The sequence below is a fragment of the Lentzea sp. NEAU-D7 genome, assembly GCF_026242055.1.
Classification (GTDB): domain Bacteria; phylum Actinomycetota; class Actinomycetes; order Mycobacteriales; family Pseudonocardiaceae; genus Lentzea.
This window is the reverse complement of record NZ_JAPJDL010000001.1, coordinates 170689-398458: the sequence shown is the minus strand read 5'-3', so window position 1 is coordinate 398458 and position 227770 is coordinate 170689. Positions and strand designations below refer to the sequence as shown.

The window sequence follows — 227770 nt, the reverse complement described above, 5'->3', positions numbered from 1 at the left end:
CGCTGCTCGCCTGGCCGGACTGGGGTGACGGCACCGACGCGGCACAAGAGGTGGGTGCGCTGGTTGCCACGGCGTTGGGCACGGACCAGCTCGTTGCGCTGGCCAAGTCGATGCGGACGAGCGCTCACGCCTTCCGCAGGCTGGCCGTGGCACAGATCGTCTCGCCCGCCGTTGAGGGCGTGATCGCGGAACGCCGACTGGAAGGCTCTTTTCCGTCGTGGGCGGTGACATGCATCGTGATGGAGTTGCTCGGGAACGCGGCCGCGAGACGGTGAGCACTTGATCAACCGCAACGCGCACGAGAGGTCGCGTTGAGCCGTTCGAGCCGCGGCGTGATCGCGACCATTGCTCGTGACCGTGGGACGAAAATGCGCGGGCCTGTGCATTCGATGCAAGTCTCGACGGACGGCACCGGCGGGCGGTGACAGCGTGCTGGTTACGATGACGCCAATGCCGGGGTCGTAGCGCAGAGGCAGTCGCACTGGACTCCACATCCAGACCACGCCGGTTCGAATCCGGCCGCCCCGGCAGGCTTGGTCCCGTAGCGCAGAGGCAGACGCGCCGCCTTGTCAGGGCGGATCACGCCGGTTCGAATCCGGCCGGGGCCGCACCATGACAGACAGGATCACCGAGTCCGATCTCGCGACGTTCCACGAGGCCGTCGCGCGGTTGCGCGCGCTTCCGGCCGACGATCCGGTGCGGCTCAAGGCGGAACGGGTCGCCGAGTCGTTCGCCCGTGAGGGTCGCAAAAGCCGCAAGAAGGTGCGCGCCGTCGAACACTCCCGGGCCGACGCGGCTGTCGACGCCGCGACCGCCACGGGGGCGCTGGACCGCCGTGAGGACGCGCCGCTGCCGCCGGTCGAGGACGCGCGGGGACGGGAGCTGTCGCGCCCAAGGCGTTGCTACGTGTGCAAGGAGTTTTACCGGCGCGCAGACGCGTTCTACCACCGGCTCTGCCCGTCCTGCGCGCGCGAGAACACCGAGCGCCGCACCGCGCGCACCGATCTGAGCGGACGGCGGGCGCTGCTCACCGGCGGGCGGGTGAAGATCGGGTTCCAGGTCGCGTTGATGCTGCTGCGGGACGGCGCCGAGCTGCTGGTCACCACCAGGTTCCCGCGCGATGCCCGGCGGCGGTTCGAGGAGGCTCCGGGCAGCGCGGAGTGGCTGCACCGGCTGACGATCGTCGGCATCGACCTGCGTGATCCGCGGCAGGTGCTCGGGCTCACCGAGTCGCTGCGCGAGGACGGCCGGCCGCTCGACGTGCTGGTCAACAACGCCGCGCAGACCGTGCGCCGGCCGCCGGAGTCGTACGCTGCGTTGATCGCCGGCGAGAGCGGCGCGCAACCGCAGAACGCCCTGCTGGCGCCGGGGTTCAGCCCGATGCTGGCGTTGGGGCAGAACAGCGGTGCGCTGGCTCTCGCGGAGATCGACGAGGCCGGGCTGCTGCCGGACACCGCGCCGGTCAACTCGTGGTCGGCCAGGGTCGGCGAGCTCGACGCGGCCGAGGTGCTGGAGACGCAGCTGGTCAACGCGCTCGCGCCGACGTTGTTGTGCGACCGGCTGCTGCCGTTGCTGCTCGCCTCGCCGCACCCGCGCCGGTACGTCGTCAACGTGACCGCTGTGGAGGGACGGTTCGCCGTGCGGAACAAGACTTCCGGCCATCCGCACACGAACATGGCCAAGGCCGCGCTCAACATGCTGACCCGCACCAGCGGGCCCGAACTCGCCGAGCAGGGCGTCTACATGTGCTCCGTCGACACCGGCTGGATCACCGACGAGAACCCGGCGCCGAAGAAGGCACGGCTGGCGGAGGTCGGCTTCCGCACACCCCTGGACGTCGTGGACGGCGCGGCGCGCGTGTACGACCCGATCGTGCGCGGTGAGGCCGGGGAACCGGTCGCCGGCGTGTTCCTCAAGGACTACCGGGAGGCGGCGTGGTGAGCTCGCTGGAACCGCTGCTGGCCTGGCTGCGCACCGGGACGACGGCGGGGGAGCGGCTGGACTTCCCGACCGGCACCGCGCTTCCCGACGGCAGGCTCGACCTCTGCAAGCAGGACCTCGGGCCGGGTGGTGCGGCACTGGTCGCACAGGCGCTGCGGCCCGGCGTGGTCAAGCACCTGCTGCTGGGCACCGACGGCCTCGGCGACGGCGCGGCCGACGTGGCGGGGGAGGCGGTGCAGCGCGAGGTCGAGACGCTCTACCTGGGCTGCAACGGGATCACCGCCGGTGGCGCGTGCCGCATCGCGGACAACCTGCGGATGTCGCCCCAGGCGAGCCGGGTGACCGGCATCTGGCTCAAGCGCAACCCGATCGGCGACGGTGACGCGGCGGCCGGGCTCGTCGAGTCCGCGCGGTCGTTGCGCACGCTCGACCTCGTCCAGACCGGCCTCGACGCCGCGGCCGTGCGGCGGCTGGTGGAAGCCGTGATCACCGCGGCCGGCGAGAACAGGCCGGTGGAACGTCTTTACCTCGGCGGAAATCCGCTGGGCCCGGCAGGGGCGACCCACCTGGCGGCGCTGCTCGCCGCCGACGCGGTGAGCGAGCTGTACGTGTCCGCGGCGGGGCTGGGAGACGACGGTGCGCACACCATCGCCGACGCGCTCGTCACCGGCAGGCTGCGGCGGCTGTCGTTGGCCAGCAACGCAATCGGCCCACAGGCAGCGGCGCGTCTGGTGGCCGCGGCGGCGGTCGCCGGTGTCGAGGTGTGCGACCTCGGCCGGGTCAAGGCCGCCAGGGTGCTGGGCGCCGAGGACAACCGGCTGGACGCACACGCCACGACAGCCATCGCGGACGCGCTGGCGGAGCGGCCGCATCGGTTGCGGCACCTGGTGCTGAGCAACACCGGCCTAGGCAGCCAGGCCGCCCACCGGCTGCTCGACGGTGCCCAGCGCGCCGTCACGCCCACCCGTTTCGTGCTGGGCAAGGGAATCGCGGGCAGCATCGTGCGCAGGCTCGACGCGCTGAGCGCCGGGATTCCCGGACGGCCGCCGGTGCCCGCGGACGTGGCGGCGGTGCGCAGCGTGCACCGCCAGCCGACCGACTAGGGCCTGTACCGAGGTCTGATCCGCGACAGCCGGGCCCGAGGCGCCACCAGAAACCACCTCAAGCGCGACTCTCATCGAACCAGACCTCGATACAGGCCCTAACGCGGCATCTGGGCGAAGACCTCGATCCAGAACCGCTGCCGGTCCTCCGCAGCTCCCATGAGATAGGTGGCCCGCAGCTTCGGTGGCAGCAGCGCGACCAGCCGCGTGATCACCTTGCGGTGCCGGCGCAACTGGGGCAGCTCCGCGTTGGCCAGCACCTGGTGCACGACGTCACCGTGGTTGCCGCCCTCGGCCGACGCCGACTCGGCGCGCAGCCGCTCCTCCCACAGGTGCACCTGCCGCGCCAGTTCACCGAGGCCGGTGACCTGACGGCCCGCCAGCCGGTCGATCAGCGCGGTCAGCGGCACGGGTGCGTACTCGCCGTCACCGAGGTAGATCGTGGCCAGTTCCAGCGGCAGGCCGCGTTCGTGCAGCTTGACGAGCCGCTCGACGGTGCGCTTGGTGATCCACTCGCGGCCCTCGTCGTCGATGTCGTGCTTCCACCACTCCAGCACCGTCTCGGCCACCCCGCCGTACCTGCGGATCAGCCACTCGTTCGCCGGGATGTCGGACGGGTCGACCACGAGCGACGCGGTGAAGCGGGTCGCCTGCGCGATGTTGTTGCGTGCCACCAGGAGCTTGCGGCCCAGGTGGTACGGCGGGTTCTGGATCGCCACCTGGGCGCGCAGGTTCTCGATCCGCTGCCCGGCCAGCGACCACTCCTGCGTGATCTCCATCAGCCGGGCGAACGCGGACTTGTCCTTGGGGCGGTTGTACTCGTCCCACACGATCGCCTTCGGCTCGCGGCCGGTGAACGGCCGCGCCATCAGGTTCTCCAGCGTGCCGTCGGACGTCGGCAGCGGTGCGCAGAGGTCCTCCACGTTGGTCACCGGCAGCGAGAAGTACAGCGGGTCCCGGCCCAGCTCCGCGCGGATCGTCTCGCGCACCAGCTCGGTCTTGCCGCAGCCGGGAGGTCCCTGCAGCAGCACGCTCCAGCGGTTGCGCAGCGCGGCTTTGAGGACCTGGCGCACTGGATCCGGGATCGTGGCGGGATTGCGCACACCGAGTGCGTTCGCGAGCCTGTCCAGGATCTCGGAGGTGCGGTTGCCGTGCTTGTCCTCCAGCCGCAGCCGCTCACCGTTGACCAGCGGAAGTGCCCAGCGCAACGGGAAACCCTCGCGGGCGTTCGCCAGGACGTGCTCCATCGTGCGTGGCGACAACGACTCCCGCAGCTCGTGGCTGAGCGAGTTCCACACGCTGAAGAACGGGCCGAGGTCCCACTCGCGGTACCGCGAGGCGAGAGTGGTGCGCCACGCCGTGTCGTTCGCGGTCATCCGCACGGTCACCATGCGGTCGAGGATCGCGAGGTCGCTGCGGCGCGCCGACGTCTCGGCCAGCGACTCGTTGTCGGTCAGGAACACACCGATGCAGCCCAGTTCGCGCAGGTCGTACTCGCCCAGCGTCCAGTTGCACGCGACCTGCATGAGCTGCGACTGGATCGTCTCGCCCGCCTGCAGCGAGTCGTCGATGAGCAGCACGAACTTCTTGCCGGGCCGCAGCTGGCTCATCACGAGCTGCCGCAGCACGAGCTCGCCGTCCTCGCGCACCGGCGCGTTGACCAGCAGGTCGTCCGGGGTGAGGTTCGCCGCCGGCACGAACACCAGCTCGGTGTCCGGATACGCCTCGGCGATGTGCGAGAAGAACGTCGCGGTCTTGCCGATGCCGTGCGAGCCGAAGATCTGCCCGGTCTGCCCGATGTCGATCATCGCGTCGATGAACGCGGCCAGCTTCGGCACAGTGGTGGTCCTCGCGGTGGTCATCGGCTTCTTCCGGTCACGGGCCGCACGCGGTGGCAGGCCATCGGTGGTGTGTGGTGGTCGGGCCAGTCGTCGCCGCCCTCGGTGATCAGCCAGATCCACTTGTCCGGCTCGGCGGGTGTGACGTGCGGCGCGTAGCCGTCGGTGAGCACGATCACCGCGTCGGGGCGCTCCTCGAAGTACTCACCGTCCACTGTGGAGCGCCCCTCCACGTGGTCGACGACGACCTGGAAGCTCGTGCCGCCACCACCGCTCACGGACTCACCCAGGCGGAACGGCATCACCACGCCGTCGAAGGCCAGCCAGTGCGCCTGCACACCTTCGATGCCGCCGACCAGCTCGGTCATCCACGTCACGACGCTCTGCGGCATCGAACCGGACGTGTCGTAGGCGATGACCAGCACCTTCTCCCGCACCGGTCCCCGGCGCGACAGCATCGGGTCGTGCCCGAGCACGGTCAGCACCGCGCCGCGCTTCTTCGGGTACACCAGCCGCTCGCCCTCGCGGAGCTTCGAGGCGAGCACGTCCACGAGCCAGCGCTGCCACCAGTCGACCTGGCCGGTTCGCGCGGTCGTGCCCCGCAGCACGCCCGCGCCGAGGCGGCCCCACGCCTCGGCCGCCACGTCCTCGGTGCGGTTCAGGAGGTCGAGCAGCTCCGACTCGGCGTTGCCGTGACCCCGGCGCGCCGCCAGCAGCGAGTTCAGCAGCGCCGACGACGCGACCGCGTCGACCGTCGCCTGGTCCAGCTGGACCTCGTGGGTCACGTGGACGCACAACGGCGCGGGCACGGGCGGGTTCCTCATCCGCTTGAGTTCGGAGTAGACGGTCGTGTCCATGACGATGAAGTCGCGGTACGCCAGCGGAACGAGCCCTTGTCCGGTCAGGTCCTCGACGTACCTCGCGTGGATCTCCGCCGGGTCGATGCCCACCGGTTTCCCGTCCAGCACCGGCAGCGTCCGGCCCAGCCGCACCTGCGCGACGTGGTTGATCACCACCTCGGCGGCGAGCGTGAACACCGGGTCCTCGCGCAGCTCCTGCTCGACGAACAGGTGCCGGTGCACCAGGTGCCGGGCCTCGTGGAACAGCACGAACTTGACGCCGTCGAGCCCGATGCCGACGAAGAAGACGGGGTTGAACAGCAGCAGGCAGGTGCCGTCGCCGGACGCGACGACGGCCGCGGTCCCGATCGCCGTCGTCGCGATCTGGTGGTGGCACTTGGAGAACAGCCACGAGGCGACCGCGGACTCGGTGAGCCCGAAGTCGAGCAGCGCGGCCTCCTTGAGCCGCTCGGCCTCGGCGATCACCTCGTCCGCGGCAGGCCGCCAGTCCACCAGTGCCCGCCGGTCCGTCAGGTCGACGACCGGCGTCCGTTTGCGGTAGCCCATTTCCCCACCAGTAGGATTCGTGCCGACGGGTCGTAGCGCAGAGGCAGGCGCACCAGCCTGCAAAGCTGGGACACGCTGGTTCGAATCCAGCCGCCCGTCACCCTCGGACGCGAGCCACGGCCCCGCTGGTCCTCACCAGTTCCGGCACCGTCCCCGCGAACGTCGGCAGCAACTGCGCCAGCACCGCCCACGCGTCAGGATCGACGCCGACTTCCGCGTGCACCAACGGCGCCAGCGCCGCGCCCGCTTCCCGAGCCCGGCGCGGGAACAACAGCACCCCGAGCCCCAGCACCGCGAGCACCTCCTGCGGAGGCCTGGTCACTTCGACGTACTCGGCCGGCTCGACGATGCCCGCCCGCTGCAGGCGGTGGGTGAACTTGGCGTGCGACCCGAACTGTGCGCGCACCGCGGGCGGACAGTCGATCCGCTCGGTCAACGCCCACCGCGCGTAACCCGGCAGCGGCTCCGCCCGGTCCGCCTCGGCGACGTCGGTCCAGTCGTCGGCGCCGACCACGCGCGCCGCGATCCGGGCCGTGTCCATCGTCCGAGCCTCGCGCAGGCCGCCGACCACTCCGCGCGGCCCGACCGGGATCTCGGGAGCCTGGCCGTGCGCGAGCACGTGCAGACGTCCGCCAGTGCCCCCGAACGGCACACCGCGCAGGATGTCGCGCTTGATCGTGTCGGGGGTGTCGAGGTGCTGGAACAGCACCCGGTTCGTCGCGGGATCGTCCTCCTCGAGGATCCACAGCAACACCGAGCGCGGCCGCCGCAACCGATCCAGCCACTGCACCGCGTGCTCGACGGCGAGCACTTCCTGCTCGCCGATGCCGAGCCGCCGCCGCACCGCGGCCGCGTCGCCCTGGTCGATCAGCGAGAGCAGGAAATGCACTCCCGGATGGCCGTTCCCCCTGTTCACAGCGGGGAGTATCGCAGACGGCGCAGCGCGGTCGCGCCGGATTTCCGCAGGGCCTACCGCCGGACGTCCGAGCAGCCCTTGACCACCCGGTCGTACTCGGCGGCGAGGGCCTCGTCGTGCGGCCGGTCGCCGTAGGGCTCCAGCTGGTCCCGGACGCCGGCGAGCAGGCGGTAGCGAACGAGTCGCGTGGCCGCGTCGAGCCACGGTTTGACCTGACCGGGCTTCCCCGGCGAGAACAGGCCGAGCGCGATGTCGAACCACCAGGGGAGGACGAGGTCCTGGGCGACCGCGTCCTCGATGCGCTCGCGGATCGTCGCGCAGGCGGCCTCGTCCGCCTTCGTCGACTGGTCCAGGGCCATCGTCTCGGATCGCCGGGCGCGCACGGCTTCGTCGTACTGGCGGCGTGCGCTGACCTCTTTGCCGACCGGACGTGGGCCGCCGGCGCGGAACGCGAGCCACGTCTGCTTCTCCTTCCGCCACGCCCGTTCTGCGGTCGAGGAGAGTTCGGACAGAGCCCTGACGGCCGAGATCGCGGCTTCCCGTGACCTGTCCCAGCGCACGACCTCCTCCTGAGCCTGTTCCAGGATCGCCCGCAGCTGCTGGACCTTCGCTTCGGACACGGGTGCGGCAGCCAGTCCCGCGTGGATCAACTGGACCATCTCGGGAGTGATGTCCGGCTCCCAGGTGTGGAAGTCCGCTCGGGGCAGCCCTCCGCTCACGCGCACCTTGCGGTTCAGGGCGTTGACGTCCAGGCGAACGTTGGCGATCTCCGCGGACTGCCTGGTGAGCCGCGTCTCCGCCTTGCCGAGGTTCGTCTCGACCTTCTTGACCTTGTCCAGCACCGATTGGACCGAGTGCTGGCCGACCTTGTCCTCCAGGGCTCGCAGCCGTTTGCGGATCTTCTCGACGGTCTCCGACCTGTCGTTCAGAGCTGTCTCGAGCGAGCCGAGGCGCCGGTGGTGCTTGTCGGCCGTCTCCGTCAGGTTGTGGATCGGGTCGTTCATCACTTCAGGCACCTCCAGATCCACCAGCCGATTCCACCCAGCACGACCAACGCCGACCAGCCGCTCAGCAGCGGCGTGGCCAGGGCGCCGAGCACAGCGGCGATCCCCGCCCACGTGCGGGCACCGGGTTCTCCGTCTCCGCGCACGACGGGGTTGATCAGGAGCGCGACGCCGACGGCAAGAGCCATCAGAGCGGGCACCACGTTCCACGCGCTGAACCACAGGACGAGCACCACGACCGCGGCTACGGCCGCAGCCGCGCCGAGAACGCGGTGGGGAAGCAGGAGCCTGTTCGCATCGATGTCGCGCCGCACCTTGAGAAGTGCCTCCACGGCGTTGTGCAGCTCGTCGGAGATCTTGGACCACTGCGGGTCTTCCGGAGCTGTTGCGATGAAGGCGTCGAGCCGAGTCCGGAGCGATTTCTGCCTGGCCGCGAGCAGGGAGTGAGGGTCATCCGCCATGGCAGAACATGGTCAGGGTCGCCGTGGTCCTGATCCAGGCCTACCGCGCGGAATAGGCCGCTTGCCGAACGAGATCACCCTTACAGCAGCGAAAACATGTCCACTTCCAGGCCAGAAGTGGTCTCAACCAGTCCATTGAGGATTCAAGCGCAGCCACGCTTCGAGCGTGGCGAAGTCGGCGTCGGTGATGCCGGTCGCCGAGTCGACGCGGAGAAGGAGGGCTTCTCCGCGGTGCTGTTCCGCCACCCGGACGCGGTCGAGGTCGCTGATCTCGTCGTCGACCCACGCGAACGGGCGGCCGTCCGCGATCCCGACCAACGCGCGCGTCTTCCAGTGCGGCACGCCCGCCTCGTTCTCCAGCGGTGCGTCCGGCAGGTCTGCCACCGGTAGTCGTGGCAGGCCGAGGATCGGGGCGATCACCGCGTTGGCGTCGTGCATCCAGGCGGTGGCCCACATCAGGTCGCAGTCCAGGGCCAGCAGTCGCGGGCCGTGCTCCGGGATGATCGCGGCCAGGTGGGGATTGGACGGGAGCTGCCACTCGGCCCACTGGCCGAGGCTGGACAGCAGTTGTGCTCCGCCGTGGGGCAGGAGGGTGCCGTCGACGTCGAGGAAGACCAGCGGGCGTGCCGGAGGCGCGATCACGGATGCACGGTAGCGGCCGCCCTCAGCGCGGTGGCAGGTAGTAGAACCGGCGCCGGCTCAGCAGCAGCGAGTCGTCGGAGAGCGTGAAGAAGTCGGCGAAATCGAATTCGCGTGGTTCGTGAGCGGGCGCGGTGCCCGGTGGGGAGTAATGGCCGACCGCCACCACGCAATACCCGTCGCCGATCACCTTGAACAGTTCGTGCGTGCCTCTGGTGGTGCGGGCGAGGCGCAACGCGGCGGCTCGCCCGTGGCACGAGGGCGTGCCCGGTGTCCGCACCTGCACGTCCTCGTGCAGCAGCGACGCGTAGGCGTCCAAGTCGCCCTCGTCCTGGTACAGGTAGGACAAGCGGACGTGGTCGACGCCCGCGGCCAGGGTCGCCGCGCTGGGGGGCGTGCGTCGGCCGTCTCCCGTCATGGCGAACTCCTTCCGGCCGTTCAGAATGCAATGCCCAGAGTTTCATCTGCCGATAACCCAGGCCTATCACGGCGCTTTCCCGGCGCTCACCGCGGCGGGAATCGTCCCGGAAGACGAGATGATCGAGCATCCGCCGGATATACAAGTACATCCCGTGTTGCATACATTGAAGAAGTCGGTCGCTGGGGGAACACAGGGAGGGGCGGCGGACGTGAGTGCGGTGCTGCGCAGGTCTGGGGATTCGGTGTTGCGGATCCTCGGGCCGATCGAGATCGAGGGGCCCGCGGGGCCGGTGTGGGTGACGCCCGGCCGCCAGCAGGTCGTGCTCGCGCTGCTGCTGATGGAGGCCAACCAGGTCGTCAGCACGGACCAGATCGTGGACACGCTGTGGAACCAGCTCCCCCCGGACACCGCGCGCACCCAGGTCCAGATCTGCGTGTCACGGCTGCGCAAGAAGCTGGCCGACGCGGGTGTCGACCTGCCCATCGTCACGCGGATGCCCGGCTACCAGCTGCTGCTGGGCGGCAACACGCTCGACTCGCACGTCTTCGCCGGCAAGCTCGCCGAGGCCAGGGTGCTCGTGAAGGAAGGCCGCGCGGCCGAGGCGGTGAGCCTGCTGCGGTCGGCCGTGGCGCTGTGGCGCGGCCCCTGCCTGAGCGGGCTGCCGAACCCGGCGTTGCGCGCCCGCGCACTGCGGCTGGACGAGGACCTGCTGACGGCGACGGAGGACTACCTCGAACTGGAGCTCGAACTCGGCCGCCACCACCAGATCGTCGGTGAGGTCACCCGCCTCGTCCACGAACACCCGATGCGCGAACGGATGCGCGCCGTGCTGATGCTCGCGCTGCACCGCGCGGGAAGGCCCGGCGAGGCGCTGGAGGCGTTCCGGACGGGCCGGCACCTGCTGGTCGAGGAACTGGGCCTGGAACCGGGAGAACGGTTGCGGCTGCTGGAGTCCGCCATCCTCGCGGGGGACACCGCCGGCGGCCGGATCGAGCCGGGCCCGCCCGTTCCGCCTCCCGCGCCGAGCTTCGAACGCCCGCGCCAGCTGCCCGCCGACACCGCCGACTTCGTCGGCAACGAGGCCCTGATCCGCACCGCCGAGGCCGTGCTCGTCGGCGGTGACCGAAGAGCCGTCGGCGTGGTGGTGGTCATCGGCAGACCGGGCAGCGGCAAGACGACGGTCGCCGCCCACATCGGCCACCGCGTCGCCGACCGGTTCCCCGACGGGCAGCTGTACTGCGACCTGCGCGGCACCCGTGAGGAGCCGACCGCCGCGGCCGACGTGCTGGGAAGGTTCCTGCTGGCACTCGGCATCCCGGGCACGGTCATCCCGATGGGCCTGGACGAGCGCGTCGAGATGTACCGGACGTTGATGGCCGAGCGGCGCACGCTCGTGGTGCTGGACGACGCGTCCGCCGAGAGCCAGGTGATCCCGCTGCTGCCCGGCAGCAACACGTGTGCCGTGCTGGTGACCAGCCGGTCGCGGCTCACCGGCGTGCCGGGTGCGCGTCAGGTCGAGGTCGAGGTGTTCGACGCGGCGCAGTCGCTCGACCTGCTGGGCCGGGTCATCGGTGGCGAACGGGTCGCGCGGGAACCCGAGGCCGCGGCGGCGCTCGTGCGGACCGTCGGCGGGTTGCCGCTGGCGTTGCGGATCATCGCGGCCCGGCTGGCGGCACGGCCGCACTGGTCGCTCGCGTCGATGGTGCACCGGCTGGCCAGCGAACGGCACCGGCTCGACGAGCTGGCGCACGGCGAGATGACCATCCGGGCGAGCCTTTCCCTGACCCACAACGGAATGGACCGCCGTTCGCGGACCCTGTTCGGCCTGCTCGGCCTCGGCGAGGGCCCGGAGCTGCCCGGCTGGGTCGCGGGCGCGGTGCTCGACGACGACTCCCGGTACCCGTCGGATCTGCTGGAACCGTTGGTGGACGTGCAGATGCTCGACGTCACCACGGTCGAGCGCACCGGCGAGTTCCGCTACCGCTACCAGGACATCGTGCGGCTGTTCGCCCTCGAGAAGCTGAACGCCGAGGTGCCGCCGGACATGCGGCGGCGCGCGGTGGAACGTCTCCTCGGCGGCTGGCTGGCGCTGGCGGAGCAGGCCCACCGCTCCATCTACGGCGGCGACTACGCGGTGCTGCACGGCACCGCGCTGCGGTGGCTGCCGCCGTCGACCTACGTGCAGCAGGTGAGCGCCGATCCGCTGGAGTGGCTGGACGGCGAGCAGGCCAACCTGTGCGCGGCGATCAGCCAGGCCGCCGACGCCGGGTTCGACGAGGCCTGCTGGGACCTCGCCGTCACCGCCGCGACGCTGTTCGAGTCGCACGGCTACCTGGACGACTGGGAGAAGACGCACGAGAAGGCGCTGCAGGCCACCCGCGCCGCCGGGAACGCCCGCGGGACGGCGGCGGTGCTGAGCTCACTGGGCACGCTGTACATCAACCGCGGCCAGCCCACCCGCGCACACGAGGCGCTGACGACGGCACTGACGACGTTCCAGGAGCTGGACGACCCGCGCGGCCTCGCGCTCTGCCGCCGCGACCTCGGCCTGCTCGCGCGCTGGGCGGGTGACGACGACGAGGCGCTCGTCCTCTACGCGGACGCCATGCGCGACCTCGACCGGGCGAAGGACCTCGTCGGCAGGGGCATCGTCCTGACCCACCAGACGGACGTCCTGTGCCGGCGCGGCCGGACCGACGAGGCCACGGCACAGCTGCTCGAAGCGATCATGATCTTCGAGGGGGCGGGCTACCGCAACGGGATCCCGCACGCGCTGCGGCGGATCGGTCAGGTGCAGGTGCGGGCGGGCAGGCACCAGGACGCGCTCGTCACGTTCACGCGGGTGCTCGGCATGGTGCGCGAGAGCCGTGACGTGATCGGGGAAGGGCATCTGCTGCGCAACCTCGGCGAGGTGAACGCGAGGCTCGGTCAGGACCGCGACGCGAAGGCGTACTTCGAGCAGGCGCTGGTGGCGCGGGAACGGATCATGGACCACGTCGGCGCGGCGGCGATCCGGGTGGACCTGGCACCGGTGCTCGCACGCCTCGGCGACTCGAACCGGGCGTCGGAGCTCGTGCTGCACGCGGTGCGGATCTTCGGCGACCGCGGGATGGAGCGGGAGCGGGTGGCGGCCGAGGAGGCGCTCACCGTTCTGGCTGCGGGGCGGTAGTCCCAGAGCAGCCGGCGACGAACCGTCAGTTCCACGGGTTGCTGGCGGGCGTGCCGTTCCAGGGGTTGCTGTCGGCCGGCGCACCGTTCCACGGGTTGCTGTCGTCCTGCACCGAGTTCCACGGGTTGCTCTCCGCCGCGACCTGCGCGGGGCCGGCCTGGGCGTCCGTGCCGACGATCGCGGCGCCCAGGCCGAACACGAGGGCGGCACCGGCGACGGCGGTGGCGATCCGGGCGAACGCGGCGTGCTCCATGAGATTCTCCTGGGTGTTCTGCGTGGTGTTTCAGCGGTTATTTCCGGCTGATGTCCCCAACGCTATTGGCGGCGATAATCCCGTCCCTATCTCGACGGCAATCCCGGCGCTATCACGACCGGCAGTTTTGTCCAGCGTGTGATAGTGGACGGCATATCCGCAGCTCAGAGCCGTTCTGGCTGTGTCGGGCAACGAGTCTGAGCGCGAATTATCCGAGTGGATTGCTCTGAGATGCCGCCGAGATAGCGGGATATCCGAGATTGGTGTCTGTCCAGCCAAGGCAGCCCAGGAAAAACCGTCTCGGAGGAATGATGTCCGCCAGCGATCATCGACCGACAGTCCCCGCCGGGATCCTCCGGTGACCGCGGTGCCCCAGGTGGACGACCCCGGCGTGACGGCCGAGGCCCCGCGCACCCTGTGGCGTGACCGCCGGGCGTTGGGCTGGGCGTTCGCCACCGGCGTCTCGGCGGTCGGCGACGAGATCTGGTACGTCGCCCTCGCGTTCACCGCCGCACAGCTCGGCAACGCCGGGCTGGCCGGCCTGGTCCTGGCCTGTGCCACCATCCCGCGCGCCCTGCTGACGATCGTCGGCGGCGCGCTCACCGACCGCTTCGACGCCCGCCGCATGATGATCGGCGCGGACGTGGCCCGGATCGCCGTCCTCGCGGTGGCACTGACCGTGCTCGCCGCGACCGGGGTGTCCGCGGGCCTGCTCATGGTCGTCGGACTGCTCTTCGGTGTGGCCGACGCGTTCTACGGACCCGCGGCCGGCGCGTTCCCCCGGCAGCTGGTGCGCAGGACCGAACTGGTCCGGTTGTCCGCCTTGCGCCAGCTGCTCGACCGGCTGGCCGGCGTGCTCGGCGCACCGCTGGGCGGACTCGTGCTCGTGGCGTGGGGACTGGGCGGCGCGATGCTGCTCGACCTCATCTCGTTCGCGGTGGTCTTCGTGGTGCTCGTCGCGGTCCGGCCGCGGTGGCCGCTGGCGCGGTCCACCGGCAGCACGATCCGCGCCGACATCCGCGACGGGCTCGACCACCTGAGGCTGACGCCGAAGGTCCGCGACCTCGTGATCACGTTGTCCGGCCTCAACGTCTTCGTCAGCCCGGTGGTCGCGGTCGGGCTCGCACTGCACGCCGTGGGCCGCGGCTGGGGCGGCGTCGGCCTGGGCTGGCTGACCGCCGCGATGGGCGGCGGTGCGGCGATCGGCACCCTCATCGCCCTGAAGTGGCGCCCGGAACGACCGCTGCGCGCCGCGGTGCTGCTGCTGTTCGGCCAAGCCGCGTCACTCGGTCTCGTCGGCAACGCGGGCTACGCGGCGACGCTCGCCGGGATGGCCGTGGTCGGCGTCGTCGCGGGACTGGCCTCACCGATGCTGTCCGGCGCCTTCCAGGCGACCGTCGACGAGGAGTACATCGGCCGTGTCGGCTCGGTGCTCACGCTCACCGACGACGCGCTGACCCCTCTCACCATGGTCGGTTTCGGCCTCCTCGCCCAACTGCTCGGCCTCGGTACCGCCGCACTGCTGTTCGCCGGCGGCTTCATCGCGCTGCTGCTCTACGCCTTCTCCCGCCCACACGTGCGGGACCTGCGGATCCCGGACGAAAGGAACTCCTGATGACCACGCAGCTCAGCTCGCCCGCCACCAGCAACCCTGGCCACGGCGACGCTTTCACCGACCACATGGTCAGCCTCTCCTGGAACGCCGTCGACGGCTGGCACGACCGCCGCGTCGGCCCGCTGGAGCCGCTGCCGCTGCACCCGGCGACGATCGGCCTGCACTACGCCCAGGTGATCTTCGAGGGACTCAAGGCGCACCGCGGCCCCGACGGCTCGGTGTCGGTGTTCCGCCCCGACCGCAACGCGCTGCGGTTCCAGAGCTCCGCCCGCCGGCTGGCGATGCCGGAGCTGCCGGTGGAGGACTTCCTGTCCGCGATCGACGACCTGGTGCTGCTGGACGGCGCCGGCCTGCCCGACGACCCGTCGATCAGCCTCTACCTGCGGCCGCTGATGTTCGCGACGGACCCGAACCTGATGCTGCGCCCGTCCGACGAGTACCGGTTCCTGCTGATGGCGTTCGTCGCCGGCGGCTTCTTCGGGGACAAGGCCCTCGAACCGGTCTCGGTGCTGATCAGCCGCGAGCACAGCCGCGCCGTCCTGGGCGGCACCGGCGACGTCAAGTGCGCCGCGAACTACGGCCCGTCGTTCGTCGCGCAGAACCTCGCCCGCCAGGCGGGGTGCCAGCAGGTCGTGTGGCTCGACGCCGCCGAGCACCGGTGGGTCGAGGAGATGGGCGGGATGAACCTGTTCTTCGTGCGCCGCACCGGTTCCGGCACCGAGGTGGTCACGCCGGGGCTGACCGGCACGCTGCTGCCCGGCGTCACCCGCGAGTCGCTGCTCGTGCTGGCGGACCGGATCGGTCACACCGTCCGCGAGGAGCGGATCTCGGTGGACCAGTGGCGCGAGGAGTGCGCGGCGGGCCTGATCACGGAGGTCTTCGCCTGCGGCACGGCGGCCGTGGTGACGCCGGTCGGCACCGTGCGCGACCGCGACGGCGACTGGGTGATCGGCGACGGCACCGCCGGACCGGTGACCCGCGAGCTGCGCCAGGCGCTGGTCGACACGCAGCGCGGCGTCCTGCCCGACCCCGGTGGCTGGCGGCGCGTGATCGTCCCCGCGTCCGGCCTCTGACAGTCCCGATCACGAAGAACCAAGGGTGGGAAGAAAAACATGGAGCACGCAACGAGTGTCGTGGTCGAGCCTGCCGCCGACCGGCGTCCGCCGCCACTGGCCGAGCACCTGAACTCGGACACCACCAGGGCCGCGATGCTGATCCAGCAGGAGGTGCTCGGCGCCGCCAGGGCCTTCCTGCGCGGTGAGGGTTTCGTCGAGTTGCTGCCGCCGGTCATCGGCCCGGTGACCGACCCCGGGGCACGCGGTTCCAAGCAGGTCGACGTCGACTACTACGGCCACAAGTACAAGGTCATGAGCAGCGGCATCCTCTACAAGCAGGCGTCGCTGCTGACGTTCGACAAGCTGTTCTACATCGCGCCGAACGTCCGCGCCGAACCGGTCGAGACGTGCAACACCCAGCGCCACCTCGCGGAGTTCCACCAGATCGACGTGGAGATCGCGAACGGCACCCGCGCCGACGCGATGGGCGTGGCGGAACGGCTGCTGACGTACGTGGTGCGGCACGCGCTGACCGCCGTGCCCGAGCAGTTCGAGCTCCTCGGGCGCGACCCGCTGGCGTTCGCCTGGCTGCTGGCCGGACAGTTCGGCGTGCTCAGCCACCGCGAGGCGGTCGACGAGCTGCACCTGCTCGGCCACCCGCAGAGCCCCGACGCCGAGATCGCCTGGACCGGCGAGGAACTGCTGTCCCGGCAGAAGGACCGCCCGTTCTTCGTCACCGACTACCCGAAGGGCTCGCGCGGCTTCTACGACCGGGAGAGCACCACCGAACCGGGCCGGCTGCGCAACTTCGACCTGCTCGCCCCCGAGGGCTACGGCGAGCTCGTCAGCGGCAGCGAACGCGAGTCCGACTACGCCACGATCGTCACGCGGATGCGGGAGACCGGCGAGAACCCGGCGAAGTACCGCTGGTACCTCGACGTCATGCGCCAGGGCGTGCCGCGCAGCGCCGGGTTCGGCATGGGACTGGAGCGGCTCAACCGGTTCCTCACCGGGCTGGACGCGGTGTGGCAGGTCAACGCGTACCCGAAGGTGCCAGGGGAGATGGCGCCGTGAGGGCGGGCGGATTCCCCGAGGAGCAGGTGCGGGCCCGTGCCCGCACCGGTGCGGCGGAGGCGTTCCCGCCCGTCGAGTCCTACGGCCACGAGGTGTTCGGCCAGAACTCCTCCGGTGCCCAGGTCGCGGCGGACGAGCTCGACGCGGCCAGGCTGGTGCCGCCGGTGTTCATGCCGCTGCGGCTGGAGAAGCTGATCGACCTCGGCCGCGAGCCGCTGCAGTCCGATGTGGACCTGACGACCGCGGTCGGCGGTTTCACCTCGGCGCTGCCGGTGTTCCTGTCCGCGTTCGGTTCCACGCGGATCGGCAGCTCCGAGGTGTCGGTCGCGGCCAGCAGGCAGGCGGGCGCGCTGGGCATCCCGATGGTGATCGGCGAGAACGTCGTGCCCGTCACCGGCTACCGGCGTGAGCCGGCCGCCACGACCGGAATGCTCGCCAGGGTCCGCGCCTACCTCGACGAGGCCGGTCCGTCGCTCGGCGGGGTCGTGGTGCAGCAGAGCACCGAGGACGCGGACGCCGAGGTGTGGAACCTCGTCTACAGCGATCCCGCCGCGGAACCGCTGCTCGCCAGCGGAAGGCTCGGCTTCGAGCTCAAGGTCGGCCAGGGCGCGAAGCCCGGCCTCGGCGGCCTCACGGTGCTTGACCGCGACACGGCCGCGAGGGTGTCCGACCAGTTCGCCATCGACGACCTGTGGTCCGGTCCCGGGGTGCTGCGCTCGGGCAGTCCGGGCACCTTCACCGACGAGATCCTGCGCCAGCAGATCCGGTTCATGCGCAACAACTTCCCGCGCGCCCGGATCTGGGTGAAGCTGCACCCCGGCCGGGACGTCGCCCAGGCCGCGGCGTGCGCGTGGGAGGCCGGCGCGGACGCGGTGACCGTGGACGGCGCCGAAGGCGGCACCGGGTGGGCGCCCCGCGCGTTCCTCGACCACGTCGGACTGCCGCTGGCCGAGTGCCTGCGGCGGATCGGCACGCCGTCGGGCTGCCTGCTGGCCACCGGCCGGATGTGGGAGGGCGGGCGCGCTGTCAAGGCGCTCGCGCTCGGTGCCACCGCCGTCGGGCTCGGCCGTGCCGCGCTCACCGCCGTGGACACCGATCCCGAGCACGGTCTGCGCAGGCTCGTCGAGTGCCTCGCCTTCGAGGTCCAGCTGCTCACCAGCGCCCTGGGCAAGTACACGCCCGCCGCGCTGAGCGGCGAGGACGTCTGGTTCCCCGGCCGGTCCGGTGCCGCCGACCCCGCACCCCGTCATCGAGAAAGCCTGACCTGACATGAACAACCTGGTCCTGCTGTCCGGAACCGCCTCGGACTCGCACACCTGGAACCTCGTCTACCTCCAGCTGCTGCTGGAGGAGGCGGGCCACCGCGTGATCAACCTCGGCGCGTGCGTCCCGCCCGTGCTGCTCGCCGACGAGTGCGAGGCCGAACAGCCCGACCTCGTCGTCCTCAGCACGGTCAACGGCCACGGCTACCAGGACGGGCCGCGCGCACTCGCCGAGCTGCGCGGCAGGCCCGGCCTCGCGGCCGTCCCGGTCGTCATCGGCGGCAAGCTCGGCACCGGAGGCCCGGAGCCCGCGCAGGCGGATGCCCTGCGGGCAGCGGGTTTCGCCGAGGTCTTCGACGACGACACGGCCATCGCGCGGTTCCGGGAGTTCATCACCGCGCACGCGTTGTGCCGCACGGCGGGCACGGCGTCATGACCGGGTTCGCGGACGCGGTCGCGCGGGCCGCGGCCGCGGGCAGGCTGGTGGTGCAGCCCCGCATGGGCATGGCGTCCCCGCTGGAGATGCGGGCCGGGCTGCTGGCGGTGCGCGATGCCGACGCCAGCACGGTCGGCACCCTCACCGTCGACAGCTACACGAGGGTCGGCGACCACCGGGCGGCGCTGGCCGCGTTGCACGACGGCGCGCGGCTCAACGGCTACCCGATCGTCTCGCACCACCCGGAGACCACGCAGGCGGTGCTCGACGGGCTCACCGGGTTCCCCGTGCAGGTGCGGCACGGATCCGCCGACCCGCGCGCCATCTTCGGCGCGCTGGCGGCGGCGGGACTGGACGCGACCGAGGGCGGTCCGGTCTCGTACTGCCTGCCCTACAGCCGGAAACCGCTGCGCGACTCGGTCGAGCACTGGTCCGAGGCGTGCGAGAACTTCTCCGGCCACTTGGAGACGTTCGGCGGGTGCATGATGGGCCAGCTGTGCCCGCCGAGCCTGCTGGTCGCCCTCAGCGTCCTGGAAGCGGTGTTCTTCCGCTTCCACGGTGTCGAGAGCGTCTCGCTGAGCTACGCCCAGCAGACCAACGCGGACCAGGACGCCGAGGCGATCCGCGCGCTGCGCGTGCTCGCCGGCCGGTTCCTGTCCGATGTGGACTGGCACGTCGTGGTCTACGCCTACATGGGCGTTTTCCCGCGAACGCCCGCCGGCGCTCGGCTGCTGAACGACAACGCCGCCCGGCTGGCCGTCCGGGCAGGTGCCGAGCGGCTGATCGTCAAAACCGTGGCCGAGGCGCACCGCATCCCCACCGTCGACGAGAACGTCGCCGCGCTGGAGAGCGCCGCCGAGGCCGCCGCGCAGGCGGCGCCCGAGGAGTCCTTCGTGGACACCGGGGTGCTGGCCGAGGCGACGGCGCTCGTCGAAGCGGTGCTGGAACTGCCGGGTGATCCCGGCACGGCGCTGCTCGCCGCGTTCCGGCGCGGCCTGCTCGACGTGCCGTACTGCCTGCACCCCGACAACGCGGGCCACGCCCGCAGCCACATCGACGACACCGGCCGACTGCGGTGGTCGTCCGTCGGCGCCATGCCGATCCCGCGGTCCTCGGTGGACCGCTCCGGCCCGGCGCCGGACTCGGCGGGCCTGCTCGCCGCACTGCACCGCGTCGCGCACCTGCACGACGCCCGAACCCGCTGAGGAGACGAGTCATGACCACCAACCCGTTCGAGGACGCCGACGGCGAGTACCTGGTGCTGGTCAACGAGGAGAACCAGCACTCGCTGTGGCCGCAGCGCATCCCCGTGCCCGAGGGCTGGACCGAGACCTTCGGCCCCGACGGCCGCGACGCCTGCCTGGCGTACGTGGAGGAGCACTGGACGGACCTGCGGCCCGCCAGCCTCATCGCCTCGATGTCCTGACCTGATCCTTCCTACCCGCCCAGGGGGTGCCACCGTGCTCGACGATCTCCAGACCCTGCCGTCCGCGGTCGACCGGGCCGTGCGCTCGGCTCCGGACGCTCCCGCCGTCGAGTGCGACGGCGTGGTGCTCACCTATGCCGAGCTGGACGCTCGCGCCGGCCGCCTGGCCCGCGTCCTCGCGGAAAAGGGCGTCGGACCGGAGGACGTGGTGGCCGTCGCGGTGCCGCGTTCGGCCGAGCTGGTCGTCGCGTTGCTGGCGATCGTCCGGGCGGGAGCCGCGTACCTGCCGCTCGACCCCGACTACCCCGCCGAGCGGACCGCGCACGTGGTGGAGGTGGCGCGGCCGACGCTGACGCTCGGCCTCGCCGACGTGGCGGAGTGGTCGCGGGCCGGTGAGCAGCACGCAGCGGCACCGTTGCCCGACCATCCCGCCTACGTCATGTTCACCTCGGGGACCACCAACAAGCCCAAGGGCGTGGTGATCACCCACCGCGGCATCCTGCAGCGGATGGCCGACGTCCAGGCGCACTACGGCCTGGGGCGGGGCGACCGGGTGCTGCAGAAGACGCCGTCGGGGTTCGACCCGTCGGTCGTCGAGGTCTTCCTGACCCTGGCCGCCGGGGCGACGCTCGTCATGGCCCGCCCCGGCGGCCATCGGGACCCCGCCTACCTGGCGAGGACCGTGCGCGCCGAGCGGATCACGATGATCCGGTTCGTCGCGTCGATGATCCCGCTGTTCCTGGACGAGTACCTGCGGCACGGTGCGGACGGGCCGTTGCGGCTGGTGGCCTCGGAGGGCGAGGGGCTGCCGATCGCGGTCGCGGACAGGTTCCGCGAGAGCCTGGACGTGGTGCTGTACAACGAGTACGGACCGACCGAGGTGTCCGTCGGCGTCACGTGCCTGCCGTGCCGCGAGGTCGGGGGCAGCGGCCTCGTGCCGATCGGCCGTCCGACCCCCGGTGCGGGGATCCGGGTGCTGGACGCGGAGCTGCGACCGGTGCCGGCGGGCGAGGTCGGTGAGCTGTACCTGACCGGTGTCCAGCTCGCCCGCGGGTACCTCGGGCGGCCGGGGGAGACGGCGGTGCGGTTCGTCGCGGATCCCTTCGGGGCGCCGGGCGAGCGCATGTACCGCACCGGCGACCTGGGCCGGCTGCGACCCGACGGGGACCTCGACTTCGCCGGGCGGACCGACGACCAGGTGAAGATCCGCGGCTTCCGGATCGAACCCGCCGAGGTGGCGGGCGTGGTCGCCGCACACCCGCGGGTCGGGCAGGCGGCGGTGACCGTGCTGACGACACCGGCGGGCGAGAAGTCGCTGGTGGCGTACGCGGTGGCGGACGGCCAGGCTCCCACAGAGGCCGAGGTGCGCGAGCACTGCGCGTCGGTCCTCCCCGGCTACATGGTGCCCGCGGACGTGGTGTTCCTCGACGCCTTGCCGCTGACCCCCAACGGAAAGCTCGACCGGCGTGCTCTGCCGGTGCCGGTCAGGGAACGCGTGCCTTCGGGCGGACCGCCGCGCACTCCGGCGGAGGACGCGGTCTGCGCGTTGTTCGCCGAGGTCCTGGGCGTCTCGCCGATCGGTGTGGACGACGACTTCTTCGCGCTGGGCGGTCATTCGCTCGCGGCGGCGCGGCTGGTCGGCAGGCTGCGGACGGTCGCGGGGATCGAGGTGCCCGCGCCGGCGGTGTTCGAGTCGTCCACGCCCGCGCTGCTGGCCGCGGTGATGGCGACGGCCGGCACCGCCCGGTCCGGTCCGGTGCCGGTGGCGCACCCCGTGCGACCGCCGCTCTCCGCCGCCCAACGGCGGATGTGGTTCGTGCAGCAGTCGGAACGCGGGCCCGCCTACAACGTGCCGATGGCGATGCGCCTGCGCGGCCCGCTGGACGTGCCCGCGCTCACCGCCGCGCTGGCCGACGTCGTGGCACGGCACGAGCCGCTGCGCACGATCTTCCCGATGTTCGAAGACGAGCCGTACCAGCGGGTGCTCGACGCGCCGTCGCTGCAGCTGTCCTCAGTGGACGATCTGGTCTCGCGGCCTTTCGACCTGGAGGTGGAGATCCCGATCCGGGCGGGCCTGCTCGCCGAGGGGGAGGACGAGCACCTGCTGGTCCTGGTCGTGCACCACATCGCGGTGGACGGGTGGTCGATCACCCCGCTGTGGCGCGACCTGGCCCGGGCCTACGCCGCCCGGCTCGAAGGCCGCGCACCGGACTGGGCCCCGTTGCCGGTGCGGTACCTCGACTTCACGAGCTGGCACCGCGACCTGCTGGCCGAGGACGGCGACCTGCTGGCGTTCTGGACCGCGGAGCTCGCGGGCATGCCCGAGGAGATCGCACTGCCCGCGGACCGGTCGGTCCGCTCGGCCGGTGTCCGCGTGGCGGGCGAGGTCGGGGTCAGCCTCGACGCGGCGGTGCACGGCGCGCTGGTGGCGCTGGCCCGCGAGTCGAGGGCGACGTCGTTCATGGTGCTCCGCGCCGCGCTCGCCGGGCTGCTGTCGCGGCTCGGCGCGGGGGAGGACGTGCCGATCGGCGGGATCGTCGCCGGCCGCGAGGACGAGTCGCTGGCCGACCTGGTCGGGTGCTTCGTCAACACCGTCGTGCTGCGCACCGACCTGTCCGGGCAGCCCACGTTCCGCGAGCTCCTGGCCAGGGTGCGCGAACAGGACGGTGCCGTGCACCGGCACGGCGATCTGCCGTTCGACCGGCTGGTGGAGGCACTGCAACCGGCCCGCGCCCAAGGTCTGCACCCGTTGTGCCAGACGTTGCTGGTGCTCCAGCCGCCCGCGACCGCGCCGGACTTCCCTGGTCTGTCCTGCGCGGACGTGCCGCTCGAAGTGGGTGCCGCCAAGGCGGACCTGGTGTTCGACTTCGCCGAGGGCGACGGGCTGCACTGCACGCTCAAGTACGCCACGGACCTGTTCGACGCGGCCACGGCCCAGGCGCTGGCCGCCCGGCTGGTCCGCTTCCTGGAGGCCGTCGCGCAGGCACCGGACGTCCTCGTCGCGGACGTGGACCTCCTGCTGCCGGGTGAACGGGCGGTGGTCGCCGCGGCACCGAAGCGCGCCTCCGCCACCCTGCACGAGCTGATCTCGCGGATCGCGGCTCGGACGCCGCACGCCACGGCCCTGGTCTGTGACGGGTCCACAGTGGACTACGAAGGGCTGGACGGCCGGGCGAACCACCTGGCACACCGGCTCGTGGCCGAAGGCGTCTGCCGAGGCGACGTGGTCGGCGTGCGCCTGGAACGCGGCATCCCGCTCGTCGTCGCGATCCTGGCCGTGCTGAAGGCGGGAGCCGCCTACACGGTGCTCGACGTCGCCTTCCCCGCCGCCCGGCTGGAGGCAGTGACCGCGCTCGCGGGCGTTCGCACCGTCATCACGACCGTTCCGGACAGCACCGCGGTCACCCCGCCCGAAGTCGAGGTGACTCCGGCGGACTCGGCGTGCGTGATGTTCACCTCTGGCTCCACCGGCCGCCCCAAGGGCGTGCTGACGTCGCACGGCGCGCTCGCCGGCACCCTCACCGGCCAGGACTACGTCGAGTTCGGCGCGGACGAGGTGTGGTTGCAGTGCTCGCCGGTGTCGTGGGACGCGTTCGCGCTGGAACTGTTCGGCGCCTTGCTGTCCGGTGCGACGTGCGTGCTGCAGCCCGGCCAGTCGCCGGAGCCGGAACGGATCGCGGAGCTGATCGCCGCACACCGCATCACGACCGTGCACGTCTCCGCGAGCTTGTTGAACTACATGCTGGACGAGCACCCGGACGCGTTCAACGGCGTGCGGCAGCTGATGACCGGCGGCGAGGCGGCGTCACCGGCGCACGTGCGGACGGCGTTGCGACGCCACCCGGACCTCCGCCTGGTCAACGGCTACTCGCCGGTCGAGAACACGATCTTCACGCTCTGCCACCGCATCACCGTCGAGGACACCGAGCGGCGCAGCGTCCCGGTCGGCCGGGTGCTGGCCGGCAAGCAGGTGCACGTGCTCGACAGGTGGCTGCGCCCGGTGCCACCGGGAACGCCCGGTGAGCTGTACATGGCGGGCGACGGGCTGGCGCACGGCTACCTCGGGCAGGGCGCGGCGACGGCTCAGCGGTTCGTCGCGAACCCCTTCGGCGGTGGACGGATGTACCGCACGGGTGACCTGGCCCGTCAGGACGCGGACGGGATCGTCGAGTTCCTGGGACGTGCCGACGACCAGGTGAAGATCCGCGGCTTCCGGGTGGAGCCGGGCGAGGTGCGCGCGGTGCTGGCCGGGCACCCGGACGTGCGGCAGGTCGAGGTCGTGGTGCGGGAGGACCGGCCGGGCGACAAACGGCTCGTCGCGTACGTGGTCGGTGGCGCGCAAGGGTTGCGCGACCACGCCCGCGCACGGCTGCCCGAGCACCTGGTGCCGTCGGCGTTCGTGGTGCTGGACGCCCTGCCGCGCACCGACACCGGCAAGCTCGACAGGCGGGCGCTCCCGGCACCCGACGCGGTGGTCGTGGAGGGCCGTGCCCCGCGCACCGCGAACGAACGCGCGTTGTGCTCGTTGTTCGCCGAAGTCCTCGGTGTGCCGTCGGTGTCGATCGACGACGACTTCTTCCGGCTGGGCGGCCACTCGCTGCTGGTGATGCGGCTGCTCGGCCGCATCCGCCGGGAACTGCACGCCGAACTGTCCGTCGCCACCGTGTTCGACGGACCCACCGTGGCCGATCTGGCCGACCGACTCGTACTCGCGAAGAAGGCCAGACCCGCTCTGCGGGCGCGGGCCCGGCAAAAGGAGACGTTGTGAGCCCCCTGTCCTTCGCCCAGCGCCGGCTGTGGCTGCTGCACCGGCTCGACCCGGCAGGCGCGCTCTACAACGCCACCCACACCCTGCGGCTGCGCGGCCCGCTCGACGTGGACGCGCTGGAGTCCGCACTGGCCGACGTTGCCTTCCGGCACGAGACGTTGCGCACGGTGTTCCCGGACGTCGACGGTGAGCCGCACCAGCTGGTGCTGGACACCGTTCCGGTGCTCCGCAAGGAGTCCGGTGAGTCCGGCCTGTGGGACGCGATGACCGAGGCGTCCGGGTACGACTTCGACCTGGCGGCCGAACACCCGTGGCGGCCCACGCTGTTCCGGGTGTCCGAACAGGACCACGTGCTGCTGTTCGTGATGCACCACATCGCCACGGACGGCTGGTCCTGGGGTCCGCTCACCCGTGATCTCGCCACCGCCTACGCCGCGCGGCTGGTGGGAGATGCGCCGGACTGGGAGCCGTTGCCCGTCCAGTACGCCGACTACACGGTGTGGCAGCAGGAGGTGCTGGGGTCGGCCGACGACCCGGACAGCGAGATGGCCGGTCAGCTGGCGTACTGGCGCGACGCCCTCGCCGGACTGCCCGAGCAGGTCGTCCTGCCCACCGACCACCCCCGTCCCGCCGCGGCGACCCATCGTGGCGCGGCGGTCGAGATCTCGGTCGGCTCCGCGGTGCACCGCCGGCTCTCGGACCTGGCCGCGGAGACCGGCTCGACGCTGTTCATGGTGCTGCAGGCCGGTTTGACGGCGTTGCTGTCCCGCCTGGGCGCCGGCACGGACGTCCCGGTGGGCACGGCGGTGGCCGGCCGGACCGACGAGGCGCTGGACGACCTGGTCGGGTTCTTCGTGAACACCCTCGTGCTGCGCACGGACCTGAGCGGCGACCCGACGCTGCGCGAGCTGCTCGGCCGGATCCGCACGGCCGACCTCGCCGCCTACGCGCACCAGGATCTGCCGTTCGAGCGGCTGGTGGAGGAGCTCAACCCGGAACGCTCGCGGTCGCGGCACCCGCTGTTCCAGACGATGCTGGTGCTGCAGAACGCCCCGGAGGACGCGCCGGAGTTCGCCGGCCTGACCGTCGAGACCGGTTCGGTCGAGCTGCACCCGGCGAAGTTCGACCTCACCGTCGACCTCGCCGAGACCGCGGACGGCGTGCGCGGCTGGCTCACCTACGCGCTCGACCTGTGGGACGAACCCTCGGCGACCCTGCTCGCCCGTCGCTTCACGGCGTTGCTGGACGCGTGGTCGTCGCAGCCGGACGTGCCGCTGTCGCGCGTCTGCACGCTCCTCGCCGAGGAACGGGACGCGCTGGCGCGGTGGAACGACACCGGCGTCGCCTACCCGCACGACCGCACGCTGGTGGAGCTGTTCGAGGAGCGGGTCGACGGGGCTCCGGACTCCGCGGCGCTGGTGTTCGACGGCGTGGAGGTGTCTGCCGCGGAACTGGACGCGCGGGCGAACCAGGTCGCGCACCGGCTGATCGCCCGCGGTGTCGCGCGTGGTGACCTCGTGGGTGTGCTGGTGCGGCGTTCACCGGACTTCGTCGCCGCGATCCTGGGTGTGCTGAAGGCGGGCGCGGCGTACGTGCCGCTCGACCCCGGGCATCCGGACGACCGGATCGCGTCCGTGGCGGGCCAGGCGCGGCTGGACCTGGTGGTGACCGACGATTCGGACCGCCTGGCGCGAGTGACCCGACCGGCCGGTGTCGCGGTGCCGTCCGGTCCGGGGGAGGAGCCCACGACCAGGCCGTCCGTGGCGATCACGGCGGACGACGTGGCGTGCGTGCTGTTCACGTCCGGCTCCTCGGGCGTGCCCAAGGGTGCGATGTCCTCCCACCGGGCCACGGTCAGGACCTTCTTCGGTCAGTCCTATGTGGACTTCGGCGGCTCCTGGCTGCAGTCCGCCCCGGTCTCCTGGGACGGGTTGACCCTGGAGATGTGGCCGCCCCTGCTGCACGGCGGCACCTGCGTGCTCGCCCCCGGCCAGGTCCCCGACCCCGCGGTGATCGCCCGGCTGGTGGCCCGGCACCGGATCACCACGCTGTGGATGTCGGCCGGGCTGTTCGCGGCGGTGCTGGACACCCACCCGGAGGTCTTCGGCGTCGTCCGGCAGGTGATGACCGGCGGTGAGAGCCCTTCGGCCGCACACCTCGACCGCGTCGTGCGGGAGTTTCCGGACGTGCGGCTGGTGCACGGGTACGGACCGGTGGAGAGCATGGTCTTCGCCACCACGCACCAGATCACCGAGGTCGACGGGCCGGTGCCGGTCGGCGCGCCGATCGCGAACACCACCGTGCACCTGCTCGACGGCGACCTCAACCCGGTGCCGCCGGGCGTCGCGGCGGAGATCTACCTCGCGGGCGACGGGCTCGCGCACGGCTACCTGAACCGGGCCGCCACGACCGCCGAGAGGTTCGTGGCGTGCGCGAACGGCCGGAGGATGTACCGCACGGGCGACGTCGGCCGGTGGAGGCCGGACGGGACGGTCGAGTTCCTCGGCCGCGCCGACGACCAGGTCAAGATCCGCGGCTACCGGGTCGAGCCCGGTGAGGTCGAGGCCGCGCTGCTGAGCCGGCCCGGCGTCGAGCGCGCGGCGGTCGAGGTGCGCGCGGACGGCAGCACCGGCAAACGGCTGGTCGCCTACGTAGTCGGGAACGCCGAAGGCCTCCTGGAGCACCTGGCGGAACGCCTGCCCGACTACATGGTGCCCTCGGCCGTCGTGGTGCTCGACGCGTTCCCGTTGACCCCGAACGGAAAGCTCGACCGGCGTGCGTTGCCGGAGCCCGAGCGCGCCCAGACCGGCGGACGGGCGCCGCGGACCGCGCGGCAGGAGGTCCTCTGCGGGATCTTCGCGGACCTCCTCGGCGCGGACCGGGTCTCGCTGGACGACGACTTCTTCGCGCTGGGCGGGCATTCGCTGCTCGCCGCACGGCTCGTCGCCAAGGCGCGCACCGCGTTCGGCGTCGAGATGGCGTTGCGGGACGTGTTCGACCGGCCGACGCCGGCGGCGCTGGACGCGCTGCTCGACTCGCTCGAGCACGCACGCCAGGCCTTGGCACCGAGGCCACGCCCGGAACGGATGCCGCTGTCCCACGCGCAACGCAGGCTGTGGCTCCTCGAAGACGTGCACGGTCCGAGCGCCGCCTACAACGTCCCGATCGCCCTGCGCCTCACCGGATCGCTCGACCGGGACGCGCTGCGCCTCGCCCTGGTGGACCTCGTCGCCCGCCACGAGCCGTTGCGCACGGTATTCCCCGTGCAGGCCGGCGAGCCGCACCAGGTCGTGCTGCCCGCGGAGGTCGACCTGGTCCCGCTGGACCCGGCGGCACTGGAGGAGAGCGCGACCCGGCCGTTCGACGTGCGGACCGAACCGCCGTTGCGGGTCTACCTCGCCGCAGAGGCGCCTGACCGGCACGTGTTGATGCTGGTCCTGCACCACATCGCCGCCGACGGCTGGTCGGTCGCGCCACTGCTGCGCGACCTGTCCACCGCTTACGCGGCACGTCTCGACAACAGCGCGCCGCAGTGGAAAGCCCTGCCCGTCGAGTACGCCGACCACGTGCTGTGGCAGCACGAGCAGGACTTCAGCGAGCAGCTGGGCCACTGGCGCACGGCGCTGGCCGGGCTCCCGGACGAGGCGAGCCCGCCCGCGGACCACCTGCGGCCCGCCTCTCCCAGCCACCGCGGCGGCCTGGTGACGGCGCACGTGCACGCCGACGTGGCCGGGCTCGCGCGGTCCGGTCAGGCGACCCGGGCGATGGTCGTGCAGGCCGCGTTCGCCGCGCTGCTGTCCCGCCTCGGCGCGGGCACGGACGTCCCGGTGGGCGTGCCGGTCGCCGGACGGGGCGACGAGGCGCTGGACGACCTGGTCGGGCTCTTCGTCAACACGGTGGTGCTGCGCAACGACGTCTCGGGCGACCCGACGTTCCGCGAGCTCCTCGACCGGGTGCGGGAGACAGGCTTGGCGGGCTACGCGAACGCCGACGTGCCGTTCGACCGCGTCGTCGAGGAACTGAACCCCACGCGCACCCTGGCCAGGCACCCGCTTTTCCAGGTGATGGTCGTGCTGCAGAACAACGCCGAGGCCGGCGCCGAGTTCCCCGGTTGCGAGGCCGAGCTCGTCGAGGTCGACCGGCACACGGCCAAGTTCGACCTCACGCTGACCCTGCACGAGACCGGCGACGGCCTGACCTGCCACCTGGAGTACGCGACCGACCTGTTCGAGGACCGCACCGCCACCGCGATCCTCGACCGCTACGTGCGGTTCCTCACCGCCGTCGCGGAGAACCCCGGCCTGCGACTGTCCGAAGTGGACCTTCTGACCCCGGCGGAACGGCACACCATCGCGGTGGAGTGGAACGACACCGGCGTCGTCGAGTCCGGCGATTGCCTGCACGAGATCTTCGCGCGCCACGCGCTGCGGACACCGGACGCCACCGCGTTGATCCACGAGAACGGGCGCACCACCTACGCCGAACTGGACGCGCACGCGAACCGGATCGCGCGGCACGTCGACGCCGACGCGGGCACGCTCGTCGCGATCTGCCTGCCCAGGGGACCGGAACTGGTCGCGGCCGTGCTCGCGGTGCTCAAACTCGGTGCCGCCTACCTGCTGCTCGACCCCGACCACCCGGCGGAACGGCTGGCCGCGCTCGTGCGGCAGGCGGACCCCGCGCTGACGGTGGTGGACGGCCCGGTACCCCTGCCCGGCCGGCTGGTCGACCTCCGCGGCGCCGCCGGACTGAGCGCCGAGCCGCTGCACCGCGACGTGCGGCCGGACGCCGCCATGTGCGTGATGTTCACGTCCGGCTCGACCGGCAGGCCCAAGGGCGTGCTGACCTCGCACCGCGCGATCGTCGCCACCCTCACCGGCCAGGACTACGTCGCGTTCGGCGCGGACGAGGTGTGGCTGCAGTGCGCACCGGTCTCGTGGGACGCGTTCGCGCTCGAACTGTTCGGCGCCCTGCTCTCCGGCGCCGCGTGCGTGCTGCAACCGGGCCAGTCGCCCGAACCGGCGCGGATCGTCGAGCTGATCGCGGCTCACGGCATCACGACCGTGCACCTGTCCGCGAGCCTGCTCAACTTCGTGCTGGACGAGTACCCGGCCGCGCTCCACGGCGTCCGCCAGGTGATGACCGGCGGTGAGGCCGCGTCGAAGGCGCACGTGCGGACGTTGCTGGAACGCCACCCGGACGTCCGGCTGGTCAACGGCTACTCGCCGCTCGAGAACACCATCTTCACCCTGTGCCACCGGATCCTGCCGCCCGACTTCGAGCGCCGCAGCATCCCGGTCGGCCGCCCGCTCGCGGGCAAGCAGGTCTACGTGCTGGACGAGCACCTGCGTCTGGTCCCGCCGGGCACACCCGGTGAGCTCTACATGGCGGGCACCGGCCTGGCGCACGGCTACCTCGGCCAGGGCGCCGCGACCGCCGAGCGCTTCGTCGCCTGCCCGTTCGGCGGCCGCATGTACCGCACGGGTGACCTGGTGCGGCAGGGCGTGGACGGCACGGTCGAGTTCCTGGGCCGCGCGGACGACCAGGTGAAGATCCGCGGGTTCCGGGTGGAACCGGCCGAGGTCGCGGCCGTGCTGAACGCCTGCGAGGACGTCCGGCAGGCGGAGGTCGTGGTGCTCGACGGGCCGCGCCTGGTGGCCTACGTCGTGGGAGCGGCCGATCCCGTCGCACTGCGCGAGTTCGCCGCGGCCAGACTGCCCGACCACCTGGTGCCGTCGGCCTTCGTGCTGCTCGACGAGCTGCCCCGCACCGCCAACGGCAAGCTCGACCGCGCCGCCCTGCCCGTTCCCTACGTCACCGCGTCCACCGGGGACGCCGCCCGCACGCCGCGCCAGCAGATCCTCTGCGGCATCTTCGCCGGCCTGCTGGACCTGCCCGAGGTGTCGCTGGACGACGACTTCTTCGCACTGGGCGGGCATTCGCTGCTGGCCGCCCGTCTGGTCAGCAGGGTGCGCACGGTGCTGGGCGTGGAGCTCGCGCTGCGCGAGGTCTTCCGCACGCCGACCGTGCGCGGTCTGGACGCCCGCGCCGACTCCCTCGCCGCGGCCAGGCCCTCCGTGCGCGCCGCCGACCGTCCCGACCGGCTCCCGCTGTCTGCCGCCCAGCGCCGGCTCTGGTTCCTGAACCGCATGCAGGGGCCGGGAACGACCTACCACGTGCCGATCGTGCGCCGGCTGCGCGGACCGCTCGACACCGTCGCACTGCACGCCGCGTTCGGTGACGTCCTCGCCCGCCACGAGGTGCTGCGCACGGTGTTCCCCGACCGCGACGGCGTGCCCGAGCAGGTCGTCCTGCCCCACGCCGAGTGCGCACTGGAGATCACCGGGTGCGACGAGAGCGAACTGGACGCGCTGCTGGCCGCCGAGGCGGCGAGGCCGTTCGACCTCGCGACCGAACTTCCCCTGCGAACCGCGCTGTTCCGGCTGTCCGAAGAGGACAACGTCCTGCTGGTGGTGATGCACCACATCGTGACCGACGGCTGGTCGTGGGGACCGCTGCTGCGTGACCTCGGCGTCGCCTACGACGCCCGCCGCGCCGGTGCCGAGCCGGACCTGCCGCCGTTGGAGGTCCAGTACGCCGACTACGCGCTGTGGCAGCAGGGACTCGACACCGATGCTCAGGCCGGGCACTGGCGGACGGCACTCGCCGGGCTGCCGGAGGAGATCGCGCTGCCGACCGACCGGCCACGCCCGGAGACCCCGAGCCACCGCGGCGAGCAGCTGGCCGTGTCGCTCGACGCCGAGGCACACCGCCGGTTGCTGGCGATCGCCCGCGAGTGCGACGCGACGCTGTTCATGGTCGTGCAGGCCGCGCTGGCGCTGATGCTGTCGAGGCTCGGCGCGGGCACGGACGTCCCGCTGGGCACTGCGGTGGCCGGTCGCACCGACGAGGCGCTGGACGACCTGGTCGGGTTCTTCGTGAACACCCTGGTGCTGCGCACGGACCTCGCCGGCGACCCCACCTTCCGCGAACTGGTCGGCCGGGTCCGGGAGACGGACCTGGCGGCGTACGCGAACCAGGACCTGCCGTTCGAGAAGGTCGTCGAGGAGCTCAACCCGGTCCGTTCGCCCGCACGGCACCCGCTGTTCCAGGTGTTCGTGACGGTCCAGGCCGCCACCCCCGCCGCCGATCTGTCCGGAGTGGACGGTGAGCCGGTGGAGATCGCGGTGACGGCGGCCAAGTTCGACCTCGCGCTGATGTTGGCCGAGACCGCGGACGAGCACGGCCCGGCGGGGATCACCGGCACGCTGGAGTACGCGGCGGACCTCTTCGAACCCGCGACGGCCCGTGCGCTGATCACGCGATTCGAACGTGTCGCGACCGGGATCGACCCGGACGCGCGGGTGTCGAGCGTGGACGTGTTGTCCGCCGAGGAGCACGAACTTCTCGCCGAGTGGAACGACACCTCCGCCGACTACCCGCGCGACCGGTCGCTCGTGGACCTCTTCGAGGAACAGGCGCAACGCCGCCCGGACGCGGTGGCGCTGGTCTTCGGCGACGAACGCCTGACCTTCGCCGAGGTGGACGCGTGGGCCAACCAGGTGGCGCACAAGGTGCTCGAACACGGAGTGGGCCGGGGAGACCTGGTCGGTGTGCTGGTCGAGCGCTCGCCGGCGTTCGTCGTGGCGCTGCTGGGCGTGCTGAAGACCGGGGCGGCCTACGTGCCGCTCGACCCGACGCACCCGGTGGCGCGCATCGTGGACGAGGCACGGCTCGACCTGGTGGTCAGCCACCCGTCCGTCGCGGGCCTGCTGCCGCAGCACCTGGACGTCGTGCGGGTGGACGACGTGCGGGGCGAGTCCCCGACGAGGCCGGGCTTCCCGGTCGGCGGCGGTGACGTGGCGTGCGTGATGTTCACGTCCGGCTCGTCGGGTGTGCCGAAGGGCGTCGTCACGACGCACCGGGCCGCCGTGCGGATGTTCTTCGGCCAGCGGTTCGCCGGCACGGGCGGAGTCTGGCTGCAGGCGGCGCCCGTGGCGTGGGACGCGGCGGCGCTGGAACTGTGGCAGCCCTTGCTGCACGGCACCACCTGCGTGCTCGCGCCGGGCCAGGTGCCCGACCCGGCGCTGATCGCCGAGCAGGTCGCACGGCACGGCGTCGACCGGCTGTGGCTGTCCGCGGGCCTGTTCGCCGCGCTGGTGGACACCCACCCCGAGGTGTTCGGGCAGGTCGGCGAGGTCGTCACGGGTGGCGATGCCGCGTCGCCCGCCCACATCGCCCGCGTGCTGCGCGAGTACCCGGACGTCCGGCTGGTGAACGGGTACGGGCCGGTGGAGAGCATGGTCTTCGCGACCACGCACCAGATCACCGAGGCCGGCGGACCGGTGCCGATCGGGGCGCCCATCGCCCACACCACCGTGCACCTGCTGGACGGTGACCTCAACCCGGTGCCACCCGGCGTTCCCGGCGAGATCTACGTCGGCGGCGACGGACTCGCGCTCGGGTACCTGAACAGGCCGGGCGCGACCGCCGAACGGTTCGTCGCGTGTGCGGGCGGCCGCCTGTACCGGACGGGTGACCTCGGCCGGTGGCGCGCGGACGGCGTGATCGAGTTCCTCGGCCGCGCGGACCACCAGGTGAAGATCCGGGGCTTCCGGGTCGAGCCGGGGGAGATCGAGGCGGCGCTGACCCGCCACGAGCGCATCGCCCACGCGGTCGTGGTCGTGCGGGAGGAACCGGCGACCGGCAAGCGCCTGGTCGGGTACGTCGTGCCGGCGGCCGGGTGCCAGGTCACCGCCGAGGAGGTCCGCGAGCACGTCGGCGCGCTGCTCCCGGCGTTCATGGTGCCCGCGGCGGTGGTCGTGCTGGACGCGCTTCCGCTGACGCAGAACGGCAAGGTCGATCGCCGGGCGTTGCCCGCTCCGGCCGTGCGGGTCGGCGACGACGCCCCGCGCACCGCCCGCCAGGAAGTGCTGTGCGGCCTCTTCGCGGACCTGCTGGGCACGCCGAAGGTCGGTCTGCGCGACGACTTCTTCGCCCTCGGCGGGCACTCGCTGCTCGCCGCCCGGCTGGTGGCCAGGATCCGTGCCGCGTTCGACACCGAGATCGGGTTGCGCGAGGTGTTCGACGCGCCGACCGTGGCCGCGCTGGAGGCACGTCTGGACTCCGGCCGGCCCGCCGGGGAACGGGTGGTGCCGGTCGAACGACCGGAGCTCGTGCCGCTTTCCTCGGCGCAGCAAAGGTTGTGGACGGTCGAACAGGTCCAGCAACCCGGCGCCGCCTACCACGTCCCGATCGCTCTGCGGCTGACCGGCGACCTCGACGTGACGGCACTGCGCGCGGCGCTGGAGGACGTCGTGCACCGGCACGAGGCGTTGCGGACGGTGTTCCGCCAGCGCGACGGCGAGGTCTACCAGGAGGTCCTGCCGGCGGCTGTCGACTTCGCCGAGTCGCACGGCACCGTCGAGGAGGAGTCCCGCAGGCCGTTCGACCTCACCGCGAGCCCGCTGCGGGTGCGGCTTTTCCGCACCGGCGAACGTGACCACGTGCTGCTGGTCGTGGTGCACCACATCGCGGCCGACGGGTGGTCGATGCGGCCGCTGCTGACCGGCCTCGCCGACGCCTACACCGCCCGCGTCGACGGCAAAGCTCCACAGTGGACTCCGTTGCCGGTCCAGTACGCGGACTACACCCTGTGGCAGCAACGGCTCCCGATCGACGACCAGCTCGCGCACTGGCGGCAGGCTCTCGCCGCGCTGCCGGAGGAGGCGACGCTGCCGGCCGACCGGCCACGTCCGGCCCGGCCCGCCCACCAGGGCGACGTCGTGCCGTTCAGCATCGGCGCGGACGTGCACCAGAGCCTCACGGCGCTGGCACGGGCCGCTGGTGCCACGCCGTTCATGGTGCTGCGCGCCGCGTTCGCCGCACTGCTGTCCCGGCTGGGAGCGGGTGCGGACGTCCCGCTCGGCACCCCGGTCGCGGGACGGGCCGACGAGGCGCTGGACGACCTGGTCGGGTTCTTCGTCAACACGCTCGTGCTGCGGACCGACCTGTCCGGCGACCCGACGTTCCTGGAACTGCTCGACCGGGTCCGCGAGCACGACCTCGCCGCCTACGACCACCAGGACCTGCCGTTCGAACGGCTGGTGGAGGAGCTGAACCCGGCCCGCACCACGGCCAGGCACCCGCTGTTCCAGGTGATGGTCGTGCTGCAGAACAACGCCGAGGGCGAGCTGGCGCTGCCGGGCCTCGAGGTGGAGACGCTGCCCGCGGCGACCGGGGCGGCGAAGTTCGACCTCACCCTCGGCCTGCGGGAGGCGTTCGCGCAGGACGGGACACCGGCCGGGCTGACCGGTGAGCTGGAGTACGCGACCGAGCTCTACGACCGCGAGACGGCCGAGGCCGTGGTGACCAGGCTGGCGCGGTTGCTCGAGGCGGTCGCCGAGAACCCCGGCACACCGCTGTCCACAGTGGACCTCCTGGACGCGGAGGAGCTGCACGTCGTCACGGGGGAGTGGAACTCCTCCGGCGACAGCCCGCACCGCGACGCCACCCTGCCGGACCTGATGACCGGACGGCCCGGCGCCGTGGCGGTGATCGACGACCGCGAGGCCGTCACCTACGCCGAACTGCACTCCCGTGCGAACCGGCTCGCCCGGAGGCTGGCGGCACAGGGCGCCGAGGCCGGGGACACGGTCGCGGTGTGCCTGCCGCGCGGTGTGGACCTCGCCGTCGCGATCCTGGCCGTGCTGAAGGCGGGCGCGGCGTACGTCCTGCTCGACCCCGACCACCCGGCCGACCGCCGGCAGGCGCTGCTCGACCAGGCCGGACCGGTGTTCGTGCTGGAGGACGCCGACGGCGGCCACCACCCGGCGGACGACTTCACCCGCGTGATCACCGCGGACAGCCCGGCGTGCGTCATGTTCACCTCGGGCTCCACGGGACGTCCCAAGGGCGTCGTCGTGTCGCACCGGGCGCTCGTCACCACGCTGACCGGCCAGGACTACGTCGGTTTCGCCGAGGACGCGGTCTGGCTGCAGTGCTCGCCGGTGTCCTGGGACGCCTTCGCGCTGGAGCTGTTCGGTCCGCTGCTCTCCGGCGCCACCTGCGTGCTGCAACCCGGCCAGACCCCGGAGCCGGCGCAGATCAAGCGCCTGGTCGAAACGCACGGCGTCACCGCGCTGCACGTCTCGGCCAGCCTGCTGAACTTCCTGGTCGACGAGATGCCCGAGGTGTTCGACGGCGTCCGCGAGGTGATGACCGGCGGCGAACCCGCCTCGATCCCGCACCTGCGCACGCTGCTCGACCGGCACCCGTTCCTGCGGGTCGTGAACGGCTACTCGCCGCTGGAGAACACCATCTTCACCCTCTGCCACGCGGTCGAGCCGCGGGACCTGGAACGGATCAGCGTGCCGGTCGGCCGCCCGGTGACGGGCAAGCGGGTGTTCGTGCTCGACCAGTGGCTGCGGCCGGTGCCGCCGGGCACGCCCGGAGAGCTGTACATGGCCGGTGACGGCCTCGCGCACGGGTACCTGGGCCAGACCCCCGCCACCGCGCAGCGGTTCGTCGCCAACCCGTACGGCGCGCCCGGCGAGCGCATGTACCGCACCGGCGACCTGGTGCGCCAGGACCGCGAGGGCGTGGTGCACTTCCTCGGCCGCGCCGACGACCAGGTCAAGATCCGCGGCTTCCGGGTGGAGCCCGGCGAGGTGCGCGCGGTGCTCGCCCGGCATCCCGGTGTGCGGCAGGCCGAGGTCGTCGTCCGCGAGGACAGCCCCGGAGACAAGCGGCTCGTCGCGTACGTCGTCGGCCGTGCCGAAGGCGTGCGGGAGTTCGCCGCGAAGCACCTGCCCGACTACCTCGTGCCGGCCGCGGTCGTCGCGCTGGAGTCGTTGCCGCGCACGCCCAACGGGAAGCTCGACCGCGCCGCACTGCCCGTTCCGGACGTGCGGCGGGTCGCCGGTCGTGCGCCGCAGAGCCCGCACGAGGAACTGCTGTGCGGCCTGTTCGCCGAGCTGCTGAACGCGCCCGAGGTGACCGTCGACGACGACTTCTTCGTGCTGGGCGGCCATTCGATCCTGGTGATGCGCCTGGTCAGCCGGGTGCGGTCGGTCTTCGGCGCGGAACTGGGCGTGCGGACCGTGTTCGAGAACCCGACGGTCGCGGGCCTGGCGGCCCACCTTCCGGCGGCCGCCCGTCCCGCCCCGAGGCCCGTGCTGCGGGCTCGGCCGAGGTCCAAGGAGACGTTGTGATCCCCCTGTCGTTCGCCCAGCAACGGCTGTGGTTCCTCGATCGGCACGAGGGAACCGGCGCCGCCTACAACATCCCGCTCGCGCTCCGGCTGCGCGGAACGCTGGACAGAGAAGCACTTGAGCTCGCGCTCACCGACGTCGTCGCACGGCACGAGGCGTTGCGCACCACGTTCCCCAGCCGTGACGGCGAGCCGTACCAGGAGATCCTGGACGACGCGAAGGTCGTGCTCGCCGTGCTCGAACCGGGCGATCCGGCCGTCGTGCTGGGCCGCGCGGCGCGGGAGGCGTTCGACCTCGCCGCCGACCCGCCGTTCCGGGCGCACCTGCTCGAGCAGGGGCCGGAAGAGCACGTGCTGCTGCTGGTGATGCACCACATCGTCAGCGACGGCTGGTCGCTCGGGCCGTTGCTGCGCGACCTCACCACCGCCTACACCGCACGGCTGGCGGGCGAAGCGCCGGACTGGGAGCCGCTGCCCGTCCAGTACGCCGACTACACGCTGTGGCAGCAGGACGTCCTCGGCGCGGCCGACGACCCGGGCAGCGTGCTCGGCACCCAGCTGGCGCACTGGCGGGCGAAGCTGGCCGGCCTGCCCGAGGAGATCCCGCTGCCGGTCGACCGTCCGCGCGACGGCGACACCGGTACCGCGGGCTCCGCCGTGACCGCGCTGCTCGACGCCCGCACCACGCGCGGACTCGCCGTGCTGGCCGAGGAGTCCGGCGCGACGCTGTTCATGGTCGCCCAGGCCGCGTTCGCCGCGTTGCTGACCCGCAGCGGCGCCGGCGAGGACGTCCCGATCGGCACGGTCGTGACCGGACGCGGCGAGGAGGCGCTGGAGGACCTGGTCGGGTTCTTCGTCAACACGCTGGTGCTGCGGGTGGACGTGTCCGGCGACCCGTCGTTCCGCGAACTGCTGGCCAGGGTGCGCGAGGAGTCGCTGGACGCCTACGGCAACCAGGACGTGCCGTTCGACCGGCTCGTGGAGGAGCTGAACCCGGTGCGGGCACCGGGCAGGCACCCGCTGTTCCAGGTCATGGTGCTCGCCGACACCGGCGACGACTCGAACGGACTCGACCTGCCCGGCCTCACCGCCACCGCCGAGCCGATCGGGGCGGGCGCGGCGAAGTTCGACCTCACCCTGTCGCTGCGCGAGAGACGGGACGGGGTGGAGTGCTCGCTGGAGTACCTCACCGGGCTCTTCGACGACGCGACCGCCGAAATGCTGCTGGAGCGGCTGGTCCGGCTGCTGGACCAGGCCGCGGCGGACCCGGACCGTCCGTTGTGGAACCTGGACGTGCTGTCCGCGGAGGAACGCGCCGCGGTGCTCGCCACCACCGAGCCGCCCGTGCCCGCCGCCACGGTGCACGAGCTGTTCGCACGCCAGGCCGCTCGCACCCCGCAGGCAGTCGCGCTCGTGTCGGGTGACACCGAGGTCACCTACGCGCGGCTGGACGCCGATTCCGGCAATCTCGCAGGTTTCCTGGTCTCGCAGGGGATCCGGCGAGGAGACGTCGTGGGTGTCCACATCGGACGTGGCGTGGAGATGGCGACCGCGTTGCTGGCCGTCCTCAAGGCGGGTGCGGCCTACTGCGTGCTCGACGTCGACTTCCCGCCCGCGCGGCTGGCGTCGATGGTCGCGTCCCTGCCGGTGCGGCTCGTCCTGACCGACCGCCCGTTCGACGTGGACGTGCCGGTGGTCGCGCTCGACTACGTCCGGCCGATGCCCTTCACCGCACCGGAAACCGGTCCCGACGACCTGGCGTGCGTCATGTTCACCTCGGGCTCCACCGGTGCCGCGAAAGCGGCCGGCACCCCGCACCGCGCGCTGACCGGCACGCTCGCCGGCCAGCGGTACGCGGGGTTCGGTCCCGGCGAGGTGTGGCTGCAGTGCGCCTCCGTGTCGTGGGACGCCTTCGCCACCCAGCTGTTCGGCCCGCTGCTGGCCGGCGGCACGTCGGTGCTGTACCCCGGTCAACGGCCGGAGCCCGCCGTGATCGCGCGGCTCGTGGTGCACCACGGCGTGACGGTGCTGGACGCGTCCGCCAGTCTCTTCAACCACCTCTGGGACACCAGCCCGGAGATCTTCACCGGACTCCGCTGGGCGCTGACCGGTGGTGAGGCGGCCTCGGCCGGGCACGTGCGCGCCGTGCTGGCCGCCGTACCGGGCATCGGCGTGGTCAACGGCTACGGGCCCGTCGAAAGCATGGGATTCACCACCTCGTTCACCGTGCCGCACGGCTGGGACGGCACGACGGTGCCGATCGGGTTCCCGTTGCAGGGCAAGAGCGCGGTCGTGCTCGACCACCGGCTGGCGCCCGTGCCGACCGGTGCGGTGGGGGAGTTGTACGTCGGCGGGGAGGGCCTCGCGCACGGCTACCTAGGCAGGCCGGGCCTGACCGCCGAACGGTTCGTCGCCTCGCCGTTCACCGCCGGGGCGCGGCTGTACCGGACCGGTGACCTGGTCCGCCGGCGCGCCGACGGCACGCTGACCTACCTGGGCCGCGCCGACGACCAGGTGAAGATCCGCGGGTTCCGCGTCGAACCCGCGGAGATCGAGGCGGTGCTGACCGCACATCCGGACGTGACGGCCACGGCCGTCGTGGCACGCGAGGACGGCCCCGGCGGCAAACGGCTCGTCGCCTACGTCGTCGGCGCCGCCGACCCGAAGCGCCTCCGGGAACACCTGGTGGAGCGGCTGCCCGAGCACATGGTGCCCGCCGCCTTCGTCGCGCTCGACGAGTTCCCCCTGACACCGAACGGAAAGCTGGACCGCCGCGCGTTGCCCGCGCCGTCGTACGCCGTCGGCGGCGGCCAGCCGCGCACGCCCCGGCAGGAGATCCTGTGCGGGCTGTTCGCCAAGGTGCTGGGGCTCGAGGCGGTCGGCCTCGACGACGGGTTCTTCGACCTGGGCGGGCACTCGCTGCTCGCGGCGCGGCTGCTCGCCTCCCTCCGCACGGTGTTCGGCGTCGAGCTGGGCATCCGCGTGCTGTTCCGCGACCCCACGCCACGCGGTCTCGACGGTCATCTGGACACCACGGCGCCGATGCGCATCGCGCCCCGCCCGGACCACCGGCCGGACCGGGTGCCGCTGTCGTCCGCCCAGCTGGGTGTGCGGCTCGCGATGGAGGTCGCCGACCACGCCTACACCGCGCCGCACGCGTTGCGGCTGCACGGTGATCTGGACCTGACGGCGCTGCGGACGGCGTTGCTCGACGTCGTCGAACGGCACGAGGCCCTGCGCACCGTGTTCCCCGAGGACGCCGCCGGATGGCACCAGGTCGTGCTGCCGGCGGACGAGCTCGTGTTCGAGGTCTCCGACTGCGCCGAAGCCGACCTGGAACGCACCTTGGCCGCGCTGGTGGCACGTCCGTTCGACCTCGCCGCCGACATCCCGCTGCGGGTGCACGTGCTGCGCGTCGGCCAGCGTGACCACGTGGTGTTGCTGGCGCTGCACCACATCGCCACGGACGGCTGGTCGACCGGCGTGCTGCTGCGCGACCTCGCCGACGCCTATCGCTCCCGCTGCGAGGGCATCGCGCCCGGCTGGCGGCCGCTGCCGATCCAGTACGCCGACCACAGCCTGCGGCAACAGGAACTGCTGGGCTCGTCCGACGACCCCGTCGCGTTCTGGGCGGAGACGTTGAACGGGATCCCCGACGAGCTGCGGCTGCCGGTCGACCGGCCACGTCCGGTGGTGTCCAGCAACATCGGCGACGAGGTCCGCGCTCACATCGACGCCGACACGCACGGCGCGCTGGTCGCGTTGGCACGGGCCAACCACGCGACGGTGTTCATGGCGCTGCACGCGGCCGTGGCGACACTGCTGACCAAGCTCGGCGCGGGCACCGACGTCGTGATCGGCACCGTGGTCGCCGGGCGCGGCCCGGAGGACCTCGACGACCTCGTCGGCCTGTTCGTCAACACGCTCGCGCTGCGGGTGGACCTGTCCGGAGACCCGGACTTCACCACGGTCCTGGGGCGCGTCCGCGAGGCCGACCTCGCCGCCTACTCACACCAGGACGTGCCGTTCGACCGCGTCGTGGAGCGGATCAACCCGGAGCGTTCCAGCACCAGGCACCCGCTGTTCCAGGTGTCGCTGGCCCTGCAGGACGGGGTGGACGGCGTCGAGGACGACGCGCTGGGCCTGCCCGGCCTGGAGGTGCGGACCCTCCGCACCACGACCGGCGGGGCGAAGCTCGACCTGTCGCTGGGCTTCGGGCAGAGCGCCGACGGGCTGGAGGTGTGCCTGGAGTACGCCGTCGACCTGTGGGACCGCGCCACCGCCGAGAGCCTGCTGGGCCGGCTGGTCCGTCTCGTCGGGACGCTCGTCGCCGACCCCTCCGCCCCGCTGAGCCGGATCGACGTGCTGACCGCGAACGAGCGCGAAGCCGTTCTGCGGCAATGGAACGACACGTCCATCGCCCACGACATCGACAGGCCCGTGCACGCGCTGATCGCCGAGGTCGCCGCGCGCACGCCGGACGCACCCGCGGTGGTCGCGCACGACGGCACGCTCACCTACCGCGAACTGGACGAACGGGCCAACCGGCTGGCGCACCACCTGATCGCACTCGGCGCGGGCCGCGGCACCGTCGTCGGGGTCTGCACGGACCGGGACACCAGCAGCGTCGTCGCGTTGCTGGCCGTGCTCAGGACCGGCGCGGCCTACCTGCCGGTCGATCCCACCTACCCGCCGGAGCGGCTGGTCTACATGCTGGCCGACGCGGACGCGCCGGTCGTGGTGACCCAGCACGCGCTGGCGCACCTGGTCGCGTCCAGCGACGCGGCGAAGGTGCTGCTGGACGGGGAGGTCCCGGACCACCCGGCCACCGCGCCGGAGGTCGGGGGAGACCCGCGCGACGCCGCGTACGTCATCTACACCTCCGGCTCCACCGGCCGTCCCAAGGGCGTCGTGGTCGAACACCGCGCTCTCGCCAACCAGACGGCCTGGCTGGTGACCGCGCTCGGGCTCGTGCCGTCCGACCGGTCGAGCCACCTGTCCGCTCAGGGCTTCGACGCGGCGGTCGCGGAGATCTGGCCGACGCTCGTGTCCGGCGCGGCCCTGCACCTGCCGGCGCGGCAGGTGCTGGAGGACACCGAGGCGCTGGCCGAGTGGATCGCGGAGAGCGCGATCACGGTGTCGTCACTGGCCACCCCGCGGCTGGAGGCCATGCTCGACGAGCCGGCACTCGCCGCGTCCTCGGTGCGCGTCATGCACACCGGCGGCGACGTGCTGCGCCGCCGTCCGCCCGCCGGCATGCCGTTCGAGCTGTACAACACCTACGGCCCAACGGAATGCACGGTGAACTCGACGTGCGGCCTGGTGCCGCCGGGCGCGGACGCGGACCTGCCGCCGATCGGCACGCCGATCGACAACTACGTCGCCCTCGTGCTGGACGAGCACCTGCGGCCCGTGCCGCCCGGCGTGGTCGGCGAGCTGTACGTGGCGGGCGCCGGTCTCGCACGCGGTTACCTGGGCGCTCCCGGCCTGACCGCGACCCGGTTCGTGGCCTCGCCGACCGGCGGGCGCATGTACCGGACCGGCGACCTGGTGCGCTGGCTGCCCGACGGGCGGCTCGCGTTCCACGGCCGCGCCGACCAGCAGGTGCAGATCCGCGGCCTGCGCATCGAGACCGGCGAGGTCGAGGCGGCGCTGTGCGCCCTGCCGGAGGTCGCCCAGGCGGCCGTGATCGTGCGCGACGACAGGCTGGTCGCGTACCTCGTCGCGCCGGACGGGATCGACCCGGCGGCGGTGCGGCGCTCGCTCGGCGAGTTCCTGCCCCGCTACATGGTGCCCGAGGCGTTCGTCGTGCTGCCCGCGTTGCCGTTGACGCCCAACGAGAAGCTCGACCGGCGAGCCCTGCCCGCACCGGAGGTGGTGACCGCGCAGGCGCGTCCACCGGCGACGGCACTGGAAGCGACGCTCTGCGCGTTGTTCGCCGAGGTGCTCGGCCGGGTGTCGGTCGGGCCGGACGACGGCTTCTTCGACCTCGGCGGCCACTCGCTGCTGGCGGCCAAGCTCGTCTCCCGGATCCGGGCGGAACTGGGCGTGCGCCCTGAGCTGCGCCTGCTGTTCGACGCCCCGACCCCGGCCACCCTGGCCGAACGGCTCGGCACGTCGGCGGCCGGCGACCCGCTGGACGTGCTGATCCCGTTGCGCGCCGGCGGGGACCTCGCACCGCTGTTCTGCGTCCACCCCGGCGCCGGCATCGGCTGGGAGTACTTCGGCCTGCTGCCGCACCTCGACCCGCGCCGCCCGGTGTACGCCCTGCAGGCGCGCGGCCTGACCGACCCGTCCTCGATGCCCGCGACCCTCGCGGAGATGGCCGCCGACTACCTCGACCTGGTCCGCACCGTCCAGCCGGACGGCCCGTACCACCTGCTCGGCTGGTCGTTCGGCGCGGTCGTCGTGCACGAGATGGCGACACTCCTGCCACCGTCCGACATCGGCCTGCTGGCCCTGCTGGACGGCTACCCCGAGGCCGAGGAGCACCCGCCGGTGTCACCGGACGACCCGGACCTGCTCACCCCGCTGCTGCTGTCCCTCGGCTACGAGCTCGACCGGCCCGTCCGCGACCGCGCCGAGTTCGACGAGGCCATCCGCGACCAGGCAGGCCCCCTCGCGGGCTTCGGCGGGGCAGCGCTGCCCGAGGTGTTCGCGGCGAACGTCAACCTCCACAACCGCCACAAGCCGTCACTCCTGGCCGCGGACGCGCACGTGTTCGAGGCCACGCAAGGCAAATCCCCGTCCGACCCCACCCCGGCCTCGTGGCTGCCGCACTTCACCGGCCGCGTCGAGGTCCACCGCGTGCACAGCACCCACGGCGGCCTGACCGCCCCGGCACCACTGGCGTCCATCGGCGCCGTCCTGTCCACCCACCTCTCCAGCGAGGAGCCCCGCTCATGACCGCCACCCTGAACACCACCCACGTCACCTCCGTCCACCGCTACTACGAGCTCGTCGACGCGGGCGACGTCACGGGCCTGGTCAACATGTTCAGCCCAGACGCCACCTACCGCCGCCCCGGCTACGCCCCGATGGTCGGCCACCAGGAGATGACCGCGTTCTACGGCGGCGCCCGCGTGATCCGCGAAGGCCGCCACACCGTCGACAAGGTGGTGGAGGGCGAGGACGAGGTCGCGGTCTACGGGACGTTCGCCGGCGTCCTGCACGACGGCAGCGCCGTGAACCTGCGGTTCTCCGACTTCTTCGAGTTCACCGAGGATGGCCACTTCGCCCGCCGGGACACGTTCTTCTTCGCCCCGCTGGTGTGAGGTCTCCGGCCCGCCGACGAACTCCGTCGGCGGGCCGACGTCGGACTGCGGGCGGTCCGCCGACGGACCGCGGCGAGCTGCCGACGCGTACCTCGGGCTGCCGACGGCGGACCACGGGGCCGCTGACGAACCGCGGCGGCGTGCCGTCGGAGCGCGGCGGTCGGCCGTCGGGCCGCGGCGGCCACTGGCGGAGCAGGGCGGGCTGCCAATGAACCGCCGCGGTGGTCTGCTGACGGGCCGCAACGGCTCGCTGATGAACCACGACGGTCCGCCGAACCACATCGGCGCGCCGCCGAACCCCGACGGCCCGCTGATGACCAGTAGTGGCGTGCCGTTGAACCGCGTCGGCTCGCTGCCGAACCACGTCGGCCCACCTACGAACCACATCGGCTTGCCGCTGAACCGTGTCGGCTCGCTGACGGACTACGTCGGCCCGCCGCCGAACCACATCGGCTTGCCGCCGAACCCCGGTGCCCGCCGCCGAACCCTGACTGCCCGCTGACGACCTGCGGTGGCGTGCCGCTGAACCGCGTCGGCTCGGTGTCGAACCACGTCGGCCTACCTGCGAACCACATCGGCTTGCCGCTGAACCGTGTCGGCTCGCTGACGACCTGCGGTGGCGTGCCGCTGAACCGCGTCGGCTCGGTGCCGAACCACGTCGGCCCACCTACGAACCACATCGGTCCGCTGCCGAACCACGGTGGCGTGCTGCCGAGCTACGACGGCTCGCCGCCAGACCACTACGGCACATCTACGAACCACATCCGTCCGCTGCCGAACCACGGTGGCGTGCCGCCGAACTACGACGGCTCGCCGCCAGACCACTACGGCCCGCCCGGCGAACCACGACGGCCCGCCGGCGAACCACGTCGGCGGGCCGCTCCCGCATCCACGTCCGGCCGACTCACAGGTCGGCCAGCGGCACCGGCCTGCCCAGCAGGAATCCCTGCGCCTGGTCGCACCCGAGCGTCCGCAGGATCTCCAGCTGCTCCACCTGCTCCACCCCCTCGGCGATCACGGTCATGTCGACCGCGTGGGCCATGGCGATGATGCTCGTGACGATGGCCTCCGCCTCGTCGGACCGGCCCAGCCCCGTCGTGAAGGAGCGGTCGATCTTGAGCGTGTCCAGCGGGAGGGTGAGCAGCTGCGCGAGTGACGAGTAGCCGGTGCCGAAGTCGTCGATCGCCAGCCGCACGCCGAGGTCGCGCAATGCCGCGAGGGTGCGGGCGGCGAGCGCCGGGTCGCGGGTCAGGGCGCTCTCGGTGATCTCCAGGCACAGCGAGCTGGGGTCGAGTCCCGCCTTGTGGGTGGCGTGCCGGATCGCGGACACCAGCCACGGGTCGTCGAGCTGGCGGGCCGACAGGTTCACCGTCAGCTCCAGGCCCGGTGCCAGGTCGGCGATCTCGCGGGTCGCGGTGTGCAGCATGTGGGCGCCGACGATGTTGATCAAGTCGCTCTCCTCGGCGAGCGTGATGAACTCGCCCGGGGAGATGAGGCCGTAGCGCGGGTGAGTCCAGCGCAGCAGGCCCTCGACGGCGGTGCGCTCGTCGGTGCGGAGGTCGACGATCGGCTGGTAGGCGACCCACAGCTGGTCGCTCAGCGGCGCCGTGCGGAGGTCCTGTTCCAGCTGCAGCCTGCGCTGGATGCGGTCGCGCAGCTCGACGTCGAAGAACGCGATGCGGCCCCGGCCCCTGGTCTTCGCGTGGTACATCGCGAGGTCGGCGTCGCGGAGCAGGTCGGCGCCGTCGCGCGGGTCGCCCGGTTCGGCCAGCACGATGCCGACGCTCGCGTCGACGTGCAGTCGCCGGCCGTCCACGGAGATCGGCCGGTTGAGCTCGGCGCGGACGTGGTCGGCGAGGGAGGTCGCCTCCTCCGGGCCTGCCACGCCGTAGGCGATGACGGTGAACTCGTCACCGCCGAGCCTGCCCACGACGTCGCCGCGCCGCGAGCTGCGGCTCAGCCTCGACCCGACGACCCGCAGCACCTCGTCGCCCGTGCTGTGGCCGAGGGAGTCGTTGATGACCTTGAACTTGTCCAGGTCGATGAACAGCACCGCGGTGAGGCCCGACCGGTGCGCCCTGGCGGCGGGGCTGAGGCGGTTGATCGTCACCGTGCGGTTGCACAGGCCCGTCAACGCGTCGTGCGTCGCCTCGTGCTCCAGCTGGCTGTCGATCATGCGGCGTTCGGTGATGTCGGTGAACGAGATGACCGTCGCCGAGGGCGTCATCCCGTCCTGGGTCAGCGCACGGGCGCTCAGCGACAGCCAGACGTGGCTGCCGTCGGGACGCCGCGCGCGGAGGATCCGGCCGTGCTGCGCCTTGCCGGTGGCGCGGGTGATGGCCGACGCGTACTGGTCGTGCGGGACCGGCTGCCCGGACTCGTCGTGCAGTTCGGCGAGCGACGCGGGCTGGCCGATCACGTCCTGGGCGCGCACCCCGAGGATCTGCTCGGCCGCGGGGTTGACGGACTCGACGAGACCGGTGGCGCCGACGACCAGCACGCCCTCCTCGATGGCCGCGACCACCGACGTGAAGTGGTGCTCGGCTCGCCTGCGCGCCGTCTCGTCCGCGCAGATCAGCACGTACCCGTCGTCCATCCTGGCGACCGACACGCGCACCGCCAGCGCGCCGCCGTCGGAGCGCCGGTGCACCGCGTGCACCACGCCTCCCGACTCCAGCACCTCCAGCGGGTCCAGCGGCGCGCCCACCACCTGACCGATGGGCTGCCCGATCACCTCGGCCGCCCGCCTGCCGTAGACGTTCTCCGCGCTGCGGTTCCAGCTCGTCACGACGCCGTCGGAGGTGGTCGCGATCAGTGCGTCGCTGACGTGCGCGGCGAGGGCGGCCTGGTAGCGCAGGACCGCCGCGGCCGCCTTCTGCTCGGTGACGTCCCGCATGATCACCTGGAACGCGGGCCGGCCCTCCCACGTCGTGCGCACGGAGACCGACTCGATGTCGGTGGTGCCGCCGTCGAACCGGACCAGCACGGCGTCGGCCGGATCGCTCGTCGCGCCGGGCTCGGTCAGCTTCGAGATCCGCTGCATCATGTCCTGCTGCGAGTCCGGGTGCACGAAGTCGGTGATCGGGCGCCCGATCACGTCGGACTCGGACCGCGCCCTCACGAACTGGACCGCCGCCGGGTTCGCGTACACCAGCAGGCCGGCCTCGTGCACCACGATCGCCTCGGGGGCGAGGTCCACGAGCAGCCGGTAGCGGTCGGCGAGGTCCGCGATCTCCCGCTGCTGGACGTGCCGCCTGGTCACGTCGGCGACGACCCCGACCAGGGCGCGGGCCGAGCCGCGGGTCGAGACGCGGGCGCGGAACTGGAGCCAGCGCGTGCCGATCGAGGTCTCGAGGGGTTGTTCCAGCTCGAAGTCCTGCCAGGCCGCAGCCTTGGTGGCCACGTTCAGCGGTGCGGTCAGCTCGGCCAGCCGGGCGCGCACCGTCTCCTGGTCCGCGCCGGGTACGCCGATGACCGCGTCGAGGCCGGGCATCCAGCCGAGCTCGCCGGCGTCGAGGTCCAGCCACCACACGACGGCGGCGCCGACCGAGAGCGCGAGCTCGACCAGCAGTTCCTGGTCGAACCCGGCGTCGCCGATCAGGCCGCTCACGTCTCGGCCCCCAGATCCGGGTGTTGGCACTGTGAAGTCCTACTACACACTCGACCAGAGCCGCATCCGTCTGGCGTGAACATGGTGAGCCGTTATATCCGGTCGCCGGGACCGTCCGATGATCAGGGTTCGCTTCTGACAGTCCACTGTGGACGGTATGGCGGCATTTCGCAAGCCGGTTTACACCGTTATCCTTCTCCGAAGAGGTGTCGGCCCTCGGTCTGGGGGAGCTGGATATGGTCGCGCGAAGCATGGGCATTTGCGGAATCGGCGTGGTCAGCGCGTACGGGTGGAACCGCCGGTCGCTCTGGGAGGGACTGATGAGCGGCAAACCCGCCGCGTCGATCGTCCCGGAGTTGAACCGGTTCCCGGGTGACACGGTCTGGGCCGCGTACGTCGCGCAGGGCGGTGACCCGGTCGACGGGCCGAGCCGGTTCGCGCGGGCCATGCGAGCCGCCGCCAGGGAGGCGATCGAGGACGCGGGTGCCCGCGGCTGGCGTCCCGGCCGGAGGGTCGGGTTACTGCACGCCGTTGTGCTGGGCGAGGTCGACCTGTGGCGCGACTTCTACGTCACGCGCGGTGGCGAGTTACCCGTGCACGACTACCTGGCGTTGATGCCGTCCACCCCCATGTCCACGTTCATGCAGGAATACGGTTTCCACGGCCCCGCCATGAACGTCTCGGCGATGTGCGCGTCGGGCAACGCCGGACTGATCACGGCGAAAGCGTGGCTGGACGCCGGAATCGTCGACGACGTCGTGTTCGTCGCGACTGATCTGTCGCTCACACCGGAGAACGTCTCCCACTTCGTCCGGTTGGGAGTGGCCATCGTGGACGCGGAGCCGCTCGACGCGTGCCGCCCGTTCCAGGAGGGCAGCAGGGGCTTCGTGATGGGCGAGGCGTCGGTGGCGTTCGTCCTTTCGCGAAACTCGGTCAACCCCTACGCCCTCACCCTCGGCGGTGCGATGTCCCACGACGCGTACCACGTGACCTCGATCGATCCGCGGCTCGACCAGGTCACCGCCTGCTTCACCGACGCGCTCGACAACGCCGGGGTCAGCGCGGCCGACGTGCGCTACCTGAACGCGCACGGTCCGGGCACGGCGCAGTGCGACACCGCCGAGGCCGCCGTGCTGGACCAGCTCTTCGGCCCGGACACCGGGATCTACTCCGTGAAGCCGCTGACCGGGCACTGCCAGGGCGCGGCGTCCGCGATCGAGGTCGCGGTGACGGCGATGGCGTACGACACGGGAACGATCCCGGCCTCACCGGTCGTCGCACCGGCACACCCGCGGCTGCTGGACGGGCCGACGCCGTTGCGCGGTGGCCTCACGATCAAGTCGTCGCTCGGCATGGGCGGGCACAACTCGGTGGTGGTGCTGGCGCCACCGGCCTGAGGCATTGCGTTCTCCCGCAATGGGTGTCGCCGCGGCCCCGTGATCCCTACGGTCGGCCGGATGTGGAAGCTGATGACGGCGGCACTCGCGGTGCTGGCCAGCGTGGTCGTCCCTGCTCAGAGCGCTGCGGCGGCCGAACGGTTCTGGGAGCTCCAGCTGAACCTGTGCAACAGCGGGATCGCCGGCTGCTACCAGCAGGGCCGGTCGGTCCCGGAGGCCGCGGACCTGATCGTCCGCCTGCGACCGGACCTCGTGACGCTGAACGAGATCTGCCGCAACGACCTGCCGGACCGCCTCGTGCCGTCCATGGTCACGGCCTGGCCGGGTGACCGGGTCTACCAGTTCTTCGCGCCCGCGCTGAGGAAGGACACCGGCACGCCGGTGAAGTGCACGAACGGCCAGGACTACGGCAACGCCGTGATCGGCCGCGTCTCGGCGGCGGCCTACCAGGGCGTGAAGACGTGGACCGGCAGGTACGCCAGCCAGGACACCGGCAACGAGCAGCGGACGTACGCGTGCGTGTACGCGATCGGCGACCACCTGGGCTGCACGACCCATCTGTCGGCGTCCAGCGAACCTGTCGCGCTCGCCCAGTGCCGGTCGCTGCTGTTCGACGTGATCCCGCAGATCAGGGCGGCGGAAGGCTTCACGGGCAGGACGGTCGTCGGTGGTGACTTCAACCTGGAGTACGACACCTCCGACCCGGAGAACGCCCAGAACTGCGTCCCGCCCGGTCACGTCCGCAAGGGCGACAACAGCGTGCAGCACGTCGTGTTCTCGAACGACCTGGCGTTCGTCAGCACCCAGAAGTACTCGATGCGCTACACCGACCACCCCGGCTTCCTGGTCCGCCTGACCAGGCCCTGAGCCCGGCCAGGCGGAACTCCGTTCAGCAGGCCGGGAAGAAGGCCCTGGTGCCGCCGGTCGCCTCCCGGTCGCTGAACCGGCAGCCGAACCGCGGGTCGTCCGTCCGGCGCACGTCGTCACCGGCCGGCCGCTCGCCCCGGTCCACCCACCTGGTCAGGTCGCGCCACGCGGTCCCGGCCTCGGCGGCGGAGAACTCGCAGTGGTCGACCGTGCGGATGGCGCGCTGCACCAGCAGGTGCGTGCGGCCGAAGCGGGCGGCGTCGTCGCGGTAGTCCCGCTCCATCGAGAACGGCACGAACAGGTCGCCGATCCCGTGCAGCGACACGACGGGAGCGCTCGGCAGGCCCTGCACGGCGGGGATCTGGGTGAGCGCCCACGTGTGGCGCGCGCCGGGGTTGGCGGCCCGGACCCGCTGGACGGCCGCGTTGAGGTCCACCGGCGAGTTGGGCCGGTAGCGGGTCGTGACGTTGGTGGCGATCTGCAGCGGGTTCTCCGCGAGGCTGGTGCTCGCCGAGTTGGTGACCAGCCCGAACAGGAAGTCCTTCCAGTACGCGTAGGCCGCGTCGGTGCCGGGCCGCGCACCGCCGGACAGGGTGGCGACGACGGCCTTGAACTGGTCGTCGCGGCCCGCCAGCGCCTCCTTGATCCGGGGCACCACGACGGTCGCGTAGTCCGGCGGCAGCGGATAGGCCTTGATGCCGGTCAGCGCCTGCGCGACGAGGTGGTAGCTCAGGAAGTAGTCGAACAGCTCGTGGTCGCCCAGCACACCGCACATCGGCAGCGCACCCGCGTAGAACCCGGGGTACTGCTCCAGCGACCGGACGGTGACATGCCCGCCCATGGACGCACCGGCCAGGAAGACCTTCGACGGCCGCTGCACCTTCCGCGCGAACAACGACGCGAGCTCACGGGTGGTCGTGACGCCGGCCCGGACGTCGTAGGCGTTGCTGTAGTAGGACGACGCGGCCCACGCATAACCCTCGTCGAGCCAGCGCTGCCGCAGACCGAACGGTGGAGCGTCGACGGTGAGGACCTTGCCGTCACCGCGATACCCGTGCGCCCACATCGCGAGCCGCCCGTTCCAGCGCGGCGGCACCTCGATGATGTAGCCGGCGTGGCTGTGCACGCCCTGCAGGACCCTCGTCGGTTCGCCGCCGACCAGTGCCGGGGCGAGAGGCGGGTTGATGATCGTGTAGCCGGGCAACGGCCGATCGCCACCGGTGGCCGCCGCCGGCTGCGCGACGACGGACACGAGGAGGAACGACAACGCGACGCTGAGCAGTCGTCTCATGTCCCGGGACGCTACTAGCGGGCGGGCGCCGGCGACAGGAGTCCGTTCGGCCGCAACGAATCACGCGCACCACGCGATGTACGGCGAGTGCGGTTGATCAAAAGGAAGCTGCCGTGGCGTGCCGGCGGCCGGTTCGCGTTGGTGGTGTTCGGCGTACCGGCGGTGCTCGCGGCGACGTTGTTCGCCGTCGATCTGACCTACTGGGCGACCACTCCGAACAGCGGCGCCGATGGTCTTGCCTGCTCAGCCGTACCGCCGATCGGTGCGAAGCTCCAGGTCGAGGCGCGGATCGAGTCCACGAACGTGGACGTGCCCCAGGTCTTCGTCAAGCACCAGATCCGCGTGCCGGCCAGCTGGTATCGCGCGGCCGCGCTGGTCAACGATGAGGAAAGCCCCGCCTATCGCGAGACTCTGAGGTGCCTGCTCGGCGTGAAATGGCAGTCGTGGCACGAGCAGGAGTGGCGCGACGACTCGCCGGTGGTGACCAGCGAGGGCTCGGAGATCGTCGTGACGGACGTCGTGCGCACGAGCGTCTACCGCGAGGCGACCCAGCGAGTGGGCATGGTCAGGCTGAACAGCGCCGTCAGCCGGTGGGACCTGGTGCTGGACCTTCCTGTGATGTACTGGAAGACGGCGGAGAACGTGGAGTTCTCGCTCTCCGCACCCGAGGAGTGGTTGGGTGCGGTCCGTCCGTGGCCGCCGAGGTCGGTCACCGACACCCGCGTCGAATGGCGGTGGTCGAAGCCGGACTGGGGCAAGATCGAGTCCGGTGTCACCGTGCATCCGCGGTTGCAGACTGAGGCGTTGCTGTGGACCAACACCGAGCCCGGCTTCCTCACGAGCCGCTCGCTGTGGTGGCTGGAGACGTTCGCGCTGGTCGTCGTCGCGCTGGTCACGTTGCGCAAGGTGCACAACGCCCGCGCCGCGCGCAGGGCCGTGGCCGCGATGGTCCCGCTGGTGGTGGTGGCAGGTGCCCTCGGCACGTCAGTCGCGTCGCACGAGCGGCTGGCCGACATCATCACCTGGCCGTGGCTGGCGTGGGGGAGCAACCTCGTGGTGCTCCTGGCGGTGCTGATCGCGGGGTGGCGGTGGTGGTTGCCGCGGACGTTCCTGCTGGGTGTCTGTGCCGGGATCGGTGTCCTGCACCACCTCGCGTTCTCCTTGGGGCAGGGGAGGGCGCCGTTCGTGGCGGAGGACGCGGCGCGCCGACCACTGATCCTCCTGGTGGAGGCAGGGATCTCGTTCGGCACCGGACTTCTCATCATCGCTGGAGCGGCGAGTGCGGTGCGGGTGCTCCGCAGCGGACGGTCGGATCGGAGGCTGCCGCTCGGCCACGCGCTGGCCGCTGCCGCGGGAGCCGCCGTGCTGGTCGGTGAGCAGATGTGGATCGCGCTGGTCAACATCGACCGGCACCGCTGGCTCAACGACGAGTCCGCGGTCCTGAGACCGGTGATCGAGGCGTTCCGCTACCACCCGTGGGACCTGCTCGACGACATCGCGTGGATCCTGCTGTTCGTCGCCGCCTTCGCGGTGTGGACGGTGGCCAGGGCAGCGCACCCCGGGAAGGCGCGCCGGCTGGGGATCGGCCTGTTCCTGCTCGGTCCGGCGGTGTGGTTCCTGACGGTGCTGCACGTCGAACTGCCCGTGTGGCTGATCGCGTGGGCGGTGCTCGTCGGCCTGCTCGCGGTGTCACGGCCCCTGCTCGCGACGGTCGGGATGCACAAGGCCGAGATGATCCGCGACCAGGCGCAGTTGCTGGAACCCACCGGGAGCACCGGGGGTGTGTCCGCTGTCGATGTGGCGCTGGCGCTGGGGCCGGGCAGACATTGCCGCGCCAACATGCTGACGGCGACCAAGATCGGGTTCGTTCTCGCGTTCGTGTTCGGTGTGCCGCTGGAGATCATGTGGTTGACAACGGGCCCTCTGCTCAGCGCGGTCCAGAGCGACTCGGTGCTGCTGAACATCGCGGACGGCTTCCTCTGGCAGTTCGGCAAGTACGTCCTGGGTGCGGCGGCCATCGGGCTGCTGTGGCATCAGCTGCCGGGGCGGCGCGGGCCGGTGCGGGTCGTTCCGGTCGTGGTCGCCTACGGCGTGTCCCAGGCACTGGGCTACATCGTCCCGTTGCTGGTGGGTGGCCGGGCACACCCGTTGCAGCTCGTGGACATCGGCGCCTTCGCCGTTGCCATGGTGGTACTGGGTCTGGCGATGGATCGAGCCGTGTTGCGGTCGTACGACCTCGACACGATCGGTCGTTGGCAGGGTTTCGTCGTGCGGTATGGCCTGGAGAACGTCGCCACACGCGTCACGTTGCTCCTCACCCCCGTCGTCGCGCTGCTGTCGCTGTACAGCTTTCTGCAGGGAGGGGACGCACCCTCGGCGCCGAACGTCGACCAGACGCCACCTCGGCGGTAGCCCCTGCTCCTCACAGGAAGAGGTCCATGGGGGACGCGGCGGGCCGCGATCCGGACAGCTTGTAGTAGAGCGCGTAGCACTGGCCGTCGGTCAGCGTGCAGAGGTAGTCGAGGATGCAGCGGTTGGTGTTGCCACCGCTCGGCGCGTACGTGGTGATCTCGTCGCGCAGCCTGCGCGGGAGGCGTTTGAAGTCGGCGTTGGAGTTCTTCCACCGCAGGAGGTACTTGACGAGCTCGCGCAGGATTCGTTGCTGGCCGCGTTGCAGCAGGGCGATGTCCGGCCGTTTGATGACGAAGTTCTTGGTGATCTCCTTGAGCAGCTGGACCTCGTGCCACGCTTCCGCGTCCAGCGCGATGTACGGGCCGTGCTTCCAGAACACGTCGTCGCTGATCTCGACGCTGTTGATGTACTTGCCGATCAGTTTCGACCCGGCGGAACGGGCCCGTCCGACGGTCTGGACGCCGCCGTCGTTCTTCGCGGAGAACGACGCCTTGAGCTCGTCCTTGACGACCCTGACCGCCTTGGCGAACAGGTCCTCGCTGAAGTAGTCGGGGTAGTCGATGCCGAGCCGGTCGCGGAGCTTGCGGAGCAGGCCGTCGTCCTCGTCGAGGCGCAGCTCGTCGAGCACCGCGCGGACGTCGAGGATGCCGGCGAGGTAGAAGTCCTCCAGGTCGTGGATCGCGTAGGTGATGTCGTCCGCGACGTCCATGATGGACGCCTCGAGCGACTGCGTGTCGGGCAGGAACCCCTCGATGTCGTCGAGGAACTCGCGGGCCTCGTCGAAGGCGGCCTTCTCCGACCGGTACACGCTGAACTTCCGCCAGCGCCTGCGGTAGTTCGCGTCGTTGCGCAGCTTGGCGCGGTGGTCGTCCTTGAGGGTCGGGTCGCGCTGCCAGGGGTACTTGGCGATCGCGACCAGCGTGGCGCAGGTGAGGTTCAGGCCGTGGTAGTCGTTGCTGCGCGTCTCGCCGATCAGCACGGTGCGGAAGGTCTGCGCGTTGCCCTCGAACCCGTCCGGCAGCCGCAACAGGCCGCGCGCCACCTTGTCGAGCGTGATCTCGCCGATGTGGCCGAACGGCGGGTGGCCGAGGTCGTGCGCGAGCGCGGCGGCTTCGACCACGTCCGCGTCGATGCCGCCGAGCCGGACGACGAGCTCGCGCGCCGGCTTGTCGTGCAGGAGGCGTTCGGCGATGCTGCGCGCCACCTGGACGACCTTCTCGGAGTGCGTCAGCCTGTTGTGCATCAGGGCCATGTCCTCGAACGGCGTCACCACCTGCGTGACACCGCCGAGCCTGCGCCAGGCGACCGAGTAGAGGATCCGGTCGCGGTCGCGGCGGGCCTCGGAGCGCGTGTCCTGGGCGCCCCTGGCGTGCCGGGGCACGACCAGCCTGGCGTGGCGGCGCGCGTCGCCACTGGTCAGTCGTACCAGTTCGTGTTCGGGACGGTGCCCGTCGCCCTTGGTCATGGCGCATGGTGACGTGCCGTGGTCGACCGATTGTCGACCGGTTGTGGATGCCCGCGTCAAGGAAAAAGATGGCCGATATGTGCCACCCCGACCATCTTGCCGCAGGTGGGACGTCTCATTAGCGTCATTTCCGGTAAGGCCGAATTCCCTTCTGGCACAACGGTTGCCGGAGCCCCGGAGGACTCGATGACGAGCTCGCCCGCGCGTGCGAACGCGCTGCTGTCCGTGCAGGGGCTGGTGAAGCGCTTTCCCGGCGTGACCGCGCTGGGAGGTGTGGACTTCGACGTCCGCGCGGGGGAGGTCCACTGCCTGCTCGGGCAGAACGGCGCGGGCAAGTCGACGCTGATCAAGGTGCTGTCCGGCGCGCACCGCCCCGACGAGGGCGAGATCCGCTGGCGCGGCGAGGTCGTGGAGTTCGGCAACCCGACGGCCGCGATGCGCAGCGGTGTGGCCGCCATCTACCAGGAACTCGACCTCGTGGCCGGGTTGTCCGTGGCGGACAACGTGTTCCTCGGCCACGAACTGTCCACAGCGGGCTTCAGCCGGCGGGCTGAGGCGCGCCGCAGGACCCGCGCGCTGCTCGACCGCCTGGGGCACAGGGACATCTCGCCCGACCGCGACGTCGGCCGGTTGTCGGTGGCGCACCAGCAGGTCGTCAGCATGGCGCGGGCGCTGTCGCTGGACGGGCAGCTGCTGATCATGGACGAGCCGTCGGCCGTGCTGGACCCGGACGAGGTGCGGGTCCTGTTCGGTGTCATCAGGGAGCTCACCGCCCAGGGGGTGGCGGTGATCTACATCTCGCACCGGCTGGCCGAGATCAGGGAGATCGGCGACCGGGTGACCGTCCTCAAGGACGGCCGCACCGTCGCGACAGGTCTGCCCGCGCGCGAGGTGAAGACCTCGGAGCTGATCTCGCTGATGACCGGGCGGGTGCTGGACAACGTGTACCCGCAGCGGGCACCGGTCGACCCGGCCGCGCCCGAGGTGCTGGTGGTGCGCGGACTGGCCGACGGCGACCGCTTCGCCGGCGTGGACCTCACCGTCCGCGCCGGTGAGGTGGTCGGGCTCGCCGGTCTCGTGGGATCGGGGCGTTCGGAGATCCTGGAGACCGTCTACGGCGCGCGCAAGGCGGCGGAGGGCACGGTCGAGGTCGACGGCAGGCGCTTGCGACGAGGAAGCGTAGGCGCTGCCGTGCGCGCGGGGATGGGGTTGTGCCCCGAGGAGCGCAAGAGCCAGGGCTTGCTGCTGGACCAGGCCGTGTACCGCAACATCACCGTCTCGTCGATGTCGTCGTTCGCGAAGTTCGGGTTCCTGGACGACCGCGCCGAACGCGCCCGCTCCACCAAGCTCACCGAGGCGCTGGACGTCCGCCCGGCCGGCGTCGACCGCGTGGTGCGCGGCCTGTCCGGAGGCAACCAGCAGAAGGTCGTGCTCGCGCGGTGGCTGCTGCGCGAGTGCCGGGTGCTGCTGCTGGACGAACCCACCCGCGGCGTGGACGTGGGCGCGCGCAGCGAGATCTACGAGCTCGTCCGTCAGCTGGCCGACTCCGGTGTCGCCGTGGTCGTCGTGTCCAGCGACGTCGAAGAGGTGCTGGGCCTGGCCGACCGGGTCCTGGTGGTGCGCGAGGGCCGCGTGGTGCACGACGGCCCGGCCGACGAGATCGACGAGTCCCGGGTCCTCGACCTGGTCATGGAAGGACAACCAGCATGAGCGAGGACACCGCCGCCGTGCCCGCGCAGAAGCAGACGCCCCCGGTCGGGAAGGAGTCCGGCATCTCGGCGTTGCTCGGCTCCGCGGCCGGGCGCAACACCGGCCTCGTGGTCGCACTGGTCCTGTTGTGCATCGGCGGTGTGGTCACCGCTGGGGACCGGTTCGCCGACGTCGACAACCTGCTCACCATCCTGCGGCTCGCCGCGGTGATCGGCGTCGTCAGCATCGGCATGACGTTCGTGATCACCGGTGGCGGCATCGACCTGTCGGTGGGCGCGATCGTCGCGCTCTCCTCGGTGTGGGCGACGACCCTTGCCACGCAGGGGATCGCGAACGACTCGCACTGGATCGTCATGGTGTTCACCGCCTTGCTGGTGGGCGGTGCGTGCGGACTGGTCAACGGCGCGCTCATCGCCTACGGCCGGGTCGTGGCGTTCATCGCGACCCTGGCGAGCCTGGCCGCCGCCCGCGGTCTCGCGGAGATCATCTCCAACCGCAAGACGCAGATCGTGAACGTGCCGGGCTTCGCCGCGTTCTTCGACGCCTCGGTGCTCGGGATCCCGGTGCTCGTCGTGATCTTCGCGCTGGTCGCCGTCGGCGGGTGGGTGCTGCTCAACCGGACCACGTTCGGGCGGCGGACGTTCGCCGTCGGCGGCAACCCGGAGGCGGCGCGGCTGGCCGGCATCGACGTGCGGCGCCACACCGTGATGCTCTACTCGCTGCTCGGCCTGTGCTGCGGCCTCGCCGCCGTCATGCTCATCGCCCGCACCACGACCGGCAGCGCGACCCACGGCGGCCTGTACGAGCTCGACGCGATCGCCGCGGTCGTGATCGGCGGAACGCTGCTGTCGGGTGGCCGCGGCACGATCGCCGGCACCGTCTTCGGCGTCCTGATCTTCACCACGCTGTCGAACGTCTTCACCCTCAACAACCTCTCCATCTCCGCCCAGGCCGTCGCAAAGGGCGCGATCATCGTGGTCGCCGTCCTCCTCCAGCAGCGGCTCGCCCGACGCAGCGGCGCTTGAGGCCGCGACCACCACCGCCGCACTCCGAGGAGATAGAAACCCATGCAACACAAGAGAGTCGTCCGATTCGCCGCCGTGCTGACCCTCGGCGTCGCGCTCACCGCGTGCACGGGCAACACCCCCGAGCCCCAGGGCGGCGGGAACCAGGGCGGCGGTGTCAAGGTCGCCAACGACGAGCCGGGCAAGAAGGTCGTCATCGGCTTCTCGGCCCCGGCCGCCGACCACGGCTGGATGGCCGCGATCACCGACGCCGCCAAGAAGGAGGCCGGCAAGTACTCCGACGTCGAGCTGCGCGTCGTCGAGGGCACCAACGACCCCAACCTCCAGATCAGCCAGGTCGAGACGTTCATCAACGACAAGGTGGACGCGATCGTCCTGCTGCCGTTCGACGGCGCGGCGCTCACCCCGGTCGCGCTGAAGGCCATGAAGGCCGGCATCACCGTGATCAACGTCGACCGCCAGTTCGACAGCCCGTTCGCCGCGCGGTCCACCGTGCTCGGCGACAACTACGGCATGGGCGTGTCCGCCGGCACGTACGTCTGCGAGCGGCTCAAGGACAAGCCGGGCTCCGTGGTCGCGGAGATCGCCGGCATCGACTCGCTGCCGCTGACCCAGGACCGCAGCAAGGGCTTCGCGGAGGCGCTCGCGGGCTGCGGGCTGAAGGTCAGCAACCGCGTCGCCGCCGAGTTCACCGTGGAGAGCGGTGAGCGGGCCGCCGCGAACCTGCTGCAGGCCGCACCCAAGATCGACGCCCTCTGGAACCACGACGACGACCAGGGCGTCGGCGTCACCGCCGCCATCAAGAACTCCGGCCGCAGCGAGTTCTTCATGGTCGGCGGCGCGGGATCGGCGAACGTGATGCGCGAGATCAAGGCGGACAACGGCCCGCACAAGGCGACCGTGATCTACCCGTCCACCCAGGGCGCCGACGGCATCCGGCTCGCGCGGCTCGCCGTGCAGAACAAGAGCCTCGGCGACCTGGTCGAGGTGGAGATCCCCCGGCAGGTCCAGCTCTACGCCCCGGTCGTCACGAAGGACAACGTCGACCGCTACCTGCCGACCGCCTTCGAGTCCTGAGAAACCGAGAGGACCGCATTGTGACGACCCCGGAGCTGGGCATCGCGATGATCGGCCACGCCTTCATGGGAGCGGCGCACTCCCAGGCGTGGCGGGTCGCGCCGCGCTTCTTCGACCTGCCGCTGCGACCGGTGATGTCCGTGCTCTGCGGCCGCGACGCCGAGCGCACCGCGGCCGCCGCCGAACGCCTCGGCTGGGCGGAGGCCGTGACCGACTGGAAGTCCGTGCTGGACCGCGACGACGTGCACGTGGTGGACATCTGCACGCCGGGTGACACGCACGCGGAGATCGCGGTCGCCGCCCTCGACGCGGGCAAGCACGTGTTGTGCGAGAAGCCGATGGCCAACAGCGTCGCCGAGGCCGTCGCCATGGCCGAGGCCGCACACCGCGCCGCGCAGCGCGGGGTGCGGGCCATGGTCGGGTTCAGCTACCGGCGGGTGCCCGCCCTGGGCCTCGCCCGCGACCTGGTCGCCCAGGGCAGGCTGGGGCGCATCCACCACGTGCGCGCCCAGTACCTGCAGGACTGGATCGTGGACCCGGCCGCACCGCTGTCGTGGCGGCTGGACAAGGAGAAGGCGGGCTCCGGCGCGCTGGGCGACATCGGCGCGCACATCGTGGACGCCGCCCAGTTCGTCCTCGGCGACACCATCAGCGAGGTGATGGGGACGCTGGTGACGTTCGTGCCGGAGCGTCCGCTGGCGGTCAGCCACTCCGGGCTGTCCGGCACGGCGTCCGACCGGACCGGGCCGGTCACCGTGGACGACGCGGCACTGTTCCTGGCGCGCTTCGCCGGTGGCGCGCTCGGCTCGTTCGAGGCCACTCGCTTCGCCAACGGCCGCAAGAACGCGCTGCGCATCGAGATCAACGGCTCGGCGGGCAGCCTGGCGTTCGACTTCGAGGACATGAACGTGCTGCAGTTCTTCGACGGCACCGAGGACTCCGCCGTCGCGGGGTTCCGCCGGATCGTGGTGACCGAGCCGGAGCACCCGTACGTGGGTGCCTGGTGGCCCGCCGGGCACGGCCTGGGGTACGAGCACGCGTTCACCCACCAGGCCGTCGACTTCGTGCGGGCGGTGGCCGCGGGCACCGACCCCGCACCGACGTTCGACGACGGACTGCGGGTGCAGCGCGTCCTCGCCGCCGTCGAGGCGAGCGCGGAGTCCGGCACGTGGCAGCAGGTTTGAGGAGGAGACGGGAAATGGCACGTCCGATCACGCTGTTCACCGGCCAGTGGGCCGACCTGCCGTTCGAGGAGGTCTGCCGGCTGGCCTCGGGCTGGGGCTACGACGGCCTGGAGATCGCCTGCTGGGGCGACCACCTCGACCCGTGGCGGGCCGCGGAGGACGACGACTACGTCGCGGACCGGCTCGCGATCCTCGCCAAGCACGACCTGAAGGTGTGGACGATCTCCAACCACCTCACCGGCCAGGCCGTCTGCGACGACCCCATCGACGAGCGGCACCAGGGCATCCTGTCCGCCCGCAACTGGGGCGACGGGGACCCCGAGGGGGTGCGGCAGCGGGCGGCGGAGGAGATGAAGGCGACCGCGCGGGCCGCGGCCAGGCTCGGCGTCGACACCGTCGTGGGGTTCACCGGCTCGTCGATCTGGAAGACCGTCGCGATGTTCCCGCCGGCGCCCGCCTCGATGATCGACGCGGGCTACCAGGACTTCGCCGACCGCTGGAACCCGATCCTGGACGTGTTCGACGAGGTGGGCGTGCGGTTCGCGCACGAGGTCCACCCGTCCGAGATCGCCTACGACTACTGGACGACCGTCCGGGCGCTGGAGGCGATCGGGCACCGGCCCGCGTTCGGCCTCAACTGGGACCCGTCGCACTTCGTCTGGCAGGACCTCGACCCGGTCGGGTTCCTGTGGGACTTCCGCGACCGGATCTACCACGTCGACTGCAAGGACGCCCGGCGCCAGGTCGGCAACGGCCGCAACGGCCGGATGGGCTCGCACCTGGCGTGGGGGGACCCGCGGCGCGGCTGGGACTTCGTCTCGACCGGACGCGGTGACGTGCCGTGGGAGCAGTCGTTCCGGATGCTCAACACCATCGGCTACTCCGGCCCGATCAGCGTCGAGTGGGAGGACGCGGGGATGGACCGCCTCACCGGTGCCCCCGAGGCGCTGGAGTTCATCCGCCGCAACGCCTTCGACCCGCCGTCGGCCTCGTTCGACGCCGCGTTCAGCTCCGGCGGGTGACGACCGCGAAACACCTGTCCGTGCCGATGTGACAATTGTTCGATGGAGAGCACCTTGGGTGTCGAGGCGGGTTCGCCGGCCGCAGTGCTGCGCATGCTGATGGACGGCAGCCCGCGCACCCGGGCGGAGATCGTGGCCGCGACCGGCCTCGCCCGTTCCACCGTGCGCGCCAGGCTCGACCTGCTGGTGGCGGCCGGGCTGGTGACCGGCAGCGGCACGGGGGAGTCGACCGGTGGCCGTCCGGCCGGCAGGTTCGGCTTCAACCCCTCCGCCCACCTCGTGCTCGCCGCCGAGGTGGGCGCCACCCACGCCACCGTCGCCATCTCGGACCTGGCGTGCCGGCTGCTGGCCGTCGAACAGGTGGACCTCGACGTGGCCGACGGCCCCGCCGCCATACTCCCGCTCCTCGTCACGACCTGGCGCTCGCTGCTGCTGAAGGTCGACGCCGCGCAGATCGCCGGCGTCGGCATCGGCCTGCCGGGCCCGGTCGAGCACTCCACCGGCCGCCCGAACAACCCGCCGATCATGCCGGGATGGGACGGCTTCGACGTTCCGGCGGCGATCGCGGCGGAGTTCGGCGTGCCGGTCCTGGTCGACAACGAGGTCAACCTCATGGCCCTGGGCGAGCACACCGCCTCGCACCCGGACGTGCGGCACATGATCGTGGTGAAGGCGGCGACCGGCATCGGCGCGGGCCTGATCAGCAACGGCGTCCTGCACCGCGGCGCGGCGGGTGCCGCGGGCGACCTCGGCCACATCAGGGTGCCCGAGGGCGGCGAGGCGCTCTGCCGCTGCGGCAACACCGACTGCCTGGAAGCCGTCGCCGCCGGCCCCGCGCTGGCCGCGAAGCTGCGCGACCTGGGCCACCCCGCGGACTCGACGGCCGACGTGGTCGCCCTCGTCCGGGCGGGCAACCTCGAGGCGGGCCGTGTCGTGCGGCAGGCGGGCAGGGACATCGGCGAGGTGCTCGCCGGCTGCGTGAGCATGTTCAACCCGTCGCTCGTGGTCATCGGCGGCCTGCTCGCGGAGGCGGGCGAGATGCTGCTGGCGGGCGTGCGCGAGTCGATCTACCGCCGCTCGCTCCCGCTGGCCACGGAGAACCTCCGCATCGTCGCTTCGGGTGCCGGGGAGACCGCCGGTGCGCTGGGGGCTGCGGCGATGGTGGTGCGGCACGTGTTGTCGCCGGAGGTGCTGGATGTGCGGCTGGGTGAGGTCGCTGCCGGTGGTGGTGCGCCTGAGGTGCAGCTTTCTTCCAGCGCCACCTAGTTGGTGGTCTGCGTCTGGTGTCCTGGGCGGCGGTGACGCGGCATGCGCTGTCGCTGGAGGGGGCGGACGCCCGGCTGGGTGAGGTCGCTGCTGGTGGTGCTGTGTCTGAGGTGCAGCTTTCTTCCAGCGCCACTTAGTTGGTGGTCTGAGCCCAATGTCCTGGGCGGCGGTGGCGCGGCATGTGCTGTTGCTGGAGGTGTCGGACGCCCGGCTGGGTGAGGTCGCTGCCAGTGACGTAGCGCCTGGGCAGCTCTCTGCCGCCGCTACCTGATCGCGAGGTCGCCGCAGCGATCGCGCATGCCCTCGTAATGGCGGCCTTCATCCTGAAGATGCCTGCATTTTGACAGCTAAGTGCAGACTTTTGATTGACGTCCGCCAATAGTCCGGCATACAGTCGCCGTATGACTGTGACCCGCGTAACACCGGGGGTGGTCACCCACCTGACCGTGGGCCAGGAGCCCACGATGGCGACTCGGCGCCTGCTGCAGCTCATGCGCACCGGCGCGACCGACCGTGCGATCGCGCGCGAGCTGGACGTCAGCCTGCGCACCTTGAACCGGCGCATCGCGCGCCTGCAGTCGTTGCTCGGCGTCCAGTCGAGGTTCCAGCTGGGCATGCTCGCCGCCGAGCTGGAGTGGCTCGCGGTGCCTCCGCGGGCGCAGGCCTCGGGGGAGTGAACGACGGCTCCCGTGCGGGAGCCGTCGTGGGTGTGGCCGGGGAAGCTCTGCCGGTCAGGACACGCCGCAGCTCGGTGCGGACCAGAAGCGGCTGGACTTGTGGGCGACGTGCACGTGGTCGTTGTGGCCGGTGTAGCCCGGTCCGAGGATCTCGTTGAAGCCGTGGTTGCGGGCCTGCTTCGCCAGCGCGCAGAAGCCCTGGGCTCCGGCGCCCAGGTCGACGGCGTCGCCGTAGAGGTGCCGGCTTCCGGCCGCACCGCCGACGGCGTTGTTGCACGAGACGCTGCGGAAGCCGCCGTTGACGTCGATCGGCCTGTCGCCCATGGCGTGCCGCATCGCCTGCAGCTTCCACATGGACACCAGGGCGTTCGCGCGTGCGGTCGCCGCCGAGACGTTGCCGCCCGACCAGTCGGAGTTGCAGTTGTTCAGCTCGTCGTAGGAGAAGTTGACCGGCGTGCAGTCGTCGTCCTGCAACGCGTAGATCTTCGAGAACGTCGCGGACCCGGCGATGCCGTCGGCGCCGAGGCCGTAGGCCTGCTGGAACCGGGTCACTGCTGCCTTGGTGGCTGGCCCGAACTGCCCGTCGAGGCCCAGCACGCCGCCGTAACCGGGGTAGCCGGCGACCCGGATCTGCAACTGGCGCACGTCCTCGCCCGACGCACCCTCCGACAGGGTGCGTCCCCAGGTGTAGCAGGCGTCGGCGGCCGTCACCGGGTCCGCCTCCGCTGCCGCGGCGGGGGTGACCACCACGGCGGAGAGCAGGGCGAGGGCCGGTAAGAGGAAACGGAGTTTCATGACAAGCGGCACCTTTCGATCACAGGGAGGTGCAGCCTGTCGAGTCCGCGCCGGGTCTGTCAATGAGCAACCAAATGAACTTCAAGTGTGGCGAGGAGAAACCACCCGAACAGCCGTCACGACAAACGCCGGGAAAGTCCACAAAGGACTGTCTTCAGCCCTCGGTGCTTCCGAGTGTGATCTGCAGCAGGTCGCCCAGCTGGTCGAGCTGCGCGGGCGTCAGTCCGCCGAACGACGACTCGACGATGTCGTCGGCCAGGGCCTGCCCCTCGGCTCGCAGCCGGGCCCCCTCCTCGGTGAGGCGGTGGCGCACGGCCCGTCCTGGTGCCGGAATCCTCTCGATCAGCCCGCGATCGGCCATGCGCACCGCCAGTGAGCCGAAGGACTGGTCGGTCTGGAACGTCAGCACCGCCAGGTCGTGCAGTGAGGCGTCCGGCCGGCGGTGCAGGTGGCGCAGTGTGTCCCACTGGACGAGGGACAGCCCGAGCGGCGCCAGCGCCTGGGTCAGCGCGCGGTGGTGGCGGTGCTGCAGGCGCTTCACGGCGAGTGCGACATCGGCGGGACGGTGCTTCACGCCGTCCAGCTTAACGAACCTTGCTTATATAAGTATCCTTATCTAAGGTTGCTTATATGACTCGGACCTACCTGCTCCTGCACGGCGGGGGCGGCGCCCCCACGATGACCCGGTTCGCCGCGTTGCTGACCGGCCACACGCAAGCCCAGGTGCTGGCGCCGACCCATCCCGGGTTCGGCGGCACCCCCAAGCCGGACGGGCTGACCGGCGTCCGCGAGCTGGCGCGGTACTACGTCGCGATGCTGGACGAGCTGGACCTCGCGGACGTGGTGGTGGTCGGCAACTCGTTCGGCGGCTGGCTGGCCGCCGAGATCGCGCTGTGCGCGAGCCCGCGCGTCAGCGGTGCGGTGATCGTCAACGGGATCGGCGTCGTGGTCGACGGCCACCCCATGACCGACGTCAGCGGCCTGAGCGTCGCCGAGATCCGCTCGTTCTCGTTCCACGACCCCTCCAAGCTGCCCGCGCCGCCCGCGGGCGGCAACGGGCCCAGCCCGGACGTGCAGGCGCTCATCGGGTACACCGGGCCGTCCATGTCGGACCCCACGCTGATCGACCGGCTCGCCGACGTGAAGATCCCCGTCCACGTGCTGTGGGGCGAGAGTGACCGCATCGTCGATCCCGCGTACGGCAAGGCCTACGCGGCCGCGATCCCGTCGGCGACGTTCACGCTGCTTCCCCGCACCGGCCACCTGCCGCAGGTCGAGACGCCCGAGGGACTGCTCGCCGCCATGGAGTCCGTCCTGCCCGGCTCATGACGCCTCAGCCCGGCCGGTGCCCGGCCAGGAACCGGCGCACGACGGTCTCGGGATCGGCGGGTGCCTGGGTGGCCCGCTGGTCGACCCGCCGCGCGATGGCCCGCATCATCACCGGCCCGACCAGCGCGAAGAACGTGTGCCGCGGCGGCTCGACGACCAGAGCGCCTCGCCGCTGGTGGTGCAGGATCACCGCGTCCACCCGTTCCAGCAGCTTCTCCGGTTCGGTGAGGACCGAGGCCACCTCCGGGCTGAACTTCGCCTCCCTCATGAGGGTGAGCACCACGCCACCGCGCGTCTCGTAGAGCCGGGAGTAGTAGCTCACGATCTTGGTCAGGTCGGCGGCCACGTCGTCGCCCGGTGCGTCGAGGTCGAGCGCGAACCCCGCGAAGTTGCCGCGCACGGCCTGCCGCAACAGGTTCTGCTTCGAGGTGAACCGGCGGAACAGCGTCGCCTCGTTGATGCCGGCGGCGTCGGCGATCGCGCGGGTGGTCGCCCGCTCGTACCCCTGTTCGGCGATCACCGCCAGCGCCGCGTCGAACACCGTCTCGTCGGTCACCCGGCCGGCCACGCGTCCTCCTCGATGGATGCAAGTGCGCACTTGCATCAGCGTGACCGGATGGCTACCTTGAATTGCAAGTGACTGCTTGCAATTCAGCCTACCGAAGGACAGGGCTCATGGCCGACACCAGCTTCCCGGCTCGCTCGTCAGTGCTCGCGCCCAGCGCCGGGGAGGTCGTCGTCGGCCTTCTGGGAGCCGCTGTGGTCTCGATCGCGGTCAACGCCCTGATCGCCCTGGTCGCGGGCAAGTTCATCCCGGCGGGCGTGGAACGCATGGGCCTCGCGCTCGCGGAGTACGCCCCCGCCACGGTGATCGGCGTCCTGCTCGGCACCCTCGGCTGGTACCTCGTGCGCCGCTCGGCCCGCGACCCGAGGCGTGTGCTGCGCGTCCTCGTGCCGGTCGTCGTCGTGCTCTCGTGGATTCCTGACTTCGGCATCCTCGCGGGAGGCGCCTCCGTGGTGAACTCGGTCGCGCTGGTCGCGATGCACACCGTCGTCGCCGCCGCCACGGTTCCCGTGCTGGCGCGCGTTCTGCCGCTACCCGCCCGGTGACAGGGAACCCGCCGGGCTGACCACGTCCTGCGCGAACCGGCGGGCTCGCGGATTTGTAGGCTGCCTCCGGTGGAACGCGCGGCGGCCGGCGCGCGTCGACTCGAACGGACGAGACGCGCGGGACACGAGGACGATGACGCAAGAGACGTTCGGGCCGTACCGGATCGAGCAACTGCTCGGTCGGGGTGGGATGGGCGAGGTGCACCGGGCCTACGACACGGCGCACGACCGGTTCGTGGCGCTCAAGAGGCTGTCGCCCGGCTACCACGACGACGAGGACTACCGCGCCCGCTTCCGCCGCGAGGCGCAGATCGTCGCCCGGCTGCGTGAGCCGCACGTCATCCCGATCCACGCCTACGGTGAGATCGACGGCCGGCTCTACCTGGACATGCGGCTGGTGGAGGGTTCCGACCTGTCGGACGTGATCCGCGAGGGGACGGTCGAACCGGCACGGGCCGTGCGCATCGTCGAGCAGGTGGCGAGCGCCCTGGACGCCGCGCACGCCGACGGTCTCGTGCACCGCGACGTGAAGCCCTCGAACGTCCTCGTCACCTCCGGCGACTTCGTGTACCTGGTGGACTTCGGCATCGCCCGCAGCGTCTCCCCGGCCGCGACGAGCCTCACCGCGTCCGGCTCCGTGGTCGGCACCCTCGACTACATGGCCCCGGAACGCTTCGAGAGCGGCCCGGTGGACGGCCGGGCGGACGTGTACGCCCTGGCCTGCGTCCTGTTCGCCTGCCTGACGAACCGCCGCCCGTTCACCGCGGACGGCACCGCCGCCCAGATCTGGGCGCACCTCAACGAGGCACCGCCCAAGGCCTCTCCGCTGAACCCGGCGGTCCCGGCGGAGCTGGACGACGTCATCGCGAAGGGCATGGCCAAGGACCCGGCCGACCGCTACGCCACGGCGGGCGCGTTCGCACGGGCGGCGGCCGAGGTCCTGGCCGCCTCCGCCGCGTCCGCGGGACAGTTCGGGCTGCTCGGCGGCGCGCCTCCCGCACCTGGCGGTACGACACCGGCCGGGGGATTCGCCGGTCCCGCGGCCGCCGGTGCGACTCCGGCCGGGGGATTCGCCGCTCCCGCACCTGCCGGTGCGACTCCGGCCGGGGGATTCGCCGGTTCCGCGCCCGCCGGTGCGACTCCGGCCGGGGGATTCGCCGCCCCCGCATCCGCCGGTGCGACCCCGCCTGCGGGGCACGCCGCTCCTTCGACCCCTCCCGCGGGCCATCCCGCTCCGTCGACCCCGCCCGCGGGACACCCCGGCACTCCAACCCCACCGGGCGGGCACGCGGGACCCCCGGCCGGCTGGCCACGACCGGGAGCACCGGCTCCGCAGGGCCGCCCGCAGTTCCCCCAGCAGCCCACACCTCAGCCCTGGGCACCGGCCCACCACGTGGCGACCGGCCCGCAGCAGGTCGTGAACCCGGTGCCGTACCCGCCGACGCGCACCAGGTCCGTCCCCGCCAAGCGGATCGCCCTCGCCGCCGGCGCGTTCGCGGTCGTGGCGGGACTCGTGGCGACCGTGCTGATCATCGGCAACGGCGACAGGACGGTCGGGTCCGGCACCACCTCGTCCAGCACGACGACCACGACGACGACCGCCTCGAGCACGAGCGCCACGACCACCACCCGGACCCGGACGCCGCAGGACGACGCGCTGATGGCCGCCCTGCCGACCGTCTACCAGAGCGCCAAGTCCTGCGCGCCCACCGCTGCCGACAAGGACACGGTCGCCACCGTCCGCTGCACGACCGTGACCGTCGAGGACCCGTGGGCCCCGCCGCCGGCCGAGGCCGAGTTCCGGCTGTTCGCCGACCAGGCCAAGCAGAACGCGTTCTTCCTGGCGCTGGTCACGAGCCGGGGCATCCCGCGGATGGACGAGCGCGGTGGATGCCGGCCGAAGTCCGACCCCATCCACTACGCACTCTTCTACCGCGACACCTCCGGCCCGCTGCCGAACGAGTTCACCACCTGCTTCCTCGACGGCGGCACCGCCCAGGTCTGGTGGGTCGACACCAGGAACCTCACCATCGGCACGCTGAAGAAGCCGGGTGACGTCGACACCCTCGACAAGCTCGACCTGTGGTGGAACCACCAGATCCTGTCGGCGTTCTAGGACTCAGGCCTGGGCGTGATCGGCCGCGACGTCGAGGATCCACGTCACGCCGAACCGGTCGGTGAGCATGCCGAAGCCCGGCGACCACTGCGCGGGGCCGAACTCCTCGACCACCGAGGCGCCCTCGGCGAGGCCCTTCCAGAGGGTCGCGACCTCCTCGGCGGAGTCGCCGCGCACGGAGAGGAAGAACGGCTCCGTGGTGATCGTCGTGCCGTTCGCCCGGTGGGTGGTGGGCTCGCCCTGGACGAACGGGACGTTCTCGCCGGGCACGTCGTAGGCCATGACCCGGAAGCCGTTGTCGGCGACGACCTGGCCGAAGACCACGTTCTGGGCACCGGGCAGGTCGGCGGGCATGCCGAAGTCGGCGTAGGTGGCGATGGTGGCCTGCCCGCCGAACACCGAGCGGTAGAACTCCAGGGCCTCCCTGGCCTGGCCGCGGAAGTTGAGGTGGGCGACTGCGTTGAGCGACATGGTGTCCGGTCCTTCACGAGTGGTTCTCGTCGCCGGAGGTCTCCGGCGACGAGAACGACGATGTCAGCGGTAGAGGACAGGGAACGTCCGCTTCTCCTGCCAGACTGAGCACCATGCCGACGGCTTCCTCGACGACCACCTCCGCGCGACTGCTGGCGCTGCTGTCGATGCTGCAGGCCCGCCGCGACTGGCCGGGAGGCCTGCTCGCCGAGCGCCTGGCCGTCAGCGAACGGACGGTGCGCCGTGACGTCGACAGGCTGCGCGAGCTCGGTTACGTCGTGCACGCGGTCAAGGGACCCGACGGCGGTTACCGGCTCGAAGCCGGCAGCCACATGCCGCCGATGTTGTTCGACGAGGAGCAGGCGGTGGCGCTCGCCGTGGCGCTGCGGATCGCGGTGAGCGCGGGCGCCGGCATCGAGGAAGCCGCCGCACGGGCCCTGGTGACCGTGCGCCAGGTGATGCCGTCCCGGCTGCGCCGCCGCGTCGACGCGCTGGAGATCACCACGGCCGGTGCGACAGCCATTCAGGTGGACACCGAGGTGCTGCTCACCTTGAGCAGCGCCATCCGCGGCCGTGAGGAACTGAGGTTCGACTACCACCCGCCGGGCCGGCCTGACCACGCCGAGCCGCGCCCTCCGCGCCGCGTGCAGCCGCACCACCTCGTCGTCCGGAGCGGCCGCTGGTACCTCCTCGGATGGAGCGAGGAACGGCAGGACTGGCGCACCTACCGCGTGGACCGGATGACGCTCCGCGTCCCCACCGGTCCCCGTTTCACCCGGCGCGAGGTGCCCGGCGGGGACGTCGCGGCGTTCCTGTCCGCCCGGTTCAAGGGCTCCGCCGGCGCCGACGCCTGGCCCTGTCGGGGCGAGGTCGTTCTCGGCCTTCCGCTGGCCGAGGTGGCGGTGTTCGCGGGCGACGGCACCGCCGAGGAGGTGGGCCCCGCCAGGACGAGGCTGGTGGCAGGAGCCTGGTCGTGGGTTGCGCTCGCCGCGTGGCTCGCGCGCTTCGACGCCGAGATCGAGGTCGTCGGGCCACCGGAGCTGCGGGACGCCTTCGCCGAACTGGCCGGGCGCGCGGCGAGGGCGGCCGGCTGACCGGTCAGCGGGTGAGGTCGCGGTGCACCGGCGAGTCCTCGTCGAGGGCGACGAGAACCTGGTGCAGGACTCCGGCGGCGGTGTCGATCACGGATCGGTCGACGGGGCCGAGCACCCGGCTGATCACCTCGGTGACGTCCGTCCCGGCCTCGCGTGCGGCGTCGAGTCCTCGCGCGGTCAGGCGCACGATGTTGCTCCGGGCGTCGGTGCGGTTCGCCTCGCGCGTGATGTGCCCGTCGTTCTGAAGCCTGCGGAGGATGTTGCTGATACCTCCCGTGGTGAGCAGCAGCTGTGAGGACAGCTCCTGCGGGCGTGCGCCGGCGTCACCGCACGAGACCAAGGCTCCCAGCACGTCGAGTTCGCTGCGGGAGAGTCCGTGCTTCCTGAGCACCTCGGTGATGTGGCGCTCCAGCAACGTCTGCAGCCTCACGGCGTGCTGAGCGAGGGACAGCGAGGACACCTCGCGCGGTGAGGACATGCCCGGACCCTACCGGATCGCTGTCGTGATAGCTTTCGGAAAAGGTAAATCGGGAGGCGCGATGACGACGGCGATCGAGAACGTCCGGGTGTTCGACGGCTCGGTGGTGAGCGAACCCCGGCGGGTGGTGTTCGGGGAGTCGATCTTCGAGGACCAAGGCGCGGCGGCCGACACGGTCGTCGATGCGGCGGGAGGCGTGTTGTCACCGGGTCTGATCGACGCGCACGTGCACACCGTGCGCGGCCGGGCCGATCTCGAGGACCTCGCCCGCTGGGGCGTCACGACGGGGCTGGACATGGGTGCCTGGCCGCTCGAGTTCGTCGGCGAGGTGCGGCGGCAGAAGGGCGTGGCGCAGATCCTGAGCGCCACGATCCCGGCGGTCGGGCGGGGCGGGCACCACGCGCGGATGCCGGGCTTCCCGGCGGAGGGGATCGTGACAGGCCCGGACGAGGCGCGGGCGTTCGTCGAGCGGCGCGTCGCCGACGGCGCCGACTACGTCAAGATCGTCACCGAGGCCGGGCCGCCCGAGGGCATGGACCAGGCGACCGTGAACGCCCTCGTCCAGGCCGCCCACGAACACGGCCTCCTCGTCGTCGCGCACGCCGTCACGACCGGCGCGTTCCGCGTCGCCGTCGAGTCCGGTGTGGACGTCAGCACGCACGCGCCGCTCGACGCCGTCCTCGACGACGAGACCATCGCTCGGATGCGGGAGATCGGGATGGTGTCGGTGCCGACGCTGACGATGATGGAAGGCACCGCGGCACTGTTCGCCGCCGCCGGTTTCCGCTACGAGCACGCGCGCGACACGGTGACCGCGCTGCACGACGCCGGCATCCGGCTGCTGGCCGGGACGGACGCGAACTCGGCGGCCGGAGCGCCGTTCGCCCCGAAGCACGGCGAGTCGATGCACCACGAGCTCGAACTCATGGTCGCCGCCGGGCTGACCCCGGTCGAGGCGCTCGCGAGCGCGACGACGTTGCCGGCGCAGGTGTTCGGTCTCGGCGACCGCGGGGCGGCAGCGGCCGGGATGCGCGCGGACCTGCTCCTGATCGACGGCGACCTCACCGCCACGCGGAACATCGCCGGCGTCTGGATCGCCGGAGACCGGGTCCGCTGAGCGAGCGCGGCCGGGAACGTCCCGGCCGCGCTCGCCCCGGCATCACTGCGCGGTCGGGACGGGGTGGCCTTCCGAGGCCTGCACCACGACGATGCCCTGACCCGACAACGCGAGCTGGTACGCCTCCCCGGAGCCGCGGCCGATGACGGCACCGAGCTTGGCCGTCTTGCGGATCGTGGACTGCAGCGAGGTGGACCACAGGACGGCGGACTGCATGTCGACGAACGTCGGCTGGTCCACGTTCAGCACGACCGGCGTGCCGTAGGCGGTGACGGCCAGTGCGCCGGTGCCCGTGAACGTGGTGTTGAACAGGCCGCCGCTGAGCATCGACGCGCCTTCGGTGCGGTTGATGTCCCACTTGAGCGAGCTGTCGAACGCGAGCACGTTCTTGCCGTTGACCGTGACGCCCTCGTCCTCCAGGTGCAGCACGAAGATCTCGTCGGCGTCCTGGGCGAGGAAGACGTCGCCGCTGCCCGACACCTTCATCAGGGACATGCCCTCACCGGTGAAGGCCTTCTTGAACAGCTTGCCCAGACCACCGCTGCCCTCGTAGGCGAAGTCGACGTCACCCTGGTAGGCGATCATCGATCCCTGCTTGGCGAAGAAGAACCCACCGCTGCCGGTGAGGTCCACTTTGAGCATGCGTTCGTTCTGCAGTTGGAAGCTCCCGGGCTCGACGGCCCGCTCTTCGTGGTTGAACAGTGAGCTGCGCATGGGCAGATCATGCCGCAGAGGCCTTCCGGACGATCCCGCGCGCCATCGTGGCGAACACGACGTCGTGCAAAGGCTTCTGCGCCACCCAGTACAGCTGGCCGAGCAGCCCGTCGGCGGTGAACGTGATCTTCTGCCGGTAGCGCGTGCGGTCGCCCTCCCGGTCGACGCGCATGTCGAGCACCGTGCGGCCGGGCATCTTCATGTCCGCCCGCAGCACCAGCTGCTTCGCCTCGTCGTCGCGGTGCAGGACGGTCCAGAAGTCGACCACGTCGCCTTCGCCGACCTCGGGTGCCCGGCCGCGGTACAGCCCGATGCCGCCGAGCAGGTGGTCGATCGCGCCCCGGACCGTCCACACGAGAGGGATGGTGTGCCAGCCGTCCTTGCCGCCCAACCCGTTCACGGTGCGCCACACGTCCTCCGGTGACGCCTCGGTCAGCACCGTCCGTTCCTCGGTGAACACCTCGCCGCCGTCCTTCTCGGCCTGCGGGGTGGTCGCGGCGCGGATGGCATTGTCGACGCTGGTCATGCCGCCGGGCGGCGCGGGCAGCACGTCGGTGACGAGCGGGCCGTCCGCCGCGAGGTCGTGCTCCAGCGACGCGAACAGCGGTTCCGCGACCGCCGCCCGCACCGGGGTCACCAGTCCGGCGACCTGCGCGGCGAGCTTGTGCGACCACAGGGGGGCGGGCACCGGCAGCCGGACCGGGAGCCGCAGCACCCGCGCACACCGCTGCACCAGCTCCAGGTAGCTCAGGCGCTCCGGGCCGGGCACGTCGAACACGCCGCCGACCGGTTCCGGGAGGTCCGCGGCGGCCACCAGGAAGTGCACGACGTCCGCGACCGCGACCGGCCTGCTGGTGTTGTTCATCCACGACGGCACCGGCACCCACGGCGTGAGCCGCGCGGACGACCGCAACAGCTCGAAGCTCGCCGAACCGGCACCGATGATCATCGACGCCTGCAGCACGAGCGCGGGCACCGCTCCCGCGGCCAGGACGTCGCCGACCTCGGCCCGTGAGGCGAGGTGCGCGGACAGGCCGGGGGAGTCGGGGCGCGGCCCGCCGACGTAGACGATCTGCCGCACCGCCGCGTCCGCCGCGGCCCCGGCCAGCACGGCGGCGGCCCTGGCGTCGACGCCCGCGAAGTCCGGCCGGTCCAGCGAGTGCACGAGGAAGTACACGACGTCGTTGCCCGCCAGCGCTTCCCGGACCGCGTGCGGATCCGTGGCGTCACCGGTGTGCACCATCACCCTGGTGGCGAACCGCGCCGCCTGCGCGCTGTCGCGGACCAGCACGGCCACCTGGTGGCCGCGCCTGAGCAGCTCGGGCACGAGGCGCGACCCGAGGTGCCCGGTCGCGCCCATCACGAGGCACCTCGTCGGCTGCCCGTCTTCGTCGGTCGTCATCCGCATGACGTGCCCGTTTCCGGACGGCCGCAACCGTCGGTCCACGAACGCGTGACATCGCGGTTGCCGGACCGGGGCGCCGGGTATCGCTCACCGGTGACGACGTCGATCGCCCTCTTCACCCGTGACCTGCGGGTCCACGACAACCCGGTGCTGCACGCCGCGGCCGCGGCGGACCGGTGCGTCCCGCTGTTCGTGCTCGACGACGCGATCGTCACGTCGGCGTTCTTCAACGCCAACCGCGCCGCGTTCCTGTCCGACTGCCTGGCCGACCTGGACCGGTCGCTGCGGGCGTGCGGCGACAAACTTGTGGTGCGCAAGGGAAAACTCGCCGACGAGGTCGCCAGGGTCGTCCGGGACCACGACGTCACCGAGATCCACGTCGCCGCCGACGTCAGCAGGTACGCCCGCCGCCGGGAGGAGGCCCTGGAGGCGCTGGGCGTGGACCTGCACGTGCACGACGCGTCGATCAACGCCGTGCCGCCGCTGTCCCTCACCCCGTCCGGCGGTGGCGACCACTTCGCGGTGTTCACCCCGTACTTCCGCAAGTGGGAGACCGTGCACCGCCGCGGTGTCCTGCGCGCGCCGCGGCGGCTGACCGTGCCCGAGATCAGCGGTGAGCCACCAGGCAGGCTCCACGACGGCACCCCGTCGCCGGACCTGGCCGCAGGCGGCGAGACCACCGGTCGAGAGCTGATGGCGAAGTGGGTGCGCACCGGCGTGGACGACTACGCCGACCTGCACGACGCACTGGCCGACGACGCCACCTCGCACCTGTCACCGCACCTGCACTTCGGCACGGTGTCGGTGACCGAGCTGCTGGACCGCGCCGGCACCGCGTCCGAAGGTGCCCGCGCGTACACCCGCCAGCTCGCGTGGCGCGACTTCCACCACCAGGTGCTGGCCGCCCGCCCCGAGTCGGCCACCAGGGACTACCGCACCCGGCACGACCGCTGGAGGCGCTCGGACCGCGACTTCGCGGCGTGGCGGGACGGCCGCACCGGCTATCCGATCGTGGACGCGGCGATGCGCCAGCTCGTCCAGGAGGGCTGGATGCACAACCGGGCCCGCCTGATCGCGGCGAGCTTCCTGTGCAAGACCCTGTACCTGGACTGGCGGCTGGGTGCCCAGCACTTCGTCGACCTGCTGGTGGACTGCGACCTGGCGAACAACCAGATGAACTGGCAGTGGGTGGCCGGCACGGGCACCGACACCCGCCCGAACCGCGTGCACAACCCGTTGGCTCAGGCTCACCGGTACGACCCGGACGGCACCTACGTCCGGCGCTACCTGCCCGAACTGGCCGCGCTGGCCCCGAAGCACGTCCACGAGCCGTGGACGCTGCCCGACGAGGAACGCAAGGCGCTCGACTACCCGCCGCCCGTCGTGGACCTGCGCGAAGCGGCGGACAGGTTCGCCGCGGCGCGTTCCCGGAAGAAGTCCTGAACGGCCTGCCTGCCTGGAAAGGCGACCGGCACGGGCCCGCTCGCGATGGGCCCGTGCCGGCGCGTTCTCCGGAGCCGTCGTCAGGCGACGCGGCAGGAGACGGCGGGCCAGTTCCAGTTACCGCCGTGCATGATCGTGAAGCCGAACGTGTTGCCGCTGCCGTTGGGGCGTGCGGTCATCACGTTCGCGGAGTCCCAGCTGGCACTCGTGTTCCAGGTGGCGATGATCCGCTGGGGTGAGCTGACGGTGACCGTGACGATCCAGTTGTCCGTGCCCGAGACGGTGACCTGGCCGTTGAAGCGGTCGTTCCACTTCTCGCCCTCGGAGTACGTCGCGGTGCAACCCCCGCCGCCGGGGTTGGACGTCGTGGTCGTGGTGCTGGTGGGCGGCGTGGTGGTGCCCGTGCCCGCGTTCAGGGCGTTGAGCACCGAGGTGTAGGCCGCCTTCTTGTTGCCGCTGCCGTCGAACAGCAGCGGGGTGCCCGAAGCACGCCAGGAGTCGGTGTCGCGGATGCCCCACACGGTGATGCCGGTGCACCGCGCCACGGCGAGGCAGGCCTGGGTGACTCCCGAGTACTGCTGGGCCTGCGTGCTGCCCGAGCCCTCGATGTCGAGCTCGGTGATCTGCACGTCCACGCCGAGGGCGGCGAAGTTCTGCAGGGTGGTGTGGTAGTTGGACGGCACCGGGTTGCCGCTGTTGAAGTGCGCCTGGAAGCCGACGCAGTCGATCGGCACACCGCGGGACTTGAAGTCCTGCACCATCCGGTAGACGCCCTGCGTCTTGGCGTGCGACCAGTTGTCGGTGTTGTAGTCGTTGTAGCAGAGCTTCGCGCCGGGGTCGGCCGCCCGCGCCGCGCGGAAGGCGGCCTCGATCCAGTCGTTGCCGGTGCGCTGCAGGTTGGAGTCGCGGCGTCCGCCGCTGCTGCCGTCGGCGAAGGCCTCGTTCACCACGTCCCAGGCGTAGATCTTGCCCCGGTAGTAGCTCGCGACCTGCGTGACGTGGTTGAGCATCGCGTTGCGCAGCGCCGTGCCGGACATGTTCTGCATCCAGCCGGGCTGCTGCGAGTGCCACGCCAGCGCGTGCCCGCGGATCCGCTTGCCCTGGTTGCGCGCCTGGTTGACGATCCGGTCCGCGTTGCCGTAGCTGAACTGCCCCTGGTTCGGCTCAGTGGCGTCCATCTTCATCTCGTTCTCGGCCGTGACCATGTCGAACTCGCGGTTCAGGATCCCGACGTAGGTCGAGTCCCCGAGCTTGTTCGCGGCCACGGCCGTGCCGAAGTAGCGACCGCTCTGCTGGGCCGCCGCGGCGAGAGTGGAGGCGGCGCCACTGGCGGGTGACGCCGCGAGGACTGCGGCCCCCACGGTGGCGAGGACGAGGGTGGACACGAGGGACACCCGTGCGACTGACTTCACTGTCAGCGTCATGTTCGGCGCTTTCTGAGAAGCACTCGCGAGAACGCGAGTGGAATGGGTCGAGCGGTGCGGACTGCGCCATGTCCGCGTCACTCGATCTGAAACGCTGACAGTATTAGCCGAGGTCGTTCGACCTAACAAGGCGCGCTTCTCCGCTCGCCGCGGCAGCAGGGCTGACCTGGAAGATCATCCTCGGGAAGAGTGCCGTCTTTTCGAATGCCCGTCGAACGCGCAGGTGGGACCGCGTGTTCGACGGGGCCGAATTCGGCGTGATTTCGCACGTTCTGCACGAGGTTTCGCGCGTAATTGTGTGAAAGTTTCGAAACAAGTTTCGAAAACCTGGGGCCCTGGTGGCCTGGGGATCACTTCCGCCAGAACAGGTGGTGGGTGACGCCGCTCGGGCTGGGCACGACGTCGAGGTGGAACCGGTCGAGCAGCTCGTCGGGCGACTTCCACAGCGGCACGCCGTGCCCGAGCTCGACCGGGACGACCGCGACGTGCAGGGTGTCGACGAGGTCGGCGTCGAGGAACGACCGGATCGTGGTGGCACCGCCGCCGATCCGGACGTCCTTGCCCTCCGCGGCCTCCTTCGCGAGTGCGAGGACGTCGGCCGGGTCCGCGTTCACGAAGTGGAACGTCGTGTCGGACAGGGTGAACGACGGCCGTTCGTGGTGGGTCAGGACGAAGACCGGCGTGTGGAACGGCGGTTCGTCGCCCCACCAGCCCTGCCAGTCGTGGTTCTGCCACGGGCCGCGGTGCGGGCTGAACTTGTGGGCGCCCATGATCTCCGCGCCGATGTTGTGCCCGAAGTCGCGGGTGAGGTGGTCGTCGAGGCCGCGGCTGCCACCGGGTTCGGTGCGGTTGGGCCAGCTCGCGGTGGCACCGGCCCACGCGAACATCGTGCCGGGATCAGCGTGGCCGAACGGCCGTTCGAGGGTCTGGTCCTCGCCGGCACCGAACCCGTCGCTCGACACTACGAAGTTCTGGACCTTCACCAGCTGGGTCATGGGGCTTCCTTCCGTTCCTGGGTCGACGGGTGGACCGCGGCGGACGCGGGAACTCATCGGTCCAGCCGGAAAAGCGTGTCACAGGTTCGGAGTAGCCTCGTCCCATATGCAACCTGGGGGGTGTGCATGGACGACGCCGACCTGCGGCGTGTTCTGGACCGGATCCGCGACGGTCTCGCGGGGGTGCCGGGAACAGCCGGCCTGGTACTGGGCGGATCGCGCGCCAGGGGTACGGCCCGCGCGAACTCGGACGTCGACGTGGGCCTGTACTACGAGCCCGGCCGACGCCCGGACTTCGATACCCTGCTCGGGGTCGTGGCGGACCTGGACGACCGCGGTGCCGTGGACGGCTTCGGCCGGTACGGCGAGTGGGGGCCGTGGATCAACGGCGGCGTGTGGTCGCGCATGGCGGGCACGAAGGTCGACATCCTGCTGCGCGACGTCGCCAAGACCCGTCAGGTGCTCGCCGACTGCGCCGCCGGGCGGATCGACATCCATTACCAGCCCGGTCATCCGCACGGCTTCTGCACCGCGATCTACGCGGGGGAGGTGTTCCAGAACGTGCCGTTCCACGACCCGGACGGCGTGCTGGCCGAGCTGCGCGGCCTGGTCGACCCGTACCCCGAGCGGTTGCGCACCGCGGTGGTCGAGAGGTTCGGCTGGGAGGCGGGCTTCTCGTTGTCCACCGCGAAGTCCGCGGCCGAGCGCGGCGACGTCGCGTACGTGACGGGCTGTGCGTTCCGGACCGTCTCGTGCCTGACGCAGGTCGTCTTCGCCGCCGAACGGAGGTACCTCACCAACGAGAAGGGCTCGGTCGCCCTGGTGTCCGGATTCGCGTCGGCGCCCGCGGGATACGCCGAGCGGGTCGCGGACGCGCTGACGGCCGTGACGCACTCGCCGCAGGACCTGGTCTCGGCCTTGGAACAGTTGTCCGCACTGCACGACGACGTGCTCGCAGGTGTGTGAACCGCCGACAAGCACCACTACCGTGGGAAGGCCATGGAACACAAAGCATTCGTGTTGTCCGCGCACCTCGACGACGCCGTCCTCTCGGCGTCGGCCAGGCTGATGCGCCCGGGAACCACGCTGGTGACGGTCTTCACCGGCATGCCGCCCGACGGGATCCCGCCCACGTACTGGGACCGCCTCACCCGCGCGGAGTCGCCCCGGCAGCGGCAGCTCGACCGGCTGGCCGAGGACGACGAGGCACGCGGAGTCCTCGGCTGCGACACGGTGCGCCTCGACGAGCTGGAGGAGCAGTACCGGTCCGGCCCGGTGGACGCCGAACGACTGTCCGCGCGCATTGGCGAGGTGTTCGAGCACGCGGACGAGGTCTGGATCCCTGCCGGGATCGGCGGCCACACCGACCACCTCGCCGCCCGCGACGCCGCGCTCACGGCGGTGCGGGCCTTGCCGGAACGCCCTGAGGTCCACCTCTACGCCGACATCCCCTATGCACTCTGGCACGGCTGGCCGTGCTGGGTGACCGGTGCGGAACCCGACCCGTACCTGGACGTCGACGCCTGGCTCGACGGAGAGCTGAGCTACCGCGGCCTGGACCCGGACCGGATGGTCCGGGAGGTGAACGCGCTGCCGCCGCAGGCCCGTGCCCTCAAGGAGAAGGCGGTGGCCGCGTACCGCTCGCAGCTGCCCGCGCTGTCGCTCGACGGCTCGAACCCCCTGCGTCTGCGGAACGCGCTCAGTCACGAGGTCTCCTGGCTCCTGCGGCCCTGAGGCTGCGGTATGTCCGAAGTGGATGGCGTTGGAAGGCGGCTCACCACCCGGCGGTGAGTCTCTCCTGTCTGTCGTTGTCGAGTCCGTAGACCGACTCGGTGGCCGCGTGCCGCTGGCTGCTGTCCGCGCTGTCGCTCGACGGCTCGAACCCCCTGCGTCTGCGGAACGCGCTCAGCCACGAGGCACTCCTGCCTCCGCCTGCCCTGATGCCACAAGGAGTCGTAAGGGCCGCTGAAGGCGGCTTACCACCCGGCGGTGAGTCTCTCCTGTCTGTCGTTGTCGAGTCCGTAGACCGACTCGGTGGCCGCGTACCGCTGGCGGCTGCCCCCGCTGTCGCTCGACGGCTCGAAAACCCGGCGTCTGCGGAACGCGCTCAGGCGCGAGGTCTCTCCTGCCTGCCGTTGTCGGGCTCGTAGACCGACTTGGTGGCCGCGTGCCGCTGGCTGCTGTCCGCGCTGTCGCTCGGCGGCTCGAACCCCCTGCTTCTGCGGAACGCGCTCAGTCACGCGATCTCCTGGCTCCAGCCCTGACAAAAGTCCCAAGTGGACAATCTCGGAACGGGCTCACCATCCCGCGGTGAGTCCCTCCTGCCTGCCGTCGTCGAGCCCGTAGACCGACTCCGCGTGCCGTCCCAGCACCCGCAGCACCCCGCCGACGCTGGTGCGCACCCGCAGCGCGTGGCCCGCGCCGCTGAGCCACTCCTGGACGTCCGCCGGCATCGACGAGTCGACCTGCAGGTGCGGCGGCACACCGGCCTCGGTCTTGTCCGCGCCGGGCAGGTAAGTCCACCGTGGACGGTTCAGCGCCACCAGCGGGCTCACCCCGTCGACGAGCAGCGCGGCGAGCACCTGGGTGTTCCACTGGCACTGGCCGTCGCCACCGGGGGTGCCGCCGAGCCAGCGGACCCCGTCGGCGTCGGCGGCGCTCCAGGCGAAGATGGTGTTGACCGGGCGCCTGCCGGGGGAGACGCCGTTCGGTTCGCCGGGGGAGAGGGTGGCGCTGCGCCCCAGCCTGTTGCACAGCAGCAGACCGAGCTCGCCGGCACCGACGCCGGCTCCGAACCCGAGCCCGAGGCTCTGCGTCCAGCTCACGCTGTTGCCCGCCTCGTCGAGGACGGCGAAGTGCGTGGTGTCGCCGTCGGTGTAGTGCCCGGCGTACCGGGTGGCGCTGCGCTTGTCCGGGTCGACCTCGCCCGCCAGGTCCGCGAGCACGGCCTCCGCCAGCGGGTCTGCCGGCGGCGTGCACGCCGGGTCGCCCAGGTGCGCGATCCGCCACGCGTACGTCTGGTGGACGATCTCCGAGAGGAGGTGCACGTTCGCCGCGGAGTCGGCACCGCCGTGCTCCCGCAGCCGTTCGTAGAGCGCGAGGTTCTGCAACAGCAGCGCCCCTTGCGTCGGCGCGGGGTTCGTGGCCACCTGGGCTCCGGCCACCGTCGTGGTCGCGGCGGGCACGACCTCCCCGATCCGGACCGCGCAGTCGCCCGGCGCGAAGAAGCCGCCCAGCCGCTCGCTGAGCCTGGTCACGCTCGCGTCGAGCTCGGCCTCCAGCTCGTCCACCGACTTCGCCAGCAGCCGGTACAGCGCGGCCAGCCCCGGATTGCGCAGCCGGCCGCCCACGGCGGAGGTGTGCGGGCCGTACAGGCCCGCGAACTCCGGCTGGCTCAGCACCGCCAGGTTGTCCTGGATCCAGCGCGCCGTCTGCGTGGTGACCGGGGTGCCCCGCTCGGCCAGGTCGACGGCCGGGGCGAGCAGCCGGGACCACGGCAGCGTGCCGTGCCGTTCGTGCAGGGCGCACCAGGCGCCCAGCAGACCCGGTGTGGTGGCCGACTCGATGCCCCGGCCGGGCACGGTCCGGTGACCGCGGGCGGCGAAGTTCGCCGCGGTGGCGTGGGCGGGCGCCCGGCCCAGGCCGGTCAGCGACCAGGCCTGGGCCGAACCCGCGAGGTGGAACACCGCCGCCGCGTCACCGGCGGGACCGGACGCCATCGGCATCGCCACCGTGAGCACCGCCGACGCCGTGATGGCGGCGTCGAACGCCGTGCCACCGTCGCGGAGCACGTCCAGCGCGGCCAGCGTCGCGGCCGAGCTGCCGGTGGACACCATCGCCCGCGTTCCCCACTGCTGGCGGTCGCGCAACACGTCACGCATGCGGTTCCTTGCGCAGCCGCAGGAACACGCTGGCGTGCACCAGCTCCACCTCCCCGTCCCCGAGCACCGAGCACAGCGCTCCGACCGCGTCCCGCACGGACGCCTGCGCCGCCGTCCACGGCCCGCCGCTGGCGACCCACCAGCGCGCGCGGACCTCCGCCGGGACGGACGTGGTGCGTTCCAGCACGAAGGAGTCCTCGACCTCGAACCCCGCGCCGCGCGCCAGTTCCTCGGCCTGCGCCACCGTCAGCCTGCGCGCCTCGAACGGGTCCGGCTCGGACAACCCGGTCAGGCGGGTCAGCGCGGCCTGCGACTGCTCGGCGAACCGGTCCGTCGCCGCGGTGCGGCCCGCCGTCGCCGCGCAGACCAGGCCACCGTCGGCCAGCAACGCGTTCATCGTGGCGAACACGTCGGGGTAGCGCGGGTGCATCCAGTGCAGCGCGGCGTTGGAGAACACCGCGTCATAGCGCTGGTCCACCGCCACGTCGGGGAAAGCTCCCCGCGTGAAGCGAACCCGGTCCGGCCAGTTCTTCTGCGCGGCCACCGCCAGCATGTCGGCCGACACGTCCACCGCGTCGATGCGCGCGGAGGGCATCCGGTGCACCAGCGCCTCGGTGAGGGCGCCGGTGCCGCAGCCGATCTCGTACACGCGGCGCGGTTCGGCCGGCCGTGGGTGCAGCCCGGCGACCAGCTCCGCGTTGCGGAACTGGATGCGCCGGGCCAGCACGTCGTAGTCGGCCGCGCTGTTCCAGCGGTGGGCGGTGACCGTCACGTGCGCACCATCTGCGGCAGGCCGATGATCTCGCGGACCTGCTGGGGCGTCGCGGGCTCGCGGCCCATCTCCCGGGCGATGCGCACGATGCGCTCCACCAGGCGCGGGTTCGTGGTCGGTTCCTTGGTCTTCCAGTCCAGGTACGGGTTGTCCTCCAGACCGACCCGGACGTGACCACCGAGGCTCAGCGCCAGCGTGTTCGCGGCGAGCTGGAACCGGCCGATGCCCGCGAACGCCCACGTGGACGGCTGCGGCAGCGAGCTGAGGACGGCGGCGGCGTTGGCCGCGCTGACCTCGGCGGTGCCGATGGAGCCGAACAGGATGTTGAGGTAGTACGGCGGCTTGAGGATGCCGCGGGAGATCAGGTAGTTGGCGTAGTTGACCATGCCGATGTCGAAGATCTCCAGTTCCGGCACGATGTCGCGTTCCTGCATCGCCCGCGCCAGGCCCTCGATCGTCTCGGGCGAGTTCACCGACGGTCCGGACACGAAGTTCATCGACCCCAGTGTCAGCGAGGCCATCTCCGGGCGGGCCAGGTTGTCCACCGTCAGCGACGCGGCGCGCTTGTCGAGCTCCGACCAGTTGCGGCCGCTGGTGGTGACGACCAGGACGATGTCCGGCGTCAGCGTCACCACCGCGTCCACGATGTCGGTGAAGCGCTGCGCGCTCCAGGTGGGTTCCTCGTCGTCCTCCCTGGCGTGCAGGTGGACCATGCCGGCGCCCGCTTCATAACAACGGCGGACGTCCTTGGCGATCTCGTCGGGCGTGATCGGGACGTCCGGGACCTTCGCCCGGCGCGGCACCATCCCGGTGGGACACAGGTTGATGATGACCTGATCGGGAAGACTCATACCCCTCGCCTCTCCTCGGTCGCGGGCGACCGCCACACCCCGGTCCACTGTCCGGGTGCGGGCGACGGCCCGGCGGGTCGGCAGCGCAGTGCGGCGCCACCGTCGATGTCGATCAGTTCGTGGCCGCCCGCAGCGGCGTCGCCCGCGTCGAGCACCACGGCGTGCTCCGGTGCCAGGTCGCGCTCGGCGGCTGGCTCCCAGCGATAGCGCCGGACGTCGGGATCTCTGCGCCACAACGGTTTCGCGGACTCCCAGAACGCGGTCAGCGCGGGCGGGGGAGCGGCCCAGACCGCCTCCCGGTCGGCGAAGTCCCGCCACAGCCAGTACACGCACAGCTCGGTCTCGTCGTCCGGCCGCACCAGCACCTGGTACCTGAGCAGGCCGGGCACGTGCAGCGACCGGCCCAGCGCGACGTTGAGCCGCACCAGTTCCGCGCCCTCACCGGGGCGCGCGAACTGCCTGCCCAGCACCGCCACCGCGGTGCCGCTCATCCGGCCCGCCCGCCGCCGGCCGAGTCGAGGTGGCCCATGAGGACGTCCTTGACCCTCAGGTACTCGGAGTTGTGCGCGCTGACGAACCCGCCGTGCGGCACCCGCTCCACCGTCAGACCGGCGTTGACGAGCGCCTCGATCTTGCGCGGGTTGTTCGTCGCGAGGCGCAGGCTCGACACACCGAGCTGGCGCAACGCCTCCGCCGCGGCGCGGTAGTCGCGGGCGTCGGCGGGCAGCCCGAGGTGGACGTTCGCCGCGACCGTGTCCATCCCCTGTTCCTGCAGGGCGTAGGCCTTGATCTTGTTGACCAGGCCGATGCCCCTGCCCTCGTGCCGGGGCAGGTACAGCAGGATGCCGTGTTGCTCCTTCGCCAGCAGACGCACGGCGGTGTCGAGCTGGGGCCCGCAGTCGCAGCGCAGCGAGGCCAGGACGTCACCGGTGAAGCAGGCGCTGTGCATGCGCACGAACGGCCGCAGGCTCGTCTCCGGGCCTCCCCGCACGAGCGCGATGACGTCCTCGCGGCCTTCGTCGTCGCCGAAGACGTGCAAGGTGAAGTCGCCGTAGGACGTCGGCAGCTCGCAACTGGCGAGCAACGTCGTTGTCAGCACTTGATGTCTCCCCCTACTAACGTGCCGGTCAGTCGCGATAGCGGTCGATGCGCCCGATCGGCTCCTCCGGCTGCCACGACAGCAGCGGGATGTGGGCGTTGACGGTCTGGCCGTTGTTCAGCAAGGCCGACGACGGGTGGTACAGGTGCAGCATGGTGTCGTCGTACTGGTCGAACGCCGTCGCCAGCTGCACCCTCAACACGAAGTCGAGGTCCTCGCGTCCCCATCCCTCGAACCGTTCGTCCATGCCCCCCGCCGCGTCGAACACGTCCCGGCGCAACCAGACGCACAGGCCGGGCGCCCGGTGGACCAGGAAGCCGCGCAACCGGTCCGGGTCCGCCTCGGCCCTGCCCTCCACGCAGCGGTCCGCGATCGCGCGCACCGACGCCGGCTGGTCCACGTACGTCACGTCCCGGAACGGCATGAACCCGCCGGCGCCGTCCCGGTCGAAGCGGGCCACGTTGCGTTCGACGAAGTTCCTGTCCACCAGGGCGTCCGCGTCCAGCACGCAGAGGACCGGAGCCGGTCGCGCGGTGTTGACCACGCCGGCGTTCACCGCCCAGCACTTGTTGAACGGCCCGCCGTGCGGCGCGAAGAGGTGCTCGTCGGCGTAGTTCTCCACCAGGTCGCGCCACCGCGGCTCGTCGTCCGACTCGACGACCGTGACCTGGTAGCTCGACCGGTCGGCGCTCTGGTCCGCCAGGGACCTCAGGCAGGCGGCCAGGTTCCTGGTCCGGTGCTCGTTCCCGTCGCGGTTGCGGAACGGGATCACCACGTGAGCCAGCGGTTCGCCCGATCCGGAGGGCTTGGCGGCCTCCCACCGCGACCAGTCGCCGTCCTCCGTCGCCGTCCGGTCGTAGGCGCCGCCGACGCGGTAGCCCAGCCTCGACCGGCGCGACAGGTCCCACGCGGCCCGGGTCAGGTCCTCGGTCTTGCGGGCCGGGTCGTCCACGGCGGCCTTCGCCAGCTCGCGGACGCGCTGCCAGCGGGCGACATCGGCCGGATCGGCCTCGAGCGCCTCGATCGCCGCGGACAGTTCCGCGTCGCCGCACGACACGACCGCGTCCGCCACGGCGGCGAGCAGGTCCTGGATGCGGTGCCAGTAGTAGGGGTTCGCGCCTCGCGCCCCTTCGTCCGCCTTCAACACGGCGGCGTCGGCGACGGCACGGGCCGGGGTGTCGGAGTCTGCCGGCGGAGTCATGTGTCCTCTTCTCATGCGGGTGCGGAGTGCCGCGCGGTCTTCTCGCGCGGCGGTGTCTTCTCGTCGATCTCGGCGGGGAACCGCCGGCGCAGCAGGAACAGCACGATCGCGGCCCCGCCCGTGAAGGCGGCGAACACCTCCCACACGGCCAGGGCCGACGTGGCGAGCAGGGCTCCCGCGATCGCGGGCCCGCTGATGTTCGAGATCGACCAGGACATCTGGAACACCGCGACGTACCGCCCGCGCCACGCGGGTGGCGCGGCCGCGACGGAGAGACTGCTGGCGGCCGGGCCGGCGGCGGTCTCGCCGAGCGCGAGGAACACCACCCCGCCGAACACCAGCGCCACCGCGACCGCGGTGCCGGTCACCGCCGACGCGCAGGCCAGCAGGACGATGGCGACGAGGAAGAACCCGGCTCCGACGATCGCGGTCGTGGTCCGGCGCAGCACGCCGAGCCGCGCGGTGACCAGCGACTGCAGCACCGCGGCCAGCACCATCTTCACCGTCAGCGCCGACGCGGCCACCCACACCGGGAGCACCGTGTACCTGGCCACGTACAGCGGCAGCACCAGCGACGGGATCAGCCAGCCGAACGTGAGCAGCGTGTTCGCGAACGCCAGCTGCAGGTACCTGCCGTCGCGCAGCAGGGCGGGCCAGCCACCCCGGGGCACCGCGGTGCGCGCGGTCCGCCCTCCGCGCACGGACAGGAACAGCGCACCGGCGACGAGCGACGACGCGATGTTCAGCGCGAGCATGACCCGCAGCCCGTCCGTGCCACCGGTCGCCAGTGCGGCGGCACCGAGCGCGCCACCCGCGGCGAGACTCGCGCTCTTGACCATGTTGACCGTGGAGTACCAGCGGTCGAGCCCCTCCTCGCCGACCTGCTCGCCGACGAACACCGGCCACGTGGCCCAGTACATCCGGTCGGAGAGCGTCACCAGCGCGACCCCGCACACCAGCACGCCCAGCCCGGTGACGTGGAAGTAGAACGAGAACCCGGCCGCCGCCACCACCGTCTGCGCGACCAGCACCCGCTGCGCGCCGAACCGGTCCACGAGCTGGCCGATCAGCGGGGTGACCGGGAGGCCGACCAGGCTCGCCGCGGTGATGACGAGGCCGAGCCGCGCGAGCGGCACGTCGGTGGTCTCCGAGAGGTAGAGGAAGGTGAGCGGGAAGAACGCGCCCGCGCCGACCGTGTCGACCAGGACCGCGACGAACAGCCGGTTGCGGCCGGCCGGGGCAGTGGTCACCGGCTCGCCACATCCGATCTACAAAGGACAGATGACGACAACAAGTCTCGTACCCCCCAGCACGGTCTTCCGGACGTCTCTGCGGTCGTCCCCGTTCATGTATAGCACCAAAGGCGATCGCGGTGGATGTGGCGGTAGGGGAATCGGCTTTTGCAGCGCTCTGTGACGAAACCGGATTCTCGCTGGCCTTTCGAGTGAACTTCCGCGCGGCAGATGACGTTGGAAACCGGAAACTTTACCGGTTCTCCGAAGACTATTTCGCCACCGGTGAGGGCTGCGTGCTCCCTGACGCAACGGCTCCTAAGTGGACAGTTTTGACCCGGAAAGTGCACAAGCTCAGGCAAGTCCACTTGGGACTGATCTTGGGGCGCGGTCGCGGGGACGGTGCCCCGGTGCTCAGAGCGCTGTCGAGGCGCCCGGGCCGCGGCGGGAGCGCTCCTCCAGCTTCCGGGCGAACAGCGCCCAGGACTCGGCGCAGTGGTGGGCCGCCTCGGCCAGCGCGCCGACGGCGTGCGCGGGTACCGCGTCGGTGTAGCGCTGCCACTGCTCGGGGCTGAAGGTGCCCACGTCGAGCGCTCGCAGGACGCCGCGGCCCGCCTCGGTGAACCTCATCGACGGATCGCGCCTGAGCGGGCCCAGGTCCTGCGCGGGACGCGGCTCATCGGCCGGGATCGGAGCCTCGGCGCGTTCGGCCAGCCGCTGCCGCGCGGGCACCGGGTCGGCGCCGTCGAGCAGGCGGCGACGCACGTCGCGCACCGTGCCGACGGAGACGTTGGTCCGCCGCGCGACCTCCCTCAGGCTCGTGCCGGGCTGGGAGACCAGCAGCTTCCCCGCCTGGCGGCGCCCCTCCGCCGTGGTGAGCGGCCGCACCCTGCCGTCGCGGCCGATCCTGGCGGGCGCGCCTCCCGCGGGTACCGCCCGGCGCAGCACCCCCACGGTCTTGGCCGACAGGCCGACGACGGCGGCGATCGCGCGGTCCGACCACGTGCCGTGCGTGGCGATGATCCGCCGGGCCGCCGCGTTGCGGTCGGCCTGGCCCAGCGGCAGGCCGTCCGCGGAGTTGAGCCGCACCGCCAGCAGGAACGCCTCGTCGGCGGTCCCGTCGAAGAACAGCACGTCGATCGTCCGCTCGCCGCGCGACCGCGCGGCGAGCAGCCGGTGCAGCCCGTCCACGACCCTCATCGTCGGACGGTGCACGACGATCGCGGGCAACGGGCCGTCCGCCTCGGCCAGCGCGCGCACGTGCCCGGGATCCTCCCCGGCCACCCGAGGCGAGTCGCCGGTGACCAGCGCGTCGATCGGCACCCGGCCGGGCGCGCATCGCGCCAGGTACCGGTCGACGTCCGTGGCACTTCCTTCCCCCGCGGCCCCGTCGGACGGGGCCACCCCTTCGATCACGATCTCCCCCACGAGATTCGCTGAACACGCCCCCACGTCGCACCGAGCGCCACTCCCCACAGCGACGACATGGTGACTTTCGGTGAGTCGACCGTAACAAGATGATCTGTCGTCGGGCAACGTCGTCACCCGCTCGCCGAGACCGGTTTTCCGCACTCCCGGTTCTTCGCGTTCCTGATTCCTCCGCTTCGGGCATTGCATTCCTGATTTTGAGGGATATCGCGTGTGAAGCGCGCGAAGATGGCAGTCCTCTGCCGGACTTGTCAACGATTCGCTTCACAGTTGCACGCGATTCGACCGAATGCCTTCCGAAGTCTGATTCACGGGCTCTGCTGGTCATTTGCGCAGTTCAGAGCTATTGGTGAATCTTCTTGCCAGTGTTGGCCGATGCGGGTAGTACTGGAATGCATCCATTGGAGGAAAGGGCTTCGATGTCCAGAGTGGAACGGAACAACTTGCGAGATCCGGACGAGATCGCTCGCCAGGTGCAGGACGGAACTCTCACTCGACGGAACCTGCTCAAGTTGTTCGGCGTGTCCGCGGCGTCGGTCGCGTTCACCTCGGCCGCCACGGGAACGGCGGGGGCGGAGGGGGTCCGCTACGACTACGTCGTCGTGGGCGCCGGCTCGGCCGGGTGCACGCTGGCAGCACGGCTGCTGGCGGACTCGCGCGCGAGCGTGCTGCTGATCGAGGCGGGCGGTTCGAACGACCTGCCGGAGGTGCGGGACTTCACGAAGGCCGGCTCGCTGACCTCGCCGGGTTCGAGGCTCATCTGGCCCTTCCAGTCCGAGCCGCAGCCCGCGCTGCTGAACCAGCCGCAGTCGTTCGTGTGCGGGAAACTCAGCGGCGGCAGCAGTTCGGTGAACGGCATGGTGTGGGCGAGGGGCAACCCGGCCGACTACGACCACTGGGCCGCCCAGGGCGCGACCGGCTGGAACTACGCGAACGTGCGCTCGTCGCTGGACGCGCTGACCGGCCCGATCAAGCCGTCGAGCGAGTTGACGCGGCGCAACCTGCTCTCGCAGGCCACGGTGAACGCGGCCGTCGACGTGGGCTACGCCTACAACCCGGACTACAACGGCGCGACGCAGTTCGGTGTCGGCTACACGCAGCTCAACGTGGTGAACCAGATCCGCCAGGACGCGTTCACCGCGTTCCTGACGCCCTACCTCACCGACCCGCGCCTGACGATCATGACGGACGCGGAGGTCGCGCGGCTGACGTTCGACAGCCGCAGGGCCGTGACCGGTGTCGTGATCAGGGCGGGCGACCGCCAGTTCACGGTCCGGGCCGAGTGCGAGGTCGTGCTCAGCACGGGCACGATCAACACGCCCCGGCTGCTGCAGCTGTCCGGCGTCGGCGCGGCGCGCGATCTGGCGCCCCTCGGCATCCCGGTCGTCGCGGACCTGCCCGGGGTCGGCGCCGGCCTGCACGACCACCTGATCTCGGTGACGTTGAAGAAGCTGCGGGTGCCGGAGCCCGAGTCGCACATCACCGCGATGGACGTCACCGCGTTCACCGGCAGGGGACGGGTGCCGGGAACACCCGCGTACCAGTTCCAGGTCTACTACACGCGGGACGGGTACCCGCCCTATCCGGGCAACTCGATGTCGGTCGGGGTGATCAACTTGCACCCGACCAGCCGGGGCCACGTGAAGCTGCGGTCGGCTGATCCCGCCGTGCCGCCGGTCATCCAGCCGAACTTCCTGCAGACCCCGGAGGACCTCGACACCCAGGTGGAGGGCTACCGGCTGGCGATGGAGCTGATCAACTCGCGGGGCCTGCGCGACTGGGTGACCGACGAGGGCTCCCTGCCGGGACCGGGTTACGACACCAGGGAGAAGCTGGTCGAAGCGGTGCGCACCTACTCCCAGGCCGACTTCCACGCCGTCGGGACGTGCCGCGTGGGCACCGACTCGAACGCCGTCGTGGACCCGCAGCTGCGAGTGCGCGGTGTCACCGGGCTGCGGCTCGCCAGTGCCGCGATCATGCCCAGCGTGACGTCCGGCAACACCAACGCGCCGTCGATGATGATCGGCGACCGCTGCGGGCGGCTGATCCTGGGCCGTTCCTGACGACACGACCGAGGACCGCTGTGCAACCGGGGAATCCCCTGTGGCACAGCGGTCCTCGCGTCGGCAACAAGAGTTGCGGCCACTGTCACGGTGGGCATCGCCCTCGCCGCGGCGGGTGCGCGGGCTGATCGTGGCGGAGGAGCACAGCGTGCACGGCGGCCTCGGGGAGGCGTGCGCGCCCGCGCTCCTGACCGAGGGCGTTCCGGTGCGGTTCCGCGCGCTGGGCATTCCGGACGAGCCGACCGTCAACGGTCCGCAGCTCGACGTCCTCGCGCACCACGGCATCGGCGCGGACGAGCTCGCCGCGCTGGCCCGGGAGCTGGTCGGACCACCGGCGGGGAGCCGCTGACCAGGGCACCGCAGGTGTATTCGGACGTGGAGCGGGTATGCGTGGCCTGCCGGCGCACCGCCGGTCCATTGTGGAGTCCAGCGCGGTCCCGTCGCGGACCGGATCGCCCGCCCGAGGAGGAACACCGATGCGAATCCTGGTGCTGCGCGCACTCGGACTGGGAGACCTGCTCACCGCCGTACCCGCGCTGCGCGCACTGCGCAGGGCGTTCCCCGGCGCCGAGATCACGCTCGCCGCGCCGGGGTGGCTGTCCGACGCGGTCGCGCGGATCGACGCCGTCGACCGGCTGCTGCCCACCGAGGGCCTCACCCGAATCGAGTACGACAGCCCTGATCTCGCCGTCAACCTGCACGGCCGCGGGCCGCAGAGCGTCGAACGGCTCATGGCCACCCGGCCCCGGCTGCTGCTCACCCACGACGAGTGGCCGGAAGACCGGCACGAGGTGCTGCGGTGGTGCGATCTTCTGCAGGAGCACGGAATTCCATGCGACGCCGACGATCTGCTGCTGTCGCCGCCCGGACCGCGGACCGAGCGGATCGTGGTCCATCCGGGTGCGAGCCACGGCGCGCGCCGGTGGCCGGTGGAGCGGTTCGGCGCGGTGGTGCGGGAGCTGGACGGCCACGACGTCGTGGTGACGGCCAGTCCGTCCGAGCTCGAAGCGGCTCGCCGGATCGTGCCCGAGCCCGTGTGCGGAAGCCTCGGCCAGCTGCTCGACCTCGTCGCCACGGCCGGGCTCGTGATCTGCGGCGACACCGGGGTCGCGCACGTCGCGACGGCCTACGGCACGCCGTCCGTGCTGCTGTTCGGTCCGATGCCGCCGAGCCTGTGGGGGCCGCGTTCCGGGCCGCACCACGTGCTGTGGCACGGCGGAACGGGTGACACGTTCGCCTCGGAGCCGGACCCCGGCCTGCTGCGGATCACCGTGGACGAGGTCCTGGACGCCGTGAAGGAGCTCCGGCCGGTCACGGCAGGCCGAGGTGCACGACCTTGACGGTGGTCATCTCGTCGAGCAGCTCCGGCCCGTAGCCGAACCCCGTGCCGGACGCGCCGCGGGGCTGAGCCGCGCCGCCGGGAGCGCCGCCGAACACGGCGTTCACCTTCACCGTGCCGACCGGCAGCGCGCGCCACGCCTTCTGCGCGTGCTCCATCGACCGGGTCAGCACCGTCGCCGCCAGGCCGTACTCGCCGGAGCACGCCTCGCGCAGGCCTTCGTCGAACGACGGCACCACACACACCGGCGCCACCGGGCCGAACGTCTCCTCGCGCATGATCCGCATGTCCGGCGTGCAGCCGGTGAGCACGGTCGCCGGGTAGTGCGCGCCGGGGCCGGCCGGGATCTCACCACCGGTCAGGGCCCGTGCGCCCGCTTCGAGCGCTTCGGCGACCTGGGCGTGGACGAACTCGCGATGCCTGTTGTCCACCAACGGTTGTGCGTTGGCCGTCCACTCCTTCGCGCGGGCGCACAGCGCGTCGATGAAGGCCGCGGCGACCTCTTCGTGCACGTAGATCCGTTCCACCGAGGTGCAGAGCTGGCCCGCGTTGGTGAACGCCCCGAGCGCGGCCTGCTCGGCCGCGCGGTCCGGGTCGACGTCCGCGTCGACGAGCAACGGGTCGTTGCCTCCGTTCTCCAGCAACAACTTCGCGCGCGACGCCTGTGCGATGGCACGTCCTGTCGCGGTGCTGCCGACGTGCGCGACGACGTCGACGTCCTCGCGCACGAGCTGCGCACCCGTCGTCCCGTCACCGATCAGCGTCTGCAGCACGTTCGCGGGGAAGTGCGGCCGCAGCACCGTGTCCAGCAGCATGCCGGTGTGCGGGCAGCGCTCGCTCGGCTTGTGCACCACGGTGTTGCCCGTGACCAGCGCCGCGCCGAGCAGCCCGCACGCGACGGCGACAGGGTCGTTCCACGGGGTGAGGGCCACGACGACACCGCGCGGCTCCGGGATCATGAAGTCCACGGCCGAACCGAGCAGCGACCGTCCGCGGTGGACCGGGCCGAGTTCGGCGTACTGCTCCAGCGTGGACGCTCCGGCGAGCACACCTTCCCGCGCCGAGGCGTACGGCCTGCCCGTCTCGGTCTCCACCACGGTCGCGAGGTCCCCGGCCCGCGCCCTGAGGTCCGCGGCGGCCGCCCTCACGGCGGCACCGCGTTCGGCCGCGGACGTGGCGGCCCACGCGGTCTGCGCCTTCCGGGCGGCCGCCACCGCTGTTGTCGTCTCCGTCTCGGACGCGGCCGGGAGCCAGCCGACCAGCTGACCGTCGAGTGGGCTGTGGACGTCGATGGCGTGGGTGGCGGTCATGCGATTCGGGTACCCGGACGTCCCGGTCGAAACATGGAGGAAGCATGCCCGGACGAGAGGAACTCCCCAGCACGGTGGCACGGTCGTCGAAGAAGGCGCAGCGCACCTGGATCAAGGCTCACGACTCGGCCGTGGAGACCTACGGAGAGGGCGAACGTGCTCACCGCACGGCGTTCTCCGCGCTGAAGCACTCGTTCGAGAAGGTCGGCGACCACTGGGAGGCCAAGGAGGAGAAAGGACCCTCCGACCGCCAGGCGGCCAGGAGCACGCCGGTGCAGGGGGAGACCGCCGGTGGCGTGGACGCGAACGCGAGCAAGGAACACCTGTACGACATCGCGAAGCGCCTGAAGATCGACGGCCGCTCGCGGATGTCCAAGGACGAGCTCGTCGAGGCGATCGGCAGGGCGAACGACCGCGCGACGGCCGCCGCCCGCTCGTGACCGTCGGCGACGACTTCTCACTGACCGTTTCGAGCACGTCACAGCCCGTTGCAGGTCGTGGCGGCGGGAATCGCTTCGCAGAGTAGCGTTTCAAGCCGTTTTTCTCGGCTAAATCTCCTCTATGGATCGGACCATCGAGGCGGTGCTCTTCGACCGCGACGGCACGCTCGTCCGTGATGTGCCGTACAACGGCGACCCGGCTCGCGTGGAGCTGATGCCCGGCGCTCAGGAAGCGATCAGGGACCTGCGCGCACGCGGACTGCGCACCGGAGTGGTCAGCAACCAGTCCGGAATCGGCAGGGGGTTGCTGACCGAGGCCCAGGTGCAGGCGGTCAACGCCCGCGTCGAGGAACTGCTCGGACGGTTCGGCACGTGGCAGATCTGCCCGCACCACCCGGATGACGGCTGTGCGTGCCGCAAACCCGCGCCCGGCCTGGTGCTGGCGGCGTGTGACGCGCTCGGGGTGAGCCCACGACGCACCGTGGTCGTGGGGGACATCGAAGCCGACGTGATGGCCGCGCGCAACGCGGGCGCGGCGTCCGTCCTGGTCCCCACGGACGTGACCCGGCCGGAAGAGGTGCAACGCGCGCCGCGCACGGCCGCTGATCTGCGTGCCGCGATGGGGATGATCCTGTGAGGACGCTGGTGGCGCGGTTGGACAGTGACGGCGACGTGCTGCTCGCGGGTCCGGCGATCCGCGCGGCGGCCGCGTCCGGCGAGGTGGTCCTGCTGTGCGGACCAGGCGGGGTGAGGGCGGCCGAACTGCTGCCCGGCGTGAACCGGATCATCGAGTGGGAGTGCCCGTGGATCGTGAACCCGGCGCCCGAGGTCCGGCCGATCGACATCGAGGCCGTGGTCGCGCTGGTGCACGGGATCCGCGCCGACGTGGCGCTGGTGCTGACGTCGTTCCACCAGAGCCCGTTGCCGCTGGCCCTGCTGCTGCGGCTCGCCGGGGTGCCGAGGATCGTGGCGCGCTCGACCGACTACCCCGGCTCGCTGCTGGACGTGCGGCTGACCGGCGACCCGGACGTGCCCGAGGCCGAACGGGCGTTGCAGGTCGCGCGCGCGGCCGGGTTCGAGCTGCCGCCGGGCGACGACGGCCGGCTCGCCGTGCTCGACCCGCCCCAGGTCGAGCTGGATCATCCCGAACTGAGCCACCCGTACGTGGTGGTGCACCCCGGTGCGACGGCGCCCGCCCGCACCTGGTCGCCCGACCGGTGGGCGAAGGCCGTGGTCGCGTTGAACGCGGCAGGGCATCGCGTGGTCGTGACCGGCGGACCGGCGGAAGCCGGCCTGACCGCACACGTCGCCGGCGCGTGCGGGACCGATCTGGGCGGGCGCACCACCTTCCGCGAGCTGAGCGGCGTGCTGGCCGGTGCCGAGGCTGTCGTCGTCGGCAACACCGGCCCCGCTCACCTCGCGGTCGCGGTCGGCACACCGGTCGTGTCGTTGTTCGCTCCGGTCGTGCCCGCCGTCCGATGGGCACCGCACGGACGACATGTCCTGCTCGGCGACCAGCACGCGCGGTGCCGGAACAGCCGTGCCCGTGAATGTCCGATACCCGGCCACCCGTGCCTGGACCTCGTGGAACCCGCCGAGGTCGTCGCGGCCGTCGCGGAGGTGACCCGATGAGAATCCTGCTCTGGCACGTGCACGGGTCCTGGACGAACTCCTTCGTCCGGGGCGACCACGACTACCTGGTCGTCGGCCCTCCTGACGGGATCGGGCTCGCCGGACGTCCCTGGCGCGCGACCGAGGTCTCTCTGTCCGAAGTGGACGCCGATCTCGCGGTGGTGCAGCAGCCGGAGCAGCTGGGCCTGGTGCCGCGCGGTGTTCCGGTGGTCTACCTGGAGCACAACACACCGAGTGCGCCGGGGCAGAGGCATCCGATGGCGGACTGGGACGGGCTCCTGGTGCACGTCACGCACTTCAACGACCTGATGTGGGACTGCGGGTCCACCCGGACGGTCGTCGTCGAGCACGGCGTGGCCGACCCCGGCCCGCTCTACACCGGCGAGCTGGCCCGCGCGGTCGCGGTCGTCAACGACCCGGTCCGGCGCGGCCGGATCGTCGGCACCGACCTGCTGCCGCGGTTCGAGCCGATCGACGTGTTCGGGATGAACACCGAGCCGATCGGTGGCCTGGGCGATCACGACCTCGGCTCGCTGCACCGGGAAATGGCTCGCCGGCGCGTCTACGTCCATCCGATGCGCTGGACCTCGCTGGGGCTGTCGCTCATCGAGGCGATGCACATCGGCATGCCGGTCGTGGCGCTCGCGTGCACCGAGGCTGTGCGCGCGGTGCCCGAGGAGGCCGGAACGGTCTCGACGGACGTGGAGGACCTGGTGCGCGCGACGCGGGAACTGATCGCGGATCCCGCGCTCGCGCACGAGAAGGGCAAGAGGGCGCGCGAGTTCGCGTTGGCCCGGTACGGACTCGATGCGTTCCTGCGCAGCTGGGACGACGTGGTGAAGGAGGTGGCCGGATGAGTGACGTGACGATCTCCGTGCCCGCCAGCCCGCTGGCGGTGGCGCGATGAGCGTGGAGGAGCACCTGAACGGACTGGCCGGCACGCTGACCGCCCTGCGGGCGCAGGCGCCGCGGCTCACCCGCTGGGGCAGCACGCTCGCCCGCAGGCTGACCGAGGGCGGCAGGCTGCTCGCCGCGGGCAACGGCGGATCCGCCGCCGAGGCTCAGCACCTCACAGCCGAGCTGGTGGGCCGCTACCGGCACGACCGCGCGCCGTTCTCGGCGCTGGCGCTGTGCGCCGAGACGTCGAGCGTCACCGCGATCGCCAACGACTACGGCTACGACCAGGTCTTCGCCCGGCAGATCGCGGCACACGCGCGGCCGCGGGACATCGTCGTGCTGCTGTCCACCAGTGGCCGCAGCGAGAACCTGCTGGAGGCCGCCCGCACGGCCAGGAAGGTCGGGGCCCAGGTCTGGGCGTTCACCGGCCCGGCACCGAACCCGCTGGCCGACCTGGCGGACGACGTGCTGGACCTGCCCGGCGACCCGTGCAACGTGCAGGAGGCGCAGCTCGTCGCGGTCCACGCCCTGTGCGAGGCGTTCGAGGCCGCGCTCCCCGCGACCCTGCGGAGGGTCTCATGAGGCTGGTGGTGGTCGGCGACTCGCTGCTGGACGTCGACGTGGAGGGCACGGCCGAGCGGCTGTGCCCGGACGCGCCCGCTCCCGTCCTCGACGTGTCCGCCGAACGCGCCAGACCGGGAGGTGCCGCGCTCGCGGCCACCATGGCGGCGCGCGACGGCGTGGACGTGACGCTGGTCAGCGCGCTGGCCGACGACGAGGACGGGCACCGGATCCGCTCGCTGCTGGAGGTGCCCGGTGTGTTCGGGCCTTCCGGCGCGCCCACGTCGGTGAAGACGCGCCTGCGCTGCGCGGGGACGTCGCTGGCGCGCATGGACCGCGGTGGTGGCCCGGCGGAGCCCAAGGCCACCGACGAGATGCTCGACGCCGTGCTGTCCGCCGACTTCGTGCTGGCCTCCGACTACGGCCGCGGACTGCTGCGCGACGAACGGCTGCGGGCGGTGCTCACCCGCGTCCCCGTGGTGTGGGACCCGCATCCCCGCGGTCCGGCGCCGGTGCCCGACGCCCGGCTGGTGACGCCGAACCTCGCCGAGGCCACGGCGTTCAGCGGTTGCTCAGACCCGTTCGAGGCGGCGGAGGAACTGCTGAGCCGGTGGCGATCGCGTGCGGTGGTGGTGACGCGAGGTTCCGGCGGTGCCTTGCTCCACTGTGGAGGGACACCGGTCGCGGTGCCCGCGCCGAAGGTGACCGTGCTCGACCCCTGCGGGGCGGGGGACAGGTTCGCGGTGACGGCGGCGGCGCGGCTGGCCGCGGGCGCCACTCCCGACGAGGCCGTGGCGGACGCCGTCCTCTCGGCCGCGCGGTTCCTGGCCGACGGCGGTGTGTCGGGAATGGCGGGCACGCCCATGTCCACCATGGACGCTGTGCGGGCTCGTGGTGGAACGGTCGTGGCCACCGGCGGGTGCTTCGACGTGCTGCACGCCGGCCACGTCCGCATGTTGCGGGCGGCGCGGGAACTCGGCGACTGCCTCGTGGTGTGCCTCAACTCCGACGCGTCGGTGCGCAGGCTCAAGGGGCCGGAGCGTCCGGTGAACCGGCAGGCCGACCGCGTGGAGGTGCTGCGCGCGCTGGGCTGCGTGGACGAGGTGGTGGTGTTCCCCGAGGACACACCGGAACGCGTGCTGCGCGACCTGCGTCCGGACGTGTGGGTGAAGGGCGGTGACTACACCGCCGAGCTGTTGCCGGAGACGGCTGTGGTGCGGCACTGGGGCGGCCGGACGGTCGTCGTCCCGTACCACCGCGGCCGTTCGACGACCGAGATCCTGTCGAGGAGGGCTTGATGCTGGGTGACGTGCTGGTGACCGGAGGTGCGTCCGGACTGGGTGCGGCGGTGGTCGACGCCGTGCACGAGGCGGGCGGACGGCCCCTCGTGCTGGACAAGGCGGCGCCGTCGGCGCCGCACGTCGCCGACTTCGAGTCGGTCGACCTGTCGGACACCGACGCGGCCGAACGCGCCGTGCGCGACCTGCTCTCCCGCAACGACAACCTGACCGCCGTGGTGACCGCGGCGGGTGTGGACAGGTGCGGGCGTCTCGACGAGGTGCCCACGGCGGAGTGGGAGCACGTCGTGCGGGTGAACCTGTTCGGCACGGTGGCGGTCGTGCGCGCGGCGCTGCCGCACCTGCGCAACGGCCGGGTGGTGACCATCGCGTCCACCCTCGGGGTGCGCGCGGTCAGCGACGCCACGGCGTACTGCGCGTCGAAGTTCGGCGTCGTTGGCTTCACCCGCGCCCTGGCGGCCGAGACGGCCGGCCAGGTCGGCGTGACCCTCGTGGTCCCCGGCGGCATGCGCACCCACTTCTTCGACGACCGCGACGAGCAGTACAAGCCGGCGGACACGGCGAAGCTGAACCCGCCGGACCGGGTGGCGGCCGCGATCATGTTCGCGCTGAGCCAGCCGGCGGGGTGCGAGGTGCGCGAGCTCGTCGTGGCCCACGCGGAGGAACCGTCCTGGCCCTAGCCCGCCTCCCGGAAGTCCCGTCGGCGGCAGTAGCGGCCGAGGGCCCCGGAGACGGCGCCGCCGCGACGCCCGAATACGCCCGGTATGAGGGGCATCGCGGCGGTGCCGGACACCGGTCTCGCCCGCGCCTGCCACCGGACGAACTTCCGTGACACGACCTGGTCCGCCTCCCGGAAGTCCCGTCCTGCGGCCGAGCGGCCGGTGGGCCGTGGTGCGCATCGCGTCCTGCCTGCCCCGGTGCGCACCGGCGGTGATCCGGTCTGGGTTCGTGCCCGACGTCGGATCGGGTCGGCCTGACCGCGTGGTCAGAGGACGGGTGTTGGACGGACAGCGCCGGGAGCGGCTTGTGCGGGTCGTGGAGGAGTTCACGGCCGCGGCTTCCGGACGTGCTGGTTTGGCGCGCGGTTTGTGCCTCGCGTGTCTGCACGTCGTGCCTGGTGTGGATGCCGCAGCGCTGACGTTGCGCGGCAGCGCGCACGCCGAGGAGATGGTCGGCGCCAGTGACGAGTGGGCGGCCCGGCTGGAGGAGGTCCAGTACACCCTCAGGGACCGGCCGGGTGTGGCTGCTTTCATCGACGCCGCACCGGTGCTGGTGGCCGATCTCGGCGTGGACGGCGTGCGGTGGCCTGGTTTCGCTGCGGCGGCTGCGGCGGAGGGCCTGGCGGCGATGTTCGCGTTCCCGTTGCGGGCCGGCGGCATCAGGCTGGGCAGGCTCGACCTTTTCCGCCGCCGTCCCGGCGGCCTGACCGCGGCGGCGGTCGCGGACGCGGTGGTCCTGGCCGACCTGGCGACCTGCGCGTTGCTGGAGCAGGACGACTCCGCCGGCGAGGACGAACAGCTGCGGATGACCTTGTCGTACCAGGACGTGAACATGGCGACCGGGATGCTGGCGGTGCAGTTGCAGATCAGCCTGGAGGACGCGTTCTCCAGGCTGCGCGCGCACGCGTTCTCGTCGGGCTGTTCGGTGCTGGACGTGGCACGTGATCTGCTGGAACGGCGCATCCCGCTGGACCGGCTGGCGGACTGACCGCGCCGCGGGCACGGCACCATGCCGGGTCGTATGCTGCGGGAGTGCCCCGTGCCCAGGAACAGATCGCCGTCACGTTGAGCGAGCTCACGGCGAGGCTGGTGGGCCGTCATGACGCCGATTCGGTGCTGCGGCTGGTCACCGCGGCGTGTGGGACGCTGCTGTCGGCGTCGGCGACCGGGGTGTTGCTGGCGGATCCGCGTGGTGGGCTGAGCGTGGTGTCGGCCTCCGACGAACGGGCCCGGTTCCTGGAGTTGCTGCAGAGCCAGGTCGACGAGGGCCCGTGCGTGGACTGCGTGCGTGACGACGCGACGGTCGGCTGCCCGGATCTGGAGGACGGCCGTGGTCGCTGGCCGGCGTTCACGCGTGCCGCGCTGGATGCGGGGTTCCGTGCGGTGCACGCGGTGCCGATGCGTCTGGCGGGGGACGCCGTTGGTGGTCTGAACGTGTTCTACGCGGCGGTCACGCCGTGGCAGGACGGGCAGCGGCGGCTCGGGCAGGTGCTGGCCGATCTGGCGGTGCTGGGCCTGTCGCAGGACGACGACCCCGCGCGCAGCCACCGGCTGGCCGAGCGGACCCTGACCACGCTCAACGACCGCGTGATGCTCGCGCACGCGATCGGCATGGTCGCCGGTGGCCTCGACATCGGCACCGACGAGGCCCGCCGCCTCATCTTCGATCACGCCACGAGGACCCGGAAACCGGTCCGCGACGTCGCCCGCGGGCTCACCGGCGGGAACCTCGAAGCGACCGCGCTGGACCCGGGCAGGCCCTAGTCGTCCCAGTCGGGGTCCGAGCGCCGTTCGGCCGCCGCATCCACGGCCGCGGTGACCCGCGCGACCTCCGCCTCGCGTTCGGTGTCGCCGAACCGTTCCGGCACGTCGCCGCTCCAGGCCCGCACGACGCCGATGGCTTCGTGCAGGGCCGCTCGTCTCTCGACCGCTTCGACGAGGCGTCGCGCGGCGGCATCGCCGGAACCGCCGCTGGGTGAGGTCATGTGCCCAGCCTCCTCCTCATCGACCGCGATGGCGACCCGGTCCCGCGACCGAGGTACTGTTCGGCGAGGTCACGTGTTGCGACTAGTCCACAGTGGACGAATCGGGAGCGGTACCGGATTCGTGTCCAGTGGCAGCCGCACGAGGGGCCGAGGGTGGACGGACAGCGCCGGGACCGGCTTGAACGGATGATCGAGCAGCACGCCGCGCGTGCCGGGTGGCCGCGGGCGCTGTGCGCGGTGTGCGTGAAGGCGCTTCCGGTGGACGCGGCGGCGCTGGTCGTGCGCGGTGACGAGCGGTCGCAGGAGGGGGTCACCGCCAGCGACGCGTGGGGCGAGGCGCTCGAGGAGCTGCAGTACTCGCTCCGCGAGGGGCCCGCGGCGGAGGCTCGGCGAGGGGCCCGCGGCGGAGGCTCACCGCGGTGGCGATCCGGTGCTGGTGGACGACTTGATCGCCGAGCGCGCCAGGTGGCCGGGGTTCGCCGCCGCGGGCGCCGAGGCGGGCCTCGGCGCGGTGTTCGTGTTCCCGCTGCACATCGGTGGCATCCGGCTCGGCGCGCTGGACCTCTACCGGCGCAGCCCCGGTGGTCTGTCCGCGGGTGCGCTCGCCGACGCCGTGGTGCTGGCGGACGTGGCGGCGCTCGCCCTGCTGGAGAGCGAGCTGTCCGCCGACCACGAGAAGCTGCGGATGGAAGTGTCCTATCAGGACGTGCACCTGGCGACCGGTGTGCTGGCCGCGGAGCTGGGGATCGGTCTCGAAGAGGCCTTGGTGAGGTTGCGGGCGCACGCGTTCGCCGAGCACCGGTCGTTGCCGGTGGTGTCGCGCGACGTGCTCGAAGGGCGGGTCTCCGCCGACCGCCTCGCGGACTGAGCACTACTTGCCGGACGACATGTTCCTGTGGCGGCCGGTGGGCCGCTTACTTTTCCGGAAGCGGTGTAGGAGGCGTTTCGCCGGGTAGCTCAATCCCATGGCAGAGCGTGCTGTGGTGACCGGAGGTGCGGGCTTTCTCGGCTCGCACATGTGCGACGCCCTTGTGGCGCGCGGCATGCGGGTGACCTGTGTGGACGACTTCAGCACGGGGGAGCCCGCGAACGTGCCGCCTGGTGTCGACCTCCTGCACGTCGACGTGCGCGAACCGTTCCGGATGCCGCCCAGCGAGCTGGTGCTGCACTTCGCGTGCCCCGCGTCGCCCGCTGCCTACCTGGCGTCACCGGTCGGCACGCTCGAGACGGGCGGGTTCGGCACCCATCGCGTCCTGGAGGAGGCCAGACGGCTCGGCGCGCGCGTGGTCGTCGCCTCCACCAGCGAGGTGTACGGCGACCCGCTGGAACACCCGCAGCGGGAGACCTACTGGGGCAACGTCAACCCGATCGGGCCGCGCAGCGTGTACGACGAGGCGAAGCGGTTCGGCGAGGCGCTCGCGTTCGCCTACCGGCGGGAGCACGGCGTCGACGTCGGCGTGGTCAGGATCTTCAACACCTACGGGCCCCGGATGAGGTCGAGCGACGGTCGCATGTTGCCGACGTTCTTCGCGCAGGCCCGCAAGAACGAGCCGTTGACCGTGCACGGTGACGGCACGCAGACGCGGTCGCTCTGCTACGTGGACGATCTCGTGCGCGGCGTGCTGGCCATGGCGGACAGCGGTGAAGCCGGGCCGGTCAACCTCGGCAACCCCGAGGAGGTCACGGTGATGGAGGTCGCCAAGCAGGTCATCGAGGTGACCGGCAGCGACTCCGAGATCGTGCACGTCGGCGCGATGACCGACGACCCCCGGCGACGCAGGCCGGACATCACCAGAGCGCGGGAGCTGCTCGGCTGGGAGCCGGAGATCCCGCTGGAACGAGGACTTCGACTCATGGCGAGGGAGACGTGATGCGGGTTCTGGGCATCAACGCGATTTTTCACGATCCCGCGGCCGCCCTCGTGATCGACGGGCACACGGTCGCGGCCGCCGAGGAGGAACGGTTCTCCCGGCGCAAGCACGGCAAGCGTCCGGTGCCGTTCTCGGCCTGGGAGCTGCCCGAGATGGCGGCGAGGTGGTGCCTGGAGAAGGCCGGGCTCACGCCGGCCGACCTCGACGCCGTCGCGTACTCCTACGATCCCGCGCTCGCGGAGGACGACACCGCGCCGTGGGAGGAGCTGCGCACCAACTACGCCCGGCGGGCCCCGCAGTTCCTGGCCACCGCGTTGCCCGGCCTGGACCCGGAGATCGTGCGGTTCGTGCCGCACCACGCCGCGCACGCGGCCTCGACCGGGCTCGCGGCACCGTTCGGCGGGAACTGCGCGGTGCTGGTGGCCGACGGGCGCGGCGAGTGCGGTTCCTACCTGGCCGGGCGGTACGACGACCAGAAGCTGGACAAGCTCGCCGAGCAACGGCTGCCGCACTCGCTCGGCCTGCTCTACGAGGACCTGACCGAGCACCTCGGCTTCCTGCGGTCCAGCGACGAGTACAAGGTCATGGCACTCGCCTCGCACGCCGAACCCGTGCACCTGGACCTCATGCGCGAACACATCACGACCACCGCCGACGGTGGCTTCCACATCGTGCCGATCGAGTGGAACACCCTGGCCAAGCAGCCGGACGGTGAACTGCAGCAGGAACACGCCGAGCTCGCCGCCAGCGTGCAGCGCAGGCTGGAGGAGGTGCTGCTGGAGCTCACCACGTGGCTGCACGAGCAGACCGGTGAGCGCAGGCTCGCGATGGCGGGCGGGGTGGCGTTGAACTGCGTCGCGAACACGCGGATCTTCGCCGAGGGACCGTTCGACGAGGTGTGGGTGCAGCCCGCGGCCGGCGACTCCGGCACCGCGCTCGGCGCCGCACTGCACGTCGCGTCGGGTGAGCCGCTGGCGCCGATGCCGGGCGCCGACCTCGGCCGGAGCTGGAGCGACGACGAGATCGAGCAGGTGCTGAAGACGGCGAAGGTCGTGTACGAGAAGCCCGCGGACCTGGCCGCCGTGGTGGCGCGGGCGCTGGCGGAAGACGGGATCATCGCCTGGTTCCAGGGGCGGTCGGAGTACGGGCCACGCGCGCTGGGCCGCCGGTCGCTGCTCGCGAACCCCTGTTTCGCGGCGAACCTGGAACGGATGAACGACGTCAAGGGCCGCGAGCAGTTCCGGCCGATCGCGCCGATGGTGCTGGAGAGCCGCGCGCACGAGCTGTTCGAGCGCGGGCCGGTTCCCAGTCCCTACATGCTGTTCGTGCACGACGTCCGTCCTGAGTGGAGGGACCGGATCCCGGCCGTGGTGCACGTGGACGGCACCGCCCGCGTGCAGACCGTGGCGGGGGACCCGCTGCTGGAACGGGTGCTGGAGGAGTTCGACCGCCACACCGGTGTGCCGGTCGTGGTCAACACCAGCCTCAACACGGCAGGGCGGCCGATGGTCGACTCGCCCAGGGACGCGCTGGAGTGCTTCGGTTCGTCGCCCATCGACCTGCTCGCGATCGGCCCGTTCGTGGTGCGGCGATGACCGGCTACACCGTCGTCATCCCCACGGTCGGCCGCGAGAGCCTCGACGTCGTGGTGAACGCGATCCGGGATGGCGAGGGGCCGCCGCCGGAGGAGATCATCGTGGTGTACGACCGCTTCGGCCGCGGGCCGGCGGCCGCGCGCAACGCCGGCTGGCGGCGGGCCACCAGCGAATGGGTGGTCTTCCTCGACGACGACGTGCTGCCGCCGCGGGACTGGAAACGACGACTCGCCGACGACCTCGCGGCGGTGGGCGACGACGTGGCGGCCAGCCAGGCGCGCATCGAGGTGCCGCTGCCGCCGGACCGCAGGCCCACCGACTGGGAGCGCAACACCTCCGGTCTCGCCGACGCGAAGTGGATCACCGCGGACATGGCCTACCGGCGGTCCGCGCTGCTGGAGACGGGCGGTTTCGACGAACGATTCCCGCGGGCCTACCGGGAGGACGCCGACCTCGCGCTGCGGGTGATCGACCTCGGGTACCGGGTCGTGTCCGGTGACCGGGTCACCACGCATCCCGTGCGGCGCACCGGTTTCTTCACCAGCCTGAAGCAGCAGCGCGGGAACGCCGACGACGCGTTGATGCGCAAGGTGCACGGCCCGCGGTGGCGGGAGAAGATCGGCGGGCATCGCGGCCGGTTGCGCGAACACGCGGTCACCACCGGCTTCGCGGTCGCCGCCGTCCTTTGTGGACTTTTCGGTGCCAGGCGTGCCGCGGCCGTCGCGGCGCTGGGGTGGGCCGCCCTGACAGCGCGGTTCGCGGCGCAGCGCATCGCCCCGGGTCCTCGCACGGCACCCGAGGTCGTGCGGATGATCGTGACGAGCGCCGCCATCCCGCCGGCCGCCTGTCTGCACCGAGCCCGTGGCGAGCTGCAGGTGCGTGTGACCCGGAACGAGGCGCAAACCGCCGCACGAGACGAGTCGGGAGGGCAGACGTGCATCGAATCGGTGTCGTTGGTGCCGGGTACGTCGGCCTGACCACGGCCGCCTGCTTCGCGCACCTCGGCCACGACGTCGTCTGCGCGGACGTGGACGAGGCCAAGGTCGAGCGGTTGCGGCGGGGCGAGGTCGACCTGGTCGAGCCGGGGCTCGCGGAACTGCTGGAACAGCACGACATCGAGTTCACCACCGTGTTTCCGCGTGACGTGGACTTCCTGTTCGTGTGCGTTCCGACGCCGGCGGGGGAGCACGGGCAAGCCGACCTCACCGCCGTGCACGACGTCGTTGCGCAGGTGCCGGAGAACACGGTGCTGGTGCTGAAGTCGACGGTTCCCGTCGGCACCGCGTGCGGCATCGCGCACCGGCCGACCGTGTCGAACCCGGAGTTCCTGCGGGAAGGCCACGCGGTCGAGGACTTCCTGCGGCCGCAACGGGTGGTGGTCGGTTCGGCCGACCAGGACGCGGCGAGACGCGTCGCCGCGCTCTACGGCGACGTGCCGGTCGTGCTCACCGACAACACCACCGCCGAGCTGGTCAAGTACGCCTGCAACAGCTTCCTCGCGGTGAAGCTGTCGTTCGTCAACACCCTCGCCGAGCTGTGCGAACGCGTCGGCGCGGACATCGACGGCGTCACCGAGGGCATGCGCCTGGACGAACGCATCGGTGCCGCGTTCCTGCGGCCCGGCCCCGGCTGGGGCGGCTCCTGCCTGCCCAAGGACACCCGCGCGCTGCTCACCACGGCACGCGAGCAGGACGTCGAGTTCGGCACCCTGCGCGCCGCCGTCGACACCAACGAGCACCAGGTCCGCCGCATCGCGGAGAAGATCGAGGGCGACCGGATCGGGCTGCTCGGCCTCACGTTCAAGGCGGGCACCAACGACCTGCGCGACTCGCCCGCGCTCGCGATTGCGCGGCTGCTGGACGGCGACATCCGCGCCTACGACCCGGCGATCACCCAGGAGGTCGACGGCATCACCGTCGTCGGCACACCGGAGGAGCTGGCGGACGGCCGCGACGTGCTGGTCGTGCTCACCGAGTGGCCGGAGTTCGCCGAGCTCGACTGGCCGGCGCTCGCCGACCGGATGACGACCCCGGTGCTCGTCGACACCCGAGGCGTCGTTCCCGCCGACAAGGTCCGCGAGGCCGGCTTTCGGCTGGTCAGCGTGGGACACCCGGACGGACTCCGGTGACGTGGCGTGAACACGGTGTGGTGACACCGGGTGGCGCTTCGGCAAGTGGTGTTTCGAAGCGTTTTCCGGGGATAAATCTCCTCTGTGGACCGGACTTCCGCCGCGGGGCCCTCCGATCGTGACGACGCGATGTGGACGCCGAAGTCGCGGGCGGGGATCGGCTGTGCAATGGAGGTGACGGCATGAGGATCGCGATGGTGTCCGAGCACGCCAGCCCGCTGGCGGTGCTGGGCGAGGTCGACGCCGGTGGGCAGAACGTGCACGTGGCCGCGCTGTCGGAGGCATTGGTCGCGCGGGGACACGAAGTCGTGGTCTACACGCGGCGGGACGACGGCGAGATCCCGGAGCGGGTGCGCACGGACGCCGGTTACGAGGTGGTGCACGTCCCCGCCGGACCCGCGGAACACGTGCCCAAGGACGAGCTCCTGCCTTTCATGGGGGAGTTCGCCCGCTTCCTGGCCGAGGACTGGCGTGCCGCGCCACCCGACGTCGTGCACGCGCACTTCTGGATGTCCGGATTCGCCGCGATCATGGCGACGCGCGACCTCGCAGTGCCGGTGGTGCAGACCTTCCACGCGCTCGGCACCGTGAAGCGCCGCCACCAGCGCGAGGCGGACACCAGCCCCGCCCAGCGGATCGCGATCGAGCGGATCATCGGCAAGAAGGCCGCCCTGATCGCCGCGACCTGCGAGGACGAGGTGAACGAGCTGGTGAGGATGGGGATCGTGCGCACGCGCACCGCCGTCGTGCCCTGCGGCGTCGACCCCGAGCTGTTCCACCCCGCCCCGGCCTCGCCCCACCCCCGCCGGATCGTGTCGGTCGGCAGGCTGGTGCCGCGCAAGGGGTTCGAGGACCTGATCACCGCGCTGAAGATGGTGCCGGAGGCCGAACTGGTGATCGCGGGCGGACCACCCGTGAGCAAGCTGAAGTCGGACCGCGAGGCGCAGCGGCTGCTCGCGCACGCGGAGGCGCTCGGTGTGTGCGACCGAGTGCGGCTGGCAGGGCAGGTGGCCCGCAAGGACATGCCGGACTTCCTGCGCTCGGCGGAAGTCGTCGCCTGCGTGCCGTGGTACGAACCGTTCGGCATCGTGCCGCTGGAGGCGATGGCGTGCGGCCTGCCGGTGATCGCTTCCGCGGTCGGCGGGCTCCTCGACACCGTGGTCGACGGCGTCACCGGAAAGCTGGTGCCACCGCGGAACCCGAAGCGGCTCGCGAAGGAGCTGCGGGTGTTGCTCGCGGACCGCTCCCGGCGCAGCGTCTACGGCACCGCCGGCGCGGACCGGGTCTCCGCCTGCTACACCTGGGACGAGGTCGCGCGGAGGACCGAACACCTGTACCTGCGCGTCGCCCGGCCTTCGCTGGCCATGGTGCGCTGACCGCCGGACCACATCCGCGAGAACCGCGCCGGCTCCTGCGACACCGGGTCCACCCTCCGCGAATGCCCCGGGCGGTCCGGGGTACCTCCGTGGTGTTGGCACGCGCTCTGGAGGAGGATCGGTGAACCCACAGGCAGTCGTGACGGGAGCGTCGAGCGGTATCGGTCTCGAGCTCGCGAAGGTGTTCGCGGACAACGGCTTCGACCTCGTCATCGCCGCGGAGGACGACGCGGTCGACACCGTCGGCGAGGAGATTCGAGGCCGTGGCGGCGTCCAGGTGGACGCCGTGCAGGTCGACCTCTCGTCGTACCAGGGCGTCGAGGACCTCGTGGCGCGCATCAGGGCGAGCGGGCGGCCGGTCGACGTGCTCGCCGTCAACGCCGGGGTCGGCGTCGGGGGCGACTTCGTCCGCGACACGTCGGTGGACGACAACCTGGAGATCGTCAACCTCAACGTCACGTCCGCCGTGCACCTGACGCACCGCGTGGTGTCGGACATGGTGGACCGCAAGGAAGGGCGTGTGCTGTTCACGTCGTCGGTCGCGGCCACCACCCCGGGGCCGTTCCAGACGGTGTACGCGGCGTCGAAGGCGTTCCTCGCCTCGTTCGGGCAGGGCCTGCGCGAGGAGCTGAAGGACACCGGTGTCAGCGTGACCCTGCTGATGCCCGGTCCGACGGACACGAACTTCTTCGACCGGGCGGGCATGCAGGACACCAAGGTCGCCCAGGCGGCCAAGGACGATCCCGCCCAGGTCGCGCGCGAGGGGTTCGAGGCGTTGATGAAGGGCAAGGACCACGTGGTGGCGGGTTCGGTGAAGAACAAGGCGCAGGCGCTGGCGGGCCGGGCGCTGCCGGACCCGGTGAAGGCCAAGGCACATCGCAAGATGTCCGAACCCGGTTCGGCGGAGTCTTAGACCCGTTCCCGGAGTGGAGCACGTCGCCGGGCGCGGTCGTCGCACCCGGCGACACCCTCTTCGAGTCAGGGCAGCACGGTGCTCGCCGCTGTCCTGCTCCACTCGAGCAGGAGCAGGGTGGCGTCGTCCTGCAGGTGCCCGTGCTGGTGGTCCAGCACCGCGCGGGACACCCGCCGCAGGGTCTCCGGCGGGGGCAGCCCGGCGGCCTCGTGCCGTTCGGTGAGGTCGGCCAGGCGCTCCACGCCGAACTCCTCGCCCCGCGAGTCGCGCGCCTCGGTGACGCCGTCGGTGTGCAGCAGGATCCGGTCGCCGGCCTGGAGGTGTTCACGTCCGAGCGACCGGGGCGTCCTGGCGAGGTGACCTAGTCCGAGCGGCACGTGGACCGCGCTCCGCAGTGCCTTGACCATCCTGCCGTCGCGCAACAGCAGGGCGGGCGGGTGTCCCGCGACGACGTAGCGCAACGCCCCGGTCGCGAGATCGAGATCGGCGAGCACCGCCGTCGCGAACGGAGCCCTGAGCCCTTCGGCCGCCTGCTGCCGCACGGCCTGGTCGGCCAGTTCGGCCGCCTCGAGGAGCCCGAGGCCGTTGCGGCGCGCATTGCGGGTGGCCGCCAGCACGATCGCGGTGGTGAGGCCCGCGTGCAGGTCGTGCCCCGTCGCGTCGAAGATCGAGAAGTACGCGCGTCCGTTGTCGACGGCGTAGTCGTAACCGTCACCACCCACGGAGTGGTAGGGCTCCATCACCGCCGTGACCGTCAGCTGGTCACACGCGAAGGTCTGCGGCGGCAGCAGCTGCCACAGCAGCTCGGACGCCACGGACAACGGCGTGGTGCGGCGCAGGACGTGCAGGAAGTCGCTGTAGTGGAGCTTGCTCATGAGGAGATGTCCGAGCAGACCGGCCAGCTCCCAGCAGTGCTCGCGGATCGACCGGTCGTCCGGGTTCCTGCCGCCGTGCAGGAGGAACTGGACGACGCCGAGCCGCTCGGTGCCGTTCAGCACCGGCAGCCACAGGCACGGCGGCGAGCCGCTCACGGCGATGATCTCGGTCCGCTGGAACGCGCGCCCGGCCGTGGTGGAGTCCACCCGCAACGACGGTCCCTCCTCGGGACGGACCGACCGCAACCACTGCTGACCCATGTCGACGACGTACAGCTGCGCGGTGACGTCCACCTGGGCGGCGGCCTCGTCCAGCAGCTCCGCGAGACCGCCGGCCGTCGACAGGTGGGCGCCGTTGATGACGTGGCGGAGCGCGGAGTTCCAGGCCTCGGCCTTCTCGGTCACGTGAACTCCTCGGACCGGCTGCTCACGGCGAGGACGTCGCGCAGACCCGACAACGTGAGGATGCGGTCGGGAGCACTGCCGCGCAGGCAGGTCACGCTGATCGTCCGCCCGGCTCGCCGCGCGGCGTCCGCGGCCTCCAGGAGCACCGTGACGCCGCAGCTGCTCAGGTAACCCAGGCGGGTGAGGTCGATGTCGACCGGGCTGTCGGGCCGGGCGCCGATGTGGGCCATCAGCGGTGCGCGGAAGCCGCCGGAGGTGTGCGTGTCGAGGTCTCCGGTGAGGCGGAGCACCTGGGTGCCGCCGGAAGCCTCCTCCACGGCGAGCCCGACCACGTCGGACGGCGTGGCGAGCGCCGGCGCCGGTGCCGGTGGTACGTCGGCGGGTGCGGTGGAGAACTGGAAGGTGACCGTCGTGCCCGCGCCGTTCGCTTCGAGCTCGACGTCGTCGGCCATGGCGCGGATCATCTGCAGCCCGCGGCCGCGGTGGCCGGGATCCTCGGGCTCCGGGCGCCACCTGCCGTGATCCCGGACGGTGACGCGCACGGCGCCATCGGTCTGCGAGAGCTCGGTGTCGAACGTGCCCGTGGCGCCGGGATAGGCGTGGTCCACGACGTTCGCGGCGGCCTCCCCGTAGGCCAGCACGAGGTCGTAGGCGAGGTCGTCGGACAGCCCCGCGGCGGCCGCCCACTCGGACACGGCACCTCGCAGCTCCGACAGCCGGCGCGCCTCGGCGGGGGACGTCACGCGCAGTGGCGCGGGCAGGTGGCGGGCGACGACGAGCGCGACGTCGTCGCTGTGGCCGTCGGCGAGCAGCGCGTCGACGATCGTGCCGGTCAGTTCGGGGGGCGCCTGGTGGTGCGCCCGCGCCACGACGGCCAGCAGCTGGTCGAGGCCCTCGTCGACGACGACGCCTCTGCGTTCGACCAGGCCGTCGGTGTAGAGCACGATCGTCGCGCCGGGCGCGAGCTCCGTGCTGTGCTCCTCGTACCGCGCTCGGCCCGCGGTGCCCAGCACCGCGCCGGTGCTGCTCGTGAGCAACCGGGCTCCCCGCTCGTCGGCCACCAGCGGCGGCGGGTGACCCGCGCTGGCCCAGCACAGCCTTCCGGTGGCCCAGTCGAAGGTGATGCACGCGCAGCTGCTGCCGGTGGCGCCGTTCACCCTGGCGGCGAAGGCGTCGAGCCGTTCCAGCGCCGCGGCGGGGGAGTGCCCGTCGACCAGGAACCCGGCCAGGGCGCTGCGGAGCTGCCCCATCACGGCCGCGGCCGTCGGGCCGGAGCCGACGACGTCGCCGACCGACATCCCGGCCACGGTGCCGCTGATCGGGAGCACCTCGTACCAGTCGCCGCCGACCTGCGCGTGACTCGACGCGGGCAGGTAGCGGGCGGAGGTGGCGAGCCGCTCCAGCACCGGCAGCTCGCGGGGCAGCAGGCTGCGCTGCAACGTGGTGGCGATCTCGTGCTCGCGCTGCAGCAGCAGTTCGCGCTCGGCCTCGGTGCGCTGCCGTTCGGTCACGTCGCGCCCGATGGCCTGCAGCCCGCTCGGCGTGACCTGGACGCTGAGCTCCAGCGCGACGATCGACCCGTCGGCGCAGCGCAGGTTCCAGACCCCGGTCTGCTCCTGGTCGTGCGGCGGGTCCCGGTCGTCGCCGTCGAGCACGAACAGCTCCTCGGCGGGGCGGCCGACCAGGTCCTCGCGCCGGTAGCCCAGCAGTCTGCAGGCGGCCGGGTTGATCTCGACGAACCGCCGTTCGCCGTCGAGGACCCAGATGCAGTCGACGGCCCGGTCGATCAGCAGGCGGAGGCGCTGCTCGTTGTCGCGCAGGGCGCGGTCGGAGTGCGCGCGCTGCAGCGACTCCCAGCAGCGGTTGACCACGACGGACACGAGGTCGATCTCGTCCTGGGTCCACTGCCGCGGGTGCGCCTGGTGCACGGCCATGGCCGCGACGAACCGGCCGGCGCGCAGCAGGGGCAGGCAGATCACCGCGCGGATGCCCGTGACCGCGTAGGCGGCCAGGTCGTCCTCGTCGAGCCGCGGATCGTTGCCGCTGTCCGCGACCACCCACGGTTCTCCCGCCCGCATCGCGCGCAGCGCCCCCGCACCGAACTCGCGCATGGCGAACCGGCCCGGCAACGGCGGCAGCCCGGTGGCGTAGTCGCCGCTCATGACGAAGTGGTTCTCGTCCTCCTCCGTCCGCGCGTACGCGCACCGGTCGACGGCGAGGTGCTCACCGAGCATCCGGGTCGCCAGCGCCATGAGGTCGTCGGCGTCGTCGAGCTTCTGCGACTCGCGGTCGAGCACCGCGAGGAACCGTTCCCTCTCGGCGGCGACGCGCTGGCCGGTGACGTCGACGAGCACGCCCTGCAGCGCCCGCGGCGCGCCCGCCTCGTCCCGCTCCACGTGGACCTTCTCGTACAGCCACACGACTTCACCGCTCGCGGTGACGGCTCGGTAGCTCAGGTCGTAGTCGTCCTGGTCACCTGCCCGCTGCCAGCGGTCCCGGTGGGACCTGTCGCGGTCGTCGGGGTGCACGACCGAGTCCCAGAACCCGGGTTCCTCCAGCCACCGCTGGACGGGATGGCCGAGCAGCTGTTCGACGTGGCCCGACACGAAGGTCAGCTCGCGGGTCCGGGCGTCGGCGGCCCAGAACACGACGCCGAGGTTGTGCACGAGCCCGCGCAGCCTGTCGGAGTCGATCTCGTGTCGGGCGGTGCTCATGGCGAAAGCCTGTCACGCCGGCGACGGTGCGGCGAACCGCACACGGCCGAGGTTCGCCGGACGCAACGAACGCATGGTGCGGCCCCTTCATCTCGATCAGCGCAGACGGGGTTTCCGCAGGAGAGGGCCCGTCAAACGTCGGCCGCGGGCTCAGCGCGGGGCGACGCTGTCGATCAGCCCCTGCGCGACCTCGCGCAGCTTGACGTTCCGCTTCTGGGAGTCCTGCACCAGCATGGCGAAAGCCTGGTCCGCGGTGCACGAGTGCACCGCCATGAGCACGCCCTTGGCCTGGTCGATGACCGCGCGTGAGACGAGCGCGGTCTCGAGGTGGGCGATGTGGTCGCGGGACCGCTGCCACCGGTGCGCGTTGTCGATCGCCGCGCTGGCGGCGGTGGTGAACAGCCGCATCACGCCTTCGTCGAAGGGATCGAACGCCGACGGCTTGTAGCTGTAGATGTTGAGCGACCCGACGTGCTTGGCGTCGCTGTGGTCCGCGGCCGGGAGCACGATCGGCACGGACAGGTAGGCGCGCACGCCGTGCTGCTCGGCGGACGCGTCGAACTCGGGCCAGTTGTCCCTGTTCTCCCCGACCACGGCGCGCACGGCCCGGAGCGTGCGGGCGGCCTCCAGGCACGGACCGCGGTTGGAGCTGTACTGCTTCTCGTCGATCTCGATGAGCTCGGCGACGCTGGCGGCCGCGGTTCTGGGTTGCCGCGGGTTCACGGTGACGGTGACCGCGTCGGCGTCCTGGATCGCTCTCGTGGCGGTCTCGCTGAGTCTTTGGAGCACCGAGTCGAGCGGTTCCTCGCCGGAGAAACCGTCCCGCAGCATCGTCAGAGCGGAGGTGGCGTCGTCGAGCCGCTCCACCGGATCCTGCCGATCGGTGTCGGCGGTGTGCGCGCCGTCCTGGCTCGGTGGGATCGTCAAGTCGTCCATTGCGCCGGTCCTCTCGCCGGTGTCGAGTTCGCGGCGCTGGTCGCTCAACGCGCTCGCAGGGAATGTTAAAGCCTGCGTGATTCGGCGTGCATGCCGCGGAAAGGTGAGAAACCGAACCAGGGCGGGGTGTTGTCGATCTCACCGCCCCGCACCGGCTCGGTCCTCGTCGTCAGCCGGCCTCGGCGCGGACGAGATGTGCGGCACGCTGGTAGACGAGGACCGCGTCGCGTGCGACGCGGTCCCAGCCGTAGCGAGCCCGCACCCGGTCGGCGCCCGCGAGGCCGAGAGCGTCCCGTCTGGACCTGTCCGCGACCAGTTCGCGCAGAGCGAGCGTGAGCGCGCGGACGTCGCCCGGCGGCACCAGCCGTCCGGTGATCTTGTCGACGACCACGTCGGCAAGTGCTCCCACCGCCGACGCGACGACCGGCAGGCCCCGCGCCATCGCTTCCAGCGCAACGACTCCGGCCGGGTCCCGGCGCGGCGCGGTCACCACGACGTGGGCCGAGCGCAGCAGCGCGGTCACCTCCGCCCGGTTCGCGGTTCCGGTCACCGAGACCCGGCCCTGGACGCCGAGCCGCACGGCCAAGTGCCGCAGCCGCCGCGCTTCCAGGCCGGTGTTCCGGTCGACGGTCTCGACCGGTGCGGCGACGACGAGCGCGGCGTTGCGCAAGTCGGCCATCGCCGCGACGACGGTGTCGAAGCCGTGACCGGGCAGCAGCCCGCCCAGACCGAGCACCCGCACCGGTCCGGAGCCGCGTTCGGTGACACCGGGCAGGCCCCGGCCGTCGAGGTCCACACCGGCCGGCGACACGGAGATCCGGGAACGGGGCACCCCCGCCAGGCACAGGCCGTGCACCTGATCGCTGCTGGTCACCGCCACGTGAGCGGCATGGCGGCAGATCAGCCGTGCGATCCGCTCGTGTTCGGAGTCCGGTTCGTGGTGGGTGTGCACCACGGGCACGCCGTGCTCACGTGCGGCCAGCAAAGCGGCGAGGCCCGCCACCGACCCGTCCGAGTGGGCGATGTCCGGCTTCGCCCGGACCCACTCGCGGCGGAGGAACCGGGCGAAGTCGTCGGTGTGGTCCCACACGGCGGCCTCGGGCATCGGGCGGGCGGGCCCGAAAGGCACGTGCACGACCTCGTAACCGTCTTCGGTGTGCTCACGGTCCCCGACGTTCGCGGCGTCCCTGCGGGCGTAGACTACGATCTCGTGCCCCTGCTGGGTCAGTGCTCGCGCGAACCCGGCGGTTCCGGTCCGGTGGGGCATCTCGCCGGTGTGGCTGCCCACCAATGCGATGCGCATGCTCATCCCCTCGCCGTCTGACGAGGACTCCGGAACGAGCGCACGGCGGGAACGTCATGCCCGCCGGCTCTTGCTGAACCGGATGATCGTGCGATGTTCGGCGTACCCGTCCATCACGAGTCCGAGGCCGGCGCCGCTGCTCGGCGCGTGAAGACCGCGGACCGCACGAGCTTAGCGGGCGGCCTGGCGATGAACCAGGCCCCGGTCCTCGCGCCGGGTAGCATCCCGTCCGTGCCCGCCGCCACGGGCAGCGGCAGCGCGAAAGCGTTGTCCTGCCTCGGCTTCCCCTACTCCGGACCAGTTTCCGGCGGAGATCGACATGCCCTTTGCCGATGAGCTGATCGGTGTTCAGACCGTCTCCGATCTCACCGCCGCCCTGCTCACCGCGGCGCCGGGGGCGGACCTGCCCCGGCTTCGCGCGGCCGGAGCCGCCCTGGCGCCGCTGGCGCTGCGGGAGCGCAGCGATCTGATCCGCGACGCGCTGCTCGCCGACCTGCCGGGGGACTACAGCTCGTTCGCGCGGACCGTGCGCGCCGCGGCCGCCCGGTCGCCGTCCTTCACCGGATGGCTGATCTGGCCGGTCACGAGTGCCGTCGCCACCAAGGCCATCGCCGAGGGCGGCGTGGAGGCGTTCGACGACGCGCTCGCGCTGCTGGCGGAGCTGACGCCCCGGCTGACCTCGGAGTTCGCGCTGCGCCCCCTGCTCGCCCACGATCTGGGACGAGCACTGGCGACGATCCTGCCCTGGACCCGTTCGGAGTCGGCGGACGTGCGCAGGCTCGCCTCGGAGGGAACGCGCCCGCTGCTGCCCTGGGCCGTCCGCGTGCCCGGCATCCTCGCCGAGCCCAAGGCGACGCTGCCGATCCTCGACGCGCTGTACCGGGACGAGAGCGAGTACGTCCGGCGCTCGGTCGCCAACCACCTCAACGACATCAGCCGCCGCGATCCTGAGCTCGTCGTCGCGACGGCGGCCGCGTGGACGGCCGCGCCCGACGACAACACTGCCCGCGTCGTGCGCCACGGCCTGCGCACGCTCGTCAAGCAGGGCCATCCCGGTGCGCTGGAGCTGCTGGGGTTCACCTCCGCGCACCTGGACGTGACGGGCCCGCTGCTCTCCGCCGACAGCGTGGTGATCGGGGAGGCGCTGTCGTTCACGGGCTCCGTGCGCAACCTCGGCCAGGAGCCCGCGCGGCTGGTGATCGACTACGTGGTCCACCACCGCAAGGCCAACGGCACGCTCACCGGCAAGACCTTCAAGCTCACCACCCGCACCGTCGAACCCGGTGAGACCTGCGAGCTCAGCCGCGAGCACTCGTTCCGGGTGCTGACCACGCGCCGCTACCACCCCGGGCGGCACGCCGTCGAGCTGCAGGTCAACGGCGTGCGTTCCGGTCGCGCCGAGTTCACCCTGGTGGCCTCGGGTGAGGGATAGATCAGGTGGAGGTCAGGGGTGAACCCTGATGGCGCGGTTCGCGGCCGCGGGCACTCTGGAGTCGTCAAGGGGACATCCGCAGTGCGAGGAGAATCATGAGCGAATCCAGGCCTGAGTCCGTCCACACCGCCGTCGACTCGGTGGTCGACGCCGTGCGAGGACTGGTCAGCGAGGGCTTCAACCGCCGTGTTGTCGTGCGCGACAGCAAGGACGACGTGGTGCTCGAGGTGCCGGTCGCTCTCGGGCTGGTCGCGGCGTTCGCCGCTCCGGTGGTCACGACCATCGGTGCCGGTGTCGCGCTGGTCGGGAAGTGCGGGATCTCGCTGGAGACCCGCGAGTCGTCCTCCGGTCAGGTCGTGACGACGGTCGAGTCCGAGCGGGTGTGAGTCAGGAGCGGCCGGCGAGGGTCTCCTCGCCGGCCCCGCTCACCGCGGTGCTGCCGATCACCCTGGGCGGCAACCGGAATCCCGCGATCAGGGCGGGGTCAGCCACTCGCTGAGGGGTGTGCGTTCGGCCTCCGTGAGCTGCCGCAGTTCCGGCAGGCGGCGCCGGACCGTGCCGGTGGCCGTGGACGTCGTCGCCGCGGCCGGGGTCCCGGTCCGGCGGGGCTGTGGCCAGCAGGGTCAGCACCGCGCCGGCGCCGGCACGTCACCGCGCCCGCGCCGGTGGAGCGGGCCGCGTCCTGTGCACGAGCCACCAGGGTGCGGCGGGCGACTCGCCCTTCGCGCCGATGCCCGACCACGCGGCCACCGAGCAGCACCTGGCGGAGACCGGTCTGCCGTTCACCGCACTGCGCAAGGGCTTCTGCGCGAGCACGGTCCCGCACCCGCTGGGTCAGGCGCTGACGACCGGCGGACTCGTCGCGCCCGCGGACGAGGAACGGGCCGCGTCCCTGGTGCGGCAGGGGGATGCCCGAGGGCCCGGGCGGCCTGTTGCTCGGCATGTTCCGGGCCTCGCGCCGCAGCGACCTGGGACAGGCTGGAGAATCTGCTGCGGCGCCCGCCCACCCCGTTGCGCTCGGTCCCGGCGGGGCGTGATCCCGTTCAGCCCCTGAGACGGGTGCCGCGGCGCCAGACGGCACGCGTGTTGAGCGTGTCCGAGATCGTGGTGGTGGGGTCCCCGTCGACGAGGAGCAGGTCGGCGCGCAGCCCTTCGGCGATGCGACCGCGGTCGGACAGCGCGAAACGGCGGGCCGTCGTGGCGGTCGCGGCGCGCAGCGCCTGTTCGGGGGTCAGCCCGGCCTGGACCAGGTACTGCAGTTCGTGGTGGACGCTCGCGCCGTGGGCCAGGCCGCCGAGGAACGGCAGGGGGAGGGAGGCGTCGGTGCCCACCAGGACGTCGACGCCCTCGTCGCTGAGCACCTTGATGGTGCGCAGGACGTCCTTGATGTCGCCTTGCGGGTAGCAGCCGAAGCTGGAGCGCAAGGTCGTGTCCCAGTCCTCGTCCAGCCTCGACGACACCCGCGGGTCGTCGGCGAGCTCGCCACCGGTGATGCCCATGAGGGAGGCGTTGAGCACGGCGCACGGGACGACGAACATGCCGGCGTCCTTGATCATGGCGATGATCTCGTCGTCGTGGGGCTCGACGAACACGTGCACCAGGCCGTCGATCCCGGCCTCCACGGCCATCCTGGTGGCGTCGAGGGTCAGCGTGTGCGCGACGGTGAGCGCGCCGTACCTCCTGGCCTCGGCCACGCCCGCGTTCAGGGTCGCCTGGTCGATCATCGGAAGACCGGGGTGCCCCTCGACGCTGCCGTCGTCGATCATGAACTTGACGTAGTCCGAGCCGCGGGCGAGCAGCTGGGGGATCGAGGCCGCGGCGGCCTCGGGGCTCGTGGCGTCCGGGTGGAACGGCGGCTCGCCCGTCCCGCGCGGGCCTCCCCGGTCGCCGGGGGTGAAGCCCGGCGGGAACAGCTCGCTGGGGTGCCCGCCCGGCGGCGTGAGGCCGAAGCCCGCCGAGCGCACGTCCGCGACCGCGTCGTTCTCGCTGATGCCCGCACGCCGGTCGCGCGTGTGGACGCCCTGCATCTCCAGCTCGGTGGTCACGCCGAAGCGCAGTGCCAGCGCGAGGGCCTCCGGACCGGTGTGGACGTGTGCGTCGATCAAGCCCGGCAACAGCGTCGCGCCGGTCCCGTCGACCACGTCGCTCCCGGAGGGCACCTCCCCTCCGATCCGGACGATCTTTCCGTCCTCGATGGACACGGTGGTGACACCGAGGGTCTTCTCGCCGTCGAAGACCCTGGCGCCGGTGATGGTGGTCGTGGTCATGGCCTGCCTTGTTCGTGGTGGGTGACAACCTGGCTGAATCATATACCTTGCGCTATGTAAATCACTAAAGGTATGTAGATGTCATGTGGTTCACAGTTGTTACAGTGCGCGGATGAGCGACTCGCCCCTGCCCTCCGACGACGAGGGCCTGCTCGACCAGGTCGGGCCGGCGCTGTCCCGGCTGCGCCGCCGCACCTCCGGCGGACGCGGGGACCTCACCCGCAACCTCGTGCTGAACCTCGTCCACGAGAGTTCCGGCGAGATGACGGTGGGCGGGCTCGCCGCCGAGATGGGGGTCGCCCAGCCCGTCGCCAGCCGGACCGTGGCCGCCTGCATCGCGGACGGCCTGCTCAGGCGTGCCGCCTCGCAGGCGGACGGCCGCCGCACGGTCCTCGAGCTCACCGAGGCCGGTGAGACCGAACGCCGCCGGTTCGCCGCCCAGCAGCGCGAGACGTTCGAGCTCATCACCACCGCCTGGACGGCTGCTGAACGCGAGCAGTTCGCCCGTTTCCTGGTTCGCTACAGCCGCGACAGCGCGAACTGGTCGAGCCGGCCGGCTTCGTCCGAAGCGGAGTGACATTCGCTCAAAGGTTGCCCGCGTGAAACTCGCCCGCAACAAAAACAGAACCGATTTTCTCCGAAACCCACGTGCTTTTCCAATGAGGCCGATGAGTGGCGGTGAGGTCGTCCGGGCGACGGCGCGCCGTCGTGCGTGCCGCGGCGAAGATCGCGGAAATCTCCCGGAACGAGCGCCGCGGCGCGTTCAGCCGCTGTTGCGAGCGGTTACAGTGGGGGTGCAGAGTCGTTGATCGGCTCGTCCACCCGCTTCGTCACCTCCGCGGTCTGTGAGCCCGCCCGCCGTGGTTCCGCAGCGATCTGAGGAACACGGAGTCGCATGGCAGTGACCGCGCCCATCAGTGATGATCGAGTCTCGCGCCGCAGTGGCGGCGCGCCGGAGGCCACGTCGGAGGGCACCCACCTGCTGGCCGGGGCCCTCGAGCGCTACGTGGGGAAGGTCGCCGAGGCCCTCGGTGTGCCCCGCGAGGGCGCCAGCTTCGAGGTCACCGACACCGCCACCGCCTACATCGCGCTCGGCTGCCGTGCGGTGGCCCACCCGGACCGCGACGTCATGCTCGTCTGGAGCGCGACGCAGGGGTGGTCGGTGTCGATCGAGACCGATCCGGCCGAGCCGCTGATCGTGCTCGGCCGGCTCTCCGGGGACGTCGTGCAGGCACCGGAGGCGGTGGCGGGTCTCGTGGCCGAGTCCATGACGCGCCCCGGCGTCCGGCAGTTGCCGGTGACGGGCCCGCCGCTCATGGGGTGGTCGGATCTCGCCGAGTGCATGGAACGCGACGCGCCCTGACGCCACACGATTTTCGTCCGGGGATTTCCCGGCGAATGGTGGATCGTCGATTTTCGGGGCGAAGGCTATTTTCGACCGATCATGCCGGAAATGGTGTAGAGTCGATTTCGCTGAGAGCATCTCGCACCTGAGCACTCAAGCTCACGTCGCACTCGGCGAAACCTGAACCCGGTCCACTTCGGTCCGGAGACGGGAGTCCCGGCATGACGTCGGCTCCTCACCTTTCCTCGTCCCCTCCGGCCGCCACGGCCACCGAGCAGCTCCGGACTCCGCTGCGATTGCGGCTGCGGCCGAACGCGCTCTCCGCGGGGCACGTCGACGGTGCCTGGTGGCCGCGTTCCCGGGACCTCGCCGCCGAACTGCCCGCGCTGCTCGCGGTGCTGGCGGTTCGGCTCGGCGCGATCCCGCGGGTGAGCTACAACCTGACCGAGTGGGACAGCGCGCCACGCCAGCTCGCCTTGGACGGCGTGCGGGTGCGGCTCAGCGGGTTCTGGTCCAGGCCCGCGCACACGGTCGACGTCGTCGCGGGGGACAGGCACCGCACGACGCTGCTCCTCGTTCCGCCGGACGCCGACGCCACCGCCGCTCACGACGCCATGATGCGCGCCGCCGAGCGCGGGAACACCGACACCGTCGAGGTCCTGCTGCGGGACGTGGCGGCGCACGAATCCACTGCGGATGCTCGCAGCACCTGCATTCCCGAACAGACGTTCCAAGGAGTTCGATGACCACCTCGACCTACACGTCCGCCTACGAGCGCAGGCTCAAGATGGTGCAGGACGTGCTGACCGGCCAGTCCGAGCTCGAAGGCACAGCGGCACGGGATCTCGCCGTGCGCGTGCTGCGCGCGCTGGACCACATACCGGAGCAGGTGCGTTGAACTCGCGCCACTACGGCACCGGCGCGGAACAGCTGACGTGGGGCACCCGACTGCTCCGCGTCGGCTGTGCGTTCACCTACCGCGCCGAGGTGCCCACGCCGGCGGTGTTCCTCGTGCGGCCGCTGTGGAGCCCTGACGTGCGGGTCAGCCAGGAGCACCTGGACGTGAAGCCGGACGTCCCGATGAGGCACTACCGCGACCTGTACGGCAACCGCAACACCCGCGTCGTGCTTCCCGCCGGTCTGTCCACAGTGCACTACAACGCGTGGGTGGACGTGCCGGACAGGACCGAGGACGTGGACGAGTCCGTCCCGGAGACGCTGCCCGACGGCCTTCCGGACGACGTGCTGATGTACACGCTGCCGAGCCGCTACTGCGTGTCCGACGTGCTCGGCGACGAGGCCTGGTCGCGGTTCGGCGCTCATCCGCCGGGCTACGGCCGGGTGCGGGAGATCTGCCGGCACGTCCACGAGTCGCTGAACTTCGGCTACGGCACCTCCACCGCGCTGTCCACCGCCGCGGACGTCAACGCGGCGGGTTTCGGCGTGTGCCGCGACTTCACGCACCTGGCGATCTCGTTCTGCCGCGCGCTCAACATCCCCGCCCGGTACGTCTTCGGCTACCTGCCGGACCTGGACGTGCCGCCCGGCGACGCGGAGATGGACTTCGCGGCGTGGATGGAGGTCTGGCTGGGAGACCGCTGGTGGACCTTCGACCCGCGCAACAACGAGCCCCGCAAGGGCCGCGTCGTCATCGGCCGTGGCCGGGACGCGGCGGACGTCGCCATGGTCACCACGTACGGCGGCCCGCAGCTGGAGTCGATGGTGGTCCAGGCGGAAGAGGACCTGGCACCGTCGTGGCGCTGAGCGCCGGGATGAACCCGGCTCAGCTCTGCACCACCGTCAGGCGCACGCGCTGACGCACCCGTTCCACCACCGATCATCGGAGTGTCCGCATGCCCGAACCACGAACCCAAGCCGCCGACCACGACGCGAGCTGCGTGGTGTGTCCTCACCTGTGGCGCGAGCACGATCCGCTCGGCACGCGGTACTGCACCGCGACCACGGCCTCCGCGCTCACGCGAGGCTGCATCTGCCCATGACCGTGTAGGCGTTCCGCCATGAGGTGGACGAGGTGTCCTATGCGAGCAGACCGCGCACGAAGGCGGCCTGCCCGGCGTGCTGGAGGTCGTCCTCCAGCACGCTGACCAGCCGCACGGCGCGGGTGACCGGCGGATCCCACGACACGTCGATCACCACCGACAGATCTCCGGCCTTCACGCCGCGCAGATACGCCTCGGTGCGCTCGTGCACGGCCTGGTGGTAGCCGAGCAGCAGGTCCGACGGCGCGACCACCGCGGCGACCTGTCCGGCGTCGTGGCCGTAGCCGGTGTCCTCGGCGGGCAGCGGCAGGCCGAACCGCTCCGCCCAGCCGCCGTCGGTCCAGACCTGCCCGGTGCCCGCCAGATCGGCGACGTGGTCGTCCTGCACTCGGGTGAGGTGCCAGACGAGCCAGGCGATCGAGTTCGCCGAGTCGTTCACGCGGTGCGCGAGCTGGTCGGTCGACAGGCCTTCGAGAGTTCGCGTGACCGCCTGCTGAACGCGGTCGAACCCGTCCAGCAGCACGTCCGTCGCACTGATCTCACTCATGATCCCGTGTACCCGATCACCCGCCGGTCCACTCAGCGCACGGCGCCGGCCAGGACCGCGGTCACGACCTTCCGCACGGCCTCGGCTTTCGCCGGGTCGTCCCCGTGCTCGGTGAACTGCAGGTGTGCGGCGCCGATCACCGTGGGAGCGAGCGTGCTGATGTCGGCGTCGGCCGCGAGCCGGCCGAGGTCGCGCTCGGCCGTCAGGTACTCGGCGACCGCGGCCGTGAACTCACCGACGACCGGAAGCCTGGCTGTGCCTGCCGCACGCAGCCGTGAGCGCAGTTCGTCCCGTGCGATGACGAGCACCACGACCGCCACCATGACCGGGTCGAAGCCGGTCGTGAGAGCGCTGGTCAGGTTGCCGGCGACGGTGCCGGTGCCCGCCACGTCCCGAAGTGCGGCGGCCTGTGCCTCGATCTGCGCGATGCGATCCAGCACCAGCTCGGTGAGGAAGGCGTCGAAGTCGGCGAAGTACCGGTGCAGGACGCCCTTGGCCACGCCCGCCTCGGTGGTGACGGCCCGGCTGGTCAGCTCGCTGGCACCGTCCCGGAGCAGGACGCGGCCGGCGGCGTCGAACAGCTGCCGGCGCGGGTCGCGCAGCGCAACGCCAGTCGGCACCACGCCTCCTCATCGATCGCCGAGAGCGAACCCGCCGCTCCAATGGGCACATGCCCACTAGAGTGGGCGCATGGTCACTCTACCGTCGTCACCTGCGCCGGAACCGCATCGGCAGCGTCGCGTCGCGGAGTCGTTCGGAATCGACCCGGAGAGGTACGACCGCACCCGCGCCGAGTACCCCGGGGCGGTGGTCGAGCGGATCGTCTCCGCGAGCCCGGGCCCGGACTTCCTCGACGTCGGCTGCGGGACCGGCATCGCGGCCCGCCAGTTCCAGGCGGCCGGTCGCACCGTTCTCGGCGTCGAGCCCGACCGGCGGATGGCCGCCTTCGCGCGCGGCACCGGTCTTGAGGTCGAGGTGGCGACGTTCGAGGAGTGGGAGCCCGCGGGCCGCACCTTCGACGCGGTCGTCTCCGGTACCGCCTGGCACTGGATCGACCCGGTCCTGGGCGCGGCCGCGGCGGCGCGGATCCTGCGACCGGGAGGGGTGCTGGCGCCGTTCGGGCACGTCTACCAGCTTCCGCCCGCCCTGGCGGAGGCCCTCGACGGGGCGTACCGGCGGGCGGCACCCGACTCGCCGCTGAGCTTCACCAGGTCGGAGGTGCCGGTCCTGGACGCCTACCAGGGCCTGTACGCGAGGGCCGCGGACGGAATCCGCGAGGCGGGCGGGTTCGGCGAGCCCGAGGTGTGGCGTCACGACTGGCACCGCACGTACACCCGCGAGGAGCTGCTGGACCTGGTGCCGACCTCGGGCGGCCTCACCACCCTGCCGCCGGAGCGGCTGGCGGAGGTGGTGGCCGCTCTCGGTGCGGCGGTCGACGAGCTGGGCGGCACCGTCACTGTGCCCTACGCCACCTGGGGCCTCACCGCGATCCGCACCGAGGCGCCGCTCCGGCATCCGGGCGAGTGAGGGCCGTCAGCCGGCGCTGAGCTCCCCGGCGAGCACCGGCGCGCCCGTCCTCGCCACCACGTCCTCGACCGAGCTGCCGGGTGCGAGGTCGACCAGGCGGAAGGCGCCGTCCGCGACGTCGAGCACGGCCAGGTCGGTGATGACGCGGGAGACGACCCCGCGTCCGGTCAGCGGCAGGGTGCACGTGCCGACCAGCTTCGGGTCACCGGTGCGGGACACGTGTTCCATCAGGACGATGACGCGGCGGGCTCCGCTGACGAGGTCCATCGCGCCGCCCATGCCCTTGACCATCGCGCCGGGCACCATCCAGTTGGCGAGGTCGCCGTGCGCGGAGACCTGCATGCCGCCGAGGACCGCGGTGTCGATGTGGCCGCCGCGGATCATCGCGAAGCTGGTGGGGGAGTCGAAGAACGACGCTCCCGGCAGCACGCTGACGGTCTGCTTGCCCGCGTTGATGAGGTCGGGGTCCACCTCGTCGTCGTAGGGGAACGGGCCGACGCCGAGGATGCCGTTCTCCGCGTGGAGTGTGACGGTGGAGTCCGCGGGCAGGTGGTCGGGGATGAGCGTGGGCAGGCCGATGCCGAGGTTGACGTACTCGCCGTCGCGCAGTTCGAGCGCGGCGCGGGCGGCCATCTGGTCGCGGGTCCAGGCCATGTCAGTTCGCCTCCTGGCGGGCGCGGGTGGTGCGCTTCTCGATGTCCTTGCGGGCGGCCTGCTCCGGCGTGAGCGCGACGACGCTCTGCACGAAGACGCCGGGCAGGTGCACGTGGTCGGGGGTGATCTCGCCGACCTCGACGACGCGTTCGGCCTCGACGACGGTGAACCGGCCGGCCATCGCGGCGGCCGGGTTGAAGTTGCGGGCGGCGGCGTGGAAGACGCAGTTCCCGGCACGGTCGGCGACGGCGGCGCGCACGAGGGCCACGTCGGTGACGATCGACTCCTCCAGCACCATCTCCTTGCCGTGGAAGGTGCGCACCTCCTTGGGCGGCGAGGCGAGCGCGACGGTGCCGTCCGGGTTGTACCGCCAGGGCAGACCGCCCTCGGACACCAGCGTGCCGACACCGGTGGGCGTGTAGAAGGCGCCCACTCCGGAACCCCCGGCGCGCAACCGTTCGGCGAGCGTCCCTTGTGGAGTGAGCTCCACGGTCAGCTCTCCGGCCAGGTACTGGCGGGCGAACTCCTTGTTCTCGCCGACGTAGGACGCGACGACCCGGCTGATGCGGCGGTGTTCGAGCAGCAGCCCGAGGCCGGCGCCGTCGACGCCGCAGTTGTTGGAGACGATCGTGAGGTCGTCGGCACCCTGCTCCAGCAGCGCCTCGATGAGGAACCACGGGATGCCCGCGAGCCCGAACCCGCCGACCGCGACGCTCGCGCCGGACCGGATGCCCGCCACGGCTTCGGCCGGTCCGCCGACCACCTTGTCCAGGCTCATGAGTGGCTCTCCTTCGTGAGGTGGTCGACGAGCGCCGCCGTGACGACGCCGGGTTGTTCGGCGTTGGCGAGGTGGGCGGCCGAGGGGACGACGAGCAGCCGGCCGTCCTGGACGGACGTGGCGATCTCCTCCAGGTGGTGAGGCGGGGTCGCCGGGTCGTCCGCTCCGGCGATCGCCAGCGTGGGCGCGCTGATCCTGGCGAGGTCCCCGCGCAGGTCCATCGCGGCGATCGCCTCGCAGCAGCCCGCGTACCCCTCCGCGGGTGTGGAGGCCACCATCGCCTCCCACGCCGCGCGGTTCTCGTGGGCGGGGGTGAACCAGCGCTGGACGACGGCCTCGGCGACCACCGCCGTTCCCCGGGAACGGACGAGTGCCGCGCGGCCGGTCCAGTTCGCCGCCGGTCCGAGGAGGGCGCTCGTGCACAGGACCGCGAGCCGGTCGACGCGTCCGGGGTCGCGCGCGGCCAGTCGCAGCGCGGTCATGCCCCCGAGCGACAGCCCGACCAGGTGTGCCTTCTCCACGCCGAGGCGGTCGAGCAGCGCGAGGAGGTCCGTGGCGAGGGTGTCGATGGTCTGCGGGCCGGGCACGACGGGGGAGCGTCCGTGACCGCGGGTGTCGTAGCGCACCACCCGGAAGTGCTCTTCGAGCGCGGCGACGTTGGCGTCCCACATCTCCAGCGTCGACCCGAGCGAGTTGGACAGCACGACGACCGGGCCGTCCTGCCTGCCGGTGACGACGTGGTGGACCTCGGCGACGCCCATCAGCGGACCGCCTCGAAGACGGCGGCGAGTCCCTGGCCGCCGCCGATGCACATCGTCTCCAGGCCGTAACGGCTGCCGCGGCGGCCCATCTCGTGCGCGAGGGTCGTCAGGATCCGCGCTCCGGTCGCGCCGACGGGGTGCCCGAGCGAGATGCCGGAACCGTTGGGGTTGAGCCGGTCGTCCTCCGCGTCGAGCTTCCACTCGCGCAGGCAGGCGAGCACCTGCGCGGCGAACGCCTCGTTGAGCTCGATCACGTCCATGTCGTCGAGGGTGAGTCCGGCGCGGCCGAGCGCGGCGGCGGTGGCCGGGACGGGCCCGATGCCCATGACCTCCGGCCCCACCCCGGCGACGGCCCAGGACCTGAGGGCGAGCACGGGCCTCAGGCCGCGCTTCTCGGCTTCGGCGCGGGTGGTGACCACGCACAGCGCGGCACCGTCGTTCTGGCCGCTCGCGTTGCCCGCGGTGACCGTGGACTCCGGGTCCAGCTTCAGCCTGACCGGTCGCAGCGCGGCGAGGTCCTCGAGCGTCGTGTCCGGGCGGGCGTGCTCGTCGCGGTCGACGACGAGGTCGGGCTTGCCGCGGCGGCCGGGCACGGTCACCGGCACGAGCTCGTCCGCGAACCGCCCCGCCTCGTCGGCGGCACCCCAGCGCCGCTGCGACCGCACCGCGAACTCGTCCTGCTCGACGCGCGAGATCCCGTACTCGCGGCGGAGGTTCTCCGCGGTCTCGAGCATGCCGCCCGGCACCGGGTGGAACCGGCCACCGGCGGTCTCCCTGGCCCGGTCGAGGCGGTCGGCGAGCTGGACGCCACCGCTGCGGACACCGGTGCGCAGTCCCAGCGCGTAGTGCTCGACCTGCGACATCGACTCGGCACCACCCGCCACGACGACGTCCGCCGCGCCGGTCGCGACCTGACCCGCCGCGTAGAGCACCGCCTGCAGCCCGGATCCGCAGCGGCGGTCGATCTGGAGGCCGGGAACGCCGGTGCCGAGGCCCGCGTCCAGCGCCGCGACCCGGCCGATCGCGGGCGACTCGCCGTTCGGGTAGCTCTGCCCGAGCACGACGTCGTCGACATCGCCCTCGCGCAGGCCCGTGCGCCGCACCAGCTCGGTGAGCACGGTGGTGGCGAGATCGGCGGCGCTCAGCGAGGAGAGCGCACCGCCGAACCGTCCGACGGGGGTGCGGAGGGGTTCGCAGATCACGACGTCGGTCATGCCCTTGACGCTAGTGCGGCGCGGTTATATTCAGAAATACTCATTTGGCAAGCGCTGAGACTCCGGGGGTATCAATCGGTGGAACTCCGTCACCTGCGCTACTTCGTCGCGGTCGCCGAGGAACGGCACTTCGGCCGCGCCGCCGAACGCCTGCACATGGCACAACCACCGCTCTCCCAGCAGATCCAGCAGCTGGAGGCCGAGCTCGGGGTGACGTTGCTGCACCGCACCACCCGCAAGGTCGAGCTCACCGACGCCGGGACGGTCTACCTGGACCGCGCCCGAGCCGTGCTCGCCGCCGTGGACGACGCCGGTGCGGAGGCGCGGCGAGTGGCCGAGGGACTGCAGGGCCGTCTGGTCGTGGGGTGCGTCGGCTCGGCCACCTACAGCCTGCTGCCCGCGTTCGCGCGCGCCCTGCGGGAGGAGCTGCCGGCGGTCGACTTCGTGTTCCGGGGCGAGATGCTGGCACCGGACCAGCTCGAGTCCCTGCTCGCCCGCCGCGTCGACCTCGCCCTGCTGCGGCCGCCGGTCGACGACCCGGCGGTGCGGGTGACCGCCGTGCGCCGCGACCGGCTCATCGTGGCGTTGCCCGGGGACCACGAGCTGGCGCGGCGGAAGCGGTTGAAGATCGAGGACCTGCGCGAGGAGGACCTGATCGTGCACGCGTCGCACGGCCGTTCGGTCATGCACGGGATCGTCACGGACCTGTGCCGCGCGGCGGGGTTCGAGCCTCGGATCCGCCACGAGGTGGCGGAGACCTCGACCCTGGTCACCTTCGTCGCCGCCGGACTGGGCGTGGCCGTGGTGCCGCGACCTGTGGCGGAGCTCGGCGTGGCGGGCGCGACCTACCGCCCGCTGACGGGGAACCAGGGCGTCGACCTCGTGGCCGCCGTGCGGGCCGACGACGACTCGCCGGTCGTCGCGCGGGCACTCGGTTTGCTGGTGCGGTGGCAGGAAAGGAGGAAGTCGCGCTGAGTCGCGGTCAGGTCTCCAGCCATTCCGGCCGGGTGGAGGAAGCGGGATCGAGCCGGCCGAGGATGCGTTCGTGGGCGGCGTGCAACTCGGTCAGCTGCGCCGGGTCCAAGGGGTCCACGACCAGCTCGCGGACCGCGGTGACGTGACCGGGTGCCGCCAGCTCGACGGCGGCTGTGCCCGCGTCGGTGAGGACCGCGAGGCTGGCCCGGCCGTCGCCGGGATCGGGCTCGCGGCGCAGCAGGCCGCGGCCTTCGAGGCGCTTGACGACGTTCGAAAGGCGGGACAGCGAGGAACTGGTGAGCTGCGCGAGCCGGCTCAGGCGCAGGGTGTGGCCGGGGACCTCGGAGAGCATCGACAGCACGTGGTACTCGAAGAAGGACAGTCCGGCGTCGCGTTCCAGCTGGGCGTCGAGGACCGCGGGCAGCCGCGTCAGCACGCGGACCATGCCGAGCCAGGCCAGCCGTTGCTCCGCCGTGAGCCAGCGCGGGTCTTCCGCTTGGCGGTGAACCACTTGCCGATCATCCGCCGCCACCGCAGGTGCTCCGGGCCGTGCTGCGGCAGCACCGACGCCATGTCGCTGTCGAACACCCCGCCGTCCTCGGCGGAGACCCTGGCACCCCTGCCCGGGCCGGTCCTGGTGAACCGGGGGTCGGACAGCACCTGCTTGACGTCGTCGTACCGGGTCACCAGCGCGGCCTCGTCACCGCTCGGCAGCGTCACGCGCGCGACCGGGCACCGATCACGCAGCCGTGCCCACTCCTCAGGCGCGTCGAGTGCTCTCCCGGCGGGAATCGGGTATCGCAAAGGTTCTTCGACCTGCGTCACCAATGGCTCCTCTCGCAGCACGTGTTCGGCCGCTCACCCACAGCTTGGAGATCGCTGGCCATTAAGTCAAGCGACTGACTTAATCTCTGGGCCGCCGGGCGGTGGTGAAGGCCGGGCGGACTAGGTTCGCGCAGGTGAGTCAACTTGATGACGTGGCCGAGCGGGACAGCTGGCGGTGCTGGGTGTGCGACGAGCCGGTCGACCCGGACATGTCGGTGAACGACGCGCGAGGCCCCAGCGTCGACAGCAGGACCGCCGACCGGAAGGCCAAGGTCACCGAGCGGCTCGCGCACCGCGGCTGCAACAGCCGCAAGGGCGCGGTCAAGGTCGTCATCGCCTGGCCGGACCACCTGCACGTGGCCGAACCCGCGCCCCTGATCACCGTCGCCGGGAGGCTGGAACGCAAGGGGGGCCGCGAGATGGTGGGCCGCTGCCCGACCGAGAAGGACGCCCGCGAGGTGGCGGACTGGCTGGTGGACCGGTTCTCCCGGCTGGTGCCCGGTCTGCCGGTGACCGCCGGTGTCGAGCCGGGTGGTGGCCAGTTCCTCGTCGTCCTGGCGGCTGGACGCCGCTGACCTGTCGGTGCCGAGGCGGGGGCGACGTTCCTGGGCTGGCGGATTCCTGGGGGCGAGCGAGGTTCGGCGTTCCGCCACCTGGACCGGGCCACCCACTCCCACATCGGCCTGATCGCGACCGAACGCACCACCGACATCGCGCTCCTCCTCAGCAGCGCGCGCTCTTCAGCAGCGGCCGCATGAGGTCGTGGATGTGCGGGGACGGTTCGAGCCCGAGTTCCGCGCGGAGCAGGGCCCGGTAGGTCTGGTACTGGCGCAACGCCTGCGCCGGGTTGCCGTCGGCCAGGTGCAGCTGGACGAGCGTGCGGTGAGCGCTTTCCCGCAACGGGTCGGTCTGCACGGCCGCCAGGCGAGCGACCCCGGCGGTCCGGGCGCCGGCCTGGACGGCGGCGGCCGCTACGGCCACGACGGCTGACCAGAGCCCGGACACGCACGGCGCGTCCGGGCCGGGGGTCATCGGACGCGCCGCGTGGACCGCCGGACCTCGAGCGGGTACACGTTGGAGTCCTCCGCCGGGCGCTGCCAGCGGAACACGCCGGCCCCCTGGGCGTAGGCGAGGTGCCCGCCGAGCGCACCTCCGACGCCCAGCACCGCCATGCCGAGCAGGCTCAGCACCTTCCCCCTGGCGTGGGCCTCCTGCCGTCGTGCCGCGTAGGACGCGGTGAAGCAGGCCAGCGCGGCCGTGTTGGCGACCGCGTGCACCACACCGACCCGCTGCTGGCGCCGGTTCAGCCGGTCGTAGTCCGAGAGCCCCAGCAGGACGGCCGGTGGCGCCGCCGCCAGTCCGATGCCGGTGAGACGCCGTGCCGCGTCCTCGTTCCCCGGTCGGGCGTCCAGCACCGACGCGCACGCCCAGGCCCCGATGGGCACGGTGACCGCCAGGGGATGCAGCGGATGGCCGAGCCAGGACCCGCGCAGCACCTCGCGCAGGCCCGGTGGCCGCAGCAGCCGCCGGGCGACCGCCGCCAACGCGCCCGCCGGCCGGTCAGCGGCACGGAGGTTCTCCACCGACCGCAACACCTCGTGAAGGTTCATGGCTGCGGATACCCCCGCCGGGAACCACCCATCCCGGCGACCGACTCGCGTGGTCCGGCGGGAGGTGGTCTGGCCGGCTCCTGACTGAACCGGACGACTTGTGCGACCACGTCGGGCGTATCCGTCCACCCACTCGCATCCCGCGTACGCCGTAGCCCGGCGCGCGGAGAACGCCGCCGCGGCCCGCCGGTTTGGGGCGGCGGTGGAAGGGAAGCCCGGGACATCGGTGCACGTCCGTCACCGGAGAGGCGATGAGCCAGTGCCGAAGGTGTGACGCGAATGAACCACGACCTGCCGCTGGCCGACGAACTGGCGGCCGTGACCGCGCGGATGTCGGGGCTGCTGCTGTCGCGGGAGACGGTCGGCACGGCGTTGCAGCTGGTGACCTCCCTGGCAGGGGAAGCGCTTCCCGGCACGGCGGGCGCGGGCGTGTCACTGCTCGACGAGCACGGCCGCAGGACGACCGAGGCAGCGACCGACCCGGTCGTGGAACACCTCGACGGGCTCCAGTACGACCTGGGGGAGGGGCCGTGCCTGACGGCGTGGGAACAGCGCCACGTGGTGCGGGTCGACGACATCGCCGGGGACGGCCGGTGGCCGCGCTGGGCCGCGGCCGCCGGGGACTCGGTCATGCGGTCGGCGTTGAGCGCGCCGCTGGTCGCGGGAGGCGACGTGCTGGGCGCGATCAAGGTCTACGGCCGCGAGCCCGGCACGTTCGGGGAACGGCACGAGTACCTGCTCACGATGTTCGCGGCGCAGTCGGCGATCCTGGTGGCCAACGTGCGGACGTTCGAGAACGCCACGAAGCTCAGCGAGGCACTCGCGGACGCGCTGCGCGGCCGCGACATGATCAGCATCGCCAAGGGGATCGTCATGGCGCGTGAGCACGTCGACGAGGGAACCGCTTTCGCCGTGCTGGCGAAGAGCGCCCGCGAGGAGAACAAGAAGCTCCGCGACCTGGCCGGCACCCTGGTGCGCTCCACCTCCCGGCGGGACCGCTGATCACCATGTCCTCCGACCGGCAGGCCTCACAGCAGGACGAGCAGCGCCGCGCTCTGGCGCTCGCCTTCAGCAGGTCGGGCCTGACACCCGAGCAGTTGTGGACGCGGTACTTCGCTCTCGGCGGAGCGGCAGGTCTCATGGAGGTCGAGGCGTACCTGCACGGCCTGATGCCGTTGCCCGCGTTGCAACGCGACATGTTGGCGCACGCGATCAACGAGCGCCTCGACGAACTGACCTGGCCGCAGCGGGTGCCCTACACCTTCCCCGCACGGGGCAGCGGTCCGCGGACCGGTCCGCTGGCGGGCCTGGTCGGCTTGCTCGACGGCATGCACAAGGCGCCACCGGAGCGCCTCCCCGCGGCCGCGGCACGCGCGGGCAGGGCGCTGGGGCTGCGGATCGCGATCTACCTCGTCGACTACGACCAGCAGACCTTGCACCCGCTGCACGACCCGGAAGACCCCCGTCGCGCGCCCCTGGGCGTGGACACGAGCCTGGCCGGGCGGGCGTTCCGCACGGTGCAGACGCTCACCAGCGACTCCGGCGGGCAGCACCAGCTGTGGGTGCCGCTGCTGGACGGCGTGGAACGCCTCGGCGTCCTGGCGGTGACCCCGCCGGGAGGAGTGGGTCCGCACGACCCGGAGCTGCGCATGTGGTGCCGCTGGCTGTCGGCGCTCATCGGCCACCTGGTCACCGTCAGCACCGGCTACGGCGACGGCCTGGACGCGATCCGCCTCCAGCGGCAGAGGACCCCGGCGGCCGACCTGATCTGGCAGCTGCTGCCCCCGCTCACCGCGGCCACCGAGGGTTTCGCCCTCGCCGGCATGCTGGAGCCCTGCTACGAGGTCGGCGGCGACGCCTTCGACTACACGTTGTCGCCGGAGTCGGCCTCACTGGCCATCTTCGACGCCGTCGGGCACACCCTGCGCAGCGGCTTCGTGGCCGCGGCGGCCCTGGCCGCTTGCCGGAGCAACCGCCGCGTGGGCCACGGCCTGTTCGAACAGGCCCGCGCCATCGACGAGACGATCAGCGGCCAGTTCCCCGACGGCGCGTTCGCCACCGGTGTCCTGGCCGAGCTCGACCTCGGCAGCGGGCGGCTGCGCTACCTCAACGCCGGTCACCCGCCACCGCTGCTGCTGCGGTCCGGCAGGGTCGTCAAACGTCTCGGCGGCGGGCGGCGGCCGCCCTTCGGCCGGGGAACCGGTGAGCTCACCATCGCCGAGGAGACGCTGCAGCCCGGCGACTGGCTGGTCCTGCACACCGACGGCATCACCGAGGCACGCGACGACGCCGGCGAGCTCTTCGGCGAGAGCCGGCTGACGGACTTCCTCGAACGGGAGGCCGCGGCGCAGCACCCGCCACCGGAGACCGCCCGGCGGCTGATCAAAGCCGTGCTGGCGCACCAGAACGAAGCCTTGCGGGACGACGCCTCCATCCTGCTCGCACGCTGGACGAAGAGCGACGAACTGGCGCTGTGACCACGTTCCGGCGCGAGACGGCGTCCGGGCCGCGCGGCCGAACCCACTCGCGGTCAGCGAGGCGGGGGAGCAGTGGGCCACCAGCAAGGTCAGCCACGGCCGGTCCGTGGCACGGATCACCCGGACGACCGAGTCCGAGTGGCTCGGCTCCGGGAACAACGGCGTGCGCGAGTTCGTCTAGGAGAACGGAAAATCGTCCGGCTCTCATAGGAGGTGTGAAGCCATGGCGTTGCCTGCTGTGCGATCGTCCGGCCCACTCGGCCGGTGGGATCCGTTCCGCGAGTTCGAGGACCTGCACGCCCGGCTGGGCAGTGTGCTGGAGTCGGTCGCGGGTTCCGTCGGTGACACCGTGCGGGCCTGGGCGCCGCCGGCCGACGTGACCGAGTCGGCCGAGGCCTACCTGGTCGAGGTCGAGCTGCCCGGCGTCCGGCGCGACGACGTCGTCGTCGACCTCGCCGGCACCGAGCTGTCCATCGGCGGTGAGGTGAGGGAGAAGGAACGGCAGGGCCTGTTCCGGCACCGCACCCGCCGCGTCGGGCGGTTCTCGTACGGGATCACGCTGCCGCGCGACGTCGACGCCGACAGCATCGAGGCCGATCTGGCCGACGGCGTGCTCACGGTCCGCGTTCCCAAGACCGAGGCGGCCAAGCCGCGCCGCATCGCCGTCAAAGGCAAGTGACACCGGGCGCCACCGGTCGCGGGCAGGGCCGTGACCGGTGGCGTCGCCGCACCGGTGACCGGAGGGAGAACAAGAGTGGAGTTGTTGCCGCTGCGCACCGATTTCGACCTGCGGCGGCGCGGCTACGACCGCGACCAGGTCCAGGACTACGTGCGGGGAACCGAGGAGGAGCTGAGGCTGCTCGCCGCCGATCGCGACGCCGCCCTCGCCCACGCGGAGTCCCTCGCCCGGCAGCTGGAAGAAGCTCGCACGCACAACGCGGAGCTGCGCGCCCGCGTCGACCGGATCTGCCGCACCCCGGTCGACCCCGGCGCGCTCACCGAACGCCTGCGCCGCATGGTCGAGCTGGCCCACGCCGAGGCGGAGGAGATCACCACGCGCGCCCGCGCCGCCGCTGAGCAGCACTGGGCGAACGCCGAGCGGGCCGCCGACAGGCTGCGGCAGCGGGCCGGACAGCTGGTGGCCGACCTCGACCGGCGCCGCGCGGAGATGGAGACCGAGCACCGCGACCTCATGGACCGTGCGCACCGGCAGGTCGAAGCGACGACCCGGCAGGCCGAACGCCGGCGGCGCGAGCTCGACGAGCAGGCCGCGCGGCTGCGTCAGCAGGTCGAGGCGGACTTCGAACAGGCCATGGCGTTGCGGCGGGCGGAGGCGATGCGCGTATTGGCAGAGCGGCAGCAGCGTGAGCAGGCGCGGATCGACGCGCTGCGCGGGCAGCGCGACCGCATCGCCGGAGAACTCCGCGCGGCGCAGGCACTCCTGGCCGACGCCGAGCTGCTGCTGTGCCCTCTGCCGGAGGAGGCGCCGGAGGAGGGACCCGTGGTGCCGGTGCAGGTCATCCGCCAGGACCGGCACATCCGCGAACCCGTTCGCCGCTGAACAGCTGCGCACAGGTCGTTCGGGGCGAGCACGGCTCCGTCCACTGGGGACTGCCGCCGTGCTCGCCCGCTCGTCAGGTCAGATCGGGTCTTCCGGCGTGCGTGCCGCACCGGCCACCGAGCCGCCGGGTTCGTCCGCGAGCTGTCCGCGTCCGGCGGCTTCCGCCCGCACCTCCTCGTCGAGCGGTGCCTCGGCCACCGGCACGTCGGGCTGCTCCTCGGCGAGCCGGTCCTCCAGCGGACGGGGATGGGCCTCCTCGTACGGCGTCATGCCGTACTTGTCCACGCCGCTCCACCGCTCCGGCGGGTCCATGCCCGCTTCGAGCGGGTCGAGCCGGAGCCGGTCCTCGTCGAGGTCCTCCGCGCTGTTGAGCGCCGCTGGATCGGTCTCGACGGAGTCGGGCGATCCCGTGTCGTGCGGCGGCGCGTACGACGCCTGGTCTTCGGCCGGATCCATGTCATGCGTAGCCATGACCGTCGTGTACCCGGCGGTCGTTCGCCCAATCGCCTCGATCACGGCGCCGAAGGTGTTCAAGTGGGGGCGTTGTGGTTACTCCGATCGCATGGACCACGGCAAAGCACCCGTGCTGGAAGCACTGCAGGCGTTCCGCGAACTGGGGTTCACCCCGTTCAACCCGCCCGGCCACCGCCAGGGTCGGGGAGTGGACCCGCGCGTGCTGGACGTCGTCGGTGAGGCGGTGTTCGCCTCGGACGTCATCTCGATCAACGGCCTGGACGACCGGCTGATGCGCAACGGCGTCCTCGAGCAGGCCCAGCAGCTGATGGCCGACGCCGTGGACGCCGACCAGGCGTTCTTCTCCACCTGCGGCAGCTCGCTGTCGGTCAAGAGCGCCATGCTGTCGGTCGCCGGGCCGCACGAGAAGATCATCATCCCGAGGCACGTGCACAAGTCCGTGGTGGCGGGGCTGATCCTGAGCGGCGTGTCACCGGTGTGGCTGTCCCCGCACTGGGACGCCGAGCGGCACCTGTCCCACCCGCCCGCCGCCGAGGAGGTGCGCAAGCTCTTCGAGGCCGAACCCGAGGCCAAGGGCATGCTGCTGGTCACCCCGAACGACTACGGCACGTGCGGCGACATCCAGGCCATCGCCGACGTCTGCCACGAGTTCGGCAAGCCGCTGATCGTGGACGAGGCGTGGGGCGCCCACCTGCCGTTCCACCCGGACCTTCCGCAGTGGGGCATGGACGCCGGCGCGGACGTCGTCGTCACCAGCGTCCACAAGTCCGGTGCCGCGGTGGAGCAGAGCTCGGTGTTCCACCTGCAGGGTGACCTGGTCGACCCGTCGGCGCTCAAGAACCGCGAGGACCTCCTGGGCACGACCAGCCCCAGCTCCCTGGTGTACGCGACCCTCGACGGCTGGCGCCGCCACATGGTCCAGCAGGGGGAGGCGCTGCTCACCGCCGTCCTGTCGGTGGCGCACTCCACCCGCGCCGCGATCGACGACCTGCCCGGCCTGCGCGTCATGGGCGAGGCCGAGTTCACCGGCCCCGGACTGGCGCACGACCTGGACCCGCTCAAGATGGTGATCGACCTGGCCGAGCTGAACATCAGCGGGTACCAGGCGGCCGACTGGCTGCGCGAGCACCAGCGCGTCACCGTCGGTCTGTCCGACCACCGCCGCATCGTCGCCCAGCTCACCCACGCGGACGACCACCGGACCGCGGGCGTGCTCCTGGACGCGCTGAGCGCGCTGGTCAAGGCCGCCGACGACATGCCCGCGCCACCGCGCGTCGACCTGCCCACGCCGGAGCAGCTGCAGCTGGAGACGGCGATGCTGCCGCGCGACGCCTTCTTCGCCGAGGTGGAGCAGGTCCCGGCGGACGAGGCGGTCGGGAGGATCAGCGCCGAGATGGTGACGCCCTACCCGCCGGGAGCACCGGCCGTGCTGCCCGGCGAGGTGATCACCCAGGACGTCGTGGACTACGTGCGCAGCGGCCTGGACGCCGGCATGGAACTGCCCGACCCCGCCGACCCCGAGCTGAAGAGCTTCCGCGTGGTGGCCCGCAAGCCCTGATCAGCGAACAGCGCGTAACCCAAGCCCTGAGGGCGGATCGCGCAGCAGGTCGGGGACGTCGAGCACGGCGAGCGCGAAGCGGAGAGAACCACTTCGGTGCTGTGCGGGAAGTTCCGTTTGCCTGCCCCGATCCCGGGTATCTGGAGGGCTCTGATGACGAGGTGCGAGGTGATGGCGCGTGTCCGAGGAGCCCCACCGGGTCGGCGTTCTCGACGTCGGTTGCTTCAGCGCACACCTGGTCGTGGTCGACCGCCACGAGGGGTCGCTGCTGCGTCCGGTGCTGTCGCACAAGGTGAGGTTGCGGCTGGACCAGGCCATCGACTCGTCCGGGCGGATCAGCCCGGACGGCGCGGCACGCGTCGCCGCCGCCGTCGACCAGGCGCAGCGGGCCGCCCGCCGGGCCGGGGTGTCGACCGTGGTCCCGTTCGCCACCTCGGTCATCAGGGACGCCGCCAACGCCGGGGAGGTCGTCGGCCTGGTCGCGTCGCGGACCGGCGTGGAGCTGCGCACGTTGTCGGGCCTGCAGGAGGCCCGCCTGTCCTACCTCGCCGCGCGGCACTGGTTCGGCTGGTCGGCCGGCCCGCTCACGGTGCTCGACGTCGGCGGTGGCACGGTGGAGATGGCCGTCGGCGAGGGCACGGAGCCCGTGGCCGCCCACTCGCTGCCGCTGGGAGCGAGAACCCTGACGAGGCTGTGGGAGTCGGAGAAGCTCACCGGCAAGCGGCTGCGCCGCACCACCGCGGACCTGGTCCGGATGATCAACGCCGATCTCCCCGCCGGCCTGCCGGACGGCGCCCGGTGCCGTGCCGTGGGCTGCTCCAAGGTCTTCCAGCAGCTGGCACGCCTGACCGGTGCGCGCTCGCAACGCGACGGGCTCTTCGTCGCGCGCCAGCTCCGTGCCGCGGACCTGGAGAAGTGGATCCCCCGGCTGGCGAAACTGCCGGCGGCCGAGCGCGCACGGCTCCCCGGCATCTCCGAGCACCGCGCACACCAGTCGCTGGCCGGCGCGATCGCCGCGCGGGCGCTCATGGAGGCGACCGGCCACGACGTCGTGGACATCTGCCCGTGGTCCACCAGGGAAGGCCTGCTGATCACGCTCCTGGAACAGCCCGTGCGGCAGGCGGGCGGCGGCCTGGTCGCCGTCGCCTGACCGTCGGAGCGTGGTTCGCCGGGACGTCCCGGGGTAGCCGTCACGGGAGCGATGCCGACGGAGGAGGGCTGACGTGACCACGACGACGATGCCGATGCTGGAGAGCTACCCGGCGGAGATCAACGTCGACAGGGGCAGACTGGCAGCGGCGATCGACGCCTTGATCGCGTGCGCCGAGGCGTGCACCGCCTGCGCCGACGCGTGCCTGAGCGAGAGCTCGGTGGCGGAGCTGACGAAGTGCATCCGCACGGACCTGGACTGCGCGGACATCTGCGGTGCCACGGCTCGCGTCCTGTCGCGGCACACCGCGTACGACGCCAACATCAGCCGGGCGTTGCTGGAGGCGTGTGCGGTGGCGTGCAAGGCATGTGGGGACGAGTGCTGGTCGCACGCGAACATGCACGAGCATTGCCGCATCTGCGCCGAGGCGTGTCGCGCCTGCGAGACCGCCTGCCGGGACCTGCTCGCGACCATCAGCTGATCGGGGCCAGACCATGCAGAACGCTCTGGGACAACACACCTGGGTGATCGCGGAGGGACACATCCCCGGCAGCGGTCACGGCGAGGGCCCGGCCCTGGAAAGCCACGAGACGGCGTGCATCCTCAACACGTCCGACACGGACGCGCACGTCGAGATCACCGTGTATTTCACCGACCGGGACCCGGTCGGCCCCTACCGCTTCACGGTGCCCGCGCGACGCACGCGGCACCAGCGGTTCAACGACCTGACCGACCCGCAACGGATTCCGCGGGACACCGACTTCGCCACCGTGCTGCACAGCGACGTTCCGGTCGTCGTCCAGCACAGCCGCCTCGACTCCCGTCAGGCCGAGCTGGCGCTGTTGTCCACCATCGCCTGGCCCGCGGGCTGACGTCGGTGGAATCCGTTGTGGACGAACGAGGGGAAGCGCTGTGAAGGCAGTGGTGTGGCACGGCATCGGTGACATCCGTCTGGACACCGTGCCCGATCCGAAGATCCTGGAACCGTCCGACGCGATCGTGCGGATCACCCGCAGCGCGATCTGCGGAACGGACCTGCACATGGTGCGCGGCACGATGCCGGGCATGGTGGAGGGGACGGTGCTGGGCCACGAGGCGGTCGGTGTGGTCGAGGAGGTCGGCCCCGCGGTGCGCGGGTTCACGCCGGGCGACCGCGTGGTGGTGACCTCGACCGTCGGGTGCGGCACCTGCTCGTACTGCCGGGCCGGGTACTTCGCCCAGTGCGACACGGCCAACCCCAACGGTCCGTCGGCGGGCACGTGCTTCTTCGGCGGCCCGGAGACGACCGGTCCCGTCGACGGCCTGCAGGCCGAGTACGCCCGGATCCCGTTCGCGATGACGACCCTGGTGCGCGTGCCCGACGCGGTGAGCGACGACCAGGCGATCCTGCTGTCGGACATCTTCCCGACGTCGTGGTTCGGCGCCCGGCTCGCGGAGGTGGGCGACGGCGACACCGTGCTGGTGCTGGGCGCCGGCGTGGTGGGCCAGTTCGCGATCGCCTCGGCCAAACGGCAGGGCGCGGGCCGGGTGCTGGTGGTCGACGGCATCGCGTCTCGCCTGGACAAGGCCCGCGAGCAGAACGCGGAGACCGTCGACTTCAACGTCGAGGACCCGGTGGCACTGGTCAAGGAGCTGACCGGTGGCATCGGCGCCGACCGGGTGATCGACGCCGTCGGCGTGGACGCGCAGCGCCCGTCGCGCGGACCGGCCGCCGGGCAGTACGAGCAGCAGGCGGAGCAGTTCGAGCAGGAACGGTCGCAGGCGGCACCGGACGCGGCGCCGCGGGGCGAGCAGTGGGTGCCGGGCGACGCGCCGAGCCTGGCGCTGCGGTGGGCCGTGCAGGCCGCCGCGAAGGCCGGCACGATCGGGATCATCGGTGTCTACCCGCCGGGGTTCGACCGCTTCCCGATCGGCGAGGCCATGAACAAGAACCTCACCCTGAACATGGGCAACTGCAACCACCGCCGCTACCTGCCGAAGCTGCTGGACCTCGTCGTGAGCGGCACCGTCGACCCCACCGCGTTCATCACCCGGCACGAGGACCCGGTCGACGCCGTCGAGGCCTACGAGTCGTTCGACCGGCGCGAGGACGGCTGGCTCAAGACCGTGCTGGACGTCGCCTGAGCACGCGCGAGGCTTCTTCGCCGGTCCGTCAGCCTTGTGCGTGCAGGTTCTGCGCCAACGTCCAGAAGACGTCGAAGTTGGGGATGTCGCCGATCGCGTAGGTGCCCGGCCTGCCGCGCGCCGCGGAGATGACCACCTGGCCCGCGCCTACCGACAGGTCTCGCACCGTCTCCCACGGTGCGAGACCTGCGGGCGTGGTGATGCCCGACGCGGACAGGGCCAGCGCGCCGAAGGTGACGGTCCGGCCCGCGTTGATCGCCTCGACCGCCGGTGGCAGCCGCCGCTCGAAGATCTCCTTCTGCAGCAGCGGACCCAGCTCGAGGACGTCGGTGGGCGACACCTTGTCCGGCTGTTCGGCGCCGTGGAAGACGACCAGTTCGCCGCCCGCCAGCACGAGCTTGTAGACGTGGCCGGTGACGACGAGCCGGCGAGCGACGTAGGTGTCGGTCACGAAGTGGTGGAGGGCCTCGACCTCGTCCCAGGTGAACGCGCGGGCGGGAACCCCGTCCCGCGGCGGCAGCGCGAAACCCTCGCTGAACACGTAGACGCGGTCGCGGTCCCCGTCGTGCTCGTCGCCGTCCCGGTCCATGAAGTAGGCGCTCGCGCCCCAGCCCACGAGCGTCAGCACCGCGCCCACACCGATGCCCAGGCCGGGGCTTCCGGTGGCCCACCAGAGGAGCAGACCGATGGCCAGGGGGCTGGCGATCGCGGCGAAGACGAGCACGCCCTGGCGACGTTCGGCGCTCTTCTCCTTCGCGGCCTCCTCTTCGGTGCCCACCCGGTGCGGCACCCGGTGCGCCGCTGTGGCCCTGCCCAGCCCCTTGTTGGAGGCCGCGATCGTCACCTCGGGCGGGATCGCGTGGTCTCCCAAGAACTGAATCGACATCCGTGCTCCCCACCGCGCTCGGCCAAACCTTGATCGAATCACGGGAACGACGGGTGTGGTGGCACTTCGGGTTGATCGGACCGGTGGGAATCGCGATGGGTGGATTCACGGCGTTGATGGGTCGGAGAAGCGGCCCAGGCCGGGCCCGCGCGGCTGACGCGCGGACCTGGCCTGGTTCGGGTGGCGGCGGTCAGAGGACGACCGGCCTGCCTCCGAGGGTGACGACGAGCCTGCCGTCGGAGGCGAACGACCAGCCGAGTGCCCCGGAGTAGGAGGCGCACCGGGAGCCGTTGGAACCGGTCCAGAACTGGTTGGTGGTGTCGGAGTTGCCGACGATCTTGTCGTTGGTCCCGCTGCCGCTGCGGCAGGAGGTGTTGCCGCGGAAGACCGAGCTGCCCGCGTCGAAGGTGAAGTTGCGCTCGGTGTTGTCGATGCTGAGGTTGTTCGACACGGTCATGGTGCCGGGGTTGCGGTTGTAGGTGAAGCCGTGCTTGCCGTTGTCGTAGGCGATGGTGCGGCGTACGACGTGGTTGACGCCGATGTCCTCGCCGCCGAGCTTGAAGCCGTTGCGGTCGCCGTTGCCCGCCTGGCCGCCGTTGCTCAGCGTGCCGTTCTCGTAGGCCAGGGAGTCCTCGATGGTGACGGCGCCGATCGGTCCGGTGTCCGACTTGGTGTAGAGGTCCCAGCCGTCGTCGATGTTGTTGTGCGCCACCGAGTAGCGGAACACGTTGCCGGGACCGGAGGTGAGCTTGGCGGCGAAGCCGTCGGCGTCCTCCCCGTCGGAGTCGGCGTTGTCGTGCGACTCCGCGCCGAGGATGAGGTTGTTGGCGGGCCACTGCTCCTTGGGCGTGGTGGACAGCATCCGGGAGAGCTGCAGGCCGGTGTCGCGGTTGAAGCGGGTGATCGTGCGCTCGAAGATGTTGTTGCTGCCGCCCACGAAGATGCCGTTGTCGCCGGCCCGTTCGACGATGACGCCCTGCACGTGCCAGTACGAGCCGTTCACGGCCAGGCCCCGGTTGGCCGGGTCCTCCGCCTGCGCCGAGAAGTTCAGCACCGGCTTCTCACCCTGGTAGGCCGTCAGCTTCTTGCGGGCGGAGGCCGTGCCGTTGTTGGTGGGCGGGATCGTGACCGTCTGCGAGAAGCTGTACGTGCCACCGCGCAGGAAGATCGTGCCACCGGCCGCCACCCGCGTGAGGGCGGACGTCAGCGTCGTCGGATCCGCGAGCGTGCCGGAAGCGCCGTCACGACCGGTCGGCGACGCGTACAGCGCGTCGGCCGGCGGCTGACTGGTGGTGGTCGTTGTGGTGGTGGTCGTCGTCGTGGTCGACGTCGTGGTGCTGGTCGGCCCGCCACCGGCCGGCGCGAGGGTCCACTGCTTGGTGGCCGCGCCATCACAGGAGTTGGTCTGCACCAACGCTCCTGCCGTCGTGGCGTTGTCCTTGACGTTCATGCACTTGCCACCGTTGGCGTTGACCAGGCGGTAGTTCGCGCCGCTCGCGGTCAACCCCCAGACCTGGCTCTGGGCACCGTTGCACGCTTCCAGCTGGATCGGCTTGCCCGCGCTGGTCGACGCGTCCCGCACACCGACGCACAGGTCTCCCGCGGTGATCCGGAACCCGCCGCTGACCTCGGTCAGCACCCACGCCTGATCAGCGCACGCCTGCTGCCGGAGCTGCGTGCCGCTCGCCGGGCTCGCTCCCGCGTCGAGGCACTGCCCGCTGCCGGCGTTCTTCAGCACGTACGTGCCCGCCGTCGCGTTGGCGAGTGCCGCGGTGCCGGGCCAGACAGCGAGCGTGGTGACCAGCGCGACGACCGCGCCCCCGGACACCAGTCCGGCACGCACGCGACGTTTTCTCGTCAGGTGGGCACGACGTTGTGCAATTCCCATGGAGACTCCGCTTCCAACACTGAGCGAGAAAGAGTTCGCGGCCGGATGTGAGGGCCATTTCCCGTCGGATGCTAGGAGGCCTTCCGAGGGCGGGTCAATGAGGAAATTGTGCGAGGTCAGCGGCCGCTCGAAGTCGAATGGATCGAATGTGCAGGTCACTGCGCGTCGAATTGATCACCGGAAAGTTCGACCAATTCGGAATGGTCATACTTGTGAACAGGGGATGGTCGCCGCGAGGCTCTGCGGACCATTTCCGGTTCATCACCGTGAATCTTCGGTACTTCTCGGCGGCCGGTGTCGCGGTTTATCGCGAAAGACGGGGCCGAACTCCCTTCGCGACGTCACGCCGTGCGGTGACGTGCCTCAGGTGGTCCCGGCCAGGACCTCCATCGCACGGCGTTCCCGTTCCGCGAGGTCGAAGAGGATCGCCGAGGCGCGGTTCAGGGGTTCCTGGTCTCCTGTACGCCCGGCGTCCGCCACGAGGCGCGCGACTTCTGTCCACAGTGGAACGATCTCGGCGTACAGCCGGTGACCGAGACGCAGGTTGTCGTCGTCGACGAAGGTGGTGCACTCGGCGAGGAAGTCGCGGTACATGGCGCGGAACAGCGCGCCGCCGGTGCCGCCGCGTTCCATCAGCGTGCCGGTCAGCGGCAAGTCGCGGGCCGGGTCGGTGGAGCGGTCGAGCCAGCGCGTGACCTGCCCGGCCGCCTTGGCAATGCCGCGGTGACCGAGGTTGGCGATGGGCGGGTTCAGGAAGGCCCGCGCGTTGCCGGCGATGGAGGTCCGGACGGCCGCGGCCAGATCGGGCCGGGTGGCGGGAGCGGTGACGGTGTAGGAGAGGTTGCGGGCGGTCATCGGTCCGCGTTCGGCGCGTGCCCGTTCCAGGCTCGCCAATGTGGTCGTCACCGCGCCGCCCTGCTGGGCGGTGTCGACGAGGTGGGCGAGGTCTTCGTCGAAGCCGTACATGGCCACGAAGTGACCTCCGAAGTGGACCTTCTCGGTGAAGTGGTCCAGGTGGTACGAGTCCAGCTGCAGCCCGACGGGCCGTCCAGCGGCGAGCGCGGTGGCGACGTTCTGCCACGCCTTGCGCGGCGAGGCCGTCTGCTGGACGTGCAGCGTCAGGCCCAGCCGGTCGGCCGCGGTACGGGTGAGCGCCATCGGTTTGACGCGACCGCCGACGAACGGGAAATCCAGGTGCTTGGCGTCCCAGTAGACGAAGCCCAGCCCTTCGCCGAGGCCGAACAGCATCGGCTCGGAGATCTCGACGCCCGCGTGGTGCAGCAGCGCGCCGAGAGCGGTGGTTTCGCAGTGCCGTCCGCCGGGCAACGAGACGTTGGCGATGATCATGTGCTTCCTGGGGGCTGGTGGCGGCTGGTGGTCTGGCCGACCACCTTGGGCCCTCACACGGTGTGAGGGTCAACCGCCTGGCACCGGTCACCGCCCACTACACTTGGCACTCGGGCGTGGAGAGTGCCAGAACTGGTCCGGTCCGACGAAGGGAACCGCGGGAGCACGGCATGATCGGTGACACCACGGACACCAGGCCTACCGGCGTCGCGACGCCGTCGCTGACGGTCGAAGGCCGCGACCCGGTCACCGTCGCGCTGACCGAGCCGGTCGTCGTCATCGGCCGTGATCGCGGCTGCGGCGTCGTTCTCGACGACATCACCGTCTCCCGCCGCCACGCGGAACTGCGCCGCGAGGGCAACGCGGTCGTCCTCACGGACCTCGGCTCGCTCAACGGCACCTATCTCAACCGCACTCCCGTCGACAGCGCCGTGCTGCACGACGGCGACACGATCTGGATCGGCGACCACCGGATGACCTTCCGCTCGCCGCCGGTGACGAGCGGGCCGCGGCTGCTCCGCCTGCCCGACTGGGAAACGGCTCTTCCCTCGCCCCGACCTTCCGCGGCGATCGGCGGGGCGCACCGCCCGGTCCTGGCCGAGTTCGCCCGCGACATCGCGCCGGAACCGGCTGCGAGCCCCTGCTCCTGATCACTGCCGGTCGAGCAGCGGCAGCACGAGGCGGAAGCAGGCGCCTTCGCCCACGGTCGTCTCGAGCTCGACGTCCCCGTCGTGCGCGCGGGCCAGGGCGAGGGCGATCGCCAGGCCCAGTCCGGCGTTGGCGCCCTCCGCGCGGTTGCGCGAGTGGTCGGCGCGGTAGAAGCGGTCGAAGACGCGGGCCGCCTGCTCGGCGGGCAGACCGGGACCCCGGTCGGCCACCTCGAGCACGGCGCGGCCGTTCGCCGTGCCCACGCCGATCCGGACCGCGGTGCCCGGCGGCGTGTAGGTGACGGCGTTGCCGATCAGGTTGGTGACGACCTGGCGCAGTCCGTCCTCGTCGGCGTGCACGGGGGCAGGCCCCGGCGGTCCGATCCCGGCGGGGCCGGTGAGCTCGACCGGGCGGGACGGGTCGAGGCCGCGCAGGTCGTGCCGGGCGTCGTTGGCCAGGGTGCGCAGGTCCATCGGTGCGCGGTCCAGCTGGGCCTGCGGCGCCTCGTCCAGCCGGGCCAGCAGGAGCAGGTCCTCGGTGAGGCCGGTGAGCCGGGTGGCTTCGCGGTCGATGCGGAGCATCGCCTCGTCCACGTCGGCGCGTTCGGGCATCCCGCCCATCCGGTACAGCTCGGTCGAGCCCTTGATGCCGAACAACGGGGTGCGCAGCTCGTGGCTCACGTCCGAGAGGAACGTCCGCATGCGGGCCTCGGCGGCGGACCGGTCGGCGAAGGCTCGCTCGAGCTGCCCGAGCATGGTGTTGAGCGAAGTGGCCAGGTGCCCGATCTCCGTGGTCGGTGCCGCGAGGAGGGGCACGCGCCGGGTGAGGTCGCCGTCGGCGATCGCGGCGGCGGTGTGCTCGATCCGGCGCAGCGGCCCCAGACCCCGTCCCAGGGCGAACCAGCCGACCGCCGTCAGCAGCGCCAGCAGCACCGCGCCGCTGATCAGGCTCGTCGTGCGGAGCCGGGCGGTGGTGGCGTCGGCCTCGGCCAGCGACGCCGCGACGACGACCACCCCGTCCCACCCGGTGGTCGGCCGCGCGGTCGCGCGCCAGCGCCCCGAGCCGTCCGCGGCGCGCAGCTCGACCGGGTCGCCGTCGGTGGGCACCGTGCGCAGATCTCCGGGGCCGGGAAGCGAGGCGCCGTCCAGGCGGCTGGTGTGCAGACCGCCCACCACGGTGCCGTCCGGGCCCAGGTACACGAGGTAGGGCGCGCCGACAAGACGCAGGGCGGGGTCGAGGAGGTCCGGCCGGGGCGTGCTGCCGGCGGTGTCGAGCGGCCCGGCGGAGGGCACGCTCGACAGGATCTCGCCGAGCGAGCGCAGCTGACCGTCGATCCGGTCGAGCTGGTAGCGCTCCAGCTGGTCGGACACGACCGCGCCGATCAGGCCCAGCCCGGCGAGGAGCAGGCTCGCGGTGAGCAGCAACAGCCTGGTGCGCAGGGAAAGCCCGCCCAGCACGCGCCTCACGCGTCGGGATCCCGCATCACGTACCCCACGCCGTGCACGGTGTGGATCAACTTGGGGTCCTCGGCGTCGATCTTGCGCCGCAGGTACGAGATGTAGGTGTCCACGATGCCGGCGTCGCCGCCGAAGTCGTAGCGCCACACGCGGTCGAGGATCTGCGCCTTGGACACCACGCGCCCGGCGTTCTCCATCAGGTAGCGCAGCAGCCGGAACTCCGTGGGCGACACCCGGACGGGCTGCCCGGCCCTGGTCACCCGATGACCCCCGGTGTCGAGCACGAGCGCGCCCACGGTCAGCAGGCCCTCCCGGTGGCCGGAGGTGCGGCGCAGGATCGCCCGGATCCGGGCGATCAGCTCCTCCAGGTCGAACGGCTTGGTCACGTAGTCGTCGGCGCCCAGCGACAGCCCGGTGACCTTGTCCGCCTTGCGGTCCCTGGCGGTGAGGAACAGGACGGGCACGGGCCCGCGGCGGCCCTCCGCGCGCTGCTCGCGCAGCCGCCGGACCACCTCGAACCCGTCCACGTCGGGCAGCATCACGTCGAGCAGCACGAGGTCGGGCGGTTCCTCGGTGGCGGCGGCGACCGCCTCGGCACCGGTCGCCGCGGACGTCACCTGGAATCCCGCGAAGCGCAGCGTCGCGGACAGCAGCTCGCGCACGGTGGCCTCGTCGTCCACCACCAGCAGCGTCGTCACCTGGCCCGATCCCTCCACGCGGGCCACGATACGGAGGCCAACCTGAGAAGCCCTCCGGCGAGCAGGCCCGCCGCGGCGCCGCCCGCACTCCCGAACGCCAACGCGGCCAGGGGGTTCGCCGCCAGCCCCGCGTCGAGCACCGGCACCGAGAGCCCGAACGCGCCGATGCCGAGTCGCACCGACACCTGCGACAACAACGCCAGGCCACCCAGCGCGACACCCACCGCCGCGCCCAGCCACGCGGCCCTGCGCAGCGGATCGCCACCCCGGCCGGCCAGGGCTCCGAGCGCCAGCAACACGGCCGCCGCCACCCACGTCAGCGGTCCGCCCGGCGCGGGTGGCGCGGCGCCGTCCAGGACGCAGGCGAGCGCGCCGTCCGCACTGACCGTCCACGGCACCCCCAGACCGAGCGTCAGCACGCCGGACACCAGGTGCGGCAAGAAGAACAGGACACCGCCCGCCGCAGCCGGACCACCCCACGCCCACGCGACGAGCAGGCACGCGGCGGCGAGGCCGCCCGCGACCCACAACGCGCCGCGCACGGCGAACCGGAACCGCGCGACCAGCCAGCACACGCCGCCGACGACGAGCACCCAGGCCACCGCCCCGGCCAGCACCGGCCAGACGGGCACGGTGAACCCGACGCCCAGCGCGTCGAGGGACCTGCCCCGGCCCAGCGGTCCGATCGCGGGCAGCCCGCAGACACCGGAGATCCCACCGGCCGCCGTTCCACCCGGTGGCCTCACGTCGCCCCGGGCCAGCAGCGCGACCGCCACCGCGCCGGCCGGGAAGGCCACGGCCGCCGCCGCGCCGCGGACGAGCAACCCGTCCCAGCGACGCAGCAGCAACCAGCCCAGCACCACGGCGCCGGCCAGCGCGACCCCCAGCGGCATCACGCCGACGCTGCCCCGCACGGAGATCGGCGTGCCACCCGAGGGGACGGCACCGAACTCGGCCGAGCCACCCACGGCCATCGCGACCACGGCCGCGGTCAACCGGCCGAACCCGCCGAACCGGCCGGCGTCGAGGAGCAGCAGCCCGGCCGCGGCGGTGGCCCCCATGGCGGTCAGCGCCGCGGCCGCCGCCGTCACGCCCCGCCACACGTCCCGCCGCGCCGCCATCACACGTCACGCCGGTGGAAGACGACGAACGCGGCGGCCAGCACGATGCCGACACCGAGGCACATCCCGCCCAGGTTCAGCCAGGGATGCGGGTGGTCGGGGTTCGGCACCGTCGCGAACACCGCGGCGGCGCCCTGCGTCGGCCAGAAGTCGAGCAGGCCCTGGAACCACGACGGGAACAGACCGGCCAGCGCGGGCACCAGGAACACGATGCCCACCAGCGTGGTGAGCGCGCCCGCCGTCGCGCGCATGATCGTGCCGAGGCCGATCGCGAGCAGCGCGATCGCCGCGAGGTAGAGCCCGCCGCCCACGACGGCGGAGAGCACGCCGGGGTCGCCGAGCCGCGCGTGCGGCACGTTCTGAGCGGCGAAGAGGGACTGGCCGAGCAGGAAGGTGGCGAACATCAGCACCTGGCCCGCCACCACGGCGACACCGGTGGCGACCACGACCTTGGCCGCCAGCAACCGGTGCCTGCGCGGAGTGACCGCCAGCGACGTGCGCACCAGCCCGGTCGCGTACTCGGACGTCACGACCAGCGTCCCGAGCACGCCGATGACGAGCTGCGCCACCAGGTACGCGGTCAGGCTGCGCTCGGTCGGGTCCCACGCCAGCCGTTCGGCGGCCGACGCGCTCCCGTACACCTCACCCGCCCGTCCCGTCGCGAGGATCGTGATGCCGAGGCCGACGCCGAACAGGCAGGCGAGCGTGTACCAGGTGGACCGCAGGCTGCGCAGCTTCACCCATTCCGCGTGCAGGGCGTTGCCGAAGAAGACCGTCCGCGCACTCATGCGGTCACCCCCTGATACTCGACGCTGTCCTTGGTCAGCTCCATGAAGGCGTCCTCCAGCGAGGGCCGCTGCGGAGTGAGCTCGCTGAGCACGGTGCCGTGGTAGGCGGCGAGCTTGCCGATCTCCTCGCTCGCCAGCCCGGAGACCACCAGCGCCGAGCCGGGCCCCTCCCGCACCGCGGCGCCGGTCGCCGTCAGCCGCAGCGCGAACTCGGCCGGCTCGGGCGTGCGGACGAGCACCGTGCCCTCACCGCGGCCGCGCAGGAACTCGGCCACGCCCGTGTCGGCGATGAGCCGGCCGCGGCCGATCACGACCAGGTGGTCGGCGGTCTGCGCCATCTCGTTCATGAGGTGGCTGGAGACCAGCACCGCGCGCCCCTCGGCCGCCAGGGACCGCATGAAGTCGCGGATCCAGCGGATGCCCTCGGGGTCGAGCCCGTTCACCGGTTCGTCGAAGATCAGCACCCGCGGGTCGCCGAGCAGCGCCGCCGCGATGCCGAGCCGCTGCCGCATGCCGAGCGAGAACCCGCCCGCGCGCTTGTGCGCCACGCTTTCCAGCCCCGTCCTGGCGAGCACCTCGTCCACCCGGCGCCGCGGCAGCCCGTTGCCGGCGGCGAGCGCCAGCAGGTGGTCGCGGGCCTTCCGCCCGCCGTGCACCGCTCCGGCGTCGAGCAGCGCGCCGACCTCCTCCAGCGGCACGGGCAGGTCGCGGTAGCGGCGCCCGCCGATGGTCACCGAACCCGCGGTGGGCGAGGCCAGCCCGAGGATCACCTTCATGGTCGTGGACTTGCCCGCGCCGTTCGGCCCGAGGAACCCGGTCACCTGACCGGCCTCGACGGTGAACGACAGGTCGTCCACCACGGTGTCGAGGCCGTACCGCTTGGTCAGCCCCCGCACATCGATCATCGTCATGGCACCGAGCCTCGCGACCCGGTCTGACCGATCCCTGGGAGCTTCTGTGAGAACCCGGAGAATTCGGCCTCCGACCGCGGTGGCGCCGGTGCTTTCACAGAGAACGCCCAGATCGTGCGACCTGCCGATCACGGCCGGTCAGGTCGTGCCGAACGCGCTGCTGAAGCCGTCGAGCAGGCTCACGCGGTCTTGCGCAGCCACCACAGGCCGAGGACCGGCAGCACCAGTGGCACGAACCCGTAGCCGATGCCGAAGGACGACCACACGGTCGCGTCCGGGAACGCCCGCGGCAGCACGAGGCTCGCCGCACCGACCAGCAGCACGCCGGTGAGCTCGACGGAGCACGCGACGTACGCGATCCGGCGGCTGTCCCGCGCGAGGGCGATGGTGGCCAGCACGTAGACGACGGCGGCGAACGCCGACAGCACGTACGCGACCGGTGCGTCGGAGAAGCGGGTGGCGATCTGCACGGCCGAACGGGACGTGGCGGCGAGGGCGAAGACGCCGTAGACGGTGATCAGCATCCGGCCGGGGCCCTGGCGGGTGTCAGGCATGGCCTGCCCAGACCTGGCCGAGACGCAGGATCATCACCGGCACGCTGAGGAACGCGACCACCAGCACGCCGGCGCTCCACCGGGTGCGCTCGGCGGCCGCCCAGAGGGCCGCCACGGGCAGGATCACCACCGGACCCAGCAGGTAGCCGACGAACGACCAGCGCTCGATGTCGCGGTCGGTGCCGAGCATCGACACGATGCCGACGACCGCCTGCACCAGCAGGCCCAGTTCGAGCACCGCGAGCCCGCCCACGAGGGTCCAGGACAGCTTCTTCAGCGGCAGCAGCGGTGTGTTGAGCGCGATCAGCAGGACCGACCACGCGGCGCCGGCGAGTGCGAGCACGGTCAGGACCGTGGGCAGAACATCGATCATGGGGCTCTTCCGAGGACGAAGGGGGATCTACTGCGGAACGCGGGTCTGGACGGCCATCACGGTGGTGGGGGCGAAATCGCGCCCGAGCGCGGGGGAGCGGCTGTCCCGGAGGACCTCCATCGCCGCCCGTTCGAGCTCACCCGGCTTGATCAGCACACGGGCGATGGTGTCACAGCCGGAACCGGCCGGGTGTGATCGGGAACCTTGGCCGGTCCCGTGCGTTGACTCTGGTGAAGCCCCGGAGCGACCCAGCGGGAGGACCGGACGTGAAACTGCCGGACCACGAGCAGCGGGAACTGGACGAGATCGAGCGCCGCCTCGCCGAGGACGACCCCAAACTGGCCGCCAAGCTCACCCGCCCGGCACCGAGGATGCCGCGCCGGACCTTGGTGCTCGCCGGAATGCTGTCGCTGTACGCGATCGGCCTGCTCGTCGTGATCGCCGGGGTGAGCTCGTCCTCCGCGGTGGTCGTCGCACTCGGTGCCTGCGTGGTCCTCGGGGTGTTCGCCGCGTTCGCGGTCCGCGCCTGGCGCGAGCGCGAGAAGCAGGGCTGATCAGGCAGGCGGCCAGTTCAGCAAGGCGGCATCGGCCACGCGCAGGAGCTCCTCGCGCGTCGCGCCGCCCGCCGCCTGCACGGCCATGCCGTTCGCGATCGTCATGAGGTAGCGGGCGATCAGGTCCGGATCGGCGCCCGCGGGCAGGTCGCCCTCCGCGACGGCGCGCTGGAACCGGACGCGCAGGTGCTCCTGGCCACCGGCGCGCCACTCGGTCAGGACGTCGCGCGCGACCCGTCCCGTCTCGCCGACCGCCAGTGCGCCCTGCACGCCGAGGCAGCCGGACGGGCAGCCGGGCCGGGTGTTGGCGCGGACCGAGCCCGTGAGGAACGCCTCCGCCACCTCACGGGCGGTGGGCGCCTCCAGCGCGTCGACGATGTAGGAGACCGTGCCCTCCGAGTAGCGCCGCAACGCCTTGCGGAAGAGCTCCTCCTTGTTGCCGAAGGCCGCGTACATGCTCTTGCGGGAGATGCCCATGGCCTCGGTCAGGTCGGAGAGGCTCGCGCCCTCGTAACCCCGCTCCCAGAAGACCACCACCGCCTTCTGCAGCGCCTCCTCGGCGTCGAACTCCCGCGGCCGACCGATCTGCGCCTTCTCCACGACCGCATCCTACCCTTCTGCACCGATCGGTGCAGAAGTGCTACGGTCGCCTTATGCACCGATCGGTGCACAAAAGCGTGGAGGTCAGGAATGCGCAGGCTGGAAGGCAAGACCGCAGTGGTGACCGGGGGCGGCACGCGGGGCATCGGCAGGGCCGCCGCGGCGCGGCTGGTGGCCGAGGGCGCGCACGTGTTCATCACCGGCCGCCGCAAGACGGAGCTGGACGAGGCGGTGGAGGTCATCGGCGAGAACGTGACCGCGGTGCCGGGCGACATCACGAACATGGACGACCTGGACCGGCTCTACGAGGTGGTCGCCGCTCGCGGTCAGGGGCTGGACGTGCTGTTCGCCAACTCGGCCACGGCGTCGTTCGCGACCATCGAGACGATCACCGAACAGGACTTCGACCAGGTCTTCGGCGTCAACGTCAAGGGCACCCTGTTCACGCTGCAGAAGGCGCTCCCGCTGCTCAACGAGGGCGCCTCGGTGATCATCAACGCCTCCACCGCGGCCGACCGGGGCACCGCGTCGTTCGGCGCCTACGCCGCGTCCAAGGCGGCCTTGCGGACGTTCACGCGCACCTGGGCGAACGAGCTCAAGGGGCGCGGTGTCCGGGTGAACGCCATCTCGCCGGGGCCGATCGACACCTCCGGGATCACCGAGCTCGTGGGCGAGGAGAACGTCACCGCCTTCAAGTCGGGGGAGGCCGCCCGGATCGCCATCGGGCGGATGGGCCACGTCGACGAGGTGGCCGCCGCGGTGGCCTTCCTCGCCTCCCCGGACAGCAGCTTCATGCTCGGCGCCAACCTGTACGTCGACGGCGGCGAGAACCAGATCTGACGCTCGCGGACGTTCGCACGTGCGCCATCCCGTCCCGGCGGGCTGGCGCACGTGAACGTGGACGGCCTAGAAAGCGTCCTCGGTGAAGTCGCTCGGCATGTCGTCGTCGTAGTCGCCGCGCGACGGCCTGGCGCGCTGCTGACCCGCCGCGACGATCTCGTCGAGGTTCTGGCCCTCCTTGATCGCCGTGTACGCCCGCTTCAGCGCCGGCATGCTGGTCTGCATCGCACGCTGCACGTCGGGATCGCCGACGGCCCTGCCGGACGCGATGTCCCGCCAGGACAGCTCGCCCGAGTCGACCTTGCGCTGCAGGTCCTTCAGCGCGTTCGGCGCGTCCTTGGACCGTGCGAACTTCTCGATCGCGGCGATGTCCGCGGGGGACAGATCGGCACCGCGGGTCTGCACCTTGGACGCTTCGAGAGCGACCTTCTCCAGCCGCGCACCCCTGGCGTCGAGATCCTGTTGCCACGCCTGCAACTGCTTGCGGGCGTTGTCGTACGGGAACGTCATTCCCCACCGCCCGAGCTCGAGGAACCGCTCTCCGCCCAGCGCTCTTCCTTCAGCGCGTCGTTGTACTTGCCGCGCGCCTTGTACCCGCCCTTGGCCATGCCCCAGGCGCCGCTGCCCACGGCGGCCGTGCCGTCGCCGAACTTCTCCGCGCCGTCCTGCCACGTGTCGACCACGTCGAAGAAGTCGTTGACGTCCCTCACGTCCGGGATCCTGGCGAGCGCGGTGCCCATCAGCTTGATGCCGTTGATCATGCCCTGGACGCCCTCGATGAGCGTCTGCATGGACTGGATGAGCTTGCGCACCTGGTCGACGATGTTGACCACGTCGTAGACCATCCACACGGCACGGCCCCAGCCGACGAGCGGGATCCACGCGGTCATCGCGGCCTTCATCAGCTTGTCGCAGATCTTGTCGAGCAGGGTCAGCGCGAGCTTCGCGGCCGTCCGGCAGGAGCTCGCCATGTTCTTGAACCGGTCGCCGATGAACTTCGCGACCTGCGAGTCCCACTCGATCGCCGTCGTCCACGTGCGGCGCATGCGGTTCTCGAAGCTCTGCGCGGCGCCGCCGTCCCAGTGCGGCGAGAGCTCCTCGACGCCGTTGTTCACGTTGTGCCGCACGTTGTCCAGCGACTTGGCGATCCGGTCCCACGCGGCGGCGTTCGCGTCGATCTTCTCGAAGTCGCCCGCCAGCGGCATGACCAGGTCTCGCACCAGGTCGTCGCCGGTGACCTGCTGGTAGATCCAGTTGACGCCCTGGATCTTCCACCCGGCCGCCTCGATCAGCTCCTTGACGGTCTGCCGGCCGGGCCGGTCGTCGGGCGCGGCGCGCAGCGCGACAGCCGGGTCCTCGACGTCCTGGTACCCGTTGCAGACCCCGCCGGTCATTCGCCCACCCCCAGGAAGCGCTCCAGCCACGACGGGGGCTCCATCCGGCCGCCCGCCGTGTCGATCAGGCAGACACCGATCTCGTCCGCCTTCTCGTAGGCGTCGGCCGACTTCACCAGCGCCACGGCGTCCATGGCCATCTTCTTGCCGGCGGCGTCAAGCGTCTCGCCGTAGAGCTGCGCGACCCCGGTCACCACGGGGTCGAGCAGCGACAACAGCCCGGTGAACCCGGACGTGTCCCCACCCTTGAGGATCGCGTGCTCCCGGATCGTCAGGAAGTGCTCTGCCTGACGTTCGAGCAGCCCGCTGCATCCGCGCAGCTCATCCGGCTCGACGTGGAACTTCTCTCCCATGGCGGTCATGACGCCTGACCCCGAGGGGAGGTTCCACGGCATTCGGACCCATAGGCAACTCGAATCGGGCCCTCACTCCGCTTCCCGCCATTCGGCGAGACGTGCGGCGCGGGCGTCGTCCGGCAGCACCTCCGCCAGCTCGCGCAGCAGCGGCAGCGGCACCTTGGAGTACTCCGGGTAGCGGTGGTACGGCTTGACCATCTGGTGGAAGCGCGCCGGCAGCCCGCCCGAGCGGGCCAGCGCCGCCAGCGCCGTGCCGACGCGCTGGGCCGGAACCGCGAACGCCAGGTCGTAACCGTCCACTTCGGACACCCTCGGCAGCCACTCGTCGAGGAACGCCTCCGCCTGCGGGCGGTAGCCGGCGAGCGCGTCGGCGAAGGTCGAGCACAGTGCGAGTGTCACGGCGGTCTCGCGGTCGTCGCCGTGGAAGTGGCGTGCGGTCAGACTGATCGACTCGGCGGTCCCGCCGGGTTGCCGGGCCTCGAACACCTCGCCGAGCGCGGCCCACGCGTCCACCTCGGCCAGGGCGGCGAGTGCGGACTCCCGGTCGTCCCGGGCGAGCAGGCCGTCCTCCAGCACGAACCAGAGCAGACCCCGCGACGTGCGCCGGCTCAGTTCGCCGGTCGCGGTGCCGAGCAACCGCCGCGCCGCGGCCACCGTTCCCGGCACGTCGATCCACAGGTAGCCCACGTCCGCACCGGTGATCGTCTCCGGCGAGCTGCGCAGCGCGGTCTCCAGGGTCGTGCGCTGGGCGGCCGTCAGCTCCTGAGGTGCCAGCGGGCGGTAGACCTCGCCGCTGGGGCGGAACTGCCGCGCCATCCGTTCGAGCAGCCGCGAGTGCAGGTTCGGGCGGCCGCTCCCGGGAGCCGTCAGAAGCCCTTCGTCGTCGGTGCCGAACGTCCACGCCGAGGCGGCGAGTTCCGCGAGGTCCGTCGTCCACGCGTCGTGCACCGGGTACTCGCCCTGCGCGAGGTGGTGGAGCAGCGCCAGCGCGTCCTCGTCGGCGAATCCGGAGTAGACCACGCACGCCGCGGCCGCACCCCGCACGTGCAGCGACGGGCTGGTCGCCATCAGATCCCGTGCCGCCGCAACGTGGTCCGTCCTCGCGGCGGCGCGCTGCGCGGCGCCCGGGGTGACGCCGTTGTCCCGCGCGGCGAGGAAGGCGTGGGCCAGGCACAGGCCCGCGGTCGCGTCCGGTGTGAGGGCGGGCAGCTCCTTCGGCTCCCGGCCCAGCAGCACCAGCAGCCGCAACGCCTCGTCGTCGCCGGTGCGGGCCCACATCGCCTCGATGTCGCCGGCGAACTCCGCGACCACGTCCGCGTACTCGCTCGTGGCCTTGCCCACGTCGTCCGGCCGTGTCACGAAATGCGTCTCGCCGACGGCGATCCTGGCCAGGAACACCAGTGCGGGCGCGTTGTCGTGCCGGACCAGTTCGGCCAGGAACGGGATCGCGGCCTCGGACGCCGAGTAGACCGAACCCTGGTGCGTGGTGGCCGAATACAGGCCGTACACACCGAAGTTCCGGTCACCGGCGTCATCGCTCGTGAGTGCCTCGATGAACAACGGCGTCTCGTCGGCCGTGCCGTACGCGTCGTCCAGGGACGCCCAGTCCACGTCGTGCAGACCGGCGGGTGGTGTCGTGCTGCCACGCAACGGAGGCCGTTCGGTGTCGTCCCCGTCGCTCTCGTCCTGGTCGTCGAACTCCGGCGGCTCGAAGGCGGGCAGGTCGTCAGCGTCGAACATGTCCAGTCCCGCCAGGTCGGGGAAAAAGTGACGTGGAGGCTAGCAGTCACTCCGGCCGGACCGGCCCGCGGCGCAGCGCGAGCACGCAGATGTCGTCGCGGCCCTGCTCGGGCGCGACCGCCTTGATCACCGCCGGCACGAGGTCGTCCAGGCGTTGCGGCAGGTGTGGCGCCGTGATGGCGGCGCAGAGCGCCTGAGTTCCGGAGTCGATGTCCTCGCCGCGATGTTCCACCAGGCCGTCCGTGTAGACGACCAGCGCGTCACCCGGTCGCAGCGACGTCTCGAACTGGAGGTAGCCGGCGTGCTTCACCGCGCCCGTGATCAGCCCGTGGCGGTGTGCCATCGGCGTGGCGACGCCGTCCCGGACGACCAGCGGGTGGGGGTGTCCGGCGTTGGCGTAGCAGAGGCCGCCGTCCCGCGGGGTGTAGACGCCGTAGAACACGGTGGTCATCGTCATGTCGCCGGAGGCGCAGACGAGCCGGTTCAGCTCGCTCAGCACGCGGTCGGGGAGCGGGTTCTGCATCGCGTACGCGCGAATGGCGCTGCGGACCCTGCCCATCGTGACGGCGGCCTCGACGTCGTGGCCGATCACGTCGCCGACCGCGATCGCGAGCCTGCCGTCGGGCAGGGGGAACGCGTCGAAGAAGTCACCGCCCACCCCGGCCGAGCTGTTGGCGGGCAGGTAGGTCGCGGCCAGGTCGGTGCCCTCGACCACGGGGATGCTGGGGGGAAGCAGGGCTCGTTGCAGCTGCAGCACGATCTGCCGCTCGTCCTCCAGTTCTGCCGTCATCCGGTCCGCGCGGACCACGGCCGCGCGCGTGTCGGCCTCCGCGGTTCTTCGGAGGGTGCGGTCCACGCACATGCCGCGCAGCGACACGATCGTGCCGGTGGTGTCCGTGACGGGCTCCGCGATCGACGAGAGCACGACGACCCGTCCGTCGGGCGTGCACAGCCGGTACTCGACGTCCGGTGTCGAGGTGTGCGCGGTGAGGCCGGTGAAGGACGCCCGGGCCACGTCGACGTCGTCCGGGTGCACGAGCGCGAGAACGTCCTCGAGACTGTTCGGGGACTGGTTGACACCGGCGATGCGGCAGAGGTTGGCCGACCACGCGACCCTGCCGTTGCGCAAGTCGACCTCCCAGGAACCGGTGCCGCCGGCGCGGTGTGCCCGGTCCAGCCGGTCGGTCCACTCCGCGTGCAGGCGCAGCCCTTCGAGCTCGGCGACCTCGTGGGAGCGGGTGACGTCCTGCACCGCGATCACGGCCGCGATCACGTTGTCGTCGCTGTCGCACAACGGGAACAGGTTGAGCAGCAGCTGCTTGATGGCGCTGCCCGCCTCGACGCGCGTCTCGATGTCGCGGTGCACGACGCCGGTGGTCAGCACCTCGGCGACGAGAGGGTCCACGGTGGCCGTGAAGTCGGCCGGAACCACTTCGTGCATCAAGTTCCCGACGTGGTCGCCGGTCACCGGTCCACCGTGCACCGACAGGAACGCCGGGTTGACGTAGAGGAACCGCATCTGCCCGTCCACCACGGCGAAACCGACGGGCGCCCGTTCGAACACCGCCGCGATGTCCAGCAGCGATCCGCCCGAACCGGCGATGCCGCGCGCGATGTGGATGCTGCCTGCCTGCGCGGCGTCGAGAATCTCCGCGTCTTTCCCGTCCACGGACCACATGACTGCTGGTTCCTCCTGTCACCACACAGGTGTGACTCCAACTCCTTTGCACGGCAGTACTTGTGGCGACTTTGATACCCGTCTGCGGGCGGAGGTAAACACGAAGATCCGTCTGTGGTCCCCTGAAGGGGGAACGGCACGGGAAGAGCGGCGGCGCGGTGGGTCGATCGTGACAATCTGCGCCGTGCGCCGCCGCCGCTCTCCAGCGTCCTCAAAGGTGTTTCGCGGCAACAGGGACTTCCGACTCCGTTGACCGGACCCTTGGGATCTGGCGCGAACGCCGGTGCCGCAACGACAACCGCCGTTCGGGCGAACCGATCGCCGCGCCGGTGGCAGACGTCGCATCAGGGTCGGCGGTAGTTGTAGACTGTCGAATTGAAGAATTCTTCAATTCGACAGGTCGTGGTCCCGTGAACGAGTTCGAGGACAGCTTGCTCATCCGCGTGGGGCAGGCGGAACAGGCAGTGCGGCAGGCGTTGGAGGAGCAGGACGAGTACGGCGCCGAGGTGCACGGCGCCGACCTCGCCAACCTGCGGCGCCTGGCGGCGGAGCACGGGGTGTCGGTCGACGCGCCCGGAGAGGACTGAGCGGTGCCGGTTCCGCTGTACCAGGCGAAGGCCGAGTTCTTCCGGATGCTCGGCCACCCCGTGCGCATCCGGGTGCTGGAGCTGTTGCAGGACGGCCCGAAGGCGGTGCGCGACCTGCTGGCCGAGATCGAGGTCGAGGCTTCCAACCTCTCCGCGCAGCTGGCCGTGCTGCGCAGGTCCGGCATCGTGACGGCGACCCGTGAGGGGTCGACCGTGGTGTACGCGCTGGCGGGCGCGGACGTGGCCGATCTGATGAAGGCGGCGAGGAGGATCCTCACCGAGTTGCTGGTCGGGCAGAACGAGTTGCTCGCGCAGCTGCGCGAGGACTCCGCGTGAGAGCGTTCCTGCCGGCGAAGGCGGACTGGTCGGCCGCGACGCCGAGGGACGTCGTCGCGGGCCTCACCGTCGCGGTCGTGGCGCTGCCGCTGGCACTGGGATTCGGGGTGGCGTCGGGCCTCGGTGCCGCCGCGGGACTGGCGACCGCGATCGTGGCCGGCACCCTGGCCGCGGTCTTCGGCGGCTCCAGCCTGCAGGTGTCCGGGCCCACCGGCGCGATGACCGTGGTGCTGGTGCCGATCGTCGCGGCGTTCGGGCCGGGCGGCGTGCTGACCGTCGGCCTGCTCGCGGGCGTGCTGCTCCTCGCGCTGGCGGTGGCCAGGGCCGGGCGCTACATGCGGTACGTGCCCGCTCCGGTGGTCGAGGGCTTCACCCTCGGGATCGCCGCGGTCATCGCGCTGCAACAGATCCCCGCGGCACTCGGCGTGCCCACTCCGGACGGGCACAACGTCGTGGTGAACGCCGTCCGCGCGTTCGGGTCCGGGCCCGCCCTGCCCGCCGTCGCCCTCGCGGGCGGAGTCGTCGTGGTCATGCTCGCCGGCGCGCGCTGGAAACCGGCGATCCCGTTCTCGCTGCTGGCCGTCGCCGCGGGCACGGCGGTAGCGGAGATCTGGTCCCTTCCCGTGCCCCGGATCGGCGCGTTGCCCGCGCTGCTGCCCGCGCCGTCACTGTCCTTCCTGGACCTGGACGCGCTGTGGTCGCTGCTGCCGCCCGCCGTGGCCGTGGCCGCCCTCGCCGCCCTGGAGAGCCTGCTGTCCGCGACGGTCGCCGACGGCATGAGCGTGAACCAGCGGCACGACCCGGACCGGGAGCTCTTCGGCCAGGGCATCGCGAACGTCATCACGCCCCTGTTCGGCGGCGTGCCCGCGACCGCGGCGATCGCGAGGACGGCGGTCAACGTCCGATCCGGTGCGACCTCGCGGCTGGCGGCCCTGGTGCACGCCGTGACGCTCGCCGTCATCATGCTGGCCGCGGCCCCGGTGGTCGGGCGCGTCCCGCTGGCCGTGCTGGCCGGAGTCCTCCTCGCCACCGCGGTGCGGATGGTCGAGGTCGGCTCGGTCCGCGTCCTGATGCGCGCGAACCGTTCCGACGCGGTGGTGCTCACCCTCACCGCGGTCGCCACGCTGGCACTCGACCTCGTCACGGCCGTGATCGTCGGCCTCGTCGTGGCGGGAGCGCTGGCACTGCGCGCCGTCGCCAGGTCCGCGCGGATCGACGAGGAACCGCTGGAGCCGGGCGACCACACCCTGGAGGAGCACGAGCTGCTCGCCCAGCACATCGTCGCCTACCGCCTCGACGGACCGCTGTTCTTCGCCGCGGCACACCGCTTCCTGCTGGAGCTCACCGAGATCGCGGCGGTCTCCGTGGTGATCCTGCGCATGTCCCGCGTGTCCACGATGGACGGCACCGGGGTGCTGGTCCTGCGCGACGCCGTCGAGAGGCTGGAGCACAGGGGCGTCACCGTGCTGCTCTCCGGCGTGCGCGAGGAACACCGCCGCCAGCTGGAGACCCACGGGGTGCGCACGTTCGCGAGCACCCCCGAGGCCATCGAGCACGCGCGAGACTTGCTGCGCCGCAACGGCACGCTTCCCTGACGGTCAGTGGTCGTACATGCGTTCCAGCGCCGCACGCCGGGTGGTGACGTCGTCCGGGTCGTCGCCGAAGACGAGCAGGTGCAGCGTGGTCTGGTTGATCGGGTTGTCGGTGCGGCGGGTGTCGTGGCCGCCGGTGACGAGGAGCCCTCCGCGCAGCAGTGCGGGCCTCAGCGCGGCCAGCAGCGCGGCGACGGGTGCGGAGGTGGTGATCTTCGTGGACTCCGACGGCCGGTCCAGGGCGTCGGGGCGGACGCTGTGCAGCGCCAGCAGCGGGATGGAGCCGCCGGTGATGCGGAAGTTCAGGTCGAGCATGACGAGCCTGCCGTCCCAGGTCTGGGCGCAGTCGAGGCTGCACATGCCGCGGTAGCCGACGTCGGCGGCGCGCTGGGCGATCGCCAGGCACTCGGTGAGCAGGTCGGCGGGCAGCGGGACGACCAGCCCGAAGCGGCCGCCGGTGTAGACGCCGTCGGCGTCGATGCGCTGGTCGGTCACGGCGAGCAGGCGGGCCCGGCCGTCGGCGGCGACGTAGAGCTGGACGCCCCAGTTGCGGTGGATGTCCAGGTACTCCTCGACGACCACCTCGCTGAGGATGTCGGTGAACGCGGGCAGGTCCACCTGGTCGCCGGCTCGGTGCAGGTAGACGTCGAGGCTGGCGCCGTGGGCCGCGTTGGTGGCGGCCTTGAGGACCCAGGACTTCTCGGCCGGGGTGGCGTCGGCGAGGTCGCCGGTGGTGACGATCTGGCGGCGGGCCTGGAAGCGCGGGTCGACGAAGGTGCTGATGCTCGCCTTGTTGTTGAGGTAGCCGACGAGTTCGGCGCTCTTCACGGAGCGCTCGTCCGGGTACAGGCTGGTGGGCTGTGGATATTCCATGGACATGAGCAGGCCGTCGCTGAGCGCTTCGGTCACGCGGGCGGCGAACTCGGCCTCGGTGCGGAACTCGCGCGGGTCGGTGCCGACGGGCAGGCCGCCGTCGCGCAGGGCGGCGAGCAGGTTGGGTTCGGTGCCACCCGCGCTGCAGATGACGGGGGTGTCGGCGGCGACGGCCAGGGGGCGGGCGGACAGGACGTCGCGGGTGTTGCGGTGCCTGCTCGACGGCACGGCCGGTTCCTGGGCGGGGCGCGCGCACAGAGCGATGTCGGGGCCGTAGATGTCGGTGAGCGTGCGGGGGGCCAGGATCGGTGCGAGCGCGAAAGCGGTGATGGGAGATCTCCCTCGTGGGGTTGTTCCTGTACCCGGTCGTGGGCGTGGAGTGGTGGCGAGCTGACCGGGAGCGGTGAAACGCGCCTGGATGAGGCGGCGTCCGCTCCGGGGTGAAAGCGCGCCGCCGGGTGCTGACCGCGGGGGCGGGCGTGTACGTCCACTGTCTCACGTTTCAGGCGGTCTGGGTGACCGCTCGTTCCTCGGGTTCCGCGCGCTGGTGAGCGACCAGCCCGCGCCGTTCGCAGCCTGACCTGCTGTGACGCGTCCGGTGCCGGCGACGAGCATGGGCAGCAGGTGGAACGACAGCACTGGACCGCCCACGGCACGGTCGCGAACTGCTCCAGGGTCAGGTCGCCGCCGACCTCGGGGTCGTCGCCGGCCACCAGGCAGCCCCACTGGTCGCTGTGCGCGGGATCCCTGCGGAGATCACCAACCCTGACCGCGGGTGTCCATCGCGTGGACGACCCGCCGCCGCAACGATGCTCATGCGCGCGTGAGGGTCTTGGCCAGGAACGGCAGGGCGAGCGCGAGGACCTCGTCGGGAGTCTGCACGTGCGGGTAGTGCCCGGCTCCCTCGATGACCGCCAGTTCGCCGAGGCCGCGAGGCAGGTCGGCGACGACCTTCTCGCCTTCGGCGCGCGGGTCGGCCCAGTCGGGATCGGCGGTGCCCATGACGACCAGGACCGGGCAGGTGACGTTGGCCAGTTGCGCGCCGGCGTCGGCCGGGCTGCTCTTCCCCATGGCCTGCAGGACCTTCATCCTGCCGGGCTCGCGCATCTTGGAGTCGACGCGGGCGAGCTCGGCGTCCCAGTCGGCGGGCTTGGCCGGCGTCGCCAGGTCGAGGTAGCGCTTCCAGCTCTCGACGCTTCCGGTGACCATCATCTTCGCGAGCTGCGTGAAGCCCGCACGGAACTGCTTGACGCGCAACAGGCCCGCGAGGTCGAAGGACTGCACGCGCGTGAACGGCGCGAGCTCGACGACGCCGGTGACCACGTCGGGCGCGGTGGCGGCCGCGATGGTCGCGGCACCGCCGCTGATCGACTGGCCGATGATCACCGCGGGGCCGCCGAGGTGGCGGACGACGGCGACCAGGTCGCCCGCGATGTCGGTGCGGCTGTAGCCGTTCCAGTCCAGGCTCGAGTCACCGCAACCGCGGAGGTCGACGTTCGCGACCCGGTACCCCTGCGCGGCCAATGCGGGGGCGAGGAAGCGGTAGGAGTGGCGGCTGTCACCGATGCCGTGCGCCAGCACGACGAGGGGCCCCTGCCCGGTCACGTCGTAGGCGATGGTGCCGCCGTCGATGGTCAAGTACTCGGTCATGCCGTCCTCCGAAGCAAAGCTAACGTCATTAGCTACAAGCTAAGCCTATTAGCCAGTCGGTGTCAACGGCGCGGCACCCGGCCGGGGCGAGCCTGGGATGATCGAGAGCGCGTGGCCGCGTCGAAGGTCATCACGACGGCGCCGAAGCCGTGGAAGGGACACCACCGCGTGGAAACGGAAGAACTGCTGTGGCGCTTGACCGACAGGTACGCGCCCGCCCCGCCCGCCCGCTCGGTCGCGACCAGGCCCACCTGGTTCGACCACGCCGGTGACCTGGTCGTGCTGAACGGCCCGATCACCTGGGAGACCCCTTGGCTCACCGAGGGCGGGTTCAGCCACGACCTGCCGGCGGGCAGCCACCCCGTGCACGTGGGCTCCGTCGCGCACGTCCCGGACGGCGAGGACCCCGGCGCGCCCTGGGGCACCGTCACCCTGGTCGTGATCCCGCTGGCCGAGCCCTCCTGGATCGCCGCGGCGAACTGGGACGTCCCCGGCTACCACGACGTCCACCTGATCGAGGACTACGCCGTGCTGTGGGGCGAAGAGGCGATGCGCGCGTCGCTCCCGCACGACGAGGACGGCACCCCCGCCTTCGTCCGCGACGCGCCGGCGGAGATCCGGGCCAGGGGCCCGCGGCACCGGCGGGACAACTGGACGAACGTGGTGCTGGACGGGGAGACCGGCGCCAACGCGTTCGTCTTCCCCGTGCACGACGCGGAGTACCTCACCGGCTACGAGATCACCGACGACGACGGCGGCCTGCTCTGCCTCGTGTTGGCGGCGTGCGAGTAGACACTGTGGTTGCGCCCCAGCGGCCGTTGGCTCTCGGAGGCCTCGTTCCGCCGCTCGGTCTCAAAGGCGCGGGCCGGCCATGAGTGGCCTCCGCTGAACCGAAGGGCGACATCGGGAACGGAAACCACTCACGACCGGGCCCTGCGCCCGACCGTGCGCAGGCCGAACTGAGCACCGCCGGGGGTGCCTGCTGGAGCGTTCGATGACAGAGCCGGACGCGATCGCGTCGGTGGCTCGGGGCGGGGCCGCGGTGTGGCGCGACCGTGCGGTTCAAGTGTGGCGAGTGCAGGGACCGCGGTCCAAGGGGCCAATGAGATCAGATCAGGCCGAGCCGCCGGGCGGCCAGGACGGCGTCGCGCCGCTGGTTCACGCCGAGCTTGCGGTAGATGCCGCGCAGGTGCGTCTTCACCGTGTTGACGGAGACGAACAGCGAGTTCGCTATCTCCTCGGTGGTGCGCATGGACGGCAGTTCGACCAGCAGGTCGCGCTCGCGGGTCGTGAGCACGGTCGTCGAGGTCGCCGCCGGTGCGGGCAGAGCCGTCATCGCCGTCGTGGCGAACCGGTCGAGCCTGCCGAACCGGCCCGCACCGCGGGCGAGGAGCTCGCGGACGGGCTTGCCCGCGTGGACGAACGGCCGGATCGTGCCGACGGGCTCCGCGGCCGCCAGCGCCCTGGTGAGTGCCTCGTGTGAGCGGCGCTGGTCGCCGGAACGCTCCACCAGCACGGCTTCCAGCAGCCAGGCGTCCACGACGGTGGGCGCGGCGACCGAGGTCAGCTCGCCGGACAGCAGGGGCTCGACCAGCTTGCGGGCCTGGTTGACGCGGGAGTGGTGGGAGTGCAGCACCGCCTGGAGCACCGCCTGCTCTCCGCACGGGCCGAACATCGCCTCGACCTGGCCGGGCATCGCCGCGGCCCACTGCTCGTCGCCGTTGCGCAGCGCGATGCGTTGCAGCGCCGGTGCCACGTGCGCGACCACCGGTGGCGTCACCTCGCGTCCGGCGGCGTCCTGCCACTGCCGGCGGAGCCGGCCCGTGACGGCGCGCGGATCGCCGGTCGTGGTGAACGACACCGCCGCCTCCAGCGTGCGGACCGCGATCCCGACCACGAGGTCGGGCCTGTCACCCAGCGCCGCCGCCGCGCGGGTGGCCAGGTCGGTCGCGCGCGCGTCCTCCATGCGCAGGTAGGCGTGCACCCCCAGCAGTGAGTAGGCCAGTGCGCAGGAGAAGTGCGTCTGCCATCCCTTCCGTTCGGCGAACTCGACCGCCGCCCGCGCCTGCCGCGCTCCCTCCGCGATGTCGCCCATCGCGCTCGCCAGGGCCGCGAGGTGCACCCGGCAGTCCAGTTCCGCGTGGTCGAACCCCTCCTTCCTGGCGAGCGCCACCGCGCGGACCAGGTCGGTCTCCGCGTCGTGGTGCTCGCCGCGCGACAACGCCGCGACGCCGCGGTCGAGCAGGGCGGCGACGTCCGCGTCCGGTACGCCGCTGAGCCCCGCGGGTGTCCTGGCCATGATCTTGAGCGCCTCGCCGACGTGCGCGTCGGACCGGCTGCGCCGCAACAGCGCGGTGCTGTGCAGCACCCGCACGCGTTCCGGCCGCAGCGCGGGTGACGTGCCGCCGATCCCGGCGAGAACCCTGTCGGCGGCGGCGACGTCACCCGCGTCGAGCGCGACGAGCGCGGCGACCACCCCGACCGCGGGCCGGGCCAGCACGTGGCCGGGCACCGCGCCCAGCACGGCGTGCACGTTCAGGCTGCCGGCGTGGAGGGTCTCGCGCAGCATCGAGTTCTCGATGATCCCCGCGGTGAGCTGGTCCTCGCCGGCCGCGATCGCGTGCCGCAAGGCCTTCACGGGTAAGTCGTGCTCGTGGTGCCAGTGGGCGGCGGAGCGGTGGAGCGTTCTCTCGTCGTCCGGACGGGTGCGGCGGAGCTCGGCGAGCAGCCGCGCCCGCAGCATCGGATGGCAGCGGTACCACTCCGGCGTGCGGCTGAGTCTGTTCACGAACGCGTTGGCGCGGTCGAGCTGGTCGAGCGCGACGCCGGGATTCGGGTGCCGGGGTGCCAGCGCGCTCGCGAGGCTCGTGTTCACGGTGTCGCAGACGCTGCTCGCGACGAGCAGGTCGTGCGTGCTCGGTGCGTGGGGCGCGAGCACCTCTTCGGTGAGGTACCGGTTCACGATCTCGTCCTGGCCCGCGAACATGAGCAGGTCCGCCGGCCGCGACCCCGTCGTGCTCATCCGCATCGCGGCGAACTTCAGCCCGCCCGCCCAGCCCTCGGTGCGGCTGAGCAGCGAGGTGATCTCCTCCGGTGGGACGACGACGTCGTAGGCGGCGAGCAGCGCCTCGGTCTCGGCGCGGTCGAACGCGAGCTCACCGGGCAGCATCTCGCGCAGCCGCCCCTCCAGGTGCAGCCGGGCCAGGTGCAGCGGTGGCGGGAACCTGCTGAGCAGCACCAGCCTCAGCCGGTCCGGTGGCTGCCTTGTCAGCAGGTCCAGGGTGGCCAGAGCGTCCGGGTCGCGCAGCTCGTGCACGTTGTCCAGCACCAGGCACGCGGACACGGGCACTTGATCGAACGCGGCCACGATCGCGGAGGAGAAACCCGGCTCGGACAACGGGATCGAGTCGAGACGGCCCTGGTCCGGCAGGATGCCGGCGAGCGCGTCCCGCATGGCGACGCGCAACCGCGCGGGCACGCTGTCGTGCTCGTCCAGCGACAACCACGCGACCCGGTGGGCGCGGCGTCGCGCCCACTCGGCGAGCAACGTGGTCTTGCCGCACCCAGCGGGCCCGGTGACGAGGACGACCGGCGCGGCCGCGATGTGATCGTCCACTATGGACAGAAGCCGGTCCCGCGGTACGAGAGGAACCGCCGAGACCGGAACCCGGAACCTCGGCTGGCTGGTGTCCTGCGCTTGTCGCTCGCACTCCGAACTGTCGGACATTACGATGACTCTCCCCGATGGAATTGCCGTGAATGATCATGTGATCGAACCGCATCACTTGGCCGTGCAGGGGGGCCGGACGGCCCTACCCGGTTGCGAGATCAACACGAGTGCTCGTCCCGCTGTCCCGATCAGCCGGGGCAGCAGTCCCGCGGCCGCGAGCACACCGGTGACCTCGAGCGAGGACGACTTCTCGCACGGGTCTTCGTCGTCGGGAGCGGAGACGATGAACGCGAACAGCACGACGGCCAGCACGATGCGACGGGACCGGGAACGGTCAGGTTGACGGCTCATGGGAGTCCGCACCTCCTTAGAGGTCCGACGCTGCTCGCGGCACGCGCCCCGGACCTCCCCCTCACGGGGCGGTAACGAGCCGGTGCCGCACGGCGCGTTCATCCGCGCCGGGTGAAGAAGCGGAACACCGCCTCCCCGGAATCTGTGGCGAGTCCACGACGGGAAGAGGAGTCACTGCTGTGCCCAAGACCTGCCGACCCGCGCTGCGGGATCTGATCGACGTCGTCCGGCCCGCACGGCCGGTCGCGTCCGTCTACATGGGATCGAGTCCGTCGCGTCCGTGGCGCTCCCGCTGGGTCCGCCTCGCCGACCAGTTGCGCAGTGACGGAGCGGGCGACGAGGTGGTCGGTCCGATCGGTGCCGCGCTGCACCGGGCGCACACCGCTGACCCGTCTGCGGGAACGCTCGTGGCGTTCGCAGGCTCCGAGGTTCCTCCACGCGTCTTCCACGCGCCGGGACTGCGCCATCTGGACCTGGCGTGGTTCAGCTCGCCGGCGCACGTGCTCCCGCTCCTCGCGTGGGTGCAGGAACGGCCGCCGTGCGTGGTCGTCGCCGTCGGACGTGACGCCGCCGAGGTGAGCACGGCCGGTGCAGGCCGGATGTCGCTGCACTACCGCGCCGAGGACTGGCGCGAAGGGGTGCGGTCCGCGGCCGCGGCGGTGGCGGAGACGCTGGTTCGCGAGGACGTCAGGGTGCTGGTCGTGGCGGGGGAGGACGAGGTGGTGGCCGCGCTGTGGGCATCGCTGCCGGCTCCCGTGCGGCGCAACACCACGGTGCGCTGGGCCGGCACCGACCTGAGCCCGAGCCGGGTCGAGGACGAGGTGCGCGCGGCGGCCCGCACGTGGACCTCGTGCGTGCTGGAGGACTTCCACGACCGCGGCAGGGTCCGCCGGCTGGGGGTGGAGGGAGTGGACGACACCCTCCGCGCCCTGGCGGACGGCCGGGTGGACGAGTTGTTCGTCGGCCAGCCGGAGGACGTCACCGCGACCGCGTGGTACGGCCTCGCGCCGACCGACGTGGCCCCCGCCCGGTCCTCGGGGGCCCGCCACCGCTGCGGGCTGCTCGCGGACGTGGCGGTGCGCGCGGCGTTGCTGAGCGGCACGCGGGTGCACGTGGTCAGCGCGGGCACCCGCCAGGCTCCCGAGGACGGCATCGGCGCGCTGTGCCGCGTGCCGCTGACCCTGGTGCGGCCGTGACCGCGGAGCTGGTGCCGTTGCGCACCGGGTTCGACGTGGCGTGGCTGGGCTTCCGGCGCGACCAGGTGTGGCACTACGTGCACGAGGCGGAGCGCGACATCGAGGCTCTCACCACGGACCGCGACGCGGCGGAGGCCAGGGCGGAGGCGCTCGCCCGGCACCTGGAGCACGAACGGGAGGACAACCGCGAGCTGCGGGAGCGGCTCGATCGGCTGTGCGCCGTGCCGCTGTCCCCGTACGCGGTCGGTGAACGGCTGCGGCACCTGGTGGAGAGCACGCTCGCCCAGGCGGCTGAGATCACCGACCGGGCCACCGCGATCGAGGACCACGCGTGGGAGTCCGCCCGCCGCACGCACGCCGAGCACCGGGAGCTGCTCGCGGGGACCCGTGCGCGGATGGCGCGGATCCTGCGGGAGGGGGAGGCGGGCCGAGCTCACCGAGGACTTCGAGCTGGCACTGGCGTTGCGGCGCAAGAAGACCTGCGAGGACGTGCGGCTGATGGAGGAGACCGCACGCCGGCGGGCCGAGAGCCTGGTGCGGGAGGCGACCCGGCGGGCCCATGTGATCACCGAGCACCGCGACCACGTCGCGGACGTGCTGCGGGTCGTGCACTCCCTGCTGGGAGAGGCGGCCGCGCAGGTCCGGGTGGCCGATCCGGTGCGGTGACAGCAAGAACCGGGCGGGGCGCGGGGGTTGCGCGCGCCGGGCGGGGCCACGGCGGGCGGGGGGGCGGGCGGGCGCGGCCCCCCCCCCCCGCCCCGGGGGCCCCACCCGGTGCGGTGCCCGCACCCCCCGCCCGGCCCGCGGGGTTCCCGCGCCCCGGCCGGTCCATCGGCAGGCGGGGGTCAGGCCGGCCTCGGCACCCCGACAGTCGCTGCCGGTCCGACCACCGCCGAGTTCGTCGTGCGGGTCAGGACGCGAACGTCTCCCGCAGCAGGTCCTCCTGTTCGGTCGTGAGGTTGGTGGTCAGCAGGGTGGCGCCGGTCTGCTTGAACCTGTCCACCACCCGGTCGACGACGGCGTGATCGGACATCACGAACAACGCGGACGTGCCGGGTGTGACGGTGGACCGGACCTCCTCGATGAAGTCGTCGTCGATGCCCGCGCGGGACATCGATCCCGCCAGCGCGCCGACACCGGCTCCGATCGCCGCGCCCAGCAGGGGCACGAAGAAGATCAGCCCGAACAGCAGCCCCCAGAAGCCACCACCGAGCGCTCCCGCACCGGTGAGCTTGCCGAGCTCCTTGGTCTTCGGCCGTTTCGCGTCCGGCTCCCAGTACACGTAGGCCGCGTCGCGAACGACGATCAGCTGCTGGTCCTGCAGCCTCGTCAACTCCTGCAGCGCGCTGTGCGCCCCGTCGGTCGTGTCGAACTTCCACACGGTCAAAGTCGCCATGCCGATCACTCTGGAAGACACGGGCCGCCGCGTCCTCACCCGTCGCGAGTGAGCTGCTCGTCGAGGGTGACCGCGGCCTCGATGAGGGCCAGGTGGGTGAACGCCTGCGGGAAGTTGCCCAGCTGTTCCCCGGTCACCGCGATCTCCTCGGCGTAGAGCCCGACGTGGTTGCCGTAGGTCAGCATCTTCTCGAACACCAGCCGCGCCCTGCCGGCCTGACCGGACAACGTCAGCGCGGTCACGTAGTTGAAGGTGCACAAGGAGAACGAGCCCTCGGAGCCGCGCAGCCCGTCGGGTGCCGCGTCGGTGTCGTAACGCCGCACGAGACTGTCGCTGACCAGCGACTCCATCGCGTCGAGCGCGTCCAGCCAGACCGGGTCGCGCGGCGCGACGAACCCCACCTGCGCCAGCCGCAGCAACGACGCGTCGAGGACCTGCGAGCCGTACCGCTGCACGAACGCGCCGGTGCGGTGATCCCAGCCCTGCTCCCACACCTGGCCGTAGATCCGGTCGCGCTGGGAGCGCCACCGCCCCAGCGGCGCGGGTTTTCCCTCGCTCTCGGCGATGCGGATCGCCCGGTCGAACGCGACCCAGCTCATCACCCGCCCGTAGGTGAAGTCCGCCCGCCCGGCCCGCGTCTCCCAGATCCCCTCCTCCGGCTGGTTCCAGTTCTCCGCGAGCCAGTCCAGCAGCTCGACCACCGCGTGCCAGCCGCGGTGCCCGATGCGCACGCCGCGCAGGTGGGCGGCGTACACGCTGTCCAGCAGCTCGCCGTAGATGTCGAGCTGCAGCTGCCCGGCCGCGTCGTTGCCCACCCGCACGGGCGACGACGCCCGATGGCCCTCCCAGTGGTCGAGCACGTGTTCGGTGAGGTCGGCCGACCCGTCGACCGCGTACATCACCCGCAGCGGCTCACCCTCCACGAACCGTTCGGCGAGCCAGCCGCCGAACGCCGCCGCCTCGTCGGTGAAACCGAGCCGCAGCAACGAGCCGACGGCGAACGAGGCGTCCCTGATCCAGGTGTAGCGGTAGTCCCAGTTGCGCTCACCCCCGAGCTGTTCGGGCAGTCCCGCGGTCGGGGCGGCGACGATCGCCCCGGTCGGCGCGTAGGTGAGCAGCTTCAGGGTGATGGCCGAGCGGTCGACCGCCTCGCGCCACCGTCCCCGGTAGGTGCCGCGGGCGAGCCAGTCGTGCCAGAACCGCACGGTGCTCTCGAACAGCGCCTGCGCCTCGGCCGAGGGGACCGCGCGCGGCGGACCGTCCACACCGGACTCCAGCACGATGCCGCGGGTCTGGCCCTCCTCCAGGCTGATCGTCGCGCGCAGGTCACCGGTGTCGGTGATCTGCCCGGACACCAGCCGGGCGTCTCCCGGTTCGCGCACGGCGTGCAGCACCACGCCGAACTGGCCGCACGCGAAGACCACGCCGTCGTCGGTGAGGTGCGCGCGGTGTGCCCGGCGGCCGTAGTCGAACCGCGGGGCGACGTCGAGCTCGAACGTGATCCGCCCGCGGACGCAGCGCACCAGTCGCACGAGCCGGTGCCGTTCGGACGGGCCCTCGTCCGGCAGCGGCGGCATGAAGTCGACGACCTCACCGGTGCCCTCCTCGGTCATGAACCGGGTGATCAGCACCGCGGTGTCCGGGAAGTACAGCTGCTTGCCCCCGCCGGTGAACCCGGCGGGGCGGATGCGGCAGAACCCGCCGCGCTTGCGGTCCAGCAGCGAGGCGAACAGCGAGGGCGAGTCGAAGCGGGGGCAGCAGAACCAGTCCACGGTGCCGTCGGTGGACACCAGCGCGGTGGTCTGGAGGTCGCCGATCAGTCCGTGGTCGGCGATCGGCGCGTACGGGGGAGTGGTCATGGTGACGAGACTCGGCTCGCGAACGGCCCTGGTCTTCACCCGCTTGAGCGGACACGTGCCCAGGTACTCACACGCGGCGGGTGAAGATCCACGCGCCGGCTCCGGGGCACGGTGGGCCCGACCAACGCTTCGCGAGACAACGGAGGCACGATGCAGGACACAGGCTGGCTGGGCTGGATCTGGTTCGCGGGCATCATGATGATCGTCATGGGGGCGTTCAACGCCATCGAGGGACTCGTCGGGTTGTTCCGCGGCGAGTACTACGTCGCCAACGGCGAGCAGGTGATCGTCTTCGACCTCACCACCTGGGGCTGGATCACCCTGCTGCTCGGCGTGCTGGTGGCGCTCGCAGGTGCCGCTCTGCTCTCCGGAGCGGCGTGGGCCAGGGTGGTCACGGTGGTTCTCGCCGTGGTGAACGCGGTGGCACAACTGGCATTCGTCTCCGTGCACCCGCTGTGGTCCACGATCGTCATCACCCTGTGCGTGGTGGTGATCTGGGCCGTCGTGGTGCACGGCAACGAGGCGGCGGCAACGCTCGAGTCGTCACACCGTTGATGCCCCGTGCGTTGACGATTCTGGTCGGCGCCGCGTCGGCGGTGGTCGTGGTCGCCGGTGTGAAGGCGGTCGCGTGGCTGGTGGCGCCCACCGTGCTGGCGGGGCTGATCGTGATCGCGATCAGCCCCGCGCACCGGTGGCTGCGCGGCCGCGGCGCGCCGTCGTGGCTCGCGACCACGGCCGTCGTGGTGCTCGTGTACGCGGTGCTGGCGGTGATCGCGGTGACGGTGGTGGTGTCGGCCGTGCGACTCGCCGCCATGTTGCCCGAGTACGCGGACCACCCCTTGGTGCGGCAGGCGGAGCACGTGATCGCCGGACTGGACCGGGGCAAGGTGCTCGCCTCGCTCGCGGGACTGCTCACCGACCTCACCGGGCTCACCACGAGCCTGGTGTTCCTGCTGGCGCTGCTGCTCTTCCTCGGCGTCGAGGTGCACTGGACCGACAGCAGGCTGGCGGAGATCGCGGCGCAGCGGCCGCACATGACCGCGGCGTTGCGGGAGTTCGCCCGCCGCACCCGGCGCTACCTGCTGGTGACGACGGTGTTCGGTGCGGTGGTGGCGGTGCTCGACACGGTGGCGCTCACGGTGATCGGCGTTCCGCTCGCCCTGCTGTGGGGCGTGTTGTCCTTCGTCACCAACTACGTCCCCAACGTCGGGTTCCTGCTCGGGGTGCTGCCGCCCGCCGCGCTCGCGCTGCTGCAGCAGGGGCCGCGCCAGGCACTCGCGGTGCTGGCCGTGTACGGGCTGCTGAACTTCGTGGTGCAGTCACTGGTGCAACCCCGCTACACCGGCGACGCCGCCGGGCTGTCGACGACCACGACGTTCCTGTCGCTGGCGTTCTGGGCGTGGGTGCTCGGACCGCTGGGCGCGCTGCTGGCGGTGCCGCTGACCGTGCTGGTGAAGGTGCTGCTGGTCGACGCGGACCCGCGCGCGGGCTGGGCTGCCGCCCTGCTCCGCGCGCGGACCCGGTCACATCGCCGACAACACGTGGAAACCCCACGCGGGCAGTGACACGAAGAGCCCCTCGGCGGTGAGGTCGCGGTCGAAGACCTCGCCGCCGAGCAGGTCGGTGAACCGCCAGCACCGCGGCTCCCAGTCGAGCGGGACCCGGCCCTGTGCGGGGGCGTCGGAGAAGTTGACCACGACGACGTGCCGGCACCCGCCGACCTCGACCCATTCCCACGCGAGAAGCGAGCGGTGCGACTGGTTGTCCGGCCAGCCCTCGGTGTCGAGCAGGAACCACTCGCCGAGCCGGAGCCCGTGGTCGCGCACCGCCGCGAGCAGGTGCCGGTACCAGACGGCGAGGTCGTGGTCGGGATATTCGTGCGGGCGGCGGGCGAGGAACACCGGCGGCCGGACCGTCCTGCCCTCGAACTGGCCCTCGTGCCACAGCGTCGCGCCCGGCAGCGTGGCGACGACGACGGCGGCCGCCTTGGCGGCGTCCGGTGGGAGCGTGGCGGCGAGCCGCGGCTCGTCCTGGTTCTCCAGGAACCGCACCAGTCCCGCCTGGTAGTCGGGATCCGCGCGCAGGTGCGCGCGCACCGCTTCCACGTCGCGCGAGACGAGCCGGTCGTAGAGGCGTTTGTCGTAGCAGAAGGCGAAACCCTGCTGCTGCAACGTCCACTCCATGTCCCAGTATGCCTCGGCGATGAGCACGGTGTCCGCGTGCCGCTCGCGCAGGGCGCCGATGACCTCGGGCCAGAACTCGCGCTCCGGCGCCTCGCGGCCCCAGGTGCGCGCGAAGACGTCGTTGGTCATCAGCATCGCCATGTCGCACCGGATGCCGTCGCAGCGGGCCGCGATGCCGGCGAGCGTCTTCACCGTCGCGCTGCGCAGCGCGGGGGAGAAGGCGTCGAGCTGCACGACGTCCGGCCACGGCGGGAAGTACGGGTCCCTGCCGCGCGCGAAGATGTGCTCGCCGATCGCGAGCCAGTGCTCGGGGTTCTCCGCGTAGTCGTCCACCTCGCCGCGGACGAAGAGCTCCGGGTGGCCGGTCACCCACGGGTGGTCCGGTGCCACGTGGTTCGGCACGTGGTCGAGCACCAGCCGCACCCCGCGCGACGCGAGCTCCGCCCGTGCCTTCGCGAGCGCCTCGTCGCCGCCGAACTCCTCGGCCACGACGTAGCGCCGCACGCAGTAGGGCGACCCGCTCACGTCCTGCGGCCGCAGGTCCGGGAGCGCGGCGTGGAACGAGGCCCGCAACCCGGTCCGCGCGTTGGCGAGCGCCAGCCCCGTCACGCTGCGCTCCCAGACGCCCATGAGCCACACCGCGTCGACGCCGGCCGGTGTCACGGCCTGCCAGGCCGCGGCGGGCACGTCGGCGAGCGTGACGGGCCGTCCGGCGGCCCGGGAGAGCTCGCCCAGCCACACCGCTGTGTTGACCTCGTAGATGACGGGCTTGTCCGGCCATCCGCTCATCGCACACCCTCCCTCGCGGGCAGCCGGGTGAGCAGCGCCACGAGCGCCGTCCAGCCGGTCTGGTGGCTCGCGCCGATGCCCGCTCCGTTGTCGCCGTGGAAGTACTCGTAGAACAGCGGCAGGTCCCGCCAGTGCGGGTCGTCCCGGTACCGCGTCTGTCCACCGTGGACCGGACGGCGCCCGTCCCGGTCGAGCAGGAACGTCGAGAGCAGCCTGTCGCCGATCTCGCGCGCCACCTCTTCGAGGGTGAGGTGCTGCCCTGATCCGGTCGGGCATTCGACGGTGAACCCGTCGCCGTAGTAGGTGTGCAGGTGCAGCAGCGCGCGGACGACCATCGCGTTGATCGGGAACCACACCGGGCCGCGCCAGTTGGAGTTGCCGCCGAACATGGCGCTGTCCGACTCGGCCGGCTGGTACCCGACGCGGTGCTCGGCGCCGTCCACCGCCAGCACGTAGGGGTGCTCGGCGTGCCACTTCGACAGCGACCGGATCCCGTGCGGCCCCAGGAACTCGCGTTCGTCGAGCACCCTGGAGAGGATGCGGCGCAGGCGGCTCTCGTCGAACAGCGCGAACAGCACCGGCCCGTCGGCGTCGGTCTGCGCGCCGTGGCCCCACAGCGCGGCCCGCACCGCCGGATGCCGGTCCAGGAACTCCCGCATCCCGCCGACGAGCCCGGGGTGGTCCCGCCGCAGCTCGGCACCCACCACGGTCGCGGCGGCGAGCGGGATCAGCCCGACGGCCGACCGGACGCGCAACGGTGTGGACGTGCCGTCCGGACGCCGCAGCACGTCGTGGAAGAAGCCGTCCTCCTCGTCCCACAGCCCGGTGCCGACGTGGTTGGTCGCCGCCGCGATCCACGCGAGGTTCTCCAGCAACGTCGCGGCGTGCTCCAGGTAGGACGAGTCCTCGCGGGCCAGTTCGAGCGCGATCTGCAGGAGGTTCTGGCAGAACAGCGCCATCCACGCCGTACCGTCCGCCTGGTCGATCCGCCCACCGGTCGGCAACGGCGCGTTGCGGTCGAACACGCCGATGTTGTCCAGCCCGAGGAAACCGCCCTGGAACAGGTTGCGGCCGTCGGCGTCCTTGCGGTTGAGCCACCAGCCGAAGTTGCGCAGGAGAGGCGGGAACACGCGCTTGAGGAACGCCCGGTCACCGATCCCGGTGGTGTCGCGGTCGTACTGGTAGACGAACCACGCCGCCCAGGCGTGCACCGGCGGGTTGACGTCGGAGAAGTTCCACTCGTAGGCCGGCATCTGCCCGTCCGGGTGCAGGTAGCGACGGCCGAGCAGCACCTCCACCTGCCGTTTGGCGGCCGCGGGGTCGACCACCGCGAGCGGCACCGCGTGGAACGCGAGGTCCCACGCGGCGAACCACGGGTACTCCCACTTGTCCGGCATGACGACCACGTCCCCGGCCACGAGATGTCGCCAGTCCTCATTGGACAGACCGGTCGGCGTCCCGAGCGGGTCCGCGCCGCGTTCGGTGAGCCAGCGTTCGACGTCGAGCCCGTAGTACTGCCGCGACCACAGCAGCCCGGCCAGCGCCTGCCGGCACACGAGCCGCTCGTCGCTCGCCGGGTCGCCGCCCAGCACCTCGTCGTAGAAGTCGTCGGCCTCCTCGCGACGGGCCGAGATCACCCCGTCGAACCCGGCGAAGGGGTGGTCCGTGGCGGTGGCCGTGAACCGCACGCGGACGGTCCTGCTGCCCCCGGCGGGAATCCTGAGCACGTGGTGAGCGGCGGCCTTCGTCCCCACCCCGTCGGGTGCGAGCGCTTCGAGGTCTCCGCGCAGCACCGCGCGTTCGACGCCGTCCTTGACGTACGGGCTGGCGTTGGGAACGGCGAACACGCGTTCGTCGTCCGTCTCGTTCCCGGTCACCAGAAGTGGTACCTGCTGCTCGACGTACCACCACCACACCCCGAGCTCGGGGTGCGAGGCCCGCACCGTGCTCGTGCCCAGCGTGTGCAGGGAGGGTTCGGTGGTGCCCGCCCACGACCACGTGTGCCGGAACCACAGCGTCGGCAACAGGTGCAGCGTGGCCTCGTCCGGCCCGCGGTTGTGCGCGGTGACCCGCATCAGGACGTCGTCGGGTGCCGCCTTGGCGTACTCCACGACCACGTCGAAGTAGCGGTTGTCGTCGAAGACACCGGTGTCGAGGAGCTCGTACTCCGGCTCGTCACGGCCGCGCTGCCCGTTGGTGGCGACCAGGTCCTCGTAGGGGAAGGCCCGCTGCGGGTACTTGTAGAGCATCCGCTGGTACGACGAGGTCGGCGTGGCGTCGAGGTAGAAGTAGCACTCCTTGACGTCCTCGCCGTGGTTTCCCTCTCCGTTGGTCAGGCCGAACAGCCGTTCCTTGAGCATCGGGTCGGCCCCGTTCCACAGCGCCAGTGCCAGGCACACCCGCTGCCGGTCGTCGCAGAAGCCCGCGAGCCCGTCCTCGCCCCAGCGGTAGGCGCGGTAGCGCGCCTGGTCGTGGGTGAACGACGTCCACGCGTCGTCACCGCTCGACGCCTCCCGCACCGTGCCCCACTGCCGTTCCCCGAGATACGGCCCCCAGCGCCGCCACTCGTCGGCCTCGCGCAGCCTCTCCTTTTCCGCACCGCCCACGTCGTTCCGCCTTTCGCTCGGCACACCAGGTGATCACCAGGCTGGTGGCGGGAGCCGCCCGGCGGGTCACCCGGCGCGGGTGGTTCGGCCGCGGACGACGTCCGGGGAACTGGCCCCTCGTGAGCCGGAGCGGCCGGCGGCAGAATGGGGCGGTGAAGACCGCGTTCGTGTTGGCCGGCGGCGGCAGTCTCGGCGCGGTCGAGGTGGGCATGCTCTCGGCGCTCGCGGACGAGGGCATCGAGCCCGACCTGGTGGTCGGCACCTCGGTCGGTGCCGTGAACGGGGTCTGGTACGCGACCCACCCGGGACCCGAGGGGGTTCGCGCCCTCACGGACCTGTGGACGTCGTTGTCCCGCAACGACGTCTTCCCGGTCCGGCCGGTGCGCGGCCTCCTCGGTGTGCTCGGGCTGAGCGACCACCTCGTGCCCAGCACGGCGCTGCGCCGCCTGCTGCGGGCCCACCTCTCCGGCACCACGCTCGAGAACACGCCGGTGCCCGCGCACGTCGGCGCGACGGACGTGTTGTCCGGAGAGGAGGTGCTGCTCTCCCAAGGCGACGCGGTGGACGCGCTGATGGCGAGCACCGCGATTCCGGCGGTGTTCCCGCCGGTCTCGCTCGGGGGCAGGTACCTGATGGACGGCGGCGCGGTGAACAACAACCCCGTGTCGCACGCGGTGGCGCTCGGCGCCGACCGGGTGTGGGTGCTGCCTACCGGCTACGCGTGCGACCTCGAACGGCCACCGCGCAGCGCCCTGGCGATGGCGCTGCACGCGTTGACGTTGCTGGTGAACCACCGGCTCGCGCTGGACGTCGAACGCTACCGGGACACCGTCGACCTCCGCGTGGTGCCGCCGTTGTGCCCGCTGACCGTCTCACCCGCGGACTTCAGCCGGTCCCGCGAGCTGATCGACGACGCTCACAAGAGCACCACGACGTGGCTCGCGGCCGGCGGGACGGGCGGGCCCGGTCTGGTTCACCCGGTCACCCCGTGACGCGTTCCCGGCAGACCCGGACGGGCCCGCGCCGGCTCTCCGACGTCACGATCACCAACGGGCACGGCGCGTGCGAGACGAGTGCCTGGCTCGTCGAGCCGAGCAACATGCCGTCGAACCCGCCGCGCCCATGACTGCCCACCACCAGGAGCTGCGCCTCGGCGCCGTACCTCATGAGCGCCCGCACCGGACGGTCCTGCGGCAGGGCCCGCTCCACCCGCACCTCCGGGTACCGGGCCTGCCACCGGGCGACCACCTCGCGGTCGTCTCCGTCGGCCGCGTCCCTGGCCGCGGCGAACCGCGCCGTGCGGTAGGCGCTTTCCACGGTGAAACCCGGCTGGCACAGGACGACGGTGAGCCGGGCGCCGCGCAGCGACGCCGCTTCGAAGGCGTACGCCAGCGCGGCCTCGCTCGTCGGGGAGCCGTCGTGGCCCACCACGATCGGGCCGTCGATCGCCGCGAGACCGCGCACGACCACCAGCGGGCACTGCCCGTGCGAGGCGAGTGCGGCCGCCGTCGACCCGACCAGCAGGCCGCGGACGTTGCCCATGCCGTGCGCCCCGAGCACCAGCAGCCGCGCGTGCCGGGACTCCTCGATCAGCAGGCTCGTCGCGCCACCGCTGAGCGGTTCCGCCGAGATCTCCACCTCCGGCCCTGCGGCGCGGGCGGCCACGGTGGCCTCGGTCAGGCACGCCTCGCCCGCACGCCGGACGTCGTCACCCGTGCCGGCGGACGGGAGGTGTCCTCCGGCGGGCAGCGAGAACGCGTGCACCAGCCGCAGCGGGGCGTCGCGCCGGGCGCACTCGTCGGCGGCCCACATGACCGCGGCGAGCGCTGACGACGAGCCGTCGACGCCGGCCACCACGGGTGCGGGTTCCATCATCGTGGTTCCTCTCCTTCGTCCTGGGACGTGCGGCACAACCCTCCGGGCGGGCTGTCCCCGCCGCATCACCCGTGGCGGGCGAAGCCGGTGCGATCAGTGGAGAGGCTGGAACGGGCGGAGCTCCTCGACGCCGCCGCGCGCGACGAGACAGGTCGACTCGGGCACCTCCCGCCAGGCGCCGCGCAGGTCGCCCAGCGGTTCCGACACCACGAGCCGGGTGTCGGGGGACAGCGAGTGCAGCGTCGGGTTGTCCGGGTACTGCCGGCGCAACGTGGTGATGTCGGTGCTGTGGAACAGGCTCCGCGAGCGGCCCTCGCTGGAGTAGCGGAAGGCCCAGAGGGTGTCGCCGTCGGTCGTGGCGACCGTCATCTGGACCGGGTGCGCCACGCCGTGCTTCCTGCCGATCGTCTCGACGAGGCCGACGGTGCGGGCGACGGCGGCGGGCGGGTCCTGCTTCAGGCCGAAGGTGAGCGCGAGGAAGAAGAGGATCTCCGAGTCGGTCGATCCCTCGATGTCGGCGTAGAGCGACGGATCCACCGCCAGCGCGAGCTCCCGGTGCAGCACCGGGAACGCGGCGATCAGCCCGTTGTGCATCCACAGCCGGCGACCGTGCCGGAAGGGATGGCAGTTGGTCTGCTGGACCGCCGTGCCGGTCGACGCGCGGACGTGGGCGAAGACGGCACCGGCCACGGTCTGCGCCGCCAGCTCGCGCAGGTTGCGGTCGTTCCAGGCGGGTTCCGTGCTGAGGAACAGGCCCGGTGTCGGGGAGTTCGCGTACCAGCCGACGCCGAAGCCGTCGCCGTTGGTGGTCTCCACCCCCAGCCGGGAGTGCCTGCTCTGGGTGACGAGCGAGTTCACCGGGACGTAGAGGAGCTCCTCCAGCAGGACGGGGGAGCCGGAGTACGCGAGCCATCGGCACATTCTTGGTCTCCTCGGGGAATCGTCACAGTCCACTCTGGACGGGAACGCGGCCGGTCCGCGCCGCCTCGGCCAGGAGCCGGTAGTCCTGTTCGTTGCGGTCCGCGTAGCTCTCGGCGAACTCGGCGAGCGCGACGTCGAAGGCCTTGCCGTCGGAGAGGTACGCGGCCATCGCGATCCGGTCACCGGTGCGCGCGTGCGCTCGGGCCAGCGTCCACCCGCACAGCGCGCCGTACAGCCGCAGGCCTGCCTCGTCCATGGTCTCGATCGAGGCAGAGCCCTTCCAGTCGCGCAGCTGCCGGACGTAGAAGTCCCGGGTGAGCCCGTCGATGCCCTCCGCGGTCTCCCAGCCGAGGAAGATGTCTCCGGCGGCCTGCATGAGCCGCTGCCCGGTCACGACGCGCTCGCCCTCGCTGCCGTGGCGTGCGCGCGGCCGGCCGGGCAGGTGGTCCGCGAGGACCGACCGCGACGCCTCCTTCACCTGCAGCAGCAACGGATCGTCCTCGTCGCGTCCGTGCAGCAGCACGATCCAGCACCGGGTCCCGACGCTGCCGACGCCGACGACCTTGCGCGCCATGTCGACGAACCGGAACCCGCTCAGCAGGTGGCGCCGGTCGGGGGACAGGCTGGCGGCGTAGCCCGCGAGCAGGTCCTGCACGAGGAACTCCAGGTCCTCGCGTTCCGTGTCGGGCATCAGGTGACCGACCGGCACGAGCAGAGGCGGGTCGGCGTTGATGCGGCGGCGCCCGCCGATGACGGAGGTCAGCTTGCGGTAGGCCTGCAGGCTGTCCCGTGCACGTGCCTTCGCCTGCTCGCGCGCGAAACGCTGTTGCCTGGCCTTGTCCGCGTGCGCTTTGAGGAGGCTCTTCACGTCCTCCGCGCTGGCGTGGGTGTACCACACCGCGAGATCGCCCTGCTCCGCGAAGCGGGCCATCGCCGTGCGGTACCGACCGGCGGCGGCGCGCACGACGTTCATCCTCGCCTTGCGCCCCAACCCGTTCTGGCGTCCGGCGACGGCCAGGCTGGCCGCGAGGCGCTTGACGTCCCACTCCCACGGACCGGGCAGCGTCTCGTCGAAGTCGTTGAGGTCGAACACGAGCCGCCGCTCCGGGGAGGCGAAGACCCCGAAGTTGCCGATGTGCGCGTCCCCGCTGAGCTGGCAGGTCAGGCCGGAGCACGGAGTCGAGGCGAGGTCGCCCGCCATCACCGCCGCCGCGCCGCGGAAGAACGCGAACGGCGAGGCCAGCATCCGGCCGTACCGGATGGGCACCAGCTCCGGCACCCGCGCGTCGTCCTGCGCGGCCAGCACCTTCACCGGGTCGAACCGGTCGCCGTCCTGCGGTGGCTGCCCGTGCGCTTCGAGCGGCACGTCCTTGCGGGCGGTGAGACCCTTGGCGGTCCTCGCGGCCACTGGACCGGTCATCGCGCACCTCCCCGGTGACGGAACCGGTGGCTCCGGTCCACTTGCGACGCAACACCGCCGTGGTGGCCCCCGCACCACCCGGCGCGGGCGAGTACCGGCGCGGTGCCTCATCCCCGGCGCGTGAAGCGGCCCGGACGCGGCCGCTGGAGTCTGCGTGGGTGGACTCCAACGCCTTGCGCAGAGTGCTCGTCCCCCTTGCCCTCGCCCAGTTCATCTGCAGCTTCGCCGGCTCCAACATGAACGTGATGATCAACGACATAGGTCAGGACCTGGGCACCACCGTCCAGGGCGTCCAGCTCGCGATCACGATCTTCCTGCTCGTCATGGCGGCGCTGATGATCCCCGGCGGCAAGCTGACCGACCGCTACGGCCGCAAGAGATGTCTCAGCGCCGGTCTCGCCGTCTACGGCGTCGGTGCCGTGCTGAGCGCGTTCTCGCCGAACCTGCCCGTTCTCATCCTGGGCAACTCGATCCTCGAGGGAGTCGGGACGGCGCTGCTGATCCCGCCCGTCTACATCCTCGCGACGATGCTGTTCGCCGGTGTCACCGCGCGGGCCCGCGCGTTCGGCGCCATCAACGGCATGGCGGGCATCGGTGCCGCCACCGGGCCGCTGATCGGCGGGTTCATCACGACGGCGCTCAGCTGGAGGGTGGCCTTCCTGTTCCAGGCGCTGGTGGTCGTGGTGATCCTCGTGCTGAGCCGCAAGTACGTCCGGGATCCGCGGCCCCCGGACCCTGCCCGCCCGTTCGACGTCCGCGGCGCGGTGCTGTCGTCGGCGGGACTCGTCCTGATCGTGTCGGGCGTGCTCGCCGCGGACAACAACCTCTGGCTGATGGTGGGGCTCCTCGCCGCCGGGGTCCTGACGCTCGTGTGGTTCTTCCACTCGGTGCGCGCCAAGGAACGCGCGGGCGTCGAACCGTTGCTGTCGACCGCGCTGTTCCGCAGCCGCACCTCGAACCTCGGCCTGGTCACGCAGAACCTGCAGTGGCTCGTGCTCATGGGCATCTCGTTCGTGGTCTCGGCGTACCTGCAGGTCGTGCGCGGCTACAACGCGATCGAGACGGGCCTGATCCTCACAGCGGCGACGGCGGGCGTGCTGCTCGCGTCGCTGTCGGCCGAGCGCCTCGCGCGGCGGCACGCCCAGCGCAGCCTCGTGCTGACCGGCTTCGCCGTCACCGTCACGGGCATCGCGCTCTTCCTGGCGTTGCTCGCGCTCTCACCGCAGGTGTGGACCTTCCTGCCCGGCCTCTTCCTGATCGGGCTCGGCATCGGCGCCATGCTGACCCCTTCGGTGAACGTCGTGCAGTCGAGCTTCCCCGACGCGTTGCAGGGGGAGATCTCCGGCCTGTCCCGCAGCGTGTCCAACCTCGGGTCCTCGCTCGGCGCCGCGATCGCGGGCACCATCCTCGTCGCCGGCATCACCCGGACACCCGAACGCGCGTACGCGTTGGCAATGGTCGTGCTGGCGCTGATCGCGCTCGGCGGGATGGCGGTGGCGTTCTTCCTGCCGCGGACGACGGCGAGCGCGGCGCGATGACCGGGATGACGAACGACCTCGGCGAACTGCCCCGCCTGCGGGCCGAGGTGCAGGCGCTGCAGGCGCGGCTCGACCGGCGGCAGCGGCGCGCGGCGACGGTGATGACGTTGCGCAGGACCGGTGCCGCCGTCCTGACCGCGGTCACGGCGTTCGCGCTCGTGATGAGCGTCGTGGGCATCTGGAGCGCGCGCACCGCGCTCGACACCGACCGATGGGTCGCCACGGTCGCGCCCCTGCCCAAGGACCCGGAGGTCGCCGCGGCGGTGGCGGACTTCGCGACGGTCAAGCTCTTCGAGGCCGTCGACGTCGAACAGCGGCTGCGCGCCGTGCTGCCCGAACAGGCCGCGTTCGTCGCCGGCCCACTGGCGAACCAGCTGCACGCCCCGGTGCGCGCGACGGCCGCGAAAGTGCTGGGCAGCGACCAGTTCCAGCGCGTCTGGACCGAGCTCAACCGCCGTGCCCACGTCCGCGCACTCGCCATCGTCGAGGGAGACAGCGACGTCGTCGCCGTCCAGTCCGACCGCGTCGAGGTCGACCTGCTTCCGTTGGTCAACGAGGTGCTCCGGACGCTCAGCGCGCAGCTGCCCACCCTGTTCGGCAAGCAGCTCTCGCTGCCGGACCTCAGCAGCGGCGAGATCCCCGCGGATCTGCGCGTCCGGGTGCAGGACTCGCTCGGCGTCACGCTGCCGGAGAACTTCGCGCAGTTCACCGTCTACGACTCCGGGCAGCTGTGGGCGGCTCAGCAGGCCGTGGTGACGGCCAAGCGAGGTCTCGTCCTGTTCGTGCTCGGCACCCTTGTGCTGCTCGGGGTCGCACTGCTCGTCTCGCCAGGCCGCCGCCGCACGCTGCTGCAGCTCGGCCTGTGGCTGGTCGTGGCCGCAGTGGCGATCACGGTGGCGCTGCGCGCGGTCCGGCAGCAGATCCTCCAGAACGTGCCGGAAGGGCTTTACCGCGACGGCGCCGCGGACGTCGTGACGGCGGTCTTCAGCCAGCTGCGCACACGCGGCTGGCAGATGATCTGGACCGGCGCGCTGCTGGCCCTGCTGATGTACCTGCTCGGGCCCGGCCGAGGACCGACGTGGCTGCGCGCCCGGACCGTCGCGGCCTGGCGTGCGATCCGCCGCGCTGCCGTGACGGGCGGGCGGGCACTCGCCGAGCACGGCCCGAGCTGGACCGCACGCCACCTCGACGCCGTGCGCGTGGGCGGCGTCGCCGTGGCGGTCCTGCTCGCGCTGCTCATCTCGTCCTGGACCGCCCTGCTGGCGATCGTGGTGCTGCTCGTGGTCTACGAGCTGCTGGTGACCGCCCTCGCCTGGCGTTCCACCCGCGCCGGATGAGGTGACCGGGATCCGCGCGCCGTGACGATGGGACGACTGATCGAGACAAGGAGGGGTCGTATGGCCATCGGGCCGATTCAACTGATCGTGCTCGGCTTCACCCACCCGGACTTCCGCGGTGAGGTGGTCGCCGAACTGGAGAAGCTGCGCAAGACGGACACCGTCCGCGTGATCGACGCTCTCGCCGTCCACAAGGACCCGCAGGGCGCCGTCGCCGTGGAACACCTGAGCAACCTGACGCCCGGAGAGGCGGTCGAGCTGGGCAGCAAGATCGGCGCGCTGATCGGCCTCGGCGCCGCGGGGGAGGAGGGCGCGCTGGCAGGCGCGGTCCGGGGAGCCGAGTCGGCGGCGGAGAAGGGAGGCGTCCACCCGTTCAGCGACGCGGACGCGTGGGACGTGCTGGCCGAGATCCCCAACGACAGCGCGGCGGCCCTGCTGCTCATCGAGCACCACTGGGCCGTGCCGCTACGAGACGCCGTCGCCCGCGCCAAGGGCTACCGCGTCTCCGACGGCTTTATCAGCCCCCTGGACCTGGTCGCGCTCGGCCTGGTGAACGCGGAAGAGGCCCAGGCACTGCACGACCTGGAGACAGCAGGCTCGACGCCATGAGGAGGCAGAGATGTTCGGATCACGCCGCGTGGCCCGCCGCACCGCACGACGCACGGTGCGGCGGACGACTTCGGCTCCGGGGATGTTCAGGTCACGCCGGGTAGCCCGGCGAGTGGCCCGGCACCGTTAGGAGAGGGCCGGCTCGCCTTGGCGGCATGGGCTTGGCCCGTGCCGTGAGGGCGGGCCGGCTCGCGTTGTTGGGGCGGGCGGGGCTCGCGTTGTTGGGGCGGGCCGGCTCGTGTCGTTGGGGCGGGCCGGGCTCGCGTTGTTGGGCGGGTCCGGCGGGTGTCGTGGGGTAGGTCGGGCTCGCGTTGTTGGGAGGGGTCGGCTCGCGTTGCTGGGCTGGGCCGGGCTCGCACCGTGGGGGTTGGTCAGCTTGCGCCGTTGGGGCGGGCGGGGCTCCGGGTCGCAGGGCCGGCCCGCGCTGTCAGGCCGGGCCGGCTTGTGTCGTGGAGGGGCTTCGCGCGTGTGGTTGGACGAGCGGGCTCGTGTCGTGGGACCGGGTTCGGCTCGTGCCTTTGGGACGGGGTCGGCTCGCGTTGCTGGAACGGGTGGGCGCGCGTTGTTGGGATGGGACCAACTTGTGCCGTTGGGGCGGGGCGAGTTCGTGTCGTGGGGACAGGGCGGGTTTGCCCCGCTGGGACGGGAGCAGCTCGTGTCATTGGGGACAGGGCAGCCTCGGGTCGTTCGGACAGTGCCGACTCGTGTCCTTGGGGCTTGGCCGCTGCGTCGTTGGAACGGGCCCAGCCCGCGTCGCCAAGACAGAGCCGGCTCCCACCGCAGAGATGGAGCCAGCTCGCGCCGCTCAGACGGGGTCAGCTCATGTCGCTGGGACTGAGCCGACTCACATCGTTGGGCCAGGGCCGGTTGGTGCCGCTGGGACTGCACCGACTCGCGCCGCTCAGACGGGGTCAGCTCGTGCCGCTGGGATTGTGCCGACTCACGTCGTTGGGCCAGGGCCGGTTCGTGCCGCTGGGACTGCACCGACTCGCTCCGCTCGGACGGGTCCAGCCCGGGTCGCTGCGACTGAACCGACTCACGTCGTTGAGCCAGGGCCGGTTCGCGCCGCTGCGACAGCGCCGACTCGCCTCGCTAGGACAAGGCCAACTCACGCAACCGCCTCCAGCTCAGTTCCGGCCGGGGCGGCCGCACACCGGGCCGGTGGCGCGGCACCCGCACCCGCAGCGCCCCCGGCCTCACCTCGCACCGCACGGGGGTCGGCATCGTGACCGCCTCACCGTCGACACCGACGGGCAACGACAGCGTGTCCGACGTGATGACGACCTCCGTGGCGGTCCGCAGGTACACCGCGTCGGAGCGCTGCCTGCCTCGCAGCAGGCCGGCGGCGTCCGCCGCGTTGCGCACCGTCACGGCGAGCACGCCCAGGGCGCCGCTGTCCAGCCGCGGCCTGCGTCCCAGGCCCGCCAGGTCGCTTGAGCCGTACGGGTTGTTGCTGACCAGCACCGCCTGTGCGCCGGCCAGCCAGTCCCCGCCCGCCCGCATGCACAGCGTCGCCGCCCGTGGCCCGACCAGGAGACCGGGCAGCAGGTTCAGCGCCGTTCGCGTCTTGCCGTCGCGGTAGGCGGGGCTCTGCACGACCTCGGCGTACGCGCCGAACGAGGCGTTGTTGACGAAGACTCGGTCTCCGGCCGTGCAGAGGTCCACGCGCACCTCGACGCCGTCGGTGAGCGCGTCGAGGCAGCGGCGGGGGTCGTCGCGGTCCAGGCCCAGGTCGAGGGCGAAGTGGTTGCGGGTGCCCGCCGAGATGACCATGAACGGTACGCCGCATTCCGCCGCGACGCCGGCGACGATCGCCTGGGTGCCGTCACCTCCGGCCACGCCGAGCAGGTCGGCGCCGTCGTCGACGGCCTGCCGGGCGAGTTCGGCGGCGTTCTGCGACCCGTCGAGCACGCAGACCTCGGCGCCGAGCCCGCGGGCCAGTTCCGGGAGGCCGAAGCGGCCGGTCTTCCCGCCGCCGGACCTCGGGTTCATGATCAGGTACGGCCGCCGCGGTGGGGGGACCTCGGACTCGGCCGGACGGCGCGCACCCGCGGCCAGTGCGCGCCGTCCGCAGGCCAGGGCGACCGCCCACAGCAGGGCGCACACCACGACCACCCACGCCAGGCGTGCCTGCACGTACAGGACGGCCACGGCCAGCGGCGCGAGCAGCACCAGCGTTCCGGCGAGCCACCGCAGGAGGCCGCGGTGTGCGAGGAACCACCAGGCACCCACCAGTGCGACCGCCGTCCCCGCCGCGCCGATCAGCACCAGCCCGGCGCCGGCACGCACTCCGGCCGCCACCAGCACTACCGCCACGGCCGCTCCCGCCGCCAGGAAGGTGAGTCTGGCCAGTCGTCGTCGCTCCGGCGGCACTGTCACAAGGGTCACGGCATCCTCCAATGTGGAATGTCCGTCCAGCCTGGCCCGCACCCTCCGCGTGCGGCCTCACCCCGGGCGGATGAACACCCCGGGCGGGCTCACCTTCGGGGGTGGAAGCGCGCCAGACCGGAAGGCGTGACGATCCGTGGGGTGAAACCGTTGCGCGTCAACAGATTTCTCCATCCGCTGTCGGCAGCACTGCTGACCCTCGCCGCCTGTTCGGCTCCCGACCGGACCGCTCAGGACAGCCCGGCACCGGCCACGACGGCCAGTCCCGCGCCGGCTGCCCTGCGCGCCCCGTCGCGGCACTTCCGCGCCCAGGTGCTCGCGCGCGTCCCCACCGACCGGGCCGACGCACGCGGTCTGGAACTGGTAGGTGACCTCCTCGTGGAGAACACGGGCCCGATGATCCGCGTGGTCGCACCCGCCACCGGTGAGATCCGGGTCCAGCGGCCCGTGTCGCCGGGCAGCGGGACCGCGCTGACACCGGCCGGGCTGTGGCACACCGGGACCGAGGCCGCCGTGGTGCTCGATCCGCGGTCGCTGGCGGAACGGCGCCGCACCGCGATCATCGGCGAGAGCTGGGGACTGTGCTACGACGGCACGCACCTCGTGCAGTCCGACGGCACGGCCAGGCTGCTGCTGCGCGACCGCGACACCGGCGCGCTGGTCCGCGAGCTGCGGCTCGGCGCCCGTGAATGGTCCACCGCACGACTCGGCGAGCTCCACTGCGTCTCCGTCGACAGCCACCCGCAGGTGTGGGCGGCCGTCACGGGCACGGACTGGATGATCCGCGTGGACCTCGCCTCCGGTGCCGTCACCGCGGACGCCGACCTCACCGCCGTCACCGTCGCCGAACTGCCGACGGGCCGCGACCAGGTGATCGGGGGCATCGCGGCGGTGCCGGACACGGCCGGGGAGCTGTGGCTCACCGGCAGGCACTACCACCACCGCTACCGGGTCGGGCTGAAGGCGCGGTAAATACTCTCTATAACTTCAGTGTTGACCAAAATCGAGCATTCACCGGGGTAGGCACAGCGAAACCGCTAGATCGGGAACCGGCCTCGACGCCAGTGCCAGTGGCGGCCTGCCCGCAGGTGGTCGACGACCGCGCGCTGGAGCACCGTGTCGCGCGGCAGCCGGTCGAGCGGGGTGGACAGCGTGCGGAACACGAACCGCCGCACCTCCACGTCGGCGTCCAGCCCTTCCTGCTCCTCGTGGGGTTCCAGCTCGAACATCTCCTGGAACCGGATGATGTTGGAGTCCCCCGGCAGGTACTCCCGCAGCTGCGGGTCGAGCAGCCACGAGCCGCAGGAGAACGCCGTGTAGTGCTCGCCGGGGAAGTGGCGCGGGAAGAAGGCGCGGGCTTCGTCGAGTGACGCCGCGACCGCCTGCGGAGTCAGCGGACCCGAGTCGGGGATGTGCAGCGAGAGTGCGCCGTCGCCGCGGTGGTGTTGCAGCCGGCCGAGTTCGTACACGGCTCCGCGGGTGTGCAGCGTCAGCCAGCTCTGCATGACCGGCCAGCCCTCGCGGTTCATCCGCCTGTCGATCGCGAGGTTGCGGCCCAGGTCGGCGAGGGTCGTCCACGTCACGGCGTCGGGAATGCCGCGCTCGCGGTGGTGGTGCGTGACGACGTCGACCAGGGCCAGGTACGCGTAGACGTAGAGGTGCCGCCAGGCGGGGCCGCGGTCGCGCGGCAGCGCCGGGCCGGGTGGCAGCCACTGGTGGCCACCGAGATCGGCCCGGACCAGGGCGATCGAGCGGTCCAGCAGCCAGCGCAGCTCCGGCGTCCACAGTGGAGAGCCGGCGTCGGGCCAGCCCGCCACGACCTCGGCCGCGTCGTCCGGGCGCACGGCGAGGCGGTCGAGGATCGCGGGCGCGTGCGCCTTGGCGGGCAGCGGGGCGGACGGCCGGTCGCCGGCGAGCCGGTGCACGCGGCCGACCTCCTCGGCGGTGACGCCGAGCCGGGCGGCGGTGTCCTCGAGATCCACACCGGCGACCCTACCGGGCCGCGCCCGCGGCGGTACGGCTCGAATGCGCTCAAAGAATTCGACTTTTTTAGCACGGAACAATGCGCCGGACCTGCTGTGCGCGTCTCCAGTCGAACGCATTCGACAGTTCTTGACCGCGCGGAGATCATCCCTCAGAGTTGGTGGAGGCGGCCGTATCCGCCGCACAGACATCTCTGTGACGCAATTGCCGTTCGCCCTGAAAAGGGCGCGACGGACCGCTCGGCGCAAGCGGTCCGCCGACCATTGCATCTCGCGATCCTCACCTCGATGAAGAGGAGCACGTTCATGGCCGGATCTGGCCACCACCCGCCCGCCTCCGCCCCCCGCGCCCGCAGACGACGCGCGGCCGGCATCACCGCCGCCGTGGCCGTCCTGATCGGCGGTCTGGTGGCGGCCTTCAGCGCGGCACCCGTGTCGGCGGCGACCGTCGACACCACCGCCTGGTACGTCCTGGTCAACCGCAACAGCGGCAAGGCCCTGGACGTCTACAACCTCGCCACGAACGACGGCGCGCGGATCACCCAGTGGACGCGCAACGACGGCAACCAGCAGCAGTGGCAGTTCGTCGACTCCGGCGGCGGCTACTACCGGCTGAAGTCGCGGTTGTCGGGCAAGGTCCTCGACGTCCACAACTTCTCCACCGCCGACGGCGGCGCCATCGTGCAGTGGGCCGACTCCAACGGCACGAACCAGCAGTTCCGCCTCGCCGACTCCGACGGTGGCCACGTGCGGCTGGTCAACCGCAACAGCAACAAGGCCGTCGAGGTCCAGGGCGGCTCCACCGCCGACGGCGGCAACGTGGTCCAGTACAGCGACTGGGGCGGTGCCAACCAGCAGTGGCAGCTCGTCCGCGTCGGCGGCGGGACCAACCCCACCACCACGACGAGCAACCCGCCCGGCGGGTGCTCGCTCCCGTCGACCTACCGCTGGTCCTCCACGGGCCCGCTGGCGCAGCCGAAGCAGGGCTGGGTGTCGCTCAAGGACTTCACCCACGTCCTCTACAACGGCAAGCACCTGGTCTACGCGACGACGCACGACACGGGCACGACGTGGGGCTCGATGAACTTCGGGACCTTCACGAACTGGTCCGACATGGGCTCGGCCAGCCAGAACGGGATGAGCACCGGCGCCGTCGCCTCCACGCTGTTCTACTTCGCGCCGAAGAACATCTGGGTGCTCGCCTACCAGTGGGGGCCGACCGCGTTCAGCTACCGGACGTCGAACGACCCGACCAACGCGAACGGCTGGTCGTCGCCGCAGACGCTGTTCACCGGGAGCATCCCCGGCTCCGACACGGGCCCGATCGACCAGACGCTCATCGCCGACGACACGCACATGTACCTGTTCTTCGCCGGTGACAACGGCAAGATCTACCGCGCCAGCATGCCCATCGGGAACTTCCCCGGCAGCTTCGGCTCGTCCTGGACCCAGATCATGAGCGACACGAAGGCGAACCTGTTCGAGGGTGTCGAGGTCTACAAGGTCCAGGGCCGCAACCAGTACCTCATGATCGTCGAGGCGATGGGGTCCGGCGGGCGCTACTTCCGCTCGTTCACGTCCAGCAGCCTGAGCGGCTCGTGGACGCCGCAGGCCGCCACCGAGAGCAACCCGTTCGCCGGCAAGGCCAACAGCGGTGCCACCTGGACCAACGACATCAGCCACGGCGACCTGATCCGCACCAACCCCGACCAGACCAAGACCATCGACCCCTGCAACCTGCAGCTGCTCTACCAAGGGCGCGATCCGAACTCCGGCGGCGACTACGGCCGGCTGCCGTACCGGCCGGGTCTGCTGACGCTGCAACGCTGATCGCGCGCACTCCGGTGCGCGAATTGAAATGATCACAAAGGGCTTCACCGACGACCGCCGAGAAGTTTCGAAAAATTATCGAAACTTCTCGGCGGTCTTATGGAGCCCGTGTGGCGCTGCTAGTGTCGATAAAGTTTCGACCGCTGCCGTGCCAACCTCAATGCTGAGGAGTACCGCATATGGCTGAAGCCCATTTTCGACCGTCGAGCCGCAAACGCGGCCGAATGGCATTGCTCGTCAGCGGCGCCTGCACCGCGCTCGTCATGGCGATGACGCCGGTCGTGGCCAGTGCCGATGTGGGCATCGCCGCCACGTGTTCGAGCCAGACGGGCAACAACGGCGGTTACTACTACTCGTTCTGGACCGACGGTGGCGGCAGGGTCTGCATGGAGTTCGGATCCGGCGGCAACTACAGCACGTCGTGGAGCAACGTCGGCAACTTCGTCGGCGGCAAGGGCTGGAGCAACGGCTCACGCCGGACCGTGAACTACTCCGGCAGCTTCAACCCGTCCGGCAACGCGTACCTGACCCTGTACGGGTGGACCTCGAACCCGCTCGTCGAGTACTACGTCGTCGACAACTGGGGCAACTACCGGCCCACCGGCACGTACAAGGGCACGGTGACCACCGACGGTGGCACGTACGACATCTACCAGACGATGCGCTACAACGCGCCCTCCGTGGAAGGCAACAACAAGACCTTCCCGCAGTTCTGGAGCGTCCGGCAGCAGAGGCGGACGGGCGGGTCGATCACCACCGGCAACCACTTCGACGCGTGGAACCGCGCCAACATGCGGCTCGGCAACTTCAGCTACTACATGATCCTCGCGACCGAGGGCTACCAGAGCAGTGGCAACTCCAACATCACGGTGAGGTGAGCCCTGCCGGCTGACGCGCTCCTCTTCCACCGGACAGGCCGCGACGCGGCGTTGCCGGGTGGGGGAGGAGCGCACGGCGTTGTGGTGCGCCAGTCGCCGCTCTCCCAGTCGAAGTCGGGACAACGGCTCTGCCCGTCGAAGGGGTGAGGGTGTGGGGCGAGGCGCATCTGCGGCGCACGCGGGGAAAGATCTCCCCGGCGGTCCTGATGCGCTGTGCGGACAGGATCGCCTGAGCTGTCACCCCTCCGCTTCCCGGACGGTGGTCATCGAGGTGAGTCCGGACATCTCGAGGATCGGCGAGAGCAGCGAGGTCGCGATCAGCTCGGTCCGCTCGGCGTGCGTGAACAGCACGCTCATCCCGGCGCTGTCGATGTAGTGCACCTCGGTGAGGTCGACGACCAGCGGTCCGGTGGTGCCCGCGAACGCGGCCGCGAACGTCTCGGCGTTGCTCAGGTCGATCTCACCCGCCGCCCTGATGACGGACCTGCCCTGAGGGTCGACGGTCTTGGTCAGCTTCAGCGGCGTCGTCATCGAGAATCCTCACGTGCATCGTCACGGTGGTGCCGGATGGATCGGGGCGGATGGTGACTTCGTCCATCATCGTCTGCATGATCGCGGTGCCCCGGCCGCGGGTCGTCGCGGGGTCGGTGGCCGGGGGCTTCCAGGTGCCGGTGTCGGCCACGGTCGCGAGCAACCCGGCGCCACCCGCCGTCTCGACCCGGACCCGGACGGCCTCGCGCGGGGCGTCCCGGTAGGCGTGCTCGATCGAGTTGATGCACGCCTCCCCGACTGCCAGCAGAACGCTCTGGGCGCGTTTCGCGGACAGTCCGCACTCCCGCAGCCAGGTGCGCAACGCGTGCCGGGCTTCCCCGAGCCGGCCGGGCTCCGCGGGGAAGGTCATGTCGAGCGGTGCCGGGTGCCGGTACAGGAGCAGGGCCACGTCGTCGTCGTAGCCACCTTCCGGAGCGAGAGCCGTCATGACCTGACCGGCCAGGTCTTCCAGCCCGCTCTCACGACCCTGCTGGACCGCGTGCGCGGCCTTGTCGATGCCCTCGGTCAGCGAGCTGCGGCGGCGTTCGACGAGCCCGTCGGTGTAGGTGAGCAGCGTGGAGCGGGGAGGCAGGTGGCACTCGGCCTCCGTGCGCCGCACGCCCAGCTTGACCGCGAGCGGGATGGACCGTCCGCCTTCGAGCAGCTGGGTGGTGCCGTCGGGGAGCGCCAGGATCGCGGGCGGGTGTCCGGCGCTCGAGTAGACGAGGTGGCCGGTGGCGGGGTCGAGGACTCCGCAGAACACCGTGGTGCACAAGGCGCCGGGGACGCCGTCGGCGAAGTGGTCGAGCGCCATGAGGGCGCGGGCGGGCCCGGTCTCCTGCAGCAGCAACGCACGGCAGGCGCTGCGCAGCTGACCCATCACCGCCGCGGCGCTGAGCCCGCGGCCGACGCAGTCCCCGACGACGATGCCGATGCGCTTGTCGGGCAACGGGAACGTGTCGTACCAGTCGCCGCCGACCTCCAGCGGACGGGCCGCCGGTTCGTAGCGCACGGCGAAGCCACCGGGCAGGTGCGACGGGCCCAGGATGGCGCGTTGCAGCGCCAGCGCCGTCTCCCGCTGCTGGTCGATCTGACGCGCCCGGGACAGGCCCTGAGTGAGATGACCGGCCAGCAACGACAGCAGCAGCTCGTCCTGCTCGGTGAAGTGGCTGTGCGAGTGGAGGTGCAGCCACAGCACCATCGGTCCGTCGGGGTGCTCGACGGTGACGGCGGTGCTGCCGTCCTCCAGGGCGACGGGGGTCAGCGCGCTGTGGTCCTTCAGCGCGGCGAGCGTCGAGCGCCGGTGCGCCGGAAGGTCCTCCCAGGCGAGGCGCTCGGTGACGGTGCTGACCCACGGCGTCTCGTGGCGGCCGAAGACGACGGCCAGCACCTGCTCGGCCCGCCACAGCGTCTCCAGGTGCTCCAGCGCGCCGGACAGCGCCTCGGAGGCGCTGGTGGCCCGGGACAACCGCACGCTGAGCTCCGCGAGCGCGGCCTCACGCCTGCGGGCGTGGTGATCGGCGGTGACGTCGCGGAACGTGCCGACCGTCACCGTCCGGCCGCTGTCCGGGTCGCGGGCGGGGTTCATGAGGGCGCTGACCCACAGCCTCCTGCCGTCGCGGTGGGTGACCGGGACGGTGCGGCTGTGCTGGTCGCGCCCGGACCGGGCCGCGAACGCGTCGGCGAACTCGCGGTGCGCCTCGGCATCGGTGCGCTCGTCCGGCCACCACGGGTGCGGCACGGCATAGGGCAGGTCTTCCGGCCCGTACCCGAGGATGTCGGTGAACGCGGCGTTGACCTCGACGACGGTGCCGTCGTCGTCGCAGACGAAGAACGCCTCCTGCAGTGAGTCGATCAGCGCGTCGCGCCAGCGGGCGTGCCGGCCGCGCAGCCGGGAGAGGTCGACGTTCGCCCGCACCCGCGCGAGGAGGTCCGCGGCGGCGAACGGTTTGACGAGGTAGTCGTCCGCACCGGCCCGCAGTCCCTCACCGGACGCCTCCTGCCCGGCACGGGCCGACAGCAGCAGCACCGGCACGGCCATCGTGCGCGGGTCGGCGCGCAGCGCGGCGACCAGGGAGAGACCGTCCATGCGCGGCATCATCACGTCGCTGACCACGAGGTCCGGCGGTTGGGCGCGGGCGGTCTCCAGCGCCGCCAGGCCGTCGTTCACGGCGCGGACCTCGTAGCCCGCCCTGAGCAGCAGCCGGGTGAGGTACTCCCGCATGTCCGAGTTGTCGTCGGCGACGAGCACGGTGGCGGGCGCCTGCGGTGCGGTGCCGGCGGCCGCAGTGGGCAGCAGGTCCTCGGCGGCGGGGCCGGGATCCGGCAGCCAGCGCAGCGCCTCCTGCACGTAGGGGGCGGCGATGTCCGACACCGTCGGCGGCCCGGCCTGCCGCGACAGCGCCTCGGCGGGCAGGTGGTCCGTGCCGAACGGCAGCTCGACGGTGAAGCGGGTGCCCTCTCCCTCGGCGCTGTCGGCCCGGATGGTGCCGCCGTGCAGGTGGACGAGCTCCTGCACGAGCGCGAGCCCGATCCCGCTGCCCTCCCGTGACCGGGACCAGCTGTTCTCGATGCGGTGGAAGCGTTCGAACAACCTGGGGATCTCGTGCCGCGGCACACCGACCCCGGTGTCGCTGACGGTCACGACGGCCTTGCCCGCGCCGCCGCGCACGGTGATGCCGACCGAGCCCTCGACGGTGAACTTGAGAGCGTTGCTCAGCAGGTTCAGCACGACCTTCTCCCACAGGCCGAGGTCGACGTGCACCGGTTCGGGCAGGGGAGAGCAGTCGATCTCGAAGCTCAGTCCCGCCCTCTCCACGGCCGACCGGAAGACGCCGGCCAGCTCCGCGGTGATCGTCGCGAGCTCGACGGGCTGGAAGTGGGCCTGCATGCGGCCCGCTTCCAGCCGGGAGAAGTCCAGCAGGGTGTTGACCAGCTTGCCGAGCCGCAGTCCGTTGCGGTGGATGACCTCCAGCTCGTGACCCGCCTGCGGGTCCGCCTGGGCCAGCCGGTCCCGCAGGTCCTGCACCGGGCCCATGATGAGGGTGAGCGGGGTGCGGAACTCGTGGCTGATGTTGGAGAAGAACGCGGTCTTGGCGCGGTCGAGCTCGGTGAGCTCCTCGGCACGTCGTTGCTGGGCCTGGAAGTCGTGGGCTCCCGCGACGCCCGAGGCGATGTGGCCCGCGACCAGGTCGACGAACCCGCGGTAGCCGTCGTCGAGCGGGCGGTGCCTGTTCAGGCCGGCGACCAGGAACCCGTGCGGTGCGCCGCCCGGCCGCTGCAGCGGCACCACCAGGGCCTGGGCGGGAGGTCTGTTCCAGTCGCCGCGGGGCAGATCGGCGAACCGTTCCCCGTCGAGCTCGACCACGACGGAGTCGCCGTCCATCACCGCCGCCACCGGCCACACCGGTGCCTCGTCCTCGTGAGCGATGGCCTCCGGGGCGACAGGATGCCCCGGCGCGATCCCCGTCGCCCCCGCCAGCCGGGCCCGGCCGTGGTCGACGAGGTAGATCAGGGTGAACGGCAGGTCCCGGCGGTTGCGTTCGAGCTGCGTGCAGTCGAACGCCAGCACCTCCCGCTCCTCACGCGCGACGGTGGGGTCCGAGCCGAGATCGCGCAGCGTCGCCATCCGCCGCTCGCCGATGACGCGCTCGGTCTCCTCGCTGACCACGCACAACATCCCTGCCACCGCACCACGTTCGTCGCGCAGGGGGCTGTAGGAGAACGTGTGGTAGGTCTCCTCCGAGTACCCCGAGCGCTCCAGGAACAACAGCAGGGCCTCGTCCCAGGTCGCCCGTCCGCTGCTGAGCACGTTGTCCACCCTGGGCTCGACGTCCTCCCAGATCTCGGCCCACACCTCCGCGGCCGGTCGGCCCAGCGCCCACGGGTACTTCCGTCCCAGCGTGTTGTGCCGATAAGCGTTGTTGCAGAAGAAGGTCAGCTCCGGTCCCCACGCCAGCCACATCGAGAACCTGGACGACAACAGGACGCTGACGGCGGTCTGCAGGCTCTGCGGCCAGCCCTCCGGCGGGCCGAGCGGAGTGGCGGCCCAGTCCACCGCGGCGAGGTCGCGCCCGATCTCGGGGTCCTCGGCGAACACGTCGGTGAGCACGGAACGGTCGTGTCCGATGTCGTCAGATCGCCCCACCGACCGTTCCCTCCGCCCATCGCGACATGCTTGTCAGTCCAGGGTGCAGACACCCGGCGCGGGCTGCACAACGAGCGGCGGCGAGTGTGCGCCGCGCCACCGTCGCGCAAGTCCGGGAGATCCACCCGGCGTCACCCCCTGCGGAGCACGTCGTGCGTGCTGAGCGTGGCGCGGTAACCGAACAACAGCAGGGCGTGCAGCAGGAACAGCCACAGCCCGAGAGCCGCCACCGCGCCGGGGATCGCGAGGCCACCGTAGGGAATCGCCCAGTCCACGGGGATCAGCAGGAACACCACGAACCCGTGCAGGAAGCCCGTGAGCACCGCTCCCACGGCGACCCCGGCGGCGAGGACCGTCCGCACCGGTAGCGCGACCGGTCCGACGAAGGCGAACACCAGGCCGACGGTCACGCAGATCGGGACCATGTCGAGGTGGAACGACAGCACGACTCCGAGCACGGTGGACCAGCCCCCGGCCTCGTAGAGCGGTCCGACCTCCGAGGCGAACGCCAGCGGTAGCGCGACCAGCAGGGGTGCGAGCAGGAGCACCGGCAGGAACGCGATCCGCCCGGCCCAGCCCGTCCACTTGGTCGGCCGTTCGCCGGCGGCCTGCACGAGGCTGCGGCGGAGTCCTTCGCCGTAGAGCGACGCGGGGAACAGCGCGGCGGCGAGCAACGGCCACGAGGTGGTAGTCGCCGCCTCGGCCAGCTGGACCAGCGCGGCGGTGGGGTCGTGGGCCCGCGGCAGCGACCCCCCGACCGCGCGTGCCCCGTCGATCACCAGTTCCGGGCCGAAGAACAACGCCACGCCCCGCAGCGCGATCAGGAGCAACGGCACCAGGCCGAGTGCGGAGAAGAACGTCAGCCCGGCGGCCCACAGCAGGAGGTCCCGGCCGCGCAGCGCGCTCGACGTAGCCGCTGCCACGGCGCGGAGTACATGCATGATCGGGGAGGTACCCGAACCTGCGTGAAGTCATCCACCCGCCTACCGTGGTGGCGTGACCGGTGACGACGCGAGCGCAGTCGACGGGTGGTCCCGGCTGCACGGCGAGGACGTGTCCGCCAGCAGGCTCGTCGTCGGCTGGCTGCGGTTCGTGCACGCGCTGGCCCGCCCTCTGGACCGCGTTCCGCCCGACCTGTTGTCGCTGGCCGGTGTGGTGGCCGCGGGAGGCGCGGTCGCCGTCGCCGGTGCGGGCGGACGGTGGCCCCTGCTGGCGCTGGTGCTGGTCGTCGCGACCGGGGTGCTCGACGGCCTGGACGGCGCGGTCGCCCTGCGCACCGGCCGGGCGCGGCCGCTGGGCGCCGTGGTGGACGCGGTGGCCGACCGGCTGGCGGACCTGTCGCTGGTGCTGGTCCTGCTGGTGCTCGGGGCCGAGGCGTGGTGGTGCGCCGCCATCGGGGTGACCGTGCTGCTGCACGAGTACGCGCGGGCGAAGGCGCAGGCCGTCGGGATGGCCTCGGCGGGCGCGATCACGGTGGCCGAGCGTCCGATCAGGATCATCGTGGTCGCGATCGCCTGCGCGGGAACGGGTCTGGCGCCCGGCGGCACCCCGGTCACCGGGTGGAGCTGGGCCGTCGTGTCGGCTCTGGTGTGGGCGGCGTGCGCCGTGGTCGGGTTCGGGCAGCTCGTCGCCGGAGTCCGGCGGGAGCTCTCGGGCCGGCCCTGGACGGGGCCGTTCGCGTCAGGCCGGGCCGATCATGCGGGCGACGATGCCCGCTGACATCGCCACGAGCGGCAGCCCGCCGCCGGGGTGCGCCGAACCGCCGACGAGGAACAGCCCGGGAACGGGAGCGCGGTTGGCCGGCCGGAGCAGCGCTGCCCGCGGTCCGTTGGACGACGAGCCGTAGATCGACCCGCCGACGGCTCCCGTGTCGCGCGCCCAGTCGGCCGGTGTGCGGATCACGCGCCAGCGCACCCGGTGCCGGACGTCCAGCCCGCGCTCGGCCATCACCCCCAGGACCCGGTCGGCGTAGGAGTCGGCGAGACCGGGCGCCGTCCAGTCGACGTCCCCGTGCCGCGGCGCGTTGACCAGCACGAACCACGCCTCGTCTCCTTCGGGTGCGACGGCGGGGTCGTCCGGTGCGCACACGTAGACCGTCGGGTCCGGTACGGGTCGGGGGTGGCGGCCGAAGATGGAGTCGAACTCGGCGTCGTAGTCGGCGGGGAACAGCACGCGGTGGTGCACGGGGTCCGGGGTCTTCCCCTGCAGCGCGAGCAGCAGCACGAACCCCGACAGCGACGGCTGGGTCTTGCGCAGCATCCGGTGTGGACGGTGCGAGCGCCGGTCGGCGAGCAGGTCGCCGTAGAGGTGTTCGGCGTCCACATCGGACACGACGACGTCGGCGGGCTGCCGCTCGCCGTCCCGCAGGCGCACGCCGGTCACCCCGCCGCTGCCGGACTCCACGGCGGTGACCGTCGTGGAGAAGCGGAAGCGCACGCCGAGGTCGTCGCAGCGGCCGTACAGGGCGTCACCGAGCCCGCGCAGCCCGCCGCGCACGTACCAGCCGCCGAACCGCTGCTCGATGAACGGGATCACCGTCATCAACGCGGGCGTGCGGCGCGGGTCCGAGCCGCTGTAGGTGGCGTAGCGGTCGAGGAGCATGCGCAGCCGCGGATCGGTCAGCCGCCGCTGACCCACCCCGCGCAGCGTGCGCCACGGCGCGATCGCCATCAGGTCGCGGACGCTCGCCGACCGGCGCAGCAGATCTCGCACGCCGTTCAGGGGGTTCTGCAGCACCGGTTCGCCGACGAGGTCCCACAGCCGTTCCGCGTCGGTGAGCAGCGCCCGCCACTGCCGTGCCGCCTCGGACCCGAACGCGTCGCTCAGCGCGGCCTCCACGTCCTGCTCGGCGTGCGGCATGTCGAGCTCGGAGCCGTCCGGGAAGCGGTAGCGGCAGGTCGGCTCCACCGGCACGATCTCCACGAGGTCGTCGAGCGGTGCGCCCGTCGCCGCGAAGAGGTCGCGGTAGACGTGGGGGAGCGTCAGCAACGACGGCCCGGTGTCGAACGTGAACCCGTCGCGTCGCAGCGTGCCGAGCTTGCCGCCGTGACCGGCGGCCTGCTCGTACACGGTCACCTCGTGGCCGGACCCGGCCAGCCGCGCGGCCGCGGCCAGTCCTCCCATGCCCGCGCCGATCACCGCTACCCGTGCCACGTCAGCTGCTCCCCCGCAACGATCGGCCCTTCCAGTGCAACCGTCCTGCCCGCCGGGCTCGCCACGACCGCGCGACGAGACTCACCAGCACCACCACCGACACGGGGTGCGCGAGCGCGTCGGGCCACACCCGTCCACCGGTGTGCCGTGCCGTCACAACCCTGGTGAGCACCCCCGCCGCGTAACCGGCGGCGCCGGCGCGCGACCCCGCGAGCGCGGCGATCGGCGGTAGTACGTACAGCCACGCGAGCACGACCGACAGCGCCGCCGCGGCCACCGGGCTGCCGGTGGCGGACCACAGCGACTTCTCGTACCCGTCCCGGACCCCGGCCCAGTCCTCGTACATCCGGCAGACCGCCACGGTGCTGCCGTCGACGACCACGCCGCGGCCGCCAGTGCGCTTGACCGCCCGCATCAGCGCGATGTCGTCGAGCACCGCCGTGGCGATCCCCGCGAAACCTCCGCTGCGCTGGTAGGCGGCGGCGTCCACCACGAGGAACTGCCCGTTCGCCGCGGACAACGACGGCCTGGGGGAGCGTTCGGCCAGTCGCAACGGCAGGAACACCAGCCACGACCACTGCAGCAGTGGCTGGACGAGACGGGCCCCGATGCCGTCGGCGAGCTGACGCGGGAACGGCGACACCACGTCGAGGTCGTTCTCGCGCAACAGCGCGACAGCCGCGGCGATCGCATGGGGCGCGAGCACGACGTCCGCGTCGACGAAGACCAGCACGTGGCCCTCTGCCAGCTCGGCCAGCTGGGCGCAGGCGTGGGGCTTGCCGGGCAGCCCGGCCGGTGGCGCGTCACCGGTGACGACACGCAGCCGCGGGTCGTCGTCCGCGACCCGGCGCACCTCGTCGGCGGTGCCGTCGGCCGAGCCGTCGTCGAGCACGATGATCTCCAGCTCGGGCACACCGCGCTGAGCCCGCAGCGACCTGATGGTCGGCGCTATCCGGTGCGCCTCGTCCCGCGCGGGCACCAGCACCGACACCTTCTCCTGGCACAGGGGCGGATCGGCGTCCGGGACCCGCATCAGCCGCGCGTTCACCAGGGCGTGCGCGGCGGCCACCAGAGAGCCGACGGCGGCAGAGCGCACCGCGGCGCCGAGGAATCTCCTCACCGATGTGCCCGCCACAACGTGAACGCGAACGGCACGGCCGCCACTCCCATGAGCACACCGGCGACCAGGGACACCGCGGGCCGGTCGAAGAACGCCGCGTGCGCCCACACCGAGGAACCGTAGGTCCACAGGTACAGCACCGGGGCCGGTCCCGCCCTCAGGTCGAGCTCCCTGGCGACGCGCGGCCGGCCGACGCTCCGGTGCAGCGCGGTGATCATCAGCGCCGCGACCAGAAGCCAGCCGGCGTAGTTGGTCAGGGGGACACCGTCCACACCGGGCAGTGCCGGGCTGGGATCGGCCCACTCCCAGTGCCCGGCGTCGATCATCTGCGGATCGAGGAACACGTCCCACGACGCGAGAGCCCACGCGCCGGCCACGACGACCAGCCACACCGGGCGGTCCACCCGCAGCCAGGCCGCGAGCGCCCGGCCGACGAGCAACGCCGGCCAGCTCATCATCACCCACGCCAGGGCCACGACCACGGGCACTCCGGCGAACTCCACGCCGAGGGTGCCCGTGTAGCGGTAGTCCCCGAACGGAAAGCCCGTGTGCACACCGATGGTCTCGGCCAGCAGACCGCCGCCTCCGGCGATCAGCACCAGCAGGGCCGCCGCGCGCGGCCCGAAGCGGGCGAAGGCGTCGCACACCGACGCCACCGCGAACGCGATCACCGACGCCACGGTCGTGAAGAGCCTGGCCTCCGGCTCGGTCATGGAGTAGACGATCTGCGCCAGCACGACGAGCGCACCGCAGATCCACGCCACAGCCCGCACCGCACCGAGCGACCTGCGCACCGCGACACCCGTGGCACCGCGGTCCACGCCGACGTTCACGCGGACCTCCGCCGGCGAGCGGCCGCGCGGAGCAGCGGGACGCGGCCCTCGACCGGGACGGTCCAGAGATCGGTCCCGCTCACACCCCATCGGCCGAGCAGCTGGTTGGCGGCGGCGAAACCGGTCGTCGCCGCGCGTTCCATCAGCGCCACCGGCAGGTCGATGCGCACGAGATCTCCCGCCAGCACGAGGAAGTCGTCCGGCGTGCTCACCCGCGGCCTGTCCTCGTAGCCACCCGCGGGGAACAACGGGCAGTCGGAGCGCCACTCGTGCCGTTCGTCGACCACGGTGGCGCCCTTGGTCTCCGGGTAGACCTCGGTCAGCTGCTCCCAGAGCCGCAGCCTCGCCTCGCCCTCGTCCACATCGGACGGAACGGCGTAGCCGTGCAGCTCCACCACCGAGCCACCTGTGCGCGCCGCCCACGCCCTCGCCTCGTGTTCGTAGGCGTCGAGCACGCTCACGTTGTCGAGCAGGTCGTACCCGCTGGTGCCGATGAAACCCGGCCGGTCTACGGGCCGGTCCAGCCAGTACCGCGAGACCAGGAACGGCGGGGCGGTCCGCAGACCCGTCACCCGAGCACGCCAGTCGGCGTCTCCCAGATCCGGGGACGCCTGCACGATCCCGCGCAGGCCCTTCACGTCGGCGGCGAGCACCACGGCGTCGGCGTCGACCACGCCGTCCCCGGTGGTGACGGTGAAACGCCTTGCCCCGCCCCGTTCCACCGATTCCACGTCGACGCCCGTGCACACGTCGGCGCCCAGATCGACGAGGCGCTGACCGAGCGGGTCCCACAGGCCGTGCGGGAACGGGTCGGCCGCGACGTCGAAGAGCAGTCCCTCGTTCGAACCGAGGAAGTAGATGTGGAACATCACGGCGAGCTCGGCGGCTGACATGTCCCGCGGATGCGCGAAGAAGCTGCGGGAGAACACTTCGAACGCGAGCGCGTGCGCGGCTTCCGGGAATCGCACTCGTCGCAGGTACTCGGCGGCGTCGATGCCGTCGAGCTCGTCGTAGACGCCCGGCACGGACACGTCCAGCAGCTTCAGGGCCGCCTCGGGGTTCATGTCCGGCAGGTCGCGCCAGCGGAACGTCGGGCTGCGCCGCAGGAACGCCAGCACGTTCCACGGCGCCGTCGTGGGCATGCCAGCGAAGGAGTCGCGGTCACCCCGCGCGTGCCACAGCGGGTAGTCGGCCATCGGCGTCAGCGCGCGGCCGTCCGGATCGACGCGCCTGAGCAACGCGCGCAAGTTGTAGTACTGCCGGAAGAACGCGTGGAACCCGCGGGTCATCGTGACGTCGCTGCCGTCCGCCAGCCGCGTGCGCCAGCCGCCGACCCGCCCGCCCAGGTAGGGCTCACGTTCGTACAGCACGACGCGCGCGCCGCGCTCAGCGAGCAAAGTGGACGCGGCGAGACCCGCGATGCCACCGCCCACCACCGCGACGACCGGCGCGTCGCCGGTGAGACGAGGGCGTCCCGCGGGTGCGGGGATCCGCACCGCCTTGCGATCCTTCATCAGGTTCCCATTCCGGCTTTCGGCCGTCGGACGTGTGGAGGCCAGGGGAAGTTCTTCACCGCAGCGACGAGCGGCACCGGATCGCTCCGGTGCCGCGGACGACGGAAGTGGCCGGAAGCTCAGGCTTCGCGGTCCTGGTCGACGGCGATCACGCCGAGCACCTCGTCGAACGACTCGTACAGGCCGTCCGGGACGGAGTGCAGCGCGTGCACGGTGTCCTCGTCGGCGTTGTTGCGTGACGCGTGGTCGACCAGCTGCCCCTTGTCCGCGGGGTAGGCCACGTCAGCCAGCGCGGTGCGCAGCCGGTCGACTGTCGTCGTGTCGCTCATCGTTCTCCTCCAACTCGGCTCCTGACGTCTCCGGTTACCCGCGCTTGCGCACCGCTAACGCGCGGGCGGTGCTCAGCCCAGCCGTCCCTGCAGCATGCTGGTTCCGTGCTCCTGCTGGCCCCACCGCTGTGCGGACACGTCCACCACGCGGTAGGTGTTCAAGTCGACCGTCTCCGGCAACGGCATGTCGGCCTGGCCGTTCGTGAGCACGCCCAGCGGGATCATCGTGGCGGCGCCGTCGAAGAGCCACACCTGGTACAGCCCGTCCGGTGCGGGCATGCCGTCGACGGAGACGCGCAGCACGGTGCGGTCCGCGGTGCGAACGACCCGTGCGCTGCCGCGAGCGGAGTCGGGTGCCGACGCGAGCCTGGCCAGGTCACCCTGTGCCAGCACCTGCTCGGAGGCCGCCGGAGCGGTCGTGATCCGGTCGACCGCGACCGCACCCGCCGCGCCGATGACGGCCGCGGCGGCCGCGACGGCGAGGAACGCACGCCATCGACGGGGCCGGCGCCGCAACGGGACGACGGACGAGGTGTCCTGCCCGGTCTCGGCGGCGATGCGGGTCCAGAGGTCCTCGGAGGGCATGGGCAGGTCTCGTTCCGCGCGGGTCTCGCGGCCGACGGTGGCGACCTCGCGGAGCGCCGCCAGTTCGGAGCGACAGGTCGCGCAGACGCGCAGATGGTCCTCAACGGACACGTCCGGCACCGGTTCGCCGAGGGCCAGCAACGTGAGCAGGTCGGGGTCAGCGTGCGCCACCGTCCACCTCCCAACGCTGCCTGAGCCTGGTCATCCCTCGCCGCAGGTGGCTCTTCACCGTGCCCAGGGGAAGTCCCGTGGTCGCGGCGATCTGTTCGTGCGTGAGGTCATCGTAGAAGGCCAGCAGCAGCACCTGCCGTTGCTGAGGCGGTAGCTCGCCGATGGCCTCCAGCACCACCATCCGGTCGACGATCCGTTCGGGCCGCACGGGTTCGTCGGACGGTGAGCCGCCGCCGGTGTCGTGCAGCACCCGGACGACCTGCTCGTCGCGGGTGTGCGCGCGCAGCAGGTCGATCGCCCGGCGGCGGGCGATGGTGAGCAGCCAGACGAGCAGGCTGCCCTTGGCGGGGTCGAAGCTCTCCCTGCTGCGCCAAGCCGTCACGAACGTCGTCTGCACCACGTCCTCGGCGTCCGCGCGCGACGGCAGGCTGGACGAGGCCACCCGCAGCACGGCGGCGGCGTAGCGCTCGTAGACCGCGCGAAGCGCGCCTTCGTCACCGGCGACGAAGGACTTGGTCGTCTCGTCGACGGTGTCGCTGGCGCCGGTCATCACGGTGACCACCGCGGGCAAAATCGCACCACCTGACCGAATCTAGGGGCCGCGGACGAGGTTCGCCCAACGGCCGGGGCAGGCCCGCCCGCAACGCCGCGGGCGGGCCCGGACAGGGGGCCTCAGCGCAGAACCGGGTTGCCGTACCCGATGACGAGTCCCGCGGAGAACGCCGTCACGCCGAACGTGCTGTTCAGCACGGACGCGGCACCGGGCGTGAGCGCGAGCGTGACGCCCTGCGGCGTCGCGGCGCCGATCGTGAACAGGTCGGCGCGCTGCCGGAAGTTCACCAGGCCGGACAGCACGCCGCGGTTGAGGTCGATCGTGTAGTTGGTCAGGTACAGCCGGGTGTGTCCCGCCTGCAGCACGAGCCCGCCGACGTGCTCGATCGTGCCGTCGGACGGGTCGCCGACGATGGCGAAGCTGATCGCCGATCCCGTCTTGCCCGCGAAGACGGGCTTCACCTTGACGCCGAGCGAGGTCAGCGCCGCCGCCGCGGCGGGGTCGAGCGTCAGGTCGGTGCGCCCCTTGAAGAAGTTGCCCCACGCCTTGCCGTTCGAGGTCGCTGCGGAGACCGGGGCGGCGCTGGCGGGTGCGGCCACCGCCGCACCACCGGCGAGGGCGATGCCGAAGGCGACTGCGGCAGCGATCATGCGGTTGCGCATCGAAAGCACTCCTCATTCGTCGTGCGGAACAGTTCACGAGAGGTACGACCGGCACCGCCTCCGCGGATGCACCTGCGGGAGAATTTCTCGGTGCCGCCGAGCAGTGGTGTCGAGAGAGCTTCAGGACCGGCGTGTGCCTGACAGCCGGCGGTAGAGCGCCGCGAACGGGTCCGCGACGGCGTCGATGTGGAACCGCTCGCGCACGGTCCGCTGTCCGGCCGCCGCGACCGGTGCGGTCCCCGCGCCGAGGCCGACGGCCTGGGCCAGCCCCTCGCCCAGTGATCGTGCGGTCGAGGTGTCGACCAGGAACCCGTTGTGCCCGTGGTCGATGTAGCAACGCAGGCCACCGCGCCGCGGGCCGACCGCGAGCAGTCCGGCCTCCATCGCCTCCAGCACCGCGATGCCGAACTCCTCCTTGGCACTGGCGCAGGCGTAGACGTGCGGGGCGCCGGAGGACGGTGGGGTGGCCGCCAGTTCGTGTTGCAGCCGTCTGATGTCGTGGTTCGACCAGGCGGACAGGACCGCGAGCCGGCCGCGTGCCGAGGGCTCGGAACGGGACAGTTCCAGCACTTCGTCGAGCACCGCCTGCTCGTCCGGCGTTCTGGCGGTGGAGGAGCCACCGATGATCACCAGCGCGGTCGAGCGGTGCAGCCCCGCCTCCAGCCAGGCGCGCACCAGCAATGGCTGCTGCTTCATGGGGTGCAGCCGCCCCACGTTGAGCAGGACGGGAAGGCCCGCGGCGGAGGCGTCGAGGCGGGGGAGTGCCGCCGGGGCGAACAGCTCCCGCGCCAGAGGCCGTCCGGTGGGGGCCGGTGGCGGGGCGATGCCTTCTTCGAGCGCGCACAACGCCGCCGGGTCGAGCTGGGGGAAGTGCGCCAGCACCTCGTCCTGCCGGCCGCCGATGGTGATCACCTGGTCCGCGCGCTCGACCAGGTGGTCGGCCACGCGCACGCGGTGCAGGTCGAACCGCATGGCCGCGAGGTCCGCGGTGCCCTCCGGATGGCGCTCGGCCAGGTGCCGGTGCGGGTCCGGGGTGACGGTGAACACGAGCTCGGCGCCGAGCAGCCGGGCGGCATCGGCCACCGCGAGGGACCCGTCGTCGGAGTACCGGACGTGCACGACGTCCGGTGACAGACCGCACTGCCGCAGGAGTCTGGTGAGCCACCACGTGATTCCCGCCCGATGACGCGCCATGTCCGGCTGGGCGGGCGCGACCGGGGAGTCGACGGGTACGTGCACCGTCCAGTGGTCGAGCTCGGCGTCCTTCCGCACGGTCACGGTGGTCGGCTCGGGTGCGAGCACCACGGTGACCACCCTGCCGATGTCCTGGCGCCGCACCAGCGCGTCGGCCAGGGAGGCGAGGAACACGGTGAGCCCGCCGCTCGCGCCCTCCCCCGGCCGGGCCGTTCCGCCGATGAGCATCGACTGCGCGACCGTCGGCCCGCTCGCGGGCGCGGCCACCGGCAGCGAGATGTCGTCGTGCAGAACGTCGAGCATTAGTTTCTCATAGGGGGAGCGGGGATCGGCGTCGACGGGCTCGCCGAGTGAGTCGAGGTAGCGCCACAGCACCGGACCCGTGGCGATCGCGCGTGCCTCGCCGGGGCTCAGCGGTGTGAGCCGGTGCAGTGTGGACGCGTCGAGCAGCCACTCGGTGACCTCGGCGTCCTCTGTGGACGTGATCGCCCGGCGGAGCTCGGCGGTCGTCGCGTCGGCGCCGTGCGCCCGCACGGTCGCGGGGATCTGTTCGCAGACAAGGGAGAAGGTGGCCGGACGCCGATCGCGCAGAAGGGCCTCGACCAGCACGTGAGGGCTCGGAACCGCGGTCTCGGCCCGTCGGGATTCCAGTGCTCGCTGTACCTCGTGATGTGTCCGCACCTCTGGTGTTCGAACCGAACGGGCCGGTCGGATCGAACGAATTTCCAGCAGCAGCAACAAGGAGGAGCCCGGTGCCGGGATTCGTCGTAGTCAGTCCGCCCTTCCGTTCGCACGCCCAGCCCATGTCGGTGTTCGCCACGGCCCTGAGCAAGGCGGGTGCCCAGGACGTGACGTTCGCCTGTGGCGCGGAGTTCGCCGATCTCGCGCCCGATGTTCCTTTCGCGGACATGAGAACGACGCGCGACTCGAACAGCGGCATCGCCGAGCGGACCGCGCAGGACGCGCGCTCGGCCCGTGACGTCACCGACTTCCTCGAAGCCACGAAAGGAGGTGCGGCGGCGGCACTGCTGGCGCAGACCCGGCGGCGCAGAGCCGATCCGCTGGCCGCGCCGGACCAGGTGCTGCGTTCTCTCCGCGCGCTGCACGACGGGGTGAGGCCGGACTGGTACGTCGTGGACCAGATCGACTACGCCACAACCCTTGCCCTGCACGCACTCGGCCTGCCGTTCGTGTCCTACGTCACCGGGCACCCGACGTACCTGGTCACACGGGACGACCAGTTCTTCGGACTGCCGCAGGCGTGGCCGTCCGCGGTGCACCCGGCACCGGAGGAGCTGGCGGAACTGGCGACGGAGGTGCGGCGCACCGATCGCGCTCTCACCGCCGCGTTCACGAAGTTCCTGCGCGACTTCGCCCCGGCGCGGCCGGTGCCGCCCCGCGCGTTCGCCCTGACCTCCTCCCGCGCCGCGGTGGTGAACTACCCGGAACTGCCGTGGCTGCCGCCGTTGCCGGCACAGCAGGAGCAGATCTTCCTGGGCCACTGCACGGCTCCCGAACCACTCGACGACGCGTGGCTCGATCGCGTGCGCGGACGCCAGGTGGTCCTCGTCGCGCTCGGCACGTTCCTGTCCGCACGGCACGATGTCCTGCGCACGGTCGTCCGCGGAGCGTTGCGAATCCCTGACGTGACCGTGGTGGTCGCAGCAGGAGGCCGTGTGGCCGAACTGGCTGATCTGGCCACGGATCCGCGCGTGGTCCTGGAGTCCGTCGTTCCGCAGCGCGCGCTGCTGCCGCACGTCGCCGCGATGGTGCACCACGGCGGCAACAACTCCTTCACGGAATGCCTCCAGGCGGGGGTTCCCGCGGTGGTCCTGCCGTTCTCCAGCGACCAGTTCTGCATCGCGCACGACGCCGAGCGGACGGGAGCGGGCCTCTGCCTCGATCCCAACACCACCGCACCGGAGGACGTGACGACGGCACTGCGCTCGTTGCTGGAGGAGCCAGAACCGTTCGCGGCGTTGCGGGACTCCGTGCGAGCCGCCGGTCCTGACCGGGGCGCCGCACGGCTGCTGACCGTGCTGGAGCGCGGATGAGACAGGGGTGCGGGCTCATGGCATCACGCGTTCGAGCCGAAGAGCGCGTGCAACCGCTCCAGGGACCGTTCCATCGACGCGAGGTTGCGCCGGGGGACGGGGGAGAGGTCGAAGAACAGCGGAAAGCGGGCGGTCGACCAGTCGAACGTCTCCGTCACCTCCGTGGTGCCGTCGTCGAGCGGGGTGAGCCGCCAGCGCCAGCGGTGACCGTTGAAGTGGCGCCACGCGATCAGCCGGTCCTCCTCGAACTCGACCACGGTGTTCTCGATCCGGTAGGCCAGGCCGATCTTCATGTCCATGCCGAACGCGGACCCGAGCGCCAGCCTCCCGGGCGCACCCGGCCGCGGCGCGCGGACGGAGCCGGACCCGTCGATCAGCGGGTGCTTCGAGGGGTCGGCCAGCAGGTCGAAGATCCGGTCGGCGGTCGCGTGCACGGTCCTGGTGGCGGAGACGCTTCTCTGGGGCACCTTTCCAGCCAAACACCGGCCACCGGACCCTGCATGATGAACGGCGCGGACACACGTCCGCCGGCCGTTTGTTCAGCGCGCTGACCATCTGCATAATGATCAGCGTGCTGAACGATCTGACCTGGCCACGTCGCCTGGCGGCCGCGGCCTGCGTCGGCGTTCCGCTCGTCCTCCTGGTCGCCGGGTGGGGCCCGTTGACCGCGGGGCACCCCGCTCACCTGGTGCTGCTGGGCGTGGCCGCCGTCGGTGGCGTCGCGCTCGCCCTGTGGCGGCGAACGCCGTCGTGGCTGGTCGTGGTGTTCGCGGTCGTCCTGCTCGCGCCGCTGCTGTACCTGCAGCCGTTCCGGGCGACCCAGCCCGGGGACGGCGCGACGGTGCTGCGGCCGGACGGCCCGGCGCGCGCCGGACTGGTCTTCCACCCCGGTGCCAGGGTGGACCACCGCGCCTACCTCCCACTGCTGCGCCGCGTGGCCGAGCAGGGATACCTGGTGGTCGTGGTGAAGGAACCGCTGAACATCGCACTGCTGAGCGGCGACACGGCGGCGCTGCGCGCCGAACACCCCGAGGTGCCGGTCTGGGCGGTCGGCGGGCACTCCCTCGGAGGCGTGGCCGCGGCCCGGGACGTCCTCGCGGACCCGTCGGTGCGGGGCCTGGTGCTGTGGGCGTCCTACCCGGTCGACGACCTGTCGGGCCGCGACGGGCTCGAGGCGTGGTCCATCCACGGCGAGCAGGACGGCTTCACGACACCGCGGGACATCGCCGACTCGCGGAGCCTGCTGCCGGCGGACACGCGGTTCGAACAGGTTCCGGGGGCCGTGCACGCGTTCTTCGGCGACTACGGCGACCAGCCGGGCGACGGCGTGCCGACCGTCTCCAGGGACGAAGCCCAGGACGAGATCGTCGCCCACACCACGGCCGCCCTCGCCGAGACGAGTCGTTCGGTTTCCGCGATTCGTAATAACTGACAGGCCTGGGTTGCGGCACGATCACCGCATGCCCGGAACTCGTGTCACGGCCGTCTCATTAGCCCTGCTCGCCGTCCTGGCCGCGTGCGGAAGCCCGGCGAGCTCGCCCGGTCCCGCGCCGGCCCCACCGGCCACGTCCCCGGTGAGCACCGCGCCGCCGGCCGGCGGCACCTCCGCGGCGGCGGCCGTGCCGGACCAGCTCAAGTTCACCGCCAAGACCGTCGACGGCAAGGACTTCTCCGGGGCGGACCTCGCCGGCAAGCCGGTCGTGCTGTGGTTCTGGGCGCCGTGGTGCCCCAAGTGCCAGCGAGAGGCGCCGGGCATGGCCGCGGCCGCGAAAGAGCACGGCGAGAAGGTCACGTTCCTGGGAGTCGCCGCGCTGGACCAGGTGCCGGCGATGCAGCAGTTCGTGCAGCGGTACGGGCTCCAGTCGTTCCAGCACGTCGCCGACGTGGACAGCGCGGTGTGGAAGCGCTTCGGCGTGACCGCCCAGCCCGCGTACGCGTTCGTCAGCCCCGGCGGCCAGGTGGAGGTCGTGACGAGCCAGCTTTCCGAGCAGGACCTGAAGCAGCGGCTGAGCGCGCTGGCATGACGCAGACGCTGCTGGTGGCCTTGGTGGCCGGCATGGTCGCGACGGTCAACCCGTGCGGGTTCGCGATGCTGCCCGCCTACCTCGCGCTGGTCGTGACCGGCGCGAGCGAGCAGTCCCGTGCGCGGTTGCTGACCAGGGCCGTCGTGTCCAGCGCGATGATGACGCTCGGGTTCGTCACCGTCTTCGGCCTCTTCGGCCTGGCCTTCTCGGTGGTCGCGTCGTCGGTGCAGCGCTACCTGCCGTTCGTGACCGTCCTGATCGGACTCGCGCTCGTCGTCCTGGGTGTGCTGCTGGTGCTGGGCCGGGAGATCACGGTGCTGGTGCCCAAGCCGGCGAGGGGAGCGCCGAACCGGCACGTCGGGTCGATGTTCGGCTACGGCGTGGCGTACGCGATCGCGTCGCTGTCGTGCACCATCGGCCCGTTCCTCGCCGTCGCGGGATCGACGCTGCGCAGCGGCGAGGTGCTGGACGGCGTCACTGCGTTCCTCGCCTACGCGGCGGGCATGGGCCTGGTGGTGACCGTGCTCGCGATCGCCACCGCTCTGGCCAGCGACGTGGTGACGCGGCGGGCCCGCTCGCTGCTGCCGCACGTGTCCCGGCTGGGTGGCGTGCTGCTGGTGCTCGTCGGGGCGTACGTGGCGTACTACGGCGTGTACGAGCTGCGGTTGTTCTTCGGGGACGGCGACGCGGCCGATCCGGTGGTCGACGCCGCCGGACGGCTGCAGGGTTTGTTCGTCGACTGGTTCACCACGATCGGGCCGGTGCCGTTCGTCGTCGTGCTCGCGGTGCTGGTGGCGGGCAGCGTGGTGCTGGTCCGGCGGCGCAGCCGGACCAGGTGAGTCAGCGGCGCCGCACGACCAGACGCCCGAGAAGGCCCACGGCGAACATCACCAGTCCGGCGATCACGGAGGGCAGGGGCAGGGTCGCGACGAGCGTGACGCAGCCCGTGGCGCCGAGCGCGTTGAGTGCGCGGGGCCAGCGCCGTTGGTCGTCCGGCTGGCTCGCGGCGGAGAGGTTCGCGATGAGGTAGTAGACCAGCACGCCGAACGACGAGAAGCCGATCACGGATCGCAGGTCGGTGGTGAACACGAGGACGCTGACGACGACGGCGAGCGCGATCTCGGCGTGGTGGGGCACCTGGTACCGGGGGTGGACGGCGGCCAGCCAGTGGGGCAGGTCGTGGTTGCGGGCCATCGCGAGGGTGGTCCGGCCGACGCCCGCGATGAGCGCGAGGAGCGCGCCGAGGCTGGCCAGCGCCCCGCCGATGCGCACGACCGGGGCCAGGCCGGGTGAACCGGCGGCCGTGACGGCCTCGGTCAGAGGCGCCGCGGCGGCGGCGAGCCGGTCGGGGCCCGCGGCCAGCAGGGCGGCGCCGCCGACGAGGACGTAGACGACCACGGTGATGCCCAGGGCGATCGGGATGGCACGGGGGATGGTGCGCTGCGGGTCGCGGACCTCCTCGCCCATGGTCGCGATGCGGGCGAACCCCGCGAAGGCGAAGAAGAGCAGTCCGGCGGCCTGCAGCGTCCCGTAGATCCCGCCGGTGCCGAGCGCGCCCCAGCCCCCGAGGTTGTCGGTGGTCGCCGCGCCTCCGGTCGCGATGCCGGCCAGGATGGTCGCGAGGGCGATCAGCGTGGCGGTCACGAGGACACGGGTGAGGGCGGCGGTCCTGGTGACACCGCGGTAGTTGAGCGCCGCGAGACCGATCACGCCCGCGACCGCGACGAGCCGTTGCGCCCACCAGGGACCGGGGACGGCGTAGGTGGCGAACGTGAGCGCCATCGCGGCGCAGGACGCGGTCTTGCCGACGACGAAGCCCCAGCCCGCGGTGAACCCCCACCAGTGGCCGAGCTGCTCGCGGCCGTAGACGTAGGTGCCGCCGGACGTCGGGTAGGTCGCGGCGAGCTGCGCGGAGGCGGTGGCGTTGCAGTAGGCGATGACGGACGCGATCACCAGGCCGATCAGCAGCCCGGTGCCGGCGGCCCGCGCGGCGGGGCCGAAGGCGGCGAAGACCCCGGCGCCGATCATCGAGCCGAGGCCGATGACCACCGCGTCCCTCGTGCCCAGCCGGCGTGCCAGCCCTGGTGCGGGTGAAGTCACCGTACGTCCTCACGTTTCCGGGTGTCGTGCGCCGAGGAGATCACCGGCGGGGCTGGAAGAGCTCGACGAAGTTGCCGGCGGGGTCGATCAGCAGGACCTGGCTCCCGCCGGGCCCGGTGACGACGTCGTTGCGGAAGCGGACCCCGGCCTGGCGCAGCCGGGTGATCTCGGCGTCCAGGTCGTCCACGACCAGGTGGATCCGGTTCCAGCCTCCCGCCTCGGGCACCTCGCCGTCCGGCATCGGACGCCCGCCGGAGCTCGCCGGACCGGACAACAACAGCCGCAACGGCCCGCGCACGACGTCGGCGAAGGCCGGAGCGGCCGACGAGCGCAGGGTGAACCCGAGATGGGTGGTGTAGAAGTCGACGGCCGCCTGGACGTCGTCGACCAGGTAACGCACGCTCGCGAGGTCCTCGGTCATGATCGCGTCTCCTGTGAGCGGGGGTGGGCGAGGCTCTGCAGCAGGAACCCGATGCGGGCCGACAGCTCCTCCGCCGCGCGGCGGAAGGCGGGAAGACCGGCCTCGGGCGTGTCCCCGGCCGCGGAGGGATCGGGCATGCTCCAGTGCACGGGACCGGAGGTGCCGGGGAACTCCGGGCACACCTCCCGGACCTTGTCGCACAGGCTGATGACGTGGTCGAAACGCTGCCCGGCGAACTCGTCGAGGTGCTTGGCGCGATGCCCGGACAGGTCGATGCCGTACTCGCGCATGACCGCGAACGCGTTGGGGTGCAGTGGTTTCGGGTGGCTGCCCGCGCTCATGACCTCGACCAGTGGCGCGCGGCGACGCAGGAGCGCCTCGGCCATCTGGGAACGGGCGCTGTTCCCCGTGCACAGGAACAGCACCCTGCCCCGGATCTCGCCTTCCGCGGGCGGTGGCGGCGGCACGAGTTCCAGGGCCGGGTGCAGGCCCTGCCCCGTGCCGGCGAGCAGTTCCGCGCACCGGCCGAGGTCGAGGCGGTAGTAGGTGTCACGGCCATCGGCGGAGCTGCGGCGACCGGTGACCAAGCCCCCGGAGCGCAGCTTGCGCAGGTGGTAGGACACCAGGCTCTGCGGCTGGCCCACGGCGGCGGTCAGATCACCGACCCGCTGGTCGCTGCGGGCCAGCTCACGCAGCAGCTCCCAGCGCAGCTGCTCCCCGGCGAGGCGGAGGAACCGCGGTGCGCCCGGAGTCCGGCGGTCGGTGGCCACGCGCCGAAACTACATCAACCCAAGTTGATTGAATATCCCTGAACTGCATTTCGAGCGGTTCTCAGTGGGCGACCTGCTGCTTCGCCCAGTCGGCGAAGGAGGTCATCGGGATGCCGAAGCGGGCCGCGACCGCCGGGTCGGCGGAGATCTCGCTGGTGTTCATGCCCGCCTGGTTGGCGAGGAGCTGGGGCAGCATCCCGCGGGCCTCGCCCTGCTCGACGGTGACGTGCTCCACGTGCGCGGGCGTGCCGGCGGCGGTCAGCGCGGCGGCCATCTGCCGCAACGACAACAGCTCGCCGGCGAGTTCGATCGCGTGGCCGTGGAAGCGGGCGGGGTCGGCGAAGGCGGCCGCCGCGGCGGTGCCGATGTCGTCGGGGGTGAAGACCGCCAGGGGCTTGTCCGGGTCGAGAGCGGTCACGATCGCCTCGCCCGTCATGTTCTCGAACCAGATCGACGGCCGGCGCAGGTTCGACGCGAAGAACGCGGGCCGCAGCTCTGTCCACGCGTCGAACCCGCTGTCCGGCAACGCCTGTCCGACGGCCGCCTTGCTCCGCCAGTAGTGCGGGTCACCCCGGTGCGCGGCTTCCCCCAGCGCGTCGGCCCGCAGGTAGTCGCCGAGCCCGGACACGGAGGAGTGCACGAACTGCGGTACCCCGGCCCGGCGCGCGGTGGCGACCAGGTTGAGCCCCATCACCCGCTCGGCGTTCGACCCCAGGTCCGCGAGACTCGGGGTCTGCACCGAGAACACCGCCCTTGCGCCCCGCAGCGCGGCCACCAGCGAGCCCGGATCGGTCAGGTCGCCGGGCGCGAGCTCGGCCCCCGCCTCGGCGAGAGCCCTGGCCGCGGCCGCCTCGGGCTGCCGGACGAGCGCCCGCACCGGCACCCCGTCCGCCAGGAGTCGCCGTGCCACGAATCCGCCCTGTTGCCCGGTCGCACCCGTCACGACCACCACGTCCGTCATCACTGCCTCCGCTTCAAAATGGGGTGTGCCCCCACTTGCGGCTGCTAACATATGGGGCCTGACCCCAGTTAGCAAGTGGGAGCGGTGGATGAAGACCTTGCGGGCCGACGCCCAGCGCAGTCGTGAACGGATCGTTCAGGCGGCGGAGACCGCGTTCCGGCAGCACGGCGTGGACGCCTCCCTGGAGGCGATCGCGAAGGACGCGGGGGTGGGCTCGGCCACCCTGCACCGCCACTTCCGCTCGCGCCGCGAACTCGTGGAAGCGGTGTTCGAGGGCAGCACGAACGCGGTCGCCGCCGAGGCCGCCCGCCTGGCCGCCGAGCAGCCCCCGGGGCCGGCGCTCTTCCACTGGCTGCAGGCGGTCCTGCGCTACACGTTGACCAATCGGGGCCTCGCCACCACCCTCGTGCCGCTGCCGGACGAGAACCACGAGGGCTCCTGCGGCCACGACGCCCTGGGCGCCGCGGCCGAGCCCTTGCTGGCGGCGGCCAAGGCGGCGGGGCAGGTGCGCGCGGACGTCACCGCCGCGGACGTGCTGGCCCTGGTGAACGCCATCTCCCTGCTGGCCGACAGAGATCCCGGCGCGGACGCCGAACGCCTGCTGGGCCTGGCGATCACCGGCATCGCCCCGAGTGCGTGCACTGGGCATTAGTCCCGCTGGGACAGGATTCCAGCCCGCTGCGGAAGTGTAGATGCGGGACCTGAGCGCTCTACCATTTGTGACAGCAGGTCCAACAGTGCGGCCGCTGTCCAAGCTCGTCCTTGGTCGAGGTGTGCCGTGGATGCAGAAGGCGTTGGCCGTGTCGGGGCGTTCGACGTGCGGCGGGTCGACGAGACGATCGAACGGTTGCGGGCCGCGGACTACCGGTTCGGTGGCGGAGCCTGCTGCGAGGCGGTGCTGGCCGAGCTGCGCACCGCTCATCGCATGTTCGCGGCCGGCGCGACGGACTCGGTGCGGACGCGTCTGTGCGGCGCCGTGGCGGATCTGCACAACCTCGCCGGGTGACCTGTTTCGACATCGGGCAGACGCAGGCCGCCCTGGCCCACTTCACCCAGGCGCTCGAGCTGGCGTCGTCCACCGGCGCCCGCGATCTGACCGCGAAAATCCACTACCGGATCGGCAGGGTTCGCCTGCGCCACAACGACTCCGCCCAGGCCCTGTCCGACTTCCAGCGGGGGAGCAGGTCGCGCGCGGCAGTCGCGCGACGCTGGCGACCTCGCTCCTGCTGGCCAACCAGGCCTGGGCACACGCCACGCCGGGCCAGGCCGGCGACGCGCTGCGGTTGCCGGGCCAGGCCGTGGACGCGTTCGAGCGGGCCGCACCGGCCGCGGTGCCGTGCTGGCTCGCCTTCTACGACCAGATCGACCTGTCCGGGCTCACCGGTGTCATCTGCACCGAGCTGGCCCAGCGGCCGACGCCAGCTACACGTCCTTCGCCGTCCCGCAGCTCACCGCCGCGGTTTCGGGCTGCGGAGAGGCCATGACGCGCAGCCGGGCCCTGAGCCTGACCGCGCTGGCGATCAACCACTTCATCGACGGGGACGCCGAGCGATGCAGCTCCTGCGCAACGAGGCGCACCGGCACCACCACCACAACACGGACGTGCGGGGCCTGATCGACCGGATGGACTCGCTGGCGGGCCAGTAGCCGGGCGGACCGCCTGAGCGATCACGGCCTCGGATCGGAGTCGCCAGGCGGCGTCGTGTCCGCACGAGATCGGGCCCGCCGCGGCACCAGGGCCGCGGCGGGCGAGGCCGGACTCAACTCGGGTTGCACGGGAAGCACACGATCAGGACAGGGCCGGCTCGCAGCACCGCGTGCTGCCGTGGCGATCGCCTTGATCGCGTCGCGAGACGCCGGCCGGTCGTCCGCGCGGAGGCGGGAACCGGCGGAGCGAGAGGCGAACAGCCACAGCGGACGAGTCGTACCTTGCCCGCTATCACCTCCTGCGTCGCGTTCGTGGTCCACCGTTCACCCCTGGCGCGGAGGAGAACGCTCCCGCGCGCCGACTCTGCGTGATGTCCGGCTGAGGTCGCCGGACAGCCGGACGGAGGACCTCACCGCCGGCACCGGGGGTCCCGGGCGGCGAGCAGGCCGAGGGTGGTGCCGACGGGGCGGCCGGGCGCACGGATCGCCGAAGTTGGAAGCGACGATCGCGTCGAACTCCGCCCGCACCCAGTCGAGGTCGGCGGCGACAACGTCCGCGAACACACTTCTGTCCGTGCGGAATGTCGTTCCACCGCAAGGGTGGAGGTGCGGAACACCGCTTTCGCTGACCATCTCGATCACTCCCAGGCAACTGTCACCAGGTCACTGACCGACACTTTTCTTATAGTACGTACCGGAAAACGTGTCAAGCGGTTCGTCGCCGCACATCACCCGACTGGCTCACATGGACGCTTTTCGTCCCAGGTGGACGGAGAGCGCGCCGAGGCAGGTTCGGCGTACATCCCTTGCAGGACACCATCAGCGTCGTCAGGACGAGTCGCCCCGGACCACGGGCAGACCGGCGGCGGTCGCCGCGACGAAGCGTTGCAGAGTCGGCCGGAAGGGCGGGAACACCGCCGCGATCCCGGGTTCGCGGGCGTAGAGCTCGGCCAGCGCCGGCGGTGGCTGGGACAGGGGGTGGAGCCTGCCGACGAACGCCCCCGCGGCGAACACCACGGAGGAGCCGTCCCTGCCGGTCAGCTCCGGGCACGCGGCCATGATCTGCTCGCCGACCCGCGCGTACATGTCGATCGCCCACAGCTTGTAGGTGTGCAGCACCTCGAGGGAGACGTTGTGCTCCAGCATGGTCTCCGCGTGGCCGATGAGGTCGCAGTACAGCGGCCGCTCGGCGAAGGAGTCCGCCAGCGCGGAGGCCATCTGCTCGATGCCGGAGGCGCTCTTCAGCCGGTCGAGCACCGCCTCGGCCCAGTCCGTGCCGTCGCGCATGGTGAGCTGCAGGTAGATCTCTTCGCGGGTGCCGAAGTAGCGCAGGACGTTGGACTTCACCAGGCCGACGGCGGCCGCGATGTCACCCAGGCTCACCTGGGCCACGCCCTTGCCGAGGGCGAGGCCGCGGGCAGCCGCGAGGATCGTCTCCCGCCGCTGCTCCTTCTGGTCCGGGCGCCGTGCCCGCCGGAACGACGCTTCCATGACGCTGCGCACTCTACCAGGCGTTCTTGTTAAAAGTACGGTGTTCCTTTATTGTCCGGCTGGTCAGCACGACACCCTGCGCGGCCGGAGGCCACGACCGATGACCCAGCACGAGCGCTCCCTGTCCGCGACGGTCGACGGCTTCGTCGACGCCTTCAACGTCAACGACCTCGACCGCGTCATGGCCTGCTTCGCGGACGACGCCGAGTACGAGCCCGGCGACGGCGCGAAGCATCGGGGCAAGGCCGCCATCCGCGCGGAGTTCGCGCCCCAGTTCGCCGGCAGGTACGGCGCGATGCGCTTCGACGTGCACGACAAGCTCGTCGACGAGCCCGGGCGCCGCGCGGCGATCCGCTGGGCGTGCCGGATCGACGTTTCCGGGAGGCACGGCCGCGGCGTCTTCCCCCTGCTGCGGTTGCTCGGGCTGCTGCGGTACGGCCCGCGCATGGTCTGGCAGGGGATGGACGTCTTCCACTTCGACGCCGAGGGCCTGATCACCGGCAAGTACTCCTACGCGAACTTCAAGATCCCGCCGATGAAGCGCGACCGCGGGGCGCCGTGGAGCACTCCGTCGCGCGACTCCGTTGCGGGCGAAGCGGAACAGGCGCTCAAGCGGCCGTGAGCACCTGTACCGCCACTTCTCGTCAGTAGCTGAAGGTGGTGGCGGGCTCGTCGCCGATCCACTTCCACAGCGGGATGGTGCCGTTGACCTCCGCGCCGGGGATGAGGGCGCCGGCGTCGAGCTGCTTGGCGTTGAAGCAGAGCGGGCAGACGTAGTAGCGCCCACCGGCTGCCTCGTAGCGCTGGAAGAGGTCTCTCAGCGGCGGGCAGCCGTCGCACGCGACGCCCGCCGCGGTGCCGGTCAGTGCGAGGCGCACCGCCTCCTTGGACAGGAACATCATCGTCTCGCGTCCGGTCTCGGCGGCGCCGATCGCGACGAGGAACGCGACGGTCACCTTCTCCGCGTCCTCGAGCCCCGTCGAAAGACTGATGACTGCTTTGTTCGACATGACCTGCTCCTTTTCGTCGGTGACACGACGCTAGGAGCGGGCGGGGCCCGTGTCGTCGGGCGTTCTCCCTACAGATCGAGCGGGTCGAGCAGCCCGTTGCGCAGCGCGAACAACGTCGCGGTGGAGCGTGACGACGCCCCGGTCTTGGTGTAGATCCGCTCGATGTGCGTCCCCGCCGTCTTGCGGGAGATGCCGAGCCGGTCGGCGACCTCACCGGTCTGCGCGCCGCGCGAGATCAGGATCAGCACCTCGACCTCGCGCGGCGTGAGGCCCGCCGGACCCGACACCCGCCGCCGGGCGCCGTTGCCCGCGGCGGCGAGGACCGTCTCGGCCGCGTCGCCGTCGAGAGCGCCGGTCCGAATCGCGTCCCGCACCACGCCGACGGCCTGCTTGCCGGTCAACGCCGGCCTGTGCGCCCTCGGTTCGAGCATCGCCCGGTACGCGCACGCCGCGGCCAGCAGGCGCCCGGTCATCGGCACCGCCGCACCGGACAGGCCGCGGTGGTAGCCGTTGCCGTCCATGCGCTCGTGGGCCGTCGCCGCGATCGCGCCCAGCCTCGCCAGTGCCGCCGGACGGGCGAGGACGCGCTCGGTGTAGTACGAGCTGAGCCGCACTCGCTCCCAGTCGGTGGCCGACAGCGGTCCAGGCTGGTCCAGGATCGTCGCCGGCACGCCGTGCAGCCCGATGTCGTGCAGCAGGCCCGCGCGGCGGGTGGCGATGACGTCGGTGGCGGGGAGCCCCATCGACCGGGCCGCCGCGCCGGCGAGGTCCGCGACGCCGCGGGAGTGCCCGGCGCGCGAGGCGCAGCGCAGGTCGGTGAAGTCGGCCAGCGCCTCCAGCGCCGTGTCCAGCTCGCCCTCCGTCAGCGGGCGCCGCAGCCGCGGATCCGCCGCGAGCACGTCGACCCCGGTACCGACGTCGGAGAGCACCTCGTGGGCGTGGGCAACGAACGCGTCGACCACGTCAGGCGCGAACTGGTGGCCGCGTCGCGCCCTGGCGACCTCGAGCGCGCCGTCGACGCCACCGGTCCGATGCCGGACCTCGACGACGTCGGCCAGGTGCAGCAGGCGGACGATCGGCGCGATGTCCGGGCCGCCCACCCCCTGCGGCACCCCTCGCCCGTCCCAGCGGGTGAAGAACTGCCGCAGCGCCGTCACCACGTCCGGGCCGAGCCCGAGCCGCTCCGCGAGCGTCGAGGTCGTCGTGCAGTGCGACTGCATGCCCTGCACGACGTTCTGGCCGCCGGTCGTCAGGATCGTCGTCGCCACCCGGAGCCGGTGCCACATCGGCCTGCCGCGACCGGCGCGGCGCAGGAAGAAGCCGAACCCCTCCAGCCCGGCGAGGTCGGCTCCGTAGCTGTCCGCACGGAAGGCGATGTCGTCGCCGAACGACGCGGACACCTCCGGGGAGTCCGCCACGCAGCCGACCCAGGCGAGCATCGAGACGTAGAACAGCGACCGGCGCTGGTCCTCCGGCAGGCCCATGCGTTCGGCGAGCCGCTCCGCGATCCGCCACGACCGGAGGACGTGCTCCATCGGCTGACCCAGCCCGAGGTCCGTCGCCAGCGAGAACGCCGCCAGCAGTTCGCCCAGGTGGATCCCGGCGTCACGATCAGCATCCTCCACCGGCGCAGAGTAGCTTCGCGACGGCGGTTCGACCGTGCGGAGCGAACACCGCGCACGCGCAGGTCACCACTGACTGACGAGCGACGCGGCGGCGAGTCCCAGGAACACGGCCGGGTACACGATGTTGCGCAGCACTCCCTGCTGCACGTGCAGCGCCACCGCCCCGACGAAGAACAACGTCAGCCCGCCCGCCGCGGCGACACCGAGGTGAGGCACCCCGGCGAGCCCGGCGGCCAGGCCCAGGGCGCCGGCGGCCTTGAGCACGCCGAGCGGCAGGATCCACCGGGGCGACATGCCGAGCTTCTTCGCGTTGTCGCGCACGAACTCGGCGCCGGCGAAGTCCGCGGTGGCCGCACCCGCGTTGAGTGCGATGGTGACCAGTTCGACGATCATGTTCCCACTGTCGGCGTGGAAAGCCGTGCCGGGCCAATACCCGCCGCCATAACCTTGCGGCATGGACGTGGACACGAGGCTGCTGCGCTACTTCGCCGCCATCGCCCAGGAGGGCAACCTCACGCGCGCGGCGCAACGCCTTTTCGTGTCGCAACCAGCGCTGACCAAGCAGCTCAAGCACCTGGAGTCGCAGCTGGGCGTGCGGCTCTTCACGAGGTCCAGCACGGGCATGACGCTGACCGACGCGGGTCGAGCGCTCGACGCCCGCGTGCCGCCGCTGCTCGCGGCCTGGGACGAGGCGGTGGCCGAGACGAGGACGGCCGCCCTGGTGCTGCGCGTCGGGTTCCTGTCCAGCGCGGCGAACGAGGCGACCCAGGACATCGTCGCGGCCTTCCGCGAGCGGCGGCGGGGCTGGCGGGTCGCCATGCGGCAGTCGCCGTGGTCGGATCCGACCGCCGGGCTCGCCGCCGCGGAGGTGCCGGTCGCGTTGCTGCGCCTGCCGTTCCCCGGACAGGAGTCGTTCGGCGTGCGGTCGTTGTTCCGCGAACCTCGTTGTGTGGCCTTGTCTTCCGCGCATCCGCTGGCGGGACGCGCCGAGATCGCCTTCGCCGAGCTGGTCGACGAGCCGGTCGTCGCCGCGCCGGGAGGCCACGGGGTCTGGCGCGACCACTGGCTCGCGATGTCCGAAAGGGATGGTCGGGAGGTGCGCGTCGGTGCCGTGACGGAGCAACCCGACGAGTTCCTGAACGCCATCGCCCACGGGTACGGCATCGCTCTGGTCCCGGCGTCCACCGCCCGCTTCTACGCGCGGCCCGGTGTGGTGTACCGACCGGTAACCGGCGTCGGCCCCAGCGAAGTGGGCGTGGCGTGGCAACCGGACGCGGACGAGGCCGTCGCGGACTTCGTCCGGTGCTGCCTCGCGCTCACCCGGAGCGGCCCTCAGGAGTGACCGTTGAGCAGGTTCGCACGTCAGAGAGTCGTACCGGCGAGTAGGGGACTCCTGGTGGCGACGGGATGCACTGTGGACAGCCGAACCTGAGTGGTTTTCACGTCGGCATTCCTTGTGCGCCAACGGATTCGCTACCGGCGAGTAACCACCGGCCCCCACGTGACGAAACGCACCGGGCGTGTCCTCGCCCCGTCCGGCTCGGGTACTTTCGGGCTCAGTTCATCCACATGCTGAGAAGAGACGACCCGTTGACCGAGCACGCCGAGCGCCCGATTCCCGTCCTGGAAGCCGTAGCGGGCTGCGTGCCGCCCAGGGTGGTCTCGAACGACGACCTGCCGCAGCACTGGGACACCAACGACACCTGGGTGCGCAGGCGGACCGGGATCGGCACCCGGCACTGGGCCGAGGAGGGCACGTCCACCGGTGACCTCGCGCTGGCCGCGGCCGAAGCCGTGCTGGCCAAGTGCGCGACCAGGTCGGTGGACCTGGTGCTCGTGACGACGTCCACGCCCGACCACCCGATCCCGGCGATGGCACCCGCGCTGGCCGCGAAGCTGGGCCTGGCCGGAGTGGCGGCGTTCGACGTCTCCGCGGTGTGCACGGGTTTCGTGTACGGGCTGGCCACGGCGAGCGGGATGATCGCGTCGGGAATCGCCGAGCGCGTGCTGCTGGTCGCGGCCGACGTCTACTCGACGTTGATCGGCCCGGACGACCGCAGCGCCGGTGTGGTGTTCGGCGACGGAGCCGGCGCGGTGGTCCTGCGCGCGGGCGAGCGTGGCGAGCCGGGCGAGATCCTCGGCTTCGACCTGGGCAGCGACGGCACGGAACACGACCTCATCACCGTGCCGGCCGGCGGCGCGCGCGACCGGGCGGAGCCGGGCCGGTACGGAGAGCCGGACCGGCACTTCCGGATGAGCGGGCGCGAGGTCTACCAGCACGCCATCACCCGGATGACCGAATCGTCGCTGGCCGTCCTGAAGAGCGCGGGGTGGACGACGGCGGACGTCGACCGCCTCGTCGCGCACCAGGCCAACGCCCGGATCCTCTCGCTGGTCGGCAGCCGTCTGTCCATTCCGGACGAGAAGATCGTCGGCAACATCGAAAGGGTCGGCAACACCGGGGCCGCGTCCATCCCGCTCGCACTCGCGGACGCGGTGGCACGCCAGGAGATCCACGCCGGCGAACGGGTGCTGCTGACGGCGTTCGGCGGCGGTCTCACCTGGGGCTCCGCCGTGCTGGTGTGGCCGGAGACCGACAAGGGCGCCTGACCGTCAGACGGCGCACAGAGCCGGTCGCGACTCGGTGCTCCAGGCGACGAGCCGCTCCCGCAGCGCCGTGTAGACCGCCGGGTCGAAGCCCATCCCGGTGTGGGTGCTGCGGACCTCCACGCACTCCGCCGACGGGTCGAGGCTGAGGCGCCACGGGACGATGCCGTCTGATCGGGAGTACACCGACAGGGCGGGAACGTCCGGTGGCAGCGGCGCCGCCAGCGCGCGGGAGTTGTCGTCGAAGCACGGTCCGGTGAAGCAGTCGTCGTTCATCAGGCCGGGCACTCCGGCAGCGGACAGGCGCGCCAGCATCCTGGCCGCGCGGAGCACGTGCGGATGCGCGTCCAGCGGGTCGACCACGGGGCTGCCCAGCATGACCAGCCCGCGCACCAGGTCAGGCCGGCGCACGGCGGCGAGGCGGGCGAGCGCGCCGCCGCGGCTCTGACCCAGCAGCACCACGCGGTCACCGGTGGCGTCGGCGTGCTGCTCGAGCCGTTGCTCGATGCGGTCGACCAGTTCGGTGGTGCAGCCGAGGTTGAGCCCGATGTCGGCACCGGCCGGCTCGTACCCGCGGTCGCGCAGCCAGGTCGAGGTGAGCTGCAGGCTCAGGTCGGCGGCGGCGAAGCCGGGGACGAGCAGCACGCCGAGCCCGTTGCCCTGGCCGGGATCGGCATCGCGCCAGACGGGATGACACAGCAGCCGGGGAATGCCCAGCATCGCGAACAGGACGTGCTCGCGCGCCAGAGTGCTCAAGGACATGGCGCAGGAGTTGCCCCGATGCAGGCCGCCAAACAGGGGGAACGATCACGTTTCCCCCGGCCGCGCAGGCGGTAGTAGTGCTGTTGGCGATGTATCCGAGGAGGGACGTCCATGCAGCGTGACCTGCGAGGACCCTGTCGTGAGCGGTACGACGAGGCCGCGGGGCGCCAGGTGAGGAGCCTGGAGGCGGGCTGGGAGCACACCTCGGGTCCGGTGGTGGTCGTCGTGCCCGGCCTGGGAGCGCTGGGCTACCTGACGGACACGGTGGACGCGTGCGCCGCCTGGGCGAGGACGTTCCTACTCGACGTCCCCGGCTTCGGCCGCCGGGGTCCGCACGGCTGCCCTCCGGAGGTTCCCGCCATCGCGGAGACGGTGTCGGCGTGGCTGGCCCAGTTCTCCGGCGGCCCGGTCGTGCTGGCCGGACATTCCACGGGCGCCCAGGCGGCGCTGCACGTGGCGGCGGCGCACCCGGACCGCGTCAGCGCGCTGGTCCTGCTGGGTCCCACCTTCCCGCCGGAGCAACGTGTCCTCAGTGGACTGGTGCGCGGCTTCGCCCGCAACTCCCGCCACGAGCCACCAGGTCTGTTCCGGGCGACGGCGCCGTACTACTTGCGCGGAGGCTTGCGGGCGCTGGTGCGGTTCGTCCGCTCCGCGCAACGTGACGAACCCGAGCAGGTCATCACCGGCGTCCGGTGCCCGGTGTTCCTCGCCCGCGGGGAGCACGACGGCTTCTCGCCCCAGCCTTGGCTCGACCGGCTGGCGGCGGCAGCGCCTGACGGGCGGGCCGCGACCGTGCAGGGTGCGCACACCTTTCCCTTCGGGCAGGGGCAGTTGACTGCGGATCTCATCCGGCGCGGTGCGGGTCTGCGCTGACCGGGATCCGTTGCGGTGCCCAAATCGGGTGGCGGTCAGGTGTGACGAACCGGCTTGGCGGTCGTGATTTGTGCTTTTAGCCGCTGAAAGAGACGGCTGACCGCGGATCTGCACTGGCCTGAGCCCCGCGAGGTGCCCCAGAACGCCGGCGGTGGTCAGGTGCGCCGCGCCGATCGGCGGCCGTGGCTCGCACCCGTCCGCCGCGGACGGGTCGCCGCACCGCATCGGCGGCACAGAGCCGTGATCGGCGTGCCGGGTTCGGCGGTGCCCTCCGTCCACACCGCGTCCGCCCACAGCACGTGCGGGAAGCGGTCCAGCCGGGCGCGGCTCAGCGGTGTGCCGCACACCGTCTGGTTCGTGCCGGGCCACCAGGCGTGCACGTCACCGGAGGGCTGACGGACGTTGTCGGCGTCGTGCCAGGTGCTCGACGCCGCCACCGACGGCATTCCTCGTTGCGACGAGCCCACGTCAACCGCCGAGGTTGTCCACAGTGGATCCGAGGGTGGCGGCGACCCGTTCGAGCTCGGGTTCGGTGACGTCGGTGCCGTCGAAGCGGGCCAGGAGGTCCTCGCGTGTCGTCACCCGCAGCGCTCCGCGGAACGCATCGGTATCGAGGTCCTGTGCCGACACCACCTCGGTCCTGCCCTCGACGAGCACGAGAGCGGCGTCGGGCAGGCCGGAGTCGAGCAACCGCCGCAGGTCGTCTTCGCTGATCGTCATCGTGCCTCCTCGATGTCGGGTCGTGCGGTGGTGGTCTCAGGTCAGGAACTGCCCGCCGGTGACACCGAGCACCTCGCCGGTGATGTAGCTCGACTCCTGCGACGCGAAGAACACGTACACCGGTCCGAGCTCGGCCGGCTGTGCCGCGCGTCCCATCGGTGTCTGGGCGCCGAAGCTGCCGACCTTCTCCGCGGGCATGGTCGCGGGGATCAGCGGGGTCCACACAGGACCGGGGGCGACCGAGTTGACCCTGATGCCCTTGCCGATGAGGTCGGCCGACAGCGCCTTGGTGAAGTTGACGATGGCGGCCTTAGTGGCGGCGTAGTCCATGAGCTCGGGGGAGGGCTGGAACGCCTGGATCGACGCGGTGTTGATGATCGTGGCGCCGGGGCGCATCAGCGGTACGGCGGCCTTGCACAGCCAGAACATCGCGTACACGTTGGTCTTGAGCACGCGGTCGAACTGGTCGGTGGTGATGCCGAGCAGGCCGTCGTCCTGCGCCATCTGGTAGGCCGCGTTGTTGACCAGGACGTCGATCCGCCCGAACTCCTGCTCCGCGCGCTCGGCGACGTGCCGGCAGGCCTCCTCGGAGCGCAGGTCGCCGGGCACCAGCACCGCCTGCCTGCCCGCGTCCTCCACGAGCCGCGCGGTGCGCTCGGCGTCCGCCTGCTCCTCCTCGAGGTAGGACAGCAGCACGTCCGCGCCCTCGCGGGCGAACGCGAGCGCCACGGCGCGGCCGATGCCGGAGTCGCCACCGGTGACCACGGCCTTGCGCTCGGTCAGACGCCCGCTGCCCCGGTAGGTCAGCTCGCCGTGGTCCGGTTCCGGGTCCATGCCGCCGCCCGAGCCGGGATGGTCCTGCTCCCGTCCTCGCTGCCGCTCGGGACGCGGGTACTGGTCCCTCGGATCCCGCTGCGCGTACTGGTCTTCCGACATGGACAGCCACCTCGTCGACGATGGAACGTGGAACCTGGGTGTTCCCGCGGACGCGGGCCTCAATCCGAGGATCATCCGATCGACGGTCTCGCTCAGTGCGGAGGGCGAGGACGCCGGCGCCCTCCGAACACCGCGGCCGCCAGGACGACCAGCAGCATCTCGATCACACGCGCCGACAACAACGAAGTCTCCACCGTGACCTGCATCGAGGTTCCTCTCACTCGGTTCCCGCTGGGTTTCACGATGGAGCGTGAGGTTCCGCGCGTCATCCTCCTGTTCAGGAGGTCCCGTGGAGGACGTTGCCCGCGTCCGAGGCCCCGTGCTGCAATGAAGTGATCTCCAGGGGGTCCCTGTGCGCTTCAACGACGAAGTCGACTGGCCGGAAGTGTTCGGCGAGCACATCTCCCGTCCCAGCCTGGCTGACCCGCGCAATCCGCGCCGGTCCGCCTACGTCAGGACGATGGTGTTCCTCGAAGGTGGGCTGAAGGAGATCGACGACCAGCTGTCGGGACGCAACGCGCGCAGCCGCGACGAGCTCACGGGCGCCCGGCTGACGCGGAAGATCGTCGTGCGCCGCGCCGCCGGAGTCGCCGCCGCGGTGCCCGGCGTCGCCCGCGCCGGTGAGGGCGCGTTCCGCGATCGCTGGCCGGGGTCCGGTGGCATGGCGAACTTCTTCATGTGCCTCGTCAAGTACACGTGCACGGCACCGCGCTGGCGCAACTTCCTCGACTACGGTCCGCGCCGCGCGCTCGCCGAGCTGCCCAAGGTGCGCGAGGGCGAGCTGGACCTGACCGACCTCGTCGCGAAGATCGCCGCCCACGACCTGCGGATGCGCAGCCGGCTGGCCAGGTACTGGCTCTTCCAGCTCTCGCTGACGATCGACGCGAAGTGGCAGTCCGTTGCCACGAAGGCCTACCAGGAGATGCTCGACGCGTATTCCACGCGGTGGATCCCGGTGTACGAGGAAGGGCTGCGGCTGTTGGACGTGCGGTTCCGTCCGGGCGTCACGGCGCGGAAGCTCAGCCTGATGGTCTGCGCCCAGACATCGGGTTTCGCGCAGCAGGTCGCCGGTGCCGGGGACGACACGAGGGAGACGCGGGAGCTCTTCGTGGCGTCGGTGCAGGCGTTGATCCTCGCCGCGCTCGATCCGGGGGACGGGCACGGGATCACGGAGGCGCTGCGCAGGCGCCTCCGGTAGCAGCCACGGCGTCCACCGGAGGCGGTCACGTCGTCAGAGCGCTCCACCGGGCCGTCTTCCGGCCTGCAGGGCTTCGACCTGCTCCGGGGTGAACGGCGCGCCGAGCAGGTCGTCGCGCAGGGCGTGGCAGCGGAACATGTCCGCGATGTAGTGCATCCGGTCGGGCAGGTCCGCCCAGTCCCGCGCGGCCGTGCCCGCCAGGCTGTCCGGT

The 227770-nt window shown here is 71.8% G+C and carries 205 protein-coding genes, 3 tRNA genes and 1 pseudogene (2 of these 209 running past the window's edge); 107 read left to right on the top strand and 102 right to left on the bottom strand.

Annotation, left to right across the window (positions count from 1 at the left end; all coding sequences use genetic code 11):
- The 5 genes from ORI60_RS01755 to ORI60_RS01735 all read left to right on the top strand — a co-directional run.
- Positions 1 to 275 carry the 3' end of a hypothetical protein gene (locus tag ORI60_RS01755; RefSeq protein WP_266033178.1) on the top strand. The gene continues 1099 nt to the left of window position 1, outside the view, so only the last 275 of its 1374 coding nucleotides appear in the window; the start codon falls outside the window, past its left edge; it ends in the stop codon at positions 273 to 275.
- 179 nt (positions 276 to 454) lie between these two features.
- Positions 455 to 528: transfer RNA gene (locus ORI60_RS01750), tRNA-Trp, on the top strand.
- Positions 529 to 535: 7 nt separating this feature from the next.
- Positions 536 to 608: transfer RNA gene (locus tag ORI60_RS01745), tRNA-Asp, on the top strand.
- Positions 609 to 612: 4 nt separating this feature from the next.
- Positions 613 to 1941 (top strand): SDR family NAD(P)-dependent oxidoreductase, encoded by a 1329-nt coding sequence (locus tag ORI60_RS01740; protein ID WP_266033175.1) that lies wholly within the window; start codon positions 613 to 615, stop codon positions 1939 to 1941.
- On the top strand, positions 1935 to 3044 hold the full coding sequence (locus tag ORI60_RS01735; RefSeq protein WP_266033172.1) for a ribonuclease inhibitor: 1110 nt from the start codon (positions 1935 to 1937) through the stop codon (positions 3042 to 3044). The genes ORI60_RS01740 and ORI60_RS01735 overlap by 7 nt, the downstream gene beginning before the upstream one ends.
- Before the next feature lie 98 nt (positions 3045 to 3142).
- Here ORI60_RS01735 and ORI60_RS01730 read toward each other — a convergent pair whose 3' ends face one another.
- Positions 3143 to 4906 carry an AAA family ATPase gene (locus tag ORI60_RS01730; protein ID WP_266033169.1) on the bottom strand — a complete coding sequence of 588 codons (1764 nt, stop codon included), beginning with the start codon at positions 4904 to 4906 and terminating at the stop codon, positions 3143 to 3145.
- Complete coding sequence (locus ORI60_RS01725; RefSeq protein WP_266033165.1) at positions 4903 to 6288, bottom strand: DUF2201 family putative metallopeptidase; 1386 nt, start codon at positions 6286 to 6288, stop codon at positions 4903 to 4905. Before ORI60_RS01725 ends, ORI60_RS01730 begins: the two co-directional genes overlap by 4 nt.
- A 24-nt stretch (positions 6289 to 6312) precedes the next feature.
- Between ORI60_RS01725 and ORI60_RS01720 the strand changes: the two genes are divergently transcribed.
- Positions 6313 to 6388: transfer RNA gene (locus ORI60_RS01720), tRNA-Cys, on the top strand.
- Here the strand turns inward: ORI60_RS01720 and ORI60_RS01715 are convergent.
- From ORI60_RS01715 to ORI60_RS01695, 5 genes are all read right to left on the bottom strand, one after another.
- Positions 6386 to 7204 (bottom strand): hypothetical protein, encoded by an 819-nt coding sequence (locus ORI60_RS01715; RefSeq protein ID WP_266033163.1) that lies wholly within the window; start codon positions 7202 to 7204, stop codon positions 6386 to 6388. The two genes, ORI60_RS01720 and ORI60_RS01715, sit on opposite strands and share 3 nt — an antisense overlap.
- A 53-nt stretch (positions 7205 to 7257) precedes the next feature.
- Complete coding sequence (locus ORI60_RS01710; RefSeq protein ID WP_266033161.1) at positions 7258 to 8208, bottom strand: hypothetical protein; 951 nt, start codon at positions 8206 to 8208, stop codon at positions 7258 to 7260.
- The gene (locus ORI60_RS01705) at positions 8208 to 8669 is read right to left on the bottom strand and encodes a hypothetical protein (RefSeq protein WP_266033160.1); all 462 of its coding nucleotides are present in this window, start codon (positions 8667 to 8669) and stop codon (positions 8208 to 8210) included. Before ORI60_RS01705 ends, ORI60_RS01710 begins: the two co-directional genes overlap by 1 nt.
- 123 nt (positions 8670 to 8792) lie before the next feature.
- Positions 8793 to 9311 carry an HAD domain-containing protein gene (locus ORI60_RS01700; protein ID WP_266033158.1) on the bottom strand — a complete coding sequence of 173 codons (519 nt, stop codon included), beginning with the start codon at positions 9309 to 9311 and terminating at the stop codon, positions 8793 to 8795.
- Between the two features lie 22 nt (positions 9312 to 9333).
- Entirely contained in the window at positions 9334 to 9726 is a 393-nt protein-coding gene (locus tag ORI60_RS01695) for a nuclear transport factor 2 family protein (protein ID WP_266033156.1), read from the bottom strand.
- Positions 9727 to 9937: 211 nt separating this feature from the next.
- On the opposite strand from ORI60_RS01695, the gene ORI60_RS01690 reads away from it, so the two are divergent.
- The gene (locus ORI60_RS01690; RefSeq protein ID WP_266033153.1) at positions 9938 to 12898 is read left to right on the top strand and encodes an AfsR/SARP family transcriptional regulator; all 2961 of its coding nucleotides are present in this window, start codon (positions 9938 to 9940) and stop codon (positions 12896 to 12898) included.
- Positions 12899 to 12923: 25 nt separating this feature from the next.
- Here the strand turns inward: ORI60_RS01690 and ORI60_RS01685 are convergent, their stop codons facing one another.
- Positions 12924 to 13151, bottom strand: a complete 228-nt coding sequence (locus tag ORI60_RS01685) for a hypothetical protein (protein ID WP_266033150.1) — start codon at positions 13149 to 13151, stop codon at positions 12924 to 12926.
- 358 nt (positions 13152 to 13509) lie between these two features.
- On the opposite strand from ORI60_RS01685, the gene ORI60_RS01680 reads away from it, so the two are divergent.
- The 12 genes from ORI60_RS01680 to ORI60_RS01625 all read left to right on the top strand — a co-directional run bounded on the left by ORI60_RS01680 (position 13510) and on the right by ORI60_RS01625 (position 44774).
- Positions 13510 to 14766: an MFS transporter gene (locus ORI60_RS01680; RefSeq protein WP_266033147.1), complete on the top strand. Its 1257-nt coding sequence runs from the start codon at positions 13510 to 13512 to the stop codon at positions 14764 to 14766.
- On the top strand, positions 14766 to 15839 hold the full coding sequence (locus ORI60_RS01675) for a branched-chain amino acid aminotransferase (RefSeq protein ID WP_266033145.1): 1074 nt from the start codon (positions 14766 to 14768) through the stop codon (positions 15837 to 15839). The genes ORI60_RS01680 and ORI60_RS01675 overlap by 1 nt, the downstream gene beginning before the upstream one ends.
- Positions 15840 to 15878: 39 nt before the next feature.
- Complete coding sequence (locus ORI60_RS01670) at positions 15879 to 16895, top strand: asparagine synthetase A (RefSeq protein WP_266033143.1); 1017 nt, start codon at positions 15879 to 15881, stop codon at positions 16893 to 16895.
- A complete protein-coding gene (locus ORI60_RS01665; RefSeq protein WP_266033141.1) occupies positions 16892 to 18163 on the top strand; it encodes a glutamate synthase-related protein in 1272 nt (423 codons plus the stop codon). The genes ORI60_RS01670 and ORI60_RS01665 overlap by 4 nt, the downstream gene beginning before the upstream one ends.
- 1 nt (position 18164) lies before the next feature.
- Positions 18165 to 18593, top strand: coding sequence for a cobalamin B12-binding domain-containing protein (locus ORI60_RS01660; RefSeq protein ID WP_266033138.1), 429 nt, complete (start codon positions 18165 to 18167; stop codon positions 18591 to 18593).
- Positions 18590 to 19798 carry a methylaspartate mutase gene (locus ORI60_RS01655; RefSeq protein WP_266033136.1) on the top strand — a complete coding sequence of 403 codons (1209 nt, stop codon included), beginning with the start codon at positions 18590 to 18592 and terminating at the stop codon, positions 19796 to 19798. The genes ORI60_RS01660 and ORI60_RS01655 overlap by 4 nt, the downstream gene beginning before the upstream one ends.
- 11 nt (positions 19799 to 19809) lie before the next feature.
- On the top strand, positions 19810 to 20019 hold the full coding sequence (locus ORI60_RS01650; RefSeq protein WP_266033133.1) for an MbtH family protein: 210 nt from the start codon (positions 19810 to 19812) through the stop codon (positions 20017 to 20019).
- Positions 20020 to 20053: 34 nt separating this feature from the next.
- Positions 20054 to 24787, top strand: a complete 4734-nt coding sequence (locus ORI60_RS01645; protein ID WP_266033131.1) for a non-ribosomal peptide synthetase — start codon at positions 20054 to 20056, stop codon at positions 24785 to 24787.
- Entirely contained in the window at positions 24784 to 36999 is a 12216-nt protein-coding gene (locus ORI60_RS01640) for a non-ribosomal peptide synthetase (protein ID WP_266033129.1), read from the top strand. Before ORI60_RS01645 ends, ORI60_RS01640 begins: the two co-directional genes overlap by 4 nt.
- Entirely contained in the window at positions 36996 to 43904 is a 6909-nt protein-coding gene (locus ORI60_RS01635) for a non-ribosomal peptide synthetase (RefSeq protein WP_266033127.1), read from the top strand. Before ORI60_RS01640 ends, ORI60_RS01635 begins: the two co-directional genes overlap by 4 nt.
- Positions 43901 to 44272, top strand: a complete 372-nt coding sequence (locus ORI60_RS01630; RefSeq protein ID WP_266033124.1) for a nuclear transport factor 2 family protein — start codon at positions 43901 to 43903, stop codon at positions 44270 to 44272. Before ORI60_RS01635 ends, ORI60_RS01630 begins: the two co-directional genes overlap by 4 nt.
- A gap of 208 nt (positions 44273 to 44480) precedes the next feature.
- The gene (locus ORI60_RS01625; protein WP_266033121.1) at positions 44481 to 44774 is read left to right on the top strand and encodes a hypothetical protein; all 294 of its coding nucleotides are present in this window, start codon (positions 44481 to 44483) and stop codon (positions 44772 to 44774) included.
- A 402-nt stretch (positions 44775 to 45176) separates the two neighbouring features.
- On the opposite strand, the gene ORI60_RS01620 is transcribed toward ORI60_RS01625, so the two are convergent.
- Entirely contained in the window at positions 45177 to 47882 is a 2706-nt protein-coding gene (locus ORI60_RS01620; protein WP_266033118.1) for an EAL and GGDEF domain-containing protein, read from the bottom strand.
- 236 nt (positions 47883 to 48118) lie between these two features.
- On the opposite strand from ORI60_RS01620, the gene ORI60_RS01615 reads away from it, so the two are divergent.
- On the top strand, positions 48119 to 49279 hold the full coding sequence (locus ORI60_RS01615) for a beta-ketoacyl synthase N-terminal-like domain-containing protein (protein WP_266033116.1): 1161 nt from the start codon (positions 48119 to 48121) through the stop codon (positions 49277 to 49279).
- Positions 49280 to 49339: 60 nt separating this feature from the next.
- Positions 49340 to 50146, top strand: a complete 807-nt coding sequence (locus ORI60_RS01610; protein ID WP_266033113.1) for an endonuclease/exonuclease/phosphatase family protein — start codon at positions 49340 to 49342, stop codon at positions 50144 to 50146.
- A 22-nt stretch (positions 50147 to 50168) separates the two neighbouring features.
- On the opposite strand, the gene ORI60_RS01605 is transcribed toward ORI60_RS01610, so the two are convergent.
- The gene (locus ORI60_RS01605) at positions 50169 to 51437 is read right to left on the bottom strand and encodes a hypothetical protein (protein WP_266033110.1); all 1269 of its coding nucleotides are present in this window, start codon (positions 51435 to 51437) and stop codon (positions 50169 to 50171) included.
- A gap of 93 nt (positions 51438 to 51530) precedes the next feature.
- Here ORI60_RS01605 and ORI60_RS01600 point away from each other — a divergent pair, with 93 nt between their 5' ends.
- Positions 51531 to 53849, top strand: coding sequence for a DUF6185 family protein (locus ORI60_RS01600; RefSeq protein ID WP_266033107.1), 2319 nt, complete (start codon positions 51531 to 51533; stop codon positions 53847 to 53849).
- Positions 53850 to 53859: 10 nt separating this feature from the next.
- Here ORI60_RS01600 and ORI60_RS01595 read toward each other — a convergent pair whose 3' ends face one another.
- Entirely contained in the window at positions 53860 to 55314 is a 1455-nt protein-coding gene (locus tag ORI60_RS01595; RefSeq protein ID WP_266033104.1) for a deoxyguanosinetriphosphate triphosphohydrolase family protein, read from the bottom strand.
- A 186-nt stretch (positions 55315 to 55500) separates the two neighbouring features.
- Between ORI60_RS01595 and ORI60_RS01590 the strand changes: the two genes are divergently transcribed.
- From ORI60_RS01590 to ORI60_RS01560, 7 genes are all read left to right on the top strand, one after another.
- On the top strand, positions 55501 to 57024 hold the full coding sequence (locus tag ORI60_RS01590) for a sugar ABC transporter ATP-binding protein (protein ID WP_266033101.1): 1524 nt from the start codon (positions 55501 to 55503) through the stop codon (positions 57022 to 57024).
- Positions 57021 to 58049, top strand: coding sequence for an ABC transporter permease (locus ORI60_RS01585; RefSeq protein WP_266033098.1), 1029 nt, complete (start codon positions 57021 to 57023; stop codon positions 58047 to 58049). Before ORI60_RS01590 ends, ORI60_RS01585 begins: the two co-directional genes overlap by 4 nt.
- Positions 58050 to 58091: 42 nt before the next feature.
- A complete protein-coding gene (locus ORI60_RS01580) occupies positions 58092 to 59126 on the top strand; it encodes a substrate-binding domain-containing protein (RefSeq protein ID WP_266033096.1) in 1035 nt (344 codons plus the stop codon).
- Between the two features lie 47 nt (positions 59127 to 59173).
- A complete protein-coding gene (locus tag ORI60_RS01575) occupies positions 59174 to 60310 on the top strand; it encodes a Gfo/Idh/MocA family protein (protein ID WP_266033917.1) in 1137 nt (378 codons plus the stop codon).
- A 14-nt stretch (positions 60311 to 60324) separates the two neighbouring features.
- Positions 60325 to 61332 carry a sugar phosphate isomerase/epimerase family protein gene (locus ORI60_RS01570; RefSeq protein ID WP_266033093.1) on the top strand — a complete coding sequence of 336 codons (1008 nt, stop codon included), beginning with the start codon at positions 60325 to 60327 and terminating at the stop codon, positions 61330 to 61332.
- A gap of 42 nt (positions 61333 to 61374) precedes the next feature.
- On the top strand, positions 61375 to 62598 hold the full coding sequence (locus ORI60_RS01565; RefSeq protein WP_266033090.1) for an ROK family transcriptional regulator: 1224 nt from the start codon (positions 61375 to 61377) through the stop codon (positions 62596 to 62598).
- 401 nt (positions 62599 to 62999) lie between these two features.
- Positions 63000 to 63275, top strand: coding sequence for a LuxR C-terminal-related transcriptional regulator (locus tag ORI60_RS01560; protein WP_266033088.1), 276 nt, complete (start codon positions 63000 to 63002; stop codon positions 63273 to 63275).
- 54 nt (positions 63276 to 63329) lie between these two features.
- Here the strand turns inward: ORI60_RS01560 and ORI60_RS01555 are convergent, their stop codons facing one another.
- Positions 63330 to 64070, bottom strand: a complete 741-nt coding sequence (locus tag ORI60_RS01555) for a D-Ala-D-Ala carboxypeptidase family metallohydrolase (protein ID WP_266033087.1) — start codon at positions 64068 to 64070, stop codon at positions 63330 to 63332.
- Between the two features lie 154 nt (positions 64071 to 64224).
- Complete coding sequence (locus ORI60_RS01550) at positions 64225 to 64644, bottom strand: MarR family winged helix-turn-helix transcriptional regulator (RefSeq protein ID WP_266033086.1); 420 nt, start codon at positions 64642 to 64644, stop codon at positions 64225 to 64227.
- A 56-nt stretch (positions 64645 to 64700) separates the two neighbouring features.
- On the opposite strand from ORI60_RS01550, the gene ORI60_RS01545 reads away from it, so the two are divergent.
- On the top strand, positions 64701 to 65399 hold the full coding sequence (locus tag ORI60_RS01545; protein ID WP_266033084.1) for an alpha/beta fold hydrolase: 699 nt from the start codon (positions 64701 to 64703) through the stop codon (positions 65397 to 65399).
- A 4-nt stretch (positions 65400 to 65403) separates the two neighbouring features.
- Here the strand turns inward: ORI60_RS01545 and ORI60_RS01540 are convergent, their stop codons facing one another.
- Entirely contained in the window at positions 65404 to 65967 is a 564-nt protein-coding gene (locus ORI60_RS01540) for a TetR/AcrR family transcriptional regulator (RefSeq protein ID WP_266033082.1), read from the bottom strand.
- Positions 65968 to 66074: 107 nt separating this feature from the next.
- On the opposite strand from ORI60_RS01540, the gene ORI60_RS01535 reads away from it, so the two are divergent.
- Both ORI60_RS01535 and ORI60_RS01530 read left to right on the top strand, forming a co-directional pair.
- Complete coding sequence (locus tag ORI60_RS01535) at positions 66075 to 66509, top strand: DUF6069 family protein (protein WP_266033080.1); 435 nt, start codon at positions 66075 to 66077, stop codon at positions 66507 to 66509.
- 133 nt (positions 66510 to 66642) lie between these two features.
- Entirely contained in the window at positions 66643 to 68625 is a 1983-nt protein-coding gene (locus ORI60_RS01530; RefSeq protein WP_266033078.1) for a protein kinase domain-containing protein, read from the top strand.
- Positions 68626 to 68628: 3 nt separating this feature from the next.
- Here ORI60_RS01530 and ORI60_RS01525 read toward each other — a convergent pair whose 3' ends face one another.
- Positions 68629 to 69096, bottom strand: coding sequence for a VOC family protein (locus tag ORI60_RS01525; protein WP_266033076.1), 468 nt, complete (start codon positions 69094 to 69096; stop codon positions 68629 to 68631).
- A gap of 113 nt (positions 69097 to 69209) precedes the next feature.
- On the opposite strand from ORI60_RS01525, the gene ORI60_RS01520 reads away from it, so the two are divergent.
- Entirely contained in the window at positions 69210 to 70190 is a 981-nt protein-coding gene (locus ORI60_RS01520; protein WP_266033073.1) for a helix-turn-helix transcriptional regulator, read from the top strand.
- A gap of 4 nt (positions 70191 to 70194) precedes the next feature.
- On the opposite strand, the gene ORI60_RS01515 is transcribed toward ORI60_RS01520, so the two are convergent.
- On the bottom strand, positions 70195 to 70668 hold the full coding sequence (locus ORI60_RS01515) for a MarR family winged helix-turn-helix transcriptional regulator (protein ID WP_266033071.1): 474 nt from the start codon (positions 70666 to 70668) through the stop codon (positions 70195 to 70197).
- Positions 70669 to 70729: 61 nt separating this feature from the next.
- On the opposite strand from ORI60_RS01515, the gene ORI60_RS01510 reads away from it, so the two are divergent.
- Positions 70730 to 71785 carry an amidohydrolase family protein gene (locus ORI60_RS01510; protein WP_266033069.1) on the top strand — a complete coding sequence of 352 codons (1056 nt, stop codon included), beginning with the start codon at positions 70730 to 70732 and terminating at the stop codon, positions 71783 to 71785.
- Between the two features lie 42 nt (positions 71786 to 71827).
- On the opposite strand, the gene ORI60_RS01505 is transcribed toward ORI60_RS01510, so the two are convergent.
- Positions 71828 to 72499 (bottom strand): AIM24 family protein, encoded by a 672-nt coding sequence (locus ORI60_RS01505; RefSeq protein ID WP_266033068.1) that lies wholly within the window; start codon positions 72497 to 72499, stop codon positions 71828 to 71830.
- 7 nt (positions 72500 to 72506) lie between these two features.
- The gene (locus ORI60_RS01500; RefSeq protein ID WP_266033066.1) at positions 72507 to 73901 is read right to left on the bottom strand and encodes a DUF2867 domain-containing protein; all 1395 of its coding nucleotides are present in this window, start codon (positions 73899 to 73901) and stop codon (positions 72507 to 72509) included.
- A 96-nt stretch (positions 73902 to 73997) separates the two neighbouring features.
- Between ORI60_RS01500 and ORI60_RS01495 the strand changes: the two genes are divergently transcribed.
- Positions 73998 to 75347 carry a cryptochrome/photolyase family protein gene (locus ORI60_RS01495; RefSeq protein WP_266033063.1) on the top strand — a complete coding sequence of 450 codons (1350 nt, stop codon included), beginning with the start codon at positions 73998 to 74000 and terminating at the stop codon, positions 75345 to 75347.
- Between the two features lie 80 nt (positions 75348 to 75427).
- On the opposite strand, the gene ORI60_RS01490 is transcribed toward ORI60_RS01495, so the two are convergent.
- Both ORI60_RS01490 and ORI60_RS01485 read right to left on the bottom strand, forming a co-directional pair.
- Complete coding sequence (locus ORI60_RS01490) at positions 75428 to 76771, bottom strand: endo-1,4-beta-xylanase (RefSeq protein WP_266033062.1); 1344 nt, start codon at positions 76769 to 76771, stop codon at positions 75428 to 75430.
- Between the two features lie 350 nt (positions 76772 to 77121).
- Positions 77122 to 77766, bottom strand: a complete 645-nt coding sequence (locus ORI60_RS01485) for a dihydrofolate reductase family protein (protein WP_266033060.1) — start codon at positions 77764 to 77766, stop codon at positions 77122 to 77124.
- 126 nt (positions 77767 to 77892) lie between these two features.
- On the opposite strand from ORI60_RS01485, the gene ORI60_RS01480 reads away from it, so the two are divergent.
- Together ORI60_RS01480 and ORI60_RS01475 are read left to right on the top strand one after the other, a co-directional pair.
- Positions 77893 to 78732: a nucleotidyltransferase domain-containing protein gene (locus ORI60_RS01480; RefSeq protein ID WP_266033059.1), complete on the top strand. Its 840-nt coding sequence runs from the start codon at positions 77893 to 77895 to the stop codon at positions 78730 to 78732.
- A 33-nt stretch (positions 78733 to 78765) separates the two neighbouring features.
- Complete coding sequence (locus ORI60_RS01475; RefSeq protein WP_266033057.1) at positions 78766 to 79500, top strand: PIG-L deacetylase family protein; 735 nt, start codon at positions 78766 to 78768, stop codon at positions 79498 to 79500.
- A 563-nt stretch (positions 79501 to 80063) separates the two neighbouring features.
- On the opposite strand, the gene ORI60_RS01470 is transcribed toward ORI60_RS01475, so the two are convergent.
- From ORI60_RS01470 to ORI60_RS01435, 8 genes are all read right to left on the bottom strand, one after another.
- Positions 80064 to 81647 (bottom strand): gamma-glutamyltransferase, encoded by a 1584-nt coding sequence (locus ORI60_RS01470; protein ID WP_266033054.1) that lies wholly within the window; start codon positions 81645 to 81647, stop codon positions 80064 to 80066.
- Entirely contained in the window at positions 81640 to 82419 is a 780-nt protein-coding gene (locus ORI60_RS01465; protein WP_266033051.1) for a class I SAM-dependent methyltransferase, read from the bottom strand. The genes ORI60_RS01470 and ORI60_RS01465 overlap by 8 nt, the downstream gene beginning before the upstream one ends.
- The gene (locus tag ORI60_RS01460) at positions 82416 to 83270 is read right to left on the bottom strand and encodes a 3-keto-5-aminohexanoate cleavage protein (RefSeq protein ID WP_266033050.1); all 855 of its coding nucleotides are present in this window, start codon (positions 83268 to 83270) and stop codon (positions 82416 to 82418) included. Before ORI60_RS01460 ends, ORI60_RS01465 begins: the two co-directional genes overlap by 4 nt.
- A complete protein-coding gene (locus tag ORI60_RS01455; RefSeq protein WP_266033048.1) occupies positions 83267 to 83761 on the bottom strand; it encodes a putative quinol monooxygenase in 495 nt (164 codons plus the stop codon). The genes ORI60_RS01460 and ORI60_RS01455 overlap by 4 nt, the downstream gene beginning before the upstream one ends.
- Positions 83758 to 84369, bottom strand: a complete 612-nt coding sequence (ribA, locus tag ORI60_RS01450) for a GTP cyclohydrolase II (protein WP_266033047.1) — start codon at positions 84367 to 84369, stop codon at positions 83758 to 83760. Before ribA ends, ORI60_RS01455 begins: the two co-directional genes overlap by 4 nt.
- A gap of 28 nt (positions 84370 to 84397) precedes the next feature.
- On the bottom strand, positions 84398 to 85570 hold the full coding sequence (locus ORI60_RS01445) for a glycosyltransferase (protein ID WP_266033044.1): 1173 nt from the start codon (positions 85568 to 85570) through the stop codon (positions 84398 to 84400).
- A gap of 11 nt (positions 85571 to 85581) precedes the next feature.
- On the bottom strand, positions 85582 to 86820 hold the full coding sequence (locus tag ORI60_RS01440; RefSeq protein WP_266033043.1) for an MFS transporter: 1239 nt from the start codon (positions 86818 to 86820) through the stop codon (positions 85582 to 85584).
- A gap of 396 nt (positions 86821 to 87216) precedes the next feature.
- Complete coding sequence (locus ORI60_RS01435; RefSeq protein ID WP_266033041.1) at positions 87217 to 88218, bottom strand: ParB/RepB/Spo0J family partition protein; 1002 nt, start codon at positions 88216 to 88218, stop codon at positions 87217 to 87219.
- A gap of 440 nt (positions 88219 to 88658) precedes the next feature.
- Here ORI60_RS01435 and ORI60_RS01430 point away from each other — a divergent pair, with 440 nt between their 5' ends.
- The 3 genes from ORI60_RS01430 (at position 88659) to ORI60_RS01420 (ending at position 91633) form a co-directional block, all read left to right on the top strand.
- A complete protein-coding gene (locus tag ORI60_RS01430; RefSeq protein ID WP_266033039.1) occupies positions 88659 to 90293 on the top strand; it encodes a GMC family oxidoreductase in 1635 nt (544 codons plus the stop codon).
- A gap of 115 nt (positions 90294 to 90408) precedes the next feature.
- Positions 90409 to 90642: a hypothetical protein gene (locus ORI60_RS01425; protein ID WP_266033037.1), complete on the top strand. Its 234-nt coding sequence runs from the start codon at positions 90409 to 90411 to the stop codon at positions 90640 to 90642.
- A gap of 127 nt (positions 90643 to 90769) precedes the next feature.
- The gene (locus tag ORI60_RS01420) at positions 90770 to 91633 is read left to right on the top strand and encodes a glycosyltransferase family 9 protein (protein WP_266033034.1); all 864 of its coding nucleotides are present in this window, start codon (positions 90770 to 90772) and stop codon (positions 91631 to 91633) included.
- Here the strand turns inward: ORI60_RS01420 and ORI60_RS01415 are convergent.
- Positions 91605 to 92942 carry an aldehyde dehydrogenase family protein gene (locus tag ORI60_RS01415; protein ID WP_266033032.1) on the bottom strand — a complete coding sequence of 446 codons (1338 nt, stop codon included), beginning with the start codon at positions 92940 to 92942 and terminating at the stop codon, positions 91605 to 91607. The two genes, ORI60_RS01420 and ORI60_RS01415, sit on opposite strands and share 29 nt — an antisense overlap.
- Positions 92943 to 92986: 44 nt before the next feature.
- Between ORI60_RS01415 and ORI60_RS01410 the strand changes: the two genes are divergently transcribed.
- From ORI60_RS01410 to ORI60_RS01370, 9 genes are all read left to right on the top strand, one after another.
- Entirely contained in the window at positions 92987 to 93382 is a 396-nt protein-coding gene (locus ORI60_RS01410) for a ChaB family protein (RefSeq protein ID WP_266033030.1), read from the top strand.
- 121 nt (positions 93383 to 93503) lie between these two features.
- Entirely contained in the window at positions 93504 to 94019 is a 516-nt protein-coding gene (locus ORI60_RS01405; protein WP_266033028.1) for a D-glycero-alpha-D-manno-heptose-1,7-bisphosphate 7-phosphatase, read from the top strand.
- Positions 94016 to 95014: a glycosyltransferase family 9 protein gene (locus ORI60_RS01400; protein ID WP_266033025.1), complete on the top strand. Its 999-nt coding sequence runs from the start codon at positions 94016 to 94018 to the stop codon at positions 95012 to 95014. Before ORI60_RS01405 ends, ORI60_RS01400 begins: the two co-directional genes overlap by 4 nt.
- Positions 95011 to 95871 carry a glycosyltransferase gene (locus ORI60_RS01395; protein ID WP_266033023.1) on the top strand — a complete coding sequence of 287 codons (861 nt, stop codon included), beginning with the start codon at positions 95011 to 95013 and terminating at the stop codon, positions 95869 to 95871. Before ORI60_RS01400 ends, ORI60_RS01395 begins: the two co-directional genes overlap by 4 nt.
- A gap of 46 nt (positions 95872 to 95917) precedes the next feature.
- The gene (locus tag ORI60_RS01390; protein WP_266033020.1) at positions 95918 to 96493 is read left to right on the top strand and encodes a D-sedoheptulose-7-phosphate isomerase; all 576 of its coding nucleotides are present in this window, start codon (positions 95918 to 95920) and stop codon (positions 96491 to 96493) included.
- The gene (rfaE2, locus tag ORI60_RS01385) at positions 96490 to 97770 is read left to right on the top strand and encodes a D-glycero-beta-D-manno-heptose 1-phosphate adenylyltransferase (RefSeq protein WP_266033018.1); all 1281 of its coding nucleotides are present in this window, start codon (positions 96490 to 96492) and stop codon (positions 97768 to 97770) included. The genes ORI60_RS01390 and rfaE2 overlap by 4 nt, the downstream gene beginning before the upstream one ends.
- A complete protein-coding gene (locus tag ORI60_RS01380; RefSeq protein ID WP_266033017.1) occupies positions 97770 to 98450 on the top strand; it encodes an SDR family oxidoreductase in 681 nt (226 codons plus the stop codon). The genes rfaE2 and ORI60_RS01380 overlap by 1 nt, the downstream gene beginning before the upstream one ends.
- Positions 98451 to 98889: 439 nt before the next feature.
- Entirely contained in the window at positions 98890 to 99477 is a 588-nt protein-coding gene (locus ORI60_RS01375; RefSeq protein ID WP_266033015.1) for an ANTAR domain-containing protein, read from the top strand.
- 44 nt (positions 99478 to 99521) lie between these two features.
- Positions 99522 to 100253, top strand: coding sequence for a GAF and ANTAR domain-containing protein (locus ORI60_RS01370; protein ID WP_266033013.1), 732 nt, complete (start codon positions 99522 to 99524; stop codon positions 100251 to 100253).
- Here the strand turns inward: ORI60_RS01370 and ORI60_RS01365 are convergent.
- Positions 100250 to 100474, bottom strand: coding sequence for a hypothetical protein (locus tag ORI60_RS01365; protein ID WP_266033010.1), 225 nt, complete (start codon positions 100472 to 100474; stop codon positions 100250 to 100252). The genes ORI60_RS01370 and ORI60_RS01365 overlap by 4 nt on opposite strands.
- Before the next feature lie 286 nt (positions 100475 to 100760).
- On the opposite strand from ORI60_RS01365, the gene ORI60_RS01360 reads away from it, so the two are divergent.
- From ORI60_RS01360 to ORI60_RS01330, 7 genes are all read left to right on the top strand, one after another.
- Positions 100761 to 101342, top strand: coding sequence for a GAF and ANTAR domain-containing protein (locus ORI60_RS01360; protein WP_266033008.1), 582 nt, complete (start codon positions 100761 to 100763; stop codon positions 101340 to 101342).
- A 97-nt stretch (positions 101343 to 101439) separates the two neighbouring features.
- Entirely contained in the window at positions 101440 to 102345 is a 906-nt protein-coding gene (locus tag ORI60_RS01355; RefSeq protein WP_266033005.1) for an NAD-dependent epimerase/dehydratase family protein, read from the top strand.
- Positions 102345 to 103940: a carbamoyltransferase gene (locus ORI60_RS01350; RefSeq protein ID WP_266033003.1), complete on the top strand. Its 1596-nt coding sequence runs from the start codon at positions 102345 to 102347 to the stop codon at positions 103938 to 103940. The genes ORI60_RS01355 and ORI60_RS01350 overlap by 1 nt, the downstream gene beginning before the upstream one ends.
- Positions 103937 to 104917, top strand: coding sequence for a glycosyltransferase family 2 protein (locus tag ORI60_RS01345; RefSeq protein ID WP_323055868.1), 981 nt, complete (start codon positions 103937 to 103939; stop codon positions 104915 to 104917). The genes ORI60_RS01350 and ORI60_RS01345 overlap by 4 nt, the downstream gene beginning before the upstream one ends.
- Positions 104875 to 106068, top strand: coding sequence for a UDP-glucose dehydrogenase family protein (locus ORI60_RS01340; RefSeq protein WP_266033000.1), 1194 nt, complete (start codon positions 104875 to 104877; stop codon positions 106066 to 106068). Before ORI60_RS01345 ends, ORI60_RS01340 begins: the two co-directional genes overlap by 43 nt.
- 182 nt (positions 106069 to 106250) lie before the next feature.
- Positions 106251 to 107444, top strand: coding sequence for a glycosyltransferase (locus ORI60_RS01335; protein WP_266032997.1), 1194 nt, complete (start codon positions 106251 to 106253; stop codon positions 107442 to 107444).
- 121 nt (positions 107445 to 107565) lie between these two features.
- Positions 107566 to 108357: an SDR family NAD(P)-dependent oxidoreductase gene (locus tag ORI60_RS01330; protein ID WP_266032996.1), complete on the top strand. Its 792-nt coding sequence runs from the start codon at positions 107566 to 107568 to the stop codon at positions 108355 to 108357.
- Between the two features lie 65 nt (positions 108358 to 108422).
- On the opposite strand, the gene ORI60_RS01325 is transcribed toward ORI60_RS01330, so the two are convergent.
- The 4 genes from ORI60_RS01325 to ORI60_RS01310 all read right to left on the bottom strand — a co-directional run bounded on the left by ORI60_RS01325 (position 108423) and on the right by ORI60_RS01310 (position 114590).
- Complete coding sequence (locus tag ORI60_RS01325; protein ID WP_266032994.1) at positions 108423 to 109637, bottom strand: PP2C family protein-serine/threonine phosphatase; 1215 nt, start codon at positions 109635 to 109637, stop codon at positions 108423 to 108425.
- Entirely contained in the window at positions 109634 to 112351 is a 2718-nt protein-coding gene (locus tag ORI60_RS01320; protein WP_266032992.1) for a SpoIIE family protein phosphatase, read from the bottom strand. The genes ORI60_RS01325 and ORI60_RS01320 overlap by 4 nt, the downstream gene beginning before the upstream one ends.
- A gap of 150 nt (positions 112352 to 112501) precedes the next feature.
- Positions 112502 to 113287, bottom strand: coding sequence for an ANTAR domain-containing response regulator (locus ORI60_RS01315; protein ID WP_266032990.1), 786 nt, complete (start codon positions 113285 to 113287; stop codon positions 112502 to 112504).
- Positions 113288 to 113456: 169 nt separating this feature from the next.
- A complete protein-coding gene (locus tag ORI60_RS01310; RefSeq protein WP_266032987.1) occupies positions 113457 to 114590 on the bottom strand; it encodes a glycosyltransferase in 1134 nt (377 codons plus the stop codon).
- Positions 114591 to 114909: 319 nt separating this feature from the next.
- Between ORI60_RS01310 and ORI60_RS01305 the strand changes: the two genes are divergently transcribed.
- The 3 genes from ORI60_RS01305 (at position 114910) to ORI60_RS01295 (ending at position 117076) form a co-directional block, all read left to right on the top strand.
- Entirely contained in the window at positions 114910 to 116022 is a 1113-nt protein-coding gene (locus tag ORI60_RS01305) for a DNA alkylation repair protein (RefSeq protein WP_266032984.1), read from the top strand.
- A gap of 95 nt (positions 116023 to 116117) precedes the next feature.
- Positions 116118 to 116408: a DUF4342 domain-containing protein gene (locus tag ORI60_RS01300; protein ID WP_266032982.1), complete on the top strand. Its 291-nt coding sequence runs from the start codon at positions 116118 to 116120 to the stop codon at positions 116406 to 116408.
- 224 nt (positions 116409 to 116632) lie between these two features.
- A complete protein-coding gene (locus tag ORI60_RS01295; protein ID WP_266032979.1) occupies positions 116633 to 117076 on the top strand; it encodes a hypothetical protein in 444 nt (147 codons plus the stop codon).
- Here the strand turns inward: ORI60_RS01295 and ORI60_RS01290 are convergent.
- Positions 117066 to 118289: an amidohydrolase family protein gene (locus ORI60_RS01290; RefSeq protein ID WP_266032976.1), complete on the bottom strand. Its 1224-nt coding sequence runs from the start codon at positions 118287 to 118289 to the stop codon at positions 117066 to 117068. The genes ORI60_RS01295 and ORI60_RS01290 overlap by 11 nt on opposite strands.
- Positions 118290 to 118401: 112 nt before the next feature.
- Here ORI60_RS01290 and ORI60_RS01285 point away from each other — a divergent pair, with 112 nt between their 5' ends.
- The 6 genes from ORI60_RS01285 (at position 118402) to ORI60_RS44710 (ending at position 121634) form a co-directional block, all read left to right on the top strand.
- A complete protein-coding gene (locus ORI60_RS01285) occupies positions 118402 to 118866 on the top strand; it encodes a MarR family winged helix-turn-helix transcriptional regulator (protein WP_266032974.1) in 465 nt (154 codons plus the stop codon).
- A gap of 318 nt (positions 118867 to 119184) precedes the next feature.
- The gene (locus ORI60_RS01280) at positions 119185 to 119652 is read left to right on the top strand and encodes a DUF6292 family protein (protein ID WP_266032971.1); all 468 of its coding nucleotides are present in this window, start codon (positions 119185 to 119187) and stop codon (positions 119650 to 119652) included.
- A 203-nt stretch (positions 119653 to 119855) separates the two neighbouring features.
- On the top strand, positions 119856 to 120380 hold the full coding sequence (locus ORI60_RS01275) for a DUF5994 family protein (RefSeq protein ID WP_266032969.1): 525 nt from the start codon (positions 119856 to 119858) through the stop codon (positions 120378 to 120380).
- Complete coding sequence (locus tag ORI60_RS01270; RefSeq protein ID WP_266032967.1) at positions 120377 to 120532, top strand: DUF6307 family protein; 156 nt, start codon at positions 120377 to 120379, stop codon at positions 120530 to 120532. The genes ORI60_RS01275 and ORI60_RS01270 overlap by 4 nt, the downstream gene beginning before the upstream one ends.
- Entirely contained in the window at positions 120529 to 121398 is an 870-nt protein-coding gene (locus ORI60_RS01265; RefSeq protein ID WP_266032964.1) for a transglutaminase-like domain-containing protein, read from the top strand. Before ORI60_RS01270 ends, ORI60_RS01265 begins: the two co-directional genes overlap by 4 nt.
- Positions 121399 to 121487: 89 nt before the next feature.
- A complete protein-coding gene (locus ORI60_RS44710; protein ID WP_416234342.1) occupies positions 121488 to 121634 on the top strand; it encodes an RGCVC family protein in 147 nt (48 codons plus the stop codon).
- 37 nt (positions 121635 to 121671) lie between these two features.
- Here ORI60_RS44710 and ORI60_RS01260 read toward each other — a convergent pair whose 3' ends face one another.
- A complete protein-coding gene (locus ORI60_RS01260; RefSeq protein ID WP_323055870.1) occupies positions 121672 to 122172 on the bottom strand; it encodes a mycothiol transferase in 501 nt (166 codons plus the stop codon).
- A 41-nt stretch (positions 122173 to 122213) separates the two neighbouring features.
- Positions 122214 to 122801 (bottom strand): TetR/AcrR family transcriptional regulator, encoded by a 588-nt coding sequence (locus tag ORI60_RS01255; RefSeq protein ID WP_266032958.1) that lies wholly within the window; start codon positions 122799 to 122801, stop codon positions 122214 to 122216.
- 70 nt (positions 122802 to 122871) lie between these two features.
- Between ORI60_RS01255 and ORI60_RS01250 the strand changes: the two genes are divergently transcribed.
- Positions 122872 to 123708: a class I SAM-dependent methyltransferase gene (locus ORI60_RS01250; protein ID WP_266032955.1), complete on the top strand. Its 837-nt coding sequence runs from the start codon at positions 122872 to 122874 to the stop codon at positions 123706 to 123708.
- Positions 123709 to 123714: 6 nt separating this feature from the next.
- Here ORI60_RS01250 and ORI60_RS01245 read toward each other — a convergent pair whose 3' ends face one another.
- From ORI60_RS01245 to ORI60_RS01230, 4 genes are read right to left on the bottom strand one after another with little or no spacing between them, the layout of a single operon-like run.
- Positions 123715 to 124362, bottom strand: coding sequence for a CoA transferase subunit B (locus ORI60_RS01245; RefSeq protein WP_266032952.1), 648 nt, complete (start codon positions 124360 to 124362; stop codon positions 123715 to 123717).
- A gap of 1 nt (position 124363) precedes the next feature.
- On the bottom strand, positions 124364 to 125140 hold the full coding sequence (locus tag ORI60_RS01240) for a CoA transferase subunit A (RefSeq protein WP_266032949.1): 777 nt from the start codon (positions 125138 to 125140) through the stop codon (positions 124364 to 124366).
- A complete protein-coding gene (pcaD, locus tag ORI60_RS01235) occupies positions 125137 to 125901 on the bottom strand; it encodes a 3-oxoadipate enol-lactonase (protein WP_266032946.1) in 765 nt (254 codons plus the stop codon). Before pcaD ends, ORI60_RS01240 begins: the two co-directional genes overlap by 4 nt.
- Positions 125901 to 127115, bottom strand: coding sequence for an acetyl-CoA C-acetyltransferase (locus ORI60_RS01230; RefSeq protein WP_266032944.1), 1215 nt, complete (start codon positions 127113 to 127115; stop codon positions 125901 to 125903). The genes pcaD and ORI60_RS01230 overlap by 1 nt, the downstream gene beginning before the upstream one ends.
- Positions 127116 to 127193: 78 nt before the next feature.
- Between ORI60_RS01230 and ORI60_RS01225 the strand changes: the two genes are divergently transcribed.
- Positions 127194 to 128090 carry a LysR substrate-binding domain-containing protein gene (locus ORI60_RS01225; RefSeq protein WP_266032941.1) on the top strand — a complete coding sequence of 299 codons (897 nt, stop codon included), beginning with the start codon at positions 127194 to 127196 and terminating at the stop codon, positions 128088 to 128090.
- 7 nt (positions 128091 to 128097) lie between these two features.
- On the opposite strand, the gene ORI60_RS01220 is transcribed toward ORI60_RS01225, so the two are convergent.
- Together ORI60_RS01220 and ORI60_RS01215 are read right to left on the bottom strand one after the other, a co-directional pair.
- Complete coding sequence (locus tag ORI60_RS01220) at positions 128098 to 128601, bottom strand: MarR family winged helix-turn-helix transcriptional regulator (RefSeq protein ID WP_266032939.1); 504 nt, start codon at positions 128599 to 128601, stop codon at positions 128098 to 128100.
- A pseudogene (locus ORI60_RS01215) lies at positions 128583 to 128915 on the bottom strand (cytochrome P450); the annotation flags it as partial. The pseudogene ORI60_RS01215 and the gene ORI60_RS01220, both read right to left, overlap by 19 nt.
- Before the next feature lie 134 nt (positions 128916 to 129049).
- On the opposite strand from ORI60_RS01215, the gene ORI60_RS01210 reads away from it, so the two are divergent.
- Complete coding sequence (locus ORI60_RS01210) at positions 129050 to 129490, top strand: hypothetical protein (RefSeq protein WP_266032938.1); 441 nt, start codon at positions 129050 to 129052, stop codon at positions 129488 to 129490.
- A 148-nt stretch (positions 129491 to 129638) separates the two neighbouring features.
- Here ORI60_RS01210 and ORI60_RS01205 read toward each other — a convergent pair whose 3' ends face one another.
- Together ORI60_RS01205 and ORI60_RS01200 are read right to left on the bottom strand one after the other, a co-directional pair.
- The gene (locus ORI60_RS01205) at positions 129639 to 129947 is read right to left on the bottom strand and encodes an AfsR/SARP family transcriptional regulator (RefSeq protein WP_266032935.1); all 309 of its coding nucleotides are present in this window, start codon (positions 129945 to 129947) and stop codon (positions 129639 to 129641) included.
- Entirely contained in the window at positions 129944 to 130525 is a 582-nt protein-coding gene (locus ORI60_RS01200) for a DUF2231 domain-containing protein (protein ID WP_266032932.1), read from the bottom strand. Before ORI60_RS01200 ends, ORI60_RS01205 begins: the two co-directional genes overlap by 4 nt.
- 279 nt (positions 130526 to 130804) lie before the next feature.
- Between ORI60_RS01200 and ORI60_RS01195 the strand changes: the two genes are divergently transcribed.
- The 4 genes from ORI60_RS01195 (at position 130805) to ORI60_RS01180 (ending at position 134563) form a co-directional block, all read left to right on the top strand.
- Complete coding sequence (locus ORI60_RS01195; protein ID WP_266032930.1) at positions 130805 to 131527, top strand: GAF and ANTAR domain-containing protein; 723 nt, start codon at positions 130805 to 130807, stop codon at positions 131525 to 131527.
- A gap of 5 nt (positions 131528 to 131532) precedes the next feature.
- Positions 131533 to 133002 (top strand): PP2C family protein-serine/threonine phosphatase, encoded by a 1470-nt coding sequence (locus tag ORI60_RS01190; RefSeq protein WP_266032928.1) that lies wholly within the window; start codon positions 131533 to 131535, stop codon positions 133000 to 133002.
- Between the two features lie 223 nt (positions 133003 to 133225).
- A complete protein-coding gene (locus ORI60_RS01185; RefSeq protein WP_266032925.1) occupies positions 133226 to 133681 on the top strand; it encodes an Hsp20/alpha crystallin family protein in 456 nt (151 codons plus the stop codon).
- Between the two features lie 75 nt (positions 133682 to 133756).
- Positions 133757 to 134563 carry a metallopeptidase gene (locus tag ORI60_RS01180; protein WP_266032922.1) on the top strand — a complete coding sequence of 269 codons (807 nt, stop codon included), beginning with the start codon at positions 133757 to 133759 and terminating at the stop codon, positions 134561 to 134563.
- Positions 134564 to 134641: 78 nt separating this feature from the next.
- Here the strand turns inward: ORI60_RS01180 and ORI60_RS01175 are convergent, their stop codons facing one another.
- Positions 134642 to 135019, bottom strand: coding sequence for a hypothetical protein (locus tag ORI60_RS01175; protein ID WP_266033914.1), 378 nt, complete (start codon positions 135017 to 135019; stop codon positions 134642 to 134644).
- A 106-nt stretch (positions 135020 to 135125) separates the two neighbouring features.
- Here ORI60_RS01175 and ORI60_RS01170 point away from each other — a divergent pair, with 106 nt between their 5' ends.
- From ORI60_RS01170 to ORI60_RS01150, 5 genes are all read left to right on the top strand, one after another.
- On the top strand, positions 135126 to 136595 hold the full coding sequence (locus tag ORI60_RS01170; protein WP_266033911.1) for an aminotransferase class I/II-fold pyridoxal phosphate-dependent enzyme: 1470 nt from the start codon (positions 135126 to 135128) through the stop codon (positions 136593 to 136595).
- Positions 136596 to 136773: 178 nt separating this feature from the next.
- Positions 136774 to 137745 carry a Ppx/GppA phosphatase family protein gene (locus tag ORI60_RS01165; RefSeq protein WP_266032920.1) on the top strand — a complete coding sequence of 324 codons (972 nt, stop codon included), beginning with the start codon at positions 136774 to 136776 and terminating at the stop codon, positions 137743 to 137745.
- Between the two features lie 73 nt (positions 137746 to 137818).
- On the top strand, positions 137819 to 138226 hold the full coding sequence (locus tag ORI60_RS01160; protein WP_266032916.1) for a four-helix bundle copper-binding protein: 408 nt from the start codon (positions 137819 to 137821) through the stop codon (positions 138224 to 138226).
- A 13-nt stretch (positions 138227 to 138239) separates the two neighbouring features.
- A complete protein-coding gene (locus ORI60_RS01155) occupies positions 138240 to 138617 on the top strand; it encodes a sensory rhodopsin transducer (protein ID WP_266032913.1) in 378 nt (125 codons plus the stop codon).
- A 40-nt stretch (positions 138618 to 138657) separates the two neighbouring features.
- Positions 138658 to 139869 (top strand): zinc-dependent alcohol dehydrogenase, encoded by a 1212-nt coding sequence (locus ORI60_RS01150; RefSeq protein WP_266032910.1) that lies wholly within the window; start codon positions 138658 to 138660, stop codon positions 139867 to 139869.
- A gap of 28 nt (positions 139870 to 139897) precedes the next feature.
- On the opposite strand, the gene ORI60_RS01145 is transcribed toward ORI60_RS01150, so the two are convergent.
- The 3 genes from ORI60_RS01145 to ORI60_RS01135 form a co-directional block, all read right to left on the bottom strand.
- On the bottom strand, positions 139898 to 140755 hold the full coding sequence (locus ORI60_RS01145) for a DUF6585 family protein (RefSeq protein ID WP_266032908.1): 858 nt from the start codon (positions 140753 to 140755) through the stop codon (positions 139898 to 139900).
- Between the two features lie 190 nt (positions 140756 to 140945).
- Positions 140946 to 142598, bottom strand: coding sequence for an RICIN domain-containing protein (locus ORI60_RS01140; RefSeq protein ID WP_266032906.1), 1653 nt, complete (start codon positions 142596 to 142598; stop codon positions 140946 to 140948).
- Positions 142599 to 143006: 408 nt separating this feature from the next.
- Positions 143007 to 143990, bottom strand: a complete 984-nt coding sequence (locus tag ORI60_RS01135; protein ID WP_266032904.1) for a BtrH N-terminal domain-containing protein — start codon at positions 143988 to 143990, stop codon at positions 143007 to 143009.
- A 170-nt stretch (positions 143991 to 144160) separates the two neighbouring features.
- On the opposite strand from ORI60_RS01135, the gene ORI60_RS44705 reads away from it, so the two are divergent.
- Positions 144161 to 144640 (top strand): FHA domain-containing protein, encoded by a 480-nt coding sequence (locus ORI60_RS44705; protein ID WP_416234341.1) that lies wholly within the window; start codon positions 144161 to 144163, stop codon positions 144638 to 144640.
- Here ORI60_RS44705 and ORI60_RS01125 read toward each other — a convergent pair whose 3' ends face one another.
- From ORI60_RS01125 to ORI60_RS01090, 8 genes are all read right to left on the bottom strand, one after another.
- Complete coding sequence (locus tag ORI60_RS01125; RefSeq protein WP_266032902.1) at positions 144641 to 146104, bottom strand: sensor histidine kinase; 1464 nt, start codon at positions 146102 to 146104, stop codon at positions 144641 to 144643. It lies immediately after the preceding gene.
- Positions 146101 to 146811: a response regulator transcription factor gene (locus ORI60_RS01120; protein WP_266032900.1), complete on the bottom strand. Its 711-nt coding sequence runs from the start codon at positions 146809 to 146811 to the stop codon at positions 146101 to 146103. The genes ORI60_RS01125 and ORI60_RS01120 overlap by 4 nt, the downstream gene beginning before the upstream one ends.
- Complete coding sequence (locus tag ORI60_RS01115; RefSeq protein WP_266032899.1) at positions 146790 to 147914, bottom strand: streptophobe family protein; 1125 nt, start codon at positions 147912 to 147914, stop codon at positions 146790 to 146792. The genes ORI60_RS01120 and ORI60_RS01115 overlap by 22 nt, the downstream gene beginning before the upstream one ends.
- Positions 147914 to 148702, bottom strand: a complete 789-nt coding sequence (locus tag ORI60_RS01110) for an ABC transporter permease (RefSeq protein ID WP_266032898.1) — start codon at positions 148700 to 148702, stop codon at positions 147914 to 147916. Before ORI60_RS01110 ends, ORI60_RS01115 begins: the two co-directional genes overlap by 1 nt.
- On the bottom strand, positions 148699 to 149607 hold the full coding sequence (locus ORI60_RS01105; protein WP_416234351.1) for an ABC transporter ATP-binding protein: 909 nt from the start codon (positions 149605 to 149607) through the stop codon (positions 148699 to 148701). The genes ORI60_RS01110 and ORI60_RS01105 overlap by 4 nt, the downstream gene beginning before the upstream one ends.
- 185 nt (positions 149608 to 149792) lie before the next feature.
- Positions 149793 to 150167, bottom strand: coding sequence for a hypothetical protein (locus tag ORI60_RS01100; RefSeq protein WP_266032895.1), 375 nt, complete (start codon positions 150165 to 150167; stop codon positions 149793 to 149795).
- Complete coding sequence (locus tag ORI60_RS01095) at positions 150160 to 150540, bottom strand: hypothetical protein (RefSeq protein WP_266032892.1); 381 nt, start codon at positions 150538 to 150540, stop codon at positions 150160 to 150162. Before ORI60_RS01095 ends, ORI60_RS01100 begins: the two co-directional genes overlap by 8 nt.
- Before the next feature lie 27 nt (positions 150541 to 150567).
- Positions 150568 to 150696, bottom strand: a complete 129-nt coding sequence (locus ORI60_RS01090; protein WP_266032890.1) for a hypothetical protein — start codon at positions 150694 to 150696, stop codon at positions 150568 to 150570.
- Positions 150697 to 150806: 110 nt separating this feature from the next.
- On the opposite strand from ORI60_RS01090, the gene ORI60_RS01085 reads away from it, so the two are divergent.
- Complete coding sequence (locus ORI60_RS01085; protein WP_266032887.1) at positions 150807 to 151094, top strand: DUF3040 domain-containing protein; 288 nt, start codon at positions 150807 to 150809, stop codon at positions 151092 to 151094.
- Here the strand turns inward: ORI60_RS01085 and ORI60_RS01080 are convergent, their stop codons facing one another.
- A complete protein-coding gene (locus ORI60_RS01080; RefSeq protein ID WP_266032884.1) occupies positions 151095 to 151694 on the bottom strand; it encodes a TetR/AcrR family transcriptional regulator in 600 nt (199 codons plus the stop codon).
- Positions 151695 to 151784: 90 nt separating this feature from the next.
- Between ORI60_RS01080 and ORI60_RS01075 the strand changes: the two genes are divergently transcribed.
- Complete coding sequence (locus ORI60_RS01075) at positions 151785 to 152534, top strand: SDR family NAD(P)-dependent oxidoreductase (RefSeq protein ID WP_266032882.1); 750 nt, start codon at positions 151785 to 151787, stop codon at positions 152532 to 152534.
- Positions 152535 to 152600: 66 nt separating this feature from the next.
- Here the strand turns inward: ORI60_RS01075 and ORI60_RS01070 are convergent, their stop codons facing one another.
- The 5 genes from ORI60_RS01070 to ORI60_RS01050 form a co-directional block, all read right to left on the bottom strand.
- Positions 152601 to 153044, bottom strand: a complete 444-nt coding sequence (locus tag ORI60_RS01070) for a hypothetical protein (RefSeq protein WP_266032880.1) — start codon at positions 153042 to 153044, stop codon at positions 152601 to 152603.
- The gene (locus ORI60_RS01065) at positions 153041 to 153928 is read right to left on the bottom strand and encodes a WXG100 family type VII secretion target (RefSeq protein WP_266032878.1); all 888 of its coding nucleotides are present in this window, start codon (positions 153926 to 153928) and stop codon (positions 153041 to 153043) included. The genes ORI60_RS01070 and ORI60_RS01065 overlap by 4 nt, the downstream gene beginning before the upstream one ends.
- Positions 153925 to 154290: a hypothetical protein gene (locus tag ORI60_RS01060; protein WP_416234340.1), complete on the bottom strand. Its 366-nt coding sequence runs from the start codon at positions 154288 to 154290 to the stop codon at positions 153925 to 153927. The genes ORI60_RS01065 and ORI60_RS01060 overlap by 4 nt, the downstream gene beginning before the upstream one ends.
- Positions 154291 to 154353: 63 nt before the next feature.
- Positions 154354 to 156024 (bottom strand): hypothetical protein, encoded by a 1671-nt coding sequence (locus tag ORI60_RS01055; protein ID WP_266032876.1) that lies wholly within the window; start codon positions 156022 to 156024, stop codon positions 154354 to 154356.
- Between the two features lie 46 nt (positions 156025 to 156070).
- Positions 156071 to 157693, bottom strand: coding sequence for a SpoIIE family protein phosphatase (locus ORI60_RS01050; RefSeq protein WP_266032874.1), 1623 nt, complete (start codon positions 157691 to 157693; stop codon positions 156071 to 156073).
- 419 nt (positions 157694 to 158112) lie between these two features.
- Here ORI60_RS01050 and ORI60_RS01045 point away from each other — a divergent pair, with 419 nt between their 5' ends.
- The 3 genes from ORI60_RS01045 to ORI60_RS01035 are packed head-to-tail and all read left to right on the top strand — an operon-like array spanning position 158113 to position 160220.
- On the top strand, positions 158113 to 158289 hold the full coding sequence (locus ORI60_RS01045) for a hypothetical protein (RefSeq protein WP_266032871.1): 177 nt from the start codon (positions 158113 to 158115) through the stop codon (positions 158287 to 158289).
- Between the two features lie 3 nt (positions 158290 to 158292).
- The gene (locus ORI60_RS01040; RefSeq protein WP_090072848.1) at positions 158293 to 158625 is read left to right on the top strand and encodes an ArsR/SmtB family transcription factor; all 333 of its coding nucleotides are present in this window, start codon (positions 158293 to 158295) and stop codon (positions 158623 to 158625) included.
- Complete coding sequence (locus ORI60_RS01035; RefSeq protein WP_266032863.1) at positions 158622 to 160220, top strand: SulP family inorganic anion transporter; 1599 nt, start codon at positions 158622 to 158624, stop codon at positions 160218 to 160220. The genes ORI60_RS01040 and ORI60_RS01035 overlap by 4 nt, the downstream gene beginning before the upstream one ends.
- Before the next feature lie 3 nt (positions 160221 to 160223).
- Here ORI60_RS01035 and ORI60_RS01030 read toward each other — a convergent pair whose 3' ends face one another.
- Complete coding sequence (locus tag ORI60_RS01030; protein WP_266032860.1) at positions 160224 to 161318, bottom strand: hypothetical protein; 1095 nt, start codon at positions 161316 to 161318, stop codon at positions 160224 to 160226.
- A gap of 585 nt (positions 161319 to 161903) precedes the next feature.
- Positions 161904 to 162740, bottom strand: coding sequence for an alpha/beta fold hydrolase (locus tag ORI60_RS01025; RefSeq protein ID WP_266032857.1), 837 nt, complete (start codon positions 162738 to 162740; stop codon positions 161904 to 161906).
- 111 nt (positions 162741 to 162851) lie between these two features.
- Between ORI60_RS01025 and ORI60_RS01020 the strand changes: the two genes are divergently transcribed.
- Entirely contained in the window at positions 162852 to 163532 is a 681-nt protein-coding gene (locus tag ORI60_RS01020; protein WP_266032854.1) for a hypothetical protein, read from the top strand.
- Positions 163533 to 163848: 316 nt separating this feature from the next.
- Here ORI60_RS01020 and ORI60_RS01015 read toward each other — a convergent pair whose 3' ends face one another.
- A complete protein-coding gene (locus ORI60_RS01015; protein ID WP_266032852.1) occupies positions 163849 to 166356 on the bottom strand; it encodes a LuxR C-terminal-related transcriptional regulator in 2508 nt (835 codons plus the stop codon).
- A gap of 165 nt (positions 166357 to 166521) precedes the next feature.
- Complete coding sequence (locus ORI60_RS01010) at positions 166522 to 166761, bottom strand: hypothetical protein (RefSeq protein WP_266032850.1); 240 nt, start codon at positions 166759 to 166761, stop codon at positions 166522 to 166524.
- A gap of 179 nt (positions 166762 to 166940) precedes the next feature.
- On the opposite strand from ORI60_RS01010, the gene ORI60_RS01005 reads away from it, so the two are divergent.
- Complete coding sequence (locus ORI60_RS01005) at positions 166941 to 167957, top strand: hypothetical protein (protein WP_266032847.1); 1017 nt, start codon at positions 166941 to 166943, stop codon at positions 167955 to 167957.
- A 387-nt stretch (positions 167958 to 168344) separates the two neighbouring features.
- Positions 168345 to 168623: a hypothetical protein gene (locus ORI60_RS01000; protein ID WP_266032844.1), complete on the top strand. Its 279-nt coding sequence runs from the start codon at positions 168345 to 168347 to the stop codon at positions 168621 to 168623.
- Between the two features lie 244 nt (positions 168624 to 168867).
- Here the strand turns inward: ORI60_RS01000 and ORI60_RS00995 are convergent, their stop codons facing one another.
- Together ORI60_RS00995 and ORI60_RS00990 are read right to left on the bottom strand one after the other, a co-directional pair.
- Positions 168868 to 169353, bottom strand: a complete 486-nt coding sequence (locus ORI60_RS00995; RefSeq protein WP_266032841.1) for a DUF1269 domain-containing protein — start codon at positions 169351 to 169353, stop codon at positions 168868 to 168870.
- Between the two features lie 35 nt (positions 169354 to 169388).
- Entirely contained in the window at positions 169389 to 171212 is a 1824-nt protein-coding gene (locus tag ORI60_RS00990; protein WP_266032838.1) for a glycoside hydrolase family 15 protein, read from the bottom strand.
- Positions 171213 to 171362: 150 nt separating this feature from the next.
- On the opposite strand from ORI60_RS00990, the gene ORI60_RS00985 reads away from it, so the two are divergent.
- Complete coding sequence (locus ORI60_RS00985) at positions 171363 to 171767, top strand: hypothetical protein (protein WP_266032835.1); 405 nt, start codon at positions 171363 to 171365, stop codon at positions 171765 to 171767.
- An 11-nt stretch (positions 171768 to 171778) separates the two neighbouring features.
- Positions 171779 to 172777 (top strand): AI-2E family transporter, encoded by a 999-nt coding sequence (locus ORI60_RS00980; RefSeq protein ID WP_266032832.1) that lies wholly within the window; start codon positions 171779 to 171781, stop codon positions 172775 to 172777.
- Here ORI60_RS00980 and ORI60_RS00975 read toward each other — a convergent pair.
- Together ORI60_RS00975 and ORI60_RS00970 are read right to left on the bottom strand one after the other, a co-directional pair.
- Entirely contained in the window at positions 172736 to 174184 is a 1449-nt protein-coding gene (locus tag ORI60_RS00975) for an alpha-amylase family glycosyl hydrolase (protein WP_266032829.1), read from the bottom strand. The genes ORI60_RS00980 and ORI60_RS00975 overlap by 42 nt on opposite strands.
- Positions 174181 to 176790 (bottom strand): MGH1-like glycoside hydrolase domain-containing protein, encoded by a 2610-nt coding sequence (locus ORI60_RS00970; RefSeq protein ID WP_266032826.1) that lies wholly within the window; start codon positions 176788 to 176790, stop codon positions 174181 to 174183. The genes ORI60_RS00975 and ORI60_RS00970 overlap by 4 nt, the downstream gene beginning before the upstream one ends.
- A gap of 152 nt (positions 176791 to 176942) precedes the next feature.
- On the opposite strand from ORI60_RS00970, the gene ORI60_RS00965 reads away from it, so the two are divergent.
- Complete coding sequence (locus tag ORI60_RS00965) at positions 176943 to 177782, top strand: patatin-like phospholipase family protein (protein ID WP_266032823.1); 840 nt, start codon at positions 176943 to 176945, stop codon at positions 177780 to 177782.
- Here ORI60_RS00965 and ORI60_RS00960 read toward each other — a convergent pair.
- From ORI60_RS00960 to ORI60_RS00950, 3 genes are all read right to left on the bottom strand, one after another.
- A complete protein-coding gene (locus ORI60_RS00960; RefSeq protein WP_266032820.1) occupies positions 177772 to 178665 on the bottom strand; it encodes a universal stress protein in 894 nt (297 codons plus the stop codon). The genes ORI60_RS00965 and ORI60_RS00960 overlap by 11 nt on opposite strands.
- Positions 178666 to 178758: 93 nt before the next feature.
- Complete coding sequence (locus tag ORI60_RS00955) at positions 178759 to 179586, bottom strand: class II glutamine amidotransferase (RefSeq protein ID WP_266032817.1); 828 nt, start codon at positions 179584 to 179586, stop codon at positions 178759 to 178761.
- A gap of 22 nt (positions 179587 to 179608) precedes the next feature.
- Positions 179609 to 181006, bottom strand: a complete 1398-nt coding sequence (locus ORI60_RS00950) for a DUF2252 domain-containing protein (RefSeq protein WP_266032815.1) — start codon at positions 181004 to 181006, stop codon at positions 179609 to 179611.
- 158 nt (positions 181007 to 181164) lie between these two features.
- Here ORI60_RS00950 and ORI60_RS00945 point away from each other — a divergent pair, with 158 nt between their 5' ends.
- From ORI60_RS00945 to ORI60_RS00935, 3 genes are read left to right on the top strand one after another with little or no spacing between them, the layout of a single operon-like run.
- Complete coding sequence (locus ORI60_RS00945; RefSeq protein ID WP_266032812.1) at positions 181165 to 182544, top strand: MFS transporter; 1380 nt, start codon at positions 181165 to 181167, stop codon at positions 182542 to 182544.
- Positions 182545 to 182549: 5 nt separating this feature from the next.
- Positions 182550 to 183881, top strand: coding sequence for a hypothetical protein (locus ORI60_RS00940; RefSeq protein ID WP_266032809.1), 1332 nt, complete (start codon positions 182550 to 182552; stop codon positions 183879 to 183881).
- A gap of 60 nt (positions 183882 to 183941) precedes the next feature.
- Positions 183942 to 184490, top strand: a complete 549-nt coding sequence (locus tag ORI60_RS00935; protein ID WP_266032806.1) for a hypothetical protein — start codon at positions 183942 to 183944, stop codon at positions 184488 to 184490.
- 1092 nt (positions 184491 to 185582) lie between these two features.
- On the opposite strand, the gene ORI60_RS00930 is transcribed toward ORI60_RS00935, so the two are convergent.
- Positions 185583 to 186878 (bottom strand): diacylglycerol/lipid kinase family protein, encoded by a 1296-nt coding sequence (locus tag ORI60_RS00930; protein ID WP_266032804.1) that lies wholly within the window; start codon positions 186876 to 186878, stop codon positions 185583 to 185585.
- A 141-nt stretch (positions 186879 to 187019) separates the two neighbouring features.
- On the opposite strand from ORI60_RS00930, the gene ORI60_RS00925 reads away from it, so the two are divergent.
- Positions 187020 to 187850, top strand: a complete 831-nt coding sequence (locus ORI60_RS00925; RefSeq protein ID WP_266032801.1) for a glutaminyl-peptide cyclotransferase — start codon at positions 187020 to 187022, stop codon at positions 187848 to 187850.
- 65 nt (positions 187851 to 187915) lie between these two features.
- Here the strand turns inward: ORI60_RS00925 and ORI60_RS00920 are convergent, their stop codons facing one another.
- A complete protein-coding gene (locus ORI60_RS00920) occupies positions 187916 to 188860 on the bottom strand; it encodes an acyltransferase domain-containing protein (protein WP_266032798.1) in 945 nt (314 codons plus the stop codon).
- Positions 188861 to 189148: 288 nt separating this feature from the next.
- Here ORI60_RS00920 and ORI60_RS00915 point away from each other — a divergent pair, with 288 nt between their 5' ends.
- Positions 189149 to 190690: a non-reducing end alpha-L-arabinofuranosidase family hydrolase gene (locus ORI60_RS00915; RefSeq protein ID WP_266032795.1), complete on the top strand. Its 1542-nt coding sequence runs from the start codon at positions 189149 to 189151 to the stop codon at positions 190688 to 190690.
- Between the two features lie 224 nt (positions 190691 to 190914).
- The gene (locus ORI60_RS00910; protein WP_323055865.1) at positions 190915 to 191568 is read left to right on the top strand and encodes a glycoside hydrolase family 11 protein; all 654 of its coding nucleotides are present in this window, start codon (positions 190915 to 190917) and stop codon (positions 191566 to 191568) included.
- 237 nt (positions 191569 to 191805) lie between these two features.
- Here the strand turns inward: ORI60_RS00910 and ORI60_RS00905 are convergent, their stop codons facing one another.
- The 3 genes from ORI60_RS00905 to ORI60_RS00895 all read right to left on the bottom strand — a co-directional run bounded on the left by ORI60_RS00905 (position 191806) and on the right by ORI60_RS00895 (position 197169).
- Positions 191806 to 192099: an STAS domain-containing protein gene (locus ORI60_RS00905; protein WP_266032792.1), complete on the bottom strand. Its 294-nt coding sequence runs from the start codon at positions 192097 to 192099 to the stop codon at positions 191806 to 191808.
- Positions 192029 to 196246, bottom strand: a complete 4218-nt coding sequence (locus ORI60_RS00900; RefSeq protein ID WP_266032789.1) for a SpoIIE family protein phosphatase — start codon at positions 196244 to 196246, stop codon at positions 192029 to 192031. Before ORI60_RS00900 ends, ORI60_RS00905 begins: the two co-directional genes overlap by 71 nt.
- Before the next feature lie 131 nt (positions 196247 to 196377).
- Positions 196378 to 197169, bottom strand: a complete 792-nt coding sequence (locus ORI60_RS00895; protein ID WP_266032786.1) for a YhjD/YihY/BrkB family envelope integrity protein — start codon at positions 197167 to 197169, stop codon at positions 196378 to 196380.
- A gap of 73 nt (positions 197170 to 197242) precedes the next feature.
- Here ORI60_RS00895 and ORI60_RS00890 point away from each other — a divergent pair, with 73 nt between their 5' ends.
- Complete coding sequence (locus ORI60_RS00890) at positions 197243 to 197965, top strand: CDP-alcohol phosphatidyltransferase family protein (protein ID WP_266032784.1); 723 nt, start codon at positions 197243 to 197245, stop codon at positions 197963 to 197965.
- Here the strand turns inward: ORI60_RS00890 and ORI60_RS00885 are convergent.
- From ORI60_RS00885 to ORI60_RS00845, 9 genes are all read right to left on the bottom strand, one after another.
- On the bottom strand, positions 197927 to 199399 hold the full coding sequence (locus ORI60_RS00885) for a phytoene desaturase family protein (protein WP_266032782.1): 1473 nt from the start codon (positions 199397 to 199399) through the stop codon (positions 197927 to 197929). The two genes, ORI60_RS00890 and ORI60_RS00885, sit on opposite strands and share 39 nt — an antisense overlap.
- Before the next feature lies 1 nt (position 199400).
- Complete coding sequence (locus tag ORI60_RS00880; RefSeq protein ID WP_416234350.1) at positions 199401 to 200432, bottom strand: glycosyltransferase; 1032 nt, start codon at positions 200430 to 200432, stop codon at positions 199401 to 199403.
- An 83-nt stretch (positions 200433 to 200515) separates the two neighbouring features.
- Positions 200516 to 201352, bottom strand: coding sequence for a carotenoid biosynthesis protein (locus ORI60_RS00875; RefSeq protein WP_266032775.1), 837 nt, complete (start codon positions 201350 to 201352; stop codon positions 200516 to 200518).
- The gene (locus ORI60_RS00870; protein WP_266032772.1) at positions 201349 to 202866 is read right to left on the bottom strand and encodes an FAD-dependent oxidoreductase; all 1518 of its coding nucleotides are present in this window, start codon (positions 202864 to 202866) and stop codon (positions 201349 to 201351) included. The genes ORI60_RS00875 and ORI60_RS00870 overlap by 4 nt, the downstream gene beginning before the upstream one ends.
- A 119-nt stretch (positions 202867 to 202985) precedes the next feature.
- The gene (locus tag ORI60_RS00865) at positions 202986 to 203195 is read right to left on the bottom strand and encodes a DUF2795 domain-containing protein (protein WP_266032770.1); all 210 of its coding nucleotides are present in this window, start codon (positions 203193 to 203195) and stop codon (positions 202986 to 202988) included.
- Between the two features lie 72 nt (positions 203196 to 203267).
- The gene (locus tag ORI60_RS00860) at positions 203268 to 203951 is read right to left on the bottom strand and encodes an anti-sigma factor (RefSeq protein WP_266032768.1); all 684 of its coding nucleotides are present in this window, start codon (positions 203949 to 203951) and stop codon (positions 203268 to 203270) included.
- Entirely contained in the window at positions 203938 to 204501 is a 564-nt protein-coding gene (locus ORI60_RS00855; RefSeq protein ID WP_266032767.1) for an RNA polymerase sigma factor, read from the bottom strand. The genes ORI60_RS00860 and ORI60_RS00855 overlap by 14 nt, the downstream gene beginning before the upstream one ends.
- A 122-nt stretch (positions 204502 to 204623) precedes the next feature.
- On the bottom strand, positions 204624 to 205166 hold the full coding sequence (locus ORI60_RS00850) for a hypothetical protein (RefSeq protein WP_266032765.1): 543 nt from the start codon (positions 205164 to 205166) through the stop codon (positions 204624 to 204626).
- 120 nt (positions 205167 to 205286) lie between these two features.
- Positions 205287 to 206969: a glycosyltransferase family 4 protein gene (locus ORI60_RS00845; protein ID WP_266032762.1), complete on the bottom strand. Its 1683-nt coding sequence runs from the start codon at positions 206967 to 206969 to the stop codon at positions 205287 to 205289.
- 194 nt (positions 206970 to 207163) lie between these two features.
- Between ORI60_RS00845 and ORI60_RS00840 the strand changes: the two genes are divergently transcribed.
- A complete protein-coding gene (locus ORI60_RS00840) occupies positions 207164 to 208414 on the top strand; it encodes a glycosyltransferase (RefSeq protein WP_266032760.1) in 1251 nt (416 codons plus the stop codon).
- 23 nt (positions 208415 to 208437) lie between these two features.
- On the opposite strand, the gene ORI60_RS00835 is transcribed toward ORI60_RS00840, so the two are convergent.
- A complete protein-coding gene (locus ORI60_RS00835; RefSeq protein WP_266032758.1) occupies positions 208438 to 208881 on the bottom strand; it encodes an SRPBCC family protein in 444 nt (147 codons plus the stop codon).
- A gap of 104 nt (positions 208882 to 208985) precedes the next feature.
- Here ORI60_RS00835 and ORI60_RS00830 point away from each other — a divergent pair, with 104 nt between their 5' ends.
- Genes ORI60_RS00830 through ORI60_RS00820 form a run of 3 tightly spaced genes read left to right on the top strand, consistent with a single transcriptional unit; the run spans position 208986 to position 211277 of the window.
- Positions 208986 to 209846: an alpha/beta hydrolase gene (locus ORI60_RS00830; RefSeq protein ID WP_266032755.1), complete on the top strand. Its 861-nt coding sequence runs from the start codon at positions 208986 to 208988 to the stop codon at positions 209844 to 209846.
- A gap of 28 nt (positions 209847 to 209874) precedes the next feature.
- The gene (locus ORI60_RS00825; RefSeq protein WP_266032752.1) at positions 209875 to 210438 is read left to right on the top strand and encodes a redoxin domain-containing protein; all 564 of its coding nucleotides are present in this window, start codon (positions 209875 to 209877) and stop codon (positions 210436 to 210438) included.
- Positions 210435 to 211277, top strand: a complete 843-nt coding sequence (locus tag ORI60_RS00820) for a cytochrome c biogenesis CcdA family protein (protein ID WP_266032749.1) — start codon at positions 210435 to 210437, stop codon at positions 211275 to 211277. The genes ORI60_RS00825 and ORI60_RS00820 overlap by 4 nt, the downstream gene beginning before the upstream one ends.
- A 1-nt stretch (position 211278) precedes the next feature.
- Here ORI60_RS00820 and ORI60_RS00815 read toward each other — a convergent pair whose 3' ends face one another.
- The 4 genes from ORI60_RS00815 to ORI60_RS00800 all read right to left on the bottom strand — a co-directional run bounded on the left by ORI60_RS00815 (position 211279) and on the right by ORI60_RS00800 (position 214690).
- The gene (locus ORI60_RS00815) at positions 211279 to 212538 is read right to left on the bottom strand and encodes an APC family permease (RefSeq protein WP_266032746.1); all 1260 of its coding nucleotides are present in this window, start codon (positions 212536 to 212538) and stop codon (positions 211279 to 211281) included.
- Between the two features lie 40 nt (positions 212539 to 212578).
- A complete protein-coding gene (locus ORI60_RS00810; RefSeq protein ID WP_266032743.1) occupies positions 212579 to 212959 on the bottom strand; it encodes a VOC family protein in 381 nt (126 codons plus the stop codon).
- The gene (locus tag ORI60_RS00805; RefSeq protein ID WP_266032741.1) at positions 212956 to 213729 is read right to left on the bottom strand and encodes an ArsR family transcriptional regulator; all 774 of its coding nucleotides are present in this window, start codon (positions 213727 to 213729) and stop codon (positions 212956 to 212958) included. Before ORI60_RS00805 ends, ORI60_RS00810 begins: the two co-directional genes overlap by 4 nt.
- 61 nt (positions 213730 to 213790) lie before the next feature.
- Positions 213791 to 214690 carry an NmrA family NAD(P)-binding protein gene (locus tag ORI60_RS00800; RefSeq protein WP_266032737.1) on the bottom strand — a complete coding sequence of 300 codons (900 nt, stop codon included), beginning with the start codon at positions 214688 to 214690 and terminating at the stop codon, positions 213791 to 213793.
- An 88-nt stretch (positions 214691 to 214778) separates the two neighbouring features.
- Here ORI60_RS00800 and ORI60_RS00795 point away from each other — a divergent pair, with 88 nt between their 5' ends.
- The gene (locus tag ORI60_RS00795; RefSeq protein ID WP_266032735.1) at positions 214779 to 215342 is read left to right on the top strand and encodes a TetR/AcrR family transcriptional regulator; all 564 of its coding nucleotides are present in this window, start codon (positions 214779 to 214781) and stop codon (positions 215340 to 215342) included.
- A 126-nt stretch (positions 215343 to 215468) separates the two neighbouring features.
- Complete coding sequence (locus tag ORI60_RS00790; RefSeq protein ID WP_266032733.1) at positions 215469 to 215696, top strand: hypothetical protein; 228 nt, start codon at positions 215469 to 215471, stop codon at positions 215694 to 215696.
- Between the two features lie 1469 nt (positions 215697 to 217165).
- Here the strand turns inward: ORI60_RS00790 and ORI60_RS00785 are convergent.
- Positions 217166 to 217828 (bottom strand): TetR/AcrR family transcriptional regulator, encoded by a 663-nt coding sequence (locus tag ORI60_RS00785; protein WP_266032730.1) that lies wholly within the window; start codon positions 217826 to 217828, stop codon positions 217166 to 217168.
- 100 nt (positions 217829 to 217928) lie between these two features.
- Here ORI60_RS00785 and ORI60_RS00780 point away from each other — a divergent pair, with 100 nt between their 5' ends.
- Entirely contained in the window at positions 217929 to 218450 is a 522-nt protein-coding gene (locus tag ORI60_RS00780) for a YybH family protein (RefSeq protein ID WP_266032728.1), read from the top strand.
- A 22-nt stretch (positions 218451 to 218472) separates the two neighbouring features.
- On the opposite strand, the gene ORI60_RS00775 is transcribed toward ORI60_RS00780, so the two are convergent.
- The 3 genes from ORI60_RS00775 to ORI60_RS00765 all read right to left on the bottom strand — a co-directional run bounded on the left by ORI60_RS00775 (position 218473) and on the right by ORI60_RS00765 (position 220856).
- Positions 218473 to 218838 (bottom strand): DsrE family protein, encoded by a 366-nt coding sequence (locus ORI60_RS00775; protein WP_266032725.1) that lies wholly within the window; start codon positions 218836 to 218838, stop codon positions 218473 to 218475.
- A 68-nt stretch (positions 218839 to 218906) separates the two neighbouring features.
- On the bottom strand, positions 218907 to 220463 hold the full coding sequence (locus tag ORI60_RS00770; RefSeq protein WP_266032721.1) for an HD domain-containing phosphohydrolase: 1557 nt from the start codon (positions 220461 to 220463) through the stop codon (positions 218907 to 218909).
- 63 nt (positions 220464 to 220526) lie between these two features.
- Positions 220527 to 220856, bottom strand: a complete 330-nt coding sequence (locus tag ORI60_RS00765) for a DoxX family protein (protein WP_266032718.1) — start codon at positions 220854 to 220856, stop codon at positions 220527 to 220529.
- A gap of 61 nt (positions 220857 to 220917) precedes the next feature.
- On the opposite strand from ORI60_RS00765, the gene ORI60_RS00760 reads away from it, so the two are divergent.
- Both ORI60_RS00760 and ORI60_RS00755 read left to right on the top strand, forming a co-directional pair.
- Positions 220918 to 221805 carry a LysR family transcriptional regulator gene (locus ORI60_RS00760; RefSeq protein WP_266032715.1) on the top strand — a complete coding sequence of 296 codons (888 nt, stop codon included), beginning with the start codon at positions 220918 to 220920 and terminating at the stop codon, positions 221803 to 221805.
- 227 nt (positions 221806 to 222032) lie between these two features.
- On the top strand, positions 222033 to 223073 hold the full coding sequence (locus ORI60_RS00755; RefSeq protein ID WP_266032712.1) for a beta-ketoacyl-ACP synthase III: 1041 nt from the start codon (positions 222033 to 222035) through the stop codon (positions 223071 to 223073).
- A 3-nt stretch (positions 223074 to 223076) separates the two neighbouring features.
- On the opposite strand, the gene ORI60_RS00750 is transcribed toward ORI60_RS00755, so the two are convergent.
- Positions 223077 to 223832, bottom strand: coding sequence for an alpha/beta fold hydrolase (locus tag ORI60_RS00750; protein WP_266032710.1), 756 nt, complete (start codon positions 223830 to 223832; stop codon positions 223077 to 223079).
- A gap of 111 nt (positions 223833 to 223943) precedes the next feature.
- Between ORI60_RS00750 and ORI60_RS00745 the strand changes: the two genes are divergently transcribed.
- On the top strand, positions 223944 to 224705 hold the full coding sequence (locus tag ORI60_RS00745) for an alpha/beta fold hydrolase (RefSeq protein ID WP_266032708.1): 762 nt from the start codon (positions 223944 to 223946) through the stop codon (positions 224703 to 224705).
- Between the two features lie 155 nt (positions 224706 to 224860).
- Here ORI60_RS00745 and ORI60_RS00740 read toward each other — a convergent pair whose 3' ends face one another.
- The 3 genes from ORI60_RS00740 to ORI60_RS00730 are packed head-to-tail and all read right to left on the bottom strand — an operon-like array spanning position 224861 to position 226361.
- Entirely contained in the window at positions 224861 to 225142 is a 282-nt protein-coding gene (locus tag ORI60_RS00740) for a hypothetical protein (RefSeq protein ID WP_416234338.1), read from the bottom strand.
- 31 nt (positions 225143 to 225173) lie between these two features.
- Positions 225174 to 225425, bottom strand: a complete 252-nt coding sequence (locus ORI60_RS00735) for a hypothetical protein (RefSeq protein ID WP_266032705.1) — start codon at positions 225423 to 225425, stop codon at positions 225174 to 225176.
- A 36-nt stretch (positions 225426 to 225461) separates the two neighbouring features.
- A complete protein-coding gene (locus tag ORI60_RS00730) occupies positions 225462 to 226361 on the bottom strand; it encodes an SDR family oxidoreductase (RefSeq protein ID WP_266032703.1) in 900 nt (299 codons plus the stop codon).
- Positions 226362 to 226713: 352 nt separating this feature from the next.
- Between ORI60_RS00730 and ORI60_RS00725 the strand changes: the two genes are divergently transcribed.
- A complete protein-coding gene (locus tag ORI60_RS00725) occupies positions 226714 to 227559 on the top strand; it encodes a hypothetical protein (protein ID WP_266032700.1) in 846 nt (281 codons plus the stop codon).
- A 33-nt stretch (positions 227560 to 227592) separates the two neighbouring features.
- Here the strand turns inward: ORI60_RS00725 and ORI60_RS00720 are convergent, their stop codons facing one another.
- On the bottom strand, positions 227593 to 227770 hold the final stretch of the coding sequence (locus ORI60_RS00720; protein ID WP_266032697.1) for a hypothetical protein. 1031 nt of this gene lie beyond the right edge of the window; 178 of the gene's 1209 nt are visible here — the last part of the coding sequence; the start codon falls outside the window, past its right edge — the gene reads right to left on this strand; the stop codon is at positions 227593 to 227595.

What these genes read in the sequence shown, in the direction of transcription:
- ORI60_RS01740 (WP_266033175.1), top strand. Translation starts at nt 613, where the DNA reads ATGACAGACAGGATCACCGAGTCCGATCTCGCGACGTTCCACGAGGCC.
- ORI60_RS01730 (WP_266033169.1), bottom strand. Translation starts at nt 4,906, where the DNA reads ATGACCACCGCGAGGACCACCACTGTGCCGAAGCTGGCCGCGTTCATC.
- ORI60_RS01725 (WP_266033165.1), bottom strand. Translation starts at nt 6,288, where the DNA reads ATGGGCTACCGCAAACGGACGCCGGTCGTCGACCTGACGGACCGGCGG.
- ORI60_RS01710 (WP_266033161.1), bottom strand. Translation starts at nt 8,208, where the DNA reads ATGAACGACCCGATCCACAACCTGACGGAGACGGCCGACAAGCACCAC.
- ORI60_RS01705 (WP_266033160.1), bottom strand. Translation starts at nt 8,669, where the DNA reads ATGGCGGATGACCCTCACTCCCTGCTCGCGGCCAGGCAGAAATCGCTC.
- ORI60_RS01695 (WP_266033156.1), bottom strand. Translation starts at nt 9,726, where the DNA reads ATGACGGGAGACGGCCGACGCACGCCCCCCAGCGCGGCGACCCTGGCC.
- ORI60_RS01685 (WP_266033150.1), bottom strand. Translation starts at nt 13,151, where the DNA reads ATGGAGCACGCCGCGTTCGCCCGGATCGCCACCGCCGTCGCCGGTGCC.
- ORI60_RS01675 (WP_266033145.1), top strand. Translation starts at nt 14,766, where the DNA reads ATGACCACGCAGCTCAGCTCGCCCGCCACCAGCAACCCTGGCCACGGC.
- ORI60_RS01670 (WP_266033143.1), top strand. Translation starts at nt 15,879, where the DNA reads ATGGAGCACGCAACGAGTGTCGTGGTCGAGCCTGCCGCCGACCGGCGT.
- ORI60_RS01660 (WP_266033138.1), top strand. Translation starts at nt 18,165, where the DNA reads ATGAACAACCTGGTCCTGCTGTCCGGAACCGCCTCGGACTCGCACACC.
- ORI60_RS01655 (WP_266033136.1), top strand. Translation starts at nt 18,590, where the DNA reads ATGACCGGGTTCGCGGACGCGGTCGCGCGGGCCGCGGCCGCGGGCAGG.
- ORI60_RS01650 (WP_266033133.1), top strand. Translation starts at nt 19,810, where the DNA reads ATGACCACCAACCCGTTCGAGGACGCCGACGGCGAGTACCTGGTGCTG.
- ORI60_RS01630 (WP_266033124.1), top strand. Translation starts at nt 43,901, where the DNA reads ATGACCGCCACCCTGAACACCACCCACGTCACCTCCGTCCACCGCTAC.
- ORI60_RS01625 (WP_266033121.1), top strand. Translation starts at nt 44,481, where the DNA reads ATGAACCGCCGCGGTGGTCTGCTGACGGGCCGCAACGGCTCGCTGATG.
- ORI60_RS01615 (WP_266033116.1), top strand. Translation starts at nt 48,119, where the DNA reads ATGGTCGCGCGAAGCATGGGCATTTGCGGAATCGGCGTGGTCAGCGCG.
- ORI60_RS01610 (WP_266033113.1), top strand. Translation starts at nt 49,340, where the DNA reads ATGTGGAAGCTGATGACGGCGGCACTCGCGGTGCTGGCCAGCGTGGTC.
- ORI60_RS01605 (WP_266033110.1), bottom strand. Translation starts at nt 51,437, where the DNA reads ATGAGACGACTGCTCAGCGTCGCGTTGTCGTTCCTCCTCGTGTCCGTC.
- ORI60_RS01595 (WP_266033104.1), bottom strand. Translation starts at nt 55,314, where the DNA reads ATGACCAAGGGCGACGGGCACCGTCCCGAACACGAACTGGTACGACTG.
- ORI60_RS01590 (WP_266033101.1), top strand. Translation starts at nt 55,501, where the DNA reads ATGACGAGCTCGCCCGCGCGTGCGAACGCGCTGCTGTCCGTGCAGGGG.
- ORI60_RS01585 (WP_266033098.1), top strand. Translation starts at nt 57,021, where the DNA reads ATGAGCGAGGACACCGCCGCCGTGCCCGCGCAGAAGCAGACGCCCCCG.
- ORI60_RS01580 (WP_266033096.1), top strand. Translation starts at nt 58,092, where the DNA reads ATGCAACACAAGAGAGTCGTCCGATTCGCCGCCGTGCTGACCCTCGGC.
- ORI60_RS01575 (WP_266033917.1), top strand. Translation starts at nt 59,174, where the DNA reads ATGATCGGCCACGCCTTCATGGGAGCGGCGCACTCCCAGGCGTGGCGG.
- ORI60_RS01570 (WP_266033093.1), top strand. Translation starts at nt 60,325, where the DNA reads ATGGCACGTCCGATCACGCTGTTCACCGGCCAGTGGGCCGACCTGCCG.
- ORI60_RS01565 (WP_266033090.1), top strand. Translation starts at nt 61,375, where the DNA reads ATGGAGAGCACCTTGGGTGTCGAGGCGGGTTCGCCGGCCGCAGTGCTG.
- ORI60_RS01560 (WP_266033088.1), top strand. Translation starts at nt 63,000, where the DNA reads ATGACTGTGACCCGCGTAACACCGGGGGTGGTCACCCACCTGACCGTG.
- ORI60_RS01555 (WP_266033087.1), bottom strand. Translation starts at nt 64,070, where the DNA reads ATGAAACTCCGTTTCCTCTTACCGGCCCTCGCCCTGCTCTCCGCCGTG.
- ORI60_RS01545 (WP_266033084.1), top strand. Translation starts at nt 64,701, where the DNA reads ATGACTCGGACCTACCTGCTCCTGCACGGCGGGGGCGGCGCCCCCACG.
- ORI60_RS01535 (WP_266033080.1), top strand. Translation starts at nt 66,075, where the DNA reads ATGGCCGACACCAGCTTCCCGGCTCGCTCGTCAGTGCTCGCGCCCAGC.
- ORI60_RS01530 (WP_266033078.1), top strand. Translation starts at nt 66,643, where the DNA reads ATGACGCAAGAGACGTTCGGGCCGTACCGGATCGAGCAACTGCTCGGT.
- ORI60_RS01525 (WP_266033076.1), bottom strand. Translation starts at nt 69,096, where the DNA reads ATGTCGCTCAACGCAGTCGCCCACCTCAACTTCCGCGGCCAGGCCAGG.
- ORI60_RS01520 (WP_266033073.1), top strand. Translation starts at nt 69,210, where the DNA reads ATGCCGACGGCTTCCTCGACGACCACCTCCGCGCGACTGCTGGCGCTG.
- ORI60_RS01515 (WP_266033071.1), bottom strand. Translation starts at nt 70,668, where the DNA reads ATGTCCTCACCGCGCGAGGTGTCCTCGCTGTCCCTCGCTCAGCACGCC.
- ORI60_RS01510 (WP_266033069.1), top strand. Translation starts at nt 70,730, where the DNA reads ATGACGACGGCGATCGAGAACGTCCGGGTGTTCGACGGCTCGGTGGTG.
- ORI60_RS01505 (WP_266033068.1), bottom strand. Translation starts at nt 72,499, where the DNA reads ATGCGCAGCTCACTGTTCAACCACGAAGAGCGGGCCGTCGAGCCCGGG.
- ORI60_RS01500 (WP_266033066.1), bottom strand. Translation starts at nt 73,901, where the DNA reads ATGACGACCGACGAAGACGGGCAGCCGACGAGGTGCCTCGTGATGGGC.
- ORI60_RS01490 (WP_266033062.1), bottom strand. Translation starts at nt 76,771, where the DNA reads ATGACGCTGACAGTGAAGTCAGTCGCACGGGTGTCCCTCGTGTCCACC.
- ORI60_RS01485 (WP_266033060.1), bottom strand. Translation starts at nt 77,766, where the DNA reads ATGACCCAGCTGGTGAAGGTCCAGAACTTCGTAGTGTCGAGCGACGGG.
- ORI60_RS01480 (WP_266033059.1), top strand. Translation starts at nt 77,893, where the DNA reads ATGGACGACGCCGACCTGCGGCGTGTTCTGGACCGGATCCGCGACGGT.
- ORI60_RS01475 (WP_266033057.1), top strand. Translation starts at nt 78,766, where the DNA reads ATGGAACACAAAGCATTCGTGTTGTCCGCGCACCTCGACGACGCCGTC.
- ORI60_RS01470 (WP_266033054.1), bottom strand. Translation starts at nt 81,647, where the DNA reads ATGCGTGACGTGTTGCGCGACCGCCAGCAGTGGGGAACGCGGGCGATG.
- ORI60_RS01460 (WP_266033050.1), bottom strand. Translation starts at nt 83,270, where the DNA reads ATGAGTCTTCCCGATCAGGTCATCATCAACCTGTGTCCCACCGGGATG.
- ORI60_RS01455 (WP_266033048.1), bottom strand. Translation starts at nt 83,761, where the DNA reads ATGAGCGGCACCGCGGTGGCGGTGCTGGGCAGGCAGTTCGCGCGCCCC.
- ORI60_RS01445 (WP_266033044.1), bottom strand. Translation starts at nt 85,570, where the DNA reads ATGACTCCGCCGGCAGACTCCGACACCCCGGCCCGTGCCGTCGCCGAC.
- ORI60_RS01420 (WP_266033034.1), top strand. Translation starts at nt 90,770, where the DNA reads ATGCGAATCCTGGTGCTGCGCGCACTCGGACTGGGAGACCTGCTCACC.
- ORI60_RS01415 (WP_266033032.1), bottom strand. Translation starts at nt 92,942, where the DNA reads ATGACCGCCACCCACGCCATCGACGTCCACAGCCCACTCGACGGTCAG.
- ORI60_RS01410 (WP_266033030.1), top strand. Translation starts at nt 92,987, where the DNA reads ATGCCCGGACGAGAGGAACTCCCCAGCACGGTGGCACGGTCGTCGAAG.
- ORI60_RS01405 (WP_266033028.1), top strand. Translation starts at nt 93,504, where the DNA reads ATGGATCGGACCATCGAGGCGGTGCTCTTCGACCGCGACGGCACGCTC.
- ORI60_RS01395 (WP_266033023.1), top strand. Translation starts at nt 95,011, where the DNA reads ATGAGAATCCTGCTCTGGCACGTGCACGGGTCCTGGACGAACTCCTTC.
- ORI60_RS01390 (WP_266033020.1), top strand. Translation starts at nt 95,918, where the DNA reads ATGAGCGTGGAGGAGCACCTGAACGGACTGGCCGGCACGCTGACCGCC.
- rfaE2 (WP_266033018.1), top strand. Translation starts at nt 96,490, where the DNA reads ATGAGGCTGGTGGTGGTCGGCGACTCGCTGCTGGACGTCGACGTGGAG.
- ORI60_RS01380 (WP_266033017.1), top strand. Translation starts at nt 97,770, where the DNA reads ATGCTGGGTGACGTGCTGGTGACCGGAGGTGCGTCCGGACTGGGTGCG.
- ORI60_RS01365 (WP_266033010.1), bottom strand. Translation starts at nt 100,474, where the DNA reads ATGACCTCACCCAGCGGCGGTTCCGGCGATGCCGCCGCGCGACGCCTC.
- ORI60_RS01355 (WP_266033005.1), top strand. Translation starts at nt 101,440, where the DNA reads ATGGCAGAGCGTGCTGTGGTGACCGGAGGTGCGGGCTTTCTCGGCTCG.
- ORI60_RS01350 (WP_266033003.1), top strand. Translation starts at nt 102,345, where the DNA reads ATGCGGGTTCTGGGCATCAACGCGATTTTTCACGATCCCGCGGCCGCC.
- ORI60_RS01345 (WP_323055868.1), top strand. Translation starts at nt 103,937, where the DNA reads ATGACCGGCTACACCGTCGTCATCCCCACGGTCGGCCGCGAGAGCCTC.
- ORI60_RS01335 (WP_266032997.1), top strand. Translation starts at nt 106,251, where the DNA reads ATGAGGATCGCGATGGTGTCCGAGCACGCCAGCCCGCTGGCGGTGCTG.
- ORI60_RS01320 (WP_266032992.1), bottom strand. Translation starts at nt 112,351, where the DNA reads ATGAGCACCGCCCGACACGAGATCGACTCCGACAGGCTGCGCGGGCTC.
- ORI60_RS01315 (WP_266032990.1), bottom strand. Translation starts at nt 113,287, where the DNA reads ATGGACGACTTGACGATCCCACCGAGCCAGGACGGCGCGCACACCGCC.
- ORI60_RS01310 (WP_266032987.1), bottom strand. Translation starts at nt 114,590, where the DNA reads ATGCGCATCGCATTGGTGGGCAGCCACACCGGCGAGATGCCCCACCGG.
- ORI60_RS01305 (WP_266032984.1), top strand. Translation starts at nt 114,910, where the DNA reads ATGCCCTTTGCCGATGAGCTGATCGGTGTTCAGACCGTCTCCGATCTC.
- ORI60_RS01300 (WP_266032982.1), top strand. Translation starts at nt 116,118, where the DNA reads ATGAGCGAATCCAGGCCTGAGTCCGTCCACACCGCCGTCGACTCGGTG.
- ORI60_RS01290 (WP_266032976.1), bottom strand. Translation starts at nt 118,289, where the DNA reads ATGACCACGACCACCATCACCGGCGCCAGGGTCTTCGACGGCGAGAAG.
- ORI60_RS01285 (WP_266032974.1), top strand. Translation starts at nt 118,402, where the DNA reads ATGAGCGACTCGCCCCTGCCCTCCGACGACGAGGGCCTGCTCGACCAG.
- ORI60_RS01280 (WP_266032971.1), top strand. Translation starts at nt 119,185, where the DNA reads ATGGCAGTGACCGCGCCCATCAGTGATGATCGAGTCTCGCGCCGCAGT.
- ORI60_RS01275 (WP_266032969.1), top strand. Translation starts at nt 119,856, where the DNA reads ATGACGTCGGCTCCTCACCTTTCCTCGTCCCCTCCGGCCGCCACGGCC.
- ORI60_RS01270 (WP_266032967.1), top strand. Translation starts at nt 120,377, where the DNA reads ATGACCACCTCGACCTACACGTCCGCCTACGAGCGCAGGCTCAAGATG.
- ORI60_RS44710 (WP_416234342.1), top strand. Translation starts at nt 121,488, where the DNA reads ATGCCCGAACCACGAACCCAAGCCGCCGACCACGACGCGAGCTGCGTG.
- ORI60_RS01250 (WP_266032955.1), top strand. Translation starts at nt 122,872, where the DNA reads ATGGTCACTCTACCGTCGTCACCTGCGCCGGAACCGCATCGGCAGCGT.
- ORI60_RS01245 (WP_266032952.1), bottom strand. Translation starts at nt 124,362, where the DNA reads ATGGCCTGGACCCGCGACCAGATGGCCGCCCGCGCCGCGCTCGAACTG.
- ORI60_RS01240 (WP_266032949.1), bottom strand. Translation starts at nt 125,140, where the DNA reads ATGAGCCTGGACAAGGTGGTCGGCGGACCGGCCGAAGCCGTGGCGGGC.
- pcaD (WP_266032946.1), bottom strand. Translation starts at nt 125,901, where the DNA reads ATGGGCGTCGCCGAGGTCCACCACGTCGTCACCGGCAGGCAGGACGGC.
- ORI60_RS01230 (WP_266032944.1), bottom strand. Translation starts at nt 127,115, where the DNA reads ATGACCGACGTCGTGATCTGCGAACCCCTCCGCACCCCCGTCGGACGG.
- ORI60_RS01205 (WP_266032935.1), bottom strand. Translation starts at nt 129,947, where the DNA reads ATGACCCCCGGCCCGGACGCGCCGTGCGTGTCCGGGCTCTGGTCAGCC.
- ORI60_RS01200 (WP_266032932.1), bottom strand. Translation starts at nt 130,525, where the DNA reads ATGAACCTTCACGAGGTGTTGCGGTCGGTGGAGAACCTCCGTGCCGCT.
- ORI60_RS01195 (WP_266032930.1), top strand. Translation starts at nt 130,805, where the DNA reads ATGAACCACGACCTGCCGCTGGCCGACGAACTGGCGGCCGTGACCGCG.
- ORI60_RS01190 (WP_266032928.1), top strand. Translation starts at nt 131,533, where the DNA reads ATGTCCTCCGACCGGCAGGCCTCACAGCAGGACGAGCAGCGCCGCGCT.
- ORI60_RS01185 (WP_266032925.1), top strand. Translation starts at nt 133,226, where the DNA reads ATGGCGTTGCCTGCTGTGCGATCGTCCGGCCCACTCGGCCGGTGGGAT.
- ORI60_RS01175 (WP_266033914.1), bottom strand. Translation starts at nt 135,019, where the DNA reads ATGGATCCGGCCGAAGACCAGGCGTCGTACGCGCCGCCGCACGACACG.
- ORI60_RS01170 (WP_266033911.1), top strand. Translation starts at nt 135,126, where the DNA reads ATGGACCACGGCAAAGCACCCGTGCTGGAAGCACTGCAGGCGTTCCGC.
- ORI60_RS01155 (WP_266032913.1), top strand. Translation starts at nt 138,240, where the DNA reads ATGCAGAACGCTCTGGGACAACACACCTGGGTGATCGCGGAGGGACAC.
- ORI60_RS01145 (WP_266032908.1), bottom strand. Translation starts at nt 140,755, where the DNA reads ATGTCGATTCAGTTCTTGGGAGACCACGCGATCCCGCCCGAGGTGACG.
- ORI60_RS01135 (WP_266032904.1), bottom strand. Translation starts at nt 143,990, where the DNA reads ATGATCATCGCCAACGTCTCGTTGCCCGGCGGACGGCACTGCGAAACC.
- ORI60_RS44705 (WP_416234341.1), top strand. Translation starts at nt 144,161, where the DNA reads ATGATCGGTGACACCACGGACACCAGGCCTACCGGCGTCGCGACGCCG.
- ORI60_RS01115 (WP_266032899.1), bottom strand. Translation starts at nt 147,914, where the DNA reads ATGGCGGCGCGGCGGGACGTGTGGCGGGGCGTGACGGCGGCGGCCGCG.
- ORI60_RS01110 (WP_266032898.1), bottom strand. Translation starts at nt 148,702, where the DNA reads ATGAGTGCGCGGACGGTCTTCTTCGGCAACGCCCTGCACGCGGAATGG.
- ORI60_RS01105 (WP_416234351.1), bottom strand. Translation starts at nt 149,607, where the DNA reads ATGATCGATGTGCGGGGGCTGACCAAGCGGTACGGCCTCGACACCGTG.
- ORI60_RS01100 (WP_266032895.1), bottom strand. Translation starts at nt 150,167, where the DNA reads ATGCCTGACACCCGCCAGGGCCCCGGCCGGATGCTGATCACCGTCTAC.
- ORI60_RS01095 (WP_266032892.1), bottom strand. Translation starts at nt 150,540, where the DNA reads ATGATCGATGTTCTGCCCACGGTCCTGACCGTGCTCGCACTCGCCGGC.
- ORI60_RS01075 (WP_266032882.1), top strand. Translation starts at nt 151,785, where the DNA reads ATGCGCAGGCTGGAAGGCAAGACCGCAGTGGTGACCGGGGGCGGCACG.
- ORI60_RS01070 (WP_266032880.1), bottom strand. Translation starts at nt 153,044, where the DNA reads ATGACGTTCCCGTACGACAACGCCCGCAAGCAGTTGCAGGCGTGGCAA.
- ORI60_RS01065 (WP_266032878.1), bottom strand. Translation starts at nt 153,928, where the DNA reads ATGACCGGCGGGGTCTGCAACGGGTACCAGGACGTCGAGGACCCGGCT.
- ORI60_RS01060 (WP_416234340.1), bottom strand. Translation starts at nt 154,290, where the DNA reads ATGACCGCCATGGGAGAGAAGTTCCACGTCGAGCCGGATGAGCTGCGC.
- ORI60_RS01055 (WP_266032876.1), bottom strand. Translation starts at nt 156,024, where the DNA reads ATGTTCGACGCTGACGACCTGCCCGCCTTCGAGCCGCCGGAGTTCGAC.
- ORI60_RS01025 (WP_266032857.1), bottom strand. Translation starts at nt 162,740, where the DNA reads ATGACCGAGTACTTGACCATCGACGGCGGCACCATCGCCTACGACGTG.
- ORI60_RS01010 (WP_266032850.1), bottom strand. Translation starts at nt 166,761, where the DNA reads ATGAGCCGTCAACCTGACCGTTCCCGGTCCCGTCGCATCGTGCTGGCC.
- ORI60_RS00995 (WP_266032841.1), bottom strand. Translation starts at nt 169,353, where the DNA reads ATGGCGACTTTGACCGTGTGGAAGTTCGACACGACCGACGGGGCGCAC.
- ORI60_RS00990 (WP_266032838.1), bottom strand. Translation starts at nt 171,212, where the DNA reads ATGACCACTCCCCCGTACGCGCCGATCGCCGACCACGGACTGATCGGC.
- ORI60_RS00985 (WP_266032835.1), top strand. Translation starts at nt 171,363, where the DNA reads ATGCAGGACACAGGCTGGCTGGGCTGGATCTGGTTCGCGGGCATCATG.
- ORI60_RS00975 (WP_266032829.1), bottom strand. Translation starts at nt 174,184, where the DNA reads ATGAGCGGATGGCCGGACAAGCCCGTCATCTACGAGGTCAACACAGCG.
- ORI60_RS00960 (WP_266032820.1), bottom strand. Translation starts at nt 178,665, where the DNA reads ATGATGGAACCCGCACCCGTGGTGGCCGGCGTCGACGGCTCGTCGTCA.
- ORI60_RS00955 (WP_266032817.1), bottom strand. Translation starts at nt 179,586, where the DNA reads ATGTGCCGATGGCTCGCGTACTCCGGCTCCCCCGTCCTGCTGGAGGAG.
- ORI60_RS00950 (WP_266032815.1), bottom strand. Translation starts at nt 181,006, where the DNA reads ATGACCGGTCCAGTGGCCGCGAGGACCGCCAAGGGTCTCACCGCCCGC.
- ORI60_RS00940 (WP_266032809.1), top strand. Translation starts at nt 182,550, where the DNA reads ATGACGAACGACCTCGGCGAACTGCCCCGCCTGCGGGCCGAGGTGCAG.
- ORI60_RS00935 (WP_266032806.1), top strand. Translation starts at nt 183,942, where the DNA reads ATGGCCATCGGGCCGATTCAACTGATCGTGCTCGGCTTCACCCACCCG.
- ORI60_RS00915 (WP_266032795.1), top strand. Translation starts at nt 189,149, where the DNA reads ATGAAGAGGAGCACGTTCATGGCCGGATCTGGCCACCACCCGCCCGCC.
- ORI60_RS00910 (WP_323055865.1), top strand. Translation starts at nt 190,915, where the DNA reads ATGGCATTGCTCGTCAGCGGCGCCTGCACCGCGCTCGTCATGGCGATG.
- ORI60_RS00905 (WP_266032792.1), bottom strand. Translation starts at nt 192,099, where the DNA reads ATGACGACGCCGCTGAAGCTGACCAAGACCGTCGACCCTCAGGGCAGG.
- ORI60_RS00880 (WP_416234350.1), bottom strand. Translation starts at nt 200,432, where the DNA reads ATGCGGGTCCCGGACGCCGATCCGCCCCTGTGCCAGGAGAAGGTGTCG.
- ORI60_RS00870 (WP_266032772.1), bottom strand. Translation starts at nt 202,866, where the DNA reads ATGAAGGATCGCAAGGCGGTGCGGATCCCCGCACCCGCGGGACGCCCT.
- ORI60_RS00865 (WP_266032770.1), bottom strand. Translation starts at nt 203,195, where the DNA reads ATGAGCGACACGACGACAGTCGACCGGCTGCGCACCGCGCTGGCTGAC.
- ORI60_RS00855 (WP_266032767.1), bottom strand. Translation starts at nt 204,501, where the DNA reads ATGACCGGCGCCAGCGACACCGTCGACGAGACGACCAAGTCCTTCGTC.
- ORI60_RS00850 (WP_266032765.1), bottom strand. Translation starts at nt 205,166, where the DNA reads ATGCGCAACCGCATGATCGCTGCCGCAGTCGCCTTCGGCATCGCCCTC.
- ORI60_RS00840 (WP_266032760.1), top strand. Translation starts at nt 207,164, where the DNA reads ATGTCGGTGTTCGCCACGGCCCTGAGCAAGGCGGGTGCCCAGGACGTG.
- ORI60_RS00825 (WP_266032752.1), top strand. Translation starts at nt 209,875, where the DNA reads ATGCCCGGAACTCGTGTCACGGCCGTCTCATTAGCCCTGCTCGCCGTC.
- ORI60_RS00820 (WP_266032749.1), top strand. Translation starts at nt 210,435, where the DNA reads ATGACGCAGACGCTGCTGGTGGCCTTGGTGGCCGGCATGGTCGCGACG.
- ORI60_RS00810 (WP_266032743.1), bottom strand. Translation starts at nt 212,959, where the DNA reads ATGACCGAGGACCTCGCGAGCGTGCGTTACCTGGTCGACGACGTCCAG.
- ORI60_RS00800 (WP_266032737.1), bottom strand. Translation starts at nt 214,690, where the DNA reads ATGACGGACGTGGTGGTCGTGACGGGTGCGACCGGGCAACAGGGCGGA.
- ORI60_RS00795 (WP_266032735.1), top strand. Translation starts at nt 214,779, where the DNA reads ATGAAGACCTTGCGGGCCGACGCCCAGCGCAGTCGTGAACGGATCGTT.
- ORI60_RS00785 (WP_266032730.1), bottom strand. Translation starts at nt 217,828, where the DNA reads ATGGAAGCGTCGTTCCGGCGGGCACGGCGCCCGGACCAGAAGGAGCAG.
- ORI60_RS00780 (WP_266032728.1), top strand. Translation starts at nt 217,929, where the DNA reads ATGACCCAGCACGAGCGCTCCCTGTCCGCGACGGTCGACGGCTTCGTC.
- ORI60_RS00775 (WP_266032725.1), bottom strand. Translation starts at nt 218,838, where the DNA reads ATGTCGAACAAAGCAGTCATCAGTCTTTCGACGGGGCTCGAGGACGCG.
- ORI60_RS00765 (WP_266032718.1), bottom strand. Translation starts at nt 220,856, where the DNA reads ATGATCGTCGAACTGGTCACCATCGCACTCAACGCGGGTGCGGCCACC.
- ORI60_RS00760 (WP_266032715.1), top strand. Translation starts at nt 220,918, where the DNA reads ATGGACGTGGACACGAGGCTGCTGCGCTACTTCGCCGCCATCGCCCAG.
- ORI60_RS00755 (WP_266032712.1), top strand. Translation starts at nt 222,033, where the DNA reads ATGCTGAGAAGAGACGACCCGTTGACCGAGCACGCCGAGCGCCCGATT.
- ORI60_RS00750 (WP_266032710.1), bottom strand. Translation starts at nt 223,832, where the DNA reads ATGTCCTTGAGCACTCTGGCGCGCGAGCACGTCCTGTTCGCGATGCTG.
- ORI60_RS00745 (WP_266032708.1), top strand. Translation starts at nt 223,944, where the DNA reads ATGCAGCGTGACCTGCGAGGACCCTGTCGTGAGCGGTACGACGAGGCC.
- ORI60_RS00735 (WP_266032705.1), bottom strand. Translation starts at nt 225,425, where the DNA reads ATGACGATCAGCGAAGACGACCTGCGGCGGTTGCTCGACTCCGGCCTG.
- ORI60_RS00730 (WP_266032703.1), bottom strand. Translation starts at nt 226,361, where the DNA reads ATGTCGGAAGACCAGTACGCGCAGCGGGATCCGAGGGACCAGTACCCG.